The 230,686-nt window shown below is 43.9% G+C and carries 225 protein-coding genes, 1 tRNA gene, 39 pseudogenes, 4 riboswitches and 1 other annotated feature (1 of these 270 running past the window's edge); of the genes and pseudogenes, 178 read left to right on the top strand and 87 right to left on the bottom strand.

From position 1 onward, the window contains the following. Positions 1-653 carry the 5' portion of a peptidase T gene (gene pepT / locus QNH10_RS01610; protein ID WP_283733277.1) on the bottom strand. The gene continues 574 nt to the left of window position 1, outside the view, so the window shows 653 of its 1,227 coding nt (coding positions 1-653); it begins with the start codon at positions 651-653; its stop codon lies off the left edge, out of view. A 36-nt stretch (positions 654-689) separates the two neighbouring features. Then, positions 690-914 carry a LysR substrate-binding domain-containing protein gene (locus QNH10_RS01605; RefSeq protein WP_283733276.1) on the bottom strand — a complete coding sequence of 75 codons (225 nt, stop codon included), beginning with the start codon at positions 912-914 and terminating at the stop codon, positions 690-692. A gap of 62 nt (positions 915-976) precedes the next feature. Here QNH10_RS01605 and QNH10_RS01600 point away from each other — a divergent pair, with 62 nt between their 5' ends. Beyond that, positions 977-1,987: a YeiH family protein gene (locus QNH10_RS01600; RefSeq protein ID WP_283733275.1), complete on the top strand. Its 1,011-nt coding sequence runs from the start codon at positions 977-979 to the stop codon at positions 1,985-1,987. Between the two features lie 47 nt (positions 1,988-2,034). Here QNH10_RS01600 and QNH10_RS01595 read toward each other — a convergent pair whose 3' ends face one another. The 3 genes from QNH10_RS01595 to QNH10_RS01585 form a co-directional block, all read right to left on the bottom strand. Then, complete coding sequence (locus QNH10_RS01595) at positions 2,035-2,256, bottom strand: DUF2187 family protein (protein WP_283733274.1); 222 nt, start codon at positions 2,254-2,256, stop codon at positions 2,035-2,037. A gap of 238 nt (positions 2,257-2,494) precedes the next feature. Next, positions 2,495-2,659: a hypothetical protein gene (locus QNH10_RS01590; RefSeq protein WP_283733273.1), complete on the bottom strand. Its 165-nt coding sequence runs from the start codon at positions 2,657-2,659 to the stop codon at positions 2,495-2,497. A 118-nt stretch (positions 2,660-2,777) separates the two neighbouring features. Continuing rightward, complete coding sequence (locus QNH10_RS01585) at positions 2,778-3,347, bottom strand: glycerol-3-phosphate acyltransferase (RefSeq protein ID WP_283733272.1); 570 nt, start codon at positions 3,345-3,347, stop codon at positions 2,778-2,780. A gap of 420 nt (positions 3,348-3,767) precedes the next feature. After that, positions 3,768-3,883, top strand: a riboswitch (SAM riboswitch). 123 nt (positions 3,884-4,006) lie between these two features. Here QNH10_RS01585 and QNH10_RS01580 point away from each other — a divergent pair. The 3 genes from QNH10_RS01580 to QNH10_RS20965 are packed head-to-tail and all read left to right on the top strand — an operon-like array spanning position 4,007 to position 6,341. Continuing rightward, the gene (locus QNH10_RS01580; protein ID WP_283733271.1) at positions 4,007-5,305 is read left to right on the top strand and encodes an O-acetylhomoserine aminocarboxypropyltransferase/cysteine synthase family protein; all 1,299 of its coding nucleotides are present in this window, start codon (positions 4,007-4,009) and stop codon (positions 5,303-5,305) included. A 50-nt stretch (positions 5,306-5,355) separates the two neighbouring features. Next, complete coding sequence (locus tag QNH10_RS20970) at positions 5,356-5,805, top strand: hypothetical protein (protein WP_430541085.1); 450 nt, start codon at positions 5,356-5,358, stop codon at positions 5,803-5,805. Further along, complete coding sequence (locus tag QNH10_RS20965) at positions 5,802-6,341, top strand: homoserine dehydrogenase (RefSeq protein ID WP_430541084.1); 540 nt, start codon at positions 5,802-5,804, stop codon at positions 6,339-6,341. Before QNH10_RS20970 ends, QNH10_RS20965 begins: the two co-directional genes overlap by 4 nt. A gap of 57 nt (positions 6,342-6,398) precedes the next feature. Here QNH10_RS20965 and QNH10_RS01570 read toward each other — a convergent pair. The 3 genes and pseudogenes from QNH10_RS01570 to QNH10_RS01560 form a co-directional block, all read right to left on the bottom strand. Further along, positions 6,399-7,896: pseudogene (locus tag QNH10_RS01570) on the bottom strand (glycine betaine uptake BCCT transporter). A gap of 252 nt (positions 7,897-8,148) precedes the next feature. Then, on the bottom strand, positions 8,149-8,379 hold the full coding sequence (locus tag QNH10_RS01565) for a helix-turn-helix domain-containing protein (protein ID WP_283733270.1): 231 nt from the start codon (positions 8,377-8,379) through the stop codon (positions 8,149-8,151). A gap of 127 nt (positions 8,380-8,506) precedes the next feature. Then, positions 8,507-8,992, bottom strand: coding sequence for a QueT transporter family protein (locus QNH10_RS01560; protein WP_283733269.1), 486 nt, complete (start codon positions 8,990-8,992; stop codon positions 8,507-8,509). A 6-nt stretch (positions 8,993-8,998) separates the two neighbouring features. Beyond that, positions 8,999-9,043: riboswitch (PreQ1 riboswitch) on the bottom strand. Between the two features lie 635 nt (positions 9,044-9,678). Between QNH10_RS01560 and QNH10_RS01555 the strand changes: the two genes are divergently transcribed. Continuing rightward, entirely contained in the window at positions 9,679-10,695 is a 1,017-nt protein-coding gene (locus QNH10_RS01555) for a hypothetical protein (RefSeq protein WP_283733268.1), read from the top strand. Positions 10,696-10,744: 49 nt separating this feature from the next. On the opposite strand, the gene QNH10_RS01550 is transcribed toward QNH10_RS01555, so the two are convergent. From QNH10_RS01550 to QNH10_RS01535, 4 genes are read right to left on the bottom strand one after another with little or no spacing between them, the layout of a single operon-like run. Continuing rightward, complete coding sequence (locus QNH10_RS01550; protein ID WP_283733267.1) at positions 10,745-11,221, bottom strand: hypothetical protein; 477 nt, start codon at positions 11,219-11,221, stop codon at positions 10,745-10,747. A 44-nt stretch (positions 11,222-11,265) separates the two neighbouring features. Continuing rightward, complete coding sequence (locus QNH10_RS01545) at positions 11,266-11,616, bottom strand: anti sigma factor C-terminal domain-containing protein (RefSeq protein ID WP_283733266.1); 351 nt, start codon at positions 11,614-11,616, stop codon at positions 11,266-11,268. Further along, positions 11,616-12,269 (bottom strand): sigma factor regulator N-terminal domain-containing protein, encoded by a 654-nt coding sequence (locus tag QNH10_RS01540; RefSeq protein WP_283733265.1) that lies wholly within the window; start codon positions 12,267-12,269, stop codon positions 11,616-11,618. Before QNH10_RS01540 ends, QNH10_RS01545 begins: the two co-directional genes overlap by 1 nt. Continuing rightward, positions 12,253-12,789 carry a sigma-70 family RNA polymerase sigma factor gene (locus QNH10_RS01535; protein WP_283733264.1) on the bottom strand — a complete coding sequence of 179 codons (537 nt, stop codon included), beginning with the start codon at positions 12,787-12,789 and terminating at the stop codon, positions 12,253-12,255. Before QNH10_RS01535 ends, QNH10_RS01540 begins: the two co-directional genes overlap by 17 nt. A gap of 160 nt (positions 12,790-12,949) precedes the next feature. Here QNH10_RS01535 and QNH10_RS01530 point away from each other — a divergent pair, with 160 nt between their 5' ends. Further along, positions 12,950-13,366 (top strand): SRPBCC family protein, encoded by a 417-nt coding sequence (locus QNH10_RS01530; protein ID WP_283733263.1) that lies wholly within the window; start codon positions 12,950-12,952, stop codon positions 13,364-13,366. A gap of 66 nt (positions 13,367-13,432) precedes the next feature. Next, positions 13,433-14,311, top strand: coding sequence for a DMT family transporter (locus QNH10_RS01525; RefSeq protein ID WP_283733262.1), 879 nt, complete (start codon positions 13,433-13,435; stop codon positions 14,309-14,311). A gap of 145 nt (positions 14,312-14,456) precedes the next feature. Here the strand turns inward: QNH10_RS01525 and QNH10_RS01520 are convergent, their stop codons facing one another. Genes QNH10_RS01520 through QNH10_RS01505 form a run of 4 tightly spaced genes read right to left on the bottom strand, consistent with a single transcriptional unit; the run spans position 14,457 to position 16,792 of the window. Beyond that, a complete protein-coding gene (locus QNH10_RS01520; protein WP_283733261.1) occupies positions 14,457-15,347 on the bottom strand; it encodes a CPBP family intramembrane glutamic endopeptidase in 891 nt (296 codons plus the stop codon). 42 nt (positions 15,348-15,389) lie between these two features. Then, positions 15,390-15,950 carry a hypothetical protein gene (locus QNH10_RS01515; RefSeq protein WP_283733260.1) on the bottom strand — a complete coding sequence of 187 codons (561 nt, stop codon included), beginning with the start codon at positions 15,948-15,950 and terminating at the stop codon, positions 15,390-15,392. Further along, positions 15,943-16,398, bottom strand: a complete 456-nt coding sequence (locus QNH10_RS01510; RefSeq protein ID WP_283733259.1) for a hypothetical protein — start codon at positions 16,396-16,398, stop codon at positions 15,943-15,945. The genes QNH10_RS01515 and QNH10_RS01510 overlap by 8 nt, the downstream gene beginning before the upstream one ends. Further along, positions 16,343-16,792: a hypothetical protein gene (locus tag QNH10_RS01505; RefSeq protein WP_283733258.1), complete on the bottom strand. Its 450-nt coding sequence runs from the start codon at positions 16,790-16,792 to the stop codon at positions 16,343-16,345. The genes QNH10_RS01510 and QNH10_RS01505 overlap by 56 nt, the downstream gene beginning before the upstream one ends. A gap of 163 nt (positions 16,793-16,955) precedes the next feature. Here QNH10_RS01505 and QNH10_RS01500 point away from each other — a divergent pair. Then, positions 16,956-17,305, top strand: a pseudogene (locus QNH10_RS01500) (DUF2200 domain-containing protein). Between the two features lie 48 nt (positions 17,306-17,353). Here the strand turns inward: QNH10_RS01500 and metG are convergent. From metG to QNH10_RS01475, 5 genes are all read right to left on the bottom strand, one after another. After that, positions 17,354-18,991 carry a methionine--tRNA ligase gene (gene metG, locus QNH10_RS01495; protein ID WP_283733257.1) on the bottom strand — a complete coding sequence of 546 codons (1,638 nt, stop codon included), beginning with the start codon at positions 18,989-18,991 and terminating at the stop codon, positions 17,354-17,356. Positions 18,992-19,356: 365 nt separating this feature from the next. Continuing rightward, a complete protein-coding gene (locus QNH10_RS01490; protein ID WP_283733256.1) occupies positions 19,357-19,530 on the bottom strand; it encodes a hypothetical protein in 174 nt (57 codons plus the stop codon). Between the two features lie 59 nt (positions 19,531-19,589). Further along, complete coding sequence (locus QNH10_RS01485; protein WP_283733255.1) at positions 19,590-19,838, bottom strand: hypothetical protein; 249 nt, start codon at positions 19,836-19,838, stop codon at positions 19,590-19,592. Further along, complete coding sequence (locus tag QNH10_RS01480; protein WP_283733254.1) at positions 19,835-20,113, bottom strand: hypothetical protein; 279 nt, start codon at positions 20,111-20,113, stop codon at positions 19,835-19,837. The genes QNH10_RS01485 and QNH10_RS01480 overlap by 4 nt, the downstream gene beginning before the upstream one ends. Before the next feature lie 153 nt (positions 20,114-20,266). Continuing rightward, a complete protein-coding gene (locus tag QNH10_RS01475; protein WP_283733253.1) occupies positions 20,267-20,800 on the bottom strand; it encodes a hypothetical protein in 534 nt (177 codons plus the stop codon). Between the two features lie 207 nt (positions 20,801-21,007). On the opposite strand from QNH10_RS01475, the gene QNH10_RS01470 reads away from it, so the two are divergent. From QNH10_RS01470 to QNH10_RS01440, 7 genes are all read left to right on the top strand, one after another. Further along, entirely contained in the window at positions 21,008-21,892 is an 885-nt protein-coding gene (locus QNH10_RS01470; RefSeq protein WP_283733252.1) for an ABC transporter ATP-binding protein, read from the top strand. Beyond that, positions 21,889-22,998 (top strand): ABC transporter permease subunit, encoded by a 1,110-nt coding sequence (locus tag QNH10_RS01465; protein WP_283733251.1) that lies wholly within the window; start codon positions 21,889-21,891, stop codon positions 22,996-22,998. Before QNH10_RS01470 ends, QNH10_RS01465 begins: the two co-directional genes overlap by 4 nt. Before the next feature lie 62 nt (positions 22,999-23,060). Then, positions 23,061-24,323, top strand: a complete 1,263-nt coding sequence (locus QNH10_RS01460; RefSeq protein ID WP_283733250.1) for an ABC transporter permease — start codon at positions 23,061-23,063, stop codon at positions 24,321-24,323. Between the two features lie 34 nt (positions 24,324-24,357). Continuing rightward, a complete protein-coding gene (locus QNH10_RS01455) occupies positions 24,358-24,717 on the top strand; it encodes a hypothetical protein (RefSeq protein ID WP_283733249.1) in 360 nt (119 codons plus the stop codon). A gap of 48 nt (positions 24,718-24,765) precedes the next feature. Continuing rightward, positions 24,766-25,455 (top strand): response regulator transcription factor, encoded by a 690-nt coding sequence (locus QNH10_RS01450; RefSeq protein WP_283734539.1) that lies wholly within the window; start codon positions 24,766-24,768, stop codon positions 25,453-25,455. Beyond that, positions 25,433-25,612 carry a hypothetical protein gene (locus tag QNH10_RS01445; protein ID WP_283733248.1) on the top strand — a complete coding sequence of 60 codons (180 nt, stop codon included), beginning with the start codon at positions 25,433-25,435 and terminating at the stop codon, positions 25,610-25,612. Before QNH10_RS01450 ends, QNH10_RS01445 begins: the two co-directional genes overlap by 23 nt. Next, a complete protein-coding gene (locus QNH10_RS01440; RefSeq protein WP_283733247.1) occupies positions 25,612-27,813 on the top strand; it encodes a sensor histidine kinase in 2,202 nt (733 codons plus the stop codon). The genes QNH10_RS01445 and QNH10_RS01440 overlap by 1 nt, the downstream gene beginning before the upstream one ends. A 58-nt stretch (positions 27,814-27,871) precedes the next feature. Here the strand turns inward: QNH10_RS01440 and QNH10_RS01435 are convergent, their stop codons facing one another. Continuing rightward, entirely contained in the window at positions 27,872-28,522 is a 651-nt protein-coding gene (locus QNH10_RS01435; RefSeq protein WP_283733246.1) for a CPBP family intramembrane glutamic endopeptidase, read from the bottom strand. Positions 28,523-28,703: 181 nt separating this feature from the next. On the opposite strand from QNH10_RS01435, the gene QNH10_RS01430 reads away from it, so the two are divergent. Next, positions 28,704-29,036, top strand: a complete 333-nt coding sequence (locus tag QNH10_RS01430; protein ID WP_283733245.1) for a hypothetical protein — start codon at positions 28,704-28,706, stop codon at positions 29,034-29,036. Positions 29,037-29,113: 77 nt separating this feature from the next. Continuing rightward, the gene (locus tag QNH10_RS01425; protein ID WP_283733244.1) at positions 29,114-29,581 is read left to right on the top strand and encodes a DinB family protein; all 468 of its coding nucleotides are present in this window, start codon (positions 29,114-29,116) and stop codon (positions 29,579-29,581) included. A 40-nt stretch (positions 29,582-29,621) separates the two neighbouring features. On the opposite strand, the gene QNH10_RS01420 is transcribed toward QNH10_RS01425, so the two are convergent. Further along, positions 29,622-30,455: a TetR/AcrR family transcriptional regulator gene (locus tag QNH10_RS01420; RefSeq protein WP_283733243.1), complete on the bottom strand. Its 834-nt coding sequence runs from the start codon at positions 30,453-30,455 to the stop codon at positions 29,622-29,624. A gap of 99 nt (positions 30,456-30,554) precedes the next feature. Here QNH10_RS01420 and QNH10_RS01415 point away from each other — a divergent pair. From QNH10_RS01415 to QNH10_RS01405, 3 genes and pseudogenes are all read left to right on the top strand, one after another. Then, positions 30,555-33,639 (top strand): annotated as a pseudogene (locus QNH10_RS01415) (efflux RND transporter permease subunit). Positions 33,640-33,824: 185 nt separating this feature from the next. Next, a pseudogene (locus QNH10_RS01410) lies at positions 33,825-35,002 on the top strand (IS256 family transposase). A 488-nt stretch (positions 35,003-35,490) separates the two neighbouring features. After that, positions 35,491-37,308 carry a mechanosensitive ion channel gene (locus tag QNH10_RS01405; protein ID WP_283733242.1) on the top strand — a complete coding sequence of 606 codons (1,818 nt, stop codon included), beginning with the start codon at positions 35,491-35,493 and terminating at the stop codon, positions 37,306-37,308. A gap of 183 nt (positions 37,309-37,491) precedes the next feature. On the opposite strand, the gene QNH10_RS01400 is transcribed toward QNH10_RS01405, so the two are convergent. The 7 genes from QNH10_RS01400 to QNH10_RS01370 all read right to left on the bottom strand — a co-directional run bounded on the left by QNH10_RS01400 (position 37,492) and on the right by QNH10_RS01370 (position 42,457). Beyond that, a complete protein-coding gene (locus tag QNH10_RS01400) occupies positions 37,492-38,124 on the bottom strand; it encodes a response regulator transcription factor (protein WP_283733241.1) in 633 nt (210 codons plus the stop codon). Continuing rightward, the gene (locus tag QNH10_RS01395) at positions 38,099-39,145 is read right to left on the bottom strand and encodes a sensor histidine kinase (RefSeq protein ID WP_283733240.1); all 1,047 of its coding nucleotides are present in this window, start codon (positions 39,143-39,145) and stop codon (positions 38,099-38,101) included. The genes QNH10_RS01400 and QNH10_RS01395 overlap by 26 nt, the downstream gene beginning before the upstream one ends. After that, positions 39,142-39,843: a cell wall-active antibiotics response protein LiaF gene (gene liaF / locus QNH10_RS01390; RefSeq protein ID WP_283733239.1), complete on the bottom strand. Its 702-nt coding sequence runs from the start codon at positions 39,841-39,843 to the stop codon at positions 39,142-39,144. The genes QNH10_RS01395 and liaF overlap by 4 nt, the downstream gene beginning before the upstream one ends. 217 nt (positions 39,844-40,060) lie before the next feature. Further along, entirely contained in the window at positions 40,061-40,939 is an 879-nt protein-coding gene (locus QNH10_RS01385; protein WP_283734538.1) for an IS3 family transposase, read from the bottom strand. A gap of 11 nt (positions 40,940-40,950) precedes the next feature. After that, positions 40,951-41,124, bottom strand: coding sequence for a hypothetical protein (locus QNH10_RS01380; RefSeq protein ID WP_283733238.1), 174 nt, complete (start codon positions 41,122-41,124; stop codon positions 40,951-40,953). A 327-nt stretch (positions 41,125-41,451) separates the two neighbouring features. Next, positions 41,452-42,090, bottom strand: a complete 639-nt coding sequence (locus QNH10_RS01375; RefSeq protein ID WP_283733237.1) for a PspA/IM30 family protein — start codon at positions 42,088-42,090, stop codon at positions 41,452-41,454. Positions 42,091-42,103: 13 nt separating this feature from the next. Continuing rightward, a complete protein-coding gene (locus tag QNH10_RS01370) occupies positions 42,104-42,457 on the bottom strand; it encodes a lmo0954 family membrane protein (RefSeq protein ID WP_283733236.1) in 354 nt (117 codons plus the stop codon). 200 nt (positions 42,458-42,657) lie between these two features. Between QNH10_RS01370 and QNH10_RS01360 the strand changes: the two are divergent. From QNH10_RS01360 to QNH10_RS01330, 7 genes and pseudogenes are all read left to right on the top strand, one after another. Next, positions 42,658-43,804, top strand: a pseudogene (locus QNH10_RS01360) (thiolase family protein). 15 nt (positions 43,805-43,819) lie between these two features. Continuing rightward, entirely contained in the window at positions 43,820-44,674 is an 855-nt protein-coding gene (locus tag QNH10_RS01355) for a 3-hydroxyacyl-CoA dehydrogenase (RefSeq protein WP_430541083.1), read from the top strand. Continuing rightward, a complete protein-coding gene (locus QNH10_RS01350) occupies positions 44,605-45,753 on the top strand; it encodes an acyl-CoA dehydrogenase family protein (RefSeq protein WP_283733234.1) in 1,149 nt (382 codons plus the stop codon). The genes QNH10_RS01355 and QNH10_RS01350 overlap by 70 nt, the downstream gene beginning before the upstream one ends. 113 nt (positions 45,754-45,866) lie before the next feature. Beyond that, on the top strand, positions 45,867-47,489 hold the full coding sequence (locus tag QNH10_RS01345) for a long-chain fatty acid--CoA ligase (RefSeq protein ID WP_283733233.1): 1,623 nt from the start codon (positions 45,867-45,869) through the stop codon (positions 47,487-47,489). 442 nt (positions 47,490-47,931) lie between these two features. Continuing rightward, positions 47,932-49,215: a DUF4139 domain-containing protein gene (locus QNH10_RS01340; RefSeq protein ID WP_283733232.1), complete on the top strand. Its 1,284-nt coding sequence runs from the start codon at positions 47,932-47,934 to the stop codon at positions 49,213-49,215. Positions 49,216-49,629: 414 nt separating this feature from the next. After that, positions 49,630-50,241 (top strand): DedA family protein, encoded by a 612-nt coding sequence (locus QNH10_RS01335; protein ID WP_283733231.1) that lies wholly within the window; start codon positions 49,630-49,632, stop codon positions 50,239-50,241. 6 nt (positions 50,242-50,247) lie between these two features. Then, the gene (locus QNH10_RS01330; RefSeq protein ID WP_283733230.1) at positions 50,248-51,075 is read left to right on the top strand and encodes an undecaprenyl-diphosphate phosphatase; all 828 of its coding nucleotides are present in this window, start codon (positions 50,248-50,250) and stop codon (positions 51,073-51,075) included. Between the two features lie 43 nt (positions 51,076-51,118). Here QNH10_RS01330 and QNH10_RS01325 read toward each other — a convergent pair whose 3' ends face one another. Continuing rightward, entirely contained in the window at positions 51,119-51,853 is a 735-nt protein-coding gene (locus QNH10_RS01325; RefSeq protein WP_283733229.1) for an MBL fold metallo-hydrolase, read from the bottom strand. 121 nt (positions 51,854-51,974) lie between these two features. Here QNH10_RS01325 and QNH10_RS01320 point away from each other — a divergent pair, with 121 nt between their 5' ends. Further along, positions 51,975-52,208 (top strand): glutaredoxin family protein, encoded by a 234-nt coding sequence (locus QNH10_RS01320; protein ID WP_283733228.1) that lies wholly within the window; start codon positions 51,975-51,977, stop codon positions 52,206-52,208. A 146-nt stretch (positions 52,209-52,354) separates the two neighbouring features. Beyond that, on the top strand, positions 52,355-52,555 hold the full coding sequence (locus tag QNH10_RS01315; RefSeq protein WP_283733227.1) for a hypothetical protein: 201 nt from the start codon (positions 52,355-52,357) through the stop codon (positions 52,553-52,555). A gap of 254 nt (positions 52,556-52,809) precedes the next feature. Here QNH10_RS01315 and QNH10_RS01310 read toward each other — a convergent pair whose 3' ends face one another. The 5 genes from QNH10_RS01310 to QNH10_RS01290 all read right to left on the bottom strand — a co-directional run bounded on the left by QNH10_RS01310 (position 52,810) and on the right by QNH10_RS01290 (position 55,053). Then, entirely contained in the window at positions 52,810-53,436 is a 627-nt protein-coding gene (locus QNH10_RS01310; protein ID WP_283733226.1) for a hypothetical protein, read from the bottom strand. Between the two features lie 27 nt (positions 53,437-53,463). Beyond that, entirely contained in the window at positions 53,464-53,757 is a 294-nt protein-coding gene (locus tag QNH10_RS01305) for a hypothetical protein (protein WP_283733225.1), read from the bottom strand. A gap of 1 nt (position 53,758) precedes the next feature. Next, positions 53,759-54,040: a hypothetical protein gene (locus QNH10_RS01300; RefSeq protein WP_283733224.1), complete on the bottom strand. Its 282-nt coding sequence runs from the start codon at positions 54,038-54,040 to the stop codon at positions 53,759-53,761. Beyond that, positions 54,037-54,321 (bottom strand): hypothetical protein, encoded by a 285-nt coding sequence (locus QNH10_RS01295; RefSeq protein ID WP_283733223.1) that lies wholly within the window; start codon positions 54,319-54,321, stop codon positions 54,037-54,039. Before QNH10_RS01295 ends, QNH10_RS01300 begins: the two co-directional genes overlap by 4 nt. 96 nt (positions 54,322-54,417) lie before the next feature. Next, positions 54,418-55,053 carry a BMQ_0737 family morphogenetic spore coat protein gene (locus QNH10_RS01290; RefSeq protein WP_283733222.1) on the bottom strand — a complete coding sequence of 212 codons (636 nt, stop codon included), beginning with the start codon at positions 55,051-55,053 and terminating at the stop codon, positions 54,418-54,420. A gap of 324 nt (positions 55,054-55,377) precedes the next feature. On the opposite strand from QNH10_RS01290, the gene QNH10_RS01285 reads away from it, so the two are divergent. The 4 genes and pseudogenes from QNH10_RS01285 (at position 55,378) to QNH10_RS01270 (ending at position 59,425) form a co-directional block, all read left to right on the top strand. Then, the gene (locus QNH10_RS01285) at positions 55,378-55,956 is read left to right on the top strand and encodes a hypothetical protein (RefSeq protein WP_283733221.1); all 579 of its coding nucleotides are present in this window, start codon (positions 55,378-55,380) and stop codon (positions 55,954-55,956) included. An 87-nt stretch (positions 55,957-56,043) separates the two neighbouring features. Beyond that, positions 56,044-56,703 (top strand): exosporium glycoprotein BclB-related protein, encoded by a 660-nt coding sequence (locus tag QNH10_RS01280; protein ID WP_283733220.1) that lies wholly within the window; start codon positions 56,044-56,046, stop codon positions 56,701-56,703. Between the two features lie 300 nt (positions 56,704-57,003). Next, positions 57,004-58,072, top strand: a pseudogene (locus tag QNH10_RS01275) (glycerate kinase). A gap of 3 nt (positions 58,073-58,075) precedes the next feature. Then, on the top strand, positions 58,076-59,425 hold the full coding sequence (locus tag QNH10_RS01270; protein ID WP_283733219.1) for a GntP family permease: 1,350 nt from the start codon (positions 58,076-58,078) through the stop codon (positions 59,423-59,425). Between the two features lie 179 nt (positions 59,426-59,604). On the opposite strand, the gene QNH10_RS01265 is transcribed toward QNH10_RS01270, so the two are convergent. Next, complete coding sequence (locus QNH10_RS01265) at positions 59,605-60,867, bottom strand: MFS transporter (RefSeq protein WP_283733218.1); 1,263 nt, start codon at positions 60,865-60,867, stop codon at positions 59,605-59,607. A gap of 136 nt (positions 60,868-61,003) precedes the next feature. On the opposite strand from QNH10_RS01265, the gene QNH10_RS01260 reads away from it, so the two are divergent. The 7 genes from QNH10_RS01260 (at position 61,004) to QNH10_RS01230 (ending at position 64,251) form a co-directional block, all read left to right on the top strand. After that, entirely contained in the window at positions 61,004-62,287 is a 1,284-nt protein-coding gene (locus QNH10_RS01260) for a helix-turn-helix domain-containing protein (RefSeq protein ID WP_283733217.1), read from the top strand. A 31-nt stretch (positions 62,288-62,318) separates the two neighbouring features. Further along, on the top strand, positions 62,319-62,606 hold the full coding sequence (locus QNH10_RS01255; protein ID WP_283733216.1) for a YciI family protein: 288 nt from the start codon (positions 62,319-62,321) through the stop codon (positions 62,604-62,606). 85 nt (positions 62,607-62,691) lie between these two features. Next, on the top strand, positions 62,692-63,015 hold the full coding sequence (locus QNH10_RS01250; RefSeq protein WP_283733215.1) for an ArsR/SmtB family transcription factor: 324 nt from the start codon (positions 62,692-62,694) through the stop codon (positions 63,013-63,015). Next, positions 62,999-63,241: an SRPBCC family protein gene (locus tag QNH10_RS01245; protein WP_283733214.1), complete on the top strand. Its 243-nt coding sequence runs from the start codon at positions 62,999-63,001 to the stop codon at positions 63,239-63,241. The genes QNH10_RS01250 and QNH10_RS01245 overlap by 17 nt, the downstream gene beginning before the upstream one ends. A 38-nt stretch (positions 63,242-63,279) precedes the next feature. After that, a complete protein-coding gene (locus tag QNH10_RS01240) occupies positions 63,280-63,474 on the top strand; it encodes a hypothetical protein (RefSeq protein ID WP_283733213.1) in 195 nt (64 codons plus the stop codon). Positions 63,475-63,476: 2 nt separating this feature from the next. Beyond that, on the top strand, positions 63,477-63,695 hold the full coding sequence (locus QNH10_RS01235; RefSeq protein ID WP_283733212.1) for a PDZ domain-containing protein: 219 nt from the start codon (positions 63,477-63,479) through the stop codon (positions 63,693-63,695). Positions 63,696-63,723: 28 nt separating this feature from the next. After that, complete coding sequence (locus QNH10_RS01230; RefSeq protein ID WP_283733211.1) at positions 63,724-64,251, top strand: HAD-IIIA family hydrolase; 528 nt, start codon at positions 63,724-63,726, stop codon at positions 64,249-64,251. 101 nt (positions 64,252-64,352) lie between these two features. Here QNH10_RS01230 and QNH10_RS01225 read toward each other — a convergent pair whose 3' ends face one another. Beyond that, the gene (locus tag QNH10_RS01225) at positions 64,353-65,069 is read right to left on the bottom strand and encodes a dihydropteridine reductase (RefSeq protein WP_283733210.1); all 717 of its coding nucleotides are present in this window, start codon (positions 65,067-65,069) and stop codon (positions 64,353-64,355) included. Between the two features lie 139 nt (positions 65,070-65,208). Next, positions 65,209-65,964 (bottom strand): class I SAM-dependent methyltransferase, encoded by a 756-nt coding sequence (locus QNH10_RS01220; RefSeq protein WP_381426398.1) that lies wholly within the window; start codon positions 65,962-65,964, stop codon positions 65,209-65,211. 105 nt (positions 65,965-66,069) lie between these two features. Between QNH10_RS01220 and QNH10_RS01215 the strand changes: the two genes are divergently transcribed. From QNH10_RS01215 to QNH10_RS01160, 12 genes are all read left to right on the top strand, one after another. Beyond that, entirely contained in the window at positions 66,070-66,930 is an 861-nt protein-coding gene (locus tag QNH10_RS01215) for a phosphotransferase (protein WP_283733208.1), read from the top strand. 284 nt (positions 66,931-67,214) lie between these two features. Continuing rightward, entirely contained in the window at positions 67,215-67,388 is a 174-nt protein-coding gene (locus tag QNH10_RS01210; protein WP_283733207.1) for a hypothetical protein, read from the top strand. A 26-nt stretch (positions 67,389-67,414) separates the two neighbouring features. Further along, the gene (locus QNH10_RS01205; RefSeq protein WP_283733206.1) at positions 67,415-68,197 is read left to right on the top strand and encodes a phosphotransferase enzyme family protein; all 783 of its coding nucleotides are present in this window, start codon (positions 67,415-67,417) and stop codon (positions 68,195-68,197) included. 2 nt (positions 68,198-68,199) lie between these two features. After that, positions 68,200-68,733: a DinB family protein gene (locus tag QNH10_RS01200; RefSeq protein WP_283733205.1), complete on the top strand. Its 534-nt coding sequence runs from the start codon at positions 68,200-68,202 to the stop codon at positions 68,731-68,733. A gap of 67 nt (positions 68,734-68,800) precedes the next feature. Continuing rightward, entirely contained in the window at positions 68,801-69,328 is a 528-nt protein-coding gene (locus QNH10_RS01195) for a GrpB family protein (RefSeq protein ID WP_283733204.1), read from the top strand. 7 nt (positions 69,329-69,335) lie between these two features. Beyond that, a complete protein-coding gene (locus tag QNH10_RS01190) occupies positions 69,336-69,866 on the top strand; it encodes an acyl-CoA thioesterase/BAAT N-terminal domain-containing protein (RefSeq protein WP_283733203.1) in 531 nt (176 codons plus the stop codon). A 34-nt stretch (positions 69,867-69,900) separates the two neighbouring features. Then, positions 69,901-70,281, top strand: coding sequence for an acyl-CoA thioester hydrolase/BAAT C-terminal domain-containing protein (locus QNH10_RS01185; RefSeq protein ID WP_283733202.1), 381 nt, complete (start codon positions 69,901-69,903; stop codon positions 70,279-70,281). 62 nt (positions 70,282-70,343) lie between these two features. Beyond that, positions 70,344-70,610 carry an acyl-CoA thioester hydrolase/BAAT C-terminal domain-containing protein gene (locus QNH10_RS01180; RefSeq protein WP_283733201.1) on the top strand — a complete coding sequence of 89 codons (267 nt, stop codon included), beginning with the start codon at positions 70,344-70,346 and terminating at the stop codon, positions 70,608-70,610. Between the two features lie 30 nt (positions 70,611-70,640). Further along, positions 70,641-71,393, top strand: a complete 753-nt coding sequence (locus tag QNH10_RS01175) for a CPBP family intramembrane glutamic endopeptidase (RefSeq protein WP_283733200.1) — start codon at positions 70,641-70,643, stop codon at positions 71,391-71,393. Positions 71,394-71,515: 122 nt separating this feature from the next. Next, on the top strand, positions 71,516-72,076 hold the full coding sequence (locus QNH10_RS01170; protein ID WP_283733199.1) for a P-loop NTPase family protein: 561 nt from the start codon (positions 71,516-71,518) through the stop codon (positions 72,074-72,076). After that, entirely contained in the window at positions 72,030-72,377 is a 348-nt protein-coding gene (locus QNH10_RS01165) for a DUF6176 family protein (RefSeq protein WP_283733198.1), read from the top strand. Before QNH10_RS01170 ends, QNH10_RS01165 begins: the two co-directional genes overlap by 47 nt. After that, a complete protein-coding gene (locus QNH10_RS01160) occupies positions 72,374-73,144 on the top strand; it encodes a class I SAM-dependent methyltransferase (protein ID WP_283733197.1) in 771 nt (256 codons plus the stop codon). Before QNH10_RS01165 ends, QNH10_RS01160 begins: the two co-directional genes overlap by 4 nt. 51 nt (positions 73,145-73,195) lie before the next feature. On the opposite strand, the gene QNH10_RS01155 is transcribed toward QNH10_RS01160, so the two are convergent. Both QNH10_RS01155 and QNH10_RS01150 read right to left on the bottom strand, forming a co-directional pair. Next, positions 73,196-73,369 carry a hypothetical protein gene (locus tag QNH10_RS01155; protein ID WP_283733196.1) on the bottom strand — a complete coding sequence of 58 codons (174 nt, stop codon included), beginning with the start codon at positions 73,367-73,369 and terminating at the stop codon, positions 73,196-73,198. A 73-nt stretch (positions 73,370-73,442) separates the two neighbouring features. Further along, the gene (locus QNH10_RS01150) at positions 73,443-73,895 is read right to left on the bottom strand and encodes an SRPBCC family protein (protein ID WP_283733195.1); all 453 of its coding nucleotides are present in this window, start codon (positions 73,893-73,895) and stop codon (positions 73,443-73,445) included. Between the two features lie 115 nt (positions 73,896-74,010). Here QNH10_RS01150 and QNH10_RS20960 point away from each other — a divergent pair, with 115 nt between their 5' ends. After that, complete coding sequence (locus QNH10_RS20960) at positions 74,011-74,580, top strand: RpnC/YadD family protein (RefSeq protein ID WP_430541082.1); 570 nt, start codon at positions 74,011-74,013, stop codon at positions 74,578-74,580. Between the two features lie 14 nt (positions 74,581-74,594). After that, on the top strand, positions 74,595-74,888 hold the full coding sequence (locus QNH10_RS20955) for an Rpn/YhgA-type helix-turn-helix domain-containing protein (protein WP_430541081.1): 294 nt from the start codon (positions 74,595-74,597) through the stop codon (positions 74,886-74,888). 120 nt (positions 74,889-75,008) lie between these two features. On the opposite strand, the gene QNH10_RS01140 is transcribed toward QNH10_RS20955, so the two are convergent. Continuing rightward, positions 75,009-75,575, bottom strand: a complete 567-nt coding sequence (locus QNH10_RS01140) for a uracil-DNA glycosylase (protein ID WP_283733194.1) — start codon at positions 75,573-75,575, stop codon at positions 75,009-75,011. A gap of 154 nt (positions 75,576-75,729) precedes the next feature. Between QNH10_RS01140 and QNH10_RS01135 the strand changes: the two genes are divergently transcribed. From QNH10_RS01135 to QNH10_RS01100, 8 genes are all read left to right on the top strand, one after another. After that, positions 75,730-77,349, top strand: coding sequence for an S-layer homology domain-containing protein (locus tag QNH10_RS01135; RefSeq protein WP_283733193.1), 1,620 nt, complete (start codon positions 75,730-75,732; stop codon positions 77,347-77,349). A 124-nt stretch (positions 77,350-77,473) separates the two neighbouring features. Then, positions 77,474-77,686 carry a hypothetical protein gene (locus QNH10_RS01130; protein WP_283733192.1) on the top strand — a complete coding sequence of 71 codons (213 nt, stop codon included), beginning with the start codon at positions 77,474-77,476 and terminating at the stop codon, positions 77,684-77,686. Positions 77,687-77,866: 180 nt separating this feature from the next. Next, positions 77,867-78,394 carry an isochorismatase family protein gene (locus QNH10_RS01125; RefSeq protein WP_283733191.1) on the top strand — a complete coding sequence of 176 codons (528 nt, stop codon included), beginning with the start codon at positions 77,867-77,869 and terminating at the stop codon, positions 78,392-78,394. A gap of 12 nt (positions 78,395-78,406) precedes the next feature. Next, positions 78,407-78,664, top strand: coding sequence for a nucleotidyltransferase domain-containing protein (locus tag QNH10_RS01120; RefSeq protein ID WP_283733190.1), 258 nt, complete (start codon positions 78,407-78,409; stop codon positions 78,662-78,664). Next, positions 78,636-79,211: a hypothetical protein gene (locus tag QNH10_RS01115; RefSeq protein ID WP_283733189.1), complete on the top strand. Its 576-nt coding sequence runs from the start codon at positions 78,636-78,638 to the stop codon at positions 79,209-79,211. The genes QNH10_RS01120 and QNH10_RS01115 overlap by 29 nt, the downstream gene beginning before the upstream one ends. Beyond that, the gene (locus tag QNH10_RS01110) at positions 79,189-79,542 is read left to right on the top strand and encodes a VOC family protein (protein ID WP_283733188.1); all 354 of its coding nucleotides are present in this window, start codon (positions 79,189-79,191) and stop codon (positions 79,540-79,542) included. The genes QNH10_RS01115 and QNH10_RS01110 overlap by 23 nt, the downstream gene beginning before the upstream one ends. Before the next feature lie 15 nt (positions 79,543-79,557). Beyond that, entirely contained in the window at positions 79,558-80,073 is a 516-nt protein-coding gene (locus QNH10_RS01105; protein WP_283733187.1) for a nuclease-related domain-containing protein, read from the top strand. Further along, positions 80,073-80,300, top strand: coding sequence for a hypothetical protein (locus tag QNH10_RS01100; RefSeq protein ID WP_283733186.1), 228 nt, complete (start codon positions 80,073-80,075; stop codon positions 80,298-80,300). The genes QNH10_RS01105 and QNH10_RS01100 overlap by 1 nt, the downstream gene beginning before the upstream one ends. 603 nt (positions 80,301-80,903) lie before the next feature. On the opposite strand, the gene QNH10_RS01095 is transcribed toward QNH10_RS01100, so the two are convergent. The 4 genes from QNH10_RS01095 to QNH10_RS01080 are packed head-to-tail and all read right to left on the bottom strand — an operon-like array spanning position 80,904 to position 83,579. Beyond that, positions 80,904-81,524, bottom strand: coding sequence for a glycine betaine ABC transporter substrate-binding protein (locus QNH10_RS01095; protein WP_283733185.1), 621 nt, complete (start codon positions 81,522-81,524; stop codon positions 80,904-80,906). Beyond that, positions 81,521-81,793 carry a glycine betaine ABC transporter substrate-binding protein gene (locus QNH10_RS01090; protein ID WP_283733184.1) on the bottom strand — a complete coding sequence of 91 codons (273 nt, stop codon included), beginning with the start codon at positions 81,791-81,793 and terminating at the stop codon, positions 81,521-81,523. The genes QNH10_RS01095 and QNH10_RS01090 overlap by 4 nt, the downstream gene beginning before the upstream one ends. After that, positions 81,790-82,449: an ABC transporter permease gene (locus QNH10_RS01085; protein ID WP_283733183.1), complete on the bottom strand. Its 660-nt coding sequence runs from the start codon at positions 82,447-82,449 to the stop codon at positions 81,790-81,792. Before QNH10_RS01085 ends, QNH10_RS01090 begins: the two co-directional genes overlap by 4 nt. Continuing rightward, the gene (locus QNH10_RS01080) at positions 82,446-83,579 is read right to left on the bottom strand and encodes a betaine/proline/choline family ABC transporter ATP-binding protein (RefSeq protein ID WP_283733182.1); all 1,134 of its coding nucleotides are present in this window, start codon (positions 83,577-83,579) and stop codon (positions 82,446-82,448) included. Before QNH10_RS01080 ends, QNH10_RS01085 begins: the two co-directional genes overlap by 4 nt. 551 nt (positions 83,580-84,130) lie before the next feature. Here QNH10_RS01080 and QNH10_RS01075 point away from each other — a divergent pair. From QNH10_RS01075 to QNH10_RS01060, 4 genes are all read left to right on the top strand, one after another. After that, complete coding sequence (locus QNH10_RS01075; protein WP_283733181.1) at positions 84,131-84,814, top strand: response regulator transcription factor; 684 nt, start codon at positions 84,131-84,133, stop codon at positions 84,812-84,814. 10 nt (positions 84,815-84,824) lie between these two features. Then, on the top strand, positions 84,825-85,778 hold the full coding sequence (locus QNH10_RS01070) for a sensor histidine kinase (protein ID WP_283733180.1): 954 nt from the start codon (positions 84,825-84,827) through the stop codon (positions 85,776-85,778). Between the two features lie 168 nt (positions 85,779-85,946). Beyond that, the gene (locus QNH10_RS01065; RefSeq protein ID WP_430541080.1) at positions 85,947-86,726 is read left to right on the top strand and encodes an ABC transporter ATP-binding protein; all 780 of its coding nucleotides are present in this window, start codon (positions 85,947-85,949) and stop codon (positions 86,724-86,726) included. Then, positions 86,704-88,644, top strand: coding sequence for an FtsX-like permease family protein (locus QNH10_RS01060; RefSeq protein WP_283733179.1), 1,941 nt, complete (start codon positions 86,704-86,706; stop codon positions 88,642-88,644). The genes QNH10_RS01065 and QNH10_RS01060 overlap by 23 nt, the downstream gene beginning before the upstream one ends. Positions 88,645-88,768: 124 nt before the next feature. Here the strand turns inward: QNH10_RS01060 and argS (QNH10_RS01055) are convergent. Further along, positions 88,769-90,432 (bottom strand): annotated as a pseudogene (gene argS, locus QNH10_RS01055) (arginine--tRNA ligase). 47 nt (positions 90,433-90,479) lie between these two features. Next, positions 90,480-90,695: a binding site (T-box leader), on the bottom strand. Between the two features lie 94 nt (positions 90,696-90,789). Here argS (QNH10_RS01055) and QNH10_RS01050 point away from each other — a divergent pair. The 3 genes from QNH10_RS01050 to QNH10_RS01040 all read left to right on the top strand — a co-directional run bounded on the left by QNH10_RS01050 (position 90,790) and on the right by QNH10_RS01040 (position 93,632). Next, complete coding sequence (locus QNH10_RS01050) at positions 90,790-91,302, top strand: hypothetical protein (protein WP_283733177.1); 513 nt, start codon at positions 90,790-90,792, stop codon at positions 91,300-91,302. Positions 91,303-91,327: 25 nt separating this feature from the next. Then, complete coding sequence (locus QNH10_RS01045) at positions 91,328-91,939, top strand: DUF3221 domain-containing protein (protein WP_283733176.1); 612 nt, start codon at positions 91,328-91,330, stop codon at positions 91,937-91,939. Between the two features lie 430 nt (positions 91,940-92,369). Beyond that, positions 92,370-93,632: an erythromycin esterase family protein gene (locus tag QNH10_RS01040; protein ID WP_283733175.1), complete on the top strand. Its 1,263-nt coding sequence runs from the start codon at positions 92,370-92,372 to the stop codon at positions 93,630-93,632. Between the two features lie 28 nt (positions 93,633-93,660). Here the strand turns inward: QNH10_RS01040 and QNH10_RS01035 are convergent, their stop codons facing one another. Next, positions 93,661-94,026, bottom strand: a complete 366-nt coding sequence (locus tag QNH10_RS01035; RefSeq protein ID WP_283733174.1) for a PH domain-containing protein — start codon at positions 94,024-94,026, stop codon at positions 93,661-93,663. A 146-nt stretch (positions 94,027-94,172) separates the two neighbouring features. Further along, positions 94,173-94,352, top strand: a riboswitch (cobalamin riboswitch). A gap of 165 nt (positions 94,353-94,517) precedes the next feature. Here QNH10_RS01035 and QNH10_RS01030 point away from each other — a divergent pair. From QNH10_RS01030 to QNH10_RS01020, 3 genes and pseudogenes are all read left to right on the top strand, one after another. After that, a pseudogene (locus QNH10_RS01030) lies at positions 94,518-96,737 on the top strand (ribonucleoside-diphosphate reductase subunit alpha). Then, positions 96,722-97,171 carry a flavodoxin gene (locus tag QNH10_RS01025; RefSeq protein WP_283733173.1) on the top strand — a complete coding sequence of 150 codons (450 nt, stop codon included), beginning with the start codon at positions 96,722-96,724 and terminating at the stop codon, positions 97,169-97,171. Before QNH10_RS01030 ends, QNH10_RS01025 begins: the two are co-directional and overlap by 16 nt. After that, positions 97,117-98,178, top strand: coding sequence for a ribonucleotide-diphosphate reductase subunit beta (locus QNH10_RS01020; RefSeq protein WP_283733172.1), 1,062 nt, complete (start codon positions 97,117-97,119; stop codon positions 98,176-98,178). Before QNH10_RS01025 ends, QNH10_RS01020 begins: the two co-directional genes overlap by 55 nt. A gap of 265 nt (positions 98,179-98,443) precedes the next feature. Here the strand turns inward: QNH10_RS01020 and QNH10_RS01015 are convergent, their stop codons facing one another. The 4 genes from QNH10_RS01015 to QNH10_RS01000 all read right to left on the bottom strand — a co-directional run bounded on the left by QNH10_RS01015 (position 98,444) and on the right by QNH10_RS01000 (position 101,316). Next, the gene (locus QNH10_RS01015; RefSeq protein ID WP_283733171.1) at positions 98,444-98,839 is read right to left on the bottom strand and encodes a hypothetical protein; all 396 of its coding nucleotides are present in this window, start codon (positions 98,837-98,839) and stop codon (positions 98,444-98,446) included. A gap of 32 nt (positions 98,840-98,871) precedes the next feature. Further along, a complete protein-coding gene (locus QNH10_RS01010; protein WP_283733170.1) occupies positions 98,872-99,150 on the bottom strand; it encodes a hypothetical protein in 279 nt (92 codons plus the stop codon). Continuing rightward, positions 99,147-99,995 (bottom strand): ABC transporter ATP-binding protein, encoded by an 849-nt coding sequence (locus QNH10_RS01005; protein WP_283733169.1) that lies wholly within the window; start codon positions 99,993-99,995, stop codon positions 99,147-99,149. Before QNH10_RS01005 ends, QNH10_RS01010 begins: the two co-directional genes overlap by 4 nt. A 277-nt stretch (positions 99,996-100,272) precedes the next feature. Continuing rightward, positions 100,273-101,316, bottom strand: a complete 1,044-nt coding sequence (locus tag QNH10_RS01000) for a LytTR family transcriptional regulator DNA-binding domain-containing protein (protein ID WP_283733168.1) — start codon at positions 101,314-101,316, stop codon at positions 100,273-100,275. Positions 101,317-102,084: 768 nt separating this feature from the next. On the opposite strand from QNH10_RS01000, the gene QNH10_RS00995 reads away from it, so the two are divergent. The 10 genes and pseudogenes from QNH10_RS00995 (at position 102,085) to QNH10_RS00960 (ending at position 107,003) form a co-directional block, all read left to right on the top strand. Next, positions 102,085-102,267: a hypothetical protein gene (locus QNH10_RS00995; protein WP_283733167.1), complete on the top strand. Its 183-nt coding sequence runs from the start codon at positions 102,085-102,087 to the stop codon at positions 102,265-102,267. Between the two features lie 252 nt (positions 102,268-102,519). Next, positions 102,520-102,756 (top strand): annotated as a pseudogene (locus QNH10_RS00990) (respiratory nitrate reductase subunit gamma); the annotation flags it as partial. A gap of 25 nt (positions 102,757-102,781) precedes the next feature. Continuing rightward, the gene (locus tag QNH10_RS00985; RefSeq protein ID WP_283733166.1) at positions 102,782-103,258 is read left to right on the top strand and encodes a GAF domain-containing protein; all 477 of its coding nucleotides are present in this window, start codon (positions 102,782-102,784) and stop codon (positions 103,256-103,258) included. A 133-nt stretch (positions 103,259-103,391) separates the two neighbouring features. After that, positions 103,392-104,195, top strand: coding sequence for a sensor histidine kinase (locus QNH10_RS00980; protein WP_347177953.1), 804 nt, complete (start codon positions 103,392-103,394; stop codon positions 104,193-104,195). Further along, a complete protein-coding gene (locus QNH10_RS20345; RefSeq protein ID WP_347177952.1) occupies positions 104,192-104,305 on the top strand; it encodes a hypothetical protein in 114 nt (37 codons plus the stop codon). The genes QNH10_RS00980 and QNH10_RS20345 overlap by 4 nt, the downstream gene beginning before the upstream one ends. Continuing rightward, the gene (locus QNH10_RS00975) at positions 104,302-104,949 is read left to right on the top strand and encodes a response regulator (RefSeq protein ID WP_283733165.1); all 648 of its coding nucleotides are present in this window, start codon (positions 104,302-104,304) and stop codon (positions 104,947-104,949) included. Before QNH10_RS20345 ends, QNH10_RS00975 begins: the two co-directional genes overlap by 4 nt. Beyond that, positions 104,949-105,104 (top strand): PAS domain-containing protein, encoded by a 156-nt coding sequence (locus QNH10_RS20340; RefSeq protein ID WP_317941387.1) that lies wholly within the window; start codon positions 104,949-104,951, stop codon positions 105,102-105,104. Before QNH10_RS00975 ends, QNH10_RS20340 begins: the two co-directional genes overlap by 1 nt. 45 nt (positions 105,105-105,149) lie before the next feature. Beyond that, a complete protein-coding gene (locus tag QNH10_RS20335) occupies positions 105,150-105,377 on the top strand; it encodes a PAS domain-containing protein (protein WP_347178035.1) in 228 nt (75 codons plus the stop codon). 76 nt (positions 105,378-105,453) lie between these two features. Then, positions 105,454-106,473, top strand: coding sequence for a ThiF family adenylyltransferase (locus QNH10_RS00965; RefSeq protein ID WP_283733164.1), 1,020 nt, complete (start codon positions 105,454-105,456; stop codon positions 106,471-106,473). Positions 106,474-106,487: 14 nt separating this feature from the next. Continuing rightward, positions 106,488-107,003, top strand: coding sequence for a MogA/MoaB family molybdenum cofactor biosynthesis protein (locus QNH10_RS00960; RefSeq protein WP_283733163.1), 516 nt, complete (start codon positions 106,488-106,490; stop codon positions 107,001-107,003). 429 nt (positions 107,004-107,432) lie between these two features. Here the strand turns inward: QNH10_RS00960 and moaC are convergent, their stop codons facing one another. Continuing rightward, positions 107,433-107,930, bottom strand: coding sequence for a cyclic pyranopterin monophosphate synthase MoaC (moaC, locus tag QNH10_RS00955; protein ID WP_283733162.1), 498 nt, complete (start codon positions 107,928-107,930; stop codon positions 107,433-107,435). A 61-nt stretch (positions 107,931-107,991) separates the two neighbouring features. Between moaC and QNH10_RS00950 the strand changes: the two are divergent. The 6 genes and pseudogenes from QNH10_RS00950 (at position 107,992) to moaA (ending at position 112,007) form a co-directional block, all read left to right on the top strand. Beyond that, positions 107,992-109,247 (top strand): annotated as a pseudogene (locus tag QNH10_RS00950) (molybdopterin molybdotransferase MoeA). Then, positions 109,235-109,756: a molybdopterin-guanine dinucleotide biosynthesis protein B gene (gene mobB / locus QNH10_RS00945; RefSeq protein WP_283733161.1), complete on the top strand. Its 522-nt coding sequence runs from the start codon at positions 109,235-109,237 to the stop codon at positions 109,754-109,756. Before QNH10_RS00950 ends, mobB begins: the two are co-directional and overlap by 13 nt. Beyond that, a complete protein-coding gene (locus tag QNH10_RS00940) occupies positions 109,743-110,189 on the top strand; it encodes a molybdenum cofactor biosynthesis protein MoaE (RefSeq protein WP_283733160.1) in 447 nt (148 codons plus the stop codon). Before mobB ends, QNH10_RS00940 begins: the two co-directional genes overlap by 14 nt. After that, entirely contained in the window at positions 110,186-110,419 is a 234-nt protein-coding gene (gene moaD, locus QNH10_RS00935) for a molybdopterin converting factor subunit 1 (RefSeq protein WP_283733159.1), read from the top strand. The genes QNH10_RS00940 and moaD overlap by 4 nt, the downstream gene beginning before the upstream one ends. Next, complete coding sequence (mobA, locus tag QNH10_RS00930; protein WP_283733158.1) at positions 110,419-110,997, top strand: molybdenum cofactor guanylyltransferase; 579 nt, start codon at positions 110,419-110,421, stop codon at positions 110,995-110,997. Before moaD ends, mobA begins: the two co-directional genes overlap by 1 nt. Further along, positions 110,997-112,007 carry a GTP 3',8-cyclase MoaA gene (gene moaA, locus QNH10_RS00925; RefSeq protein WP_283733157.1) on the top strand — a complete coding sequence of 337 codons (1,011 nt, stop codon included), beginning with the start codon at positions 110,997-110,999 and terminating at the stop codon, positions 112,005-112,007. Before mobA ends, moaA begins: the two co-directional genes overlap by 1 nt. A 72-nt stretch (positions 112,008-112,079) precedes the next feature. Here the strand turns inward: moaA and QNH10_RS00920 are convergent, their stop codons facing one another. Beyond that, complete coding sequence (locus tag QNH10_RS00920) at positions 112,080-112,217, bottom strand: hypothetical protein (protein ID WP_283733156.1); 138 nt, start codon at positions 112,215-112,217, stop codon at positions 112,080-112,082. A 37-nt stretch (positions 112,218-112,254) separates the two neighbouring features. Next, positions 112,255-113,237 (bottom strand): annotated as a pseudogene (hutG, locus tag QNH10_RS00915) (formimidoylglutamase). A 48-nt stretch (positions 113,238-113,285) separates the two neighbouring features. Here hutG and QNH10_RS00910 point away from each other — a divergent pair. After that, entirely contained in the window at positions 113,286-113,993 is a 708-nt protein-coding gene (locus QNH10_RS00910) for a response regulator (RefSeq protein ID WP_283733155.1), read from the top strand. Then, entirely contained in the window at positions 113,977-114,717 is a 741-nt protein-coding gene (locus tag QNH10_RS00905; RefSeq protein WP_283733154.1) for a helix-turn-helix transcriptional regulator, read from the top strand. Before QNH10_RS00910 ends, QNH10_RS00905 begins: the two co-directional genes overlap by 17 nt. A 317-nt stretch (positions 114,718-115,034) precedes the next feature. Here the strand turns inward: QNH10_RS00905 and QNH10_RS00900 are convergent, their stop codons facing one another. Beyond that, the gene (locus tag QNH10_RS00900) at positions 115,035-115,487 is read right to left on the bottom strand and encodes a hypothetical protein (RefSeq protein ID WP_283733153.1); all 453 of its coding nucleotides are present in this window, start codon (positions 115,485-115,487) and stop codon (positions 115,035-115,037) included. A 489-nt stretch (positions 115,488-115,976) separates the two neighbouring features. After that, positions 115,977-116,528, bottom strand: coding sequence for an ECF transporter S component (locus QNH10_RS00895; RefSeq protein WP_283733152.1), 552 nt, complete (start codon positions 116,526-116,528; stop codon positions 115,977-115,979). A gap of 210 nt (positions 116,529-116,738) precedes the next feature. Here QNH10_RS00895 and QNH10_RS00890 point away from each other — a divergent pair, with 210 nt between their 5' ends. The 4 genes and pseudogenes from QNH10_RS00890 (at position 116,739) to QNH10_RS00875 (ending at position 122,095) form a co-directional block, all read left to right on the top strand. After that, complete coding sequence (locus QNH10_RS00890) at positions 116,739-117,584, top strand: pyridoxamine kinase (protein WP_283733151.1); 846 nt, start codon at positions 116,739-116,741, stop codon at positions 117,582-117,584. A gap of 192 nt (positions 117,585-117,776) precedes the next feature. Next, positions 117,777-119,446, top strand: a pseudogene (gene hutU, locus QNH10_RS00885) (urocanate hydratase). Continuing rightward, positions 119,447-120,693 (top strand): annotated as a pseudogene (gene hutI, locus QNH10_RS00880) (imidazolonepropionase). Between the two features lie 128 nt (positions 120,694-120,821). Further along, a pseudogene (locus tag QNH10_RS00875) lies at positions 120,822-122,095 on the top strand (YjiH family protein). Positions 122,096-122,364: 269 nt separating this feature from the next. Here QNH10_RS00875 and QNH10_RS00870 read toward each other — a convergent pair. Beyond that, positions 122,365-123,162, bottom strand: coding sequence for a TIGR00266 family protein (locus tag QNH10_RS00870; RefSeq protein ID WP_283733150.1), 798 nt, complete (start codon positions 123,160-123,162; stop codon positions 122,365-122,367). 60 nt (positions 123,163-123,222) lie between these two features. Continuing rightward, positions 123,223-124,116: a TetR/AcrR family transcriptional regulator gene (locus QNH10_RS00865; protein WP_283733149.1), complete on the bottom strand. Its 894-nt coding sequence runs from the start codon at positions 124,114-124,116 to the stop codon at positions 123,223-123,225. A gap of 211 nt (positions 124,117-124,327) precedes the next feature. On the opposite strand from QNH10_RS00865, the pseudogene QNH10_RS00860 reads away from it, so the two are divergent. The 4 genes and pseudogenes from QNH10_RS00860 to QNH10_RS00845 all read left to right on the top strand — a co-directional run bounded on the left by QNH10_RS00860 (position 124,328) and on the right by QNH10_RS00845 (position 130,117). Continuing rightward, a pseudogene (locus QNH10_RS00860) lies at positions 124,328-125,832 on the top strand (DHA2 family efflux MFS transporter permease subunit). Positions 125,833-125,946: 114 nt separating this feature from the next. Next, positions 125,947-127,425, top strand: a complete 1,479-nt coding sequence (locus QNH10_RS00855; protein WP_283733148.1) for an aldehyde dehydrogenase family protein — start codon at positions 125,947-125,949, stop codon at positions 127,423-127,425. 141 nt (positions 127,426-127,566) lie between these two features. Next, a pseudogene (locus QNH10_RS00850) lies at positions 127,567-128,723 on the top strand (saccharopine dehydrogenase family protein). 203 nt (positions 128,724-128,926) lie between these two features. Then, positions 128,927-130,117 carry an acyl-CoA dehydrogenase family protein gene (locus QNH10_RS00845; RefSeq protein WP_283733147.1) on the top strand — a complete coding sequence of 397 codons (1,191 nt, stop codon included), beginning with the start codon at positions 128,927-128,929 and terminating at the stop codon, positions 130,115-130,117. A gap of 232 nt (positions 130,118-130,349) precedes the next feature. Here QNH10_RS00845 and QNH10_RS00840 read toward each other — a convergent pair whose 3' ends face one another. Further along, the gene (locus tag QNH10_RS00840; RefSeq protein WP_283733146.1) at positions 130,350-130,925 is read right to left on the bottom strand and encodes a Uma2 family endonuclease; all 576 of its coding nucleotides are present in this window, start codon (positions 130,923-130,925) and stop codon (positions 130,350-130,352) included. Between the two features lie 132 nt (positions 130,926-131,057). Between QNH10_RS00840 and QNH10_RS00835 the strand changes: the two genes are divergently transcribed. From QNH10_RS00835 to QNH10_RS00815, 5 genes are all read left to right on the top strand, one after another. Beyond that, positions 131,058-131,999, top strand: coding sequence for a serpin family protein (locus tag QNH10_RS00835; RefSeq protein WP_283733145.1), 942 nt, complete (start codon positions 131,058-131,060; stop codon positions 131,997-131,999). Then, entirely contained in the window at positions 131,912-132,301 is a 390-nt protein-coding gene (locus tag QNH10_RS00830; protein WP_283733144.1) for a serpin family protein, read from the top strand. The genes QNH10_RS00835 and QNH10_RS00830 overlap by 88 nt, the downstream gene beginning before the upstream one ends. Positions 132,302-132,490: 189 nt before the next feature. Then, on the top strand, positions 132,491-132,856 hold the full coding sequence (locus tag QNH10_RS00825) for a DUF2089 domain-containing protein (protein ID WP_283733143.1): 366 nt from the start codon (positions 132,491-132,493) through the stop codon (positions 132,854-132,856). A gap of 12 nt (positions 132,857-132,868) precedes the next feature. Continuing rightward, on the top strand, positions 132,869-133,255 hold the full coding sequence (locus tag QNH10_RS00820) for an SHOCT-like domain-containing protein (protein WP_283734535.1): 387 nt from the start codon (positions 132,869-132,871) through the stop codon (positions 133,253-133,255). Continuing rightward, entirely contained in the window at positions 133,185-133,538 is a 354-nt protein-coding gene (locus tag QNH10_RS00815) for a hypothetical protein (protein ID WP_283734717.1), read from the top strand. Before QNH10_RS00820 ends, QNH10_RS00815 begins: the two co-directional genes overlap by 71 nt. A 288-nt stretch (positions 133,539-133,826) precedes the next feature. On the opposite strand, the gene QNH10_RS00810 is transcribed toward QNH10_RS00815, so the two are convergent. After that, entirely contained in the window at positions 133,827-134,708 is an 882-nt protein-coding gene (locus tag QNH10_RS00810; protein ID WP_283733142.1) for an SDR family oxidoreductase, read from the bottom strand. A 116-nt stretch (positions 134,709-134,824) separates the two neighbouring features. Here QNH10_RS00810 and QNH10_RS00805 point away from each other — a divergent pair. After that, positions 134,825-135,435: pseudogene (locus QNH10_RS00805) on the top strand (pyroglutamyl-peptidase I). 409 nt (positions 135,436-135,844) lie between these two features. On the opposite strand, the pseudogene QNH10_RS00800 reads toward QNH10_RS00805, so the two are convergent. Further along, a pseudogene (locus QNH10_RS00800) lies at positions 135,845-137,186 on the bottom strand (short-chain fatty acid transporter). A gap of 141 nt (positions 137,187-137,327) precedes the next feature. On the opposite strand from QNH10_RS00800, the gene QNH10_RS00795 reads away from it, so the two are divergent. From QNH10_RS00795 to QNH10_RS00785, 3 genes and pseudogenes are all read left to right on the top strand, one after another. Further along, a complete protein-coding gene (locus QNH10_RS00795; RefSeq protein WP_283733141.1) occupies positions 137,328-139,478 on the top strand; it encodes a beta-propeller domain-containing protein in 2,151 nt (716 codons plus the stop codon). A 317-nt stretch (positions 139,479-139,795) separates the two neighbouring features. Next, a pseudogene (locus tag QNH10_RS00790) lies at positions 139,796-140,484 on the top strand (threonine/serine exporter family protein). A 15-nt stretch (positions 140,485-140,499) separates the two neighbouring features. After that, positions 140,500-140,949, top strand: a complete 450-nt coding sequence (locus QNH10_RS00785; RefSeq protein ID WP_283733140.1) for a threonine/serine exporter family protein — start codon at positions 140,500-140,502, stop codon at positions 140,947-140,949. Between the two features lie 50 nt (positions 140,950-140,999). On the opposite strand, the gene QNH10_RS00780 is transcribed toward QNH10_RS00785, so the two are convergent. Next, positions 141,000-142,649 (bottom strand): sensor domain-containing protein, encoded by a 1,650-nt coding sequence (locus QNH10_RS00780; RefSeq protein WP_283733139.1) that lies wholly within the window; start codon positions 142,647-142,649, stop codon positions 141,000-141,002. Between the two features lie 270 nt (positions 142,650-142,919). Here QNH10_RS00780 and QNH10_RS00775 point away from each other — a divergent pair. After that, positions 142,920-144,660: pseudogene (locus tag QNH10_RS00775) on the top strand (ABC transporter ATP-binding protein). Then, a pseudogene (locus QNH10_RS00770) lies at positions 144,641-146,469 on the top strand (ABC transporter ATP-binding protein). Before QNH10_RS00775 ends, QNH10_RS00770 begins: the two co-directional pseudogenes overlap by 20 nt. 215 nt (positions 146,470-146,684) lie before the next feature. Here QNH10_RS00770 and QNH10_RS00765 read toward each other — a convergent pair. Together QNH10_RS00765 and QNH10_RS00760 are read right to left on the bottom strand one after the other, a co-directional pair. Then, positions 146,685-147,167, bottom strand: a complete 483-nt coding sequence (locus QNH10_RS00765) for a YusW family protein (protein WP_283733138.1) — start codon at positions 147,165-147,167, stop codon at positions 146,685-146,687. Positions 147,168-147,730: 563 nt separating this feature from the next. Continuing rightward, positions 147,731-148,693 (bottom strand): DUF2804 domain-containing protein, encoded by a 963-nt coding sequence (locus QNH10_RS00760; RefSeq protein WP_283734534.1) that lies wholly within the window; start codon positions 148,691-148,693, stop codon positions 147,731-147,733. A gap of 184 nt (positions 148,694-148,877) precedes the next feature. On the opposite strand from QNH10_RS00760, the gene QNH10_RS00755 reads away from it, so the two are divergent. Together QNH10_RS00755 and QNH10_RS00750 are read left to right on the top strand one after the other, a co-directional pair. Then, a tRNA-Ala gene (locus QNH10_RS00755) sits at positions 148,878-148,948 on the top strand. 194 nt (positions 148,949-149,142) lie between these two features. Beyond that, positions 149,143-149,991, top strand: coding sequence for a tyrosine-type recombinase/integrase (locus tag QNH10_RS00750; RefSeq protein WP_283734533.1), 849 nt, complete (start codon positions 149,143-149,145; stop codon positions 149,989-149,991). Between the two features lie 251 nt (positions 149,992-150,242). Here QNH10_RS00750 and QNH10_RS00745 read toward each other — a convergent pair whose 3' ends face one another. Together QNH10_RS00745 and QNH10_RS00740 are read right to left on the bottom strand one after the other, a co-directional pair. Further along, positions 150,243-150,542 (bottom strand): hypothetical protein, encoded by a 300-nt coding sequence (locus tag QNH10_RS00745; protein ID WP_283733137.1) that lies wholly within the window; start codon positions 150,540-150,542, stop codon positions 150,243-150,245. Between the two features lie 94 nt (positions 150,543-150,636). Further along, complete coding sequence (locus tag QNH10_RS00740) at positions 150,637-150,846, bottom strand: hypothetical protein (protein WP_283733136.1); 210 nt, start codon at positions 150,844-150,846, stop codon at positions 150,637-150,639. Between the two features lie 223 nt (positions 150,847-151,069). Here QNH10_RS00740 and QNH10_RS00735 point away from each other — a divergent pair, with 223 nt between their 5' ends. The 4 genes from QNH10_RS00735 (at position 151,070) to QNH10_RS00720 (ending at position 152,281) form a co-directional block, all read left to right on the top strand. Then, on the top strand, positions 151,070-151,279 hold the full coding sequence (locus QNH10_RS00735; protein ID WP_283733135.1) for a hypothetical protein: 210 nt from the start codon (positions 151,070-151,072) through the stop codon (positions 151,277-151,279). Next, on the top strand, positions 151,269-151,481 hold the full coding sequence (locus QNH10_RS00730) for a hypothetical protein (RefSeq protein WP_283733134.1): 213 nt from the start codon (positions 151,269-151,271) through the stop codon (positions 151,479-151,481). The genes QNH10_RS00735 and QNH10_RS00730 overlap by 11 nt, the downstream gene beginning before the upstream one ends. A 62-nt stretch (positions 151,482-151,543) precedes the next feature. Further along, positions 151,544-151,891 carry a DUF1878 domain-containing protein gene (locus QNH10_RS00725; RefSeq protein ID WP_283733133.1) on the top strand — a complete coding sequence of 116 codons (348 nt, stop codon included), beginning with the start codon at positions 151,544-151,546 and terminating at the stop codon, positions 151,889-151,891. A 66-nt stretch (positions 151,892-151,957) separates the two neighbouring features. After that, positions 151,958-152,281 (top strand): hypothetical protein, encoded by a 324-nt coding sequence (locus tag QNH10_RS00720; RefSeq protein WP_283733132.1) that lies wholly within the window; start codon positions 151,958-151,960, stop codon positions 152,279-152,281. 35 nt (positions 152,282-152,316) lie between these two features. On the opposite strand, the gene QNH10_RS00715 is transcribed toward QNH10_RS00720, so the two are convergent. After that, positions 152,317-152,868, bottom strand: a complete 552-nt coding sequence (locus QNH10_RS00715; protein WP_283733131.1) for a DUF6241 domain-containing protein — start codon at positions 152,866-152,868, stop codon at positions 152,317-152,319. A gap of 404 nt (positions 152,869-153,272) precedes the next feature. Between QNH10_RS00715 and QNH10_RS00710 the strand changes: the two are divergent. After that, positions 153,273-154,053, top strand: a pseudogene (locus QNH10_RS00710) (alpha/beta fold hydrolase). A gap of 177 nt (positions 154,054-154,230) precedes the next feature. Continuing rightward, a complete protein-coding gene (locus QNH10_RS00705; protein ID WP_283733130.1) occupies positions 154,231-154,719 on the top strand; it encodes an amidase domain-containing protein in 489 nt (162 codons plus the stop codon). Positions 154,720-154,818: 99 nt separating this feature from the next. On the opposite strand, the pseudogene QNH10_RS00700 reads toward QNH10_RS00705, so the two are convergent. Then, positions 154,819-155,672, bottom strand: a pseudogene (locus QNH10_RS00700) (DegV family protein). Between the two features lie 178 nt (positions 155,673-155,850). Here QNH10_RS00700 and QNH10_RS00695 point away from each other — a divergent pair. Then, on the top strand, positions 155,851-156,450 hold the full coding sequence (locus QNH10_RS00695) for a nitroreductase family protein (protein ID WP_283733129.1): 600 nt from the start codon (positions 155,851-155,853) through the stop codon (positions 156,448-156,450). A gap of 39 nt (positions 156,451-156,489) precedes the next feature. On the opposite strand, the pseudogene QNH10_RS00690 reads toward QNH10_RS00695, so the two are convergent. Further along, a pseudogene (locus QNH10_RS00690) lies at positions 156,490-157,886 on the bottom strand (dipeptidase). A 165-nt stretch (positions 157,887-158,051) separates the two neighbouring features. On the opposite strand from QNH10_RS00690, the gene QNH10_RS20330 reads away from it, so the two are divergent. The 8 genes from QNH10_RS20330 to QNH10_RS00655 all read left to right on the top strand — a co-directional run bounded on the left by QNH10_RS20330 (position 158,052) and on the right by QNH10_RS00655 (position 167,249). Continuing rightward, on the top strand, positions 158,052-158,771 hold the full coding sequence (locus QNH10_RS20330; RefSeq protein ID WP_347177951.1) for a CNNM domain-containing protein: 720 nt from the start codon (positions 158,052-158,054) through the stop codon (positions 158,769-158,771). Continuing rightward, positions 158,765-159,298, top strand: coding sequence for a transporter associated domain-containing protein (locus QNH10_RS20325; RefSeq protein ID WP_347177950.1), 534 nt, complete (start codon positions 158,765-158,767; stop codon positions 159,296-159,298). Before QNH10_RS20330 ends, QNH10_RS20325 begins: the two co-directional genes overlap by 7 nt. 225 nt (positions 159,299-159,523) lie before the next feature. Then, positions 159,524-159,922, top strand: a complete 399-nt coding sequence (tnpA, locus tag QNH10_RS00680) for an IS200/IS605 family transposase (protein ID WP_283733128.1) — start codon at positions 159,524-159,526, stop codon at positions 159,920-159,922. A gap of 10 nt (positions 159,923-159,932) precedes the next feature. After that, positions 159,933-161,084: an IS200/IS605 family element RNA-guided endonuclease TnpB gene (gene tnpB, locus QNH10_RS00675; RefSeq protein WP_283732479.1), complete on the top strand. Its 1,152-nt coding sequence runs from the start codon at positions 159,933-159,935 to the stop codon at positions 161,082-161,084. 127 nt (positions 161,085-161,211) lie between these two features. After that, positions 161,212-163,548, top strand: coding sequence for a helix-turn-helix domain-containing protein (locus QNH10_RS00670; protein WP_283733127.1), 2,337 nt, complete (start codon positions 161,212-161,214; stop codon positions 163,546-163,548). Between the two features lie 277 nt (positions 163,549-163,825). Further along, on the top strand, positions 163,826-165,262 hold the full coding sequence (locus QNH10_RS00665; protein ID WP_283733126.1) for an MFS transporter: 1,437 nt from the start codon (positions 163,826-163,828) through the stop codon (positions 165,260-165,262). Positions 165,263-165,347: 85 nt separating this feature from the next. Then, the gene (locus QNH10_RS00660) at positions 165,348-166,535 is read left to right on the top strand and encodes an amidohydrolase (RefSeq protein ID WP_283733125.1); all 1,188 of its coding nucleotides are present in this window, start codon (positions 165,348-165,350) and stop codon (positions 166,533-166,535) included. A 168-nt stretch (positions 166,536-166,703) separates the two neighbouring features. Further along, positions 166,704-167,249 (top strand): RNA polymerase sigma factor, encoded by a 546-nt coding sequence (locus tag QNH10_RS00655; RefSeq protein ID WP_283733124.1) that lies wholly within the window; start codon positions 166,704-166,706, stop codon positions 167,247-167,249. A 47-nt stretch (positions 167,250-167,296) separates the two neighbouring features. Here QNH10_RS00655 and QNH10_RS00650 read toward each other — a convergent pair whose 3' ends face one another. The 3 genes from QNH10_RS00650 to QNH10_RS00640 form a co-directional block, all read right to left on the bottom strand. Further along, positions 167,297-167,641 (bottom strand): hypothetical protein, encoded by a 345-nt coding sequence (locus QNH10_RS00650; RefSeq protein ID WP_283733123.1) that lies wholly within the window; start codon positions 167,639-167,641, stop codon positions 167,297-167,299. A gap of 81 nt (positions 167,642-167,722) precedes the next feature. Next, complete coding sequence (locus tag QNH10_RS00645) at positions 167,723-167,911, bottom strand: SE1832 family protein (RefSeq protein ID WP_283733122.1); 189 nt, start codon at positions 167,909-167,911, stop codon at positions 167,723-167,725. Positions 167,912-167,935: 24 nt separating this feature from the next. After that, on the bottom strand, positions 167,936-168,586 hold the full coding sequence (locus tag QNH10_RS00640) for a hypothetical protein (protein WP_283733121.1): 651 nt from the start codon (positions 168,584-168,586) through the stop codon (positions 167,936-167,938). Between the two features lie 538 nt (positions 168,587-169,124). Here QNH10_RS00640 and QNH10_RS00635 point away from each other — a divergent pair. The 8 genes and pseudogenes from QNH10_RS00635 (at position 169,125) to QNH10_RS00595 (ending at position 178,424) form a co-directional block, all read left to right on the top strand. After that, positions 169,125-171,056: pseudogene (locus QNH10_RS00635) on the top strand (cation:proton antiporter). A 73-nt stretch (positions 171,057-171,129) separates the two neighbouring features. Continuing rightward, complete coding sequence (locus tag QNH10_RS00625) at positions 171,130-171,693, top strand: NADPH-dependent FMN reductase (protein WP_283733119.1); 564 nt, start codon at positions 171,130-171,132, stop codon at positions 171,691-171,693. A gap of 240 nt (positions 171,694-171,933) precedes the next feature. Then, positions 171,934-174,100: pseudogene (locus QNH10_RS00620) on the top strand (DNA topoisomerase III). Positions 174,101-174,288: 188 nt separating this feature from the next. Beyond that, positions 174,289-174,771, top strand: coding sequence for a Cys-tRNA(Pro) deacylase (gene ybaK / locus QNH10_RS00615; protein WP_283733118.1), 483 nt, complete (start codon positions 174,289-174,291; stop codon positions 174,769-174,771). A gap of 52 nt (positions 174,772-174,823) precedes the next feature. Further along, positions 174,824-175,519: a YczE/YyaS/YitT family protein gene (locus QNH10_RS00610; protein WP_283733117.1), complete on the top strand. Its 696-nt coding sequence runs from the start codon at positions 174,824-174,826 to the stop codon at positions 175,517-175,519. A 142-nt stretch (positions 175,520-175,661) separates the two neighbouring features. Next, a complete protein-coding gene (locus QNH10_RS00605; RefSeq protein WP_283733116.1) occupies positions 175,662-176,744 on the top strand; it encodes a hypothetical protein in 1,083 nt (360 codons plus the stop codon). Positions 176,745-176,815: 71 nt separating this feature from the next. After that, positions 176,816-178,006: a glycine C-acetyltransferase gene (locus QNH10_RS00600; protein WP_283733115.1), complete on the top strand. Its 1,191-nt coding sequence runs from the start codon at positions 176,816-176,818 to the stop codon at positions 178,004-178,006. A 133-nt stretch (positions 178,007-178,139) separates the two neighbouring features. Next, the gene (locus tag QNH10_RS00595) at positions 178,140-178,424 is read left to right on the top strand and encodes a DUF6958 family protein (protein ID WP_283733114.1); all 285 of its coding nucleotides are present in this window, start codon (positions 178,140-178,142) and stop codon (positions 178,422-178,424) included. A gap of 62 nt (positions 178,425-178,486) precedes the next feature. On the opposite strand, the gene QNH10_RS00590 is transcribed toward QNH10_RS00595, so the two are convergent. Beyond that, complete coding sequence (locus QNH10_RS00590; protein WP_283733113.1) at positions 178,487-179,143, bottom strand: hypothetical protein; 657 nt, start codon at positions 179,141-179,143, stop codon at positions 178,487-178,489. Between the two features lie 192 nt (positions 179,144-179,335). On the opposite strand from QNH10_RS00590, the gene QNH10_RS00585 reads away from it, so the two are divergent. Then, positions 179,336-180,280: an L-threonine 3-dehydrogenase gene (locus QNH10_RS00585; RefSeq protein WP_283733112.1), complete on the top strand. Its 945-nt coding sequence runs from the start codon at positions 179,336-179,338 to the stop codon at positions 180,278-180,280. A gap of 267 nt (positions 180,281-180,547) precedes the next feature. Here the strand turns inward: QNH10_RS00585 and QNH10_RS00580 are convergent, their stop codons facing one another. From QNH10_RS00580 to thiD, 4 genes and pseudogenes are all read right to left on the bottom strand, one after another. Further along, a complete protein-coding gene (locus tag QNH10_RS00580) occupies positions 180,548-181,900 on the bottom strand; it encodes a YjiH family protein (RefSeq protein ID WP_283733111.1) in 1,353 nt (450 codons plus the stop codon). A 167-nt stretch (positions 181,901-182,067) separates the two neighbouring features. Continuing rightward, a pseudogene (gene bshB2, locus QNH10_RS00575) lies at positions 182,068-182,750 on the bottom strand (bacillithiol biosynthesis deacetylase BshB2). Between the two features lie 31 nt (positions 182,751-182,781). Next, a pseudogene (locus QNH10_RS00570) lies at positions 182,782-183,131 on the bottom strand (YojF family protein). A 306-nt stretch (positions 183,132-183,437) separates the two neighbouring features. Next, positions 183,438-184,270, bottom strand: a pseudogene (gene thiD / locus QNH10_RS00565) (bifunctional hydroxymethylpyrimidine kinase/phosphomethylpyrimidine kinase). Positions 184,271-184,478: 208 nt separating this feature from the next. Between thiD and QNH10_RS00560 the strand changes: the two are divergent. From QNH10_RS00560 to QNH10_RS00535, 6 genes and pseudogenes are all read left to right on the top strand, one after another. Beyond that, positions 184,479-185,255 (top strand): DUF4230 domain-containing protein, encoded by a 777-nt coding sequence (locus QNH10_RS00560; protein ID WP_283733110.1) that lies wholly within the window; start codon positions 184,479-184,481, stop codon positions 185,253-185,255. Positions 185,256-185,260: 5 nt separating this feature from the next. Then, entirely contained in the window at positions 185,261-185,947 is a 687-nt protein-coding gene (locus tag QNH10_RS00555) for a uracil-DNA glycosylase (protein ID WP_283733109.1), read from the top strand. A gap of 44 nt (positions 185,948-185,991) precedes the next feature. Beyond that, on the top strand, positions 185,992-186,168 hold the full coding sequence (locus QNH10_RS00550; protein ID WP_283733108.1) for a uracil-DNA glycosylase: 177 nt from the start codon (positions 185,992-185,994) through the stop codon (positions 186,166-186,168). Beyond that, positions 186,165-186,434 (top strand): YwdI family protein, encoded by a 270-nt coding sequence (locus tag QNH10_RS00545; RefSeq protein ID WP_283733107.1) that lies wholly within the window; start codon positions 186,165-186,167, stop codon positions 186,432-186,434. Before QNH10_RS00550 ends, QNH10_RS00545 begins: the two co-directional genes overlap by 4 nt. A gap of 68 nt (positions 186,435-186,502) precedes the next feature. Next, positions 186,503-186,884: pseudogene (locus QNH10_RS00540) on the top strand (DUF423 domain-containing protein). A gap of 203 nt (positions 186,885-187,087) precedes the next feature. After that, on the top strand, positions 187,088-188,149 hold the full coding sequence (locus QNH10_RS00535; protein WP_283733106.1) for a beta-carotene 15,15'-monooxygenase: 1,062 nt from the start codon (positions 187,088-187,090) through the stop codon (positions 188,147-188,149). A gap of 25 nt (positions 188,150-188,174) precedes the next feature. Here the strand turns inward: QNH10_RS00535 and QNH10_RS00530 are convergent, their stop codons facing one another. Both QNH10_RS00530 and QNH10_RS00525 read right to left on the bottom strand, forming a co-directional pair. Next, positions 188,175-188,558 carry a spore coat protein GerQ gene (locus QNH10_RS00530; protein WP_283733105.1) on the bottom strand — a complete coding sequence of 128 codons (384 nt, stop codon included), beginning with the start codon at positions 188,556-188,558 and terminating at the stop codon, positions 188,175-188,177. A 29-nt stretch (positions 188,559-188,587) separates the two neighbouring features. Further along, positions 188,588-188,896 (bottom strand): annotated as a pseudogene (locus QNH10_RS00525) (cell wall hydrolase). A 152-nt stretch (positions 188,897-189,048) separates the two neighbouring features. Here QNH10_RS00525 and QNH10_RS00520 point away from each other — a divergent pair. Next, positions 189,049-189,903, top strand: a complete 855-nt coding sequence (locus tag QNH10_RS00520; protein ID WP_283733104.1) for an aminopeptidase — start codon at positions 189,049-189,051, stop codon at positions 189,901-189,903. Between the two features lie 330 nt (positions 189,904-190,233). On the opposite strand, the gene hemQ is transcribed toward QNH10_RS00520, so the two are convergent. Next, positions 190,234-190,983: a hydrogen peroxide-dependent heme synthase gene (hemQ, locus tag QNH10_RS00515; protein WP_283733103.1), complete on the bottom strand. Its 750-nt coding sequence runs from the start codon at positions 190,981-190,983 to the stop codon at positions 190,234-190,236. 185 nt (positions 190,984-191,168) lie between these two features. Here hemQ and lipL point away from each other — a divergent pair, with 185 nt between their 5' ends. Beyond that, positions 191,169-192,002, top strand: coding sequence for an octanoyl-[GcvH]:protein N-octanoyltransferase (gene lipL, locus QNH10_RS00510; RefSeq protein WP_283733102.1), 834 nt, complete (start codon positions 191,169-191,171; stop codon positions 192,000-192,002). 143 nt (positions 192,003-192,145) lie between these two features. Here lipL and QNH10_RS00505 read toward each other — a convergent pair. Further along, a pseudogene (locus tag QNH10_RS00505) lies at positions 192,146-192,780 on the bottom strand (RsfA family transcriptional regulator). A 198-nt stretch (positions 192,781-192,978) separates the two neighbouring features. On the opposite strand from QNH10_RS00505, the pseudogene QNH10_RS00500 reads away from it, so the two are divergent. Next, positions 192,979-194,276, top strand: a pseudogene (locus QNH10_RS00500) (HD domain-containing protein). A gap of 16 nt (positions 194,277-194,292) precedes the next feature. Next, entirely contained in the window at positions 194,293-194,802 is a 510-nt protein-coding gene (locus QNH10_RS00495) for a YwgA family protein (protein ID WP_283733101.1), read from the top strand. A 125-nt stretch (positions 194,803-194,927) separates the two neighbouring features. On the opposite strand, the gene thmT is transcribed toward QNH10_RS00495, so the two are convergent. Then, positions 194,928-195,116 (bottom strand): 2-hydroxymuconate tautomerase, encoded by a 189-nt coding sequence (thmT, locus tag QNH10_RS00490; protein WP_283733100.1) that lies wholly within the window; start codon positions 195,114-195,116, stop codon positions 194,928-194,930. A gap of 68 nt (positions 195,117-195,184) precedes the next feature. Here thmT and QNH10_RS00485 point away from each other — a divergent pair, with 68 nt between their 5' ends. After that, on the top strand, positions 195,185-195,715 hold the full coding sequence (locus QNH10_RS00485; protein ID WP_283733099.1) for a YwhD family protein: 531 nt from the start codon (positions 195,185-195,187) through the stop codon (positions 195,713-195,715). 463 nt (positions 195,716-196,178) lie between these two features. Here QNH10_RS00485 and QNH10_RS20320 read toward each other — a convergent pair whose 3' ends face one another. From QNH10_RS20320 to QNH10_RS20310, 3 genes are read right to left on the bottom strand one after another with little or no spacing between them, the layout of a single operon-like run. Next, on the bottom strand, positions 196,179-196,853 hold the full coding sequence (locus QNH10_RS20320; protein WP_347177949.1) for a penicillin-binding transpeptidase domain-containing protein: 675 nt from the start codon (positions 196,851-196,853) through the stop codon (positions 196,179-196,181). Beyond that, on the bottom strand, positions 196,820-197,545 hold the full coding sequence (locus QNH10_RS20315; protein WP_347177948.1) for a penicillin-binding transpeptidase domain-containing protein: 726 nt from the start codon (positions 197,543-197,545) through the stop codon (positions 196,820-196,822). The genes QNH10_RS20320 and QNH10_RS20315 overlap by 34 nt, the downstream gene beginning before the upstream one ends. Next, the gene (locus tag QNH10_RS20310; RefSeq protein ID WP_347177947.1) at positions 197,539-198,234 is read right to left on the bottom strand and encodes a transglycosylase domain-containing protein; all 696 of its coding nucleotides are present in this window, start codon (positions 198,232-198,234) and stop codon (positions 197,539-197,541) included. The genes QNH10_RS20315 and QNH10_RS20310 overlap by 7 nt, the downstream gene beginning before the upstream one ends. Positions 198,235-198,395: 161 nt before the next feature. Between QNH10_RS20310 and QNH10_RS00475 the strand changes: the two genes are divergently transcribed. The 27 genes and pseudogenes from QNH10_RS00475 to pyrG all read left to right on the top strand — a co-directional run bounded on the left by QNH10_RS00475 (position 198,396) and on the right by pyrG (position 226,102). After that, entirely contained in the window at positions 198,396-198,830 is a 435-nt protein-coding gene (locus tag QNH10_RS00475; protein ID WP_283733098.1) for a YwiB family protein, read from the top strand. Beyond that, positions 198,817-200,482, top strand: a pseudogene (gene argS, locus QNH10_RS00470) (arginine--tRNA ligase). The gene QNH10_RS00475 and the pseudogene argS (QNH10_RS00470) overlap by 14 nt, the downstream one beginning before the upstream one ends. 254 nt (positions 200,483-200,736) lie before the next feature. Then, positions 200,737-200,928: riboswitch (cobalamin riboswitch) on the top strand. Between the two features lie 127 nt (positions 200,929-201,055). Then, positions 201,056-202,017 (top strand): annotated as a pseudogene (locus QNH10_RS00460) (ABC transporter substrate-binding protein). After that, positions 202,010-203,002 (top strand): FecCD family ABC transporter permease, encoded by a 993-nt coding sequence (locus tag QNH10_RS00455; RefSeq protein ID WP_283733095.1) that lies wholly within the window; start codon positions 202,010-202,012, stop codon positions 203,000-203,002. Before QNH10_RS00460 ends, QNH10_RS00455 begins: the two are co-directional and overlap by 8 nt. Before the next feature lies 1 nt (position 203,003). Further along, positions 203,004-204,476: an adenosylcobinamide amidohydrolase gene (locus QNH10_RS00450; RefSeq protein WP_283734714.1), complete on the top strand. Its 1,473-nt coding sequence runs from the start codon at positions 203,004-203,006 to the stop codon at positions 204,474-204,476. Then, on the top strand, positions 204,476-205,432 hold the full coding sequence (gene cbiB / locus QNH10_RS00445; protein WP_283733094.1) for an adenosylcobinamide-phosphate synthase CbiB: 957 nt from the start codon (positions 204,476-204,478) through the stop codon (positions 205,430-205,432). The genes QNH10_RS00450 and cbiB overlap by 1 nt, the downstream gene beginning before the upstream one ends. Beyond that, the gene (gene cobD / locus QNH10_RS00440) at positions 205,419-206,501 is read left to right on the top strand and encodes a threonine-phosphate decarboxylase CobD (protein ID WP_283733093.1); all 1,083 of its coding nucleotides are present in this window, start codon (positions 205,419-205,421) and stop codon (positions 206,499-206,501) included. Before cbiB ends, cobD begins: the two co-directional genes overlap by 14 nt. 415 nt (positions 206,502-206,916) lie before the next feature. Beyond that, the gene (locus QNH10_RS00435; protein WP_283733092.1) at positions 206,917-207,504 is read left to right on the top strand and encodes a bifunctional adenosylcobinamide kinase/adenosylcobinamide-phosphate guanylyltransferase; all 588 of its coding nucleotides are present in this window, start codon (positions 206,917-206,919) and stop codon (positions 207,502-207,504) included. Continuing rightward, positions 207,501-208,273 (top strand): annotated as a pseudogene (locus QNH10_RS00430) (cobyric acid synthase). Before QNH10_RS00435 ends, QNH10_RS00430 begins: the two are co-directional and overlap by 4 nt. Before the next feature lie 52 nt (positions 208,274-208,325). Beyond that, on the top strand, positions 208,326-209,090 hold the full coding sequence (gene cobS / locus QNH10_RS00425; protein ID WP_283733090.1) for an adenosylcobinamide-GDP ribazoletransferase: 765 nt from the start codon (positions 208,326-208,328) through the stop codon (positions 209,088-209,090). Next, positions 209,063-209,662, top strand: a complete 600-nt coding sequence (locus QNH10_RS00420) for a histidine phosphatase family protein (protein WP_283733089.1) — start codon at positions 209,063-209,065, stop codon at positions 209,660-209,662. The genes cobS and QNH10_RS00420 overlap by 28 nt, the downstream gene beginning before the upstream one ends. A gap of 127 nt (positions 209,663-209,789) precedes the next feature. Then, positions 209,790-210,020, top strand: coding sequence for a bifunctional adenosylcobinamide kinase/adenosylcobinamide-phosphate guanylyltransferase (locus tag QNH10_RS00415; RefSeq protein ID WP_283733088.1), 231 nt, complete (start codon positions 209,790-209,792; stop codon positions 210,018-210,020). Further along, entirely contained in the window at positions 210,017-210,598 is a 582-nt protein-coding gene (locus QNH10_RS00410) for a cob(I)yrinic acid a,c-diamide adenosyltransferase (RefSeq protein ID WP_283733087.1), read from the top strand. Before QNH10_RS00415 ends, QNH10_RS00410 begins: the two co-directional genes overlap by 4 nt. A gap of 2 nt (positions 210,599-210,600) precedes the next feature. Further along, positions 210,601-211,086: an ECF transporter S component gene (locus QNH10_RS00405; protein ID WP_283733086.1), complete on the top strand. Its 486-nt coding sequence runs from the start codon at positions 210,601-210,603 to the stop codon at positions 211,084-211,086. Then, entirely contained in the window at positions 211,083-211,784 is a 702-nt protein-coding gene (locus QNH10_RS00400; protein WP_283733085.1) for a hypothetical protein, read from the top strand. Before QNH10_RS00405 ends, QNH10_RS00400 begins: the two co-directional genes overlap by 4 nt. Before the next feature lie 169 nt (positions 211,785-211,953). Beyond that, positions 211,954-214,104 (top strand): annotated as a pseudogene (locus QNH10_RS00395) ((Fe-S)-binding protein). Between the two features lie 235 nt (positions 214,105-214,339). Further along, positions 214,340-215,533, top strand: coding sequence for an acetyl-CoA C-acetyltransferase (locus tag QNH10_RS00390; RefSeq protein ID WP_283733084.1), 1,194 nt, complete (start codon positions 214,340-214,342; stop codon positions 215,531-215,533). A gap of 228 nt (positions 215,534-215,761) precedes the next feature. Next, a complete protein-coding gene (locus QNH10_RS00385; RefSeq protein ID WP_283733083.1) occupies positions 215,762-216,613 on the top strand; it encodes a 3-hydroxybutyryl-CoA dehydrogenase in 852 nt (283 codons plus the stop codon). 201 nt (positions 216,614-216,814) lie between these two features. Next, positions 216,815-217,951: an acyl-CoA dehydrogenase gene (locus QNH10_RS00380; protein WP_283733082.1), complete on the top strand. Its 1,137-nt coding sequence runs from the start codon at positions 216,815-216,817 to the stop codon at positions 217,949-217,951. A 201-nt stretch (positions 217,952-218,152) separates the two neighbouring features. After that, positions 218,153-219,291 (top strand): annotated as a pseudogene (locus tag QNH10_RS00375) (acyl-CoA dehydrogenase). Between the two features lie 12 nt (positions 219,292-219,303). Continuing rightward, on the top strand, positions 219,304-219,927 hold the full coding sequence (locus tag QNH10_RS00370; RefSeq protein WP_283734713.1) for a TetR/AcrR family transcriptional regulator: 624 nt from the start codon (positions 219,304-219,306) through the stop codon (positions 219,925-219,927). A 26-nt stretch (positions 219,928-219,953) separates the two neighbouring features. Continuing rightward, positions 219,954-222,938 carry a fused isobutyryl-CoA mutase/GTPase IcmF gene (gene icmF, locus QNH10_RS00365; protein ID WP_430541079.1) on the top strand — a complete coding sequence of 995 codons (2,985 nt, stop codon included), beginning with the start codon at positions 219,954-219,956 and terminating at the stop codon, positions 222,936-222,938. Next, positions 222,935-223,207 (top strand): hypothetical protein, encoded by a 273-nt coding sequence (locus QNH10_RS20950; protein ID WP_430541078.1) that lies wholly within the window; start codon positions 222,935-222,937, stop codon positions 223,205-223,207. Before icmF ends, QNH10_RS20950 begins: the two co-directional genes overlap by 4 nt. Positions 223,208-223,523: 316 nt before the next feature. Next, the gene (locus tag QNH10_RS00360; protein ID WP_283733081.1) at positions 223,524-223,688 is read left to right on the top strand and encodes a hypothetical protein; all 165 of its coding nucleotides are present in this window, start codon (positions 223,524-223,526) and stop codon (positions 223,686-223,688) included. A 66-nt stretch (positions 223,689-223,754) separates the two neighbouring features. Next, positions 223,755-223,907, top strand: a complete 153-nt coding sequence (locus QNH10_RS20305) for a hypothetical protein (RefSeq protein WP_347177946.1) — start codon at positions 223,755-223,757, stop codon at positions 223,905-223,907. Next, positions 223,904-224,320 (top strand): DNA-directed RNA polymerase subunit delta, encoded by a 417-nt coding sequence (rpoE, locus tag QNH10_RS00355; RefSeq protein WP_347177945.1) that lies wholly within the window; start codon positions 223,904-223,906, stop codon positions 224,318-224,320. The genes QNH10_RS20305 and rpoE overlap by 4 nt, the downstream gene beginning before the upstream one ends. Positions 224,321-224,488: 168 nt before the next feature. After that, a complete protein-coding gene (gene pyrG / locus QNH10_RS00350) occupies positions 224,489-226,102 on the top strand; it encodes a CTP synthase (protein ID WP_283733080.1) in 1,614 nt (537 codons plus the stop codon). A 183-nt stretch (positions 226,103-226,285) separates the two neighbouring features. Here pyrG and QNH10_RS00345 read toward each other — a convergent pair whose 3' ends face one another. Next, positions 226,286-226,801, bottom strand: a complete 516-nt coding sequence (locus QNH10_RS00345) for a DUF2529 family protein (protein WP_283733079.1) — start codon at positions 226,799-226,801, stop codon at positions 226,286-226,288. 146 nt (positions 226,802-226,947) lie between these two features. Between QNH10_RS00345 and QNH10_RS20945 the strand changes: the two genes are divergently transcribed. The 5 genes and pseudogenes from QNH10_RS20945 to murA all read left to right on the top strand — a co-directional run bounded on the left by QNH10_RS20945 (position 226,948) and on the right by murA (position 230,627). Then, the gene (locus tag QNH10_RS20945) at positions 226,948-227,106 is read left to right on the top strand and encodes a hypothetical protein (RefSeq protein ID WP_430541077.1); all 159 of its coding nucleotides are present in this window, start codon (positions 226,948-226,950) and stop codon (positions 227,104-227,106) included. After that, positions 227,103-227,312 (top strand): response regulator, encoded by a 210-nt coding sequence (locus tag QNH10_RS20940; protein WP_430541134.1) that lies wholly within the window; start codon positions 227,103-227,105, stop codon positions 227,310-227,312. Before QNH10_RS20945 ends, QNH10_RS20940 begins: the two co-directional genes overlap by 4 nt. 220 nt (positions 227,313-227,532) lie before the next feature. Next, a pseudogene (fba, locus tag QNH10_RS00335) lies at positions 227,533-228,454 on the top strand (class II fructose-1,6-bisphosphate aldolase). A gap of 206 nt (positions 228,455-228,660) precedes the next feature. Further along, complete coding sequence (gene fsa, locus QNH10_RS00330) at positions 228,661-229,344, top strand: fructose-6-phosphate aldolase (protein ID WP_283733078.1); 684 nt, start codon at positions 228,661-228,663, stop codon at positions 229,342-229,344. Beyond that, positions 229,326-230,627: a UDP-N-acetylglucosamine 1-carboxyvinyltransferase gene (gene murA, locus QNH10_RS00325; protein WP_283733077.1), complete on the top strand. Its 1,302-nt coding sequence runs from the start codon at positions 229,326-229,328 to the stop codon at positions 230,625-230,627. The genes fsa and murA overlap by 19 nt, the downstream gene beginning before the upstream one ends. Positions 230,628-230,686 lie beyond the last annotated feature (59 nt).

Below are 230,686 nucleotides of genomic sequence, written 5' to 3'. Positions count from 1 at the left end.
AATGTCACTTTGGCGCCAGCTGCATTGAAGCTTTCATACTGAAGCTCGCCAAGCGGACCTCCGTCCATCGTGTACGCATATTTTGCACCAAATGCTTCCACATCGAATTTATGTGGTCCACGACCGATTTCTTCGTCAGGCGTGAATGCGACACGAAGCTTGCCGTGTTTAATTTCAGGATTCTGAATTAAATACTCCATTGCCGTCACAATCTCAGCAACTCCGGCTTTATTGTCAGCACCGAGTAGCGTCGTACCGTCCGTAGTAAGTAGTGTATGACCCACGTAGTTTTTCAGTTCAGGGAATGTTTTAACGGACATCACAGTCTTTTCGTTCAACTGGATGTCGTTGCCGTCATAATTATCGATCCGTTGTGGATTGACGTTTTTACCTGTATAATCAGTTGCCGTGTCGACATGCGCAAGGAACCCGATAGTAGGCATTTCTTTATCAGTATTAGCTGGTAATGAGGCGAATAAATAACCGTTTTCATCTAAAGTGATTTCTTCCATACCAATTTCAGCAAGTTCTTTTTCAAGTACATGCAATAGATCCCATTGGCCCGGTGTCGACGGGGTAGTTGTACTATTTGCATCCGATTGTGTATCGATTTTCGCATAACGGGTTAAACGTTCAATTAATTTCTCTTTCATTCAAAAAACCTCCTATAATAAAAAACATTGTTTCCTTCATCTTATCAGATTGTTTCGATTCACGGAATACTGAGCGACCAAATCCGAAATTGTTGTCTCATTACCAATGGTAACAGTCGGCTGGATATCGGGATAAGTATGCTTCGAATTGGCGATAATGCGTGGCAGTACGTATTCTCCGAATGTATAACTGGCGCCAATTGACAGCGAGCAGCTCGCCTTGTTTGTAAGATCATCGACAACTTTACTTATCATAGACATTATTATAATTTATTTTACTTATAAAGTACTTCGTATTACCCTTACTTAAGGAGGTGCTGAATATGAATGAAAAGAAGCTTACTAACGAGAAAAGTCTATGGATTGCCGGAATTGCTTTTACATTTTTTATTGCATTATTAGGTTTTTTATTAGCGAAAGTACCCGGTTTCAATCACATTGGACAGTTGGCAAGCGCAATTATTATTGCTGTCACATATAGACAATTATTCGGCTATCCCGAATTGCTTCGTGCAGGAATAACGTTTTCAACTAAAAAACTGCTTCGGTTGGCGATCATTCTATACGGATTGAAATTAAATATAGATGTCGTATTCCGTGATGGTTTGGGGCTGTTAGCGCGGGATGTTTTGGTCATCGCCTTTGCAATTGGAGTCACGCTTCTTCTTGCAAAATGGTTGAAAGCAGATATGAATATTTCTTTGCTTTTAGGCGTCGGGACTGGAGTTTGCGGGGCAGCAGCCATCGCAGCGGTGGCACCGATTGTTAAAGCCAAGGATGAAGATACCGCTATTGGTGTTGGCATTATCGCGATGTTGGGCACCGTTTTTGCAATCGGTTATACGCTATTGCGTCCGATTTTGCCCCTTCTTCCAACTGAATATGGCATTTGGTCAGGAATGAGTCTTCATGAATTGGCGCATGTAGCGATTGCGGCTGCACCAGCTGGTGAGGATGCACTTGCTATCGCATTACTCGCAAAATTAGGCAGGGTATTCCTATTGGTACCGCTATGCCTTATCTTCATCTATTTCATGAAGCGTAAAAGCAAAGGAGAGGATGGGGAGCAGAATAAAATCGAATTCCCATGGTTCCTTGTTGGATTCATCTTAATGAGCTTGTTTGGAAGTTATGTATTAGGTCATTCAATTCCGGTAACGGACGGGGTAATGTCAGGAATCAGTAGCGCAACAACGTGGTTATTGACAGCCGCCATGGTCGGGCTTGGGCTAAATGTGAGTCTGAAGGATCTGCTGGACCGGGCGATGAGACCATTGATAGCGGTCACAATTACATCCATTTGTTTGTCGGTCTTAGTGTATTTTATTATATAAAGAATAAAAAAAGGGCACTCCTCATGGAGATGCCCTTTTCGTATAAATTAACCTACTGAGTAGTTCTTGTGTGCAACGACAGTTAGATTGGATGCGACACCAATCCGTTCTGCATCATCCTCGGAAATCTTCACGATAACCGAATTCTCGAGTATCTTGTGGATTGTTCCATTCACCTCATGATCATTGCGGGTAAATGAAATCTCTTCGTCGATATGACGAGCCGAGACAAAATCTGAAACGGGTTTCTCCCTACGTGGAAAAGCCAATCGAATCCCTCCTACTGTGCATTCTCACCATAAACTAAAAAGAAAAAACGCCAAGGTCTGTCCTTAGCAAAAAAAGTCATGATGGAAAACAACTAGTCGAAAACGATCTTAATCAAGTTGTCTACTATTAGTATACCACAAATTGTCGAACTTTGCAGAATCAGAATCCAGGCCGCAGATGAAAAATTTGCATTCTTGCACTCATACGCAACTACTAAATGCAATCCATACTATTAGACTATTCTGTTTTTTCCTTATCATCATCTGTTTGTACTTGAAGCTGCACGACCTGTTTATCAGGTGGGGGAGTTGATGGATCAAAATCAGCAAAGGCTAATCCCAACGCAGCACCAACAGCTAATAAACGACTTTTTGTTTGTATCCATTTCGAAACTTTTTTCATTCTCCACCTACCTTTCACCTGACTGTTCGTGCAGTTGCTTGCAACGTAACTACAGTGTGAGAGCTATCATTTTTATGTTAGTGCAGTAGTAAAAGTATCACTTCATTTTTGTTTGCTTCTATTTCTTGAACGATGCACGAATCCTCGGCTCGGTTCTGTTACGAATCCGCCTGAAGTTTTCAAAATGCTTCCAAATTGCGATTAAGAAAAGTAATAGCGATATCAGTATCGGCCAGTAGCCATCCAGCCAAATGGCCATTGCCAAGAGCGTGATATAGAGCATGATGACGCCAAACACGAGAATATCCGTCGCGAGCGCAACAAGAATGAATAAGAGCAATCCAGCAAGCCCGAACCACCAATCGATTGCAAATAGCACTCCGATTACAGTTGCAGTTCCTTTTCCTCCGTTGAATTTCATATGGAAAGGAAAATTATGACCAAATATCACGGCTGCACCCGCAATGAATAATAGCAAAGTGATTTGGTCCGCGGGTAATCCAAAATGTTCGGCAAGCAACCTTACAATAATTACGGCCAAAACCCCTTTGCCAATATCAACCAAGGCAACGAGTGCGCCATATTTTTTCCCAAGTACAATCATCGCATTCGATGCGCCGGCATTCTTAACCCCTGTCTCTTTCAGATTAACCCCGGAAATCCATCGCGCGATTGTCGATCCATGCAAGCAACCTACATATATCCCAAAACTACAATACTAATGATCCATAAAGTCATATAAAATCCCCCGAGAAAGAATTTTTTAATAGTGTACTCAAGAACCCATGGCACGCGCTCAAGAATCGGTTTCCGTGCTCAAGAACCCATGGCCCGCGCTCAAGAATCGGTTTCCGTGCTCAAGAACCCATGGCCCGCGCTCAAGATTTCGTTTCCGCGCCCAACAACTCGAGTCACGCGCTCAAGATACCGTTCCAGCGCTCAAGAACCCACTCCACGCGCCCATGAATACGCCCCCATAACCCTACAATTAAAATTATCATAACATTAATGACAAAGCGCAAGTTTCAGAAAAAATAAATTTGCCCCCTTGACTTTTAAAAAAGAGTCTCCTATACTGAACAACAAGATGAAAAACTGAATACCCAAACTCTTATCAAGAGCGGCGGAGGGACTAGGCCCTGCGATGCCCGGCAACCGGCAAGTGATGAACTTGCAAAGGTGCTACTTCCTACAGATTCGTGCGAACGGTCTGAAAGATAAGAGGAGGAATAAGCGAAAGCGTAACCCTTCTCTTAGCGAAAGGGGTTATTTTTTTTATTCCAAAAACCCCCAACGCCTCCGCATTGAACTATTTTCATCTTAAAAAATCCACTGGAGGTAATTAAAATGACTAACAAACAACTTCAACCTGAAACTCTTCTTTTACACGGCGGGCAAAAGCCGGATCCTGTGACTGGTTCCCGTGCTGTGCCGATCCACCGTACAACCGCATTCGTCTTCCGTGACACTGAACATGCCCAAAACCTTTTCGGTCTGCAAGAAGCAGGCAATATTTACACGCGAATTACAAATCCAACTGTTGCTGTTTTTGAAGAAAGAGTCGCCCTACTTGAAGGTGGCACTGCTGCAGTAGCACTATCTTCCGGAATGGCAGCCATTGCGTTCTCAATTTTGAATATTGCTGGAGCAGGGGATGAAATCGTTGCCGCAAGCAACCTTTACGGTGGTACGTATAATCTATTCGCCGTGACACTTCCTCGATACGGAATCACTGTCAAATTCGTTGATGCAGAAGACCCTGAAAACTTCCGTGCCGCTATCACTGAAAAAACAAAAGCTATTTTCGCAGAAACAATTGGGAATCCAAGCCTTCAAGTGCTCGATATCGAAGCGGTCGCAAATATTGCGCATGAGAATGAAATCCCGTTCCTCATTGACAACACATTCGCGTCCCCATACGGATCGAACCCAATCGAATTTGGAGCAGACGTTGTCATCCATTCCGCAACTAAGTGGATTGGTGGTCATGGCACAACAATTGGTGGTGTGGTCGTCGATGCTGGGAAATTCGACTGGACGAAGGGCAAGTTCCCAGGATTCACAGAGCCGGATGAAACATATAATGGTCTGCGCTACGGAATCGATACAGCTGCAGCTGCATTCGCTACGAAGCTCCGCGTTCAATTATTACGCGATTTCGGACCTTGCTTAGATCCGGACAGTGCTTTCAACTTCCTTCAGGGGCTGGAGACACTTCATTTACGTGTTACACGCCATAATGAAAATGCCGTTAAAGTCGCTGGATTCCTACAGAACCATCCATCTGTGGAATGGGTAACATATACAGGTCTTGAAGATCATCCGACATATGAAAACGCGAAGAAATACTTGAAAAACGGCTTCGGTTCTATCATCGTATTCGGCATTAAAGGTGGCCGTGAAGCGGGTCGCAAAGTTATTGACAATATTACACTTTGGTCGCATGTGGCGAATGTCGGTGATGCCAAATCATTAATCATCCACCCGGCTTCCACAACGCATCAGCAATTGTCAGCGGAAGATTTAGTAAAATCCGGAGTGGCTGAAGAATTAATTCGCCTATCAGTCGGTTTGGAGTCAACCGAAGACATCATTGCGGACCTTGAGCAGGCAATTGAAAAGGCGGTACCGGTCACTGTTCAATAACAGGCGTCTTGCTCTTTAATAGCTGGCGCCCTGGGAAAGGGTGTTGAGGAATGCCGTCGATTAAAGTGGCGATACTTGGATTTGGTACGGTTGGTGAAGGTGTATATAGGATTCTCCAAGAAAAACGGGAAGAGCTTAAAAAAAGCACGGGATTCACCGTTGATGTCGTATCCATCCTTGTGAAAGATAAGATGAAAAAACGTACGTCGATAACAGACGTTCAAATTACGGATGATTTTCGAGATATACTGAACAACCCAACAATTGATATTGTTTTTGAAGCAATTGTCGGAGAAGAACCTGCCTATACATATTTATCCGATGCAATCGAGAAGGGTTGCCATATCATTACTGCGAATAAAAAGATGTTCGCAAAACATGGCCCTGCGTTGATGAAACATGCGGAGTTCCGTAATGTGCAGGTCGGTTTTGAAGCAACGACAGCAGGGGGAGTCCCAATTATTCGGACTGTGACCAATCTTCTTGCGGGTGATCGGTGAAACGGATACAAGGCATACTGAATGGCACTTCGAATTTCATTTTAACTAAAATGAGGAATGAAGGATCTTCATTCAAGGAAGCGCTGTTGGATGCACAGCAAAAGGGCTTCGCGGAGGCCGATCCGTCTGATGATGTGACGGGAATGGATGCATTCCGTAAATTGATGATCCTTAGTTCGCTTGCTTTCGGGCAACAGCCTGACTGGGATGAAGTTCCGGTTATTGGAATTGATCATCTTCAAGCGCCTGATCTGATTGACGCGTCAAAAGAAGATTATCGATATCGTCATGTTGCCGATATTCGGCTAAATGAGAATGGAAAAATGCAGGGCACTGTTGGCCCTGCATTAATAGGTGTGAATCATCCATTTTTCAATATCGACGGAGTCGATAATGCTGTCATTGTTGAGACCGAATATCTTGGTTCGCTGACACTAATAGGTCCGGGGGCTGGAATGTATCCTTCCGGCAGTGCGATGATTGCCGATCTGTTGCATATTATCCGTCAACATGAGGCTGTTTTGATACCAAATTAATTTAAAAGGACTGCACTGGAAAGTTGTATCGAGAAACTTCCAGTCAGTCCTTTTTGTTTATTCCCTAACCTTTACCTTTTTCTTCGGCCTTTCGCCTTGCAATGCTTTGATTAGAGAAATGACCATGAGCAACATGATGAACGAGAACGGCAAGGCAGCAATGATAATCGTATTTTGTAATGCTGTCAGTCCATTAACGGACAGCAAAATAATTGCGATGGCTGATTGGATGACTCCCCAAATTATTTTCACACTATTTGGCGGTGTCAATGAACCATACGTAGACTGCATGCCTAATACGAAGGTAGCTGAGTCAGCGGATGTTATGAAAAATGAAGCAATCAGTATAACCGCAAAAACCGAAGCGATGAACGACATTGGCATTGTATTGAACATCTCGAAAATCGTCAATTCAGTGGATGCTTTAGCTAAGTCTGCAACCCCTTCTCTTTGTATGTTAATGGCGGTTGTACCGAATGCAGAAAACCAGATTGCACTTAAGAGCGTTGGTGCCAACATGACGCCGATCATGAATTCCCGAATCGTTCTGCCTTTCGATACGCGGGCGATGAACATACTGACGAAAGGTGCCCAAGAAATCCACCAAGCCCAGTAGAAAATCGTCCAACTGTCGAGCCAGTCACGATAATCCGCATTTAACGGAGCCGTACGGAAACTCATCGATACAAGATTGGCAAGATAGCCGCCGAGAGAGTCGGTAAAGATATCGAAAATGAGCAAGGTCGGTCCTAAAATCAAAACAAATCCTAAAAGTGCTAGTGCGAGTATTAAATTTGTGTTCGATAAATACTTGATCCCTTTACTAAGTCCCGACCATGCAGACATGATAAATAGAACAGTTACTATAGCGATTATGATTAGTTGTGAAGTAAAACCGATTGTGAAACCGAATAGATAATTCAGCCCTGCGTTAATTTGAACAGCACCGAAGCCGAGAGAGGTTGCAACGCCAAAAGCTGTTGCAAAAATGGCAATCACGTCAATGAGGCCGCCCAAAGGTCCCTCCATTTTTTTACCGAAAATCGGCTTCAATGTTGCTGAAATTAACCCCGGTTCTCCCTTTCGGAATTGGAAATACGCAAGTGACAAAGCGACAATTCCGTACATCGCCCATACATGCAAACCCCAATGGAAGAATGTATAACGCATCGCTTCTTTGAAAGCGGCATCTGTATTAGGCTCTGCTGTGGCAGGATTGATGGCATAGTGGGATAACGGTTCTGCTGCTCCATAAAAGACTAAACCAATTCCCATCCCGGCAGAGAACAGCATTGCAATCCAAGTGGCTGTGGAAAATGACGGACGATCATCGTCTTTCCCTAACCGTATTTTACCAGCTGGACTAAAAATGACGAATACGCTAAGTACGAGAAGAAATGAAAGCAAAAGCATGTAATACCATCCGAATGAAGATGAAACGAACGATTTTATAGAAGTCGTAACAGCCTCGAAATTGTCTTTAGCAAGAACTCCGTACCCAACGGCCAATATGATGACCGATTGTAATATAAAACACATTTGATATTTTTCGCATGTTTCCCCTAAGAATAATTAATTTTGAAACGACTATACACTATACCAATCGTTCGGCGGGAACACAAAAGGAGTAATAGTTCGACAACTGTCCCAAATGGATTGTTTTATTTTTTCATAAAATCATCAAAACACCGTTATGATAGTCCTCAAAGCAAAAAATAATAGGGTATCCAAATTGGAAAGAACTGTCGAATTGAATAAAAAAATTGTGCCTTTAATACTATATTTAGTTTACCCCGTGTGACAATTTTTAATCTTCATCTTTAATATCGCGGTCGGGCGGAATGGGTTCATTTAAATAGTCTTCAATCTGTTTTTTTAGCGTTTCAAGTTCGTTGAAATAATTGTCGAACTGGCTTTGATTGATGAAAAATTGTTCGCCATCGTGTACGGCGCGAATGCGACCTTCCCAAACATACTTTTGTACTTGCTGAACAGGCATGCCTAAAAATTCGGCAGTCTCTTGAATGGTCATATACATTTTGAAAACCTCCAATGAATTGATTTAATTATAGATGGAATCAGTACGCTAATAAAACATTTTGGAACAGAAAAAAGGGACATACCAATATTGTCGATGATCGACTATTGGAATGCCCCTTTTACTTTTATATAAGCTTCTCGAAATTAAGCCTTTTATTCAATGCGACCATAACAGGAATGCCGACTGCCATGACAACGAATTCGCTAACAGCGATGAAGAACCATGTCAGTAAGAAAGGGAACTCAAGTGCAATGTTCAATTCCCATGCAATAATGAACATCGTAAACGTAAATACAAGTGTATTGAAAAACATCCGTTTGTACAGTCCTTTTATGAACTTTGCAGATAGAATAGTAATCGATAGGGCAAGAATGGAATGCCCGACTCCAAATACTAAATCAATCGGCCCGAGTTCCGAAAAGAACAGATTGGATATGAAAACACCTAATACGACACCGATTATATATTTCTTATTGAACACAACGAGATGATTGAACATCTCTGACAAGCGAAACTGGATGTTTGTGAACCCGAACGGGGCGATCAAAAACGTCACAGCAACATACAACGCAGCGATAATACCGCTCGTTGCCATTGTTTTTACATTCATATTCATTTCTCCTTAGTTTTTTATCGTGGGATGGTTACGAACCACGTGGCAGAAAGCCTGCCATCCAGTTTAACATAGAGCTTCTGGTTGTTCAATAGATTTTTAGTGAAAGCTGTCAGTAATTCAGCCATGGAAATTTTAGTTTTCCCGGAAGAGTTCTCGTTTACGCGGTTTGAGTTCTTATTTATGCCTTGCGAGTTCTCGTAATGTAGTAACGAGTTCTCATTCAAGCAGGAAAAGTTCTCCTTTTCGTGCCATGAGTTCTCGTTTAGGCAGGAAGAGTTCTCGTTGGGATTGGATAAGTAATCAGCAATCTCGTTCAAGGTCCATTCTTTTCATCCAAGGCTCATTCCTCCGCGTTCAAGGTCCATTCTTTTCATCCAAGGCCCATTCATCCGCGTTCAGGGTCCATTCTTTTCACCCAGGGCCCATTCTTCCGCGCTTAAGGTCCGTTCTTCATCTGGCAAGGACCTGCCCCTTCGCCGAAAGATATTCTCTAACTTTCAAGAACATTAATGGTCAAAGGCACTTGGCGCGAATTGATTTTAGCCAGGAACTACAAGGAATCGCGGAAATAGTATTGTCTTCCTCCAAACTATTTTTGACTATTGAAACAAATTCACCGTTAATGACGTACTAATAGTAGGGAAATACGAGCGGACTTTCAAACTTTAGGGGGATGGGAAATGAGGAAACTTCTACTGGGAACGATATGCCTAACGGGTATACTTGTCGGTTGTACAGATCAGGGAAAAGTAGATCAAGTAAACACAAATCAGGCAAACGAAATTAGTAAACTGAAAGAGCAAATTGAGCAAATTTCATTAGAAAAAGATGCTCTATTAAAAATAATAGAAGAGGAAAGAAAAGCTTTTGAGTTAGCTACGAATCAACAAGTGAGTAATGCCTATTCTATGATACATGCCAAGGCCATTGAAAAATATCCACAAACGCTTTATAAAAAAGTCGCCTTGGACTTGGATCGCGATGGTGAAGAGGAAGTAGTCGAATTGTATGTGAATGCTGGGAAAACCGAGAATGGTCTATTTGCTTGGGACGATGGACAGACCTGGATGTTGGTAGTGAAAGACGGTGAGGAAACGTATCCGCTCTTTGATGATTATGTTCAGTTGGGGTCAGTTGATTTCAGCACAACCATATTTGATGGAAAACCTGGAATTGTAATGGTTATGTCGCAGCATGCTAATAAAACGGTGCAGAAATTCACTTACGATAAAAATGAAAAAGGGTATCAGAAAGAAACATTTTATAAGAAAGAAAATACGCAGGATCAATATAACCAACCAGCATCATATGCCTTTTTTAAAGATGCATACGAATTAATGCACACTGCTTTCACAACTAAAACGTTGTCGGTTCTTGAAGCTGACGAGAAGACTCTTCAGGATACAGAAAAGAGAAGGGCTATCATTTATCCGATTATAGAAGATCTTTATGATGCCTGGGGATTGTTAGGGACGGTCGCGGATCTTAATCGAGACTTGACTATATCCTTAGAAGTCGCCATTGACTTGCTGAACCAAATGGATAGTAAGCCGCCGACAACAGAGCAAATGAACCAGTTAAAAATAATTCACGATGTGTTCAATGAAATTGAAGCAGACAATGTGATTGATGAAAAGGAGAATAAGATACATTCGGAGATTATGGAGAGGCTCAAAAAACTTAATTTTATTCCTTAATGAAAACCAGGCGCTTTTCACTAAAAGAAAAGCGCCTTTTTATATAAACCTACACAAACTGCAAACGAAGATATTCTTCACGTTTGAACAATTCAAGTTGAGTCGGCTCAATTTCATCAATCCTGACCGTTTGTTCTAAAAGTTTTTGCTCTCCGTCGCCGGCCCAGAAAATCAGTAACTGGACGTTTTCTTTTGCTTTTATATATTCCTTTATATAATCTACAAAATCAGTTAAAAATTTGTCATTCCAATTTCCCGAAACCCAATACATATATTCCTTATCGGAGTAAAAATCCAAATCATAAGGCGGATTTGTACAAACGGAAATAGTTAGATGACCAAATGCTGACTCATCCGGTGCATGCAAAACGCGGACATCATCATCCATCGTATGCCAAGGCTCCTCCGGTGTATTTTCATTAATAGGATATAACCTCCTCAATTCTTCTATTGTGATCTCAGCAATGCCACTATGATCTACCTCTTTTAACGGACTATCTGAAACTAATAATGTAAATGAACTCATAGTGAGAATACGCCCCTTTGTTTTTCGGCATTCAACTTCAGCCTTTATTTGTTATCCCGCTGCCAGTTCCACAATTCCACTTCACCAAGCTGCTCCCCTTGGATAAATGAAACATCCTGTAATTTTAACAACTCTTTAACTGGCCCAGTTACAACTGCCCCATATACAATAAATCCATTGTTTTTTAAGTACTCATATTTTTGCTCTAAATGGCCAAGCCCTAAAAATTGCTCATAATAGCCCTTAGACTTATTCGTTAAAAGGTACTCCATGTTTTTCAGCATCAATTCTTCACTTTCACTAAGACTTTCTTGATCTAACCAAAGAATTTGCAATGATTCATGAAAGTTTTCATTTCGATCATTTCCACCGGATAAGCCGAAGTGGGGGACCATTAGCAAATTATCTCCCTAGATGTTAGGTAAGGATCATAATCTACAAACTCGCCAGTATACAACGGCATCCATAAAGTATGGAGATCATACTTTCCAAGGAAATCAATCAGTTGTTTTGATTCCATGAAGCTTGTTGTTGAAAAAGCGAGCTCCCCAACAGTACCTTCCGGAAGCATTGACAGGGTTTCCCATACATTTGGCCACGCATTACCTCCCAATTTTCTTCCGGTATGTGGATCTATGGGCAATGAAAAAGAGAATTCATTCAGTTGCTTTTGCCCGGGATGGGACAACGAAAATGTCGATGGGCTGGCAAGGCGATTCACTACTGTTGCTTGGCCAATAACCTTTTCATCATTTCCAACCCTCTTAAGTACGTTGTATGATAATTTTTGTGTGCCGAAAAACGTCAATTCTTCTTTCTCAAATCGAGAGTCTCCACGTACATTGGGCACAGTCCACTCCGTTGCAAGCTTCGTATAATACGCATTTTCTCTCGTCATATTAAGCTTATCAGCAATGATATTGATCAAAAACATATATCCACAATAAATGAGAAACACCAATAGTAAAATACGGAGTATCCGGAAAGTTAATGTGAAACGGGATCTCATTAAAATTCGCTTTTCCAAGTCTTTATTCCATTCCGTCATACTGCCACCCTTTCTTTTCAGCGAGGTCCGCCAAACGCTTCCTTGCACGATAAAGTGTTATTTTTACTTGGTCCTGTGTCAGCTGCAAGGACTCCGATATTTCTTTATAGCTAAACTGTTCATATTCCCGCAAATAAATGATTGAGCGATATTGTTCTGGTAAGTAGTTCAATAGATCTTCAAGTTGTTCGTTCAATTCTTGTGCTAATAGGGATTCTTCTGGAACCCCGTATGGACTAATCATTTCTTTTTTCGTTGTTAAGGCCGATAAAATCGGGATTGTTCGCCATCGCTGTTGCTTCCGCCATTCATCTAAATACGCATTGCGAGCAACTTTAAAAAGCCAAGCACGAGCCTCTTCATTTTCATATGTGTGTAAAGAAATCGTGGCGCGAACGAATGTCTCTTGTGTTAAATCCTCGGCCAATTGCTTTGAACCACTTAATTTTAGAAGGTAAAAATAAAGGGGCCTTGCATATTGCCTATACAGATAATCTAATTGATATCGTTTGTTCTGCATTTGGCCCCCCTTTTAACTGATCTCTCTATTAACACGTTTAAGTGATTGAAATGTTACAGGTAGTTTATCCCTTTTGACAAGGAACCCCTCATAATCTACAGTATCAATACAGCTATAAATTTGGAAGATATTAACTGAATATGATTAAGGAGAGAAGCAAATGTCTGAAAATCAAATCAAAAAAAACATCATAATCAATGCATCTATCGAAAAGGTTTGGCCATATGTCTCTACAGCTGAAGGAATTGGCGCATGGTTCATGCCGAGTGATATGCAACCAATTGAAGGAAAAGAATTCACGTTGCAAGCGGGCCCTTGGGGAGAATCGCAGTGTAAAGTGACTGAAGTGCAAACACCGAACCGCCTTTCATTCGACTGGGGAAAGGATTGGCAAATTCATTTTGAATTAAAGGGAAATGACGGGAAAACGGAAATGACCTTCAGTCATGCTGGTTGGGAGGATGGAAAGCAGACGGAATTCGGTGAGAAACATGAAGTCGTCCGTCCCCGAATGTCAGGTGGTTGGGACGGCCTGTTGGCTAAGTTAAAGAAAATAATTGATGCCGAAACTGAATAATTTCGAGAATTCACACACCCCTCTCCGATATCATGATATATTCGATATATCGGGGGAGGGGATTTTTTGTCACAACGACTTGCGTTTGTTGCTGTATTATTGGGGGCGGTACTTTGGGGAACGACTGGCACCGCGCAAACTTTTATGCCGCAAACTGTACATCCATTGGCGGTTGGGGCTTCGCGGCTTGCGGTCGGCGGTTTCGCTTTGCTTATTATCATGCTCATACTTCGGAAAATCAATTTCCGCAACTGGCCATGGAAAGCGACGCTTTTGGCTGCATTGGCAATGGCGATCTTCCAATATTGCTTTTTCACATCAATCCGTTTGACGGGAATCGCAATTGGAACGGTAGTCGCAATCGGAAGCGCGCCGATGTTTTCAGGGGTGATTGAATGGCTTATCCTAAAACGCCGTCCAACAAAAGTCTGGCTAACGGCCACATCACTTGCCGTTGTCGGATGTGTTTTATTATTTTCAAATAAAGAAGGGTTGGTCGTCAATCCAGTGGGTGTCACTTTATCCCTTTGCGCAGGCCTTCTATTCGCCTTCTACACTTTATTTAATAAAGAGGTATTGGAAAAAGCGGATGCGATTCCTTCGGTGGCAGTCATTTTCTCATTGAGCGCAATCATGCTTATGCCGTTTTTATTCATTTTCGAAACAGAAGGATTACTCACATTTCCCGGCATATCCACGACAATTTATCTTGGAATTGCAGCGACAAGTGTGGCGTACATTCTATTTTCAACGGGCTTACGGCTGATCCCTTCTTCTTCAGCTGTCACGCTATCATTAGCCGAACCGCTCACTGCAGCAATTTTAAGCGTGCTTGTTGTCGGAGAAAGATTGGACCTGATTTCTTGGTCAGGAATCGCACTTTTATTGGGAGGAATCCTCGTTTTAACATTAAGTGGAAGAAAAGAAAAGGCTGCCCTCAGTTAGGCAGCCTTAATCACGCATAATTTCCTCCAAAGACGCAGAAATCCATCCAAAAACTCATAAAATCCATCAAGTATGCATAAACTCCGAATTTCACGCATAAATCAACCTAAACACTCATAAATGCCAAATTCTACGCATAAACGACCTACTCGGCCTTCATCTTCACATACAACCTCGTTGCAAAGAACCCTAAAACTATAAGCAATGTCGCCAAAAGGCCACCTTCAAGCCCAAACGCTCCGCCTGTCATTAAGGAATTTCCATTTTCCACCGACACATTATAAATCCCGTACGGCGTAGTTCCACTCACCGCAAATCCAAAAACATTCCCTTGGAAGTAGTTCCAAGTAATATGATAGCCGATCGGCAGCCACAAACTATTTGTTGCATCAAACATATAAGCGAATAGAATCCCGACCAACGCAATATTGACCAATCCAAGCACACTTACATTTGGATTCGTGCCATGGACAAGACTGAAAATCACAGCCGATATAACGTAAATAAGCCATTTCGGATTTCCTCGTCGTTGCATTGTAGACATGACATATCCCCGGAAAAACATCTCTTCAAAGAAGCCGACTAAGATGAATAAAAGGAGATACGATAGGGTGTATACGGTAAACTCTGGGCTTCCGAACGTATTCAGCATTTTAACATTCCCTGTTGCCAATAAAATAAAGAAAATGACAACTATCGAAGCCGCACCAAGGAAAAGGCCGAACCATAAATCTTTCAGCGATCCCCTAAATCCAAGCTCCGGTAATGTCCCTTTATTGACGAATTTCCATACCAGCACCGTAGCAAGCATTCCGCCTACTGTCCCGCCGCCTTGCGTCAATAAGAAAATCCATGGGTGCCTGGCAAATGCCGCATTAATATCCATATCGAATGATCCGTCCTGAAATGGAAAATCCACTAATGCCAGCAAGACTCCGCCAGGGAGCGCGAAAATTTGCTGTGTAATGAACATCGCGACGAATGCCAAAAATATTAGCCATCCCGCGCGAACTTGGTTTGCTTCGTTTTTAAACAATTAACTAACCTCCATTCTTTTTACTCTATGCCGGTTACCATGTTAAACAGAATAACTTATCCGATGATTATCGGGGCTAACCCGACGAAAAGCACGGATTAATAATAAAAACAGAATATCCATCAAAACTCCGGCAATTATAAGGATTACTGTAAGAGCAACCCAGCCGTCTCCAGAAACATTCATGGAAAAGGACATAACTGTCAAAATTGCAAAGTGAATAGTGACAAAGTATTTAAAAGTAGTCTGCGCCCGATTGTGCAGCGCCACATTGCCAAAGATTTTGGCTACTTCCATTAACACGAGGAATAAATAAAATGCAATAACCAATTTAAGGATCGATAGCATACTCTCATAAATTGACCATCCAAAAGGCAATGCCGAATCCGATAGGTTTATAAACACTGTAGGCAGTGACACGAAAACGCCAATCATAGCGACTGTCATTGCTTTTTTCGCATTCGGATAAGCACCAACAATCCGTGCACATCCGGTGTAAATCAAGAAATAACCGATAGGATCCATTAATAGGTCAATCATGATATAGAAATCGAAAAATATGAAGAGGTAGCCCCAAAATATATTACCTAAAGCTTTATTCAACCGAATCCCTCCTCGCCTTTTTGTCGATAACCCTATTGACATCTTCCTGCGTCAAATACGGAAACATATGATAATGGGCGTAACTCGTAAATGGTTTTCCCTGCTCCGTTGTTCCATCTATACGAATGGAGAAGGCATATGGATTCACAAAACTATTGGTTTTCAGGTTGGTTCGTAGCGTCAAATATTTATCTTTATCTATATGGATCGGAAGCTTAAGTGACTCCAATGATTTGTCTTTTTGACTATCGTTGATTGTAAAGTTGAATCGTTCTTCGATGGGTTCATTGAAAGGGAATAAGATCTTTTCAATAGACAATGGTTCAATTGCCTGGAACGAATACCAACTTGAACTGTCGTTACTACTTCCACTTGAACGTGAATGCAATACATTATTGCCTTGAGTGATATCCCTCTGGATGAATAATAACTTCCCCGATGGACGCATTAGTTTGCCTGCCATCCGAAAAATACACCACCATGTCGTTGAGGATAAGATCCGTCATAATGTCTGTTTCATAATTTTGCAGACGGACCGAAACACTTCTTAACACATGATGCCTGTACGTATCCATGTTGTATATAGAATTATCATTATAAATGAAGCCATTTTCCGGATAGCCGTCCAAACCTCCAAGGCGTACATGACTGATACGAGAACGGTCGTTTTTATTCGTTAAATAGTAGAGAGTGAGATGATAATTATGGTCACCCATCGTCATTTCAATATAATGGTCAAGAAAAATAGGCTCCGTTAATTGTTTCGACTGGGAGTACAGCGAGTTTAACGTCCAGCTCACAGCAATAAGGCCTAACGCAATCCAAAAGAAACGTTCTTTCACGAAGTCACTCCTTCCATTTTTTTCTGCATACCACCATTGTCTCAAATCAGATGAGGGATTGCATCATGAATTTTAGACATGGTTGTAAAACACAAGGTTATAAATCATTCAATGGTATAATGGTGTAACAAAAATCGGAGATCTTTTAAAGGGAGGAAATATGATGACCAAGCATAGAATCTATACAATGACATTCGCGAGCGTCTATCCCCATTACATTACGAAAGCAGAGAAAAAAGGTAGGACGAAATCGGAAGTGAATGAAATTATCCGTTGGTTGACTGGTTACAGCCAAGAAGAATTAGAAGCACAAATTGAAGAAAAGACGAATTTCGAGATGTTCTTTGCAGAAGCTCCCCAATTGAATTCTTCACGTGATTTGATCAAAGGAGTAGTTTGCGGTGTCCGAGTGGAGGATATAGAGGATCCATTAATGAAGGAAATTCGCTATATGGATAAGTTAATTGATGAGTTGGCAAAAGGAAAGCGATGGAGAAGATTTTACGGAAATAATAATATGCAGGGCCACAATCCAAGGTGTGAAGATTGTGGCTCTGCATTTTAGGAAGATTGGCTTATCAGCCTCTCCACCTCAGCATCAATTTGCCCTGCATCTATCCTTTCAAACAACGGCTCCACACGCTTCAGAGTCAAACTCCCAATCTCGATTTCTTTCCATTCCGGCTTCCTCAATTTCAACATGCTCTGTACATCCTCACTCGAAAACGGTAGGAAAGGGGAGAGTAGCTGCGAAAGGTTAGCAATGATATACGTGCATGTTGCCATTGTCCGCTCACATGCTACTACATCCTCTTTTACTTGAATCCATGGCTTTTCCTCATCAAAGTATTTATTCGCTTGGCGGATGAAATCGAATAGCGTTTCAATTGTTTCTTTGAAATGACCGTCCTCGATTTTTTTGCCGACAATATGGTAAAGACCCGCAACTGTATTTTTTATTCCTTTATTAATTTCCGTTTGAGGAACAACCCCACCATACGACTTTTCGATAAACTTCAACGTCCGATTCACAAAGTTCCCGTATGCACCTAACAACTCAGAGTTATGACTATAAATAAACTCACGCCAAGAAAAATCCGCATCTCTGTTTTCAGGAGCATTCGCAGTCAAAAAGTACCTCACCGAATCGGGATGATATCGTTCCAAAATATCCGGCACCCACACCGCCCAGTTTTGGCTTGTCGATAACTTCCGTTTTTCCAACGTCAAGTACTCATTTGAGATAACGTGAGTTGGCACTGCCTTTTCCTTGCCAATTCCCATCAAAATGGCGGGCCAAATGATCGTGTGAAACGGGATATTATCTTTGCCATGGACATAGTAGGCAACCGTTTCTTCATCCCAAAACGTAGCGATATCGGTCCGGTTCAACATTGCCCATTCCCGGCTCGCGGAATAATAGCCTGTCACCGCCTCAATCCACACGTAAATCTTCTTATCCTCGTAACCTGCAACCGGTACATTGACGCCGTTTTCCAAATCCCTTGAAACAGCTCGGTCATGTAGACCTTCTTGTAAATACCGCTCAGACTGGCGAATGGCATTTTCACGCCATCTTCCATCTTCATCAGCACTTGCTACAAACGATTCAAGTTGCTTTTGGAATTCACTTAATTTGAAATAAAAATGCTCGGTCTTGCGCACAGTCGGCTCCTTGCCGCATAGTTTACAAGTTCGATTTATCAAATCAAGCGGATCTAAAATGGAACCGCAGCTGTCACATTGATCGCCCCGCGCTTGGCTTCCGCAATTCGGACAAGTTCCTTCGACAAAACGGTCCGGAAGAAATCGTTCATCAAACTCGCAGTACGTCTGCTCCATTTCCTTTTTGTATATAAACCCGCGCTCCAACAGCTTCAGAAAAACTTCACGGACTACTTCATGATGGAACGACCCATCCGTTCGCGTATAAAGATCATACGAGAATCCTAATCTCAAAAAACTGACAACAAACTCAGTGTGATAACGATCGGCAATCTTCTTCACGGACACTCCTTCCGCAGCCGCCCGTATCGAAATTGGTGTTCCATTACAGTCACTCCCCGAAACATAAAGCACCTTTTCGCCCTTCAAACGAAAATACCTTGCCAAGATATCACCCGGCAACAACGCCGCGATATGCCCAAGATGCAGCGAACCATTCGCATACGGCCAAGCCCCACCAATAAAAACAGTCATTTCCATTCCTCCTTAAAAATAAAAAACCCCCGCCCTCATCGATAAAAATCGATAAGGACGGGGTTCATATACCCGTGGTACACCTTACTGCACAATTAGTTCACACTAATTATCTCCAAAAGTACGCGCCAAAAAAGCGTTATACTTTGGCGAGGATAACAAGCGCCAACTCTCGGCGCATCCTTACCTAGTCCGAAGACGTTCAGTGCGCGGCTCAAGGATCATGTTCAAAAGATTTGTCCGCTTCATTTCCACCGTCAGAAGCTCTCTATGCGACATCCTCTTTTTACTTTTCCCTCTCATTGCCTTTAGTAAGATGTAGTTGAAATGATTATAGTCGTTTGATTCAGAGAAATCAATAGTGTTTACCCATTTGTAGGCGGGCGTTGTTGGTCATTTGCCTTTTTCTTGTTGTTTTTATTTTTCACGTTGTCGTTCTTTCCAATCACACCTAAATCATCAGGGCTGATGTCAAAGCCATACCCGAATTCCTCGCGATCCAATGTATTGCCTTTTTTGAATTTCTTTTCTTTTGCCATGTCAGTTCACCTCCCGTATATGCAAAGCTTGTTCAACTGGGAGATGATTATTCATTCACTTACTTCTCTTTCACCGACAATAAAAATGCATAAATCGCTTCGCCTTTCACGTCGCCGCTCCAGATCGCTTTGACGGTCATGAAATACCTTCCTTCAGCCGTGGGCACTTTTGCTTTGTCGCCGTTCACTTCCACAGCTGTTGTTTCGCCGTTTTTATGGATGAGCACTTCATATGCGTCCGGTTGCGGAAAGTCTTTTAATTCGGGAGAAACAAGGAGATAGAAGTTGATTTCACCCCCAGGCTTCACTTGATTGGCACGTGCATGTTCAACATTTCCTGTGCAGGCGTTAGCTCCAAAGAGCACTTTTTATCTGCTGTTTCCCAGCAATGATTGTCATAATACATCCAAAAACCCACTTTGTTTTGGCTTACTAGAAGATCAGGTTTCAACGTGATTGCAGTTTCCTCCTCATTCACCACCTCGGTCGTTTGAGGTAAAGGAGCCGCTACTTCTTCCTCGTCCTTTTCATCATCCACACAACCGGACAAAAATAATGCGACTAACAGGACGTAAAACAGCAACCCTTTTCTAATTGGAAATCCCCTCCTTTATAGGTAGTGCCCTTTAATTCTTTGACAACACTTTTCGTGATACTCAATCCGAAAGGACCGACGGAAATTCCCTCTTGTATGATCAAAACCTCCATTCATACCACACCCCGGTCATCAAAATATCTACTCTTTCACCGACAATAAAAACGCATAAATCGCTTCGCCTTTCACGTCGCCGCTCCATATCGCTTTGACAGACATGTAATACCTTCCCTCGTTTAACGGAGCTTTAATTTGATTGCCTACTACTTCCGCTTCCTTCATTTCCCCGTCTTCATCTACATAGACTTTGAAAGAATCGGGCTTAGGAAAATCAAAGTCCTCCATTGGTCTACTGAATCTGAATGTAAGGTCTTCCTCGGGTCTTACTCGAGTGGACTGCTCATGCTCCAAAAGTGCCTTGGATGGGGTTGGTTCAAGTGAGCATTGTTTCTCCTCACTTTCCCAACAAAACTTGTCACGGATTGACCGAACGGTAGCCGGTAGATTTGTTTCATTTTCATTTATTACAATGGATATTTCAGGTCTTATAGTAATGCCTTTGCTTGCCTCTATCGGCTCTGTCGGCTCTCTTGGCAACTGGACTACTTCATCCTTCTCTTTTTGGTCATCCACACATGCGCCTAACAATAGCGCGCCGAACAGGACAAACGGCAACAACCATTTTCTTATTGCAATCCTCCCCTTTATAAGTAATACCGTTGAACTTATCCATTTCTATCCACAGTCTATCATTCATACAATTTATAAACAATAAGAATTATCATATTAATTAAAGGATTTCCACGGTTTGTGTGGTAGTAAGAAAGAAGGGGAAATTTGTAAAACGATGTGAGTGTGACGAAAAAGAAAGGGTGTGGGGGAATGATTGTACAAGTTAAGAGTTTGAAAAAACGGTATAAGAAGGATTGGGTCTTAAAGGGGATTGATATTACGATTGAGGAACCCCAAATCATTGCGCTTGTTGGTCCGAATGGTTCGGGGAAGACGACGCTGTTGAACTGCATGACGAATCTATTGTCGTTCAATGAGGGGAGTGTCGAAATTTTAGGGAAGGCGAATACCGCCCCGTCGCTTTTCTATGAAATCTCCTATTTGCAGGATAACCGGATCCTTTACGGGAATTTGACGGCTTATGATCATTTGAAGTTCATTTGCCGTGTGCAAAAGCTGCCTTTTTCACGTATCCAGGAAGTTGCAGAGAGGGTTGGGATGACGAGTTATTTAAAGAGGCGTGTCCGTAATTTTTCGCTCGGAATGAAACAGCATTTATTGCTCGCGATGGTCATTCTAAACAAACCGAAGCTGTTGCTCATGGACGAGCCTTTGAATGGACTTGATCCGACGAGCGCTATCAATATGCGGAATATTTTATTGGAATTGTACAAGGAAGGGACGACAATCATCATTTCATCTCATAATCTCGATGAAATTGATCGATTGACGAATACGATTTACTTCATGAAGGATGGGGCTTTGCTGAAGGAGTCATTGAAGGAACTGACAGTGATCCATTACGAGTTGACTGTCAGCGATACGGAAAAGGCGAAAGGGATTTTAGAGGAAGAAGGTCTGCCATTCACGAGTAACGACCAAGGTCAATTAGGTTTCAAAGAGACGGATGTTCCATTGCAGACAATCATCGGTTTATTGTACGGGAATGGAATTGAGATCAACCATATCGACAATCAGAAAGCCGGGGCGGAAAAGCGGTATCGTGAACTGTTTGAAGAGAGGGCGACGGTATGATGCAGTTTGCTTTTGAATTGAAGAAAATTCTCTTCAGTAAGAAACTGCTGTATGTGTACCTGTTCATCATATTGGGTGTCGTGCTTCTTTTCGTCCGGAACGTGACTTTCCAGCCGTATATTGAAAAAGAGGAAAATGAACGGATCGGCGGACTTATTGAAAAATCTCAGAGTCTGAATCGAATGTATACGGCTGCATTGGAAAATAATCCGGAAGACGAAGAGATGGACAAGTTGAGGCTGATCAACTCTTCCATGCTGGCGAAGTTGTACGAAGTCCGGGAGATAAAATCGGATAAGTGGAAAAACAGATTGCCGATAGAAAATGCATTCTTGAAAGAGGCACTTCATTTCAAGGAGGAGGGGGGAGACTACGACCTCCCAGTCGGAGAAATCAACAAAATGCTTGCGATGAATCATAAGCATTTGTCGGAAAATATTAAGCCCCGGCATGCGACGTATAGCATCCTTACCGAATTTCTTGAAGCTCGTAGTGGATCTGTTTATGAACTTTGGGGCAATCATCATTCTGGTCATTTTGGTGGGAGAAATCATGACAAGCGAGTTGAAACCCATTCCATCAATTTTTTATACACGCAGCCAGTGAACAAAGGAAATATCATTACTGGGAAGTTTTTCAGTTCAATCCTCGTCTATTTCCTGACAGCTATCGTTTTGATAGTTGCTACGGCACTCGTTGGGTTGTTTGGATTTAAAGGGAAGTATAAGTATCCAATCATGATTGAAAAGAATGGGGAAATTGATTTTATTACAATTGTGGATTATATGGGCCAAGGACTGACAGTTATCAGTATAACGTCAATCATGGTGATTGCGCTCCTTTTGGTGTATAGCTTGCTGTTCAAACATACGTTAGCCACAATTTTTGCCTTGCTTGCAACATTGGTGGCGGGATATGGATTGTCCGCTTTCATTAAAACACCATTCTTATTCTGGTTTAATCCATTTCAATATTTGCTGCCGGAAGAACGCCTACTTGTCAGGAATGGAGCAGATTGGTACCAGGGAATTCCGGTTATCTTGCTGGTAACCATTGTGTTGTTTTTGATTGCCAGGAAAAAGATTGAAACGAGCCGGATCAATTGAGGGGAATTCAATTTAGGCGCAGTTGGGAAGGGCAGAGATAGAAATGGTTGGGAGGGGAAGGCATGTTGCGGCTTATTCAATTTGAGGCGATAAAGGCGTTTAAATCCACGTTTTTTAAGGTTGTGCTCTTGGCTTTTACCGTTTTTATTATCGCGTATTATGCTTATGTTTATATGAATACAACTCGCATTGAGGAGTTGCAGACGGAAGCGGAAGATGGGCTTTTCAGAGTCCAAAGCGAGTTAGTGGAATTGGAGGCATCGGTTGATGCGGGAAAACTGGACAAGGACAGCAGGGAATATAAAGATCGGAAAAGTGATTTAGAGGAGTTCTGGATACCTCGGTACGGAAAAGAAGTTGAAGTATATCAATCGAGAGATTATAACCGGTTGCTAGATATGGAGATTGAGCATCGGACGCAATTCATAATACCAAGGCTTGGTTATGGAGACTTTTGGTCAAGAGAGTGGCGAACGTTATTCACGGAACAAACGAGTTATGAACAGATGAAATGGATGCGTGAAAGGGAAATACGTCCCCTTTTGCCGCTGACCAGTTTTGCAGATTTGACAGTGTATGACCAGTATTTTGACGATGATGGTTGGGGAGAGTTCATAAAAAAACTGAGCACGAAATATTCGTCTGATGGGGTTCATTATGCGAATCATCTGTTGACCCTTCTATTTGGTGTGTTCGGTGCAGGAATATTCATCTTCCTGTTTGGGGATGTCGTGACGAGGGAAGGACTCGGGGCAAACGGTCCGATTCATCTGCTTCGGACACAGCCGATCCGTTGGTATCAAGTCCTAATCAGTAAGTTCATCATGGTCTTGGTTGGCACAATTCTGTTGCTCGCTTCATTCAGCGGGTTTGCCTTGCTGCTCGGCACCGTGTTTGATAGGTTCGGGAACACCGACTATCCTGTACTCATTTACGGGGAGAATTACGGTTTTACATTCATGAAGATAAGCACATTCCTTCTGAAATCGGCAACCCTCTTTTTCATGGTGCTTGTATTCTGCTATTCCTTGCTCTTTTTATTCTCCATTGTTGTAAGAAAAACTGCCATTGCCATCGGATTGATGCTCATCGCTTTATTCGCCGGCGTGAAATGGTCGGAGCAATCGGTCGCATCCACCTGGGCCCATTACCAGCCATTCCAATATTTCTCCGTTCCGAAAGTGGTGACAAATGAACTCGCTGTCACGGCGAAAAACTTTGCATTCTCCTTCTCGAATGGCTTGATTGCGTTGGGAGTGGCAAGTTTAGTCGTTTGGGCGGCGATTGCCGTTGTGTCGATGGTGCAATATAGATTTGTTCGATAGGAATTAATAGTAGCTGCTCGTCGGGGGGATGCCGATGGGTGGCTTTTTGCGTGGAGAGGAGTTTACCACCGACTTTCAAGCGGTTATCACCGACTCTCGGCCAATTACCACCGACTTGGCCGACTTTACCACCGCTCCGCACCAATTGGGTCGTTTTTCATGGCGGATTCTATGCAAATCCACCAATTTTCCAAGCTGGCTAAAGTTTATCACCGTTCGGAAGTGGTTTATCACCGCTCGCCGTCCAGTTATCACCGTTCAGAGGCAGTTTATCGCCGTCCACCCCAACTTTTTCACCGTTCAACCATTTATTAGGCGCTCCTCAAGGGGTTTCTTAAGCCCACCAACCATCCATCTTAAGAATTTCTTCATAATTCCCCTTACTGAATGTTAAGATTTAATCACTACAATTGGTATCATAGAGGAAAGCGAGGTGCGGATGATGGCGAAGTTCACAGTTCTCGTGGCGGATGATGATAAAGAGATCCGCGATGGGATCGAAATTTATTTGAAAAATGAAGGGTACGACGTTTTGAAGGCAGCGGATGGGAAAGAAGCGCTTGATTTACTTCAATTGAATGAAGTCCATCTGCTCATCCTTGATATTATGATGCCGAATATGGATGGGATTACGGCGACGTTCAAAATTAGAGAGCAACAAAATATTCCGATCATCATGCTGAGCGCAAAGGTGGAGGATTCGGATAAAATCCACGGTTTGTCGGTTGGTGCGGATGATTATGTGACGAAGCCATTCCACCCGTTGGAGTTGATGGCGCGCGTTAAGTCGCAGCTAAGAAGATATGTCCAATTGGGCACATATGATGGTCAGAAAAAGGTCCAAATTGATGGGCTTGCTCTTGATGAAGATGCGAGGGAATTATCGGTCGATGGGAAACCGGTGAAACTGACGCCGATTGAATATAAGATTACGGAATTACTCATGAAGAACGCTGGGCGTGTGTTTTCCATAAATGAAATTTATGAACGTGTGTGGAATGAAGAGGCGTATAATGCGGAAAATATCGTCGCTGTCCATATCCGCAAAATCCGGGAAAAAATTGAAGCGGATCCGAAAAATCCAAGATATGTGAAGGTGGTGTGGGGAATTGGCTACAAAATCGAGAAGTGATTGGAGCATTGTACTGTCGATTGTCTCCATCTGCATCGCCGCAATTAGCATCGGGTATTGTTTCCCGCATGTCATTGAACTCGCCCTAAATGGTTGGGAACGCTCGACACGGGCAATCGCCTATTTTTCACGCATCATTAAAGGGGGAGCGTCCTGATGAAAAATAAAGTTCTTCTATTAACATGGTCCGCGCTTATTACGGTTGTGCTGCTCGCCAGTCTTTCATTTGCAAGGCAGGGAACGGGACTGATTGGAAATGTTTTTTCTGATTTCAATGATTTCTCTTGGCAGCTTGACGAGTTTTACGACATTGTTGGACCTACTAAACTCAACTCGATTGATGTGGAAGAGGCCAAGAAAAACATTACCGTATCTGACGATGAAATCGAGAGACATCGGTACCGATATGGGACACTGGCAGACCAGCTTTCCAATATCCACGACCAATATGCACAGAGAATAGCGGATGCGAAAGATGCCGGAAATGAATTATTGATGAATACGTTGATCGAAGAACGGGACATGAAACTTGCGGACATCCGGAAAAACTTCGAAAGCGATGCCCACGTGGAGGCGAAAATACGCAAAGAAAAAGAGAAGGCGTTAGTTCAATATTTAAATGATGTCAAAGCAAACTCGTTTTCATTGCCAGTAGCCTATGAATTCACCGATGTTGAAACAGGGGAGACGTATTCTTCCGGAGATGTTTCAGTTCCTGCGGTTTATAAAAAACAATTCAATGCCGCAAAAGGATATTTTAAAGCGAATTCATTACCTGGACATAATGGTACCAATGGCTGGATTAGGACCTCCGACTATGGGAATCAAGCAGCGAGTGAAGACATACAAATTACCACTTCTGTAAAAACCTTTGAAGGTACTGTCATCGTTCCAAAGTCAGCCGTTGCAAAGGGTGGTGTCTTATATTCACAATATAAGGATTTCAATAAAGGGAGATTAGCCACTTACGTCTTTTGGCTGCTCGGTATCATAGCACTTATCACATTATTGACCGTTATGAAGTTTCAGAAGGAATGGGTAACGGGGACGGCGATTGCGGATTGGTATGCAGATTTGAAGATTGATTTGAAAGCTGCTGCATTTTTCATGACAGCATTGATATTAGTTGGATACATTGACAGTAAGTCCTCAAATCTGTCGAACTTCTTTACGTATCAAAGTCTGGGACGTTGGGGTGAGTGGCTGACTTCCTTCTTGATAGGTGGAGTCGTCATGACTACATTGTTTGCATTCCAACTTGTAAATGGTGTGGAACGATGGAAGCGGGAAGGGGTATTGGCAAAGGACATAAAAAACAGTTTCACGCTCCAATTCTTTAAGGCGTTGCGTGAGATGTTCCTGAAAAGGTCGATCGGCGTTCAGTCATTCATCCTGCTTATCGGATTTTTCCTTGCAGGAATCGGATTCATAGGCGGTTTCATAGATGGAATCTTCCTTATGATCTACGCTTTTTGCGTTCTGTTCCTTGGCCTTCCTGCCCTCTATATTTTCGTCCGTCGTTCCGCGTACTTGAACCGGATCATCGTCGCGACGGAGCAGATGGCTTCGGGACGTTTGAATGAAGATATCAAAATCGAAGGTCGTTCACCACTCGCTGACCACGCGAAGAATTTGAATAATCTCCGTGAAGGTGTCAGGATTTCCATGACGGAACAGGCGAAAAGCGAACGGTTGAAAACGGAACTGATCACGAATGTGAGCCATGATTTGAGAACGCCGCTTACATCAATTATCACGTATACCGATCTACTGAAAGATGAAAACATCACTTCGGAGGAACGTGCAAAATATGTCGATATTCTTGATAAAAAATCACAGCGCCTAAAAACGCTCATTGAAGATTTATTCGAAGTGTCGAAAATGGCGAGCGGCAATCTTGAACTTAATAAACAACGTGTCGATTTAACGCAATTGCTTCAACAGGCACTTGCCGAACATGCAAATCAGATTTCGGAATCCGGCCTCGATTTCCGGACGACAATCCCTGAAGAAATGCTAATTGCCCATGTCGACGGTCAAAGATGGTGGCGCGTCCTCGATAACTTGATTGTCAATGCCGTCAAATACTCGCTTCCGGGCACTCGAGTTTACGTAACACTTCGAAAAGTGGGCGATTCTGCTGAATTTGTCGTGAAAAACATTACAAAATTCGAACTTAGCGAAAATGTCGATGAACTGTTCGAGCGTTTCAAACGTGCAGATACATCGCGTCATACTGACGGTTCAGGTCTTGGTTTAGCAATTGCACAATCGATTGTCGATATGCATCAAGGCAATATGAAAATCGAACTTGACGGTGATTTGTTCAAAGTGACCGTGACAGTGCCAACAAAATAATCAATCCGCATGCGTTGCCAAAAAACTTGGCAGGCACGCGGATTTTTTTGGTTTTTGATTAATAAAAATAAAGTATATATACCCCAATAAGTAATATGCCAAGGTCCGCAAACATATGTATGATCCAAGACGGCAGAATGGTATGGGGTTTTTCATTCGCAAGCTGAAAGATCAATCCGCCTGTCCAAAGTCCGCCGACGGCCAAAAGTAAAATCGGCAGCGTAAACCATGGCAGGAAGATGGCGATATGATAAATGGCGAAAAAGAATGGTGGTAGGATGAAACGCATTGCGCCACGGCCGAATAAGTCTGGTAATAGTCCCCGAAAAAAGAATTCCTCAATAATTGAGTTTCCGATCAGAATATATAGTGCGATGATCGGGAACGAAGAGGGTGTGATGCCGGATAGCAGCAAATCGTCCCGCAACGAAGCGATGTCGATAAGACTTTGTAATAATAGGAAGGCACCAATAATGAGTGACATTATTGAAACCCCTAAAATAAAGGCAAATCGGATACTTTTTCGATCAGTTTTCCTGAATCGAAGGAAAAGAAATTTCGTTGATCGGAACAGTATGAAAGGGATTCCTAAGAATAGTATGACCTTTGCTGCCGTTTTGACACCGTATGAAACGTCAACACTTTGCTCAATCCATAACAAAAGCAAAATGCTTAATATGGGAAAAGTAGCTCCAAACCATTTTTGCATATAATTACCTCGCGATATTGTGGCATTTTCCATGTAGTGTTGACGTGAAATAATAAATGATGTTCCCATTAAAATTAATTTATATGAGGTTTAGGTTTTATTGAGATAGGGAATAGATAAAAACCACCTCTCCCCATGCGCGGGATTTCCGTGTTTGAAGGGAGAAAAAGGAGGAATCCATATGACGATCGTTGATGGTAAATATCCGAATAAGAAAGATTTGGAACCAAAGATTCTACATCCCGGAAAAGGGGTAGGACCGGCGTATGAATTACCTTTAGCAGATCCTGCTGACTCCAACTTTACGAACGAATTCCGTAAAAACGCACAAGACAAAATCGGCATGGATGTTCCTTCCGCTTTTAGTCAAAATAAGCCTTTATTCAATGAATTCCAAGTAACGGACAATGACGTGTCTGAGAGGATGCCGATTGAAAATCGGGAATTCGACAGCGCGACCCGTGAAAAATGGAATAGCCAAAAGAGAAATGATAAACCGATAGATCTTACGTAAAAGCGGATTCCTTTAAGGAATATCCGCTTTTTCTTTTCATACCCTTTTAGTATGATAAGGAAAAGGGGGAATGAGAAATGGAAACAATTGCACAGTTAAAATTTGCAAGGATATATACAATGGGGCGCTTATCGATGACGAAGGAAGATGCGTGGGACGTCCAGCCGAAAGGATTCAATAATACGGTCCGGTGGAATGTCGGGCACATTTATTGTACATTGGAAAATTTCACTTCAATGGTCTTGCCGTCCTACGAACCGCATCACCAGGAATGGCAAAAGCTCTTTGTTAGGGGGACAAGCCCAGCAGGATGGGAAGGTCAAGCTCCTTCAAAAGAGGAATTGCAAGCTGCTTTACAGGAACAAGTGCCTCGTGTAGTTGAGGCATTGGAAGGAAAGCTTGATGAAGTCCTGCCTGAACCTCTCAAAATTGGGGATATGTTAACGATGGATACAGTCGACGCGGTCATTCAGTTCGCCCTTTGGCATGAGGGAGTTCATGCTGGCGTCATCCACGGACTAAACCGAGGATTGGAGAATAAATAAAGGAAAAAACGCTTTGGAAGTTGAATCCAAAGCGTTTTTCTTACTTTATTCCAAAATGTTTTCGAAGTAAATAAGCCGTCCATTTGCAATGCGGATGGTGCTGAATGTTTGTCAATAAACCCTTAACAACCGCGGGGTGCAGCGTAGGCTCCAACAGCTCTTGCTTCAATAGGATCAACGACTCTTTTTCAATTGAGTCCTCCAAATCATCAATGTTCTTTTCAATGACTTCTATTACTTTTTCGGATGATGGGTCTTCATTCGTCGGCTGATCGATTAACTGGATTAGTTCATCGGGAATAAATGAAATTGTCGTTTTTTTTGCAAGTAGATTCGTTTTTTCGACAAGTGATTGAACAAGCAAATCCAAGTCGATTGGCAATTTATATACTAAAAATAACTCTGAGTAGGTGCTCATAAAGCCTTTGATACAGAACAATAAATCATATTTCATATCTATAGCCTGTTCGCCATATAATCGTTCAATCATTGATAAAATAACTTTTTCAAGAGACTTGTTATAATTATGAAGCTTGGAAAAAAGATCTTCATTAAAAGATTGCGCTGGTTCCTTCATAAGGAGCTTGGCGAAATCGGAGTGTTTATTGAAAGAATGGAATGTCGTGTAATAGAAATTATATAATAAAACTTCCTCATCTTCCTCACTGACCACAAAGTCAATGTCTGATGTAAACTGTCTCATAAAATGATCGATTAGCGCAACAATCAGTTCGTCCTTCGACTTGAATGATAAATAAAAGGCCCCTTTGGAAATGCCGCAAAGGTCTGTTATTTGCTGGACGGATGTTGCTTCGAATCCTTGCTTTGCAAAAAGCTCTAAAGCTTTCTCCATAATTAGTTGTTTTTTCGTCATATATCCGAATCGCTCCTATGTATTTCAATTGACAATTGACCGGTTAGTCACTACTATAAAAAACAGAGTCCAATTTGTCAAATAGAGGAAGGTGTAAGGGTGAAAGGTTTAGTCAATTTTGTTCTGAAGAATAAACTCGCAGTTTGGTTGCTTACCATTATTATTACCGTGTCGGGGTCTATTCCGCAACACAGATGAAAACAGAGACGTTGCCAGATATTTCGATACCGTACTTAATGGTCATGGGTGTTTATCCTGGCGCAACTCCTGAGCAAGTTATGGAGGAAGTCTCGATACCTATCGAAAGGGCAGTTGAAAACTTAGACCATGTAAAATCGGTTTACTCCAATTCAAATTCCAATATGGCCAGCATTCAGGTGGAATACGAATATGGAATTGATATGGATGAAGCGAAGAGGGCATTGGCATCCGCTATGGATTCATTAACTTTGCCTGAAGGTGCTCAGGAACCAATCATCACTGCGATTAGCATGAATATGATGCCTGTCGTAGCGTTAAGTGTAAGTAGTACAACAGAAGATATCGTAGAATTAACTTCCACAGTTGAAGATATCTTGCTGCCGAAAATCGAGAAAATCAATGGAGTTGCATCAGCAACAATTTCAGGACAGCATATCGAAGAAGTTGAATTGACGTATGATGAAGAAAAAATGGCTCAGCTTGGTTTAACGAAAGACAGTGTTAAGCAAATGATTCAAGCGGGCAATTTGGCAGTTTCCCTCGGTTTGTATGAGTTCGAGGAAGGCGAGCAGGCTGTTGCTGTGGACGGAAAGTTCATGACAATCGAAGAATTGAAAGGCATGCTTATTCCTGTCACGCCTTCAGAAGCGAATCCATCGCCGTTCGTGAAACTTGGCGATATCGCTACAGTAGAGAAAGCTGGTAGGTGAAGTCGATTTCACGTACAAATGGTGAAAATGCGATTGCCATTCAAATTGTCAAAGGCCAACGCGCTAACACTGTTGATGTCGTTAATGATGTGAAGAAGTTGATGAAGGACGAGGAAAAAGCGCTTGATGGTCTTGTAGTCGATATATCGCTTGACCAAGGTGAACCTATCGAAGCCTCTGTTTCTACGATGGTAGAAAAAGCACTATTCGGTGGTTTGATTGCGGTTTTGATCATTCTACTATTCTTGCGTGATTTCAAATCAACAATCATCTCAATTATTTCAATTCCAGTTTCAGTATTCATGGCACTTTTACTGCTAAATTGGATGGATATCACACTTAATATTATGACGCTTGGTGCGATTACAGTTGCGATTGGGCGGGTTATAGATGACTCAATTGTTGTAGTGGAAAATATATATCGACGGCTGCATTTGAAAACTGAAAAGCTTTCTGGTCGTGCATTGATTCGCGAAGCGACAATCGAAATGTTCAAACCGATCATGTCTTCAACACTTGTTACAGTGGCGGTATTTGCACCGTTAATCTTTGTCGGTGGTATGGTCGGCGAGTTATTCTTGCCGTTTGCGCTGACGATGACATTTGCTCTTGGTGCTTCATTGCTTGTTGCGATTACAATCGTGCCTGCATTATCCCATTTCCTATTCAGGAAAAAACTATATGGTGAAAAGACGGAAAGCCGACATAAAGAGGCTGGAAAAATGGCGAATGGATATAAGCGTGTCCTATCTTGGACGCTGAACCATAAAGTCATTACGTCAATAATCTCTATTGTTCTATTGGTGGGAAGCTTGGGATTGATGCCACTAATCGGTTTCAGTTTCTTAGGTAGCGATGAAGAGAAAGTGATGTATATTACGTATACACCGGCAACGGGTGAACTTCAGGATGAAACGCTCGCAAACGTCGAAGTTGTGGAAAAGGAAATGCTTAAACGCGACGATATTGACATCGTTCAATTATCCATCATGGACAGCGCTGATCCGATGACGGCGATGATGGGTGGAGGATCGAGCGGTGCGTTGATGTATCTCATCTTTGATCCTGACATGGAGAATTTCCAGGAAGTCCGTAAAGAAATTGAAGACTATGTATTTACTATTGGTCAATCCGGAGAATGGAAGAGCCAAGATTTCGGCTCCATGGGAATGTCTACAAATGAAATTAGCTACACATTCTATAGTGAAGATTTAAGCAGCCTGAAGGAAGCCGTTCAACAGGTTGAAAAAGTCATGGGTGAAACAAAAGGTATTGAGGACGTTTCTTCAAGTGCTGAAGAAGCTTACGTTCAATATACTTTGAAAACGACGCAGGATGAGTTGCTGCAATACGGATTGACGACGGGGCAAATCATAATGATGCTAAGTCCATCAAGGACGCAAGAAGTCGTAACGACAATCGGTAAAGATCGTAATGAGTTGGAAGTTGTCGTGAAGCAAAAAGCTGCTGAACAGCCGAAATCCATCGATGAATTGATGGCGACTGAGATCCCTACAGCATTAGGCACAACGATGAAGCTTTCAGACTTAGTCGAAGTTGAAGAAGGGTCCACATTCAACACGCTTTCCCGAAGCAAAGGAGAGTACTATGCTTCTGTAACAGGTAAGTTAGTTGACGCCGACGTTTCTAAAGCAACTTCCGAGGTTGATAAAGCAATCGATAAATTAGACTTGCCGAAAGGCGTTTCCGTCGATACAGCGGGAGTTGCGGCTGACATGCAAGAAGCATTCACGCAACTTGGTATTGCAATGTTAGCGGCAATCGCGATTGTCTACTTCATACTTGTTGTTACATTCCGTGAAGGTGTCGCACCGTTTGCGATTCTATTCTCGCTTCCGTTCGCAGTCATAGGATCGTTTGTTGGTCTGTTAATTGCAGGTGAAACGATTTCCGTTCCAGTCATGATGGGTCTCTTGATGTTGATTGGTATCGTTGTTACGAACGCAATCGTACTCGTGGACCGAATCATCCGGATGGAACGTACCGGGTTGAAGATGCGCGATGCAGTACTTGAAGCGGGTGCAACACGTTTACGTCCAATCCTTATGACAGCGATCGCTACAATCGGTGCCCTTATTCCATTGGCAATTGGAAGTGGAGCAGGCGGCGGTTTGATATCGAAAGGTCTCGGTATCACGGTAATCGGCGGTTTGATCAGTTCCACATTGCTGACGCTGATTGTCGTACCGATCGTTTATGAAATTTTGTCGAAGATGTTTAAGAAGAATCGTTTGGATTTGGAAGAGGATTGAAAATGAATAGGTCAGGCGGGGAAAACATATTGTTTTCCTTCGCCTGTTTTTTGTTTGAATAGAACACTGGTTCACTGTGCCTAAGAATAGATTAAGTCCATATAATTGTGTAAATAGGAAAAGGCCTTTTCCATCCCTTGTGATAAAATGTTTTCAACCACGATAAACATTTGGAGGAATGGAAAATGGCCCAACTTAATTTTAACCTAGATATGGATATTTTAAAGACTCTGTAATGAATTCAAACATTGATGCTGTGGTCAAATCCACAATCGTTTTAGTGCTAAACGAATACATGGAAATGGAGCGGGATGAGTACTTAAAGGCCGCTTCCTATGAGCGTTCTGTCGATCGGATTGATTATCGCAACGGTTACTACGAGCGCGATTTAACCATGAGTATCGGAAAGATTACATTGAAGGTTCCTCGAACACGCCAAGGTGATTTCGCGCCCTCGGTCTTTGAAAGATACGCACGGTGTGATCAGGCTCTTGTCCTTTCAATGCTTGAAATGGTTGTGAATGGCGTATCGACACGAAAGGTCACAAAGATAGTGGAACAGCTGTGTGGTAAGAGCGTTTCAAAATCCTTCGTCTCTTCCTTAACGGCGAAATTAGATCCTGTCGTCAACGAATGGGCAAACCGACCTTTAAATACAACCTACTTTCCTTATTTGTTTGTGGATGCCATGTACATCAAAGTCAGGGAGCACAACCGTGTAGTTTCCAAAGCTGTCTACCTCGCCCTTGGAGTTGACAAAGAGGGTCGCCGAGAAATTCTTGGTTTGAAAGTGGATCATAATGAAAGTTTCAAGAGTTGGTCTGCTTTTTTCCAACACCTTATTTCAAGAGGTCTTCAATCACCTAAACTGGTCGTCTCCGATGCCCACGAAGGTCTTAAAAAGGCGATTCAACAAGATTTCGTCGGTACTTCTTGGCAGCGATGCAATGTTCATTTCAAACGCAATATTGTCGACGCCTTTCCAAAGAAGGACAACCAGGAGGCGATTAGCCTTCTAAAAAGCATATTTGCCGCAGAAGATATGGATACTTTAAGGAATCTGAAAGAGCTTTTCTTTGAAAAGTACGAAGGCAATTCAAAGTACCAAAAGGCATTGGGAATACTCGATGAGGGCTTTGAGGATTCTATTCAATATATGAATTTTCCGATCGCCCATCGAAAGTCTATAAGAAGTACAAATGGTGTGGAAAGGCTAAATGGGGAGATTCGTAGGAGAGAACGTGTAATTCGTATCTTTCCGAACACCCAGTCCGCCTTCAGATTGATCGGCGCCGTACTCATCAGTTATGTAGATGGAAACAAATACTGGAATAAAAGATTGTTTGCAGATAAAAAGTCGTAAGACTTAATTGATCATCAAGCAACTTGACTTGGAGCCTCTGCGGGCATGAGTCCCAAGCCAGGAAACCCGGCCGATGGGGCTGGCTTTTCCCGCCAAGGCTATCATGCCCGCCTCTCCAAGTAAAGTTGCGAGCAGTTAACTCGTAGGCGTATCCAGTATTGCCAAATATATTTATGTCTTAAAAAGAGATGAACGAAAACATTGAAAAGGGAATTTACACAAGAATAAGGACTTGACTTAAGAATACGCCTCCCGCGCTCAAGAAAGCCGTGCCGCGCTCAAGAATATGCCTTCTGCGCCCAAGAAAGCCGTGCCGCGCTCAAGAATACGCCTCCCGCGCTCAAGAAAGCCGTGCCGCGCTCAAGAATACGCCTTCCGCGCTCAAGAAAGCTGCCTCGCGCTCAAGCCTTCTATAGATTGATAGGTTTAGTCCTCTACGTTAATAGGAATAGAGATTAATAAATTACCTATTGAATGGAGGACGCGGAATGTACAGAGATATGTATTTTACGAATATGCTAAGCTATCTGCCTGAGTTGATTCTTGGACTCATCGTATTGCTCATCGGCTTCTTCATTGCAAAAGCGGTCGAGAACGCAGTTAGCAAACGTTTGAAGAAATCGAGAGTCAATGAAAGATTGAACGTTAAAGAAGGAAAATGGAATGTCGAGAAGATCATCAGTAAAGTAGTCTTCTTCGGTATTCTTTTACTGGCATTCCTTCTCTTCTTTAACATCATGAATGCATCCATGATCGCTTCTCCGTTCATGACGATGTATTCGGGAATTGGTGGGGCGGTTCTTAGCATCTTGAAAGCCGGACTGATTTTGCTCTTAGCGTGGGTCTTTGCATTGATTGGCAAAAAGGTGGTTTTGGCAATCGGTGGGAAGATGAAGTTGAATAAGTATGTAGTGAAAGTTGGGGCATCGCCGGATGAGATTGACAAGTCGAAATGGGTCGAAACTGCAGCGAATATTGCGTTTTACGTAGTATTGTTGCTGTTTGTACCAGCTGTACTGCACGCCCTCGGACTAAGCGGTATTAGTGGCCCATTTGAGGGAATGCTTTCAAGCTTCATGAGTTTCTTTCCGAAACTTGTTGGCGCAGCGTTGATATTCGCAGTTGGCTGGGTTGTTGCGAAAATCATTAGGACGATTGTTACGAAGCTGCTTGAGTCGGTTGGAGTCGATCGATTCTCTCATAAGTTGAAGCTTTCTTCTGGACAAGGGAAAGTAACAAGCATTTCGGACATTGTCGGCACAATCGTTTTTGTCCTAATCATGCTGCCAGTAACGATTTCTGCTCTGGAAGTATTGGATTTGGAAGGTATTTCACAACCGGCAATCGCCATGTTGAACGATATTATGACAATGCTGCCAAAAATTGCTGTCGCCATTGTACTCGTGCTTGTTGGAATTTATTTGGCGAAATGGGTAAAGGGCATCGTCGTTTCGCTACTCAATAATTTAGGGATTAACTCGATTTTCGGGAAGATGGGTGTACGCTCGGGAGCATCCACACCTTCATTCTCTCAAATCATCGGAACGATTGTCCAAGTGATTGTCATCCTACTATTTGTTGTTGAAGCACTACAGCTACTGAACTTGACGTTCATGGTGACATTAGCAACAGGCATTTTCGCATACTTGCCGATGGTTGTGGCGGCAGTCGTCATCTTGGCGATCGGATTTTGGCTTGCACACCTTGCTGAGAAATTTGTCGGAAGCATCCTTACGACGAAATCAGGATCCCCACATGTTTTGCGATATGTAGCGAAATATGCGATTTTGGCTTTCGCGTTCTTCATGGCACTCAGCCAGCTTGGCATCGCACCAGCGATCATCAATGCGGCATTCATCCTCATCCTTGGTGGTGTGGCACTCGCATTTGGACTTGCATTCGGTTTGGGCGGTCGTGAACACGCTTCCCGTTATTTGACGAAAATGGAAGGCAGCCTGCAAGAGGCGGATGTGTCGAAAGAGAAGTGGGAGCAGGAGAAGAGTGAGATGAAGCGGGAGGTAAAGCGATCGACGGATAAAGCTCAGCGTGCCGTGGATCGAACGGCGAAAGAGGACCATGTTCCATCAGTCGGGGACAAAGGATATCCGACTGAACAAGACTATGAACCGCGTACTGGTCAAACATTCTCAGATGAACTACCACTGTCCGATCCGGCCGATTCAAACACATCCGACGCATTTGAAGAAAATGATCCAACTCGATTCAATCAAACGAACAAAGACGGATACAATACGACGGATCCTGGTGAAGAATATCCGTATGATCCGAACCGTGGAAATAAATAAACTTGAAACTGCCCATCCATCGGAAAAACCGGTGAATGGGCAGTTTTTTTATTTACAAGAATGAAGTTATGCTCGAGTTCAGCCCCATTTTGCTCGTCTTGTTACTTTATACCTGCCCCCTGACGCCCCCTTAATTCACACAAAAAAAGCCGCATGCCCATTTCCAGGCAAGCGGCCATCTTTTCATTCCACTAAATCATTCTTAAACGCATAAATGACCGCCTGTGTCCGATCCTGCACTTCAAGTTTCGACAATAAATTACTCACATGCGTCTTCACTGTCTTAAGCGCAATGAACAGCTCATCAGCAATCTCCTGATTCGTTTTGCCTTTTGAGAGTAAGAGAAGGATCTCCAGCTCTCGCTCTGTCAAATCATCATGGAGTCGATGCGAATTGCCGGTCCTCATTTTCTGCATCATTTTCGATGTCACTTCGGGCTCCAAAACGGTCTGCCCCTTCAATGTGTCGCGAATGGCTTCGGCAATCCTCTTCGCATTCGATGTCTTCAATATGTAGCTGATTGCCCCGGCTTCAAGTGCGGGGTATACTTTATCGTCATCTAAAAAACTGGTGACAATGACAATTTTTGCTTCCGGCCATTGCTTAATAATCGCCGCAGTCGCCTCCGCGCCGTTCATTTCCGGCATCACCATATCCATTAAAATGATATCTGGCCGTAAAGCAAGCGCTTTTTCCACGGCTTCTTTTCCGTTGACCGCCTCGTCGACGACTTCCATATCTGGTTGTGTCTGCAAATAAGCGGAAACACCGATTCGCACCATCTCATGATCATCCACTAATAGAATCCGAATCACCCAACTCATCCCCCTTTTTCGTAGGCAATTTCACTTCGACTATTGTACCTTGCGAAGGAACTGAAACAATTTTACACGAACCGCCGATTTCAATCGCACGTTCCTTCACGTTTTGCAATCCGTAAGAACCGCCTTTGCTATCGGTTTCTTGGAATCCGACGCCATTATCCTGAACTCGGAAAATAGCTAACCCATCCCGTTCAACGAAAAGGACGTCGACTTCTGTCGCCTGTGCGTGACGCAATGTATTCGACAAAGTCTCCTGTGCAATGCGGAATAAATGATCCTCCGCTCCTTTAGACAACGACACCTCTTCCAACCTGAACCGGATATCAAACGAAACCTTCTCTTTTAATTCGACTAATAATTCCTCAAGTCCTTCAGCGAGCGATTTATCATTCAAGGCGGCTGGACGCAAATGAAGCAATAAAGCACGCATCTCAAGTTGTGCCTGTTGCACCATGCGTTCCACTTGTAAAAGCGGTTTTTCTACCGACTTTTCATGCTCCCGCTCATTAATCGCAGACATAAGCATCGACGCCGCGAAAAGCTGCTGCGAAACGGAATCATGCAGTTCCCGGGCAAGACGTTGACGTTCCTGAACAATACGTTCTTGTATCAACTTATCCTGTGCTTCAGCTCGTTCATCGGTTATGCGCTGCAAGCTTTTACGCTGGGTCGTCAAAATATTGGAGACGTCCTCAAGCGTTCTATCAATCTTCGGCGAAAACTTTTTATTGATCTTTACCGGTTCTTCATTCTGAATCAATCCCGTCAGTTGCTGCTCAAACGCTTTTTCCTTCGAACGACCGATGCTGCCCATCCAAATGGCAATCCAATTAGCTAACGCGATGCATGTGAAAATAATCCAGGCACCTAAAGGGACATTCGCATATTGGATTTCAAAAAAGAGAAATCCTACCTCACTTAACGGAAGGTCGATGATTAAATAGAAATAAAGTGCTGTAATAGTGATGAAAATTAAGGTTAGTGAGAGGCTGCGCCCGAATAAATTTTTCATTTCCGCACCACCTCGATATCACCAATCCACGTCGCAAGAGAAATGATCAGCTCCGAGCGGTAACCAATTTCTCCTTCATAGCCATCCTTGAAATGAAGTGTTTCATTTAGCATGCGTTTCGGACTGAGATCAAGGATACGGGCCTCTCCAAACAATGTGTTGTAATGGATGCGCACTGGAATTTCATAAGGCAAGTCTATCTTAATCCTCCCGAAACCTTGTCGGATAGAAATAAAAGATGTCCCTTTTGGCAGAACGGTGTCCGTTACGTCTACATGAATATCCCCGAAAAAACCTTGAATCTGGATATCCTCCCATTCATAAGATGAGAAAGGAGAAGTCTGTGTTGAAAACCATTTGTTCTTCCATATGCCATTGGGCGTCGGCTTTTGGAATTCTTTCAACGGGCGCATCATTTGCTCCGCCGGAACGCCTTTCCATAGGTGGAATAAAACATAGACGAATGCCGTGAACAACAGCATACGTAAACTCCATAACGTCATCAAAGCCATTATTATGAAAAAGATGCCTAAAAAAGTCATCCATTTCGAACGCTTTTTAAAGCCGTAATAAATAAATCCGGCACCAAGAAGGAGGAAGATGAAATTACCGTTTGAAAGAAATGTAGTCTCTACAAAAATAAGAAATAGAAATGCGGCAATCCAAAATATCACCTTGTTCGTTTCAAGTTTCTTCACATTTATTCCCCCTTCTTGATGTCAGATGAAAGAGGGAAGGTGGTACCTTCCCTTTGATAATTGAATGTTTCGTTTAAGGTCAAAGAGTGGACTTCTGTCAAGAAACGTACACTATAAAATGAGAGAATTTGCTTCAAAAACACTACCGCGCTTCGCTTGCTCGGACTTTGAAGGAAAAAGATTCCTTCGGAATAATTTTCCTCCAAAGTCTAAATGGTCAAGAAACGAGCGCTTGCTTTTGCTTTGCTCCTTGTTCCTCAAACTGAATCGGTGATAAATAGTCTAATCTTGAATGTCGCCTGGTTGGATTGTAAAAGCCGTCAATATATTTCCTGATTTCCTTTATTGCTTGTTTTCGCGTAATCTGGCCCCAACGATAAATCAACTCTTTCTTAATGGTGGCATGGAAAGATTCGATACAAGCGTTGTCATAAGGATCTCCCTTGCGACTCATGCTAATTTGGACATTTCGCTCTTCTAAGAGTTGTATGTATTCGTTTGAACAATACTGGCTTCCTCTATCGGAATGATGAAGGAAACCATCTGGTGGCTGACGAAGTATCAACGCTTTCTTTAAGGCGGTCAGAACCAATTCCACCTCCATTGACACTCCAATCGTATAGCCGACAATCCGGCGGGAATATAAATCCATAACACTGGCCAAATAGAGCCACCCATCACTTGTTCTTATATAGGTGATATCCGTTACCCATACCTTATTTATCTCTTTTACATCAAATTGTCGGTTTAACAAGTTTGGATAAATAAATTTGTCATGATCGGAATCCGTGGTCGTGACAAACATTTTGTGGAATTCTGCGGAAAGCCCCATTTCTCGCATGAGTGCAGCGACGTGGCTTTCACTCACTTGATGGCCGATCTCCAAAAGATCTTTGTGAATTCTGGGGCTACCATAGACACCGTAATTTTGGTGGTAGAGTACAGAAATATCCTGCTTTAATGCATCTCTTGCCTCTTGCCGCTTCTGCCATTCGTCAGTTAACGGACGTTGTTTCCAATCGTAAAAGCCACTTCGTGATACTTCCAGCACCTTGCACATCTTCGCCACGCTGTACTCATCCATGTGTTCATCTATGAATTGGTACCTTACGGCCGGTTTTTCGCGAAGACATGCATAGCCTTTTTTAAGATTTCATTCTCCTCACGCAAATCTTCTAACTCTTTTTCGACTGTGCGCAACTTCTTTTCCAAGTCAGACGGAGTCGCGATTCCTTCTTCAACTTTCCCCGCTGCTAACTTATTACGGTAATCCCCACCCAACGCCTAATGGTGCCAATAGGCACATTTGTTTCGTAGGAAAGCTGAGTAACCTTTCTTCCTTCCTCAACAACTAACCTGCAGATATACTCCTTAAATTCCTGTGTTTGATGTTTACCCAATATATACACGTCCTTTTCATTGATATTTAGAATATAACAACAATGAGTAGTGTTGTGTACGTTTTTTATGATAGATCAAAGAGTTCTCGTTCTCACGTGAAGAGTTCTCATTCAAGGGCGAAGAGTTCTCGTTCTCGCATGAAGAGTTCTCATTTAAGGCCAAAGAGTTCTCGTTTCACCCTAAAGAGTTCTCATTCTCTACTATAGTTTACACAATCTCGGCATTCTTTGTAGCTTTTTTCTCAAGTAATTCCAATCTCCGCTCCATTGAGGAGGATTCGTACTCGCGGTTGATCTCTCCGCCAAGGTTTTCGATATAAGAATTCATTTCCTCCACGCTGGAAACTTGTTTATCGCCATTTTCCGGTGAGATGAATTTATCCATGCGGCGATGGGCGCGTGTGACGTTTTCTTTCCCCATCAATTGGAGCTGGCGTACTTTCATGTCCTTCACTTTATGTTTCATTTCCTCGAATTTCCGCTCTAATGCAACCAATTCCTTCGCGGATTCCGTTATGCTATTCGCCAGTTCAACTGCGCGTGTTTCGTAGGCTTGAACTTCATCTTGTGCAAACGCAACAAGATCCTCCTCGCCAGTTGACTCAGCCAGCGCCAATTGTTTGCTGCGCTTATCCAACATCGCTTTCGCTTCTGCATATTCCTTTTCAAGCGCAACCTTCAATTTCCCTTGACGTTCCAAAAGTTTTCCAACCGCATCCGTTTGTTTCTCTGCTTCTTTTACGTATTGATTCAACATTGCGATTGGGTTTTTCGATTCCTTCTTGTCGAGCACTGTATGCAAATCAGCTTGCACCGTGTATTTAATTCTGTTCCATAATGTGTTCATAATAGCTTCCTCCTTATTTTGTAATTTCATCCCATTGGCGTTCGAAATTAACGAATGGATCATCGGAATACTTAGCTTCGATTACATTGTCGTTTTTATTTTCATTCCACTTGCGCCACACATAATAGACACCAAGCAAAGCGATGATGCCGATGAAGGCAGGTACGTTTGTAACAGCTGTCACCAAGCCGATAACAAGCACCGTTCCCCAAAATAATTTAAGAAACGTGGAATCGCTCTTCTTGTAATAATGAATCCCTGCAAAAGCGATCAATGCGGAAATTGCCAACCCTAAAATCGACCCTAAGTTTGCAAGAACAACGATAGCTGCCACAATGCCAATTATCGTTAGACCAAATTTTTTCATATTGTTGTTCCTCCTTTCGTTGTATCTACATCATACAATCGATTCCGCCTCGTCCAAACGGGCGTAATGCGGATATTCGTCTACGACCTGAGACTGATTCTCTATACAGACCAACAAATTACGCGGTGGAAATTGATAATGCTTTCCTGTAAGCTATAACTATACGAACTATCAATCAATTCAGAGAATGGGGTGTAGATTTGAGAGAAGTTGTCATTGTTGAGGGTGTTAGAACTGCAGTCGCCAGAAGGAAAGGTGGTTTTTCGGAGTATCGACCAGACGAACTTGCTGCAGTCGTCCTTGAAGAATTAATTAATAGAGCTAAAATCGATAAAAACGAAGTGGAAGACGTCATTTTAGGGTGCGTTACTCAATTGGGCGAACAGGGAGGAAATATTGCGAGAACTGCAGTTGATCGCAGGATTCCCGGTCCATGTCCCGGGCATAACTATCGACCGTCAATGCGGTTCAAGCCAACAAGCGGTACATTTCGCTTCACAGGCAATTGCTGCAGGGGATATGGATATCGTAATTGCTGGCGGGGTTGAAAGCATGACAAGGGTGCCGATGTTTTCAAATATCGGTGAAGTAAAGCCAAGCCCGAAGCTTACCGAAAAACATGAAATCATCAACCAAGGACTATCCGCCGAACGCATCGCGGAAAAATGGGGACTATCCCGTGAGGAACTTGATCGTTTTGCATACGAAAGCCATCAAAAAGCAATAAAGGCTATAGAAGAAGGCAAATTCAAAACCGAAATCGTGCCGGTTGTTGTGAGGCGCGCCGATGGTGTTGTTGAAACCGTAGTAAAAGATGAAGGCCCGCGTCCAGATTCCTCGCCCGAAGTGCTTGCTGGACTTAAGACAGTATTCGACGAAAATGGAGTCATTACTGCAGGAAACGCCAGTCAAATGAGTGACGGTGCTTCCGCTGTCTTGCTCATGTCGAAGGAGAAGGCGGAAGAACTCGGATTGAAGCCACTTGCACGGATCGTCGCTCGTACGGTTGTCGGATCTGACCCGACGTTGATGCTGACGGGACCAATAGAAGCAACGAAAAGAGTCTTAGAGAAAGCAGATCTTTCTATAGAAGACATCGACGTCTACGAAGTGAATGAAGCATTTGCACCTGTGCCACTTGCATGGTTAAAGGAAACGGGTGCTGATCCGGAAAAACTTAATCCGAACGGCGGCGCGATTGCACTTGGCCATCCGTTAGGCGCAACCGGTACAAAACTGTTTGTATCGATGGTGAATGAACTTCATCGGACGGGCGGGAAATATGGGCTACTTGCGATTTGTGAAGGAATGGGTATGGCGAACGCGACGATTATTGAACGTTTGTAAAAGGGGGAAAAGCCAATGGAAATGAAAGATACCGTAGCAATTGTCACTGGGGGAGCTTCCGGATTAGGAGAGGCGACGACAAGAAGAATCGTATCTAAGGGCGGAAAGGTTGCTATTTTTGATTTGAATGAAGAACGGGGTCACGCTTTGGTCGAGGAGTTGGGGAGTGACCATGTTTTATTCCTCAGAACGAATGTTGCGAGTTCGGAAGAGGTTGAACGGAATGTCACAGAAGTTGTTTCCACGTTCGAAAAAGTGAACGCAGTCGTGAACTGCGCAGGGATTGCGACGCCTGGGAAAGTGGTGTCGAAAGGTGGACCAATGCTGCTCGAACGCTTTGAACAGGTCATTCAAGTGAATTTGGTTGGAACATTCAACGTGATCCGGCTAACGGCGGCAGCCATGATGAAAAACGAACCGAATGAGGATGGAGAGCGCGGAGTCATCGTCAATACGGCTTCCGTTGCGGCGTTCGAAGGACAAATTGGGCAAGCGGCATATAGTGCATCAAAAGGTGGAGTAGTTGGAATGACATTGCCGATAGCACGGGAATTTGCGTCATCCGGGATTCGTGTAATGACAATTGCACCGGGTCTTGTCGAGACGCCTTTATTCGCGGGCCTCCCAGAACCGGCCCAACATGCACTTGTGGATATGACATTATTCCCGAAACGACTCGGACGGCCAGATGAGTATGCAAAATTAGTCGAAAGCATTTTCACGAACCCGCTATTGAACGGTGAAGTGATCAGGCTGGACGAGCCATTCGGATGCAGGCGAAATAATAGGAGGGGTGTTCAATGGCACGCTATCGATTTGAAACAGATGAACATGTCTTGTTCAGGGAGACGCTTCGAAAATTCCTATTGAAAGAGGCAGCTCCGCATTACGATGAATGGGAAAAGAACCGGCTCATTCCTGTCAGTTTTTGGCGTAAGCTTGGTGAAATGGGCTTCCTTTGTCCGCAAGTGGAGGAGCAATACGGGGGCCTCGGACTCGACTTTAGCTACGGCGTCATCATTGGCGAAGAGATGGAACGTATCGGGGCGGGGTTGACAGGTGTCGGTCTACATAATGATATCGTCGTTCCCTATATTGAATCCTTCGGATCAGAGGAGCAGAAGAAGCGATGGTTACCGGGCTGCATATCTGCAGATTGGATAACCGGTGTAGCCATGACGGAACCGGGGACGGGCTCGGATCTTGCTAATATCCAGACGACCGCCATCAAGGAAGGCGATCATTATATTGTAAATGGTCAAAAGACATTCATTACAAATGGAGTGAATGGGAATCTATTCCTCGTCGTTGTTAAAACGAATCCGCAAGCGGAGCCGAAACACCGGGGCATCAGTCTACTAATGATTGAAGAAGGGACGCCCGGCTTCACAAAGGATAGAAAGTTAGACAAAGTCGGTATGCATTCTCAAGATACAGCCGAATTGTATTTTGAAGATTGCCGGGTGCCTGTTGCCAACTTGATTGGTGATGAGGGGAAGGGTTTTAGATATTTGATGGAGAAGCTTCAGCAAGAAAGATTGGTTGTCGCACTGGCGGCACAGACGGCTTCAGAAGATATGCTTCAAATGACGCTCGATTATGTGAAATCACGTGAGGCATTTGGGAAACCAATTGGTTCATTCCAAAATACACAATTTAAGTTGGCTGAAATTGCTACGAAAGTTGAACTTGGAAAGACATTTCTTGAATCTCTCATTGAGGACCATATAGCCGGTAAGGACGTTGTGACAAAAGTATCCATGGCAAAATACTGGATCACCGAGACGGCACGCGAAATTTCCGCGGAATGTATGCAACTTCATGGGGGTTATGGGTATATGGAAGAATACAAGATTGCAAGAAGGTATCGCGATATTCCAGTCGCATCGATTTACGCTGGGACGAATGAAATCATGAAAATGATCATTGCTAAGAATATGGGATTGTAAAAGGCATAGCCGGACGTTTGGGCACATATGATTATGGGGGACAAAGTGCCTGTCCGGCTGAAAATGGTTGTACAGGCTTCATACAATAAAAGCGCAAAAGGGGAGCGATTTAAATGATGCAAACACCATTATTACTGTCGTCGTTCATCAAAAGAGCGGAGCAATTCTTTCCGAACAAACTCATTATTTCACGCACTTCAGCAGACACAATCCACCGCATACCGTACCGGGAATGGGCGAAGCGGACGAGGAAATTGTCGAATGCATTGACGAAGCTTGGGATGAAGCATGGAACGAAGGTGGGGACTTTCGGTTGGAACCATCACAGGCATCTTGAAGCATATTTTGGTGTGCCGAGTACAGGGGCGATCCTTCATATGGTCAACATCCGCTTGTCACCCGAGCACCTCGTATATGTCATCAACCATGCGGAAGATGAAATCATGCTTGTGGATGATAATCTGTTCCCGCATTTTGAAAAGCTTGCACCCATGCTGAAGACGATAAAGCATATTGTCATCATGGGTGATAGCAAAGATGTTCCGGAAACATCTTTGGAAAATGTTTATTCCTATGAGGCGTTGTTGGCTGAGGCATCAGATGAATACGAATACCCCGAGGATTTGGATGAAAACACGTCGGCTGGGATGTGCTATACATCAGCTACAACGGGGAATCCGAAAGGGGTCGTCTATTCACACCGCGGAATTGTTCTTCATAGTTATGCACTTGGATTAGCGGATGCGATGGGAATGCGAGAAGGCGATGTCATTCTTCCTGTCGTCCCGATGTTCCACGTTAACGCATGGGGCATGCCGTTCGCAGCGGTTTTCTTCGGAACGACACAAGTGTTGCCGGGGCCAGGATTCACTCCGCAGCTCTTATTGGACTTGATTGAACAGGAAAAAGTAACGCTTACGGCGGGAGTACCAACGATTTGGTTGGCGATGTTGAAAGAGCAGGAGCGAAATCCGCGCGATCTCTCTACGCTTCGCGGAATCGTAAGTGGCGGTTCAGCATCTCCGAAAGGGTTGATCCGCGCATTCGAGGAGAAACTTGGAGTTCCGTTTTATGTTGGATACGGGATGACAGAAACTTCACCGCTCGTCAGCTTGTCGGTCTATACATCGGGAATGGAAGACTTGTCGATGGACGAACGGATCGATATTCGCGCGCTGCAAGGGCTGATCATGCCAGGGCTTGAAGTGAAAATTGTCAATGAAGATGGGGAAGTACCTTGGGATGGCAAGACAATGGGTGAGCTTGCGGTTCGCGGGCCTTGGATTGCGAGTGAATATTACAAGGATGACCGGACGGAAGAAGCATTCCGCGACGGCTGGCTCTACACGGGAGACATCGCGGTCATGACGGATATCGGTTATTTGAAGCTGATGGACCGGACAAAAGATTTGATCAAGAGTGGCGGCGAATGGATTTCTTCCGTCGATTTGGAGAACGCCTTGATGACACATCCGGATGTATTCGAAGCTGCGGTCATCGCCGTTCCGCATGAGAAGTGGCAAGAACGACCGCTTGCTTGCGTAGTTTTGAAAGACGGAAAAGTGGCGGATGACTCGAAGAAGGCAGAATTACTTGCTTACCTCGAAAGTCAATTTGCCAAGTGGTGGGTTCCAGACGATGTTGTTTTCTTGAATGAAATTCCTAAGACCTCCGTCGGCAAGTTCTTGAAAACCGCATTGCGCGAACAATTGAAAGGGCATGAGATGGAAGTTTGACGAATGAAGCCACCCGCTGCTGCGGGTGGCTTTTTAAAATGGAATAAAATCGTCTAATTATTGGCTGAGTGGTGATAAACCGGTCGTAAGCGGTGATAAAGTCATCCTAAGCGGTGATAACCAGTTGTTAAGTGGTGATAAAGCCATTATAAGTGGTGATAACACGACTCAAGTCGGGAGAAATTTAGCGAGTCGGTGATAAAGTCGCCCAAGTCGGTGATAAAGTCATCAAAGTCGGTGATAAACCCCCGAGAGTCGGTGATAACATGCAAAGAGTCGGTGATAAGGCCATCTGAGCGGTTGAACATTAGCGAGTCGGTGGTAAACCTCCACACTTTTTTGCTTCGTCAGCTTTAATTCCTTCAGAACAGGGAATAGCGTATATTGAGCGTGCTTATTGGAGAGTTTACTGAAATGAGCATTCAACATAGGAGGTTCAAATATGCCGATTCGAATTCCGAAATCTACTATTACATCCTGTTCCCTGACCGTTTATAGTGATGGCTTTGCGCTTGTGAAAGACACGCGTTCAATTCCCCAGATTCAAACAAATGATTGGGTTCATTTTATTGGTGTGTCGAAAAGGCTCGACAAGGATTCTATCATCGTTGAAGGGGCCGACGTATCGGAGCTTGTCTATGAATATGATTTGATGGATGAATTGCGGATATATGAAAGGTATCTTGGTCGTCAATTAATTATGAAAGATCCTTATTCAAAAGGGGATCGCAAGTACACTCTATTACGTGCAAATGGGCCAGTTGTCATGCAAGATGTTGAAACGAATGAACTCATCATCAATCCGAGAGGGGAAATTCGATTTCCGGAAATCGAGGGTGGGAATCACATAGAGCCGACGCTTGTATGGCAAGTTGAAGAGCAAAGAAGTGAGGAAGTGTGCGTATCCTATTTGACGGGCGGTGTCTCGTGGAAGGCTGATTACGTCATCTCCTTGCATGGCGACCAATTTGACCTATCGGGATGGCTAATGATGAAAAATTATTCCGGTGTCTCATTCAACGATGCAAAACTTCGACTCATTTCAGGAAAGCTTAGCAAGGCTGGCAATGAAACCGAAGAGAAAAGTAAAGAGTTGTCAAAGAATGAAAAAACGTCTGCGGATGCTTTTTCAGACTTTCATACGTATACTTTTCCTAAGCAGATCAACTTGGAGGATCGTCAACAGAAACAGCTGCGCCTACTCTCATCGACAAAATCACAAGCGCGAATGGTATATGAAATAAATCAACAGACTTCGAATCCGGATATTTTCATTGAATTTGATAATACGGTGGAAAATGGTCTTGGATTTCCATTGCCTGCAGGAGTTTTTAAAATGTACCGAACGAGTTCGCAGGATGGGAGCGCGGAATTTATCGGAGAATATAGGATCCAGCATACCGAAGCGGGCGAAAAGGTCCGTCTAAAATCCGGTGAGGCATGTGACATAAAAGTGAATAGTAAAAAGTCCGGTAAGTATAAAGAAGGCGGCTATGAGTACACGGAATATGAATATACAATTTGCAATACAAAAGACTCTCCAGTCGAAGCGATAATTCGTCAACAAGTTCCCGGACACTTGTGGACAGTGGATGAATCAACACATGAGTGGAATAAAAAACGTGACAAAATCTTACTCCCTGTACATGTACCTGTGAATAAAGAGGAAACAGTGAAATTCACCATCCGTCACGATCGATCTGCAAGAAGAACAATTGGTTTCTAATATAATAATTTAACCACATAAGTAGGCTTTTCTTCTATTGTAATAGTACATTACAAAATATTGGTGAACTGCGATAAAACAAGGTATATACAAATATGATCAATGCGCCCGCCATTAAAGTTACTCAAAATGGTAGGGTTTTTTTATTCGAAATTATTAACATGTGGATAGTTTTTGGCTCAAAGTACCAATTTTTCAGAAATTATCAACATATTAACCTTTCTATCCACAAGAAACGGTGAATAACTTGCTGTTTCCCGGGATATCCACAATTACTCATAATCAGTTGTCCAAGGACGTACAATTTATGAAGCGTTTTGAAACTTCGGGAGGCAAGTCGCCGTCCTGATTTTAGGCGTTGCACAATAGACAAAGTTTAATTGAAATAAATTAGCCTGAACAAGGAAGTGTCGTATGGAAAATTGGATAACGGAGTTTATTGGGGAGCATGGTTATTTCGGCGTCTGTTTTTTATTGCTGCTGGAAAATATATTCCCTCCGATTCCATCAGAAATTATATTGACATTCAGTGGTTTTGTCACTGGTTTTACTACAATGACGAAAACGGGCGTCATCATTGCCGCTACTATTGGTTCGGTTGTTGGTGCGATGGTTCTTTATAGTATTGGGATGCTTGTTGATACAAAAAGATTGGAAAGAATAGTGGAACGACGGGGGCGCTGGCTTCGCTTGACGAAAAAAGACTTGCGTCGGGCAGAGGGCTGGTTTGAAAAGCACGGCCCGTGGACAGTTTTTTTCTGTCGTCTCGTTCCTCTTGTGCGCAGTCTTATCTCCATTCCAGCAGGGATGTCGCATATGAACTTTCCCCTTTTTATTTTATTAACAACCATCGGGAGCTTCATTTGGAATGCAATTCTTGTTACAATAGGATTTAAAGTCGGTGAAAATTGGGAATCGATCATCCACTATATGGATGTCTACTCAATGATCGTTTATGTGCTATTAGCAACAAGCGGTTTTGCGGGTATCATCGGATACACTCGCTTCCGCAGAAAGAGGGCTTAGGAACTTATGGAATTATTTGATCTTATTAAAGCGTTAATACTTGGTTTTGTGGAGGGGATGACGGAGTTTGCACCGGTATCCTCGACGGGCCACCTCATCATCGTGGATGATATGTGGCTAAAAACGGAAGAGTTCCTTGGCAAATACCCCGCCAACACATTTAAAATCGTTATTCAACTTGGATCGATTTTAGCCGTTGTCGTCGTGTTTTGGAAGAGATTGCTTAGCCTGGTTGGGCTTTATAAAGTCGATGGGAAGAAGATGATCAAACGGTTTAATCTACTGCATGTCATCGTCGGCATGCTGCCAGCTGTTATTTTAGGTTTTGCGTTCAAAGACTTTATTGACGATCATTTATTTGGCGTCAAAACAGTAATTTTTGCGCTTGTTGCAGGGGCGATCCTCATGATTGTTGCGGACAAATTCGGTCCGAAACGGCCAAAAGTCCAATCATTGGACCAGATTACATATCGTCAGGCATTCACCGTCGGCCTTGTCCAATGCTTGTCGTTATGGCCAGGTTTTTCACGTTCCGGTGCAACGATTTCGGGTGGTGTTCTATTTGGGATGAGCCATAGGACAGCGGCTGACTTCACGTTCATCATGGCAGTTCCAATCATGGCGGGTGCAAGTCTTGTGTCTGTATTGAAAAACTGGGAATACATGTCGATGGACTATATTTCTTTTTACGTCGTCGGCTTTATAAGCGCATTCGTGTTCTCGCTCATTTCAATCCGCTTCTTCTTGAAATTAATTTCGAAAGTGAAGCTCGTTCCATTCGCGTTATACCGAATTGTCTTGGCAATTGTACTTGCAGCAATCGTGTTCCTATAATCATAAAAACAACTCCCATTATGGAGTCGTTTTTATGTGTAAATCAAACCTCATATACCTTACCGACAACCGCCAACTCCGCCGGACCATCATACACTTTAGACGCTGCATATAAAATTTCCGTTGGCTCACCATGCAAAGGCAAATGCGTTAGCAACAAATTTTTCGCGCCAGCCATCTTAGCTAATTTGCCCGCCTCGCTCCCCGCCATATGTCCCGGAGATTTGCCTAAATGCTCTTCGTATAAATTCGCTTCGCTAATCAACAGATCCGTCTCTTTCGCAAATTCAACGAGTTCATCTCGCCACTCAGTATCAGCGGTCAACGTTACGGAACGCTCGTTAACAGTGAATTTCATTGCCAAGCAATAAACCGGATGTGTCGTTTCACAGAAAGAAACTTCGAAAGGCCCAATTTTAACAACATCGTTTTCATGAATAGGAACGCCGATTGTCTGCTCTTTATAAGTCAGCTTGCTGAAATTCTCTTCATCTTGGTCATGACCGTAAATCGGCAGCGGGGGAGAAGGTTTCCCAAGATAGTAGTTGATGATCCGGCTAAACTGCAAGCTACCGATATCCGCAATATGATCCGCATGATAATGGCTGATGACGACCGCATCCAACATCTCAAGTGGGATAGTATTTTGCAATGATGAAAGGACACCGCTTCCACAATCCACAAGGCAATGAAACCCGTCATGCTCGATTAAAAAAGAGGACGTAGCGCTATTCGCCTTCGGATACCCGCCCCAAATACCAATTGGGATTACTTTCACAATAAGCACCTCCAGTAATAATTATTATTTGAGATACCATATCCTTACAAACTTCGGACTATTTTGTTCATTTAGAATGAGGTATACTACATGTTATACATGTAAAAAGGAGGAGATTCAAATGACAAATGTTGCAACGGTATATTCAACAACTACATGCCCTTACTGCACGATGATGAAAAACTATTTGACTGAGCAAAACATCGAATTTGAAGAAGTACTTTTGACTACAGATGAAGAGAAGCAAAAGCTTGTTGAAGAAACAGGCCAGAGGGGCGTTCCTCAAACAAAACTGAACGGCAAATGGATTTTGGGCTTCAACCCTGAAGCGGTTCAAGAGGTATTGAAAGGATAATTTGGTTTGAAAATCTTCTGCAAATCATGCGCTTCCCAAGACCCGTTGGAAGAGTCGAATAAAAATCTATTCCCGAAAATTTGTATCGGACATGTTCTGCTTTTTCTTACGGGTGTGTTTTTAGTTGTTATGGAACAGATCGTTAAATGAAATCCTCGTCGATTGAAGAGATCGACGAGGATTTTTCACTGGAAAAGCGGAAAAAAATTAGTCAAAGCATTGAGTCGGTGATAACATCCCGAGAGTCGATGAAAACATTGCAAACTCCATTATTTACTGAAGTCCACGCAATTATGGATGAAGACTTGTCCATAGAAGAAGCAATCCGAAACGCTATCGATCATTAGCGCGTGAAAACAAAAAAGGTGATGGAATTGTTTATAGAAAAAGAGTTGTAGGATACATTGGTTGCAATGATTTTGTTGAGTGTTGTTTTCATCGTCGTGCTAACGGCGGTAATCAAGGTTCATCCGTTTTTATCTTTGCTAGCGGGTGCGTTTTTCGTTTCGGACTCGCTGGCGGGCGAATGTACATGGCCAAGGCTGTTTGCATTGTTTCATTACGATGTGGTTGAGGTGAATAACATGTTTTCCTGTTTATCCTACTCTGGGGAAAGGTCATTGCTTTCCTGGATTAGATATGCCGTAAGTTCATTGTACGCGTGCACTTCTTCTGTTAATTTTTGGACGTATTCTTCAAGGATGCCGATAAGTTCCTGTTGTTTTGCATTCATGTTTTTAGACGTCTCCAATTCAAGCTGCACTTTGGTAAGTTTGCCTTCAGCGTATGAATGCTCGTTTTTGGGAGGAGTATTTTGAGGGAGAAGTGAATTTATTTTCATTTCAAGTCTCTCAATACTCTTCGGCGTTTCCAATTGCCGGTCACTGCCAATTGAGGCTAATACATCGCATAGTTGTTTATTCGCTGTACGTAAATCCTGTTCCGTACATTGCAAAAGTTCCATGGCAGAAAGCGATTCTTTCCTCTGAAATTCCAAGGAACGTATTCGTTGTTCGTATAGTTGGATCCGCTTTTCGTATTTTTTGTTTTGATGAAGAAGATCCCTATATTTATTTGTCAGTCTTTCATTTTCCATAATAAGTTCATCGAGTAGCGAAGAGGAGGTACGATTGTATTTGGTCTTATATTTATTCAGCTCGGAACGCAAATAAATGATTGTCTGTTGTAATAGTATAGGATCGTTGCTTTTTATCTCCCCTTGACTCAATTGTTCATCTCCTCTTCATTCGGATTTTCAATTATTTCGGGCTTCACTTAAAATCGATTCAAATGATTGCTTATTCTCTTTCATCATCCGTTCAATTTCTTCCACAATTGTCTTTTGAATACTCGAAGGGAGATTCCTATGTGTAAGCCTTGCCAGTTGTAAATCTTTATTCATAAGGATGTATAAAAGCAGAAGATTGATCGTCTTGGCATCCAAGAAGACGAAGCTTTTGGATGGCAGCTCCCTATCCTTTTCGTTCAGGGATTCTGTCAGTTCAGAGATGATTTGATGAAATACGTCATGAATTGAATTTTTTTCCATGTCAAATATCCCCCCCTATTGTCGATGTTCCGTTTACGTTAATTGAATTAAGTGCGGCTACACCATCCGGATGCTGATCGCAAAACAGGGTCCCTATCATGCTGCCGAAGTAGGAACTAGACGGCTTCCAGTTTAGTTGAAAATTGGAAAATGAAAGTGTTTCTCCTGGTAGGATACTTGTTTTACCAATCGGTCGTAAATGGAATTCGAAGCGATTGGCACGGTCATTGATACGTTCCCATCCACCTGTCAAATTTTTTGATAGAGTCAATTTATTGTTCACGAGTTTTCCTTGGAGGGAAAAGGGGCATCTTGCGATAACGTAATGTGAATGAAAGGGTTTGTGAGTGGTTGATTGCCGATGTTTTGAATATGGAAGGAACCCAGACAGAAGCTTTCCTCTGCCGGATCGTGTGCGAGATGTAAGGAGTATGTAAAATAAGCGATGCAATCAAGGCGATTCCCCCGCGGTAAAAGCGCATCTTTCAACTCGTTCAAATAGAACTGATTCGACTGGTGGTACTCCATTAACTTACTCAATATGTCTGTGGAATCTGAATTCACTTATCCAACCTCCTAACAAGTAAATAAAGAGAGGGAAGGTCCCCCTCTTTATCGTATGTGTCCACTAGGACAGTTAGTACGGATTTTTGATAAGCATTAATCCGGATATACTGCTGGACACTGACGCGGCCTTGCTGGATGAGGGCAGGACCCAATTGCCAAGTCAGCACGCGGTTCGCAGAAATCTGCCAGGAATTCAACTGTAACCGGGAATGTGGATTGAATGCTTTGACATGTCATCACGGATACTACAAGACCTGTAAATGTCACTACCCCATCTCCCGGTACGGGTGTACCTGGTGCGCTGATGAAACAATCCAACTCCGTGAATGTCACAGTGACGTCTGTTCCTTCAGGTGCACAAAGAATGACTTGTTCGGACCGTGAGACAGGAATCGGGCTGCTTCGAAAAATAACACCAGTTGGCAAGGTAAGAACAAGCACAACAGAGAATGTCTTCTGGATAGTCAATTGCTGTAAGCAGACACTGTGGCCGTCAACAGTGAATTGCCGATTTTCACGTCTCAAAATGACGACGGGATTAGTTGTAGCAGGCGTCACCTCACATGTTACGGTAGCACCAGTCATGGGAGTTGTCGGAGTCATTCCTGGAAATGCCATTGGAGCTGTCGGGAAGAAATCAAACGAGTTTTCTTTCATCACCCAGTCGTATACTTTGTCGACATTAATACAGATCAATTCTTGATCTGGACATGGTAATCTCTCTTGCATAGTAGCTGTCACCTCCATATTTTAATTGTTCGTGCATTCGTATAATATGTACTTGCGACTGTTTTGCATAGGCAAAGAAAAGGCTTAGAAGCAAAAACTCTTTCATGATTCTAGTGGGTAGGCAAGCTATCCATATGTCACAGACAGATTGTTTATAAAATAGAATAGAAAAGAACGATTGTAAGTTGAAAGAGGTGAAAAAATGGAAAAATCTAACGAGGCTATGGAAATAGAGCAGCTTAAAAATAAAATTGAAAATTACCAGAGAGCTTTGGCTTCATTAAAGACGGAAAATTCCTCGGAGACATCCATCTGAGAAGAAGGGTGGCGAGCATTGAGAAAAACGTTGAAAAAGTGAACGGGCAGGTACAAGAATTGGCAAAGCTTATTAATGAAGCGATTGTTGCCCTTTCAAATGAGATCAATGAACTAACAGAGAAGTGGAGCGAACAGCAGATTGAGAAAGAGGAAACAAATAATCAACAAATAGAACCAGCCCGAACTGAAAAGACCGAACATACGAACAGCAAATCAAAACAACCGGATACCTACACAACTGGTCAGCAGAACACCTTACCATCCTTTAGACAACTAAAACAGCTCGCGCAGCAGCCAACATTTCAAACAACTGATTCAACAAATTTTAACACCCCTCGGTTTTACACCCCTGCTATACCAATCGAAGCTACAGGATTACGTGAATTAGAACCGATCATATATGAAGAAAAAAAATCTCCAAGCAAAGGGGAAACGGTCGATACATCTGTCAGGCCTTTAAGTGGTCAAACAAGTGGAGCCCAGCAGGAAAGAAACGAGCCTCAATCTATTCAGCCAGTAAACCAATTGCATGGCAGTGATGAAAATCAAACTTCACCTTTTTGGAAAATGTTCAAAAAGAAATGAATAGCCTTATAGACAGAAAACCGATAGTTGCAAGCCCGTCCTTCTCCTTTCTCCGTGAATAGTATAACGGAGAAAGGAGGTGTTACTATGGCTTGTTTTCAAGGAGGCGGATGTGGAGGAGGGGTTGCAGGTTGTTGTGGAAACAACAATGGAATCTTCCAAAACAGATGCCATACATTAGGACCAATTCTTGCGGTTGATCAAAACTGTCTGCCGCCAGCAACTGCGCCAACTGCGCCAGCTGCGCAGGGCTCTATCATTCCGTTTGCATCTGGAGCAGTTCCCGTCGCATTGACAACGGTAGCCGGTGGCGTAGTCGGTGTACCATTCTTTTTAGGTTTCGGTACCGCCGTGCCAGGTACTATCACTGGTGGTGTTATTGTACTGCCGACTGTTGGGGGACTATTGAACGAAGCTTTTACAGTGCCTCGACCTGGTACGATAACATCGATTTCCGCTACATTTACAATAACGGTCGCATTGACTCTTGCCCCAACGGCAACGGTCAGAGCACAGATTTATCAAGCTCCTGCAGGAAGCGATACATTCAGCCCAACAGCTGCATTTGTCGATTTGACCCCTCAGCTCACAACTGGGCTGGCAGTGGGATCAATATTAACCGGATCGGCTGCCGCAGCTGTACCGGTAGCTACAGGTGATCGTCTATTAATGGTCTTCACATTATTAGGAGTAACAGTGATTGCGGCCGTTACGGGTACTGCAAGCGCTGGAATAGCGATAGCGTAAGCATAATAATAATAGGAATGCCCACTTTGACTAGTGGGCATTTTTTATAAGGTGCTAAAGGAGTCAGAGTGAGTGGATGATATTTTGCAAGTCAGTGGTAAAGTATCGAAAGTCGGTCCCGTAAAAAAAATCCTTAATATAACTCGAAACTTCAACATAAAGTAGAATGTATTTTGATTTTCGAAACATAAAATTAAACACAAGTCTTATATATATTAAATTGGAGGTGCTTCCCATGAAAGTGATTTTGGCACCCATTCATTCAAAGGAAGTTTGGCAGCGAGTGAAGCTGCCGAAGCAATGGCTAAAGGTGTATGTGACGTGAACTCAGATATAAGGACGGTTCTGCTGCCGGTAGCTGACGGCGGGGAAGGCACGATGAGGAGCTTGGTCGATGCGACAAAGGGGAAATATGTATCCATCAATGTAGAGGATCCGCTCGGCAGGCCCATTCGAGTGTCATATGGCATTCTTGGGGACGGCGAGACGTGCTCATTGAAATTGCAGAGGCCTCAGGAATTATGAGACTGAAGGAAAACGAAAGAAATCCGCGTTTCGCGTCCTCTTATGGCACCGGTCAATTGATCGTACATGCATTGGACAGCGGCTATCGAAAATTCATTATCGGCCTTGGGGGAAGCGCAACGAATGATGGAGGGGCAGGAATCCTTCAGGCACTTGGTATGCGTTTGTTGGATAAAGAAGGGATCGAATTAGCGAAAGGGGGAGGGGGACTCCAGTATATTTACTCAATTAATAGAGAGAAATGGGATGAACGCATTGCAGATTGTGAGTTTTTAATAGCGAGTGATGTGAAAAACCCATTCATCGGTCATGAAGGTGCGTCGGTTGTTTTCGGTCCGCAGAAAGGGGCAAGCCCGACTGACGTGGACGAACTTGACCGGAATTTACGCAAATTCGCGGACGTAGTTGAAAAAGAAACAGGAATTTCCCTTCATTCGAAGGAAGGAGCAGGGGCTGCTGGGGATTGGGAGGTGCGTTCCAAGCATTCTTCAATTGTGAAATGCAGCAAGGAATCGATGTTGTGCTCGAAGCAATCGATTTCGAAGAACATGTGAAAGATGCAGATTTAATCATCACTGGGGAAGGGAAAACCGATTTGCAGACACTTTCCGGGAAAGCGCCATTCGGCATTGCGAAAGTGGCGCATCGGTTAGCGTTGCCAATCATTCTTATTTCGGGGGCTGTGGATGAAGAAATCCGTGGTACATTAACGCCGTTGTTTACGGAAGTCCACGCCATCATGGATGAGAATATACCTGCGGAAGATGCAATTACAAACGCTTATGACCATTTGCGTAGGAAAACAAAAAAGGTATTGGAGCTCATTAGAGAAAAAGGGGTGTAGGGAATGTTAGTTGCAATGATTATCTTAAGTGTTGTCTTGATCGTAGTACTAACAGCGGTATTCAAGGTTCATCCGTTTTTATCATTATTGGCTGGAGCATTTTTCGTCGGTATCACGTCCGGCATGCCGCTGTTGACTGTTGTTGAGAATGTGAACGAAGGCTTCGGGGGATTAATGAAGGGGATTGGGCTCGTCATCGTTGCGGGTACGATTATCGGTGTCATTTTAGAAAAATCAGGTGCCGCGTACAGGATGGCGGAAGTTGTGTTGCGCGTGATTGGGGAGAAACGCCCTCAATTGGCGATGTCCATTATCGGATACATCGTATCGATTCCGGTTTTCTGTGATTCGGGCTTCATTATTTTATCCAGTTTAAAGAAAGCATTGGCGAAACGGGCAAAAGTTGCAATTGCATCGATGTCGGTTGCGCTCGCGACGGGACTATATGCAACCCATACATTAGTGCCACCGACACCGGGGCCGATTGCTGCTGCTGGAAATATCGGTGCGGAAAACTTCTTGGGCACTATTATTTTAATTGGTCTTATCGTTGCCATCCCGGCAGTCGTTGTTGGGTATTTATGGGCAGTGAGAGTCGGATCGAAAATTTCCGTGCCGGAAGATGTAGAGGATAATAACGGACTTGATTATGATGAAATCGTTAAGTCATTTGGCCATATGCCTTCGACTTTCAAAGCATTCCTGCCAATCGTTTTGCCAATCGTTCTGATCGGTGTCGGATCAATCGCGAAGTTGACAATGGCAGAAGGCAGCTTTAAAAACTTCCTTCAATTCTTAGGGGCTCCTACAGTTGCCTTGTTATTCGGTGTCTCTGCGGCATTCCTGCTCCTACCAAAATGGAATGAAGAGACATTAACGAAATGGATTGGAGAAGGATTGAAGGAAGCGGCACCAATTTTGCTAATCACAGGTGCGGGTGGCGCATTCGGGAAAGTGATTTCAAATTCTGGTGTAGCTGATTTGATCAGCGGCATGAACTTTGATGCAATAGCGGGCGGCGCCCTCTTCCTTCTTGTTCCGTTCTTCATCGCAGCTGCTTTGAAAACGGCGCAAGGTTCGACTACCGCTGCATTGGTCATCACATCGACATTGATTGCCCCGCTTCTTCCAGCAATGGGAATTGAAGGCGCAATTCCGCTCGCTCTTGTCGTCATGGCAGTTGGTGCCGGCGGAATGATGGTAAGCCACGTGAACGACAGCTTTTTCTGGGTCGTCACTCAGTTCAGTGGAATGACAGTGACAGACGCCTACAAAGCGCAAACAATGGCGACATTGCTACAAGGGGTTACGACAATTGTAGTAACGATGATTCTTTGGATGATATTGGTTTAAGAAAGGCGCTGATTCCTTTTGGGAATCAGCGTTTTTGCTTGCAAAATGGCCGAACGGTGATAAAAGCTGTCTGAGCGGTGATAAAGTGTCGCTGAGCGGTGATAAAGTGCCGCTGAGCGGTGATAAACCCACCTTAAGCGGTGATAACCGATTTCCACACACGCTTAGGTTTCCATTTTTCATTCCACTGCAACTGCCGCATCCCCCGCGTTAGCCTTTTTACCCGAAACCTTCTCAATTCTACGCAGATCTGGGTCAATCAGGAAGAAAAGTGATAGAAGCAGCACCCATATGCCAGCTCCGATGAATAACTGGTTGACGGGGATGCCCCACTCTGCGATAACCCCACCCGCGATGGCGAATCCCGGCATGAGAAAAGTGGCGATTGCGCCATTCAACGTATAGACCCGACCCCTGAATTTATCCTCTACTAATACGATTAGTAAAGAGTTATATAAAACACCATATACAGTCATCAGTGTATTCATCACCACGTATAGCGCAATGCCAACATAAAGGGCCGATGTAACACCCATATACATGAACGCAACCGCTGCAACCGACATGGAAGTGAACATGACAATGGAAGGTTTAGCAAAGGAAGTAACTTTATCCGCAACGAGCCCAATTAATATTCCACCAACAGCGGCGAAAGCACCGAACAAGCCAAATTGAAATGCGTTTCCTTCATAATGATCTGTAATCAATACGACCACCAAAGCCCCTGCTATCGTTGTCGCATTCATTAAAGAGGCTAAGATTGACAACTTTAAGATAGGGCGATTATTCCGCAAAACGGCCCAGCCATCTTTGAATTCGGAGAGCATGGATGGCTTTTTCGTAGGAGCAGCTTCAGATTCTTCTTCATCCCGGGCCAACGAAATATTAATTACGAAGATCAATAAGATGCTCGCGATAATGTACACCCCCGAATGCAACAGCATTACGCCAACAAACCCCATGATGGTAATCAATACACCGCTAATCCCCTGCCCAATTAAGTATGACGTCTCACTTGTGGAAGATATATAACCGTTCACTTTAACAATCCTGTCGACGCCAACAATCCGCGGCAACAGTTTATTTTTTGCCGGGCCAATGAATGTCATGCAAATATTGTGAACGATGAGCGCCACGTAGATTGCAAAAGCAACACCATCCAGCCAAAACAGGTAGGCGAGTGTCAATAGAACCCCGACTGACACCATGATGATATACCCGATTTGCATGGAAGACTTCGGTTCTTTTCGGTCGACAAGAACACCGATGAATGGTGCGATGAAAACGGCCGTCAATGCACTGACAGCGGTCACTAACGCTGAAGAGAGCGGCGACTGCGTAATATCGTACATATACCACATAATAGAAATGGTGAAAATACTGTCTGCAAGCACCGTCAAAAATTGGTTAGTCACAATCAATGACATATTTCTCTTAATCAATTCTCCCAACTCCCTGTGTTTAATATATTGAACATACCATGTTATGGAACCAAATTCAATATATTAAACAAAATTGTTTTAGTTATTGAACAATGCTATGATTAAGGTAATAAAACATGGTAAAGGGTGAAGTCAATTGACCCATGTAGGAGAAAATATTAGACGCATACGGACTGCTAAAAATATGACAATCTCTGACGTTGCAAACGAGCACGTCTCCAGAGGGATGATCAGTTTAATAGAAAATGGGAAAACGCAGCCTTCGATTGAGCGATTGCAGCATATTGCCAGGCAATTAGATGTAGATATTTCCGAACTGGTAGAGGAAGTGCCACGTGAAAAGATGAAGAGTACATTGAAACAGGCGATTGAGCTATGGCAACAACCGGGAATCCAGCCGAAAGTAGATGCAGCCACTTTACTCAGCCCAATCTTAGAGAAGGAACCTTCTGGCTACGAGGCTGCGAGGATGTATGAGATCTACGCAAGAATCCTTTACCACTTGTATGTTTTGGCGATTGACCAATACAACGAAATAGAAGAGAACGATTGGGAGGTTTTCATAGGAGAAGCGATCAATTTATACCGCGATTTGCAGATGGATTGGCGTGTAATCGAATGTCAGGGGTTTTTGGCGGATATCCAGTTTGACAAGGCAAATTACTTTGGAACCGTAGAGATTATTGACCAAGCGCTGGAAGAATTGTCAGTGATGGATAGTCTGGAGACGAAATCAATGTATATCAAGTTGCTGGGGACAAAAGCAATTGCATTGGTATCATTGGGTCAGTACGGAGAAGCGCATAAGCAGTTGGATGACGCAATCCATTTTGCGCGTGAGCAGTTGGTAATGGATCAGTATTACAATTTGCTGAATTTAAGAAGCTTTTTTTATTACGATAGCCAACAGCCAGAGAAAGCGCGAGAGTATGTTGAAGGGTGCTCGTTATTTGTCCAGTTGATCAAACATGAAAGCCTTTCGTTTGATTTTGAATTGAATCAGGTGTTCAGGGAGGAGTTCTATGAAAAGGATTATTTGAAAGCCCTTGCGATTGCTGAACAGCTGATTGGCAAAATTGAAGCCTCAGTCAAGTTCCCGAAAGAAGTCAAGGGTGAATTTATTACAATGCCTAAAAGTTTGCTGGCAAGAGTGCTGACAAGATTGGAACGATATGAGGAGGCACTATCTTTATTTGAAGAAAATCCGATTATCCTTCCTGAACGCATCCAACTAAATCCGATTGATGCTGCGCTGAGGGTTTTATCGAACAGCTATGAAGCACTTTGCCACTATCACTTAGGCAACCCGAAAAAGGCTGAGGAACTTGCAAGATCCACTGTAGAACAGTTACACAATATGCCTCATTCTTCCCTTTATCATTTCGGACGCGAGGTATTATCCAAGGTGATGTCGAAGTAGAATGGTAACGAATGAAGAGGGGGGTACTTGTATGAAAGTTGTCATCCATTTCACGACAGGGAAAGCATGGAAAGAGGGCAAGCCGCATTGGGAACAAGGGCTTGTCCCGCATCGAGAGTATGTGAAGGAAGAAGCATTGGCGAAAGGGATTTTGATTGCGGGCGGGCCGTTCATGGATCACACAGGGGGATTGATCATTCTGGAAGTTGATAGTCCGGAAGAGGCTAAGCACTTTGCTGACAATGATCCCGCGGTGATTGAGGAGAAATTTGAAGCAACAATCTATCCGTGGGAGCCGTTGGAAGGAATTTTTAATTAATAGTCTGATTTTTGTTGACATTCAGATGTGCGATTTGTTATGTTCTATTTATAACCAAATGGTTATATGACATGGAGGCTTTGACATGACGGATATTTATCGGGCAATTGCAGACCCCACACGAAGAAAAATACTAACTTTATTGTCGTTACATGAATATACGCAGTCCCAATTGGTTGATCGATTTACCATTTCGCAGCCCGCCTTGAAGAAGCATCTTGCGATTTTAGTGGAAGAGGATTTGGTAGCGGAGAGGAAAGAGGGGAGGTATCGTGTTTATAGTTTAAAAAGGGACAATTTCAAGGATCAGTACGAAAAGCTTCAACAGGAAATCGGAAGCGTATTGGACGGCAAGTTGATGAAATTGAAAGCATATTTGGAGGGAGAAAGCGATGGAGAAAGTCATTGATTCGGTAAAACGGGAGATTTTTGTGAAAGCATCGCCAGAAAAGGTGTGGAATGCGCTCACTGTACCTGAAGAACGAAATCGGTGGGAAACGCGGAACTGCGAACTTGATATCCGTGTTGGGGGGACAGTTAGCCTCGATTATGGCTGGGGTGTCAGCTATGTCTGCGCAGTTGTTGAGATTGAGGAAAATCGGAAGCTTGTTCTTAAGGAGAAGATGAGGGGCTGACCACTTGGACAATTACACCGCAAGATGGGGGATCTGTTGTGGCGATTGAATATACAGGTATCTGGTCAGGCGATTTCGAAATGATGCAAGCGGATAATATGGCGTTTGGCACGTATCAATTCATGAGAAACTTGAAAAGTGTATATGAAGGGAAAGATGATTTGCGCTCCGTTTTTGGAGAAGTTGGATTGGCGTTTTGCATCGGACGAATCCAAGCGGCATTCCTGGGGTGAAAGTGGTCAAAGTTCAACCGAATACGCCAGCAGACGGGCTAATTAATGATGGTGACATTATAACGAATGTCAATGGTATCCAAACTGACTCATATGATGAATTGGAAATCATCGTTTCGGAAACGGAGCCTGATAAACCAATTACGCTTACTGTAATGAGGGATGGCCAACAACTTGAGGTGGAGCTGATGACCGTTCCTTATGGGCAGACGGTACAGTGAGTAATGGAAATCACAGGGAGTAGATAAAATGGATAATTTACAAGCAGTCTTTATCGACCGTGATGGAACAATCGGGGGTACCGGACATTTCATTCATCCAAGAGATTTCACTCCCTATCCCTTCACCGAAGAAGCCCTAAAGCTCTTGAAGGCATATGGCATCAGGACATTCGCCTGTACAAACCAGCATAGGATCAGCAAAGGGGAGGCGGGTCTTGAAGATTTCGTTAATGAATTCAAGATATTTGGTTTTGAAGATGCATTCATATGCCCCCACGGCTCCTCGGAAGGATGCGAGTGCCGTAAACCAAGTCCAGGATTGCTTCGTGAGGCTGCCGAAAAGCATAGGTTAGATTTAACAAAAACAGCTTTCATCGGCGATGTCGGGTCAACTGATATGTTAGCTGCTGACGCAGTCGGCGCGAAGAAAATCCTCGTTCTGACTGGGTGGGGTGAGGGGTCATTAACCCAATATCGGCATAAATGGGCTGACATAGAGCCGGATTATATCGCTGAAAATCTGTTGGATGCTGTGAAATGGCTGCTTCATAAATGAAGAAAGTTAATGGATCCGAATAAGCAAAAACAGGTGCAAATCCATGTCATGGAAATGCACCTGTTATTTTATTTACCAATTATCAACTTCATTCTTCCAGCTTAATTCGTCAATTCAAAGGACAAGAAATCAGGAAGTTGTCGTTCACGCTTATCGAGCATAATCTGTTCCGGCTTAATGCCCTGCTCGCGCAGTACTGCAATGTTCTGTACGAGGAATTCATCGCTGCCGACAATATAGAAGAGTCCATCTTTATCTGCAGTAAGATTTTTAACTTCATCATAATAGTCTTTACGGTTATCGACGAACTGGGATGTGAACTTCTTGTCAGGTGCAGACTCAAAAATATCAGGGAATAGGAAATCCTTCGATGAATCGATGTTCAATGAATGGATTTGATTGACGTTGTCTGCACGTTCGAAATAGTCAAGTACAAGCGGTCTGAATGTAGCCAGGCCGACACCTGACGACAATAGGTAAACATTATTATCTTCTCTTTTAAGCGGTACATTCGAATGAGTTTTAAATAATGCAACCTCATCACCGACTTTATGATTTCTTAAAGTCATTTTAAACTCAGAACCTATCTTTCTGATTCGTGTTGTGATCCCAATCGAATTTTCATTCGGTAAAGTAGAAATTGACATATGGCGAATCAGGCCACGATTTGGCTTCTCTCCTGCATTAAAACCTTTCAGCGCGAAGTGAGTGTGAGAACCTTCTTCCCAGGTAAAGCCTTCCGGACAGTCAAGCAGGTACGTTTTCACCTCAGACGTTTCATCAATGATCTTATTTATTTTAGTCCAATATATTTGCACTATAATCCCCCTCACATCATTAAATGCATCAATACTATACAATATACCACGAATGATTATCATTCTCAATTAAGGGAGTTTTTACTTTCGGATAATTTATGTGAATTGAATTTTGGACAAATAAAAAAAGGGTATTCGATTACCCTTTCTTTACACATTTTATAATTAAAGTAGTCGGTATCATCTTCGCCTTCTCAAACGAGTACCACCGGTTTACATGCCTTTCCCGATCCTCCTCCGTCAATGATACGTCCTCGATGATCTTCTCGATTTCAAATCCACACTCAATCAATGTATTTATATATGTACTCACCCTGTACTGCTGCATGATCGCAGGCGCATGCCAAGCTTCATGATCATATGCCCCTTCTTCGTGATAGGATTTATTGAAATGAAGTTCTTCACCCTCCCAGCTTGCTCGGCTGTGCAATGGATGCTCCCAGCTGAAAACGAAAATGCCACCCGGTTTCAAATAGTCATGGACATTAGTGAGTGTTTGACGCAAATCGCTCGTCCAACCTAACGCATAAATGGAATAGACGATATCAAAATACGTAAAAGGAATTCCGGGGTTTTCCTCCATTGGCGATTCAAATAAATGGACAGGCGCCTTGCTGTCCTTAAGCAATTCCTTCGCCGTTTCAATTTGTGTCTTTGAAAGATCGACTCCCCATAACTCCGCGGTACTTCGTCGATCCATATATTGCAAAGAATGCCCGCTACCGCATCCGATATCCAATACCTTCATGCCAGACACATCACCAAGTAAATTCAATTCATCTTCCCGCGGCGCAAGCGGCCCATATTCAGGCAAAGGATTTCGCCCGAAAAACCGCGGTGCCACCTCATCCCAACTTTTTTTATTCAATACTAGTGATTCATTTCTCAAAATCATCCCTCCATGGGAATGTATATTCGACATTGAAATCTTATTCTCCTTTATTTGAAATAAAGGACATTGCTTCGTGCAAGGAGAATTCATATTAAGAATGGGGGAGATATGGTGAATACGATTGCTGAATTACGAATCAAAGGATTTATTGGAAGCGAAGCAGAAATCAAACAATTGACGAGCGGAACAACTGATGGACAGGTTTATGCAGTTTTAGAAAACGGCAGTCCTTCTTGCATTATAAAATACGATCACCCGACTAATATCGGGATTGTCGCACGATTTCTTGAATCGTATAAGGGTATTGGGATGTTACCTAATCTTTATGATGTCGATTCGGATAAGAAATATTTTCTCTATGAATATATTGAAGGGACAACGCATTTCAATCGTGGAAAGAAAGCGGATTGGATGAAGCTTCTCGTTGAAGGGATGTTCAACCATTATGAAAAATGCAATCCACAAGCACCGTGGGGCAGGGTAGGTGGGACGCCTCGGCAATCCTGGTTCGAGTTCAACAGAATAAGCTTGGAATATGCGTATGAAAATGTCGGGAATCTGCTGCCCGGTGATGATTATTTGCGAATGAAAGAATTAGCAGAGCGACTTGCAACGAATGAAATTAAGGAAGAAAAATATTACCTACATGGGGACACGGGTGTCCATAACTTTGTGTTTCATCAAAATCAACTGGTCGGCGTGATTGATCCTGACCCATTGATTGGTCCCTTAATTTATGATTTTACATACGCATTTTGTTCTTCTCCGGATGATTTAGATATGGAGACGTTGCTTGCTTCATTTGCTTTATTGAAAAACGTGCGGATGGATACGCAACGATTAATCGAAGAAGTTGTTTTTCAGCTTTATACGCGGATCGGAATTTGTAAAAAAGCGCATCCTCATGATTTAGAGGAGTATTTGCAGGCGTGGGAGTATTGGAAACGGAAATTGAAAGAGAATAATTAAATTTTGAAAAATCCATTTACTATTATCTGAATGTAGAGTAGAATGCAAGTAGTTGGGAAATTCTTGTAAAAGGAAGGTGATATCATGAGTCGGTTTTTAAATTCATACGAGAACAATAAGATTCACGATGTCCAATTATGTAACTTCCTTTGGCGATGAGATATGACTTTCATTCATCCAAGACTATCGTAGATCGATAGTCTTTTTTTCATCCGTAAAAGACTGGATAATTGGCTCGTTATCCTGACATCTTTGTTCTCACAATCATAGGAGGAAGAGAATAGATGATGAAATTGTCCATTATGAGAGACTTTCTTGAGTCTGGTGCAAGTGAGGAACTCGTTCATAGTTTGTTGGAAAACTGGGGATTTGAACAGGACTCGGTCCAGTTTTTGAGGGCGAGCAGTAATTTCGTTTTTGTATTTGAAAGAAACGGTGAGAAATACATTTACGGGTAACTCCAAACGGTAATCGAAATAAGCTGATGGAGGAAGTTTCCCTTTTATCTTTCTTGTCGATGAACGAGGTTAGAGTAAACATGCCTGTCCAATCGAAGCATGGCAATATGGTTGAAGAAGCGAAGAGTGACTTCGGAATTTTCCAGGCTGTGGTATTCCGCTTTCTGTCCGGAACCCAATATGAAATTGAAGAACTATCGGAAAGGCAATTGTACTTATGGGGAGAAGCTTTAGGAAATCTCCACAGTTGCTCAAAGCAATTTTTAAATACGAATACGCACAGTGTGAGAAATGATACAGTTCAACAACTTGCCGAATTAAATAGCTCTTTGCCTCAAAGTGAAAGCTTGGCGCGAAGGGAACTTGAAGCGATAAAAACACGGTTAATGACTCTTGAAATTAATCAAGACAATTATGGAATCATTCACTTTGACTTTGAACTCGATAATCTAATTTGGGATGGCGACAATGTTCAAATTATTGACTTTGAGAGCAGTGTCGGACATTGGTACACAGCGGATATAGCATTTGCCTTACGTGATTTATTTGAAGGGAATGTTGATTTTTCAAATAAATCTTTTCAACTTTATCTTGAAGGTTATAGAAGTAAAATGCATGTAACAGATGGAGAAATCAATGTGATTCCTATGTTTTTAAGGTTGCATGAATTAATTACTTTTGCTAGTTTGCTTCGAATAGTTGATGTTGAAAACGATTTGAATAATCCTCAATGGGTTACTGCGTTACGTAAAAAGTTACAATCTAAAATAGATGATTATAGAGATGGGTTAAAGCGGAGGGGGAAATGATAATGGGTAATCAAGAATTATACGTAATTGATCAAAAAGATGGCTTAAGCTTGGAGTTTAGCAAATTGGCAACCATGATGGAATATACGAGGATGACAACATTGGCCGAAGTGAAAGATCTAACAGTGAACCAATTGGATTTCCTCATTAACGACGAGGCCAACTCCATCGGCATGCTTTTAGCCCATCTGGTGTCAGTTGAAAAAGCATATCAAATCGATACATTTGAAAACCGAGATTTCACGGATGAGGATATCCAACTACTGAATCCTGCACTGGATCTTGGAGATGCTGCAAGGGAACAAATTAAAGGGAATCCAATTGAGTACTACCTTGAAGAGCTTGAACAAACGAGAAAAAAGACAATCGACACTTTTGGGACATTGCCGGATTCGTGGCTATTCGAACAATCCCCATTTTGGTATGGGAAGCCTACAAATAATTACTTCAAATGGTTCCATGTGTTTGAGGACGAATTGAATCACCGCGGGCAAATTCGCGTGATTAAGAAGTTGATGAGTACTTCAGAAAAATAAGTGCGAAACAATTTTTGGACCAACAATTATGCCAATCTGTTGGTCCTTTTTTTGGGGGGGGTGCGAATTGCGAAAAGTTGAAGTTGTACCATTTTCGGAAGGCTGGGTGCTTGATTTCGAAAAGGAAGCGGCTAAATTGCATGAGATATTTGGTGCGGAAATAATCGAAATTCACCATATCGGCAGCACATCGGTACCCGGATTGTCAGCAAAGCCGATCATCGACATTATGCCTGTTGTGAAGGATATTTTGAAAGTGGATTGGTATAACGACAGTATGGCAACGATTGGCTATGAAGCGAAAGGTGAGAATGGCATTCCGGGGCGCCGCTATTTCCAAAAAGGAGGGGATGAGCGAACGCATCATGTCCATATTTACGGTGAAGGTTCATTGGAAATCGATCGTCATCTTGCATTTCGTGACTTTCTTCGCGTGCATCCAGAGAGGGCAAGGGTCTATGGGAACCTGAAAGAAAAGCTATCAATGCGATTTCCGTATGATATTGAATCGTACATAAAAGGAAAAGAGCAGCTTGCATCAGAGATTGAACGGGAAGCAATCGTTTGGTATAGGAAAACGATGGGGAAGGGATGAAACGTTGATGGAAAAGCCTCAATTACAGATCCACATGGAATCACCGTTGCTTGATAGGCCAGTTAGTATACGAGTGACAGGACTAAGTGGTGGACAGAATGTGACCTTGAGATTTCAACGGAAGTCATATTGGGGAAGTACGATTTATTCTATGGAATCCCATGGGACATATATGGCGGATGAAGAAGGCGTCGTTGATTTACAGCAAATTTCCCCAATAGAGGGTACATATAAAGGCATCGATGGAATGGGACTGTTTTGGTCTTTGCGGATAAAACATACAGAAGAAAACTCCAAGGAAGTCTTTACTAAACTACAACCTCAATCCCTAACAATCTTGCTCGAGAATGATGGAAAGGTGATCGACACGAAAATCATTACTCGCAAGTGGATCGATGATGACGTGATAAGAACCCCGGTAAATGAAAAAGGGGTGGTAGGAACATTTTTCATGTTGACAATACCTCGCCAAGACCTACGATTATCGTCGTCGGAGGATCGGAAGGTGGGATTTATGAGTTTCCTGCTGCTTTATTAGCCTCCCGCGGATTCAACGTACTTGCTTTAGGATATTGGGGACAAGACCCCTTCCTAAACAACTTGTCGAAATACCACTTGAGTATGTAGAAGGGGCAATTCTTTGGCTGAAGAATAGACCGGAAGTTGCCGAGGGGTGGTTAGGGATGCATGGAACGTCTAAGGGAGGAGAACTTGCTTTACTAGCAGCAACCTACTTTGAAGACATCAAAGCTGTCGTTTCATTAAGCGGTTCGCCTGTAGTTTGCTGCGGAATCGTTCCATGGACGAATCAAAAAGAATTGCCTCCTTCATGGACCTATGAAGGTAAAGCAATCCCTTATGCCCGCCCAGACAATTCAGTTGAAATTTCGAATACATGTAGAACTATGCGGCAAGCAGGGAGAATCCGCTTCGCATCTGGTACGACTATCTAACTTCCGACCCTCAAATAACAGAACAGGCAACCATTCCCGTTGAAAAGATAAAAGGCTCAATTTTGTTGATTTCCGGAACGGATGATGCTTGTTTCGATTCTGTCAGGTTGAATGAGAAGGCGATGGAAAGGCTTCGGAAGTACAATTTTAAGAATGAATACAATCATCTTGTATACGAAGGCGCGGGGCATGAGATTGGTATTCCTTTCATTCCTGTATCCGCCAGTCCCTTCACCGGCGGGAATAAATATGATATCGCCCGGGCAAGCAGGGATTCATGGAAAAGACGTTGGATTTCTTTTGGATGGGTATCCCTGAGCATAAAATAAAATATGATCAGGTAAGCGGGGGCTGGGGTAATGAATAATAATCGTGCTGTATTCTTCTTTATCATTTTAACTATTTTACTAACTTTTAGTTCAGCTACATTGTTTTATTATTTTGAGTTGGATATGTTATCACCATTCCTTATGTTGATTCCGTTAATAACAGGATTATTTATTCAAAAAGCAGTGTTGAAACGACCTATATTTGGTCATTCGGGCTTGGGTTTTCGATTAGGTAAAAAAAGGTTTTTGATTTGGGCTCCTTTGTTTAGCTTCTTGTTTATGGTCATTGTGTATGGCATTTCATTTGTACTTAATCCCAGTCTGTTTTCGATTGATCAAGCAAATACAGTAATTCAAGATTTGGTTACATATAAAGTGGGCTCTTCGCTATTGATGAATATTCTTATAGCTGCGCTTTTACAATTATTATTAGCACCGATATTAAATATTCTAATTTTCATAGGTGAAGAAGTAGGCTGGCGGGGATTCTTGTATCCGAACTTAGTGTCCATGTACGGAAAAAAAGGTCTTATCTATGGCGGCATCATTTGGGGAGTTTGGCATGCTCCGATGATATACTTTTACGATTTGAATTTCGGGAAGAATCATCATTTAGGCTTGGTTTTCATGACAATCTTTTGCATTTTAGCTGGTATTATTCTTCAATACGTTTTCGAAAAAAGTAAATCCATATACTCGGTTGCTTTAATGCACGGTATGTTAAATATTTCTGGAACGTTTATTTTTTACTTTTCAGTAACGGAGGAACAGATATTTCATTGACGGTGGAACGGGAATTGTCGGTCTGCTAATTTTATTGCCCATCGCTATTATGTGTTATCGCCGATTTCCGGTGAATCAAAAGATTTGATTAGTAAAGCCTTTTTAGAAACGGAATGTGGAAAATGAAAATCTTCATCATGGGTATCGTTGCGAGCGGGAAAACAACATACGCGAAGGAGTTGTCAAAGCAAATGGGTTTGCCCTTTGTTGAATTGGATACGGTCGTATACCATAACGTGGATGGCATTCGGGTGAAGCGAACGCCTCAAGAGCAAGTGCAAGTTATTCACCAAATGAATGCAAAAGGATGCTGGATTGCGGAAGGTGTATACCGTCCGTCCTATCATCTTCTTTTGGATTTGGCTGACATTATCATTTGGCTTGACCCGCCATTATGGAAACGGAAATACCGGATTTTGAGCAGGCATATGAAGCAAGTGATTGGTGTGGAAGAATGTGCGTATGAACCGGATTTTCAAATGCTACGGAATATGTATAAATGGACGAAGCAGTTTGAAGGAAAACGTGGAGAGCTTGACGGGCTCCTTCAACCTTATTTGGATAAGTTGATAGTTGTAAGGGATGACCCTGCAAAAAATCAATTGATTGCAAGCAGTATATTAGGGGGAATGCATCATGAATATAGAGCTGACAAGATTTCGGGTAAAGAGCGGGAAATCTGAGCGGGTTGACGAGTGGCTAACGTTTTTAAGAGAAAATATGAAGGCTGTTCTTGTAACGTTAGAGGGTGAAAGAATGTATGTAGAGACTATTTTTCGTGAAAACTTAAACGGTGAGGAATTTTTGTATTGGTATTCTGTCCAAGGTGAGGGTGGACAAGAGGTAGAGCAATCGGACCATTGGTTAGACAAGAAGCATATGGAGTTCTGGAATGAATGTATCGATGAAACATTTCCCCCAGTTGACTTGAAGACAGAGGTTGTTATGATACCTGAAAAAGTAAGAAATGTGATGAAAGAATGAGTCATAACATATTTGAAAAAAACCTCGAAAAGTACGCAGACCCTGAAATGTATGATCATTTGTATGACAGATATCAAAAGGACTTGAACATCATTTTGAAATGGGCAGAAAAAGATCAAACAATAATTGAATTGGCATGTGGTACGGGCAGATTGACGATTCCGATGGCTCAGCGCGGATTCCAAATGATTGGAGTTGACTTGCACGAAGGCATGTTGGCACGAGCGAGACAAAAAGCTGAAGAGCAAGGGATAGCAATCGATTTTGTACAGCAAGATTGCACGGAATTGAACTTGCCTGTGAAAAGTTCGCTTGCTTTTATGACAGGAAATTCCTTTCAACATTTTCTAACGAATGAAGCGCAGGATGCTTTATTCCAATATCTGTCCAAGCACCTAAAGGATGGAGGCATCTTCATTTTCGATACGCGAAATCCAGTATTAAAGGAACTCTCTGTAGTTGATGAGTACGAGGATAAGTACGTTGATAAAAACGGCAAACAAGTAATTGAAAGCCATCGTGATGGGTATGACCATTTGACACAAATCTTGGATTGCCGGACGCATCGTCGGTTTTATAGAGACAGTACATTAATAGCAGAGGAGCAAGATGGCATTTCTCTCCGTTATTCATTTCCAAAAGAAATGGAACGACTCATAGCTGCGAATGGATTTGATATTGTACATATATTTGGAGATTGGGATGGGGATGAATTGCATGCGAATAGTGTTTCGATGGTATATGTATGCAGAATAAAAACGGTATAAATCTAATAAATCCTGCGGGAGATGACGTCCCGCAGGATTGTTAATCATAGTTCAATAATATTTATCTTTCTCCGACTTCTGGCGATCATTCTGCGTCATCGGCTCATGCTTCGGTTTCAAGTTGCCAAGCTCGGCCAATTCCATTGAAATCTCTTCTTTTACTTCTTGTCGATTCCCCGGTGTTTTTGGGTTTGTGTATAAATTGCTGTGTGCACCTTGTTTCATTATGAAAACCTCCCATATCAAATTTACATTCTTAATATGGTCAAGTTTATTCGTTTTGATGTACTTATCGTTTTTACTTGCTTTCAGCTATCCTCTTCAATTCATTCGCACGATTGGCAATAAACCTCGTCATGTAATTCTCCAAAAATAGCCTGTCTGCCATTATTCCTAAAAAGCCAAGAGGGGATTTGTATGAAAACGTATCTTTCATAATTGTTCCCTCACCACTTTCTACAAATTCATGTATGTGTATAAATGAATGGAAAGCGCCTTTCACCATAACATCAGTGAAACTATGAGGATCATTCATCTCGATAATCTTTGCTGTTAACTTTTGTTTTATTCCAAAATGAACGGCTTCCCAAGTAACCGTATCGCCCTTTTCCATTAATCCAGTCGTAACACCGCCAATTGCTCTTTCCTTCGTATCTGCTGTTGTTTCTGTGTGGACATCCACATTTCTGGCAAGATCAAAACAGGTTTGGATCGGCGCGTTAATATGAATTTCGTGTTTGATGGTTGGCATGGTTCACATTCCTTACCTTAGGAGCTTAGTTGTACTGATCCTAGGGAGATATTTTCTAATAAGTGTGATAACATGGATGCGAAAGAGTTGTCAGAAAATTAATGGGGGTGTATTTGTGATTGTTCATTCAGTAGTGTTGGAGGAACAAGCATCTTATATAAAACACGACAAATTGTTCAAGGAGCTAATCCATACATTCTTTGAAGAGTTTCTTGAAGTATTTTTCCCAGATGCTCATAAAGAGATAGATTTCAGTTCAATTCAACCCATTTCTGAAGAGGTACATTCTGATTTGATCAAGGGGAATACTCGGAGGCTTGATATTGTCATAGAGACGAAGTTGAAAAAGGAAGATGCTGTCGTCATTGTGCACGTGGAACCGCAGAATAGCAAGCAAGAAGATTTCAATAGTCGCATGTTCCAGTACTACAGTTTGCTATACAATACTTATCGCAAACCTATTTTGCCAATTGCGGTTTTTAGTTATCCTCAAGATTGGGAAAAACGAGAGTTCATGATATCATTTTCTTCATTTGAAGTTTTACGTTTCCAGTATAAAACATTGCACTTAAAAAGAAAAACTGGCGTGAATTTGTTCATTCCAACAACCCGGCCGCCGCAGCACTTCTTAGTAAAATGGGATATGATGAAAAAGAGAAAGTATCTGTCAAATTGGAATTTTTGAGGATGATGGCAAACATGGAACTCGATGAAGCGAGACAACGGCTTCTTTACGGCTTTTTTGAAACATATTTGAAATTAACTGAAGAAGAGGAGGAACAGCTAATGGGTGAAATTAAGCAATCCCCGGAAGCAGAAAAGCTTTTGGAGTTACCAGTATCCTATGAGGAACGTGGGATTCGGAAAGGGATCGAGCAAGGGGTTGTAAAAGTCGCGAAGGAAATGTTGCGCAAAGGTATGGAGATAGAACTGATTGTCGAATTGACCGGTCTCTCGTCAGAAGCCATCAAAGAATTAAGCAAAAAAATATAAAAATGAGTACCGGAAACTACATAGTTTCCAGGCACTCTTTTTTTTTCGCTTCATTCAATAGCACTAATGTTGCTTCTTATTGTGTGTCCTTTCCACATAATCGAAGATGCTTATGTGCATCTACAACCGTGTCGCTACAAGTGATAGATCCTCCACCAACAACTTATATAAATTTGGCCGACGTCTGACAGCGAGCGGGTGATAAGCGACGGTTGTTTGATAGCCTTTCACCTCATGCCAGCTACCCCGCAAGCCTTTTACATCGACCTCGTTGTTTTCAAAGAATGATTGCACTGCGACATTGCCTAAACAAATGATGAGTTTTGGTTTTTGGAGGTTAAGCTGTTCATCCAAATGACGATGCATGCAAATCTCACGGGTAACCTCTTTATCGTATTTTTTAATGGGCCTTCTTTTTATAATATATGTAACGTAAATCTGTTCTTTATCCAAACCGACTTCATGAACGGCTTGTTGCAATGCATGCCTCGTGCCGCACACATATGCATTTCCTTCGCGGTCTTCCCTCGCTCCGGGATTGTCTAAAATCACCATAATTGGTGCCTTTGGATTCCCTTCTCCCCAAACCATACGTGTCCCTTGCTTATAAAGTCCGCAATCCTCGCAATTCTTTTGGCTCTCAGGCGTAGGATCCTCCGGCCAAATTTCCGGGCAAAATGATGTCATTTTAATCATCCTCCTGATAGCTTAAAGTACCCTTTGTTGGAAAAACCATTCATGGAAGCAGATTGGCTGAAACTAACATTGCTAATTAGTTTGAAAGCTATATAATAGGATAGAAAATCTATGTAAAATACATCGGTAGAAAGAGGAAAACATCTTGAAGAAAATCAGCATCTTAGCCGTCTCTCTTTTACTGTTTTTGTCAGGATTCACATCAACAAACGTAGTACATGCAGACACAGTGCTGCCTTTTAATACAACTGTCTCAGGGAGTATTTCGGAACAAGCTCCAATGGACGCGTATACAGTAATTGTCCCGAAAGCAGGGACGTTGACGATTACTGTGAAGGCGTATTTTTCTGCTGCATTAATGGAGCTTCGTGATTCCAATAATGAGCTCGTTGGCCATTATGAAGGAGTGTATAATGGTCGTCCGGAAAACCCGACTACTCTTAATAAAGAAATTAACGTCGAACCGGGTGTTTATACTTTATTTATCAAAGATGCTAATAAAACAAGTTTCGGGAACTATGATGTGAGTGTTTCATTTGAACCGGCAAATAATATTGAAATCGAGCCAAATCAGACATTTACTGAGGCCATGCCGATTAATGTGAATGGGGAACGGATTAGAGGGTTTATCAGCTGGAATGATACTGCAGACTTTTACAAAGTTGAATTGGATGAACCGGGTCGTTTGGAAATTGATATTGACTCAAAAATGATGAATGGAATCGTCTATCTATATGACTCCAAAGGCGAAATGATTTCTTGGGATAGTTTGGGATTCTATCAAGAATTACCATTACTTTGGAACTCGCATACAGATCTCGAAACGGACACTTACTATATTAGTATAAAAGGAAATGACTATTATCAAGGTATTTATGAAATGGACGTCTCTTTCATTCCAGCGAACAATGATGAGATCGAGCCGAATAATAGTAGGGAATCAGCAACCCCAATCGAAGTAAACGACAACAAGATCCATACCGGATTTTTAAGTTATACGGATAAAGAGGATTATTATCGGATTGAAATGAAGTACGATGGCTACATGACGATTGGCTTTTCATCCGAATTTAGTGGGTATAGTTTGATGAAAGAAAGAAGTATTTCGTATGATTCACATTTAAGCAGTGGAGCCATTGGGAAACCTGAAAAGTCATCTAAAAGAGTTGAACTTAAGAAAGGTACGTATTATTTCATTCCTTATGCGCAAGTGATTTGGCAAGGTGGAGTTTATACAATGTCCTTCAAGGCTGAACCTGCGTTCAAAGATATGGCGGGAAGGTACACTCCAGCAGTAACGTACTTAGCAGACAAGGAAGTTGCAAAGGGGATTTCGGGAAGCGAATTTGGAGTCCAGGATAATATTAAACGGGTAGACGCGGCAATTTGGCTTGCTAACATAATGAAACTGAATCAGTCAGATTCCCGTCCAACGCCATATGTCGACGTTCCGGAAAGAGCTTGGGGCGCAGTGAATGCGTTGAAACGAAAAAACATCGTAAACGGAAAATCGTCGACCCACTTCGGTGCAAATGACACGATGACTCGCGGTGAAATGGCTTTGTTGATCCAACGGGCATATGAATTATCAGGCAATGGTGTGAAGCTTCCTTTCACCGATGTTTCATCACGCTATGCAGAAGCGGTTAAGGCTTTGATGAAACATAATATTACGCAAGGGAAATCGGCGGATAAGTTTGGAACCGATGCGGCCATCACACGTGGCGAAATGGCATTGTTTTTATATCGTGCGGATTCGAAGTGATAATGGAAAGAGTGGTCCTCGGACTGCTCTTTTGTGTGTGAAGAAGGAGAACCAGCATAGAATGGAGAAGGATAAGGGAACAGCCTATGCAGCCTATGAGCCAAAGTAGTTTAGGAGTGTTAAAATGAAAAAAAGGTACTGGTTTGGCGGTCTATTAGTGTTAATCGTCTTCATTGCTATCCTAACGAATCCGTCGGAAGAAAAATACTTGCAGTTTAGCAAAGAACGTTATGGGGATATAGAGGCACCTGTCGAGATGAAAATTGAGAGAATCAATTTCGTGTTGTTTACTGCTTATACCCAACCTATCACTGGGATCATGGGATCACACATATAGGAGCATTCGGCACATTCTTTCAAGTGTCAGATGGTCAATATGATTATCCGTTTTGGTTGGAATTTTTTAATTAAAGGAAAGGTCTTCATATGCAAAGAGGCACCCTTCTATTTTTATTATATTAAATAAGTGTGAATTATTATGGGTATAGAAGCTAAATTTGATAAAGGAGAGGATTGTATGGAAGCTTTATTAGTAATTGATGTGCAAAATGGCATTATCGAATTCGGTGATTTTAATAATGAATTGAACTTAATTACAAATATCATTGAAGACTTTAAAGCGAAAGGGAAGCCTATAATTTTCATCCGACATTTTGATGATATGGAGGAGAGTCCGCTTTACAAAGGCTCCGTAGGTTCTGAATTGCACTCTTCCATTAAAGAATTTGCAGAAGTTGTGGTAGAAAAGCAGACACCAAGTTCATTTTTCAAAACCGAATTGGCAGATGTGTTAGGGGAGTTGGAAGTGGATCATGTATTCATTACCGGCTTCAATACTGAATTTTGCTGTATGTTCACAGCAATTTCCGCATTTGACCGTGGTTACAAGGTGACATTCATTGAGGACGCAACAGGGACTGTAAATACAGATGAAACGTATGAGATGCCTAACCTGGATATTAGGGATTTTGTCGGGACAGTGCTGTATTGGTCGGATGTAATTGAAGTACTGGATTATGAGGAGTATGTAGAAGAGTACAAGTAAGGGGGGAGGAACATGTTACCGCAGGAGTTGGCTGTCGAAAAGATTAGTGAAAGCTTGAAGAATGATCCTCTTGTCCAGGCGATTTTCTTGAAAGGGTCGATGGGACGAGGGGAGCATGATGAGCACTCAGACATCGATCTGTATTGCTTGGTGAACGAAGAGGATGAAAAGGAATTCCTTGCCAATCAGGTGAAGCATTTACGGGCGTATCGCGACATCATTTTAATGGATGATATTTTCATTGTTGCACCAAATTATCGCTGTGTTTGATGATTTATTACATATTGATTTATTCACAGTGACTAAAGAAACGTTTGTGGGTGGCGACCATTTCAAGGTGCTATATGATCCGCATCATCTGATGGCTGGGTTTATTGAAACACAGGGTCTGACTCTGACGGAGCAGGAGTATCGGGATGATGTCCTCGATGTCGGGTGGTTTTTGTATCAATATAGACAATCTGCCGCGCGAGGAAACGATATCTGGTCGGTAAAGATGCTGACAAATGTTGTGCATCATTTGGGGAGGGTGTTGCTTTATCGTTATGCCCCGGAGCGTGCGAAATTGGGATTGAAGACGATTGAACGGTCATTGCCGGATGAAGTTGTTTCGGATTTGAAGGGGATTTTAGAGTTCATTACTCCCGGTGGACATTCACAGGCGGCATTGCGGATTGGGCAATTGGTGGAACGGGAGTATGAGTGGATTCGGTTGCAATGGGATGAAGATAGCGAGGGGATGAGGTTTATGAAGAGAATGGTGGAGATGTATACAAAAAGTCAGGGGCAGAGGTATGACACAGGTTTGTGTAATTAGCATTTATGTTCCGGATATGCAGAAGGCGCTTGGATTTTACACGGGGGTATTGGGGTTTGAGGTGAATAAAGAGTATGGCTCGAAAATTGTAACGCTTGTCCACGGAGAGTTGCCGATCGTTTTGGAGGAGATGGAGAATGCAGTGTTTAACCGGGTTTCTTCAGGTGTGGTGTTGACACTAAAAACGGACGACATCCATCAATCCCTTGAAGTGCTCAAAGAACATGATGTTGAATTAATTATCGGAGAGCCGGCCGATTGCCCTCCAGGCAAATATATAAGCTTCCGCGACCCGTTTGGGAACGTGTGGGAGTACTTACAGTTTGGTTGAATAGTTAGATTTCTATTGGATGAATATGCTAAACTTGTAGATAGCGGAATAATAGAAAAGGAGTGGACCATATTCATCCATAAACGAAGAAAAGCGCCCTTACTGTTAGAGGGTCTTGAAGCGGCGATTAGGCGATTGCAGATCTACCATGAAATGGTTCCTGTTTTGCGTTCAAAGCATGCGGCAGTAAAAGCGGGATTTGGCGGCGAGCAGGAGTTGGACAAGGTGTTTGAAAGCTATTCATTTTCAATGAAGCATGGAATTTTCAACGATTTATCATTGTCGTCGAGTGCCTTCTTTCAAGTGGACACGCTATTCATTACGCCGTGGTATGCGGTTTTATTCGAAGTGAAGAACATTTCGGGAGAGCTGACGGTGACAGAGAATCCCCCTCAATTGATACGTACATTGGACTCTGGGCAAGTGAGCGGCTTCAAAAGCCCCATCGCCCAATTGCAAAGTAACTGTGAATTATTTCAAGACTGGCTGTACAGCCAGATCTATCATTGCCGGTATACGGTGCTGTCGTGATGGCCTACGCCAGCCAACGCATCGAAGTATTCGACACAAAAACCCCTGTACTATTTCCAAGTTCTGTTCCTTCGTATATACGAAAACTTCCAGCAATCTCCCCATTGTTGGATGATGCAGCATTCAACCATCTTCTTTCACTTTTAGCTAACGGTCATCGCCAATTCATTCCTTCCCCATTTGTGATACGTATTCTATTCGATATAGCGACATTGGGACGGGTGTGATCTGTCCAGATTGCAAAGTCTTAGGCATGAGTTGGCATAGAAGGCGCTGGGAATGCATAAATTGTGGTTTTCGATGCAGCGAAGCGCACAAACAAGCAATCCAAGATTGGTTTTTACTGTTTGGTGGAAAAATGACTAATAAAGATTGCAGGGAATTTCTCCATCTTGAAAGACAGCAAAATGCGAACCGGATGCTTCGGGATATGGATTTACAAACTGAGGGGGCTAATCGCAATCGAACATATTCGATGTTGTTATCAGAAAGCCAAAAAAAGCGCACATAATCGTGCGCTTTTTTGTGTGAAAATATGCTAAGTGGTGATAAAAGCTGACTAAGCGGTGATAAAGACAATGCAAGTGGTGATAAACCTGTTCTAAGTGGTGATAAACCATTTCTGAGTGGTGATAAATTGGTAATACCCTTGAAACTGCCTTGTCGTCACGCTGAAAATGGGCTTTTACCCGAAATATGCTAAGTGGTGATAAAAGCTGACTAAGCGGTGATAAAGACAATGCAAGTGGTGATAAACCTGTTCTAAGTGGTGATAAACCCACTTTAAGTGGTGATAACCTATCGATCAACCTCAACTCACTTCACTTCACTCACTCCACCTCAATCAATCCACTCTCCACCAAAAACTCCTCCGCAACTCTTTCAACCATCATGCCGTCATTGTCGACTTTGGCGTTCATTTTTTGCATGGCTTCCTCGTCGATCATTCCTTCGAGTTGCTTCAAAATCTCTTCGATTTCAGGATATTCCTTCAGCGTTTCTTCCCGTACGAGCGGAAGTGCGTGGTACGGAGGGAAGTAGGATTTGTCGTCTTCCAATACACGCAGGTCGAATTCCTGCAATTGGCCGTCTGTCGTGTAGGAGTTGATGACGTCGACTTCACCTGCATTGATTGAACGGTACATGATGCCGTGATCCATACCCTTTACATCCTTGAATTCGAGTCCATATTCCTTCTTGAAACCGGGCAGGCCGTCCGGGCGGTCGATGAATTCGAAGACCGCACCTAATGTGAAGTCTTCCGAATAGGCTGCGAAGTCACTGAATGTGACGATGCCAAGTTCTTCGGCTTTTGATTCATCCAATGCGAGAGTATACGTATTGTTGAAGCCGAATGTGTTAAAAGCGATGATGCCGTCTTCAGCAACGAGACGCCTTGTCGCTTCCAACGTCTCATCGGCTGTACCCGGCTCTTCGTGATAATAAGTCACGACAATCGTCCCGTGTAATCGGGAATGACGTCGAGATTGCCGTTCAGCATCGCATTCCACACGACGTTAGATCCGCCGAGATTCTCTTTATAGATTACTTTTATGTCTGTTTTATGCTCAATCAACTGCCCCATGACGTGCGACAGGATGATGCTTTCTGTGTTGTTCCGTGAACCGAGCGTCAATGATTCTTTTTCGATTAAAATGCAGCCACTTAGCATACTTGTGACAATCGCAATGAGTAGCAATGAAGTTAATTTTTTCCTCATTCTGCTTTCAATCCTTTCGGTGTTGTCCAGCGCTCAACCGAGCCGAAGAACACTTCCAAAACGATTGCAAGTAGTGCTGCAGGGATTGCACCAAGTAGTATCAAACCGTCGATGCCTCGCGTAATTCCTAGGAAAATGAAGTCCCCAAGACCGCCTGCACCAATGAAAGCTGCAAGGGTAGCGTTACCAACGTTAATGACAGCGGCTGTTCGAATTCCAGCCATTATAATGGGGATCGCGAGTGGCAACTCCACTTTGAAAAGAATTTGCATGCTCGTCATTCCCATTCCCTTTGCGGCTTCCCGCGTAGCCGGGTCGACGTCGTTTATACCGGTATAAGTGTTTCGGATGATTGGCAACAACGAGTACAAGAAGAGTGCAGCAATCGCTGTTTTAACGCCGATACCGAAGATAGGAATCATGAAACCGAGCAAGGCGAGACTTGGAATCGTCTGCATGACGCCGCTACCGCCAAGAATGAGTGTCGACAGTTTCGGAACTCGAGTGACGAGGATTCCGAGTGAAACGCCGAGAACGATGGCGATTAACATGGAAAAGAATACGAGTTGAATATGGATGGATGTCGCTTCGAGAACTTCTCCCCAGCGCATCTGTGTTTGTTCAATTAATTGTTGCCAAATTGATAAATTATTCATTGTGCAGCCTCCTCCGTTTCAGTCCACTGAGTGGATAATGCGGATAGTAACGAGCCGCGTGTTACGAGTCCGACGACCTTGTTCGCTTCATCTACGATAGGAATCATGCCGAATGGTGTTTCATCCATCATGATAATTGCGTCTTTTGCGGATGCAGAGTCGAGTAGGAAATGGTCTACCGGCTGCATGATTTCTCCGATCGTACGGATGGCGTTCATACTCTTAATGACGTCATAGGCAGACACGATGCCTTGCAGAGCTTTTGATTCATCCACAATGATGAGATCTGTAATTTTCCTCTGGCGGATTAGTGTAATTGCCTTTTCAGGAGAGCTTTGAGGAAGAGATGTGACGACCGATTCTGACATAATGTCAATGACTGGCATCAGTTCAGGGTTTTGAATGATTCGATGCTTGCCAATGAATTCTTCGACAAAACCGTGGGCGGGTTCATGAAGTAACTTCTCGGGAGTGTCCAGCTGAAGTAGTTTGCCATCTTTCATAATTGCGATACGGTCACCCATTTTGAGTGCTTCGTCCATGTCATGAGTAACGAAAATGATTGTCTTATTCAGTTTTTTATGCAATGAAATGAGTTCGCCTTGCAATTGCTCCCTTGTAATCGGGTCCAATGCGCTGAACGGTTCATCCATTAAGATGACTTCGGGATCGGATGCAAGTGCGCGAGCGATTCCAACACGTTGCTGTTGTCCCCCGGAAAGTTCTTTCGGATAGCGGTTTGCATGGATATTGGGATCGAGTCCTACCAATTCCATCAGTTCATGGACTCTTGGTTTAATTTTATCTGGACTCCAACCGTTTAACTGGGGAACGATGGAGATGTTTTTTTCAATCGTATAATGGGGGAATAAACCAATCTGTTGGATCACATAGCCGATACCCCTCCGCAAATCGGAAGCGACATACGAGTTGGTATCCTTTCCGTTAATCAAAATCTTCCCACTTGTATGTGGTTCCATCCTATTAATCATTTTCATCGTCGTAGATTTGCCTGAACCACTCGGACCGATAAGAACGAGCAGCTCGCCTTTCGGAATCTCAAAGCTGATAGAATCAACGGCTTTGAACCCGTCTTCATACACTTTACTAACGTTTTCAAATTTAAGCATAAAATCCTCCTATGTGTTTTTTTACAAAACTGTATTCCGTTGAATCTGGGGGTGAAAAAATAAAACAACGGGAAAAAAAAGAAGACATTTATATCACCTGGAAGGCCAGGAGCGATGTCTCAGTAATTAGTATAACATACTTCGGGGGTAGAAGTATTGGAAATCCGACTTTTCAGTAGGTTATTAGTATACATATTAGGTGGTATATAAGTCTCATTGGCGGGAGAGGGACGAGGATTGGCAAATCGGTGATAAACCCTTCGGAGTCGGTGATAACACGTGAAGAGTCGGTGATAAAGTGGAGGAACTCGGTGATAAACTCACTCAAGTCGGTGATAAAGTAAATCATCTATTAAGATGATTCTTTTGGACTATATGTTATATTGAAATTAAGTTGTAGGACGAGGAGTTTTGGCGGGCCGGTGGTAAAGTCCCCCGAGTCGGTAGTAAACCATGCTAAGTCGGTGATAACCTCACATCCCCGATGATAATCTTTTCCAACTCGGCCCTACACCCTTATAATGAGGGGAAAGAAAGGACGTGGGGCGGGAATGGATATGAATATTTTCATCGTAGAGGACGATTTGGCAATTTACAATTCACTCAAAGAGAGGCTGGGGCAATGGTCGTTTCAGGTGTCGGGACCAACAGATTTTCATGATGTAATGAAGTCGTTTATTCAAATAAAACCGCATCTTGTCATACTCGATATCCAGCTCCCGGCTTATGACGGGTTCCATTGGTGTCGGGAGATCCGGGCGGTTTCGAAGGTACCAATCATCTTCTTGTCATCACGCGATCATCCGATGGATATGGTGATGGCGATGAATATGGGGGCGGATGATTATATTCAAAAACCTTTTCATACGGATGTGTTACTGGCGAAAATCCAGGCGACACTTCGTCGAACGTATGCGTATACGGATGAAACTTCGGACGTGCTGGAATGGAATGGGGCAATGATCGATATGAAGCGCGGCGTCATTCGGCTTGATGGCAATGAAGTAGAGCTAACGAAAAATGAGTTTTTCATCTTGGCGGTGCTTGTCCAATCGAAAGACGAAATTGTGTCGCGTGATGAGTTGATTCGTAAACTTTGGGATGATGAGCGGTTCGTAAACGACAATACACTGACCGTCAATGTGACGCGGTTGCGCCAAAAGCTTGCGGAAATCGGACTTGGTGATGCAATTCTCACAAAAAAAGGGATGGGTTATATGGCGGTTAGCCTGTAGGGGGGATTCGATGTTCATTGCATATGTAAAGGATATGAAAAGCTGGATACTCCTGTTTGCCGCGTCGCTCGCAGTGACCGATGGTTTAATTTGGATTGATAAAGGTTTGACATTGAGGCTGAGCTCTTTAATTTATCTCAATATACTGCTGATTGCTATTTTCATATCATTTCTCATCTGGCGTATTAAAAAAGAAATGCATTTCACGAAAGAACTTCTCCGTATTTCGGAGGATCCTTCAAGGGATTGGCAGGAGGGGCTGCCGGAGCCGCTCTTCTTACGGGATCAAACGATCAATGACCTATTGAAGCAAGTAGCGGCTGATTATATGGGCAAATTATCGGAAATGAAAAGCGCAAACCTTATGGAAAGCGATTATACCGCGGCGTGGGTGCATGAAGTGAAGGCGCCGCTCACCTCGATGAAAATGATGATTGATGCGAATCGGCAAGACCTAACAATTCGGAAAATCGAGTCTGATTGGCTGCGAGTCCATTTGCTGATCGATCGGCAGCTTTATATTTCACGTATGCCGTCGCTCGGGACGGATTATGTATTGGAGAAAATTGAAATGCATCAGCTGATTACACCTGAAATCAGCGAACTTCGGTCATGGTGTATCGAAAAAAACATCGCTGTGGAAATAGAAGACAAAGAGTTGGAACTAATCACGGACAGCAAATGGTGTCGCTTCATCATCCGGCAATTGCTGACGAATGCGGTGAAATACAGCCCGGATGGAGGAGTCGTCTATATTAAGTTCGACCGTTCAGAAAGCGGGAATCCGGTTTTATTGATAAAAGATGAAGGTTCCGGAATCCCTACGCATGATCTCCCTCGGATATTCGATAAAGGGTTCACAGGAGGGACGGGACGGCTACATAATGCGGCGACTGGAATCGGTCTTTATCTCAGCTCACCAAGTTGCATCGAAAATCGGAATTTCCTTGTCGACACACTCTAAATTAAACGAAGGAACGACGATGAAAATGACGTTTTCCACCGAAAATGAATTTGATGCGACCCGAACGTGACAACAATGTCACATTGACCGACCTGTTTGTCATCTAAATCGCACGACCATACCAAATTTCCCCGATAAGATAAGGGTATAGCAAACAGGGAGGGTACAATGATGGATCAATATAAGACAGTCTTACACGCACAAAACATCCGTAAATCGTACGGGACTCGTGGAAATGTGCAAGAAGTATTGAAAGGGATCGATTTGCGAGTGCTAGAAGGGGAATTTGTCGGCATTATGGGGGCGTCAGGTGCCGGGAAGACGACACTATTAAATGTCCTTGCGACAATCGATCGTACGACGGAAGGTTCGATTTTGATTGGGGAATCGGATATTTCGAAAATGAAGGACCGTGAACTGTCCGCATTCAGGCGCGATAAATTAGGGTTCATCTTTCAAGATTACAATCTGCTCGATACATTGACAGTAAAAGAAAATATTCTCTTGCCAGTCTCGCTAGGCAAGATGAAAAAACGGGTGGCGGAGGACCAATTCAAGTCGATTGCCGACATTTTAGGTATCAAGGAATTGGCGGATAAATACCCACATGAAATATCAGGCGGTCAAAAGCAACGGACTTCCGCAGCCCGCGCACTCATTAACAAGCCATCCATGGTGTTTGCGGATGAACCTACAGGCGCGCTTGATTCGAAATCGGCTTCGTCTCTGCTCGGGACGTTGGAAGATGTCAATAAAGAACGCGGTGTCACGATCATGATGGTAACGCATGACCCCGTCGCGTCAAGTTATTGCAGCCGAGTTGTCTTCCTGAAAGACGGCAATATCTACTCGGAGCTGTACCGCGGCGAAAAAACGAGACAAGCCTTCTTCCAGGAAATCCTGAAAGTCCAAGGTGTCCTCGGGGGTGACAGCGTTGACGCTCTTTGATCTCGTCATCCGCAGCATGCGGAAAAACATCAAGCATTATTATTTATACTTTTTCGCCCTCATTTTCAGTGTCGTCCTCTACTTTGTATTTGCAACATTACAGCATGATCCGTCGGTAGTTTCTCGGTCTGGAGGCAGCATGGGTGCGGCTTTCAAAGTGGCAGGAATTCTATTATTATTCATCGCAGGAATTTTCGTCGTCTATGCAAATGCGATTTTCTTGAAAAGAAGAAGCCGTGAAATCGGGCTGTATCAATTGATTGGCCTGACGAAAGGTTCTGTCTCGCGTCTGTTGATTATCGAAAACTCCTTGCTTAGCGCCGGGGCATTAGCTATTGGGATTGGCATAGGAATTCTCGTGTCACGTGTATTTTTATTGTTGTTAATGAAGCTTATCGGATTTGACGGTTTTATCGAAGTAGCATTTTCGACGGCCGCAGTCATCCAGACGGTTGTTGTATTCCTTGGAATCATCATTCTCACATCGATTCAAATGATTGTCGCAGTTTACCGCAATACATTGCTCGGGTTATTCAATGCCGAAAAGAAGGGCGACCATCCGAAGAAACCGAAAGCGTTTAGATCAGCACTACTTGCGATTTTAGGAATGGCACTCATCGCGTTCGGATATTGGCTATCCGGCCGGATGTTGAATGCATTGCTACTCATCAATATGGTCGTCGTTTTGGCTGCGACAATTCTCGGTACCTATCTATTGTTCCGGGTGACGATCAGCTGGCTGCTTTATCAGATCCGGAAACGGAAGCAAGGCCATCTGGGGCTGTATAACAGTTTATCTCTTGCGCCGCTTATGCACCGGATGAAAGCCAATGCGAATTCATTGACGATCATTACGGTATTGTCCGCGATGACGCTGACGATGCTGGCAGGTTCGTATTCCCTTTATTATTCAACGGAAAAGGAACTTCGCCTTGTATATCCTTTTGATTTTTCTTTTGATAATTTTTGGTATGAGGACGGTCAAGAAGCCTCCGCAAAATTTGTCAGCGAACTGGATAAGCAAAATATAGCGTATACGGTTTCAACGGTTGAAACTCTAAAAGTGGAGGGCGAATTCGAAAAGGGTAGTGCACCGGAAATGATATCCACATCGTTTGGAGCGATTATTATTAGCGACAAAAATTTGCAGCAAGCAGGTGCAGATATTGAAATTTCCGATCCTGATGCCGCGTACCTTTATGATGCAAGCATATACTGGTTATTGAAAACGATTGAAGTCCCGTTTAATGTCGAGTTATCGAATTCTGAAATAGAATCTGATATGAAAGTTGTGAAAGTGAACGAAGGAAATGCATTAAATACTTCAGGGTCAACACAACTTGTTGTGAAAGATGCGTTTTATCAAGAATTAAAAGGTCAATTTTTGAATGATGAAAACGGTTGGCGCATTTCAAACACTTATGCCATCGATGTGCCGGATCACGATCAGCTTGTTGAGGCATCTGCCATCTTTAAGCGCATCAATGAGGAAAATGATCAACACGGATTTGATTATTATTCTCAATATGTCTCGTCCATGGAATTTAATGGACTGCTCATCTTCATTTCAGGTTTCCTTGGACTCGTGTTCCTCATTTCAACTGGCAGTATTCTATACTTCAAGCAAATGACGGAGGCGGAACAGGAGAAAAGCAGCTATACAACCTTGCGTCAATTAGGCTTCACTGTGCAAGACATCATGCGCGGCATCGTCCGAAAGCAAGTGTTCGTCTTCGGCGTTCCGTTGATAATTGGCTTACTACATTCCATCTTTGCAATCAAGGCAGCATCCTTTATGTTCATGTCGGATATTACCTTACCCGCATCCATCGCAATGGGCATCTACGCGCTCATTTATCTTATCTTCGCATTCTTGACGGTTGGGTATTATCGGAAAACGGTGAAGGCGGCGCTTTGAGAATTGGGTAAATAAGCCGAGTCGGTGATAAAGTGCTGAGAGTCGGTGATAACGCTCTGAGAGCCGGAGGTAAACACGAATACAATACACAAAAAAGCAATCGCCAGCGAGCGATTGCTTTTTCTTACATTTCTTCAGGCGCTTTCATTCCTAACAAGCGCAGTGATTCAGATAAGACGATTGTGACGCTTTCGATGAGTGCCGAGCGATAGGCAGATTTGCCTGATCGGTTAACACTTGAACATTCCCGTAAAATGAATTGAATGCTTGCGCGAGATCGATCGCGTATTTGGCGATGATGGACGGATCCAATTCATCAGCTGCACGTTTTACAGCGTGCGGAAATTGTTCAAGCAGCTTGATTGTTTCCCATTCATAATCATTCACTTCATTTACATTGAATGAATCGACGTCGCTAACTTTACGCAAAATCGAGTGGGCACGCGCATTGGCGTATTGGACGTAAGGACCCGTTTCGCCTTCGACCTGCAACATCGATTCCAAGTTAAATTCGATATCATGCTTCCGATGCTGTTTCAAGTCGCTGAATAAAATCGCACCAACGCCAACCGCATCAGCCACTTCGGATTGATTGGCAAGGGTAGGGTTTTTCTCTTTGATATTTTTCTGTGCAAGTTCGATTGCTTCCTTCAAAACATTCTCAAGCAAGACGATCTTTCCTTTACGCGTCGACATCTTTTTCCCGCCTTGCAAAATGAGCCCGAACGGTACGTGTTGAATGTCATTCGACCAGTTGTGCCCCATTTTTCCCAACACTTGCTTCACTTGCGTAAAGTGGAGGCTTTGTTCATTCCCAACGACGTAAATGGATTTGACGAAGTCGTAATTATTTTTTCGATCGATGGCAGCTGCCAAATCACGTGTTGCGTACAATGTCGCCCCATCTGATTTCTTAATCAAACAAGGAGGCATGCCTTCCTGAAGTTCGACGACCATGGCGCCATCGGATTCAACCAATAAGCCTTTGCTTAGAAGCTCTTCCACGACAGGCTCCATTTTGTCATTATAATATGCTTCGCCATTATACGAATCGAATGTGACTCCTAACAGATCATAAATCCGTTGGAACTCCTTCAATGACTCGGTTTTGAACCAATTCCATAAGGCAAGTGCATCCGAATCACCGTCCTCCAACGCTTTGAAGGCTGCGCGCCCCTCATCGTTTAATGAAGGATCAGTCTCTGCTTCCTTATGAAAACGGATGTACAGCTTCAGCAATGTTTCAATTGGAGCTTGACGAACGTCCGCCTCATTACCCCATATCCGATACGCTGTAAGTAGCTTCCCGAATTGTGTACCCCAATCACCGATGTAATTGATTTTCACCGGCTTGTAGCCGATCTTTTCAAGCAATAAAGCAATGGAATTCCCAATGACCGTTGAGCGCAGATGGCCCATGGAAAATGGCTTAGCAATATTTGGTGAGGACAAATCAATCGTCACGACACCATCATTGCCTTCATTGGAAGTGCCATATGTGGTCGATTGTTGCAAGATTGTTTGAAGAAGCGTATCGGCAATGACTTCCCGGTTCATGAATAGATTTACATAGCCATTTACCGCTTCGGCTTTCTGGATTAACGGATGATTGATGGAAGCAGCAATCTCCTCCGCAATGGCAACAGGCGATTTTCGTAAGACTTTTGCAAAAGGAAAACATGGCAATGCAAAATCGCCTAATTTTGCATGTGCCGGGCGTTCTAACATATGTTCCTCCAATGGAATCGGGCTGACTGTCTGTAAAGCTTGTAGAATATCCTTTTTCATATACACAAACCCCTTTTTAGATAAAATAAAAAGCCCTCGATCTCAATAAATGAGACGAAAGCTTGTTCCGCGGTACCACTCAAATTGCCCCTGATAGTATGGATAGGGGCCCCTTTCTCCTAACGGCGAGACACCGGCTTCTCCTACTTCATTCAGAAAAGCATCTACGAAGTGCGTTTCATAATTCATCTTCGCCAGGCTTCCACCAACCCCGGCTCGCTATGGAAGGAAAGAATTATTACTCTCTTCGTCTTCGATATTGTAGTTGAATGTATCAAATCGGTGGCTGGGTGTCAATGGGCGTCACGTAACTTTTGTACGAATCGTCCGTCTAATCCGTTGATGGGAGGTTTTGACATGAACTATAGGTTAACAATCTTATTAAGTGCTGCTTTATTGTTGGGAGGATGTGGAACGGATGATTCCCCGAAAAATGTCGCGGTTGAAGATAGTGTTGAATGGAAGATGTTAAAAATGGTGAGTGGGCGTGAAATCATTGCGGAATTGAAGCAAACCGCTCAAGAAACGCCTAAGCGAGACGAGGCGGCCACCATTGAAACACCACCTGAATATGAAAAGCCTACAAAAGAATTGGCGGAGGATTTGGCGGTCAAAGCAATTGAGGGACCCGCTGCAATCCAGGCGGTGGAAGAAGTTTACGGTGAAGGCGGCATTCGTGATGAAGGAGTCCTCTTTATCGAAATTCAGACAAGAGGCGCAAAGCAATCTGGCGTCTGGATCGGGTTAAAGGAGCCTGACGAACGCGTTCAACAATTGCTTGATCTATTGCAGCCAAAAGTGGATGCGGCGAAATCCTTGCGAACCAATCTATATTTTCCGCAGCCCCCACACGGAAAAAGAGCTCAATGATTTACAGGATGAAGTCGCGGAAGCATTGAAAGGAATCGAATCGGAACAGGGATCCTATGCGCTGTACGTCGATGTCATCAACGGCGAGATTGAAGTTTCCCATGATTTTCTCATGCCGGAGCAGCAAGAGGAGCTGCGCCAACAATTCGCAGACCACACAATCAATTTCACGCAAAATGGAAGAATGGTAGCTGCTCCCGGGGAATCAAGGATTATTGCTCCTGAACAAACTTACACAAGCACTCCACTCACGGATGGTGGATTTGTACTGTCTGTTAGTGAAGGGCAGTTCTTGGTAGCTGGTCCGAATGAAACTGCTGCGTTTTACAAATTCCCTGAAGCTGACAAGTTGAAAGTAGGCCAGCGTGTGAAAGTGGAAGCATCAGGCCGCATGATGGAATCCTATCCTTCGCAAGGGACTGCAAAATTTGTAGAAATCTTGCCGGATTATAAGCCTGTAAATGCGAAGCTTTCCGAGTCACAGGCCGTAGCAAAAGCGTTGGAGATTTCGGGTGAGAGGCTATCAAATGGCTATATCGTTATTAACGAGATTATTTTTGATGAGAATGAAAAGAAATGGATTTTCGAGCTTTTGCCGGACGACGGGGAAGGAATACTGGAAGTTGTAGATGAATAGAGGTTATTTGGCAACCGTCCTTTATTGGGCGGTTTTTTTGTGGTGAAAAATTGTTGAGTGGTGATAAATGTCGTTTAAGTGGTGATAACGGCCACCTAAGCGGTGATAAACCCTGCACAAGCGGTGATAAAGTCCGACAGAGCGGTGATAAACTTTTTTGCCATGGAAAATTGCATTGCGGAGCGGGCAATTGTTTGCAGATACTCTAAAATTGTAGCCAAACGGTGATAAATTCACCTAAGTCGGTGATAAACTCACCTAAGTCGGTGATAAACTCTCCCGAGTCGGTGATAAAGCTCCGAGAGTCGGTGATAACCTCGTCCAAGTCGGTGATAACCATGTCTCTTTCGTAAAAATCAACCCCTTATCACCCCTCTCCCGGTTTCCGCCCCCTTCCCATGGGTATGCTATCTGCAGAGGAGGGATTGATTTGTCGAAAAAATTGATCGCCGCGATACAGGAACACGCTTTTACGTTAGATGAGAAGGCATTTGACACTATTATGAACGCAATTGGGGATGCCCGAATTGTTATGTTAGGTGAAGCGTCGCATGGAACTTCAGAGTTTTACAAAGTTCGCGCGGCATTATCTAAACGACTTATTCAGGAGAAAGGATTCAAAATCATTGCGGTAGAAGGAGATTGGCCGTCTGCTCAAGCGGTTAACCGCTATGTGAAAGGCTTTGATGAAGAGGGTAAAACCGCTCGGCAAGTATTATCGCAATCGTTCAATCGTTGGCCGACGTGGATGTGGGCGAATGAAGAGGTCGCGGAGCTTATTGAATGGTTGAAGCGTGAAAATGAAGGAAAGGATGCAGCTGATAAAACAGGGTTTTACGGGATTGATATGTACAGTCTTTATGAGTCGATTGATGAAGTGTTGCAATTTCTTCAGGAAAATCCCACTTATAATGCGGACTTGGAGATGGCAAGAAGAGCATTTTCCTGTTTTGAGCCGTACAACCGAATGCCTGAGCATTACGCATTGTCGACTCTTCATTTTTCGGATGAGTGCATTCGCGAAGTGACGAACTTGCTGACGACCATCCGTAGCCACGAAGATCTTTATTCAAACGATCAGGAAAAGGATCTAAACATAACGATGAATGCATTGGTCGCGAAAAATGCCGAATCATATTATCGTGCGATGATGCAGGACGACGCCATCTCTTGGAATATACGCGATATGCATATGGTGGAGGCGGTCGGCGAACTATTGAACTACCATGGCGATGACGCCAAAATCATCATCTGGGAGCATAACACGCATGTTGGCGATGCATCGGAAACATCAATGGCCGACCATGATATGATCAATGTCGGTCAGCTCATCCGGGAGAAGTATGGAAGGGATGACACATTTGCCATCGGCTTCGGTACGTATGAAGGAACCGTCATTGCAGGCGAAGGTTGGGGCGAACCGTTACAAAAGATGAAAGTCCCACCCGCCAAGTTCAATTCATGGGAAGGTCAGATGCATGCAGCCGCTGAAGTAGATCAGGTTATTCTTTTCACGGAGGAAAACCGTCATTTATTCAATGAATGGATCGGCCATCGCGCTATCGGGGTCGTCTATAATCCGGAGTTTGAAGCGTATGGAAACTATGTATCATCAAGAGTTGGCAGCCGGTATGATGGGTTTATTTTTGTTGATCAAACGACTGCGCTGACACCAATCAATTCCAATGATTAAGAGCCACGCAATTGCATGGCTCTATCTTTTAAAGAATGGCATTCGCAATGATTTTATCGAGTTTACGTACATCCACTTTTTTATTCAGATTAAATTTAAGTTTTCCTGCCTTCGTCCACAATTCAATTTCAGCGTTGAAATCAATCCGTCCTGCGTTTTCTGTGGAGTACATATTGATTGACTTAAAAGGAATCGTATAGATTTCAACCTTTTTACCTGTCAGTCCTTGCTTGTCTGCGATAATAAATCGTTTGTTTGTTACAACCGCCACATCACGAATTGTTTTATAGGCAACCTCTGCTACTTCGCCATCAATGAGCAAATCCTTTATTTCGTCTGGAACAGCAACTTCCTCCGTAAACGTCCAAGCCATAATTGCGTTTAAATCAGCCATTGGAACCCCTCCTCCTTTTTATATTTATCATCACATATATGAGTAATGAAGTATAGGGAGAAGTCCGTAAATTAAAATATCTTTCTACCTATTTACGATTAAACCACAACATGTTAGGGTAGTAGTTATACATAAGACACAATATATAGTATCGAACGATGGAATGGTACCGTTATCGGTTTAAAAGGGAATCCGTAATTGGAGCTGTCCCCGCAACTGTAAACGCAGACGACCGTCTCAAAAACCACTGCAGCATGAAGCCGCGGGAAGGGGAGATGGAAGGAAGAAGCGTTAGCCAGTAGACCTGCCGTCCATCGTCAAGCGACACTTTCTTCGGGGGTTGAGAGGTGGAAGCGAGCGGGTATTTTTTGCTTTCACTATTTAGGCGAGGTCCCGATCTGTTTCCTAATCAAATTCCATGAGCGATGACTCTACCGAAGAGGTGGAATCATCGCTTTTTTGTATTGTGTCACAAAGGAGGAATCATTTTGATGACATTGATTCGTGAAAAGATGGATGTAGCGGGCATATTTGGAAGCCTAAAGGCGGAGTTCGGGGAAACACGGTTGGCGGTGTTAGAAGATGCGAGTCTAAAATGGTTGGAACGCCATTCCGATGGAGAAAAATCTGAGTGGACGAAAGCGATGATTTTGGAGGCGCTTAGCTATATCGATGAAGCATCCGGTTATTGGACATTCGTTGCTGCGAGGATTTATTTACAAGATGTTTATTCACGCCAGGAAAGCGTTAGGGGCGCAAAAGCATATACGGATTTTGCCGATAACGTGGAGCGGCTTGTTGAGAAGGGCTTGTATACATCTGTTTTGATTGAAAAATATTCGCGCGAGGAATTGGATGAAGTAGGAACATTCTTGAAGCCGGAAAGGGACAAGCTGTTCACGTATATTGGATTGAAAACACTTATGGACAGGTATGTTGCAGTTGATTTCAATAAACAGCCTGTCGAATTGCCGCAAGAACGTTGGCTCATCATTGCGATGACGCTCATGCAAAATGAAACTGAAAATCGCCTTGAAAAAATTGCGGAAGCATATTGGGCGATGAGCAATCTGTATATGACAGTCGCGACGCCGACGCTTGCGAATGCGGGCAAGCCGCATGGTCAGCTGTCGAGCTGCTTCATTGACACGGTCGCTGATTCGCTGCAAGGCATTTATGACAGCAATACCGATATTGCGAATCTATCGAAATACGGCGGTGGAATTGGAGTTTACATGGGCAAAGTCCGTTCACGCGGGTCTTCCATCCGTGGTTTTAAAGGTGCCTCAAGCGGCGTTCTTCCGTGGATCAAGCAGCTGAACAATACGGCGGTAAGCGTCGATCAGCTTGGTCAGCGCCAGGGGGCAATTGCAGTTTACCTCGATGTTTGGCATAAAGATATTTTCACTTTCCTTGACCTCAAGCTGAACAACGGGGACGATCGCTTGCGTGCGCATGATATTTTCACAGGAGTCTGCCTTCCGGATCTATTCCTGGACCAAGTCGAAGCGCGTGGCGATTGGTATTTATTCGACCGCATGAAGTCCTGACTGTTATGGGATATTCGCTTGAGGATCATTATGATGAAACGAAAGGTGCCGGTTGATTCCGCGATAAATACGAGGAATGCGTGAACCATCCGGAATTGTCAAAGGAGACCGTCCGGCGATTGAAATCATGAAACGGATCATGCGCAGCCAGCTTGAGACGGGGACGCCATTCATGTTTTACCGTGATGAAGTAAACCGGACAAACCCAAATAAGCATAAGGGTATGGTGTATTCCAGTAATTTGTGTACAGAAATCATGCAAAACATGAGTCCAACCGAATTCGAATCGGTCACTTTTGAAGACGATATCGTCGTGACCCGTTCGAAGCCTGGAGATTTTGTTGTATGCAACTTGTCGTCCGTGAACCTTGGCCGAGCAGTACCCGCAGACGTATTGGAACGACTTATTACGATCCAAGTCCGCATGTTAGACAACGTCATTGATTTGAATAAAATCCCGGTCATCCAGGCGCAACGGACGAACGCCCGCTACCGTGGCATCGGCCTTGGAACATTCGGCTGGCACCATCTGCTTGCATTGAAAAACATCCAATGGGAATCGGATGAAGCGGTTGACTATGCGGACGAACTGTATGAAAGAATTGCTTATTTGACAATCAAAGCATCGATGGAATTGGCGGGGGAGAGGGGGCTTATCCTTTATTCGAAGGGTCAGATTGGCAGACTGGGACTTATTTCGAACAACGTGGCTACGACTCGAAACAATGGCGTGAGCTACGCATTGATGTTGCGACAAACGGCATGCGAAACGGCTATTTAATGGCTGTCGCGCCGAACAGCTCAACATCGGTCATCGCAGGGTCTACGGCTTCCATCGATCCGATTTTCAAGCCGTTCTACCACGAGGAAAAGAAAGATTACAAGCTACCTGTTATCGCACCGGATTTGGACCATAACACATACGATGTCTACCGTCGCTCTGCGTATATTGTCGATCAGCGCTGGTCCATCAAGCAAAATGCAGCAAGACAGCGCCATATCGATCAGGCAATTTCGTTCAATATTTACGTGCCGAATAACATACGCGCATCCGTCCTCCTTGAGTTGCATATTCAAGCATGGAAATCGGGCATGAAATCGACGTATTACATGAGATCTACAGCTTCGGATATCGAGGAGTGCGAATGGTGTCATTCCTGATTGCGTATGCATCCTGGAGCGGAAATACGGAGGAAGTGGCTGAAATCGTGGAGGAGACGCTGCTGTCGGAAGGATTGGACGTGACTGTGCATCGGATCGGAAACGGTCCGATACCGAATCCGCGGCAGTTTGATGCGATGATAATCGGTTCATTCACATGGGATAAGGGTGCAACGCCTGACAAGGTGAAGGATTTCGTCGCGGACATCAGCTATAAGCCCGAAAACGTCTATGTCTTCGGTACTGGAGACACCCAGTTTGGCGGGGACGAGCTATTTTGCCACGCCGCCGATAAACTAAAACGATTTTATGAATCAAAATACGAACCTCTAAAAATCGAACAAAGCCCACGTGGCATCCAAGAAAAGAAAGTAATCGAATGGGCGAAAGGAGTTCATCAACATTGGCAACACTTACACGCGTTAAAGTGCTAAATCCAGCAAATCCAAATAAATCAACGGCAATATTCGGCGGAAAAGCGAGCGGTATCCTGAACTGGAACGACCTATCGCATCCGCATTTCTATACAATACGTCAGCGCATCCGCTCTCTTTTTTGGACAGCGAATGAAGTCGATATGACGCAGGATGTAAAGCAATTCCCGAACTTATCGAAAGCGGAACAAGAGGCGTTTCTAAAAATTATCGGGCTGCTTGCAACACTGGATGGCCCGCAAACCGTCATCGCCATGAAAATTGTGGACTTCACAACTGATCCTTCGGTGAAGTCAATCATGGCTACAATCGCCGACCAGGAAAGCGAGCATAATCACAGCTATGCGTACGTCCTTTCCTCCGTAACGACGCTCGACAAACAGATGGATTCATTCGAAATGGGCCGCAGCGATGAAGTACTAATGAAACGGAACGAGCGGATTGTCGATATTTATAATGAATTCGCGGAAAATCCTACGGTTGAAACTGTGTTGAAAGCAATGGTGTACACGACATTATTAGAAGGACTATTCTTCTATAGTGGTTTTGCATTCTTCTACAATCTCGCGCGCCATCAGAAAATGGTCGGAACATCGACGATGATTTCATATATAAACCGCGATGAACTGCAGCACGGTAAAGCAATCAGCGATATTTTCCGCGCGGCACTTGCAGAAAATCCGAAGTATAATACCGAAGAATTCACCGATTGGATTTACGATCAATTCCGCCATTCCGTCGAACAGGAAATCATTTGGAGCCGCTATGTGTTAGGGGAAATCGTTGGAATCGACCTCGAAGAAATGGCGGGCTACGTGAAATATCGCGCAAATAAAATGTTACGCATGCTTGGATTGAGCGAAATCTATCCGGAATTCACCGATAACCCGATGAAATGGATCCGCGCCTATGTCGATAACTTTGACGACACAAAAACCGATTTCTTCGAACAAACATCAAGACAATACGTAAAAACAAGCAACTTGAACGGGTTTGATGACTTATAAATGAAAATGAAGAACGGAGAGCTAAATACGATCAATGGCTCTCCGTTAAATACGTATAAATCGGTACAATCACGCATAATCTGTCCGAAAAGTGCATAAAGGGCGAGAATCACGCATAAACACGTCCAGCCGCACATAAAACTCAGAATTCCAGCATAAGCACGTCCAGACACGCATAAAGCTTCAACCGAAAAAAGTTCTGTAAATGATAACAACAATAATTCCTAACGCAAATCCTATCAATGGTTTCAATGCTTTCTTCATATTAGTCCACCATCCTTTTCCGATAAACAACAACAGTCAAGCCAAACATCGCAATCGCCCAGGCTAGGATGATACCTAAAGGCAAGAATGTATCCCCAAATCCTCCACCGGCTTCGACTTTTGCTGCGATCTCAATCAATTGGACATTTGGAAAATATTCCAGAACCTTCAAGACCGGGTACTTTTCTGCAAACGGAAGAGCAAAAGTTCCCATCGAGAAAAATAGGAGCACTGGTAAAACAATAACATTAGCTTCCATAACGGATTTCGCAAACAAACCTAACAATGTCCCCATACCGATATAAAAGAATGCCGAAAAAGCAAATGCCACGCCGATGATAAGCACATTCTGTGGTCGGTAATCTCCGAAAAAGACAGAAAGTATAAGTACTAACATCGTCAGAAGGAAAGTTAGCAGGCTTTTACCTCCTAAAATCTCAATGTGCTGGCGGGGGAGATCATCAATCCACGCAATGTATTCTTATCTTTCTCTTCTGCAATCAAGCTGCACTGCACATACGTCGCAACAAGAGCAAATGCCATATTGAAAACCATATAATGTGCTTCTATCGAAACAGTTCCAATACGACTGAACAAGGCTGCCATAACAGGTGGCATGAAGATGATAATAGAAACTGCTAGATTTCTAGAAAAGTCCTTATAATCTTTCACTAAAATAGCATTCACACGTCTCCAAGAAAAAGTCATACTAATTCCCTCCCAGTAACTTGTACGAAAATATCACCTAGTGTCGGCTCATTCGAATGTATCGTCGCCACTTGATTTGCCGTCATGTAATTAAATAATTGCTGGGCCCCTTCCTCTCCTGCTGGAATGACCACTTTTTCTTCATTTAACAATTCGACTGTAATGGTTGCATCCGAAAACTGCTTTTTAAGCCGATCAGGTGTATCTAATAATTGGATTTTTCCTTTATTAAGGAAAGCAATCCGATCACAAAGCTTCTCTGCCTCAAGCATGTCATGCGTGGTAAGGAATATCGTCGTTCCTTTCGCGTTGAGAGCTCGTAATCCCTCATAAATATGAAGGGTATTTGTAGGGTCGAGAGCCGAGGTCGGTTCATCCAAGAAAAGTAATTCCGGCTCATGAATCAAAGCACGAGCTAATGTAACCCGCTGAGTCATTCCTTTAGACAGCGTGGAAACCCGCTTTTGTTGATCCGCCTTTAAATTGACGATTTCAAGCACTTCGTCAATTTTGGAAGGGGGCATTCCGTACAAATCGCAATAGAGCTTTAAGTTGTCGTATATGGACAATCTTCCATATAATCCGCTATTATCCGTCAACACTCCGAAGCGTTTCCGATTAGTGGGTTTCCGAAGTGCTTCAACAGATTCTCCAAATACCGTCGCAACTCCGCTTGTTGGATTCAATTGTCCAGTCAATATTTTAATGGTTGTTGTTTTACCTGATCCACTCGGTCCAAGGAAACCGAATACCTCGCCCCTTTTAACTTGAAAATTAACACTTTCAAGTGCTACTTGGTTAGCAAAGACCTTTGCCAAGGCCTTCACTTCAATAATGTTTTCCATCCGTATCCTCCTCAAACTGTTATTCGTTCATTTCGTATCTGCAATCTCAGATTACAAGGAAATGAATAGGGAGGCATTATATCTTGGATGAAAGGAGTTTATTTCAAGGTGAATGGAGCAGTTTAAAGGGTGAATGAACAGATGAAAACCGGTCACTGGAGCTGAATTTCTGTTAAATAAGAAAAAGTGAAGCGTGAAGAACGCAGGAAAATCACTGTTTTTTAAGTGTCTTCTATTGTCGAATATTTCCGGGGAAATTAGACAAGCTTCTACATGATTAGAGTCCTAACATCTCTTTAAGTTCAGCCATTTTCGTTTTCGATAATGGGATTGAAGACTTCTTCGCATCCTCCAACACCAAACTATAACTATTCCTTGTCCAAGTAATCACTTCTCTTACCCTTTGAAGATTAACGATATATGAACGATGGCAACGAAAGAAACCGAAGGGAAGTAGTCGTTGTTCCAAATCATTCAGGGTGAACACGCTTGGAAATGACTCTCCTTTAATATGCAAGAATGATTGGCCTTCATTACTTTCAATATAGTCAATTTCAATAGGGTCAAATAATACGATTTTATCGTTCACTTTTGTTGGGATTTTTTCGAATTTTACCGGTTGAACGACCGGTACGGTTTGTTCATTCGAAACATTAATTTCTTCTTCAGAGGGCATTTCGTTATCCGCCTCAATCTGCTCTTCGATCTGGACGCCATGGAGTCCGTTTTCGTCCAACCTCCAAACTTCATCGGAGGAATTGACTGCACTTTCGAGATTTCCCGTTAATATGAAAACTACCTTTTTCTGTAACCGAATCTCATCTAAAACAGTGAGCAAGATTCTTTTTGTTTCCAGATCAAGGTTTTGATCGGGCTCCTCCAAAATGTAAATAAAAGGATTTTGAATAAGTAAACAAGCAAGTTGAACTCGTTTTTTCTCGGAATAGGACAACTGTTTTATTTTTACATTACGTTTTGAACCTAATTGAACTGAGTTAATGACTTCAGCAACTGATATAGCGGATGAGTAAATACTTTTTGTGAACTGAATCATTTCTACAATAGATAAACGTTCATATAATCCACTGTTTAAGAAGAAAAAACCAATTTGATGTTTGTTCCCGGGAATGTCATCCTCACCGATGCGAATTTCTCCATTAGATAATTTGTTTTTTCCAACTAAGAGCCCAATCAGTTGTTCCCGGATATTAACGCTGGAATAGACTGCAACAACTTTACCTCGTTCAGCTGATAAATCGAAAGAAGGGAAGATGACTGAGTCATTGATTCTTTTTTCTGCATTTATAAATTGAAGTGACAAGTAACAAACCCCATTTCCGGAATTATATCTAATATTCGTATTATACCAGTAGATTAATATCTATGAAGTTGGAATACTGGACATTTTTCACAGTTTTTGTAGCGAGTCGGTGATAAAGTGCGGAGAGTCGGTGATAAAGCGTCAAGAGTCGGTGATAAAGTCGTCCAAGTCGGTGATAACCCCCTAAGAGTCGGTTATTCATCGTTTTTATAGGCATATACGCGTCCCAAATTACGAATAATGTGACTCGGGGATTTGACTAAGCCGTTCAGTTGAGAGGTACAAAAACTAAATTAAACACACAAAAAGAGTCCAAATTCGCATATGAATTGGACTCTTTCCTTTTTACCTATATATCAACGTTTGCAAATGAATCACACCTACTTTAGATAGCCTATCGACAAGCCTATTAGCAGGATTACAATTTCTATTGTAGTTCTGCTAACGTATGTGTTAATACCGCTGTTGATTTGTATGTCAAAACATATTTTTATAAGTTGGAGTGATCAGAAGTTAATTAAATTGCGGCATAAATTAAGTAATTTGAAGGTTTCGTTCGTTATCTCTGATATAATAAAGAGTAAGGAATAAAATTTGATACTTCAACAAACGGAGCCAGATTGTTGTATACGGAAATATCTATATTAAAGGTATTGTAAATAAAGTTTGTGAAGGATTGTTCAAGAGAAGAAACATTAGGTTTCTGTGATGTAATTCTTATGTTAATTTTTCTCTTAGTCATTATTTATTATGAGGGAGCTGAGTAATTTGGAATTATTTATTTTGTTGATAGTAATTGTGGTATTAGTTATTGTGCTAATAGTTAGCATAATTATGGGTATTTACTCTACCAATAAACATTTTAAAATTAAGGAAAGAGAAATAAAATTAGAGCAGGAAAAATTAGATCTGGAACGAAGAAGGTTAGAATTAGAAGAAAATAAAGGATAGAGAAATAGTAATTTTGTTCAATTAACGGGTGCGATTGTTGAATAATTAATATCTTAAAAGGGCCTTGATCGGGTCCTTTTTTATAGCGTCAGAAGTTATATTATTAGACGAAATTGAATTTAAGTCACCAATTATAAATTAGAAAAAACACCGCCAATGGCAGTGCTAATTGATGTATTAATTCGAAGCTATTTGTGATGCTAATTGGCGTGTTAATTCTCGTTTTGTACCAGTGAACTGAACGGGTTATGATTTGACTACCGTGATTCCATTTCCGTTTGGTTCTGTTCCTTACTAATTATTAGACCTGAAGCAGGCTATATGGCCTCAGTTCCATTGACGTTCAAATTGCATATTCTGAGTGGTTTCCTCATTTTTGCGATGTGGCCGTTCACAAGACTTGTCCATGTATGGAGTGTCCCGTTGAATTATGCGGGCAGGAGCTATATCCTGTATAGAAGGTCACCAGCAAAAGCGGATAAAAGATAATAATTTTCTATAGGGAGTAATGAATATGAAAGAATGGGTGGGATTTAACTTCCAGCAAGAGATTGAGCGTATCCGCGATGTATTCGGATTCGATTATGTCGGGATAGCACTCGTTCAATCGCCAGAACGTGGATTTGAATTGAAGTGGGCACACGTGACAGGAAATAAAAGCGAGAGGCACCGCCGTATTATTCTCCAATCAGGAAAAGGTGTGGCGGGACTTGTTTTCAAGACAGGCAAATCGATGTTTGTGGGTGATGCATTACATGAGTTGGGCACAGATAATCTTTTCAACTACCCGATTCTCGTTGCGGAAGGACTAAAAAGTTTCGGGGCAATCCCGCTGTATAAGTATAGTCGTGTGTACGGTGTCATGCTTGTCGGCTATCGGAAAAACCAAGCATTGACACCGGAACAGTTTGAGGAATTCAAGCAAGAAATCGGTACGAAATTCGGCCCGTTCTATGATAAGGAGATGGTGAAAGATGACTCAGTTCAGTAAAGAGAATTTGCCGAGCCTTTTAATGAATCTATATGGCAATTCTAATGAAGCCATCTTCTTTTTGATCGGGACGGCAAAGTCCTCACGATGAATACAGCTGCCGAAGAAATTATAGATAAATGTCTATGAGCAAATGATGGCAGGAAGCGCGGGGGCAATTTGTAAAATATGCAGAGGGTATACAAGCTCCGATGAATTGCTGACTTGTGAAGCATGCTATATGTCGAAGCCAGACATAGATATCAGTTCCTTCCAAGTGTATTTTGATACGAAAGGTAGAGGTGTCATACCTTACACAGGAAGCATTCAAACAATCGACCAAGAATCCGGAATTCGAGTTTTCATGCTTCGGGATTTGACACAGCAATTCAAGACACAAGAAGAATTGAATCAAAAACTGATGATGAAAAGAGTTATTAAAGCACAAGAAGACGAACGGAAACGTATATCCCGTGAATTGCATGACAGTGTCGCGCAGGAGATGCTCAGTTCATTAGTTGATTTACGTGTATTGAAATATATGAATATTGATGAAGAAGTGCTGAAAAAAGTGCAACAGACGGAAGGCTCGCTCATGCGGCTTTTAGATGATATCCGCCATCTTTCCGTTGAATTGCGTCCAGCTACACTTGACGATCTCGGATTGGAAGCAGCATTCCGTACTCACTTCAAATGGATTGAAAAAAATTATGGCCTCATCATTCATTTTCATCCCGAGTTAGAGTCGAAGCGTTATGGCGGCGAAATTGAAACGGTCGTCTATCGGATTTGTCAGGAGTCAGTGTTCAACGCGTTGAAATATGCAGAGGTCGATGAACTCGTTGTCCGTCTGTATGAAGCGGATGGATCACTTCATTTGCTTGTGGCGGATGAAGGAAAAGGGTTCGAAGTGAAAAATACGGATCCAAAGGAACGGGTCTTGGCCTTTATAGTATGAAAGAGAGAGCAGAGCTCGTTGATGGCAACCTTCATATCCGTTCCGAACTTGGAAAAGGAACTGTAATCCAATTGGAAGTTCCAGTTGTTGAAGGAGGGGAAAGCGAGTGAAAATCATAATTGCAGATGATCATGCAGTCGTTCGCAGCGGTTTTATGCACATATTGAACTATCAAAATGATATGGAAGTAGTAGCAACTGCCGCAGATGGACTAGAAGCGTATGACAAGGTAGCAAAACATCGTCCCGATATTTTGCTTATGGATTTAAGCATGCCACCTGGTGAGAGTGGTTTAATCGCAACTGGGAAGATAAAAGAAGATTTTCCGGAAACGAAAGTTGTTATTCTTACGATGTACGACGATGAAGAATACTTATTTCATGTATTAAAAAATGGTGCTTCCGGGTATGTATTGAAAAACTCTCCCGACGAAGAATTAGTTACTGCGATTCGGACGGTCTACGACGGAGGCACCTATATCCATCCTTCCATGGCGACTTCCCTTGTCCGCCAATTCGTCAAAAAGGACTTCGATGAAGTAGAGACAGATCCCTATAAAATTTTATCGAAAAGGGAGATTGAAATCTTGCCCCTCGTTGCAAAAGGCTATGGGAATAAAGAAATCGCGGAAATGCTTTATATTTCCGTCAAGACGGTCGAAGCGCATAAGTCCAAAATCATGGGGAAGTTAAACCTGAAAAGCAGACCGGAACTTGTTGAATACGCGTTAAGAAAGAAGTTTCTTAACTTTTAGTGAGGAGGTGCATTGTTGAACTTGTACTTGTAGTTTGGCTGTATTATATGGATCGTCTGACACTTTCAAAAGAAGTATTCGATTCAACAGGGCAAGGGATTCTCGTCACAAATCCCGATGGCAAAATCATGTCGGTAAACCCTGCATTTACATAGCTCACAGGGTATACTGAAGAGGAAGTAGTTGGGAAAAATCCAAACATTCTCAGTTCAGGAAGACAACCAAAAGATTTTTATGCTGCTATGTGGAAGGCAATAAGCGAAGTGGGCCATTGGCAAGGTGAAGTATGGAATAAGCGGAAAGATGGAAACGAATATCTCGAATTACTAACCATCAATACCGTAGTCAATAATTCCGGCGATATCGAACGTTACGTAGGAACATTTAGCGATATTACACCTTTACCAAAAGAGGGCGACCGGTTATAAAGACCGGAAGCCCTTGCTTCATTCAGAAGCGAAGGCGGCCTGCCTATATGTTAGATTGCAAGGGAGTGTGGGGGAAGTGGAAAACAGATATTCACGTCAGACGCTGTTCAAGCCGATTGGCAAAGAAGGGCAAGAGCGTTTGCAGGGTGCACATGTCGTCATAATCGGCTGCGGCGCGTTAGGTTCGCCTATTTCTGAGATGCTTGTCCGAGCTGGTGTTGGCAAACTAACAATTGCAGACCGAGATTATGTGGAGATGTCCAATCTGCAAAGACAGCAATTGTTCACAGAACAAGATGCGCTTCAAGGCACTCCGAAAGTGGTTGCTGCAAAACGTAGATTAAAAGAAATCCGTCAAGATTGCGATATCAAGACAGTTTTAGATCATGTAGACGGACTAATGCTTGAGGAAATGGTTGCGGACGCCGACTTAATCATGGATGCAACAGATAATTTCGAAACAAGACTTCTCATGAATGACGTTGCATGGAAAAAAGGAATTCCATGGATCCACGGTGCTTGCGTCGGAAGTTCCGGCACAGTGTTTCCATTCATTCCAGGAAAAACAGCTTGCTTCAGATGTCTATTGCCAGTCCTCCCTTCTGTCAATGAAACATGCGATACTGCAGGTGTCATCGCCCCCGCCGTCCAAGTCGTTGCAGCAAGGCAAACAGCGGAAGGACTAAAATGGCTCACGGGTAATCAAGACGCAATGATGACGAAGCTTTTACATTTCGACTTGTGGAATAACACTCAAGTCGAAGCAGGAATTTCACGTATTCGAAAAGAACACTGTGAAACATGCGGAGCGGAGCCTACATATCCTTCTCTTAATAAACCTGAAGGGACGAATTACGCGGTTCTTTGTGGAAGAGAAACGGTCCAAGTCATACCGGCTAACAATCGAACGCTGACATTGCAGGACGGCGAGCAAGTCGCCAAGCGATTGGGGACAACGTATAAAGTGACACCGTTTTTCGTCGAATTCCATGCGGAAGGCTATCGTTGTGTTTTATTCCAAAATGGAAGGTTACTCATTCATGGGTTAAGAGATATGAAGGAAGGCAGGAAGTTGTATCATCAATTTTTTGGATAGGGGGAGAGAATGGATTGTCTCAACCATCGGAATTGGAAAAGAAAAATGAAATATCCATCTGCGTCTTAACGGTGAGCGATACTCGGAATAAAGAAACGGATAAAAGCGGTGGAACAATTATTCAGACGGCAGAAGGAGCAGGCCATCATATCGCTGATTACCGAATCTGTACAGACGAGCCAACGGAGATTTCTCGCAATGTCGAAGAATGGCTTCGTAATGAAGCTGTTGAAGCAATCATCATAACCGGTGGCTCCGGAATCGGATTTCGCGATGTGACCATTGAAACAGTGACTCCCTATTTCACGAAGACAATTGATGGTTTTGGTGAATTGTTTAGGTTTTTAAGTTATACAGAAGACGTCGGATCAAAAGCGCTATTAAGCCGCGCAACTGCGGGGACGATTGATGAAAAGGCGTTATTTGCATTGCCGGGTTCATCGAAAGCGGTGAAGTTGGCGATGGAAAAACTGATCCTTCCGGAGCTTCATCATATCGTGCACGAATTGACGAAGCATCGGAAGGGGTAGTCGGTGATTCTAATAGTGAGTTTGGCGAAAGGCGCACTTTGAGAATGTTATCGGTCACTTGCGGAGAGTTATCGGTCATTGTCACAAATATATCGGTCACTTCCGGGAAGTTATCGGTCACTTTCGCAATTATATCGGTCACTTTCCGAAAGTTATCGTCGTTTCGTGACTTTTCACCCATGAAAAATCGCCGCGCCGACGGAAGAATTTATGATTCTCCTTTCAGTGCAGCGAGAGTTCTCCTTTATCGCTATAAAGTTCTCATTTACGGTGTAAGAGTTCTCGTTCTTCGTTGAAGAGTTCTCGTTAACGGTGCAAGAGTTCTCGTTTATCGCCGTAGAGTTCTCATTAATGGTTAAAGAGTTCTCGTTTATCGCCGCAGAGTTCTCATTAACGGCTAAAGAGTTCTCATTCACCATCAAAAACTTCTCATTCCAACGTAGCTCGCTCGAAATCGCCATTTTTCCCGCCAGTTTTTCGCAGCAGCATCGTTGGTCCAATAACCATCTCTTTTCCGGCAGCCTTACACATATCGTAAATCGTAAGCGCAGCAGCAGACGCGGCGGTGAGGGCTTCCATTTCGACTCCGGTTAAGCCTTTTGTCTTCACTTCGGCTTGGATGAGCACCTCATAATGGCTGGTTGATTCATCGATCTTCCATTCGAAGCGGACATCAACACCGGTAAGAGCGAGCGGATGGCACATCGGAATGATAGACGATGTGTTTTTCGCTGCCATGACTGCAGCAACTTGGGCGACAGCAAAAACATCACCTTTTTTATTCGTCCCCTCTGTAATTTGAGAGTGGATTAGTTCATTTACAATAATAGATGAAGCGGCAATGGCTGTTCGTGTTGTAACAGCTTTGTCGGAGACGTCGACCATTTTGGCTCGTCCTTGTTCGTTAAAATGTGTCAGTTCAGACATTGGATTCATTCCCCTCAAAAATAGTACCCTTAGTATAGCAGAAGATAGGAGAGGATTCAGAATGGTGGAAATAAGAAAACCGATCCCGGTCGCTGAAGCTGTCGGGCTTGTAATGGAGCATGTAAAACCGATAGGTACAGAGATTATCGACCTTGAGCAATCGTACGGAAGAGTGTTAGCTGAACCAATCATCGCTAGACACGATGTACCTCCTTTGACCGATCACCTTATGACGGATTCGCAATCCGGTCGCTTGATTCGAAAGGAGCATCTGGCAATAACCGGATCCCTTTTTCAGTCATTGGTGAAATCGGCGCCGGTTATCTCGGAGACAAGCCGATCGGTGAAAAGGAAGCATATCGAATCATGACGGGTGCGCAAATTCCGGGAAATGCGGATGCAGTCGTCATGTTGGAGCAGTCGAGCGAAACAGAAGGCGGATTTACATTAAGAAAGCCGTTTGAAGATGGCGAGAATATATCCTATAAAGGCGAGGATGCCAAAGAGGGCGAGCTCCTGATTGAAGCGGGTTCACTTATCCATCCGGGAACAATTGCCTTGTTGGCCACATTCGGCTACGCGCAAGTGAAAGTGGCAAAACGTCCGGTCGCTGGAATTCTATCAACTGGTACAGAGTTACTTGAAGTGGGTGACGAGCTTGTGCCGGGTAAGATCCGGAATTCCAACGGTCCGATGATCAAAGGTCAGCTCAATCGGATGGGGATTTCCTATCGTTCATACGGAATGGCAGTGGATGATCTTGACGCTTGCACATCGATTGTCAAGCAGGCAATTGCTGAGACTGATTTCCTCATAACGACGGGCGGTGTATCTGTCGGGGATTATGATTATTTGCCGGCGATTTACGAGCGGCTTGGTGCCAAAGTTTTATTCAATAAAGTCGCAATGCGCCCAGGCAGTGTAACGACAGTCGCGGTACTTGGGAATAAATTTCTGTTCGGATTATCCGGCAATCCATCCGCTTGCTTCACTGGGTTTGAATTGTTAGTAAGGCCCGCTATCCTTGCGATAATGGGTGGAACTGCCCCGTATATGCCAAGGATGAGAGCGAAATTGGGAGAGGACTTCACGAAGCCGAATCCGTTTACGCGGTTCATACGGGCAACTTGGACATTTACCGAATCAGGCATTCAAGCAGTGCCTGCAGGTTTTAATAAATCAAATGCTGTCTCTTCGATTGCAAGAGGGAATTGCCTAATCGTCCTACCGAGCGGAACGCGGGGATATGCAACAGGTGATGCTGTGGATATTTTGCTCTTGGGCAGCGAGCAAGGTGTCAGTGAGTGGACAGTGTGAAAACGCTGCATGTTGTCGGCTATAAAAATAGCGGCAAAACGACTCTTGTTGCGAGATGGGTTCGTTTATTGAAGGAAAAAGGTTTGTCGGTTGCTGTGCTGAAGCATCATGGGCACGGCGGAAAGCCGGAAATGCCTGACGCCGGAACGGACACGATGACGTTTTTAGCTGACGGGGCGGATGCTACACTTGTGGCGGGTGGCGGCGCAGTGCAGCTCATTTGGAATGAAGAACCAGATTTTGAAACGTTGAAACGGATGGTTTCGTTCAGAAAACCGGATGTTTTATTAATAGAAGGATATAAGAGTGAGTTTGGAGATAAAGTGGTGCTGCTTCGCGCTGAAGAGGATTGGGTTTCACTTCGGAAGTTGCAAGGCAAACAGCTTGTTATCGGGTGTCCAGAAATTGAGACGGATACCGCCCATATTCATTCGCGTGAGCAAACGGAGCTTATCGATAAATGGTTTTTGGAATGGATTGGAGAGGGAGATGGAAATGAAGCCTTTTGAAATTGTGGAAACACCGATAGACGTTCAGAAATACATGGACTATGTGCTGCATCCATCGGCAGGCGCTGTTACGGTATTTACGGGCAATGTGAGGGAATTTACTCATGGCGTGAAGACGCTTTACTTGTCGTATGAAGCCTATATCCCGATGGCGGAAAAGAAAATGGCGGAAATCGGAGCGGAAATGGAAGAACGCTGGCCTGGTGTTCGCGTTGCGATTGCGCATCGAATCGGTGAACTGCAAATTTCGGATATCGCTGTCGTCATCGCCGTCTCTTCTCCACATCGGAAAGCGGCTTACGAAGCGAATGAATATGCGATTGATCGGATAAAAGAAGTGGTGCCCATCTGGAAAAAGGAAATTTGGGAAGATGGGGAAGAGTGGATTGGTGCACAGAAGAAATATCCAGAAAAGGGGGTTGAGCGAAAATGATTAAAGTGAATTATTTTGCAAGATTGCGTGAGTTGACTGGAAAAGGGGAAGAGACGCTTGAACGCGATTCGATGACGGTTGCTGAATTGCTGAACTGGGCAGAGGAAACATACCCGGGCTTCGGGGCGGATACTATACAGGTTGCGGTGAATGAAGAGTATGCGCTGAAAGATGACGTCATCCAATCGGGTGATGTTTGTGCGTTCATTCCTCCGGTGAGCGGCGGCTGATGAAAACGGCGGGGATTGTGTTAGCCGGTGGATTGTCGAGTCGGTTCGGTTCCCCGAAGGCATTTGCCGAATGGGGGGCCCGGTATTTTTATGAACTGTCAGTAGACGCTTTATCGCCTTCATGCGAGGAAATCGTCATTGTGACGCGGCCGGAGTTGGTAGAACTTTTTCCTAAAGAATTACATGTTACAACAGACATTGAAGAGTTTGCTGGGCAAGGTCCGATTGCAGGGATTTTATCGGGAATGAAAAAAGTGAAAGCCGATCGATATATCGTTTTGCCATGTGACATGCCGTTCATGACGGCGGATGTAATTGAGCGCTTGTTAGAGTGCCATAGTTCTGGTGTGACGGCAGTTGTTTTAGATGGGAAATATCATCCGCTTGTGTCGGTTTGGGATAAAATAGTCCTTCCTGATTTGCAGGAAGCACTTGAAAACGGAAGGCGTCGGGTCATGGACGTACAGGAAAAACATGGAGTCCGGTGGATTGAGGGTGTATTGCTGACCGAAGGGGATGCAGAGCGGATTTTCATGAATGCGAACACGCCAGACGTCTTGGAAAGGAGTTGTCGATAATGGAACCAATTGTAGATAAATTAGGCCGTCCGATCCGCGATTTGCGGATATCGGTAACTGACCGTTGTAATTTCCGTTGCACGTACTGCATGCCGAAGGAGATTTTCGGTGATGATTATGTGTTCTTGCCGAAAAACGAGCTATTGTCATTTGAAGAATTAGAACGGTTCGCACGTCTATTTGCATCCATTGGTGTAAAAAAACTTCGTCTGACAGGGGGCGAGCCGTTAATGCGGCGCGGTCTTCCTGATTTGATTGAAAAACTGATGAAAATCGAGGGCATCGAGGACATCGGTTTGACAACAAATGGTGTACTCCTTGGCCAATATGCGCAACCTTTGTATGACGCCGGACTTCGCCGATTGAACATGAGTCTTGATGCGATGGATCCGGAACTTTTCGGGAAAATGAACGGCCGGGGAATTAAACCGGAGTTGATTCTCAAAAATATCGATCGTGCAAAGGAAATAGGGTTTACGATTAAAATGAATATGGTCGTTCAAAAAGGGGTAAATGAAAGCGAGATCCTTCCGATGGCGGCGTACTTCAAGGAACGCGGTATCACGTTGCGCTTCATCGAGTTCATGGACGTCGGAAATGACAATGGCTGGAGCTTCGAAAAAGTCGTGACGAAGAAGGAAATTTACCAAATGCTTCGTGCGGAATACGAAATGGAGCCTGCTGAAGAGGAGTATTACGGCGAAGTTGCGAAGCGTTACCGTTATTTGGACAACGGAGCAGAGGTCGGTTTCATCACATCAGTTTCGGAATCATTCTGTTCGACATGCACAAGGGCAAGGCTTTCTTCAGATGGGAAATTGTACACTTGCTTGTTCGCTTCAAACGGATTTGATTTACGTGAATTAATCCGAAGCAGCTTGTCCGATGAAGAACTGCTTGAGGCCATAACGGGTGTCTGGAAAGGACGCGCTGACCGCTATTCCGATGAGCGTACGGAACAGACCGTGAAAAATCGCAAGAAGATTAATATGAGTTATATTGGTGGATGATTTTTCGGATTGCCCCACGGTCATTTGTTGGCTGGTGGGGCGTTTTTTTGTGTGTTGTGTGTGGGTCGAAGGTCATGAAATGACAATAAACTTTGGGAAATGATCGATATAAGTCGGGAAATAAACGATAAGTACGCTCAAATGATCGATAAATGTCGGGAAATGATCGATAACGTCCGGGAAATAACCGATAACTTTTCCGCGAGCCAAATAATGCCCGCCTGTATAGTAGGCGGGCCTCATCGCTTTATCCTAATTTCGACATAAAACTCGCAATTGCTTCATTCACAAAGTATGCACCCAACTTCACAGTCCGTCCGTTTTCATCCAAAGCCGGATTCACTTCACAAATGTCGAAAGAACGCGTTTTTTCATGCTCCACTACTTTTCGAATAATGGAGCGCACCGTAGACGGGTCAAGTCCAAATGGTGAAGTGGCACTTACTCCAGATGCAAATGCGGCGTTGACGACATCCGTGCATAAAGTGAGCATCACCGCATCATGTTCATTCATGAAATCTTCCAGTGAAGCCATTAAACCCTCGAGTTGGCCGGGAATCATTTCATCTTCCATTACATAAGTTACGCCTAACAAATCCGCTCGATTAAACAGCTCCTGCGTATTGCCGTAGCGCTGGATGCCAGCGACGAAATAGTGTGCATTCGGGTCTTGTTCTAAAATCTGCCTGAACATCGTACCGGAAGAAGGCTGTTCATCATAAGGTCGCAAGTCAAAATGCGCATCGATATTGACGATGCCGAGAGTCGCTTCGTTACCAAGCGATTCGCGGACACCTAAATAATGCCCGTATAACGTCTCATGCCCACCGCCTAAAATGATGGGTTTTGACCCTTTCAATAAAATCGCAGACACCGCTTCACCTAATTGCTGTTGTGCGGACTCTAAATCTTCACCGTCACAGACGATATTGCTGACATCGAATAGGCGGGCAATCTCCGGGAATCGCCAAGGCAAAGGCGCAAGTCCACTTCGTAATGCGTTCGGGGCAACGGCTGCGCCTAAACGACCTTTATTCCGCCGGACGCCTTCTTCACATTCGAATCCAATAATCGTACATCCGCCGAAACTTTCTCAATATCCGCAATTTCAACGACTTGATGATAGCGGAAGCTTGAACGGTCCTCCGTATGGTCAACCCGACCAGACCAGATAGATTCATTGACTTTATTCACAAAATCCACCCTTTCTGAATGAATACTTCTTGCCATCAGTATATAGTTAGATAGAGATAAATCCAATTCGAAAAAGGTGATCGCATGAAAATTCGACTCCTCGTAAAAGACGCACTCGAAGCACAAGGACTGAAATGGCTACTGACATCCCAATGGAGCGATATCCAGGTGGAAATTGCAGAAACCGCAGATAATTCCATAGATGCTGACCTCTATATTATCGATATGACTTACATCATGACGGAGGAATTCGAACTACCGCCTCAAGCAGTATGGCTTGGAATCTCTTCCGAACGAACATTTCAAACGGTTTATAAGGCACTCTCTTTGAAGGCGGAGGATATTTTATTCCGACCATTCCAGCCTGATCGGCTCATCAAACAAGTCCAGCAAATCCGCTTCAGATGGCGGAATGAAAGGGAGCAGTTCAAAAGCTCCGGCCGACAGAAGGAAGGCATTCTCACGTACGAGAATCTGCTGATCGGTGAAACCATTCCAGAAAACCAAGTGCTTTTGAGTTTAATCGCACCATCGCGTGTAGGGGAACTTGAACATCTCGTCCGCGATTTAAAAAAACATGATTTTCCGCTCACTTGTGACATCTTTCCGTTTTCAGATTACGTCCTCGTCATCCATCGACAAGGGGAAGTACATGTTTTACAGGAAGCGTATTCAATGTTTTTTGCCCAATGGAAACGCCAGTCGGAAACCCTTTTAACAATCTATTTATACGCTAATGAAAATGGAGCAAGTTACCCAGAATTGTATAAAAAAGATGCTCCGCTTTCATGAACGGATTTTTTACGACGGTTATGATATTTTGACGATTGAGAATGAAGACCTTCATTGGCGGGATATGGATCCGTTTCTTTCACCGTTAGAGCAACGGCAGTGGGTGGAAATGCTTGAAAAGCGTCAAGTTAGGGAGATCAGAAGTTGGATGGAAAATGATTTCCTGACCTTGGAGCCACCTTTCCCAGATCCTGAAATGGTTCGTGTCCGTTTGTCGAGTATCCTTGCTCAGATTCGCCGCTACATGACCGCGAAATCATTGAAGTCGCAGAAAGTGGAGATAGATTACAATTCGCTATTTGAAACGGTCATCCGTGAACCGGTCATGTATCATATCGTTCAATCGTTCATCGGTTTCATTTCGGAACTGCTCCATACTTCTGCTGATGAGTCGCATCGGGAAGGTAACCTCGTGGACAAGGTACAGGAACGGATTGCCGCAAATTATTGGGATGCGACATGGAATTTGGCGGCATGCGCGGATGAGTTGAAGATACACAAAAGTACGTTGAGCCGAAAGTATGCAATGGAGGTGGGGGAGACGTTCAGCGATGCATTGTTAAAAATGCGGATAGAGGAAGCGAAGCGTTTATTGACAGAGACTGACTTATCGATTGCTGAAGTGTCAAGTTCAGCGGGCTTCACCCATTCCACTTATTTTAGTCGGCGGTTCAAAGAAGAGACAGGGATGACCCCTTATCAGTTTAGAATGAAATGGGTATAGGTTAAACAAAAAAAGCAGCGAAGATAGGATAACGGGTTCGGTTGATGGGGAGAAAAGTGCAATTAACAACGTAAATAACAGCTTAATCAGCATATATTTCAACAGTGAAATAGCTATATAAAAAACAAGTAAAAACGCTCAAATCTAAGCGTTTTTTTGCGAAATATTTTACTATCCTTATTGAACTAAAGCGCCCTTTTATGGAATAACAGAGAAGGAATCTATTAGCTAATTGTAATAACGGGTAGTATCTCATTTAAAATTATCTACTATTCCTTCTATTTTCCTAGCCGTTACGAGCTTTTCGTCATATGATACTATGATAAAATTTGGAAAACCATATAAAGAAGCATAAAACCATATGCATTTATTAAGAGTGTTCTAATCCAATGTGTTTTCAGAATTTTATCAAGATAAGGGCTTGCACTTCCCAGTGTATCTTTTGATAGCTTTGCTTGCCACTGTCCCCATAGAATTGCAGTAAGGAAATGTGAGATAAATTGAAAAACAAAAGCAACCCAAACTTGCCCTACCTGAATACTCTCAGGACGATACCAAAATAAAACTATTGAACCAACAAACCCAAGTCCAACTGGAATGAAAACCCAGTATGCGAGTTTTTTCCAATGGACACCCTGCACAATGTGAAATGTTTTGGGATCAACAAGCTGCTTCCAAGTCCTGAAAATGTCTACTTCGTGGGCCCAAATAGTCCCAACATTATAAAATGCAAGAACCAAATTCAGAACAAGAAAAATTTCTTCTGTCATATTGCACCTCCTTTGCCTAGATTCAGTATGGCTGTCATTTCTTAAACTACATTTGCATAGTTCTTAACCAAATATAACTTATAGTAATTCCATTTTGATTTTAACATACCCAATATATTTTTAAAAATTGTTCAACAATCTGCTCCGTTAGTTGAAGAACATTATTTCACAATCTTTAGTATATTTCAGCATAGATTTCTCATCTTCCTTCTATATTTTTCTTTCCAATATCCAATTAGCAAGTGTTTTAACAACGGAATTAACAAAGGCACATAAATTTATGCGCTGTTGCTAATTCCTGTGCCAATTGTGGTACCAATTCATCAATATAAAGCATCTAAATGTTGAAGCAACAAGAAAAACAGGGACACCAATTCATATGCGAATTGTCCCCGAACGCTGTGTTTTTTATTGTTTTCTCCCCATCAACCGAACCCGTTAAAGATAGGACAGAACCTTTCTTCACTGCTTTTTAGTTGAATGTATCTATTAAAAATTCTTTCGGAAGAATGGTGTTTTTTTCAAAGCGAGGCAAAGTGGAATGGCAATTAGCAAACCAACAACGCTTTGAATAAGGTCGCCCGGGATGGATGCGAGTGGCGCCACCCAGTTGTTATACATAATTCCTTGCCCGATATAGTAAACCGCCAGCATGACAGGTGTCGAGGCAACTGCTGCCAAAATGTTAAGTTTGACGCTATCTCCCCGGTGACCGTTCGACCAAGCGATCTTCCCGACGATATAGCCTTGCAGGGCACGGGCGACGATGGTCGTCGGTGCCCAAATGATCCAGCCGCCAAAGATATCGAATAAGCCCATCCCGATAGCTCCTGCTAACGCTCCCTTTTTCGGACCGAATAGAATGGCAACGATAAAAAGCGCACCTGTCCCTAAATGGATCAAGCCACCTTGGCCGATTGGAAGTTTGATGTTGATGAACATCGTTGAAATAAGGACGAGTGTAGATAGTATGGCGGTAAGCACCAAGTCAAATGTTCTTGCGCGTGTTGCAGATTGTGCGCTTGGTTGTATATTTTGCATGCTTTGAATAAAGCCTCCTCTTTCTTACTTTGTAAGATTTTTATTAATTTCATTTTACAGAACAACTGACCATCATAAAAGTGCCAGTTCAGATAAACTAATAGTGGTCAGATGAATGGAGAAGAAATTGTAAATCCTTCTATTCTTGCTTTCCTATTCTTGTGATACGATGGAGTAAATACAAGACGGATGAATTAGGTGGGAAATGTAATGAAAAAAGTTGCGATTATCCAAGATATGTCTTCTTTCGGGAAGTGCTCGCTCACTGCGGCGATTCCGGTCCTTTCTGTCATGGGTGTGCAGGCAGTGCCGCTGCCCACAGCAGTTTTGACATCACAAACAGAGTATCCAAGCTATTATTGTGAGGATCTGACGGCTAAGATGAGACATTTTACAGATGAGTGGAGCAAGTTAGGTGTTACATTTGACGGCATTCACACAGGATTCGTGACAGGAAAAGAGCAGATTGAAAACATCTTTTCATTCTTAGATACATTTTATAAGAAGGGGACAAAGCTGCTTGTCGATCCGGTGATGGGTGACCGGGGAGAGATGTATGATGTCTTTACGGATGAGTTGATCGGCTATATGAAGGAGCTTGCGAAGCGTGCGGACATCATTACGCCAAACGTGACGGAGTGCTGTTTGCTGACGCGCCTGCCATATGATAAGCTGCATAGCTACCAATCCAACGAGGATTACCTAACTGCAATTAGGGAGGCAGGGCATCAGCTTCAGTCAATGACTGGTGCAAGTGTCATCATTACAGGTTTGAATCCGCCGGCTATTTCGGGAACGGAGTACGTTGGCAATATGTATATCGACGGGAAGGGTTCGTTCCACAGCCTATTTGAGTCAAACGGCAAAAGCTATTCCGGAACGGGTGATTTATTTGCATCCGTCATTATGGGAGGCATGATGCGCGGTCAGGACGTGGAGGAAACGATGAAGTTAGCGGAGAAGTTCTTATCGGCTGCGATCGAAGCGACAGTAATGGAACGGATTCCAACAGTTGACGGTGTGAATTTCGAAACGTTTTTAGGGATGTTAATTTGAAATTAAACTTAATAAAGCAAGCCGCTCCTTGAATTATTCAAGAAGCGGCTTGCTTTATTTGAAGGATGATCAAAATAGTGCAGTGTAATTCACGTATCTTGTCAATAAAGTGAAGAAATGTAATTGATTCATAAACAATTATCTGAAACTTTCATATAGAATGATAGTAACGAAGAAGGGGGTCATTCAATTATGAAAACTGATACAGTGGAAAAGGTTATTCAATACAGAGGGACTAAACTAAATACGAAGGGGTGGCAACAAGAAGCGGCGCTCCGGATGCTTATGAACAATTTGCATCCTGACGTAGCGGAGCATCCTGAAAAGTTGGTCGTTTACGGAGGAATCGGGAAGGCGGCACGTAACTGGGAGAGCTTTGACGCGATTGTTTGTTCATTGAAAGAGCTTGAAAATGATGAAACGTTATTGATCCAATCTGGTAAACCAGTTGCAATTTTCAAGTCGCATACGGATGCACCAAGGGTTTTGATTGCAAACTCGAATATCGTTCCTGCTTATGCGAATTGGGATACATTCCATGAGCTTGATAAAAAGGGCCTCATGATGTACGGACAAATGACGGCGGGAAGCTGGATTTATATTGGTTCGCAAGGAATTGTGCAAGGGACATATGAAACGTTTGCTGAGCTTGCAAAACAGCATTTCGGTGGTTCATTGAAAGGAACGATCACGCTGACGGCGGGCCTTGGCGGCATGGGTGGAGCGCAGCCATTGGCGGTGACGATGGCGGGTGGCGTCTGCATCGGTATTGAAGTCGATGAAACGCGTATCGATCGCAGGATTGAAACTCGTTATACAGATGTGAAAACGGATTCGCTCGATGAAGCGATTCGACTTGCGGAAGAGGCGAAGGCGGAAGGTAAGGCGTTATCGATTGGGCTCCTTGGGAATGCATCGGATTTATTGCCAGAAATGATTGCCCGCGGATTCAATCCGGACGTCCTAACTGACCAAACATCAGCGCATGACCCGTTGAACGGCTATATTCCATCCGGTATGTCGCTTGAGGAAGCAGCAGCGCTTCGCGACTCCAATCCGGATGAGTATGTGAAACGCTCTAAAGCATCGATGGCTAAGCATGTTATTGCGATGGTTGAGATGATGGATAAGGGTGCCATCACATTCGATTACGGCAATAACATACGTCAAGTGGCGAAAGACGAGGGGGTTGAGCGTGCATTCGATTTCCCTGGATTCGTTCCAGCATACATCCGTCCGCAATTCTGTGAAGGGAAGGGGCCTTTCCGCTGGGTGGCGCTTTCGGGAGATCCTGAGGATATTCGTAAAACGGACGAAGTCATCCTTCGCGAGTTTAGCTATAATACGCATCTTTGCAATTGGATTAAAATGGCGCAGGAGAAGATTCAGTTCCAAGGTTTGCCTTCACGTATTTGCTGGTTAGGATACGGCGAGCGCGCACGCTTCGGTAAGATCATCAATGATATGGTCGCAAGCGGTGAATTAAGCGCGCCAATCGTCATCGGTCGTGACCATCTTGACTCGGGATCTGTTGCGTCCCGAACCGTGAAACAGAAGCGATGAAAGATGGCTCTGATGTCGTTTCCGACTGGCCGATTCTGAATGCGATGATCAATGCGGTTGGCGGAGCAACTTGGGTTTCCGTCCATCATGGCGGCGGTGTTGGAATGGGGTATTCACAGCATGCAGGAATGGTCATTGTTGCGGACGGAACGAAGGAAGCGGAAGTTCGACTTGAGCGTGTGTTGACGACTGACCCTGGAATGGGAATTGCCCGTCATGTTGACGCAGGTTATGACTTGGCCATTCAAACGGCGAAGGATAAAGGGGTTAATATCCCGATGATGGAAGGTGACAAGTAATTGAAGCCACTTTGGATTAAACATGCAGCGCAGCTTGCGACCATCGCGGGAAAAACGCACCGCGAAAACGCAAAGAAATGTCGGAATTAGGCATTATCGAAGACGGAAGCATTTGGATTGAAGATGGTGTGATTAAGAAAATCGGAACGACGGAAGAATTGGAGCAGCGGTATGGTGATCGTGCAGCTGAAGCTGAAATCATAGACGCAACCGGCCGTCTGGTGACACCGGGGCTTGTCGACCCGCATACACATGTCGCCTATGGTGGCAGCCGCGAGCGTGAGTTTGAAATGCGGCTCGAAGGTGCGACCTATATGGAAATCATGAATGCTGGCGGGGGGATTCATGCTACGACAAGGATGACGCGTGAATCGACGGAAGATGTGCTTGTGGAGCAAACGACACGCAGGCTTGATTCATTCCTAAAGCATGGAGTGACGACGGTCGAAGGGAAGAGCGGTTATGGCCTGGACCTTGAAACGGAACTTAAGCAACTTCGAGTTATGAAGCGTTTGAATGAAAGCCATCCAATCGATCTTGTGCCGACTTTTATGGCGGCACATGCCGTTCCGCAAGAATATAAAGGTAACGAAGATGAATATATTGATAGTATCATCAATGACATGCTTCCTGTAGTAGCGAAAGAGGGGCTGGCCGTTTTCAATGATGTGTTCTGTGAAGTCGGGGTGTTCACGCCGGAACAATCGGAGCGTATTTTGGAAGCAGGGAAAAAGCACGGGTTGATTCCGAAAATCCATGCAGACGAAATTGAGTCGTATGGCGGAGCGGAACTTGCCGCTAAAGTCGGTGCTATTTCGGCGGAGCATCTGTTGAAGGCATCTGACGTAGGCATCAAACAGATGGCGGAGGCGGGAGTGATCGCCTGTTTACTGCCGGCGACGGCGTTGTTTCTACGCGAGGAAGCGGCGAAGGGGCGACAAATGGTAGATGAAGGGGTTGCTGTTGCGATTTCAACGGATTGTAATCCGGGTTCATCACCGACAACTTCGATGCCACTCGTCATGAACTTGGCGTGTATTTCGATGCGATTGACACCTGCTGAAGCACTTGTCGCTGCGACAATGAATGCCGCTTGCGCGATCAAGATGGAAGAGAAAGTCGGATCGCTCGAAGTCGGCAAACAAGGCGATGTCGTCATGTGGAATATCGGAAATTATCAAGAGCTGCAGTATTTATTCGGCGTGAATCATGTCGATAAGGTTTGGAAAAGGGACAACAGGTTGTAGGGTAATGAATTGCCGCGTTTGGATAAATCGTTCAATCGCGGCCGTTTTTTAACAAATTTTTAGATCGAAAGGGGAAATTAGTGGAGCAAGTCGGGAAAAAGGGGAATTTGCAGCGGTCCAATCCGGGGATGTGGAAGTTTTTCGTTTTTAGCGCAATAGGGGCATTTATGTTTTTCGTTCCAGTGACGGTCGGTGGGAAAAGTTCAATTATGCTTGACCATATTGTGACGTGGATTCAAACGAATTTAGGGCCGGTTGTGCCTTATTATGCATTGCTTGTCATCATTGCCGGTGCGGCTTACCCGTTCATTTCAGGCAGTTGGAAGAAGTCGAAAGTCGATATCGTATTTTCTGTTTTTAAGTTGATGGGACTTATTGTTGGAATCATGTTAGTATTCGACTTTGGTCCAGCTTGGTTGTTCGAACCTGATATGGGCCCGTTTTTGTTGAATAAATTAGTCATTCCGGTCGGGTTATTAGTGCCGGTTGGTGCTATTTTCTTGGCGATGCTCGTTGGATACGGCTTGTTAGAGTTTGTCGGAGTGCTATTGCAGCCCGTTATGCGTCCTGTTTGGAAGACGCCTGGGAGGTCTGCAATTGATGCGGTTGCGTCTTTGTCGGTTCGTATTCTTTAGGTTTATTAATTACGAACCGGGTGTATAAAGAAGGGAAGTATACAGCAAAAGAAGCCGCCATCATCGCGACCGGTTTCTCGACGGTATCTGCAACTTTCATGGTCGTCGTGGCAAAAACTCTCGATTTGATGAGCATATGGAATTTGTTTTTTTGGGTCACGTTGGTTGTCACATTTGCCGTTACAGCCGTTACGGTGCATTTATGGCCATTGCGCTCCATGAAAAACGATTATTATGAAGGGGCTACACCGCAACCGGAAGTGAAACCTGAAGGCAAGCGGATGGCTGTCGCTTGGAAGGAAGCGAAGGAAACCGTCTCGAAGGCTCCTTCATTTGAGCGGAATATCGCAGTTAACCTGAAAGATGGGCTCGTAATGGCGATGGCAATTTTGCCATCAATTTTATCCATCGGTCTATTAGGGCTAGTGTTAGCTGAGTTTACACCTGTGTTTGATTGGCTTGGCTACATTTTCTATCCATTCACATGGGCGTTGCAGTTACCGGAGCCGATGTTAGTCGCAAAGGCGAGCGCACTCGGCATCGCTGAAATGTTCTTACCCGCGTTGCTTGTTGTGGAATCTGCGTTGGTTGTTAAGTTTGTTATCGCGGTTGTATCGGTTTCATCGATCATTTTCTTCTCTGCGGTCGTGCCGTGTATTGTATCGACGGAGATTCCGATTTCTATACCGAAGTTGGTCGTAATTTGGCTACAACGCGTTATTTTAACGATTATTATCGTCACGCCGATTGCGTATTTATTGCTATAGATGACTTTTCCGGAAGGCATTTCTGTCTTCCGGTTTTTTGTGTTTATGCGTATTTGGGGTCGTTTTTGCGTTTTAATGGATGTTTATGGACTTTTGCTGCAATTTATGAGTAATTTCGGGGATTTATGCGTTTTTGTGACGATTTATGAGCTTTTCAGTTTTTTCTCCCCTCATGTAATTTATCTGGCTATTGTTGAATGGACCGAATTGAATAAGTAGAAAAAAACCGGAACGCCACATTTCGAGGGAGTTCCGGTTTCCTGACAAATTTATTTTCCACCTAACATATTAAACAATCCACCTGCGATGCTGCCTTCATCTCGGGATCCGCCGCCTGGAGTTTGTGGAGCGGCTGCGAATACCCGGCTTGCGAGTCTGGAGAATGGCAATGACTGAATCCAAACTTTCCCTGGCCCTCTTAACGTTGCGAAAAACAGTCCTTCGCCGCCGAACAATGCAGTTTTGACGCCTTTCACCATTTCGATATTATAGTTAACGTCCTGCGTCATAGCAACGAGGCATCCTGTGTCGACGCGCAAAGTTTCGCCAGGCGTCAACGTCTTCTCGATAATCGTTCCTCCCGCGTGAACGAAAGCCATGCCGTCTCCCTCAAGTTTTTGCATGATGAACCCTTCACCGCCGAAAAAGCCTACGCCAAGCTTTCTTTGGAACTCCACCCCGACGGAGACGCCTTTTGCTGCAGCCAAGAACGCGTCCTTTTGACAAACGATTTTTCCATTATATTGACTCAAGTCCATCGGAATGATTTTGCCTGGATATGGGGCTGCGAATGATGCGTGCTTTTTGCCAGATCCTGTATTCGTGAACGTCGTCATGAATAAACTTTCACCAGTGATCAGACGTTTTCCTGCGCCCACCAATTTACCCATGATGCCGCTGCCGGAATTTCCGGAACCGTCTCCAAAGATCGTCTCCATATCAATTCCGTCCTCCATCATCATAAGGGAGCCGGCTTCTGCCACGACCGTTTCACCCGGATCAAGCTCGACTTCAACGAATTGCATATCATCCCCGTACAGTTTGTAATCAATTTCATGATTGTTCATAAAAAAGCCTCCCATTTCGTAGTTACTGATTAATACTACGAAGGGAGGCGAATGAAAGTTTCAGCGATTCTTTTTGATTTTATCAATATACTTCCATAGTAATAATACAACTTCATCTATATTGATTGCATGTTCATTATCCGCACCTAACTCTCTCAATGAACGCGAAACAACTTCCAAAATCGAAAGTCGCGGAGTTTGAGATTCTAGTTCATTCAAAAGGAAGTCCGTATATTGTTGGCCGGTTTCATCCCCGCATTTCACAAACTTTTCCTCAGTGGCATGCAATTTTTGTACAATTATGTTTCTCATCTCATCAATCGAAGGCTGGTTCATAGACATTGCTTTAAGCATAGACGGCCCAAGTAAAGTATCCCCGCTTTTGATTAAATCCTGCATAATGCCGTCCACACGTCGCATTGCGAAATGTACCAGTTTTTCAATATCGGGTTTCTCGGACGAGGCGGCTTTTCGGAAATGGGTGAGCTGTTGAATCATGCCTAAAATCATGATGGAACAATCGGTTATATGAGGTTCCGCTTCAATACCGTATATATCAACAAGCCGTCCAGATAACCAAGTTAATTCCTTGATGTGATGGGATCTGACATAATTACGAAGCTCTTCATCTCCGGAATAAAAAATCGCCTCATATACAGGCAGCAGATTCAATTCTCGATTTACATGCATTCTAACTAGGATTTGATGCACCAAAATCGTTTTATCGCTTTTATCCCGCCCGACAAGCAGTTCCCTTCTTCGGGTAATCGATTCTTCAGCCGCATGTTCGAGGATTGCAATGAGACATTCATTTTTGGAAGTGAAGTAATTATAAAACGTTCCTTTGGAAATTTTGGCCTCATCCAATATATCCTGAACGGATGTTGATGCGAAGCCTTTCTCGATAATCACTTTTTGAGCGGTTTGCATAACCCGCCGTTTACGCTCGTTCATCTATATCACCTATCTAATTTCGACTTTGGACTAATGGTACAAAATGATTTTATCAAAGAAAACGCCGTAATAACAGTGAAAGCAAATTTATTTTATATGAAAACGGTTTCTCGTATTGATTATTTTAGACTCCGGGTATAAACTAAAGAACGTGTCGAAAAAAATGTAAGATTGAATGGGGGAAAATTAATTGGATATTGATATAAAAAAGATGCACGAAAAGCCTCCATATGGAATGATTGCAATTCTGTTCTTCGGGGCGTTCGTAGCTTTTTTGAATAATACATTGTTGAATATTGCATTGCCGGTCATTATGAATGAATTTGAAGTTAAACCGTCTGACGTTCAATGGTTAACGACAGGCTTTATGTTAGTCAATGGTATTATGATTCCGGCAAGTGCCTTCTTTGTCCAGAAGTTTACAAACCGTAGATTATTCCTAACTGCGATGACGTTGTTTTCAATCGGTACTGCGCTTGCAATTTTTGCACCGACATTCGGCCTGCTTGTCACGGCAAGAATGATTCAGGCTTCCGGTTCTGCATTGATGATGCCGTTATTGATGAACGTCATGCTTGTCGCTTTCCCGATTGAAAGAAGGGGGTCGGCGATGGGGATGTTCGGTCTCGTCATGTTCACGGCTCCTGCAATCGGACCGACTTTATCGGGGTATATTGTCGAACATTACTCATGGCGTACACTTTTCGAAATCGTTTTGCCGTTTGCGATTCTAACGCTCATCTTTGCGTTTATCAAATTGAAAAACATTACCCCGAATACAGACGTGAAACTGGATGTCTTCTCGTTAATCCTCTCCAGTATCGGATTTGGAGGATTACTATACGGTTTCAGTTCAGCGGGGGATAAAGGCTGGGATGCTCCAATCGTTTATGGAACAATCGCAATTGGAGCGATTTCTTTGCTTACGTTTATCATTCGTCAATTACGAATGGAAGTCCCGATGTTAGACTTCCGGATTTATAAATATCCGATGTTCGCACTTGCATCCGTCATTTCCATTGTCCTATCGGTAGCGATGTTTTCAGGGATGATCCTGACTCCGCTCTACGTTCAGGAAGTTCGCGGCATTTCGCCGTTTGAAGCGGGTATCCTTATGTTGCCTGGGGCGATCATTATGGGATTAATGTCGCCGATCACAGGACGGCTTTTCGATAAATACGGAGCAAAAGTGCTTGCAATCACTGGGTTAGTGATCACAGTTATAACGACATTCTATTTAGTAGACTTGAATTGCATTCAGGGTATTATTACTTGATGGCACTTTACACAGTCCGGATGTTCGGGATGTCGATGGTAATGATGCCAATCATGACAAACGGCCTTAACCAATTGCCGATGAAATCGAACCCGCATGGTACTGCGATGAATAACACATTGCAACAAGTTTCCGGTGCAATCGGTTCTGCGATACTTCTAACGATAATGACGAAGAGGATGGAAAAGTCCGGCATGTCGCTTGCGGAAGAAGCGGCAACATCCGGTACTATACCATCAGATCAAAATGCATTGGCAACATTCCAGCAACAAATTGAAATGAAAGCAATGCTTGATGGCATCAATTTCTCATTCCTTATTGCAACGATCATTGCCACTGCAGCATTGTTCCTCACATTATTCATCAAAAGGGTTCGCCCACCGAAATTTGAACAAGTGGCGACAGACGATAAAATTGATACAGAAACGGTACAGGATTAATCTCCTGCACCGTTTTTTTGTATTTCATTAAAAGAAGGATTTAAGCCTAATAATGTCGAAGTGGATAAAGTGAAAGGGTTTTCAAAAGTCCGGTAGGAAAGGGGAAATGAAGACATGCAATTGAACAACTTTATCGGGGGATCTTGGCAAGGAAGCGGTGGAGCGGAGTATACTGCCGTCACGAATCCAGCAACCGGGGAAGAGCTGGCGCAAGTACGATTATCGACAAGTATTGATGTTGATCTGGCCGTTAAGGCAGCTAAAGAGGCCCAGAAAAAATGGGCGCTCGTGCCTGCACCAAAACGAGCGGATTACTTATATGCAATCGGCAATCTCATGAAGGAAAGAAAAGAGCATTTGGCGCAAGTGTTGACGAGTGAAATGGGGAAAGTCATCGAGGAAGGACGCGGTGAAGTCCAGGAAGGTATTGATATGGCGTTTTATATGGCTGGAGAAGGACGCAGACTGATTGGGGAAACAGTACCTTCCGAGCTGCAAGATAAATTCGCGATGAGCGTACGTGCACCGATTGGGGTCGTCGGTTTGATTACGCCATGGAACTTCCCTGTCGCAATCGCAACGTGGAAGTCGTTCCCTGCAATCGTCGCGGGGAACACATTCGTTTGGAAGCCTGCGACGGAAACACCGATGATGGCTTATGAAATGGCTCGTATTTTCGAAGAAGTCGGATTGCCGGCAGGTGTTGCGAACATCGTTTTCGGTTCAGGGTCCGAGGTAGGATCGGCAATGATCGAACATCCGGATGTCCGTGTCATTTCATTCACAGGTTCAACGGAAACAGGGCGCCATGTTGCGGAAACGGGCGGACGCCATTTGAAGAAAGTGTCTCTTGAAATGGGAGGTAAAAATGCGGTCATCGTCATGGATGATGCAGATATCGATCTTGCTGTTGAAGGGATTCTTTGGAGCGCATTCGGAACTGCGGGCCAGCGTTGCACGGCATGCAGCCGGGTCATTGTGCATAAAGATGTAAAGGAAGAACTTGAACAAAAACTATTAACTTCCATGAAGAGTTTGACAATCGGAAACGGTTTGGACGAGTCCGTTAAAATCGGGCCCGTTATCAACGGGAAGGCGTTGGAGAAAATTCAAAGCTATGTTGAAATCGGCAAAGGTGAAGGCGCGAAACTGTTGGCGGGTGGAAATGTGCTGACAGAAGGGGAATTCGCGAATGGTCACTACTTCGAACCGACTTTATTCACTGATGTGAAGTGGGATAGCCGATTAGCGCAAGAGGAAATCTTCGGACCAGTTGTTTCGCTGATTGAGGTTAGCAGCTTGGATGAAGCAATCGAAGTGAACAACAGTGTCATCTATGGTTTATCCAGCTCCATTTTCTCGAGGGATGTCAATAAAGTATTCCGCGCGCAAAGGGATTTGGACACAGGAATTGTCTATGTGAACGCAGGGACAACAGGAGCGGAAATACATCTTCCGTTCGGAGGAACGAAAGGAACTGGCAATGGGCATCGCGATTCGGGAGTGGCGGCGCTTGATGTATTCACGGAGTGGAAGAGCATTTACGTAGATTTCAGCGGGAAATTACAACGGGCGCAAATCGACACGGAATAAAGTGAAACTTCAATCAGTGGACGCTTTTCCCCACTGATTGTTAGTTGAACCAATCGGGCATTTACTGGCTGTTTCCCCAAAAGGGGGCATTACAGCCAGTTAATGCGGGATAATATAATTTCGGGATAAGGAGATGTTCATATGAAAGTGGTCGTATTGGGAGCGGGGTTGATGGGGAAAGAGGCAGTACGCGACCTTGTGAAAAGTGACGATGTGACGAAAGTATATTTGGCTGACTTGAACTTAAGACCGGCGGAAGATTTTGCGGAACAGCTCATGTCCGATAAATTGGATCTTTTGCAACTTGATGCGACGAATGATCTCCAATTGCAGGAAGTGATGGCTCTTGGGGACGTCGTCATCAATGCACTTTTCTATACATTCAATGAAAAAGTTGCGCGGATTGCCGTTGACATCGGCGTCCATTCCATCGATCTCGGCGGACATATTGGTGGTGCGACGGATGCCGTATTGGAACTTGCAGATAAAGCCGCGTCAAAAGGAGTCACAATCATTCCAGACCTCGGGGTAGCCCCCGGTATGATTAACATTCTTGCGGATACGGTGCCGAAAAATTAGAAAAAGTCGATACCATCAAGCTTTATGTCGGTGGAATCCCCGTGAAGCCGGAGCCTCCGTTGAATTATAATGTTGTATTTTCACTCGAAGGCGTTTTCGATCACTACACAGATCCATCCCATGTCATCCGCAACGGAAAATTAGTTGAGGTTCCATCATTATCCGAAGTGGAACCAATCTATTTCGATGGATTTGGTGAATTGGAGGCATTCCATACTTCCGGTGGAACATCGACATTAACGAAGACATTCCCTAATGTGCAAACGTTAGAATATAAGACAATCCGTTACAAAGGCCATGCCGAAAAGTTCAAATTGCTTGTCGACCTTGGACTGTTGTCGCGCGACACCGAAGTGACGATTGGCGATAGAAAAGTGAAAGTCCGTGATGTAATGCGTGAACAGCTTTCCCCGCAATTACGGTTGGGCGACAAATCAGATGCAGTCCTCCTTCGAGTAATTGTCAGCGGCGAAGCGCGTGGCATTCCAGCGACATATGAATATAATTTGGTGACGGAAAAGGATTTGTCTGTTAATGAAACCGCAATGGCCCGCGCAACAGCAAATACAATCTCAATCGTCGCACAAATGATAGGCAATGGAACAATCACAAAACGCGGCGTTCATCCACCGGAGAATATTGTACCGGGCGAGCAATACATCGAGGAAATGAAAAACCGCGGAGTCGTTATCGAAGAGACTGTCAAAACGCATGTTTAATCATATATAAAAAAACTTAGTAGTCCTGCAATGCTTTAGGATTGTAGCATAAGGCGGCGACTCCTGCGGGAATAGCATGAGCTGAAGACCCCGCAGGAGCGTAGCGACGAGGAGGCTGAAGCCATGCCCGCGGAAAGCGTCCGCCTGAAGCGGAAATCCGGGTAATCATGGAAATTATAATACAGGGTAAGGGGTGGGAGAGGATGGATTTTAGTTTTACTGAAGAGCAAAAGATGTTACGAAAGACAGCCCGTCAATTTGTAGACGATGAAATCATGCCACATATTCAAAGATGGGACGCGGAAGGTGGATTCGACCAAGCCATTTGGAAAAAGTTAGCCGGCCTGGGATTCATGGGTGTTTGCATCCCTGAAAAATACAGCGGCAGTGGAATGGATTATAACTCACTCGCCATCCTTTGCGAAGAACTCGAACGCGGGGATACGGCATTCCGGACAGCTGTTTCCGTCCATATCGGTCTAAACTCAATGACGCTCATGCAATGGGGAACAGAAGAACAGAAGCAAAAATATTTAGTTCCACAAGCAAAGGGTGAAAAAATCGGTGCATTCGGACTGACAGAACCAGGAGCTGGCTCAGACGTTGCAGCTATGGCGACGACAGCCGTGCGCGATGGGGACGAATACGTCATCAATGGGCAGAAAACATGGATCTCGCTTTGCGATGTGGCGGATCATTTCCTTGTTTTCGCCTATACCGATAAATCGAAGAAACACCACGGCATCAGTGCCTTCATCGTCGAGCGCACGACACCGGGTTTTTCATCGAAAGCGATTAAAGGAAAGTACGGCATCAGGGCGGGCAATACGGGAGAATTATTCTTCGAAGACATGCGCATTCCTGCCTCGAACCTATTAGGTCAAGAGGGTGAAGGATTCAAGATTGCGATGTCCGCGCTTGATAATGGGCGTTTCACAGTCGCAGCAGGAGCGGTCGGCTTAATCATGGGTTGCCTTGAGGAAAGCGTGAAGTATTGCCATGAGCGCGAAACATTCGGGAAACCGATCGGTAAGCATCAGCTTGTCCAACAAATGATTGCCAATATGGAAGCGGGCTATCAAATGAGCCGCCTCCTCGTTTACCGTGCAGGTGAATTGAAGAATAAAGGACTGCGCAACACACGCGAAACATCCCTTGCCAAATGGCAGGCATGCGATTTTGCGAATAAAGCTGCAGACGATGCATTCCAAATTCACGGAGCTTACGGCTATTCGGACGAATATCCAGTCGCCCGATTCCTCCGAAACTCGAAAGCGCCGGTCATTTATGAAGGAACCCGCGAAATCCATACGATCATGCAGGCGGAGTACGTATTGGGCTACCGGGAAGATAAAAAGTTAAGTCATATGCTGCCGGAATGGCCGTTTGAATGAATGACATGTCGGTTAATGCCAAGAGTCTGCGAGCTCTTGGCGTTTTTCTTATGGTCGGAGGGTAGGGCGAAGGTGACAAGATAAGCATAAGTAGGGGAAACTCGAGCAAAAGATGCACAAACTTGAGCAAAAACAATCCGAACTCGAGCAAAACGCACGCTAACTCGAGCAAAACTTTTACACAATTTCTCCCCGATGGAAAAAAGCGCCAAAGGGTTAATCCTTCGGCACTTTACTCCTTAAATATGTTTTTTAAGTCAATTTCTAATTCGGGGAAAATCCCAGCGGTCAGCAAATCATCTTTCGCAAGGATTCCCGCCTGCACAAATGAAGCTCCCTGAAGTGAATAAATCTCGACTGTCATATTATACGGGTCGACAATCCAATACTCTTTAACCCCGGCTTTTTCGTAACTATTATATTTGATTAAGCGATCGTTTCTTGCGGTTGATGGTGATAACACTTCTACAATTAGGTCGGGTGCGCCGTAGATGTTTTTATCGCCGATTTTATGGGGATCGCAAACTATGAGTAAATCAGGTTGGACCCAATCCAAAATAGCATCTGCTTTTGTATTCTTATCGGCAAACAAGCAAACATCCATCGGTGCCAAAAAAGCCATGCACTTCTTGCCCCGTAAAAACATCTTGAACTCTGCAGTCAATTCGCCGACGATATCTTGATGTTTTGGGGTGGGAGAAGGTGACATACTAATTATTTCACCATTTAGTGCTTCTGAATTGAAATCATTGTCCCACTCCAAATAATCTGCATAGGAATATGTTTTTTTTCCTTTTGGCAATACCATATAATCACCTCGGCTTACAATTCTTATTATTATGATTATAGCACGGGAACATCATGTTTGCGTCATTCTGAGATGGGAAATGTAACTTTACCCAATCAAATTCGGTCTAATGAACAAAGGATGGTGGTTGAAGTGAAAAAGAAAATCGCTACATCGTTAGTCGGCATGAGCCTATTAATACCTTTATCGGGTTGCGGTACTGATTCAAACCATAACAGTCTGCAAATTTCCAAAGACGTGGAATTCGGTGAACAGGACTATGAAAAGATTATCACCCCGAATAATGAGCTTGGATTTAACTTATTGGATGAAGTTGAAAAGGATGATGACGGAAATCTATTCATCTCACCAACGAGTCTGTTAATGGCACTGGCGCTTGTTTATAACGGAGCGGACGGTGTAACAAAGGAAGAAATCGCGATAGCCTTGCAAATACCAGAGATGGATGCGACAGAATTAAATAAAGCAAATGCATCCCTAATGACTATGTTGAATAAAGCTACCGATGGCATTCAGCTACAAGTCGCTAATTCCATTTGGCTCAATGAAGACTACCGTTTCCAAGATGACTTTGCCAAACGAGCGAAGGATTACTTCAATGCTGAAATCCAGGAAATCGATATCGCGAGCGATGACTCACCAAAACGCATTAATAACTGGGTGAAGGAAGCAACGAATGGCAAAATCGACAAAATGGTTGAAGGCAATTTGGATGAAAACTTAGTCGCCATGCTACTGAATGCAATTTATTTCAAAGGGGACTGGCAATACCCATTCGATAAAAGATTAACCGAAAATCGGACGTTCCATCTTGCGGATGGGAATAAAATTAACGCACCGTTCATGTCGCTTCAAGAAAAACTATCCTACATGGCGAATAGTGATTACCAGGCGATTAAACTTCCTTACGCAGACGGTGGAATGAGCATGACGATTGTTCTTCCAAATGACTTGAAAAAATTTGAAAGCGATCTATCTGCCGAGAGTTGGGAGAAAATCCAATCAGGAATGAAAAAAACACGCGTGGAACAATCCTTCTCCCGAAATTCAAACTTGCCTATGAAACGGAGCTGAATGAAGCTTTGAAAGCCCTTGGCATGAAGAGCGCTTTTAAGGAAGGTGCTAATTTCAGCAAGATGATCGAAGGGGACGAATCTCTTCTCATTAACAGAGTCAAACAAAAAACATATATTGATGTGAATGAAGAAGGAACAGAAGCGGCAGCTGTAACTGGTGTCGAAGTAGGAGTCACATCTGCTCCTCCTGACGATCCTTTCATCATGGAAGTGAACCGCCCGTTTTTCATTGCGATTACCGATGATGAAACAGGGGCCATACTGTTCATGGGTTCAATTTCCAATCCGACAGTAAAATAAGTAGTTAAAAGTGGCAAAGTCTACGGTAGGCTTTGCCACTTTTTATTTTGAAATTAAAATCTATAGCTATTAACAAACATGAAATTAATTATTTTAATGCGGAAGTTAATATATTTAAGTTTTTGGTTGATTTTAATTGAGAACTAACATATGATGGTATTAATTGAAAGGGGAGAGGTGATACCGGTTATGTCATACCCCATAATTAGCCATTGCCCTGTGTGCGACGAAACATTGAAAGTCACCAGGCTGCATTGTTCAAAATGCCATACAACCATTGAAAATGAGTTCGAATTAACAAAACTAGCTGCCTTATCGGGCAAACAACTCCATTTCGTTGAAGTGTTTTTGGCATGTAGGGGAAATATCAAAGAGGTTGAAAAGGAATTGGGAATTTCCTATCCAACCGTACGGGGTAAACTGAATGACGTCGTCAGCTCACTTGGATACGAAGTGAAAAAGAAATCCAATGTCGATGAGAAAAGTGTTGTTGCTATGTTGGAAAGCGGAGAAATCTCCGCAGAAGAAGCATTACGGCTTTTAAAAGATGAATAGGGGGAATTCATGATGAAAACTGAAATTGAAAAAGTGTTAACGATGGTGCAAGAGGGGAAAGTCGATGCTACGAAGGCATCCGAGCTAATCGAAGTATTGAACAATAGGGAATCCGGGAGCAGTCTATCATCGAAGAAGACTGCATATGCAGATAAAACACTTAAAATTAGGGTAGTATCTTCGGATAATGATAATGTGTCCGTCAACTTGCCAATCAAGCTCATCAAAGTCATGCTTAAAGCGGGGTACAATATCGCGGGGAATATCCCTCAATCCGAGAAGTACGTGAAAGACCTTGATATCGATATACTCATCGAAGCAATCGAAAATGAATTGGACGGACCAATCGTCGACGTCAAATCAGCCGATGGCGATACAGTTTCCGTGTTCATCGAATAATATGCTGAAAGTCAAAGTTAAAACCGAAAAGTTCAAACTTTCCATTCCGCTACCGTACATTTTCCTATCATTAGGAATATCAATTATTAGCTCTAATAGGCTACGGAAACTGATAAACGAGCAAATCGCTAAAAATGCGGATGATAAGTCGAAAGCATATACAATTCCAGAATTGGATAAACATGAACTCAAAAGCATCGTTTCCGAGATGAGAAATCATAAGGGAACTGGATTAGTAAACGTTAAAGCAAAAGACGGAACAGAAGTTATTGTGAGATTATGAGTTACGATAAAATAATATGAATCAAAAGCCTTCCACCTGGTCGTGGAAGGCATTTTTTGGATGTTTTATTTGTACGTGGGTTGCCATTTGAAATTGTACGCTCAAGAAGTGTGTTCCCGCGCTCATAGAAGGCAGCATCACGCTCAAGAAAAGCGATTAGTGCTCATAGAAGGCAGTTCCACGCTCAAGAAAAGCGATTCGTGCTCATGGAAGGCAGCATCGCGTTCAAGAAATGCATCCTCGTGCTCAAGAAATACAACTCGCGCCCAAACACCGGACCCCTACAAATTAAGACCCCACATAATCTCCACCGTCAACATGAATCGTCTGCCCGGTCATGTAACTTGAATCGTTCGAAGCCAAAAATACATAAGCAGGCGCATTTTCCGCGGGTTGGCCACGGCGTTTTACCGGTGTATCCGCCCCGTGCTGCTCCACCTTTTTCGCGTCAAATGTCGCGGGAATAAGTGGTGTCCAAATTGGGCCAGGCGCGACCGCATTTACACGAATGCCTTTATCGGCCAAATTCAAGGCGAGTGACCTGGTGAATGTAGTAATAGCGCCTTTCGTTGCTGAATAATCGATTAATCCTGGGGAACCGTTATAGGCCGTAACGGAAGAAGTATTGATAATGCAATCGCCTTCCTTCATATTCGCCAACGCAGCCTTTGACAAAAAGAACAAACCGAAGAAGTTCGTTTCAAATGTCTCACGAAGCTGATCGCCCAAAATTTGGGAGATGTCATCCTGAGGAAACTGCTTTCCTGCATTGTTCACAAGGATGTTCAAACTGCCGAACTCCCGCACTACTTCGTCGATCAGCTGCTCGCAATTCTCCTCTTCACTTATATCTATACGGATTTTCTTCGCTTTCCCACCATATTTCTCGATAAGTTCAACAGTTTTATTCGCATCAACATCTTCAGCCTCATCTAAATAGGCAATCGCCACATTCGCGCCTTCTTTTGCGAAGGCGACTGCAACGGCGCGTCCAATTCCGCTATCGCCACCTGTAATCAAGGCGTTTTTCCCGTTTAATTTTCCAGACCCCTTATAATTTTCATCATCATATAATGGTGGTGGATCCATTTCTGCTTCAATCCCCGGCTGATGGTCTTGGGTTTGAGGCGTCACTTGCTCATCTTTTTTCTCGTATTTATCTTTCGTCATTTCATACTCCTCCTTGGAAAAGTCAATGTATTGGAGTATTCCCTGACAGGTGCAATATAAACTTTCAGACAACTACCTAAAATAGTTCGGATTCCGTTATAATGTTGTAAAGGGGGATGTTGAAAATGAAGAAATTATTGCTAACTGGTTTTGAACCATTCTTGAACTTTCCGATTAACCCAACCCAAAAGATTGCTGATGAATTGCATGGCATGGAAATTGGGGATACAAAATTCATAGCGAAATCCTGCCGGTCGATTTCAGTGTTTCCGGCGACCTCGTTATTTCGCATATTGAAAAACTACAACCGGATGCGGTTTTATCGCTTGGCCTATCGGGAGGTAGATTTAAAGTAACACCTGAGCGGATCGCCATCAATGTCAATGACGGTGCGAAGGATAATAGTGGACATGCACCCGTTGATGAACCGATTGTTGAAGGAGGGGCAGATGGGTATTTCACGAATCTACCTATCCGAAAAATGGTCGAGGCTATGAAAGGGAAAGGGTTGCCTGCGGAAATCTCGAATACAGCAGGGGCTTATTTATGCAACCATGTCATGTATCGGGAATTGCATTATGTGAATGAACAGCGTCCGGATATGCTTGCGGGTTTCATTCATATCCCTGCTTCCCATGAACTCGCGGTTGAACATGGCAGAGTGCCAAGCTGGTCACATGAAAATTTAAAAAAAGCAATTGTAACTTGTATCGAAGTGATAGGTTGAAAATGCCGGGAGAAGCGAATCTCCCGGCATAAATAATTTTCGTGGAGTAAAGGAGAACTCTTGTCCCGTTAACGGGAACTCCCGTAGAATAAAGGAGAACTCTTGCTGCATAAACGAGAACTTCCGTGGAGTAAAGGAGAACTCTTGTCCCGTTAACGGGAACTCCCATGGAGTAAAGGAGAACTTAATGTTACGTTGACCTGACAAAGGTTCAATCTTCCGCATCCAAGGTCCATTCTTCCTCGTCCAAGGTCCGTTCTTTCTCTCAAAGGTCCATTCTTCCGCGTCCAAGGTCCGCTCTTTCTCTCAAAGGTCCATTCTTCCGCGTCCAAGGTCCATTCTTTCTCCCAAAGGTCCATTCTTCGCGGCACACTGCATTCACCATAAAACAAAAAAACATCCGAAGCCGTCAAAGACACTTCGGATGTTTTCCTATTCCATTAAAAGAGAATAGACCGATACTGATCACAATACCGCTCAATAGTAATACGAACACACAGTAACCCATGATATCCTTCGCGCGCAATCCCGCAATCGCGAGTGCAGGCAATGCCCAGAATGGTTGGATCATATTCGTCCAAGCGTCACCCCATGCAATCGCCATCGCGGTTTTCGAGTAGCTGACGCCAAGAGTTTGGGCTGCCTCAAGCATGATTGGTGCTTGAACTGCCCACTGGCCGCCGCCTGACGGTACGAAGAAGTTAACAAGACCAGCGGCATAGAATGTGAAGAGCGGGAATGTCGCCGCTGTTGAAACACTTACGAACCATTGGGACATTACACTCGCCAGTCCTGAATCTACCATCATGCCCATGATACCAGCATAAAACGGAAACTGGATGATAATTCCGCCAGCCGTCTTCACTGCATTCGCAACTGCAGCAAGAAAACGTTTCGGTGTCCCGTGGAAAATGATGCCAAGAATAAAGAAAATCAAGTTGACGATATCAAATTCAAGTCGAATCCTTTGGTGACAAAGTGGTTTACGAGATAGACGACACCTAAGGCACCAACAAGCATCGAAAGGGTTACACTGTTTTCGAGGCGTGCAGCAGGCGTTTTATCCTGAACCTCTTCCACTTCGATTTCATCATCCAATAGTTTTGGATCGACGGTAACCGTATCCTCCGGCTTTGGCATCATGAAACGGTTTAACAACGGTAAAGTAAGAAAAATGACTGCAATAATAAATAAATTATACGTTGAAAAAATCGTTTCCGTAGTAGGGACGACACCCATCATGTTAGCGAAAGGATGATTCTCTGTTGCAATAGACAATGGGATCGATCCACCGAGTCCGCCATGCCAAATGATGAAACCAGAGTAAGCGCTTGCGATTAACAGCCTGTAATCGACAGTTTTCACTTTCTTTGCGATTTCCTTAGCGAATAACGCTCCGATGACGAGACCGAACCCCCAGTTGATCCAACAAGCGATGAGTGAAATGACAGTTACAAGCAGAATCGCTTGTCCTGGCGATTTCGCCAATCCTGCCATTGAACTTAATATTTTCTTGAAAAACGGACTGCTTGCCAATACATGCCCCGCAACTAATACGATCACCATCTGCATCGTAAATGCAAGAAGCCCCAGAATCCATTACCCCAGTGGACGGTCATATCGAGCGGACTTGAATCAGTCAGGCCCATGCCAAGTAAAAAGACGACGAGCGTTAGAATGGCCACGAATATGTAAGGATCCGGTAAATACCTTTCCATGATCGTGTTCGACCATCTTGTTAGCGTTTTCATTTCTCTAAATCCCCCTTTGTTTTTAATACACACCAATACTATCATATTCAAGTTGATTAATAGAAATGTTATTTCTAAAGTGAAACTAAATTACGATTAAACAGTCTACTTTGTAAAGAGGTATTTAGGAGGGCGTAGAACGTGAGAAAACCGCTTGTTTGGATTAGCACAGCTTCGATTATCATCGTGTTAGTTATATGTTTCGCTTTTATGATTAAGAAGGTAACTGTTTCCGCTGCAGGTACGGCACTATCCGATAATGGGTGGAATGCCTATTTCTCAGAACCACTTGTTAAGGATTCTATAACGGCGGGATATATTTATGTGACCGATCAGCATGGCAAGAAAGTACAGGCTGAGATGGAGCTTTCGAAAGACGGGCAAATTGTTCGAGTTAGTGGGTTAAAACCAGGGCAGTACACATTGCATTTAGATGACAAGGCGGTAAACGGTAAGTTTTTCAAATCACTTAAGTTAGATAAACTTGAATTCACTGTTTACGATTCCATCGATTCGATCAGCTCTGCGAAAGATTTGAAAGCGTATTTCGAGACAATCAGGGATATGCAAATGCAAACTCGGGAAGGTTCCTTAAGGGAAAGGTTTGCGTTGAGTGATTCCCCTGCGGATTCCACGAAAGCAGAAAGTGGAAGCGCTGACTATTCATCAACCAACATTCAAGTGGAGGGTGTCGATGAATCGGATTTTGTCAAAACAAACGGAGACTATTTATATACCATCTTAGGTGGGACGTCTGTGCAAATCGTTGATATCAGGGATTCAAGCAAAATGAAAGTCGCTTCCGTTCTTAAAATAGAGGAAAATCACTATGACTCACAGTTATTCCTGCATGGGGACTTGTTAATTGTTCTTGGGGATAAATTCGAGCCCTATTCGGAGAAAAGAGTGGCAGCCGATATGATCATGCCTGCAAACAGTATGAGCACAGTGAAAATATATTCGATAAAGGATCCGGAAAACCCGGAGTTCATTCGTGAAGTCGGAATTGAAGGATATTTGAACAGCGCACGGAAAACCGGAGATATGCTCTACTTAGTGACCAATATGCATCCGTATTTCTGGGCAATGGATACAATTGAGGGAGAGACATTACGACCGGTCATTCTTGACTCAAATGAGGAAAAAGAAAAGAGTTATTTGGACTTCAAAGACATCTCAATTTTACCCGGTGCAATGGAGGCTTCGTACACGGTCATAACGGCAATTGATCTGTCCACACCGGAGACAGGGAAGCTCGAAACGAAGGGGTTTCTTGGTAGCAGCAACCAATTGTATATGACGAAGGATCATTTGTATTTGACTGCGATGAAATATGAGATGGAGAAGAGTCCCCGCGGTATTGAAATGATGATCTGGAATCCAGGTAAAGCAAGTACAGAGTTCTTTAAGTTTAAATTAGATGGAACAAAAATCGATTTCTATAGCTCCGCGGAATTGAAAGGAACCATTCTGAACCAATTCTCGATGGATGAATACAATGGCAATTTCCGGGTCGTCATGACGGAAGGGAATATGTGGGATGAAAAGAATCCATCGAAAAATCACTTGTTCATTCTGAATGACGGCATGCAACAGGTCGGCTCAGTGGAAGGCCTTGCAGAAGGCGAACGGATTTACTCGGCTCGATTCATGGGGGATAAAGCCTATATGGTCACTTTCAGAGAGACAGATCCGTTGTTTGTCCTTGATGTAGCGGATCCGGCAAAGCCGAAAGTGTTAGGAGAACTGAAAATTCCGGGCTTCTCAAACTATTTACACCCGTTAGATGAAAATCATTTAATTGGATTTGGATATGAAACGGTTTCGAAGAAAAATCCCGGCGGAGGCGAGCCGTTAATCATCACAAAAGGTATGAAAATATCGGTTTTCGATGTCACTGATTTCCATAATCCAAAAGAAAAATACACAGAAATTATCGGAGGACAGGGAACCTATTCTCCGATCCAATACGATCACAAAGCGCTGTTCCAGCATAGGAATCGTAATCTGTTCGGCTTTCCTGCAAGTATTTACGAAGAAACGGATAAGGAATTCGAATTGGACTATAAAGGATCCGGCGCATTGGTATATGAAATCACTTCAGATAAGGGAATTGTGTTGAAAGGTGATTTGGTAAAAGAGAAAGCCGCTGGGCAGCAGTATGAAGAGTGGGAAAACCAAGTTCAACGGTTAATTTACAGTGGAGAAAAGCTGTATACAATAGCTTCACGTGAAATCAACAGCTATGATTTGAATAGCTTTATGGAAATTGATTCATTGAAGTTGAAATGAAGTGAAACGGGGCAGCGGGATGCCCCGTTTTTTGATGTTCACTGTTAGGGGAGGTTTATACGTGAGTTTCGGGATTTATGCTTGAATTGCCGGGTTTATACGTGAGTTCTGGGATTTATGTATGAATTGCCAAGTTTATGCGTAAGTTCTGGGATTTATGCGTGATTCAACGGATATGCATCGGAAAGTACGATTGTCGGAGAATCGCGTTGTCTTTTATTGATGTATCCACTAAAATTGATAAAAAGGGTATCGGGGGTGGGGACTTGTCGAATAAAGAGGTCGCAATTGATTGTTGTCTGCTTGCAGGACGTCTGATGATGGAGGCCGGGGCGGAGACATACCGTGTTGAAGATACAATGGAGCGCATGGCTCGGACGCAAGGTCTTGATGAAGTTGAAAGTTTTGTGACGCCTACCGGCATTATTTTGTCACCTGGAAGTCCCATCATACAAGGCTCATCAGCATTAAAAACCGCTCCACTGACCTCGAAAAGGTGGCACTTGTCAATGATGTTTCAAGAAAATTATCCGCTAAGCAGTACACAGTAGATGAAGCATATAAACGTTTGCGTGAAATCGAACGGACGAACGTAATGTTTCCATTATGGCTTCAAATTCTTGCAGCAGGTATTGCGAGTGCAAGTTTCCTCATTCTTTATGAAGGAATATGGATGGATGTACCTGCCGCTTTCCTTGCCGGGGGAGCCGGGTATGTATCCGTGACAATCATCCAGGAACTTACAAAAGTAAAGTTCTTCGCCGAGTTCATTGCCGCCTTAAGTGTGGCGCTTGTCGCATTCATAGCTATACAGGCGAATATGGGAGAGCAGATTGATAAGATAATCATCGGCGGGGTTATGCCGCTTGTTCCAGGACTGTTGATCACAAATGCGGTTCGCGATTTGATGGCGGGACACTTTATGTCAGGCGTGGCGAAAGGGGCGGAGGCATTTCTAACCGCCTTTGCAATCGGGGCAGGTGTCGCACTTGTATTGTCTTTTTAGGAAGGGTGGATGTAAATGGGTTGGTTAGTACAGGCCATCCTCAGTTTCCTTGCGGCTGCAGGATTTGGCATCATTTTTAACGCCCCGCGAAAAATGCTCGCATACTGTGGATTTGTAGGTATGGCAGGATGGATGGTCTATAGCGTATTCAATGTATTGTGGGGCGACCTTATTAAAGCTTCATTTTTAGGGGCATTCGTTGTTGCGCTCGTTGCTCATATATTTGCAAAACGATTCCGGACTCCGATGATCATCTTCAGCGTAGCTGGTATCATCCCGCTTGTTCCAGGAGGCACGGCATACAATGCGATGCGCCACTTCGTCGAAAACGACCACCTGACAGCAATCTCCTTCGCAACACGCGCCCTAATGGTATCAGGCGCAATCGCAATGGGACTCGTTTTTGCAGAAGTAATCATTCAACTATTTTTTAGATCCCGAATGAAGAAAAAGGGAGTTCAGTAATTAATAAATATAAAAAAGACGGAGCACTCGTCCTAGGAGTACTCCGTCTTTTAAAATACTTCGTCTCTCTTCATCGGTGCCCCGATATAATATCCTTGAACAGCATCCACACCCATTTCCTTCAATAGATCGAACTGTTCCTTCGTTTCGACCCCTTCTGCGATGACATAGAAGCCCATCGATTTACCGAAAAGGATCATCCCTTCGACAAGTTGCTTTGTCTTCGACATGGTCAACAACGAATTCACAAAAACCTTATCGATCTTCACTTTTGAAATCGGCAAATGCTGCATATACCTAAATGATGCATATCCAGTCCCAAAGTCATCCAAGATGAATTGAATGCCCGTATCCTTTAAAACTTTCATCTGGTGGATAATGGATTGTTCCTGCTCAGCTTGGAATGCAAACTTTTCCGTTATCTCCAACTGGATCTTTTCAGGCGGGCATTTTGTTTCTTTCAGAATGCCCATCAATTTCTCTTTCATTTGGGATGAACCGCCGAACTCCCTGACAGAAGTGTTTACTGAGATACTGATATCTTGATCATTCTTCATTAACTCCATCGCGAGATTTGCGGCTTCCTCAATAACAAAAGCCCCGATTGCATGTATCAATCCATTTTCCTCTGCAATCGGAATAAGCTCATCTGGATTTATAGACCCTAATTCCTCATCTTCCCATCTTACAAGAGCTTCATAGACCTGCACTTTATCCGTCGCAATGTCCAATTGTGGCTGGTAGAAAACCTGTAAATTATTATGATCCAAAGCTGTTAGCATTTTTTTATCAATGATGAAACGACGATTTAAACCTTTATGGGAATCGGCAGATAAAGAAGAAATTTTGCTACTCCCTTGGTCAGCGTGATTACTTATAGCGGCCAAAGATGCTTTAATCAGCTGCGTATAGGACTGCTGGTCTTCAGGATAGCGAACAATGCTACCGCTTACTGAAAGAGGTAAGGAATGATTGTCTAGATAAATCGGCTGCTCCTTTAAAAACTCGAGGAATCCTTGGACAAACCAATCTCCGAAGCCTGTCAACACGACAAATTGACTGACTCCCATTCGTGCAATCGGATCCCCTTGGAAATACCTTTTTAGCCGGTTAGTGAATTCCCGTATCAAAACGGACTCTGATTCATTCGATTGTAAATCTTTCAATGTGTAGTAATGATCTATTGTTATATAGACGAATGAAAAATGTCTGTTTTCATTGATATACTCATTTGCCACGGCCTCTAATTTATGTCGGCTCATCAATCCTGTTTCAAAATCAATAAAAGCAATTTGCTGCAATTTTTCTTGCAGCTCCACATCCTCAGTAATATCAAGCTCAAGAAACGTTGCGGATTCAAGTATCCCAGCGTCATTCATCATTGGGATAGCAACCATTTTTACATAGTAGGGCTCTCCATTTCTTGAAAGCTTTTCAACTTTTCCAAACCATGATTTTCCACATGAGATCTTGTCCCAAATCACGTCAGCCCGTGCCTGGCCTTCTTTGTCCTCGGAAAACATTTGCCAGAAGGACTTACCTAAAATACGTTTTGGCGTCCAGTCGCTTGCTACTAGGAAGTTGTTATTTGTATATGTAATCAAGCCTTCACTGTCAGTACGGGTCACCATTAGGAATTGTATCAGACTGTCCATGATTTGCGGCAATTCATTAAGAGTAGTAGTGTTTGCCGAACTCATCTTTTTGTCCCCTTTCTAAGTGCATATATCATCCATTATATAGGATGAGAGATTAATATGTATTGTAATTTGATTCAAATGCAAATAAAGTATTTTATTGCCAAAAAAGACATTGTGAGGGTGGTGGAATTTCACTGTTTTCGTTCGATAATGTCCACTTTGGTTTTCTGAATTACACAATATGCACTCTATACAGAAATCTCAGTCTGTGGCATAATGGTGACAAGAGAAAATAATTCGTATTACGAAGTAGTTTTTGGGGGTTAGGAAATGAAGACAGTTTTTTCATACGCAAAGCCGTATAAGTGGCCTATGCTCATCGCCTTGCTCCTCATGTTTTTGGAGCTTACGGTGGAGCTAATCCAGCCGTTATTGATCGCCAAGATCATTGACGATGGAATTTTGGCGGAAGACGTTAGCGTCGTTTGGACGTGGGGAAGTGCCATGATGGGATTGGCTTTTGTCGCATTCTTTTCAGGTGTGATCAATTCCTATTTTGCGGCACATGCAGCACAAAGTTTCGCTTTTGACCTGCGCCAGGCATTATTCCGCCAAGTGCAGTCATTTTCCATGGCAACGTTTTTAAGATTCCCAACATCGGGATTGATAATGATTAACGAGCGACGTATCGATGGCGCAAAACGTCCTATTCATGGGCTTGCGTGTCATGTTGCGAGCGCCATTATTAGTTATTGGTAGTTTGGTGATGGCGTTTGTTGTCAATGTGAAATTGGCAATGTATCTTGTCATTGGTGCGCCATTTCTTTTCATTTTCCTATTCATCATGGCGCGAAAAGGGGTCGGCTATTTTTCTGGCGTTCAACGTAGGCTTGACCGAGTCAACCGCGTTATCCAGGAGAATTTACAGGCAGTCCGTTTGATAAAAGCTTATTTACGCGGAATGTATGAAGCAAGTCGATTCATGAAAGTCGCAAATGCATTAAAGATGGATACTGTTAAAGCGATGCGAATGATGGAGCTCATTTTACCGGTTCTCTTGTTTGTAATGAACGTCAGTTTGATGGCCGTCCTATGGTTCGGTTCCACTGAAATCCGTACTGGGGAAGCACAAGTCGGTGAACTTGTTGCCGTCGTCAACTACGCAATGCGGATGACAGGGGCATTCTCAATGTTCGCATGGATCCTTGTTGCGTTCTCACGGGCTAAAGCATCATCCGAACGGTTGGAGGAAGTACTGCTTGCGAACGATGATTTGGAACAGCATGATACGGAAAGCTCCAGTTTCACTCAATATAAAGGGGAGTTGCGTTTCGAAAACGTTTCGTTTAATTATCAAGGAAAGTCTGAACCGATATTGGATAATGTCTCCTTCCATGTCGAGGCTGGTGAGAAACTTGCCATTATGGGGGCGACCGGATCAGGTAAATCCACCCTTCTAAATCTGATCCCGCGAATTTTCGAAGCGACCGATGGGAAGATTTTTGTCGGAGGAGTTGAAGTGAATGATTGGCCGTTGAAGGACCTGCGCGATACGATCGGGCTTGTTCCGCAGCAATCAATTCTGTTCACAGGTTCAATCCTTGAGAACCTTTCATGGGGAGATTCTGATGCTGCGCCGGATGAGCTTGAGGAAGCTGCGAAAAAGGCACAAATTCACGAATCAATTGATTTATTCCCTCAAAAGTACAGAACGCGTGTTGGACAAAAAGGGGTCAATCTATCAGGTGGACAAAAGCAACGACTTTCCATTGCACGTGCACTTGTTCGGAAGCCTTCAATCCTGATTCTTGACGACAGCACGAGTGCGCTCGATGTTAAAACGGAAAATGCTTTATGGGAGGCATTGGAAGAAGAAGCCGCAACAATGCTTGTTGTTACTCAAAAAGTTCAGACAGCAAGAGGTGCGGATCGGATTCTCCTACTCGATGAGGGGAAAGTTGTTGGATACGGCACCCATAAAGAATTGATGGGGCAATCCGAATTGTATCGGAAAATTGCTGAATCCCAGTCGGAAGAGGAGGTGATCATCAATGGTGCGGATAATTCGTAAACCTTTCGGCTATGAACCGATTATAAAGAAGGAAGATATAAAAGGTCCTAACAGGAAAAAGGTAGAACGGGCGGGTGATTGGAAGTCAGTTTTACTAAGAATTTGGAAGCTTGTTGATGAACAACGGGGTCTGCTCATTACGGTGCTTACTCTAGTTCTATTTAGCTCAGGTCTTGCACTAATGGGGCCATTCCTGATTGGTACAATTATAGATAAATACATCATCCCCATGGAGTTTGACGGTCTGGCAGGCGTCATCGGGCTGTTGATTGCAATTTATGCAGGACTATCATTGACACTTTATTTTCAAAGTTTTTGGATGGTTGGTATTGCGCAGCAAACGGTACTTAGATTGCGCACGAATTTATTCTCCCATCTTCAAAAGCTGCCGGTAACGTTTTTCGATAGACGGCAGCATGGAGAATTGATGAGTCGTCTGACGAATGATATTGAAAACGTCAGCCAGACGTTGAACTCTTCATTCATCCAAGTGTTCTCGAGTATTTTGACATTGACGGGAACATTGGCTGTAATGCTTTACTTAAGCCCGTTTTTAACGCTGTTGACGATGGTAATTGTTCCGATCATGTTCATCGCCATTCGGTGGATCACTCGCCGAACAGGCTTGCTCTTTAAGAACAGCAGCAAGCGGTTGGTGAGTTGAACGGAATGATTGAAGAGACGATTTCCGGACAGCGGATTGTCAAAGCATTTTCCCAAGAAGAACGGGTAATGGAAGAATTCGCTCAAAAAAGCGACCGCCTTCGTCGGACAGGATTTTGGGCAATGACATATTCAGGGTTCATCCCTAAAGTGATGAACTTTCTGAATAACGCCGCCTTCGCAATTGTTGCAGGTGTCGGCGGTCTATTGGCGCTTAATAGTGATGGTCTCGTCACAATTGGTACAATTGTTATCTTTTCTGAGTATGCGCGTCAATTTACAAGACCACTTAATGATCTATCCAACCAGTTCAACACGGTGCTTTCGGCAATCGCCGGGGCAGAGCGGGTATTCGGGATAATGGATGAGCCAATTGAGAAAGATGACGCAAAGGAACATGCAGATAAAGTATTGAAAGGGGACGTCGAGTTCCGGAACGTATCCTTCGGTTATGCTGTCGAAACGGACGGCTATACGATCGACGATGTTTCCTTCCAAGTAAAGCCAGGTGAAACTGCAGCATTCGTAGGCGCAACCGGGGCAGGGAAGACAACGATTATGCAACTGCTTGCCCGATTCTACGAAACGAATAAAGGGGATATCTTAATCGACGGTATTCCAATCAAAGACTTGCCACGTCAAACACTGCGCAGTCAAATGGCATTTGTCTTACAAGATCCATTCTTATTTGAAGCAACCGTCATGGAAAACATCCGCTACGGAAGGCTCGATGCCACGGATGAGGAAGTAATAGAAGCTGCGAAACAGGCTAATGCACATAGTTTCATTTCCAGACTTGAAGATGGTTATAATACAGTTTTGACTGCCGACGGGGGAGAAATTTCACAAGGTCAAAAACAATTGCTCTCCATCGCAAGAGCACTTGTCGCAGACCCGGTATTGCTGCTTTTAGATGAAGCAACAAGCAGCATCGACACCGTCACGGAACTGCAAATCCAGGAGGCGCTCGAGCGATTGATGGAAGGACGAACAAGCTTCGTCATCGCCCACAGACTGAACACAGTCCGAAAAGCTGACACCGTCTACGTCATGGGCCAAGGAAAACTTATCGAATCCGGAAACCAAGACGAATTGATCGAAAAACAAGGCGTTTACTATACGATGTTGATGGACTCGAAGATATAAGAAAAAGGCTGCGTCTCTACGCAGCCTTTTTTTCGTCTGGCTTCGGGCGCTAACTGCTCGGGTCATAAGATAAAGCTGATTCGTGGCAAAAGGCGCCACTACGCATCTTTGTCTTATGCCTGGGGCCGGCTGGATGCCGGTCATGCAGTCGTTGCCGCACGACGCGGCGTTCTTAGACTGCGAACCTCTGTTGGGCGAGCGCCCTCCGCTTTTGGTTATTTCCTATCGTCAATATCCAACTTCGTTCCATCACTGAAATCGACTTCCAAATCGAACTTCGTATACGTATCCAACCCAAACCACTTCATAATCTTATCAATCGCATCCTTCTTCGAAGTATCTTTCGTCAGCATAATATTCATGAAAAGACCATCAAGCGTATTGAATGCTTCTGTGCCTTCCAATTTCAAGTCGGCCAACTTATTCTCGTATGAGGCACTATGTGATTTGGCAACTGCATACTGCGCATCTACAACGTCCTGCCCATCAACCTCTATCTCCAAATCGAACTTATTAAACCCATATCCTGAACCAGAGTTCAACGTTCCGCCTTCAACGTCTTCTTTGACGACAAGTGTATTATTCTTTTGTAGAGGCTCGTCCGGCCCCTTGCCCACATCCTTATTCGAATTTCCGCAAGCTCCCAAAATAAGCACAGCGAATAAAAAGAACATCGCAGCCCTCAAAGTGTTCCTCATGATAGCAAACCTCCAGTTATAGTATCTCTTCATTAATTTCCTTCCAAACGTGAAATTAAACACTGGGGTAGGGGAGTGCGTCGAAAGATGGTGGTTCTTCGTCCAAAGAAGGCTTTGCCGTGTTCAAAGACGGCGATGCTGCGACCGAAGTGCAGGGCAGGGGGTGCATATCCAAAGTAAGTCGGAGTTGCTGTCAAAAGGTAATGTGTTAAATCATCAGAGTCGGTGATAAACCTCCCAGAGTCGGTGATAACAGGCTGAGAGTCGGTGATAAAGTCGCCGAGTCGGTGATAAACCCCGCCGAGTCGGTGATAACCAATAGTGGGGATTTTTCATGCATCGTTTGCAAGAGAAATTGTACTCTGAATGTGATAAATCATGCGAGTCGGTGATAAACTCCGCCTGAGCGGTGATAAAGGTGCTCTAACCGGTGATAAACACCATCTAAGCGGTGATAAACCACAATCGAACGGTGATAACTCCGGTCTAAGCGGTGATAACCACATTTCCTCTACAAAAAAACAACCAGCGCCCGGCCGGTTGTTGTATCCCCCATATTAAAATCACCATTTAGCGCGATGCTCCTCCGCGCAGCCGAGCATTTGTCGGATGCGGAGAAATGTACCGTCGTGCAGCTTGACTCGGCCGTTGAAATAGCCGACGAGCTGATGGACATTTCTTTGTATTAGCTGAGCATTCGTCTTGGCTGTTCGTTCGAAGAAAGGAGAAAAAGTCATATCGACTTGATCGGAAAACTTAGTGCGAATATGCCAAGGATGCATATAATTTTCCGGACTATACGTGAAAATGACATCCTCATGAACCTTAGTCATAACGCCATCCACAAATATTGCATTCTCCGTCATACCTGTTCCGTCTGTCCATTTGCCTCCAAAGTTCAGTCCGATCCGACGACCGCCTGAGCGTTGGGACGCCATTGCCCAATTCCACTCCGCATCACGCGGCCAAACCCCGCGTCCGTAATCAAGGACGGCAAAACTATAATCCGGATTGAAATTGTAGCGTTTATCACCAATCTTTACAAAACCGGTTGTAGGTAATGAATAATGCTTCGCCGTAAAATGAAACAAATCCCTTTTCCATGGGATGACAACGTTGAGGGAGTCGTCATGCTCCGGGTGTAAGATATGCAAGTCGGCATGGAGCACTTCATTATCAAAATCTGGGATTGTAACGGAAAGATGGGTCTCTCCTTGCATATGCACAAGCTGAACAGAAATTCGGTCATTCACGAATTTTACACTTTCAAGCACTTCCTCCGGCATCTTCACTTTTCGGCCAACCGGAAGCACAATCTGTTTCTCATAGAAGCGCTGCGTTTCGTAGTCAAGAATATAAACAAAGCAAACTGCCGCGTAATCAAGATGGCTGATTGCTGCAGAAAATAGAAGGTCCTCGCCGAACACACACCAATAATTCCATTTCTTTTTCCGCATGAAATGACCCTTTAAATTGCTTATAATGAGCGGATGGCGGGCAAAGCCGATCGCCTCGGGATTCAGCATCCCCTTGCGATCGCAAAGATTCACCTGGTCCGTTATCTCCCGTTCGGCATGCTGCAAGAAGATCCCCCCAAACTATTGTCTTTTTTGCTTACCATGTTATAATTTATATTGTATCAGATTTACGGGGCATTAGCTCAGCTGGGAGAGTGTCACGCTGGCAGTTATTGACTCGTAAAAATAATACGGGTCGTAGCTCAATGGGAGAGCGTCGCGCTGGCAGTGCGAAGGCTGTGGGTTCAATCCCCATCGACTCCATACCTTGGTTAATCAAATATCGAAAGTGTTCAACTCAATTTTTGAGTGGAACGCAACGAAACTTCCACATCTGTTAAATTACAGAACGATGGGAGTTTTTTATTTTGAAGTATTTCGATGAAAGACCAACAACTGCAAAACGACAACCACACAGGAGGACAGCAGAAAAAGCAGTAAAAAAGGAATCAGTCTAAATTGTATTTGAAAAGTTCCTTGAAGCTAAACAGAAACAGAATTTAAGAGCATCTACTTTAAACGAGCATGTGGGATTGTTCAAAAGCATTACCAAATTCCATGAAAGCAGAAGTGACAGGACATTATATCTTTCAGACATTACAACTCAATTTATTGCTGATTATGTATATTGGATGAAAAATGAAGCTGTTCGATATGAAGGACATAAATATTTTCCAGAACATGCTCAAACGGTTGGATTATCAGATGCTACAATTGAGGGTCGCTTGAAATACCTCAAAACATTTGTGAATTGGTGCTTGAAGGAAGAAATGTTGAAAGACAATCCATTTAACAAATTTGAAGGGTTCAGAAAAGATGAAGTTGAAATTGAGATTTTAACTCGTGAAGAATTGAATAATCTGCTGAAAGTGGTTAAAGGACATTCCAATAAATCATTCAAGAATTTTCGTGATTATGTTCTTTTACATCTGTTAGTGGATTCCATGTTGCGTATAACCGAATGCTTGTTGATTAGCCCGCATGATATTGACCATACGAACCGAACTATTATAATTCGCTCCACCAATGCTAAGAGTCGTAAAGCTCGCATTGTACCGTTGTCTAACAAAACGTATCGTCTGTTGTTGCAACTTCAAGAAGAAAATGCGCTGTTTGAAGGGGAAGTGGACGATTTGCTCTTTCTTTCTCTGTCAGGTCGAATGTTAAATAACAACAATGTTTTGAGAGACTTTAAGAAATACGCTCTTGAAGCAGGAATCACGAAACGCTTTTACATTCATTTACTGAGACACTCGGCAGCTACGCATTATCTTCATCATCTGGAGATGTTGAATCGTTGCGCTTGATATTGGGACACTCCGACTTGAGGATTGTATTAAATTATGTCCATATGGCAGACAATACCGTAATTGAAAAACATGCTAATGCAGGTTTCTTTGGAAGTGACAACTTAATAAGTCGGAAGCGAGATAACAAAAGGAATTAACATTGCAATAGACGACCACTACCATTCGGTGGTGGTTTCTTTGTTTATATTCATGAAAACAAAAAAACGCCCAGCGATAGCGCCAGACGGTTTTAATGATGAGTATAATAATTATTTACCACCAAAGAATTTTGAAAATAAAGATTGCTTCTTTGGTGATAATTCAATATTTTTTAAAATTTCGGAAGGTCTAAGCCATGTGGTTCTTGCTAAATCACCATCTCGTGTAATGTATGGTTGCATTGTGGCAGTTTTTAACATGAGTACTTTGGGTTGCAGTTCGCCTTCGTATGTTTGAAACCCTGTTACTCGGTAGCATACGGAATAATCAACTTCTTGTGTATAGTATTCAATCCGATTTACAATATCTCCGATTTTAATGATTCCATTATCTAATTGTATTTGTGCCATTATAATCACCCCCCAATTTATATATTCGCTATGTGAGACTTATTTCCTTGTTTATCAAAATAAAACACACCAGGACATGCCCAGTGCGTTTTTGTTAATGTTTGAACCCAATACCAATTTCTTCAGCAGTTTCAAGAATCTCTGTTATAAACCTCGTTTCAATAGCAGTTTCTATCTCTTCATAAGTGATAATTTCTTTAGCAATCAATAAATCGACCAAAACCTCAAGAGTGGTTCGTACTGAATCTTCACTTAAGCTTTGTTGTTTGTTCTTAAGAATTGCGATTTTTTCTTCTGTTGTCATAATTAATTCCCCATTTCATTTTTGTTTTTGTTATCTGGAGCTATTGTAGTGAGGATTTTTAAATTGGAAAGGTGAATTCTAAAGTAATACTATTCCCGTTATTCAATTAATATTTAACGAGGTTCCCAGCAACTATTTGGCCGGATATGATTAGAATTATCAGACAAGTACAGGAGATGATTGAGCTATGCGGTGCGTATGGGATATGAAAGGAAGTAGACCGTTGTTGGTAACCACTCAAGCTGTTATTGATGAAATTTCTCGAGAGACGTTTGCTGTAGGTGAATACATATTTGATGAAAACTATGTTGAGATTACACTCAGTAGTTATGAAATTCTATTAAATGCCCTGAGAATTTATTATGGGTCTAACATGATGGATGAAAAAAGTTTGAATGAAATTAATAAGGAGTTACGGAAGTATGAATTGTGAATCAAAAGTAAAAGTCATCTATAAAAAGTCGCTTTTTGTTGAGCTCGTGAAGCTCGGTCACAACTTCCTGTATTCCACTAAAAACAAAAATAACCCGAATTACCAATGTTTTATGTTTGAAGCGACAAAAGAGCTTGATAGAGATTTAGCAACAATTACTGGTCATGAATATGACGGGACTCAAAGAACTGAGTCAAAATAATTGTAGCTATTTGAAGGAAAATATAGGAAGATGTCGAATTGAATATATGGGAGGTGAGAAGAATGACCATTGATGAGAGATTGGATTTTATCGAATACAGACAACAATTGCTATTTGAAAATACTCCATATTCCAGATTGCTTTTTGAATACAGAATCACTGAAGAACAACATGAAGCAATCATGGATATTTTTGATGAATACCGCACCAAAATAGGTGCAGGAGAAAATGTTCATCATGGCTCTTTTGAACAAAGAATTTATGATGCAGTTCCGCAACACGATGGAAATTATCATTTTGTAGAAGCACTGGCACAAGAAAACCACAGACGTGAGAGTTGGGAAGAAGTCTTTGCCACCCTTTATGGTAATATGCAAAAATATCAAAACTACATGAGCCAACAAGACTGATTTGCTTTAAGAAAACATCTTTTTTTGCTATATTACAGTCGAATTAATAGTAAAGGGGGAAATTTCATGGCATTGAATTGTGAAGTATGCGAGCGTGATTTGCCGAACTACTCGGCAAACATTATGGTTGGGGAGTGGGAATATCCCAATCCAGTTACAAACGTCTTTATAATTTGTAAAACATGCACGAGAAACTTGGACAGGCTTGCAGGAGTCGGAAAACTATTTCATAACATGTGGGAATTGTATTGGTTAAGAGACAATTTTTCCGAGTTTCATCAGCAAGTTTTAAGAGAAGAAGCAGAAGGCTCCCGAGTGTGGGGAAGAGCTGCCAAAGATAAACTGAATGAAATCGGCAAGACTTTGGGTAGCACGTTACCACCTCTGTAAAAACAAATGACACAAAATAAAAAGTAGCGCCAATTTCACTCTGGCTCTACTTTTTTTATTTCAACATTAAAATGTTTTTGGATAAACTCCAGTTCCTCCTCATAACTTAAAACTCCGTAAGCTCGTCCAATTGTGCCGGACTGCATTTCCCATATAATATTGTGTTCCTTATCAGCATTCGAGAAATCATTTTCAGCCCAACGATTGAGAATGTCTAAATAAATTGAAGCGTTATCGTATTTGCTTTCGTTTGTTTCAACAACTTCAATTAGACGTTGAACACGTTCCTGAGTTAAAGGGAGGAAGCCCCACTTTCCGTCGGCTTTCACTTTTTGATGGCTCATGGCGTGAATGATTTCTTGTACAGCAAGCTCGTGCATTGAAAGTGGCAACTCCACTTCAACAGGTATTTTTCTCTCTTCAGAAACTTCAATTACTGGCTTTACAATCCCATCGTCCTCAAGATTAGGAACTCCAGGTTTTTCCTCAATTATTAAGATTTCTTTATTCCATTGAATGAACATGAAATAGGCAACGACAGCCAGTAGAACAATAACTAACGGAATAAATATTTTCTTATTTTTCACTCAATTCACCCCTTTAATTAAATATACAGCACCAAATATTGGTTCTCATAAAGAAAAACCGCTCCGCAGGGAACAGTTAATTAAATACACATAGAATTTTCCCATTCTGTCATTCTGAACTCATCTAATGTTCGTGGCAAATCAAACTGGCAGTGTGAAGGTCACCGGTTTGAACCCGTAATGCTCCATAACCAAGGAACCTTGTCAAACTAACGTTTGGCAAGGTTCTTTTTTTGTTTTGATTCGCCTTTTTGTTAATTTCCAGCGACGAATATGGCGGTGGTGTAGAAGAATCTGCTGTTTTTAGCAGTAGGGTTCTTTTTCATGGAACAGAAGACTATCACGTTTGTCTTCAAAGCTGAATATCTTATAGGCGAAGCCATTATAACAACGGAGGAATCGTTATCGGATATTTGGTTACTGTAGAGTCGGGTGTGAATTTGTATGTTGAAGATCTTAATCCGAAGGGCAACAAAACCATTGTATTTATACATGGATGGCCGTTGAGCCATAACAGTTCGAATATCAGTTTAATGTTCTTCCGTCTTTGGGGTATCGTTGTATCGGCATAGACTGGAGAGGGTTTGGCAATTCGGATAAGCCATTCGACGGTTATACATTAGACAGATTGGCCGATGATATCTGTGCGGTTATCGGTATACTTCAATTGGAAAACTTTGCGCTTGTAGGTCACTCGACGGGTGGAGCTATTGCGATTCGATATATGACAAGGTATAACGGTTACGGAGTCACCCATCTTGTACTTGTTGATGCTGCTGCACCTTTAGGTTTTTCGGAGGAAACTGCGAATCGATATCTTATGCAAACGTTAAATGATCGCCCGAAGTTGATGCAGGAAGTAATCGATGGCTTTTTCTTTCAGTATATAACCAAAGAATTCTCTGATTGGTTCTTTCAAATGGGGATGCAAGCCGCGGGATGGTCGACGGCTGCAATCATTGTTTTATTGAGAGACGAGAATTTGTACGAGGACCTACAAAAAATAGTTGCCCCACGTTAATTATTCACGGCATCCACGATAAAGTTATTCCATTTTCACAAGCTAAGGAGCAAAATGAATTAATCCCAAATTCGCAGTTAGTACCGTTTAACTACAGTGGTCATGGTGCTTTTTGGGAAGAGCGTGATAAGTTTAATCGGATATTGACACAAATCATTAATTAATACCGGTCACCAGTTCAAACTCGGTATACTCCATATTTAGAGCCTTGCCAAATAATTTATGGCAAGGCTTCTTTTTATTTTCAGTGAAAAAGGACTTCAGAATAAAACATTAGATGCCACAACTATTGTGCATTCCTCTTACACCTTCTTCATACCATGGCAGGGGGAGGTTATTGTATGTACAATCGTGAAGCAGCGGTCCGGTATGCGGATCAATGGTGGAATGGCAGGAATCCGGCATATCCTTCATTCGATGTTGATTGCACGAATTATATTTCGCAATGCCTACGGGCAGGCGGTGCACCGATGCATGGGTATCCAAGCCGTGAGCGGGGCTGGTGGCTGCAAGGTGGGACTTGGAGTTTCAGCTGGTCGGTTTCGCATTCATTACATTGGTATGTGGCAACGTCGAAGAAAGGGTTAACCGCGAAGAAGGTCAGTTCACCTTATGAGTTGGATTTGGGGGATCTCATTTTCTATGATTTCCAGGGGGACGGGAGATACGATCACTCAACTATTGTCACCGCGAAGGACATCAACGGTGCGCCACTTGTCAATGCTCACACGTATGACGCCTATCATCGGACGTGGGACTACAAGGATTCTTACGCCTGGCGGGAAAATGCGAAGTATGCATTCTTTAAAGTTAACGATAATTTTTCCTGAACAGATAAAAGATTGTGAATTTAATGACTGGAAGCAAGAAAATAAAAAAGCTTGAGGTGAAAAATTTTATCTCAAGCTTTTTTCTGTGCTACTGTATTGTTACTTGAGTTCAGTCATACCACAACACAGCAAGCGTTCCTTCGCCCGCATGGACCGCCAGTGTTGAGCTAATATCCCGATCTCGACTTCAATACCGGGAGCTTCATCCCTAATCATTTTCTTCAGCTGCTCGGCTTGCCCTAACACATTGCCTTGCATCAAGTAAATTTTGCCCTTTTTAGTTGGGTGCCTCTCAAGCACTTTGTCGACCAAATACTGAAGCGCTTTCTTTTCAGAACGTACTTTTTCAATCGCTTCTAATTTGCCATCAGTTGTAATTTGAATAACTGGTTTCACTTTTAATAGGCTGCCAAGGAAAAATTGGACTCCATTCATACGCCCGCCTTTGTATAGTTGCTCCAATTGACCGATGAGAATGAAATTATTTAATGATCCTGCAATCTTATCAAGACTTTCCTTGATTTCATTAACAGAAGCACCGGAATCCTGCAACTTCATTCCTTTTTGGATTAACCCCGTAATGCCGTAAGAAACAGATAGGGAATCAATGAACGTTATTGGAAAATCAGCAATTTCTGCGCCTGCCATCGAAGAGGCAAGTGTTCCGCTTAATTCGGACGAAACGTGCACGGCTATTGCTTGTTCATAGTTTTCGGCAATCTGTTTAAACTTCTCAGCAAATTCCCCTGCTGAAGGTTGCGATGTTTTTGGAAACTCAGTCGCGTTCTTAATGTTTTCATATAATTGGCTGGGTGTAAGGTCAATCCCATCCACAAATTGCTTTTCCCGAAATGTATATTTAAGGGTATCGAATAAAAATCGGGGTGTTGCTTCAATTCTTCTGTGATGTATGCCGTGCTGTCAGTAATCCATGCAATCGGTTTTTTTGTCATAGTCCGCCATCCTTTTTCAAAACTTTCATTCCTTTTATTATTATACTACGGAAAGTAATCTTGCGGAATACCTAATGAAGAAATGTCGGAATATCTCCAGTGAAGAGGGCCATCCTTCCTGTTGCAAGGAATTTGTGTATAATAGTTGGAAGTATGATCAAAAGGAGAATTTAAAATTATGAATGAACAAGCATTATCGGTTAGGGATGCAATCGTCAACCGTCGCTCGATCAAGAACTTCAACGGGCAGCCGGTCGATCTTGAAAATATAAATGAGATTTTAGATGATGCAAGATGGGCGCCGAACCATGGGTTGCGCAATCCGTGGCGTTTCATCGTAGCTGCCAATAAAGAGTATGTGAAATTCCAAGATGTTTTAAAGGAATACGGAGTTCCAAAATGGAAAGAGCTTTCCGAGGAGGACTTGGAAAAGCAAATGAAGAATTTCCGTGCCCCTGGAGCAGTCGTCTTCGTTGTTGTGAAGGAAGACGTACGTCAAAAGGAAAGGCTCGAGGACTATGCAGCAGCAAGTATGCTCATTCAAAATGCGATGCTCTTAGCGTGGGATAAAGGTATCGGATCTTGCTGGAAGACACCTCCATTCCTCGATAATCCGAAATTCCGTGAAGAACTTGGCGTCAAACAAGGCGAACGGATCATTAGCATGCTCCAATTCGGCTACTATGACGACTACCCAAAAAACCGCACCCGCACACCACTCGAGGACATCGTGACATACTACGGCAGAGAAGAAGCAAAAGAGGCTGGGGAAGAATAAAAAAAAGGGCAATCCCGGTATATCGGGATTACCCTTTTTTTACTTCCTCAATTCATCCTTCGTAAACTCAGCAAGCTCGTAATAATAATCACCAATTACACGTAATCCCTTATCAAAGTTCTCCAAATGGAAATGCTCATTAGGGGCATGGAAATTTTCGCTTGATAAGCCGAAGCCCATAAGAACGACTGGTAAATTCAAGATTTCATCGAATGCCGCCACGATTGGAATCGAACCACCCATACGTGTGAAAGCAGTCGGTACTTCATATACCTTTTCGTATGACTTGCCCGCAGCTTGGATAGCCGGGTGATCGAAAGGCGTGATGAACGGTTTTCCTTTATCGAACTCGGTAACAGTCACTGTTACTCCGCCGGTTTATGCTTTTCGATATGCGCTCTCAATTTTTTCACGATATCTTCAGGATCTTGGTCAGGGACAAGTCGGCATGTAATCTTCGAGCCAGCTTCAGATGGCAATACAGTTTTAATGCCTTCGCCTGAGAACCCGCCAAATACACCATTTACTTCAAGAGTAGGGCGTGTCCAAGTCTGTTCCAAATAGGAGAAGCCTTTTTCACCGAAAAGCTCATTCACTCCGATTTCATCTTTCAAAGCTTCTTCATTGAAGTCAAGCGCACGGTAAGCTTCACGCTCTTCATCTGCTAAAGGACGTACATCATTGTAAAAACCTTCAACAGAAATAGTACCTTCCTGATCATGGAATGATGCAAGAATTTCCGAAATGGCATGGATCGGGTTTTGTACACCGCCACCGTAAATACCTGAATGCAAATCGCCTTTTGCACCTTTAACGTCAATCTGAACGCCAGCTAAACCACGTAATCCATAGCAAATTGCTGGTTTTCCGGGTCCGTACATTCCTGTATCAGAAATAACAATGATGTCTGCTGCAAGCTTCTCTTTCTTCTCCTCGATATATTTCTCAAGGTTCGGACTACCGATTTCTTCTTCGCCTTCAATAATGAATTTAACATTCACTGGCAAGCTTCCATTTTCATTCATAAGCGCTTCAACCGCTTTGATATGCATGAAAACTTGTCCTTTGTCGTCACTTGCCCCACGTGCATATAATTTATTATCACGAACTTCGGGGTCGAATGGACCGGTTTCCCATAAGTTCAACGGATCGACAGGCTGAACGTCATAATGGCCGTAGAAAAGAATAGTAGGTTTCCCTTCCGCATGAAGCCAATCTCCGTAAACGACTGGATGTCCTTCGGTTTCATCGATTGAAAGGTTTTCCAACCCCGCTTTTTGGAATGAATCCTTCAGCCACTCGGCCGCTTTTTGCATATCTCCCTTATGCTCAGACAATGCGCTAATGCTCGGGATACGGAGAAAATCCTTCAATTCATTCAAATGTTCGTCTCTTTTTGCCGTGAAATAGGCGTCCAATGATTTTAGATGGTTCAAGTGAATCCCTCTTTTCAAATTAATTCGTGAATAAAAATAGTATATCATGTCGGCGGGAATCAAGTTATTTAAAAGGACGGATATATTATGAGTATGGTATGATATTGAAAAGTTACTAAATTGAACGAATTGTAGAAGTACAGATAACACCGGGAGGAATCACTTTTGTTTATCGCACTTGGCTTCTTTTTATTCGTGTCGTTCTTCCTATCGGGGAGTGAGACGGCATTAACCGCGGTCAGTCGGATGAAGGTCCAACTTCGCGCTGAACAAGGCGACCGTAAGTCAATCAAATTAAGGGATCTTATTTCGAAGCCAGACCGCATGATTACGGCAATTCTTATCGGAAACAATGTGGCGAATATTATGATGCCGACGCTTGTGACGATGATCGCAATCGATAAAGGTTGGAAGGTTGGACTTTCGACGGGGATTTTAACGGTCGTCATCATTATTTTCGGTGAAGTACTGCCGAAAACGATTTCGGCGACATTTGCCGATCGAATTGCATACGTAGTAGCACCAACTATCTCTTTTATTGTCAAACTACTTACCCCATTAACAGCATTTCTTGCTTTATTCACAAACTTCTTTATCCGCATCATTTCAAAAGGCGCGGTGACCGAAGCGACGTTGACGAAGGAAGAGCTGCGTTCAATGGTGGACATCGCATCGACAGAAGGAACATTTTTGCAAGAGGAGTCACTTCGGTTGAAGGGTGTACTTGACTTCCCTGAAAAGGACGTTTCCGACGTTATGGTGTCACACAGGACAGATGTCATTGGACTTCCGATCGAATCGACTTATGAAGAAGTACGGATACAATTCTCGAATACTTTTACACGCGTTATCCAGTGTACGAGGAAAGCATTGACCGGGTGGTAGGCATTTTTTATTCGAAAATGCTGATTGAATGGTCGATGCAGCCTGAAAAGAAACTATCCGAACTCATGGATGATCAACCTCTTTTCGTCGTGACAACATCAAGTGTCGAAAAAGTGTTTAAGCTTATGCTTGCAAAGAAGAAACATATGGCCGTCATTTTGGATGAATATGGCGGGACTCTTGGAATTGTCACGCATGAAGATATTATTGAAGAGATGATAGGTCAAGACATCGAGGATGAAACGGACTTCGATGAGGAAGTACTTGTCTATGAAAAAGATGATCATTTGTTAATCTGCCATGGACGGCTTGAAATTGTCGACGCTATCGAACTCTTGGATGTAGACTTGCCGAGCGACCTCGAAACAATTGGCGGGTTTGTCATGCAGGAGTTAGGCCATGTACCTGAACCGGGAGAGCGGTTTACATATGAAAATCTCTTTTTCGAAATCGAAGAAATGGATCGAAGCCGCATTGTGAAGATGAAGATAACGAAACGATTTGATAAGGAAGCTGAAGAAGAATAACTACACCGCTCCGCACTTTCACCCTTTTAGCTTGTTATAGCTTAGGGTGTTTTTTTTATCAATTTCCGACAGAAGACTCCCACTTCAAGGAATGTGAAGGGCAAAGCCCAATGAGTAAGTGGGAGATGAATGTCGGTTAGGCATAAGCCTGAAGATTAATTTGTTTGAATACTTAGTATTTTAATAGTGTAATTAGTGTTAAGCAATAGAAAGGCTGACACTACAATGAAATTAGATAGCAACAGCCATTCAGTGTTCTTACTGTATTATCATCTTGTTTTGGTCGTTAAATACAGAAAAAAAGTTTTCAATGATGAAATGTCTGACTACGCAAAGGACATGTTTGTAAAATTTGGTGAGAAATATAATATATCATTAGTTGAATGGAATCACGATTCCGACCATATTCATATTCTATTCAAGGCCCATCCAAACACAGAAATGTCCAAGTTCATCAATGCTTATAAGAGTGCAAGTTCTCGAATGATCAAAAAGGAATTTCCACACGTTAGAGAAAAACTGTGGAAGGAAATGTTTTGGACAAGAAGTTTTTGCTTGCTAACCGCTGGTGGTTCTCCTATCGAAGTAGTAAAACGGTATATTGAAAATCAAGGTTTGAAGTGAGGTGAGGTCAATGCTGGTCAATAAAGCGTATAAATTCCGTATCTATCCAAACAAAGAACAGGAAATACTGATTGCTAAAACCATCGGTTGCTCACGCTTTGTATTCAATCATTTCTTGGCGCGTTGGAATGACACCTACAAAGAAACAGGCAAAGGATTGACATACAATTCCTGTTCTGCCGCATTAACACGGCTGAAAAAGGAACTGACGTGGTTAAAGGAAGTTGACAGCATTGCCCTCCAATCTTCACTTAGGAATCTCGCAGATTCATATGGACGCTTTTTTAAACGGCAAAATAAAGCACCCCGATTCAAATCGAAAAAGAATAAAGTACAATCCTATACAACAAAACATACGAATGGAAATATTGCGGTTGAAGGAAATAAAATCAAACTTCCTAAACTTGGGTTTGTCCGTTTTGCCAAAAGTCGCGAAGTTGAAGGCCGCATTCTTAATGCAACGGTCAGACGAAATCCATCTGGGAAATATTTTGTATCCATTCTGGCTGAAGTGGAAATACAGCAGTTAGCAAAGACCGGCTCTTCCATCGGCATCGATGTCGGTCTGAAGGAATTTGCAATCCTGTCAGATGGGACGCTATACAAAAACCCCAAGTTTTTTCGAACGATGGAGAAAAGGCTCGCTGATGCACAGCGCATCCTCTCCAGAAGGCAACGATTAGCTTTAAAGAGAAACTGTAAACTTGATGAAGCAAAAAACTATCAAAAGCAAAAACGGAAAGTCGCCCTCCTGCATGAAAAAATCACAAACACACGAGTGGACTACTTGCATAAAATTTCTACCGAGATTGTCAAAAACCACGATGTCATCGGTGTTGAGGATCTGCAAGTATCAAACATGTTAAAGAACCGTAAATTGGCAAAAGCGATTAGTGAAGCATCCTGGTCCCAATTTAGAACAATGCTTGAATACAAAGCGAAATGGTATGGCAAGCAAGTTGTTGCTGTTTCTAAGACATTCGCAAGTTCCCAACTTTGTTCATCTTGTGGATACCAAAATAAAGACGTTAAGCATCTCGCACTGCGCGAATGGTGCTGCCCCTCTTGTGGTGCGCATCACGATAGGGATATTAACGCGAGTAAAAATATTAAAAACGAAGCCGGAAGGCTTCTAACCGTAGGTACTGCGGGGATAGCCTAATCAATAACTGATGGTTACGTCAGTGTTCTTAGGAATCTCCACTTCAAACAAACTGCAAGTTTGTTAAGTGGCGAGAGGTTCAACTATATAATAGGTTTGTATTTACTTTGAATTAGGGGTGATTCGTTTGAACAATCCATTGTCAGATTTTCAAATATCATTTCAACATATTGATGCTACGGTGCCGCGGATCAATAAAGGGATTCAAATTATCTTTGTCCTTAGCGGCAAGATAAAAATAGAGACATCCGATCGTTTTTATCATATGGAAGAAAACGATTTACTTGTCATTAATCGCAATCAGCTTTACCAAGTTCAAGGTGATGAAGAGAATAGAATAATGGTATTGTCCATATCTGACGGTTTCATGGAGCACCATTATGAAAACTATCGCAATCATCGCTTTGAATGTTATTCAAGAGAAGTTGATCTTGGAAGAGAAGAAAAGATTCTTGCCATACGAAAGCTGTTGGCAAATGTGATGATTAGTTACTATAGACAAGATGAAAGCTATCAAATTGAGCTTACAAGCTATATCTGTCAATTGCTCCTTATATTAATCCGAAGTTTTAAAGCGGAAGGTAGTATCATTCAGAAAATAGATACGGGTGATCGGCGCCTATTGCAAATCATTGACTATATGGAAAGAAATTATGATCAGATGATTACATTGGAGGAAATTGCGTCGAAATACTTTCTGTCTACAAGTTATCTATCCCGCTATTTTAAACAGAATATGGGGATTGGGTTTAGTCGTTATTTAATGAATATCAGGCTTAAGCATGGCATGAAGGAACTGCTTTACACGGATGACTCCATCTCGCAAATTGCCATGAACAATGGTTTTCCAAACACAAAAGCATTTTCAACCCTTTTTAAAGAAGTACATGGAGTGACTCCGCATGTCTATCGAGACACCCATAATGTTCAAAAGGAGGATTCAGTTCAAACCTATAGCAAGGAAGACGTTTCACATCTGATTCAGTCATCAGAGATTATAGAGAGGTTGAGTAACATGAATGTAGATGATCAGAAATCTTACAACCTGACTGAACTTCGGTATGAAAAGTTGCCAATTGCCTTATCCGATCTTGCGAAGGTGAACTTACATTATCCTGATCATATTCTGATCGTTGGAGAAATATCTGAGCTGTTAAAAGAAGATGTTCGCTCGCAAATCATAGAAGTAAAAAAGGATTTGCAGTTACGGTTTATAGGAGTCCGTCACCCCTCTAGTAGCACGGGGATCCCGCCGGAAGTAGAGACGGACGAAGAGATTCCAACAACCTCCCCATATTTTAATATTGATAATGCTTTAGAATTTATGAGGAATCATGATTTATCTTTGTTTATTCGGATTGATTATATAGATATATCAAGAGATGGAGAACAATATTTTACCAAACTTGTTCAATTCATAAGACATTGCTTACAACGATATGGGGAGTCGTTTGTAAAACAATGGCATGTACTGTTTTATGAGCCTTATCCTACAGTAGTGGATGCAATTGAATTAAAGAGAACATATATAAAATTACATGAAATATTAAAAACGATGATTCCTTCCATTCAAGTAGGCGTGTATATGCCTTTTTCTTTCATTAAAGAAAAAACGAGCACCCATCATGAATGGCAGTTGGAACATGGCGAGTTAATCGACTTCATCGGTTATAACGCCAATCAGAATGAAGTAATTGATTTTGAAGAGACGGCAGAAAAGGAATTTGAGTTGGCAAAGGATTACATCAAGGAAAAAACCAATAAACTGAAGCTCTATTTAAAAAGGAATCATCTTGAAAAACCGCTTCATCTCGTTGCGTGGAACACATTATCAGGTAATACGCGGTATACGAATGGGACATTCTTTAGAGGAGCATTGGTTTTACAAAATATATTGGACATATCCAGAGACGTGACTACAATTGCTCTTTGGATTAATACGATAACACATGAGCAAAGTGGAAGGGATCTACGATATCGGATGGATGGCGTTGAATTATTCCACTATCTTAAGGGGAAACGTCCTGCTTATTTTGCTCTGATGTTTTTAAAACGTCTACAAGGCGAGATTGTTGCACAGGATCAGAACTACGTAATGACAAAAAATGACCGGGGATATCAATTAATCATCATGAATACAACCATTATCAATCCTTATTTATCCACGGAAGAGGCATTCCTTCAAAGGCTGCATAAGGAAGTACACGTAACAGTCTCTGGAATCCCCAAAGGAGATTATCAGATCCGTAAGCAAGTGTTTGATAAAAATAATGGTGCGCTCTATACGAAGTGGCGTAATCTGAACAGTAAGTATGGCATGGATGCGGAAATCATTGATTATATTATCCATTCCAGTCGTCCTTCTTTGGAGATTTTCGATGAATCAATTGAAGATGAATGGTCGTTTTATTCTAACTTGACAAGCAATGCGATTCACTTTTTTGATATTCGAAAAGCCTATTGATTCATCGAAATGAAGCCTTCCATCAGTGGAGGGCTTTTTTCAATTGTATATATCGGACCTGACAATGACAAAAATCTACCCCATATTTTTTCCGCTGTAAATGATAGGTTAATACTTTTGCTCTTTCACCTCGTGATCTGAACAATTATTGACTCTCTTCTTACAGCCTAACTTCTTATAATCGAAGTATAGAAACGAAACAATAACCTAAGGCCTTATTTAATCCAATATATCGTTTCTTTACAAAACGAATTAAAAAAATTTAGGAGGGGTAACAATGGAGACAAGTTACAAAGGTACAGATAAGTTAATCACTGGGATTGTATTCGGGGTTATCACATTTTGGCTTTTTGCACAGGCGATGGTCAACGTGGTACCGGCGATTCAATCTGATTTAGGAGTTTCGCATGGAACGTTAAATATTGCAATCAGTTTAACAGCATTATTCTCTGGGATGTTTATCGTAGCAGCTGGTGGACTCGCAGATAAAATTGGACGCAAAAAGATTACGTATATCGGGTTAGTGTTAAGTATTATTGGTTCTTTATGTCTTGTATTTGTACAAGGAGCTGTCCTACTCATTATCGGACGGATCATCCAAGGTATTTCTGCAGCATGTATTATGCCAGCAACGATCGCGTTAATGAAAGCATACTTTGATGGAAAAGATAGACAACGTGCACTTAGTTACTGGTCAATCGGATCATGGGGCGGTTCAGGTGTCTGTTCGTTTGCGGGCGGTGCCATTGCAACATATATGGGATGGAAATGGATTTTTATCTTCTCAATTATTTTTGCTCTTCTTGCTATGTGGCTTATTAAAGATACACCTGAAAGCAAGGCAGCAGGCAGCGGTAAATTTACATTCGATTACAGTGGTTTGGCTATCTTTATCGTAACGATGATAGCATTGAACGTTTTTATTACATTCGGTGCAGACTTAGGCTGGACAAGCGCAATTACTATCCTTCTTGCAGTCGTTACCATTGTCGGAGCAATTATCTTCTATAAAGTAGAGAAAAGAAAAGCGGTTGCGCTTATCGATTTCTCGTTGTTTAAAAATAAACCATATGCAGGCGCAACGTATTCAAACTTCTTATTAAATGCGATTGCCGGAACACTCGTTGTTGCTAATACGTATGTCCAAGTAGGTCGAGGATTCACGGCATTTCAAGCAGGAATGCTTTCGATCGGATATTTAATCGTTGTTCTCGCGATGATTCGTGTTGGTGAAAAAATCCTTCAAAAAGTTGGAGCGAAGTTACCAATGGTAGCAGGGGCAATAATCAGTACTATCGGTGTAGCGGTCATGGGTCTAACTTTCTTGCCTGATTTTGCGTATACAGTCGTCGTATTTATTGGGTTTGTCTTATTCGGTCTTGGACTTGGTATCTATGCAACGCCATCTACAGATACATCTGTTTCAAATGCCCCATCTGAGAAAGTAGGGGAAGCAGCAGGCGTTTACAAAATGGCAAGCTCCCTTGGTAGTGCAATCGGTGTTGCGATTTCGGCAACTGTTTATAGCTCAGTTGCAGCTGCTGGAAGTATTGAGACAGCAGCATCGGCAGGGATTATCGTAAATGTCATCTTCGGTGTACTCGCCATTCTTTCAATTGTGATTATGGTACCTAAAAATGCAGGTAAAACAACAGAAGTTACAGATGTTCCATTGCAACAACCAGTCCCAACACTAAATAAAGCTACAAATTAATAGAAATAGATCTGAAGCTTAGTAATAATTTGGTGCGGGATGGAGGACATTTTCATTCTGCACCATCAAAAAAGGAGACGGCATTATGAAAAGTGAATTAATGAGCATGCTTGAATCACGCAAAGAAGAAATCATAAACATACGCCGGTATTTACATGAACATCCTGAAATCTCATTTCAAGAGAAGAAAACAGCTCAGTTTATTGCGGACTTTTATAAGGGAAAAGATGTCGAGATTCATACGAATGTTGGAAATGGACATGGCATAATCGTAACAATTAAAGGTGGAAAGCCTGGAAAAACAATTGGTTTGCGCGCAGATTTCGATGCGCTTCCAATTGTTGAAGAGACAGATGTACGGTTCAAATCGAAGAATGAAGGCGTCATGCATGCATGTGGACATGATGGACATACAGCTTATTTATTAGTTTTAGCTGATTGCCTAATCCAATTAAAAGACTCTATTCCAGGTACTATTAAAATCATTCATCAACATGCTGAAGAAGTGCCGCCGGGCGGAGCAAAAAGCATCGTGGAATCTGGTTTGCTTGATGATTTAGATGCTGTATATGGTATACATTTGTTGCCTATGGGACCTGCGGGTACAGTAGGTTATCATGCAGGATATTCCTTCAATGGACGAGCATATATGAAATTAAAAGTTCAAGGAAGAGGTGGACATGGTTCCTCCCCACATCTTGCAAATGACGCCATTGTTGCTGCTGCCCATTTTGTGACAGCTGCTCAAACCATTATTAGCCGCAGATTAAGCCCATTCGATATTGGCGTAATTACAATCGGATCTTTTGATGGAAAAGGTACATTCAACGTGATCAAGGACAGTGTAGAACTGGAAGGCGATATTCGCTATATGACAGTAGAAACAAAAGAAACAATTGAGAGAGAAGTTAGACGGATTGTTAGAGGGATTGAAGAAGAATTTGACGTAAAATGTGAGCTTACGTATACGCCGGATTATCCGCCGTTATACAACGATCCTGAGCTTACAGCGAAGGTAGCGGAAAGTTTACGGAGCATGGATGATGAAGACATTAAAGAAGTAAAGGAATTCCCTGCGATGTCACCATCTGAGGACTTTGCTTATTATGCAGAAAAATTCCCGGCATGCTTTTTCTACATTGCATGTACACCAAAAGGGGTAGAGAATCCCTACTTTAACCATCATCCGAAATTTGATATTGATGAGGATGCGCTCCTCGTAGCCGCGAAAGCTGTTGGACAAGTTGTTTGCAGTTACTATGAAGTAGATTAAAGGTAACGTTATAATCCATGCCACATATTTTCAGTGTGGTATGGATTTTTATTTTACTACCCTATAGAACATTACAACTTTGTAAGTTGAGTGAAAGACAAACCGATAGTTTGTAATGGGAGATTCATTGATAATGAAGTCAACAGTTACAAAACGGAGGAATTATCTATGAAAATCGACTTGACTGAGCTATACGAGGAATATGGCCGTTATATATATCATTTATGTTTGAAATTAACACGTAATAAAGAGGAAGCAGAAGACCTTATGCAAGACGTGTGGGTCAAAGTTGTCCGCTATAGCGGGAAAATGGACAGTGTCGACCGTATGAAAGCGTGGTTGACTACAATCTGTATGAACACTTTCCGCGATCGTTACAGAAAAGACGTTAGAAGAAGTAAACATGTGATGAATCAACCTGAAACATTGGACGTTCCAATCTTGGATTTGGTTCCCAGTGATAACCCGACACCGGTTGAAATGATCGAACAAAATGATATCCAACTGATGGTCCAACAAAAAATTGGTCAATTGGATGGCATTTACCGAACAACGATTGAATACTTCTATGTATACCAATATTCATTAATTGAAATCGCGGATTTGATGAAAGTATCAATTGGCACAGTGAAATCCCGTTTATTCCGTGCTAAGAAATACTTGAAGGAATTAATGATAAACGATACAGCGGTGAGGGAATATGTCATCGCGTGATGAACTGAATACTGAATGAATCGCCTCTTTCATAAGAGGCGGTTTTTTTATTGGGTGAGGAGTTCCCATAGAACATCGTCGACTTCCCATAGAATCGCGATGAGTTCCCATAGAACCGCATCGACTTCCCATAAAATCACGAAGAGTTCCCATAGAACGTCGTCGACTTCCCATAGAATCGCGATGAGTTCCCATAGAACGTCGTCGACTTCCCGTAGAATCGCGATGAGTTCCCATAGAACGTCGTCGACTTCCCGTAGAATCGCGATGAGTTCCCATAGAACGTCGTCGACTTCCCGTAGAATCGCGATGAGTTCCCATAGAACGTCGTCGACTTCCCGTAGAATCGCGATGAGTTCCCATAGAACGTTATCGACTTCCTGTAAAATCACGAAGAGTTCCCATACGCTGGCTTCGGATCACGAAAATGGCTGTCCACGAATAGAATCATCTATCCGTGGACAGCCATTTTGTCATTCAGAGAGCTCTACAAGTTGTTTATTCAACAAAGCCAATTTTTCTTCCATCACGGCTAACCGTTGCTCCGCTTTATGGACGGAGTCTGCATGTCCTGTCGATTCCAATTTCTCCACATCGCCTTGAAGGCTAATATAGTCCATTTTCAATTCGGCAATTGCCGATTCGATCTGACGTTTATTCATAAATATTACTCCAATCGTTTTCCTTTAGTTTAGCATATCGGACATTGTTTTTCCGCCTACTCCGCGTTTTGGATGTTCTACTAGATAGAAGATTGTCTCTAAAATCGTGTCCAATCCTCCTCCAAGATTGAGGGAGAGTTGGCGTTCGATGGCCCGTTTCCTTAAAGGCTCATGTAGCAGGGGTTCCATGATTGCATTGAGTAGATTCGATTGTTTCACTTTCCGTCCAAGGCCAAGATGGACGAAGCCGTGCTGTTCTTTTGGAAATGTCAGTCCCACCTCAAAATCACTCTGCGAAAGTATGATACATGGAATGCCGATCACCGCTATTTCATACGGCATATAGCCCGACGCGCATAAAACGACGTCTGCATTCGCATAAATTTCCGGTAGGTCATAAGGAGGTTGCTGGACAATTGTGTTTCGCCTGCCGAGCGCCATCATACGAAGAGTGCTTACATCATGCGGATACCTTTCCCCAACAAGGACGGTCACTTTCAATGGAATCTGTAGCTGAGAAACGTGGCGCAATGCCCTGAATGTCAGGTTTCCTTCATCCTCCTCTCCGAACGAGATGACAAGATGAGGGAGGGGTCCCGGAGGCTCTTTTTTAAGTCCATGTTTCTCGAATTTATGCATGGACGGGTCTGCGATGAAAAGCTGGCGATCTCTCACATAATGTTCCGGCACTTCTTCAATAGAATCGTCCAAAAGGGTTTGGATTACAAAATCCGCCTGTTTTCCACCATCCCCAAATCATCAAAATGCAGGATGGATGGAACAACTTCCTGTATTTTCTCCACTTCTTCTGAAATCGTCGAACCGGAATCTCGGATAAGCAGATCAGGTTGGATGAATGTTAAAACTTGTAACAGGTTGGACTTTTTACCGACAATAATCGATTTGAATTCATCAGACGGTAGGGAGAATTTTCACCTACTATGAATAGGACGTTCACTTCTTTTGCGATAGCTTGGGCAAGTATAGTAGCCCGTCTTGTGGGATAAGAGCCTTTCCCGTCGGCCCTTGCAATGTAGAATGCAACGGTTTTCTTCTTTGAATTTTCTATCGGAATCACCCTTTCTTACCTATCAATCAACTACTCTTCTTTTAACCCTATGATTCTAAAAAAGGAGTTATGTACAAATGTGTGGATTGGAAGTGGAATTGTGATAAACTAACACATATTCTTAAAAGGACAGGGGGAATTTCCGTGTTCGAATCATTATTATTTGACTTGATGCTTGTCATTTTGTTGGGAATCCTTTCGCAATGGGTTGCGTGGAAATATAGAATGCCTGCAATTGTAGTCATGTCTCTCGCGGGCCTGCTTGTTGGACCGATTTTCGGGTTAATTAATCCACAGGAAACGATGGGGGATCTGTTTGGCCCGATTATTACATTTGCTGTTGCGATTATCTTATTTGAAGGTAGCTTGAACTTGGATGTTCGGGAAATTAGGGGGTTCAGCAAACCGGTCGGTAGGATTGTGACCATTGGCGCTTTCATTGCATGGATAGCCGGATCACTTGCAGCACATTTTTTGGCCGGACTATCTTGGGAAGTCGCCTTTATCATAGGTGGTTTATTCATCGTCACGGGACCGACGGTTATCCTTCCGTTGCTTAGACAGGCGAAGTTGAAGCCGCGTCCCGCCGCGATATTGAAATGGGAAGGGATTGTCGTCGATCCTTTCGGCGCATTGCTTGCGGTCTTTGCGTTTGAATTTATTAAATTCATCAATAGCGAAGTTACACTAAAATCATTATTATTATTCTTTGCTGCATCCGCATTTGCAGTGTTCATCGGGTGGCTTGCCGCCCTAATCATTGGAAATTCGTTCGAGCGGGGAAGTATACCGGAGTATTTGAAGGCGCCGATTCTGTTTGTCGTTGTCCTGTTCACTTTCGTCTTCTCGGATGAAATCATGCATGAACAGGATTGCTTGCTGTTACAGCAATGGGAATGAAGATGGCGAATATGCGCCTGACGACGTTGAATGATGTTCGCCATTTCAAGGAGAATATATCGGTGCTTCTCATTTCAGGAATTTTCGTCATGCTTACTGCTTCACTTGATCCGAAAATCCTGATTGAAATCTTCAATCCGGCAATTATTACGTATGTCGCTGCAATGCTTTTCGTAGTTCGTCCTTTATCGATTTGGATTTCTACAATAGGTACGGATCTCAATTTCCGTGAGAAATTGCTGATAGGGTGGATTGCACCAAGAGGGATTGTCGCCTTGACTGTGTCCAGTTACTTTGCAACAATTCTTCTCAACAATGGTTACAAAGACGCCGAGTTATTAACTGCATTGACGTTCGCGCTCGTCTTTTTCACGGTTGTTCTTCATGGTTTTTCGATTGGCTTCATTGCGAAAAAGTTGAATTTGACGACTACCGAAGAGTCGGGTGTTGCAATAATAGGAGGTTCACGTTTTTCTGCTGCACTTGCTGAATCAATTAGGGACACTAACAATGAAGTCCTTCTTGTCGATCAGGGCTGGGCGGCACTCGCGGAGGCAAGAAAGCGTGGACTGAATAGTTATGTTGGCGATATCCTTTCTGAACAGATTGAATACCATCTAGATTTGACGCCTTATCGATATATGCTTGCTATGACAAAGAGGGATACGTATAACGCACATATTTGCGCGGATTTTGCACCGGACTTAGGGCGCCAGCATTTATTCCAAACGGCCTTCCATGTAGAAAAAGACTTGGAGGCATTCAAAATAACTGGCGGACAAAAACTCTTTTCGCCTTCCATATCGATCTATGCCCTCGAGGAGAGGATGCATGCGGGGCACGTAATCCGAAAGACGATGATCACGAAGCAATACAGTTATACACAATATTTACGGGAACGCGATGATAAGTCGATTCTTCTATATATCTTGCGTGCGGATGGTTCAATTGAATTCTACACGCCGAAAGTTGAGTTGCAAGCGACAGCAGGGGATGCAATCATTGCGCACATCTCCTGCAAAGACAATTGAGCGAGTCAAGGAACGGCTGGGTATGGAATCTCTGGACAGATCAATCCCGTATGAACAATTGGAAGAAAAATTCATTGAAGAACCTTCCGTAGGGAAACGAAATATTCCAGGTGCAGCACCGGCTTCGACGAAAATAGTCAAGTAAGCTTGTTTCAAGTAAATGTCTCCATGTCTATGGTACGATGAACGATGGAGAACAGCTATAAGGAGGATGCCCTGTGAAAGTTTTGTTTGTGGACGGGACCATTATAGGTAGCAAAACCGGCGCGGTACTCGACGCGGTCGAAAAGTATATGAAAGAAACGGGTAATGAATACGAAATTGAACGGATGGACTTTGCAGATTATGAACATCAATTCGTGGACGGTCGTCCATTGGAACAATATAACGAAGATATGCAAAAGTTGGTTCAGAAATTCGAAAAAGCGGATGCTTACATCATTTCAACACCTATCTTTCAAGGATCCATTCCAGGCGTTTTGAAAAATGCCTTTGATATGCTTCATCCACATGCCATGCGGTACAAACCGGTTTCCATTGTTGCGAATGGCGGCACTCACCAACATCATCTTGTTGTTGAAAATCAATTGAAACCAATCTTAGATTACTTCCGTTCCCTTGTGACACCGAATTATGTGTACACACAATACGACCATTTCGATGAAGACAATCGTATTATCGATGAAGATGTGAATAATCGATTACGTGAAATGGTAAGGGTTTTCGGGAAGTACGGGGAAATGAGTAAGGATTTGTGCAAAGATACATTGGATAACGATTGAAATATATAAAACCTGTCGCCCTTTCGAGGTGTGCGACAGGTTTTTTGTTCAGACTCCGGGCGCCAGGCGCTTGGGTCATAAGTCAAAGCCGCTCTGTGGCAAAAAGCGGCCACGCCGCATCTTCGCCTTATGCCCGTCGCCCCTAAGCCGGGCGCCCTGCGCTTTTGTTTTTAGGGCGCCTACAATGACGTATAGGGGCTTCTCACGTATAATCGTGTTAAGTAGAAAGGGGATTTATCAATGTCCAAATCAGTTGTATTAGCCGAAAAACCATCCGTGGCGCGGGATATTGCGCGGGTATTAGGCTGTAATAAAAAAGGAAATGGCTTCTTGGAAGGTCAAAAATATATCGTCACATGGGCGCTTGGTCATCTTGTGACACATGCAGATCCTGAAGGATACGGCAATGAATACAAGGAATGGAAGATGGAGTATTTGCCGATTATTCCTGAACCGTTTAAACTAACGCCAATCAAACAAACATCGAAGCAATTCAACGCGGTCAAAGCACAGTTGCGACGGAATGATGTTACGGAAGTTATCATCGCGACGGATGCTGGACGTGAAGGGGAGCTTGTTGCGCGCTGGATACTCGAAATGACGAAGAATCGCAAGCCAGTGAAGCGCCTTTGGATTTCATCCGTGACGGATAAGGCGATTAAAGACGGATTCAATAATTTGAAGGACGGTCGCCAATACGAAAATTTATATGAAGCAGCGGTTGCCCGTGCAGAAGCGGACTGGGTTGTAGGTATTAACGCGACGCGTGCACTTACAGTGAAATACAATGCACAATTATCGACGGGTCGTGTACAGACACCGACACTTGCGATGATTGCAGAACGGGAAAGGCATATCCGTGAATTCAAGCCGAGATTCTTTTATGGATTGCAGGCATTGACGGAAACTGCAAGATTCACATGGTCCGATAAAGCAGGTCAAACACAGTCGTTCAATAAAGAATTGATTGAGAAATTACTAACTCGTCTTGATGGAGTTCATTCCGGAAAGGTGAAAGATGTGAAAACGACGCCGAAGCAGCAACCGGCCCCTCCTTTATTCGATTTGACGGAATTGCAGAAAGAAGCACATAGACGCTGGAGCTGGTCCGCGAAAGAAACCTTGTCGACGTTGCAAAATCTATACGAAAGACATAAAGCGGTGACGTATCCACGAACCGATTCCAAGCATTTGACATCAGATATGGCAGATACGTTGAAGGAACGCATAAAAGCGGTCGACATCGGGCCGTACAGGAAATCTGTAAATGTACTGTTGCGCTCAGGAGCTGTGAAGCCGCAGAAGGGCGTCATAGACGATAAGCGGGTTTTCGGATCACCATGCGATTATCCCGACAGAGGAAACTCCGATTTATCAAAACTTATCTGATAAGGAACAGCGTTTATATGACTTGATTGTAAAACGCTTCCTTGCAGTCTTTTTCGGTCCATTCCGCTATGAGCAAGTGACTGCTGAGCTTGAAGTAGGCGGGGAACTGTTCAAGGCAAAAGGGCGGACAGTTACGGATGAAGGGTGGAAGGCAGTTTATTCCACGGATGAAGAAGAGGAAGACACCGACCGTTTGCCTGCATTTACGAAAGGCGACGAAGTGAAAATCCGGGCAATCGTCATGACGGATGGGCAGACAAAACCGCCGGCCCGTTTCAATGAAGGAACATTATTAGCTGCGATGGAAAATCCTTCTCAATTCATGGCGGGGGAATCAAAAGATCTGATCAAAACACTTGGCGATACAGGTGGATTAGGTACTGTCGCGACACGTGCAGACATCATCGAAAAGCTGTTCAGCTCATTTGTCATCGAGAAGAAAGGGAATGACATCTACACGACTTCGAAGGGCAGACAGCTTTTAGAGCTTGTGCCGGATGATTTGAAATCACCTGCTTTGACAGCAGAATGGGAGCAGAGCCTGACGAAAATCGCCAATGGGAAAATGAAAAAGTCAGCTTTCATGAAAGATATGGTGGCATTCTCAAGGAAGACAGTTAGTGAAATCAAAACGGATGACAAGAAGTTCAAACATGATAATGTCACTGGGAAAATGTGTCCGGATTGCGGAAAGCCATTGCTTGAAGTGAATGGCAAACGTGGAAAAATGCTTGTCTGCCAAGATCGTGAGTGCGGCCACCGTCGTAATGTCTCTCAATTGACGAATGCACGCTGCCCAAATTGTAAGAAGAAGCTTGAGTTGCGCGGGGAAGGGGACGGCCGCATCTTCGTATGTAAGTGCGGACATCGAGAAAAGCTCTCTGCCTTCGAAAAGCGTCGTTCAAATTCTGGTGGTAAGAAAGCTGATAAGCGTGATGTGCAAAAGTATTTGAAGAAGCAGGATGAGCCGGTGAATACGGCGATGGCGGATGCTTTGAAGAAGATGTTTGAGAAGTGATTTTGTGATTTATGCGTGTTTGTGGGGGATTATGCGTGAATTCGCGGATTTATGAGTGATTGTGGCGAGTTATGCGTGAATGAGGGGATTTATGCGTGTTCGTGCTGGTTTATGCGTGATTCGAGGAATTTATGCGTATTTGGGATGAGGTATGGGATTCATGATTTATTTCCGAAGGATGTGGGGCAATGGCGAAGCAGAAGAAGACGAATGCGGTTCGGATTTTGGAGAGTGAGCGGGTCGCCCACGATTTGATGGAATATGATATTCATGATGGCCAGTTGGATGGCGTGTCGGTGGCGGAGAAGACGGGGCAATCGGTGGATTTAGTATTCAAGACGCTTGTCGCGATAGCTAACCCGCGGGAATTATTCGTTTTCATCATTCCGGTGGCGGATGAACTTGATTTGAAGAAGGCGGCGAAATCTGTCGGTGTGAAAAAGTTAGATATGTTGCCGTTGAAGGATTTGACGAAGGAGACGGGATACGTCCGTGGTGGTTGTTCGGCAGTTGGTATGAAGAAAAAATATCCGACTGTGATCGACGCATCGGCTGAAGGACTTGATGTTATGATTGTGAGTGCCGGCAGGCCTGGCTTGCAGATGAAGTTGGCACCGACGGACCTTGCGAGGGTAGTTGACGCATCGTTTGGGGATATCGTTAAAGAATAGATTTTTTGAAAATACCATTCGAAATTTGAATGGCTGGGAAAGAAGAATGTAGATGAGAAAAATAATTGTTTGGAGATGGGCTTCCTTCGTAGTCGGAATGATGATTTTATCGTTAGGCATTACGATGACTATTAAAGGGCAACGTCTTGGCGTTGGCCCTTGGGATGTCCTGCATATTGGATTATACCGGAATTTCGAATTGTCGATCGGTACATGGGGAATCATTTTGAGTATTATCATCGTCGTAGCGACGGCGGCTGTCCTAAGACAGTGGCCGAAATTTGGCACATGGCTGAATTTGCTGCTCATTGGTCTATTTATCGATTTATTCAATTGGTTAATTCCAGACATTAGCTCGATGACGGGCCAAGTGATCATTTTCACACTTGGAATTGTAGTTATGGCTTACGGGGTCGGTATTTATGTTGCGCCTAATTTAGGGGCTGGACCTCGTGATAGCCTGATGCTCATTTTTTCCGAAAAGCTTGGATTCAGCATCAAAAAAGTGCGGACATCAATTGAAGTGATTGTTGCAATTGCAGGCTGGTTATTAGGTGGTCCTGTAGGAATTGGAACGGTGATCATCGCGCTTTTGATTGGCCAAATCGTTCATTATTCGCTGCCTCAATGCCGAAAGCTATTAGCGAAGTTGGCGGAGCGGATGAAGCTCAAATTATGGGATTGGTCCAATCAACCGTCCATCCAACTAAAGAAATCGGTGAAAATGTGCCAAAGCATGTCGATATGAATGAAACCGTCGAACACACAGCCGTTGGAAGCAAGAATTAATTGTAAAAAAAATGTTTTGAAAGCACGCGCAGACAAGCCGTGCTTTTTTTTATTCTTTGGGCATATGGTAGACGTATGTAACAAGTAACCGAAAAGAAAGGATGGTTATCATATACGGTACAATCACGGAATACATGGGGACAGCCTATACGGGGCGCGGAATTGCACATAAATATGAGACATTGATCGCAACTTCGGAAAAGACGGTGTTTTTAAAGGCGCCTCCGACAAATGCCATTTCGAATTTATTGAAACAAGCTGCGGGACATTTTCTTAAACGGGGATATGATGTAGATCGTTTCAATAATCCGGTGGAGCCGGACAATACGGAAGCCATTTTTGTCAGGGATCTCAGTTTATTCATCATACAGGCATCCCATCCGGTTTCATTGGAACCGACCGAGTTAGGTGGCCGACATCATGTCATCAGCTTCTATGATGCATTCGATACAAAGAAACTTGAGGCGCAAAAGGCTGAAATGACTGCCATCGCCCAAGAATCGGATGAAGTGCTTTCGAAAATGCTTCAATCTATGAAAAATGCATTGCTGATCCACGATGATTGGGAGAAAGTGAACATCAACAGAATGATGTGGAAAGAACATGAGAACTTGATAGAGTCGTTGAAAAAGGAGCTTTTCGGTACGATGAAACTTCATAAGAAATCGACCGTTTCCCACCGGATAGCAGGCTCGCTATCTATTGGGGGATCTCGCGATTATCTGCCATCCATCACTAATAAGATGAAGCGCCGGATTCTCATGAAGGGATTGTCGGGAACAGGGAAATCGACGATGCTCAAGGCGCTTGGCAAAGAGGCGGAACGAAGAGGGATTGACGTTCTCTATGGATGGTGTGGATTGGATCCAAGAAGTGTGGACCTCGTGTTATTGCCGGAATTGTCGGTTTGCCTATTCGATGCAACCCAGCCCCATGACTACGATCCTGAAGGGCCGACGGACGAAATTTTGGATCTTGTGTCCTTGTGCGTTGAAGATGAGGCGGCTGAAGAAAAAATCCGTGAGATCAGCGGAAGATATAAAGAGAAAATAATGGATGGAACGGGTTATATGCATGCCTTCGCACAATCTGAGGGAAGGCTACGGCAAGTGATGGATAAAGCGATTTTGAGGAATAAATTCGATGAAAAGGCCCAACTATTATCTGAGTGGATTGACGAGTAAATAGTTCGTTCTGCGAGTTGCGCCCCTATATGCTAAAATGGGGGCATAACCCGTTTGAAAGGAAGATCAATTTGTCAAAAGTCCTCGATTCATTTTTAAAAGAAAATTTACAGGAATTACGCGACCAAGGTCTCTACAATGAAATCGACCCAGTAGAAGGTCCAAATGGCCCGATTATCAAGATCAAAGGGAAAGAATTGATCAATCTATCCTCGAATAACTATTTAGGTTTGGCGACTGACGAAGATTTGAAAAAGCTCGCAATTGCAGCTACTGAAAAATACGGCGTAGGTGCAGGTGCAGTACGTACCATCAACGGAACGCTTGATATCCACGTTGAGCTTGAGAAAAAGCTTGCAGAATTTAAAGGGACAGAAGCAGCAATCTCTTATCAATCAGGATTCAACTGTAATATGGCTGCGATTTCAGCTGTTATGAATAAACAAGACGCCATTCTTTCAGATGAATTAAACCACGCTTCAATCATCGACGGCTGCCGTCTATCCGGCGCGAAAATCATTCGCGTTAACCACCAAGATATGGACGACCTTCGCGCTAAGGCGAAAGAAGCGACAGAATCCGGCCAGTATGGCAAGGTCATGTACATTACTGATGGTGTCTTCTCAATGGACGGCGATATTGCGAAGCTTCCGGAAATCGTGGAAATCGCTAAGGAATTCGACTTGATAACGTATGTTGACGATGCGCATGGATCAGGTGTCCTTGGTAAAGGAAAAGGAACAGTGAAACATTTCGGACTTGAAAAGGAGATCGATTTCCAAATCGGCACATTGTCGAAGGCGATAGGTGTTGTCGGCGGTTATGTCGCTGGAACGCAGGAATTGATCGACTGGCTGAAAGTGCGCTCCCGTCCATTCCTGTTCTCAACTGCAATGCCGGCAGGCGATGTTGCAGCAATCATGGGTGCGTTGGATAAAATTATGGAGTCGACTGAGCTGTGTGATAAGTTATGGGAGAACGGCAATTACTTGAAGGACGGCTTGAAGAAGCTTGGATTCAACATTGGCGTGTCCGAAACGCCGATTACGCCATGCATTATCGGTGATGAGAAGCTAACACAGCAATTCTCTATGCGATTGATTGAGGAAGGCGTTTACGCGAAATCGATTGTATTCCCGACTGTTGCAAAGGGCGCCGGCCGCGTCCGCAATATGCCGACTGCTGCACACACGAAGGAAATGCTCGATGAAGCACTTGTAATTTATGAAAAGGTAGGCAAGGAATTGGGCGTAATTTCATAATAGACTAGGATGACTGTCGTATCGGCGAAAGATTGCCGATGCGGCAGTTTTTTTGTTTTCGTCAATAAAGTGATTAAAATCGGTTGAAAAGGGTAATAGATGAGTAGAAATATAGTCCGGAAAGGTGAAGCATATGCGATATAACGAGAGCGTCCAGCTATTGCAATTGAACGGTAAAGAGGGCGTGACGATTGTGAAGTTCCGATATGACAGAGTGAAAAAGGTGATACTTACCATCATTCGTGAAGCGGGGATTCTTTCGTATGAGGAGCTTGCAAGAAGGTCAGCGGGAAGATTATCGCTACTTGATGGCAATAACCACTGGTATATGGAAGAAATTGTGAAGGATCTTGAGGCAAGGGGACAGCTTGAATGTTCTTTGGATGAAGGTAAACTATTTGTAAAATCAGTTAGTTAATTGATAAAAAGAAATCCCATCTCGTAAAAGATGGGATTTTTTTTGCGTGAGGGGAAATATCCTCACCCTTCCTTCGTAGAAAAGACACCTTCAGCCATTCGATTCAGCAAATGATGAATGACATATCGCTGCATACCAAGCGCACTCTTAGTTGCAAGCCGTGTCTCAGTCAAAAATTGATCCTGCTTTTTTTGCTTCATGGCAATAACTGCCTTCATGGAATGTACCAACCAAGGAGTTCGGAGTTTCTGGGAATACTCGGTGGCTTTCCCCATATTATTACTCATCGTATATCCGATTCCAGCATAATAATCACGGTATGCAACATTCTCCATCGTTTTCGAGAAGTCAATCAAACCTCTCCAATTCTTTTGAAAGACTAACAAATTGGCTTTATATATTTCTTGTACTTCCGCATTCGCATATGATTTTAGTATTTTATTCAGCTGAGTAATTATTTCCTCGTCTGTCCCATGTGCAAGTGCATGGGCATATCCGAAAATCGGTTTATTCCTATGATTGGTGAGATACTGGTCAATCAGTTTCAAACTTTTCGATTTGTAAATGATATAGAAAGGATAACCCATCGTTAAAACGAAAGTAAAAATCATGACCAACGTGAATACAAGCCACATCTGCAAGCCTGAAGCAAACAAAGCCACAGTCAAAAGGGCGCCTGCAACTATGACAAGAATAAAATTCATATATTTACTGAACATTGCACACCTCAACATTTTTTACTTAAGTATAACAGAAAAGTCAGAGGAAAAGATTAAGATAAGAGAACCATTATTGTGTTTTCGAGATGAACATAATATAATCTTTTTATATTGATAGTAAAGTGTTTCGAAGTTACATCGAAAAAGAGTGTCCTTCCCAAAAGTACAAATGATCGCAAGGAGGAGTATGGGTTGAAAAAAATTATGGTGACTGGAGCGCTTGGACAAATCGGTTCGGAATTGATTGCCAAGTTACAGAAAGAATACGGTGAAGAAAACGTTTTATCCACGGATATCCGCCAGCCGGAACAATCGGTTACGGGACCGTTTGAAATTTTGGACGTAACGGATGGAAAGAAAATGCATGAAATCGCAAAGGATTTTGGTGCAGACACAATCATGCATATGGCTGCGCTTTTATCTGCAACAGCAGAAAAACAACCTTTGTTTGCTTGGAATCTCAATATGGGCGGACTCGTGAATGCACTTGAAGTGGCACGTGAACTAAATATGCAGTTTTTCACGCCAAGCTCAATCGGCGCATTCGGTCCTTCCACCCCCAAAGCAAACACACCTCAGGACACATTGCAGCGCCCGACAACAATGTACGGTGTCAATAAAGTCTCAGGCGAATTGCTTTGCGATTATTACTACACGCGATTCGGAGTTGACACACGCGGTGTCCGCTTCCCAGGATTAATCTCCTACGTTGCGCAGCCAGGCGGAGGAACGACCGATTACGCAGTGGACATTTATTACAAGGCGATTGAAGTAGGGAAGTACACATCCTTCATCGCGGAAGGCACTTATATGGATATGATGTATATGCCAGATGCCTTGCAGGCCATCGTCGACTTGATGGAAGCAGATCCAGCGAAATTGGTGCACCGCAATGCGTTCAACGTAACCGCGATGAGCTTCGAACCAAGTGAAATCGCTGCATCTATCCAAAAACATATTCCAGACTTCAAAATTTCCTATGAAGTCGACCCGGTCCGCCAAGCAATCGCCGACAGCTGGCCCGATAGCATCGACCCATCAGCAGCCACGGCAGAATGGGGCTTTAAAGCGAAATATGATTTAGACGCAATGACCGAAGACATGCTTAAACAATTGAAAATAAAATTGAATAAGTAATAGTAAAAGACCGCTAATCCAGATAAAGGATCAGCGGTCTTATTAGATAGTATGTTTTAGTATTATGGAATCTCTGTTGATTGAAGTGTAGGGCGGCGACTCCAGCGAAAGCGTAGCGTTACGAGCAGGGATTAGTTAACGGCTGCCTTAATTTCTGCAAAAGCCGCAGAAATACGGCAAATCGAACTCTTCGTGGTTCGATTGGCTGAAGCCGTGCCCGCGGAAAGCGTCCGCCGAAACGGAAATCAACATTTAATATTTTATTTATTAAAACAACAAATGTGCAACGCCTGCAACGATTGGCAGGGCGATGAGTGTACGTAGTAGGAAAATGATAATTAAATCCAAGAAGTTGATCGGAATCTTCGTGCCTAAAATCAAACCACCAACCTCAGACATGTAAATCAACTGGACAACAGAAACCGTCGCAATTGTGAACAATGTAATCTGGGACGTGATGACGCCTTCTGCTAAAATGACAGGCAAGAACATATCCGCGAATCCAACAACCATCATTTGTGCAGCCTCAGCCGCTTCAGGAATTCCAAGAATGGATAAAATCGGTTCAAACGGCTTTCCTAAAAAGGTGAATACACCTGTATATTCAGCAAGCACAAGAGCAACCGTACCGAACGCCATTACAACTGGCGCGACACCGATCCACATGTCCAAAACATTGCGCATTCCATCTGTGAAAATCCTTCCGATGGAACGGTTTTTCGAAGCCGTGTCCAATGCATTTTCAAGGCCGTGATTGAAAACATTATACCCTTCAGGAAGTTTTTCTTCGTCCCCGGTATACTTCCGACCATCAATATACTCTGATTTCTTTCCTCTTAACGGATAAATACGCGGCATGATCAATGCCAAAATTACACCCGTCAAAAGAACTGTACCGTAAAACGGAAGGAAATAATTCGACATACCGACTGTATCGATGATTACAAGTGAAAACGTAATGGAAACGACAGAGAAAGTTGTCGCGATAATCGACGCTTCCCTTTGCGTATAATGGCCATCTTCATACTGTTTGCTCGTCAGTAAAACACCAATTGTTCCATCTCCGATCCATGATGCAAGCGCGTCAATCGAAGAACGACCAGGCAATTTGAATAATGGGCGCATGATCTTTACCATCATCGTGCCGAAAAACTCCAAAAGACCGAAGTTCAATAGTAGTGGCAATAAAAGACCAGCGAATAAGAAAATCGTGAATAAGAATGAAACAAGGCCATCCGGCGCAAGAAGCAAGCCCCCTGTATTTTCATTCCAAATGATTTCTGGACCGATTTTGAATGTGACCATAATAGCGAAAATGGCACCAATGATACGTGTAATCGTCCAAAATGGCGTTACTTTAAACAAGCTTTCCATTAACGTTGGTTTAGAGCTGTTACGCGGGATGAATGAATAAATCAATGACCCGACTGCTGCGATTATAATAATAATCATTGCTGTCATCGGCATCGCTGGTTCCAACCAACCCGATAAAGTAGCAGCAAATTTTGCGATTGGCACTTTCCATTCTTCACCGAACTTCAATGGGATCATGAATAGGACAATTCCAAGAATGGAAGGGATTAAAAAGTAGAGAAAGGTGGATATACTATGCTTTTTCAAATCTGCGTCTCTCCTTATGAATAAATTCTCGTAGTTAATGTATATTTATACATAGTAAAGGGTTAAGCCTCATTTGTAAATATAGTATAGTAAAGTTTCACTTTTCAGTTTTCCGAGATGGCTAAAAAAAAGCCCCGATGAACTCGGAGCTTGGGGAAATTCTATTTTTATTCAAAATCCTTATCCCACTTATAAGTGAAAAATCGTTCGGTATGCAGCCATTTTAATGCATCGGGATCTTTTTCAGCCAAACGCTTTTCCATATCACGCATCATCCAAACGGTTTGTGACGCATGTGAATTAAGCGTGTTGAGTTTCTTCTGAGCCGCCGCCTCGACATTATGGATAATGTCCGGTTCTCCTAAAACTTCGGCTGTATTTTTCGAAAATGCAATCGTATACAGTTTTGGACGCTCGGATTCCGACATCCTTCTGACAGCGCGGACGACTGCACGTCCTGTTGCGTCATGGTCCGGATGGACGGATAGTCCAGGGTAGAATGAAATGATAACGGATGGATTAGTATCCTCGATCAAATCGGTTACAAGCTGGATCATTTTTTCATCATCCTCAAATTCAATCGTCTTATCACGTAATCCCATCATTCGGAGATCAGTTAACCCCATCGAAGCCGCAGCATTTTGCAATTCTTTTTACGGATTTGCGGCAATGTCTCGCGGTTCGCAATTGGTGGGTTGCCAAGATTTCGTCCCATTTCACCAAGGGTAAGACAAGCATAGGTGACGGGAACTCCCATTTCAATATAGGTAGAAATCGTGCCCGACACGCCGAAAGCTTCGTCATCCGGGTGTGGGAAAATGACAAGTACATGGCGTTCTTCTTTAATCATCGAAAAGCCTCCTGTTCGTTACGGCAATAGCTTAATATGTAAAAGGTGTTTCGCTTATTTCGAGCGCAACCGCAAGCTTTCCATCGGGATCGAGTCCGCACATGAGAAGCCGATCATGCTCATCGACTGTATAGGTGTAATGCCTTGCGCATAAATCCATCCCGAAGGAAGCTTCAACCCAACGCGATGCGGCGATTCGCCCGCCACTTTGCCAAGCTCGTATTTGACAACAACATTTCGAATAAAAGCCCCTGCGTTGAAGAATCCTTCTTTTAAATGGGCAGCATATGCGCCATTCGTCGTCTCCAAATGGATATAGACGTCTTTATTCGCAAATGTATCAAGTAGTTCCTGTAAATGATCCGGTTTCACGATTTCCATTAATTCATCCTCCTTCATACAAAAAATACGGATAGTTTCAGTATATAGAAAAGCTTTAGTGAATGCATTTTAGGTGCTTGTTACAAAAGCGGAAGGCGGCGTTTAGCCTCGACAGGCACTGAAGGGCTTGAAAAAAAGGCGTTCTTTGCCTTTTCTTTCAAGACCGAAGTGACCCGAGAGGTTGCCGCCTGTAGCTGGATGTAACAAAAGCGGAAGGCGGCGTTTAGCCTCGACAGGCACTGAAGGGCTTGTAGCTAAATGAATCAAAAAGGTTAGAAGAGTACTACCGCTTCTAACCTTTACACATTATATCTCCGTAGCCGTAATCTCCTGTGTACCTACTCGTTTAGCAGCGCCGTGCATAACCGGACCGACGTATTCGTTCAACTTCCAACCGTTTGCAATCGCAGCGGTAACGAATTTCTTCGCTTCGATGACGGCTTCTCGCACATTTAGACCGTTCGCAAGATTCGCTGTGATCGCAGCTGCGAAAGTGCAGCCAGCGCCGTGGTTATAGTGAGTTTCTGTCTTTTCGGCTTCAAGCAATGTAAACGTCTTGCCGTCATAGAAAAGGTCCGCAGCTTTATCATGCTGAAGCTGCTTTCCGCCTTTGATCACGACATTGCGTGCGCCTAATGAATGAATCTTTTCAGCGACGGACTTCATTTGCTCAATTGTAGACGGTGTTTTCATGCCCGCAAGTTGGCCTGCTTCGAACAAGTTTGGTGTAACGATTTCCGCTTTCGGTAGCAAAAACTCTACCATCGCGTCAACTGTTCCTGGATTCAGAACTTCATCCTCACCTTTACATACCATTACCGGGTCGATCACGACATGGTCAAGACCGGATTCAGCAATAGCTTCCCCAGCAGTTTCGATGACTTCCTCCGTACTAAGCATTCCAGTTTTTATCGCGTCAATTCCTGTCGAAAGTGCTGTTTTGAGTTGCGCCTTCAAAACGTCGATCGGAAGTGAGTAAACTCCATGGCTCCAATTATTATCGGGGTCCATCGTCACGACGACTGTCAAGGCCGTCATGCCATATGTGCCATGCTCTTGGAATGTTTTAAGGTCGGCTTGGATTCCGCGCCGCCTGATGTATCGGTACCTGCAATTGTAAGTGTCTTCTTCATAGTCATGGTTTAAATCTCCTCCTGTTCACTAACTCCATCCTTAATAGTAATCAAAATAAAGAATAAATACAATTGTCGGAGATTGAAGATTAAAGTCGTATTAAGAATTTATTCAAGTCTATCTATTGTTTGCTTGGGAACTTTTCGATAGGCTATACGTACAACTTAATAGCGAATCTCATAGATAAAATGTCGAAAGAAGGGGAGTGAGGGTATGGAAGATAAGAAGAAACTGCAAGAGATTGAAAGGTTATTAAAGGAACTCAAAGCATCCGAAGCCGAAAGTGCGGTGACAGTGGAAGAGGCGCTCGGCAGGAAAACCAAACCGAGACCCAAATCCACCGTCAGTTTGTGGCGAGTAACCAAAATGCTTTTGTTTGGCTGGAAACGGTCAATAATCTTAATCGCGGTCATTCTGCTCCTTGCCTTCATCTCTGTACCTTTTATCGCTTTCCAATTCTTGAAGCAAGGTAGCACCTTCACGGAACAGAAAGGCGTTTTCCTTGAACAGATAATGGATCTGAATGAAATGGCGACTGCGGAAGCCTTTACGAAAGTCATCGTCGAGCGTCAAGACAACCAGTTGTTTGGACAAAGCATCGGGATGAATTTGCCAGGAACAAAACGACAGCTGCTTGTTGTCATTCCGGGGTCCGTTAAAGCTGGCGTCGACATGTCCAAATTAGCCGAAAAAGATGTAATTATAGATGAAAAGAATAAGACTGCGAAACTATTTTTGCCTCCAGCGATCTTTTTAGGCGGCGCTGAAATCTACTTTGATGAAGTTGAAGTTTATTCGTACGAAGGGGTTTTTCGCACGAAGGCGAATATCGATGAAGCTTATGAACTTGCTGCTGAGGCGAAGACGCTCATCCTCGAGGAAGCAACCGGCCAAGGAGTTTTGAAAACTGCGGAATTTAATGCTGAAAAGACGTTGAAGGAAATGTTTTCATTCGCAGGATACGACGTAACAATCGAATTCAAGGAGTGAACAACATGACAGAGGAAAGATTCGGCAACGATTGGGATGAAGTCCTCACGGAGGAATTTCAGAAACCGTATTACTTGCAGCTTCGCGATTTCCTAAGAGAAGAATACACCAACCACGCCGTGTATCCTCCGATAAAAGATATGTGGACGGCATTCAAGTTGACGCCGTTCGAAGACGTGAAAGTCGTGATTTTAGGGCAGGATCCATACCACGGTCCTGGACAAGCTCACGGACTCAGCTTCTCGGTCAAGCCAACTGTCAAAATTCCGCCAAGCCTTCGGAATATGTTCAAAGAATTGCAGAGTGATATTGGTTGTGCCATTCCGGAAACGGGAACCCTTACCGGCTGGGCGGAACAGGGCTTGCTCATGCTCAACACCATTCTGACAGTGAGGGAAGGGGAGGCGCATTCCCATCGGAAAAGTGGCTGGCATCTTTTTACGGACGAAGTGATTCGGAAACTTTCCAATCGTGAAGAGCCAGTCGTTTTCATCCTATGGGGGCGACCCGCGCAAGAGAAAAAGAAGCTGATCGACGAAACACGAAATGCAATTATCGAATCCGTCCACCCAAGTCCGCTTAGTGCAAACCGTGGATTTTTTGGCAGCAGGCCATACTCCAAGGCGAATCAGTTCTTGAAACAGTGGAATGAAAAGCCGATGGACTGGTGCAATACGATTAGGAAGTTTTAACTCGTCGATCCAAGTGGTAAAGTAAAGTGAAAGAGGTTGGTCGAATGGCGGGGAACTGTTTTCAATGCCAATATTTCTTTGTCACATGGGACCCGCAAAACCCGCGTGGCTGCAAAGCGTACGGATTCAAAACGCGGGAAATCCCATCCATCGTCGTCAAGCGATCATCCGGAATGGAATGCTTGAAATATGAACCGAAGAAAGGGGTTGCAAAACAATGATTACAAACGAACGAATCATTGAGGAAATGGAACGCCAGCTCAGCTTTGCAAAGTCGGCAAAGGACGACCAAACTGTCCGTGAAGCATTAACGGCGGTAAGGGCTCTATGTCAAGTCGTGCTTGGCGAGACTAATACTGAGCGTCAAGAAGAACCAATCATCACACCAAGAACAATGGCCATCTCCCATAAGCCGTTACTTTCTTCATTGGAAGGCAAGCCGTTAGATGAGGAAGACGCAAACGGCGGCTCAATCTTTGATTTTTAATTAAAAGCCAAAACAGCTATGATAAGAGATGGAGCAATTATCTTTACGATAGAAAGTAGGAAAACAATATGCCGTTCTTCATTATCGCAGGAGCTGTTAACGCAGCACTTGCCGTTGCATTCGGTGCATTCGGCGCGCATGCCTTAAAAGAAAAGCTATCCGAACATTATCTCAGCCGTCTGGGAAACAGCCGTCCAATACCAAATGTTTCACGCAATCGGCCTCCTTGTAGTTGGCATCCTCATGAGCCCGTCACTCATGGGCTCATCCACCCAACTGACATGGGCAGGCTACTTGCTATTAGCCGGCATCATCATCTTTTCCGGCAGCCTATACGTCCTCAGCCTATCTGGCATCGGCATTTTAGGCGCCATCACTCCAATCGGCGGCGTCGCATTCATTGTTGGATGGATCATGTTAATCATCGCAGCTATCAAATTTGGAAAATGATATAGGAAATGAAGCGGTTTGAAGAACTAAAATTCTTCAGACCGTTTTTTTAATCGCGTCGGGGAATGGGGTGGGAATGGGGTGGGGCGCGTTCAAAGAAGCGCAGTCCGCGTCCAATCCCCCCTCAATCTTCAATGAATTGTCAAAACCTTCACACATACACTCGCTCATTTTTGATATCCTATAAAAAAGGGGGAATTTCCATGGTGTTGAACCGTTTTCGTTCAAAACAAGTCCTATTTGCTGGACTATTGCTATTTGTTCTTGTCAGCAATTATTTTGTCTATCGGCTACCTGCAATCCCTATGCCAGAAAACGCCCGTGCAGTCGTCATCGGCTCGTTAGTGGACCTCGCCATCGTTGCGCCGCTACTGATGCTATCGCTCACAAGGAAGAAAGGTTTCAGCTTGAAGCGATTTATCACATTCATGGTGATGGGGCTTATAGCTGCGAGATTCATCATTCCGATCAACTATTTTGAGCCATTCAAATTCGTCCCATACGCAGCAATCGGTGTCGAAGGACTAATCGTACTTGCTGAACTCGGGCTGATTTTCCTGTTAATTAAACATCTACCAAGAATTATCAAGGAAATAAAGGAGCATCAAGTTAGTAGCCTATTCGCGTTCCCCGCACTTGTAAAAGAGAAAGTTTCATCCCACCCGCTCATTTCCATAGTGGCGGCAGAATCACTTATGTTCTATTACGCATTTGCCTCTTGGAAACGGAAACCGCCCGTCGGGGAAATTATGTTTTCATTGCACCAGAAGACAAGTCTGTTAGCGTTTTACATTATGCTTATTCACGCAATTGTTATCGAGACGATTGGTATCCATTGGTGGTTACATGGGAAATCCGCGATACTCTCCATCGTATTGCTTATCTTGAATATTTACACAGTCATTTACTTCATTGCAGATATTCAAGCCGTACGCTTGAACCCATTGAAGATGAATGAAAATCATATGCAAGTATCCCTCGGACTCGGGAAACGCATGGAAATTCCTTATGATGCGATTGGAAAAATCGATTGGGGTCTCGATGCGGAACACTATAATTTGAAATCAAAGGGATTGATCGAATTCATGGCCCGTGATTTTGAAGAAGTGAAGCCGCATTGCATCATCCATTTCAGCCGGCCTTTGAAGGCGACATTATTCCTTGGAATGGAAAAGGAATTTACTGCGACTACGTTACGGGTGGATGAACCGGAAAGATTCCGGCATATACTTGAAAATAAAAGAAGTCTTCCATTGCCGAAATAGGCAACGGAAGACCTTTTTTCATTGGTCAAGGCTGTTGATTAAAGTAGTTCAGTTCTTCATTAAACTCCGCATAGTCAAAATAAATCATTGGCATCAAGTAGCGTTTGCCACTAGCTGTGCTTAAAATGACGTGATCACGACCGGCTGCTTCAACTACTCCGGGAATTGCTAAAGTGTTTTTTCCCGCTTCGATTGCATGCTCGAACGAGAAGTGGAAAACGCCGGGCTTGCCTCTATTCAGTCGAAGAATGTTCTCTATATACGATTGCTCGACAAAAGGCGGCCTACCACCAGTACTTGGGACTGTTGTAGGCGGTACCATACCAGGCATTTGATTCTGAAACTGAAACTGTGGTTGAAACTGTGGAGATTGCTGCTGAAAACCGGGATTCCAATAGTATTGGACCATTTTTTCATCCTTTCAATTTTGAAATTGGATTAAACTTGTGGACAATCCTGTGCACTAGGGAAAAGAAGCAATGCGCTTTGTACCTTCCGGTGTTCCATTGATTGTACCATTGGACAGGGCAATCGCCAGATGGTTCGAAAAACCAGAGTGAACGGGTTGCTGAAACACCATTTGTTAGAGGTTCCGGACATCTTTAAAATCCAAACAGTCAGCACGCACTCGGTTGACTCCGACATTTCCAACCATCAGCATACCAAGCTGCCTTTCACCTTTGCATCTGCGCGCATCAACCTTGCAAGCAAGTCAACTTCCTTATCTGTGTACTTTATAACTGCCACAGCATAACCCCCTCGGTAAACCATATGCTTTACTACTTTCATTCATGACCAAAAAACTTCCCAACCCTTTCTGAAACGAGGGTTCTGAATCCAGTGAATTGTGTAGTCATCTATCTTGGGATACATGTATACTAAGGGGAAGGGGGGATTGCATGCGAATTGAAAATAATATACCAAGTTTCATTGATTTTTGGGGAGCGGGCGAAGATAAAACATTTGCTGAGTTGGAAGCGTATTTAAATGAACATGAAAGGGTCTATGCAAACTATTTTCCGATTCATTGCCCAAGAACAGAGGAACGCCTGCAAGCGGCACTCAAGAAATATAATGAAAAATTTTACGATATCCGTTCCATTTCAGAAAGTCTGCCGGCAATTCTTCAAGAGATGACTGCGGTTTATCAAAAGAAATATAATCTTGATGTTGAGATGAGTTATAAAATGCTTGTCGGCACATTCGGCTCAAACGCATTCGTGACAAGGGACAACAGAAGGGAAATCTATTTTGCCGTCGAAAAATTATCACCAGAACATGACCACCTAAAAGTGATTGCCGCGCACGAAATTGGACATGTCACTCATTTTTCAATGGCAACCCGTCAAGGTATGGATTGGTCCACAGTCGATTGGATGCACGGCTTGACGACGCTTTTCACAGAAGGCGCTGCAACGTATTTATCCAAGCAGACAGTCCCGGGTCTATCGGAACCAATTTATTTTACATATGATGACGACGGGGAACCATGGGTGAAATGCTACGAGGAAAATAAAGCCGAAGTGAAGCGACGATTTTTAGACGATGCCTTAATAGGAGAATGGGATATGGCGAAGGAAAAAGAATGGTTCCGACTTTCCGGAGGCTCCTATTTCGGCCATAACCGTATTGGCTATTTGTTAGGCACGGACTACGTTGAACATCTCGTAAATCGTCTCGGTGAAGACTCAGCTTTGACGTTTTGGAATGGAAATGACTTGAAAGAGGATATTATAAGCTATTTAAGGGGATGAAAATTCATTCACTATCGTGGTTTATGCGTGTTTACGAGCGTTTATGGACATTTCTGTGGAATTATGCGTTTTTGTAAACATTTATGGACTTTTAGGTGAATTTATGCGTGATTGAGACGATTTATGGACTTTTCGTATCCTATATTAGTGATCTCCGTTGATTGAAGCGAAAGGCGGCGACTCCTGCCGGAAAAGCATGAGCTGAAGACCCCGCAACGAAGCGAAGCGTAGTGAGGAGGCTGAAGCCATGCCGGCGGAAAGCGTCCGCCTGTAGCGGAAATCAACATTATAAAAAGGAGCCCCAGTATTGGCGGCTCCTTGCACGTTTAATCAAACAGTAAAAAATGAAGCTTTTTTATCTCCATCCAACATCGTCCCGATAAAGAACGATCCGAATACGCCATAACGCGCACTCACTTCATCAAAACGCATCTCATAAACCAATTTCTTGAACTGAAGCACATCATCTGAAAACAGCGTAACGCCCCATTCGAAATCATCGAAACCGACAGAACCGGAAATGATCTGCTTCACTTTGCCCGCATAGCCGCGTCCAATCATCCCGTGACTACGCATCATAGCCTTACGCTCATCCATGCTGAGCATATACCAGTTATCCTCGCCATCACGCTTCTTGTCCATCGGGTAGAAGCAAATGTACTGGCTACGTGGCAATTCCGGATACAAACGTCCGCGTACATACGGATTTTGGTATGGATCCTCATTGGATTCACCCGCAAGATAATTTGACAATTCCACAACGGAAACATACGAATACGCAGGAATCGTATAGTCTGCAATCGTCAATTTATTGAATTCCGCTTCAAGCTCTTGCAATTCGTCAATCGTTGGGCGCAACGTCATCAACATGAAGTCCGCTTTTTGCCCCACAACCGTGTAAAATGCATGGCTACCGGTTTTATTATCATCGGCTTGCTGTAATTTATCCAAATAAGCGATGAATTCATCAACCGCTTGCTGACGCTCCTCTTTTGAAATCAACTTCCAAGACGCCCAATCCATCGTGCGGAAATCATGTAATACATACCAGCCATCGAGTGTAATCGCTGCTTCGTTCATATGAATTCAAACTCCTTTATACGTTGATTTACTTCTCCCCATAGTCTAACACAACGAAGTCAAAAACATGATTCTGAGTCGCCAACTTCACATAATCGACAAGAAGTGTATAACTGTTCCTCAGGCATGATCTGGTGTATGCTTATAGCGGAAAAAAACTGATCTAACAACCGGGAGATAATGAAATGTCTAATTTGCAATTACCAAAATGGCGCTTCATCGACGAATCGATGATTGCAATAAATCGCTCCGCCCTTGAGTCCTTCGCAATGGATGATACACTTTGCCATCTCGTCGGCCAGAAAATGACCGTGCCGACCGTCCGCACATGGGTGCATGATCACACAATCGTCTTAGGCATCCAGGATCACCGTTTGCCGCATATCGATGACGCGTTGCCGCCGCTTCACGAAGCGGGCTATAAAACAATTGTCCGGAATTCAGGTGGACTTGCTGTTGTGCTCGATGAAGGCGTGCTCAATATTTCAATTATTCTATCCGAACAGGACGGATCCATCGATATTCCGGAAGGTTATGAATCAATGTTAGCCTTTGTCCGCATGCTGTTTCCGGAAGCAGCGGATCAAATAGAAGCCTATGAAATTGTCGGCTCCTATTGTCCGGGCACTTATGACTTAAGCATCGGCGGCCGCAAGTTCGCAGGGATTTCCCAAAGAAGACTACGGCAAGGCGTCGCAGTCCAAGTATATTTATGCGTGGAAGGCAGCGGCGCTGAACGTGCAGAACTCATTCGCGATTTATACGAAAACGGTTTGCAAGGCGAGCAGACAAAATTCACCTACCCAACGATACAGCCGGAAGTAATGGCATCCCTGTCGGAACTTTTAGGTGAACCACTAACTGTCAGCGACATCAACATTCGTGTCCAGCTACTGCTCCGAGCGCTTTCAACAGAAGAATTCCAAATGGCAGGCCTAACGCCGGAAGAAATGGAACTCTATCTGTTCTACTTAAATCGCGTCGTCGAACGAAATCAAAAAATGCTTGCAAGAGGTTAAAAACGCATAAATCATGTTAGACACGCATAAACGCGCGCAATCACTCATAAACGCGTAGAATCACTCATAAATCGCACAAGACACGCATAAACTCACGCAATTACGCATAAACGCCCCCTCCCCAAAAATAAAAAACCGCCGGATCAATGATTGATCGGCGGTTCTTTTGATACGAGGTTGCCGTTACGCTCCATCGTGAAGACCGGGGCGGTACGCTCAGTGTCATCATCCAATGTAACTAATCTACGGGCGCGGTTCATGATCTGCACGAACTGTTCGTAGTCGCTTCTCAAGGTTTTATTCTCCAATTGAAGCTTTTCAATCTCTTTTTGAAGAGTCTCGACTTTCTCATTTGCGATTTTTGCAGTCTGTTTCCATCTGAGTGATTCAGAGTCGCCTCCGCCGCTATGATGTAAACGAATTAAATAAGCAATAACGGTGTCAAGGGATAATGCGGATAGTGGACAGGCGTCCGCTCTTCCTGATCTTCCCCTTGCAAAGGGCTATATAGCTGTTGGCTGCGTCGCTTGAAATCAGCACCTAACACACGCATTGCCTGTTTCCGTTCCTTTTTCGCCTCAGATAGTTCTTTCTCGTAATCGCGGCGAACGACTGCATTCCATCTGAATCCGCAAGCGGCAGCTGTCCTATTAAGGGCATCGCCCACTTCTTCGAATGCGCCTAACTGTGTACTGCCTTCCCTGACATGCCGCAACACCGTCTCGGCTAATAAAATATCATTTTCCTCGAGCCAAGCATCCTGTCTAACTTTCACCATCTCCTTGCCTCCTGCCATGTTAATAGTCTCTTTCTTACGGTCAGTGTGGACAGTGTTGAATCCTTTTATTCATTCAAACTAAAACACTTTCCAAAAAATATAAAGTTCTTTTCAAAGAAAACCGTCCTTTTCTCATCTTCCACCTTCTCGACTTTTTGATATACTTAAGAAAAGGCATCGACGGAGGTGGATGAATAAGTGGACTATAAAAATGAAAAGCTTTTCGAAGAGAAAGTATTCAAGGATCCGGTCCACCGGTATATCCATGTGCGCGACAAAGTGATTTGGGACGTCATCGGCACGCGCGAATTTCAGCGGCTTCGCAGGATTCGGCAGTTAGGGACGACCTACATTGTCTTCCACGGAGCGGAGCACAGCCGTTTTCAACACTCATTAGGCGTCTATGAAATTGTTAGGCGGATCATTGATGACGGTTTTAGCGGGCAAAAGGAATGGAATGCTGAAGAACGATTACTGACACTTTGCGCAGCCTTGTTGCATGACCTCGGACATGGCCCGTTTTCCATGCGTTTGAAAAGGTATTCGCGCTTGACCATGAAAAGTTCACGCAAGACATCCTGACAGGGGACACGGAAGTGAATAAAGTGCTTCGCCGCGTTTCGCCGGACTTTCCTCAACAAATTGCAGATGTCATCGGCAAGACTTATCCGGACAAGCTTGTCGTCAGCCTCATTTCAAGCCAAATCGACGCAGACAGAATGGATTACTTGCAACGGGACGCCTATTACACTGGCGTATCCTACGGTCATTTCGACATGGAGCGAATTCTTCGCGTCATGCGTCCAGACGAGGAACAGGTAGTTATCAAGTTTAGTGGAATGCACGCGGTGGAAGACTATATAATGAGCCGCTACCAAATGTATTGGCAAGTCTACTTCCACCCGGTTTCGCGAAGCGCAGAGGTCATTTTGATGAAAATCCTGCATCGTGCAAGATATCTACATAAAAGCGGCTACAAGTTCACTTACGAGCCTGTCCAATTCAAATCATTTTTCGACCGGACATTCGGGCTCGAGGAGTACATATCGTTGGATGAAGGCGTACTGATGACCTATTTCCAATGGTGGCGCAATGAAAAAGATGAAATCTTGGCGGACCTATGCGATCGCTTCCTGAATCGCCGACTATTTCAATACGCTGAATTCGATCCTGCGACGGAATACCGGAAAATTGGCGAACTTGAAAAGCTATTCAAAGAAGCTGACATAAATCCAGAATATTATCTTGTCACAGATTCATCTTCGGACCTGCCATACGATTTTTATCGTCCAGGTGAAGAAAATGAACGCGTGCCAATTTACTTACAGATGCCAAGCGGGGAGCTGCGTGAGCTATCCCGTTCATCGGAGATTGTTGATGCGATATCAGGTAAACGAAGGACTGACCATAAAATTTATTTTCCAGAGGATCTGTTGGCTGCGAAAAGGGATGAAAACCCTTTGTACGATAAAATTTTACGGATGTTAAGAGGGTAGGAAGGAGTGGAGTGGCTTGTTGCAAGAACATGCCAAGATTGTGCAATTTATTGCCATGGCAAATGAAGTGAACGGACGGAAAAAGCTGCAAAAGATGATCTATATCGCTAAAAAGATGGATTTCCCTTTTGCTGAAAAATATGAGTTGCATATGTACGGACCTTATTCGGAGGAATTAACGCTCCGAGTCGAGGAGCTATGCGAAATGGGCTTCCTCGCGGAAAGCTGTGAAGATAAAGGTTCCTACGTCCAATATAGCTATAATGTAACGGAGGAAGGGGAACGATTCGTCGAAATGGCGGAATCTCCTCACGCCAGTTTAGACGATCTCCTCAGCAGACTGAACGGAAAAAGTTCAAGATTCCTTGAACTGGTTTCCACTTTGCTTTATTTCGATTACCTACCAAAGGACGAGCAAATCGCTAAAGTGCATATCGTGAAAAATAAACTAAATTTCAGCGAAGACGAAATGAACGACGCCTTCGCATTCATCGCAGAACTCCCAACGTGTTCGACAGTCGCATAATAGTACCGAATCCCCTTATGAAAGGGGATTTTTTTATTGGAATAAAGTGATGGAGACCCCGCGCTCAAGAACCCTAAAACCCAATAAAAAACGATGTGAGGATTTATATTCTCACATCGCTTCGATCAGTTGGCGTCGCTCGCGCGTTTGCCTCCAGTTGCAAAATGGTTTTTGGACATTTCTTCGATAATGACAGAAACGTTTTGAATCGGAGCACCCGTCGTTTCAGCGACGACCGCAGACACTTTTTCACAGAGATTGCGTTTCTGCTCATCCGTGCGGCCTTCAAGCATTTTTACAGTTACGATTGGCATACTATTTCCCCCTTTCGACTATCTTTAGGTATAGTGTATATAATAGCAGAATGGGAGGGGTAATAGAAATGACGAATGAGCAGAAACCAAAACAGAAATTAGGATTTACCATCATAAAAGATGATCCAACCGATGGGCATAAAGGGTTCGGAATCGGATCATTGTCACTCGAAAACGTCTCGCCGGTAATCGTCGACATCAATGAAGAGGAGGCGCGCATCGAATTCGGTGCGATGCATGCCCGCAGCGACACGGAACGCGGTGTAAAATTCACGACGAACCGAGAAGATTCCGAAGGCGGGAAACCATACTGGCTCGTCTGGGTCACTATCGACTTCAAGGAAGAAGGCCCCTACTATGCCGGCGTTACTGCATGCGAAATGGTTGTAAACAAAGAGAAGCGCAGAGGATATAAAATTCTTGCCGATCATGTCAATAGAATGGATAAGTCAATGAAGCGGCATATAATGGTCGATTTTATGGATGATAAATCGAAAAAGATTCTCTCCAATTTCCTTTCGACGCATAATAAAGAGATGTGGGACCGAAGCGAACCGAAATTACACATCGATTTAGCCGTAGATTCACCCGAATTATGAACAAACTGTGAAACTTGCCATATACAGCAACTTCTGAGGTTGAATGTCAGTTCAAAAGGAAGTACACTGAAACTACAGCTTGCACTTGTAAGCTAGGACAACCGGAACATGTATATTCTGTCAAATGCTGGTTCATTACCAACCCAAGCAATGCTCCATCACAAGACAGACTGCATGCGACGGTAAAAAAGCTTTGCCTCTCCGATGAATTTCGGAAGGCAAAGCTTTTTTGATTTTTGAATGAATTGCCGGTTCTCGTTAATACATCAAGAGTTCTCGTTCATGGCCCAGGAGTTCTCGTTAATAGTCAAGGAGTTCTCGTTAACGTATCGTGAGTTCTCGTTCTCGGTCTTGGAGTTCTCATTAACGCCGAGTAACTTCTCTTTCTCGACCGAAGACTTCTCATTTATCCACAAAAAGTTCTCATTCCCTGCCCGAAACTTCTCAATCACTAAAAAAATGTCTATTCAAAAAACGAAAATGGAAACAGTTCAAAAGTTCCTGACTCACTGTCCTGGCCGTTATTCTGTTCGCGCAAGTTCTTGTCGGTGCAAAGTTTTTGTGGCATGTCTTTTTCCTTCAAGTACATAAGTCGCTGTTTCGGACATTCGTTGACCGCGATTCCACCGGTTTCGATATCGACCTTTATACTGCTGATGCCTTTCGGTGGGATGAAAGGCTCGGGTGCTTTGCCAGCATGCACCGTTTCCATGAAGTCGATCCAAATTTTCTTTGATGCGGCTTTATCCTGAAGGTCCGTCAGTTGTTGCCCGACGTCATATCCTGTCCAAATTCCGGCAGTGAGTGACGGCGTGTATCCGATAAGGTATTGGTCAGAAATGGTAGTTCCTGATTTAGCGGCATATGGCCTGCTTTGCTTGGAACGCATTGAAAGACCGGTAGCAACGGAATAATCATTGAAAACGGGGTCGAACATTCCTGTCAGTAAATGGGTGAGCACAAATGCATCCTGTTCGGTAATGGCCCGCTTCGTATTTTTCTTCGGCTGCTCGTATACCGTCTTTCCTGTCGAGTCCGTAATGGACAATATGGTTGTAGGTTCGACTTGCAATCCGCCTGAAGCAATCCTGTTATAGGCGTTTGTCATTTCCAACAATGAAACCTCGGATGTCCCCAACGCAACTGCCGGTGACTCCTGGAATTAACGTTAATCCCTAAGCGCTCCGCCATTTTATTGAATTTCTTATATCCGATATCCTCAAGCGTTTTTACAGCATAAATATTATCTGAAATGGCAACTGCCTGGGCCAGGGAAATTGGATGGCCAGCGAATTTCCCATTAACGTTTTTCGGTTCATAGGTGGAGCGTCCTTCATCATAGGTGAAAACTGTCCGTTCCGTAGACTTGAACGTCAATGGGTTGTAACCTTCCTCAAGCGCCGCCGCATATAATATCGGCTTCATTGCAGAACCAGGCTGCCGTTTCGCTTGTGTCACCCTATTGAAAGGACTTTCCGAATAATTCACGCCTCCGACGAGCGATGTGATGGCCCCGGTTTCAGTCTCAATTGACATAAACCCGACTTGTAGCTCACTATCAGGCATATATTTCGCGATGTACTCCTCGGCCGTCTTCTGATGATGTTGGTCAAGGGTTGTCCGGATTGTCCAACCACCCTCAGCGGGGTAGCGTCCTTTTTTGCTCAAAATCTCCTCCGCTTCCTTCCAAACTTCAGCAAGGAAATAAGGGGCGATCTGCTTCATGTCGGCCCAGTCATCCGTTCTTAACGTGATTGCAATATCCGCCGCACGGTCCCTTTGCTGTTCAGTGATAAATCCCTGATTCTTCATAAGCGAAAGGATCAGCAATTGCCTCTCCGGGATTGCTCCGGATAATCACGTGGTGAGTAAACCGATGGACCTTTCGCAATCGCCGTAATGACCGCCGATTCCTCAAGTGTCAAATCCTTCGCAGACTTCGCGAAATAATACCGACTTGCAGCCTCAACACCATACATTCCGTGACCGAAATAGACCGTATTCAAATAGCCTTCCAAAATGACATCTTTCTCATAGAAAGTTTCAAGCCGGTACGCATACAATGCCTCTTTAATCTTCCGGGTCCATGATTTTTCATGTGTTAAAAATAAATTACGGGCATACTGCTGGGTAATGGAGCTCGCGCCTTCCGCTTTACGCATCGATTTAATATCTTTCAAAACAGCTCCGGCAATTCGTTTATAATCAAATCCGTTATGATTGAAGAAATTCCTATCTTCTGTCGCAATTACGGCGTCGATCAAAAACGGGGAAATCTCATCAAGATCAACCCAATATCGACGTTCTGCGGAAAATTTATCACCAATTTGCCGCCCGTTCTTATCAAGAAACACACTCGCTTTTGGGACGCTTAAAGAAGGAGCGCCTGTAATTTGAGCGTATAGACGAAGGCATAAAAACATAGTGAAAAACGCAGTTACCGCTGTAATCGCCAGCATGGAAAAACGTCGTAAAAATACTCGTCTCTTTTTCTTCTTTATATACTCTACTCTTTTCATGCAATCCCTTCTCCCACCGTTCTTTGCAGTCAGTATGCAACAGGAAGAAGAAGATTAAACTGAAAAAACGGGAGAAAATGATATTATCATCATCTATTGGAATACTAGGGTGGAAAACGATATAATGAATAGATATTTTGAACCTTAAGGGCGGTGCACGTGTGAAATCAAACATAGAAGGACGTAATGTGAATGTTCATCTTCAGTCCACAATCCGGCACGATGGCCAAACTGCGGATAAACATGAACTGATAGCTTCAGGGATTTTGATTGAAAAAGCAGGTAAAACGTATTTGCAATTTGAAGAGAATACGAACGGTCAACAGGTGAGGACGACTGTCAAATTGGATGAACCGGATGCATTGATCATGAGAACAGGTGCAGTTCAAATGCGTCTGCCTTTCACTGTCGGAGAAATTCGACCAGGTACATATGGCGCAGGTCCAGCGACGTTTGACTTATTAGTAAATACGACGAAACTCGAAGTAATGGAAAACAGGTTTACGGCACATTACGAATTACATGTGGAAGACGCACTTCTTGGCATACATGAAATGACGATTCACTACACGGAGGAAAATAATGAACGCAGTTGAAAAGATTCAACATGAAATCAAAGAAGCATTTCGCGAGGCGGTAGTCGCTTCTGGACTTACAGAAAGCACTGAAATTCCCGATATCCTCCTCGAAACACCGAAAAACAAGGAGAACGGCGATTATGCAACAAACATCGCGATGCAATTGACGAAAATCGCGAAAAGCCACCACGCGCGATAGCTGAAGCAATACTTGAGAAAATAGATACATCCAAAACAGCTATTCAATCTGTCGAGATCGCAGGTCCAGGTTTCATCAACATTAAGCTGAAAAGCGATACGTTAGGCGAGGTCATTACCGCGGTTCTTTCCCAAGGGGAAAACTACGGTCGTTCCACTTACGGCAAAAACGAAAAAGTACAAATCGAATTTGTTTCAGCGAATCCAACAGGTGACTTACATCTTGGACATGCTCGCGGAGCGTCGATCGGCGATTCATTAAGCAACATCCTCGATTTTGCAGGCTTCGATGTAGCAAGAGAATACTACATCAATGACGCGGGCAATCAAGTGAATAATTTGGCCCTTTCAGTCGAGGCCCGATACTTCCAAGCATTGGGTCTTGAAAAAGAAATGCCAGAAGACGGCTACCATGGACAAGACATCATAGGGATCGGCAAGCAATTAGCTGAGGAATTCGGAGATAAATACGTAAATACGTCAGAAAAGGAACGTCAGGAGTTTTTCAGAGAGTACGGACTTAATTTCGAATTGGCGAAATTGAAGCAGGATCTTGAGAATTTCCGTGTACGATTCGATAACTGGTTCTCTGAAACATCCCTCTACACGGATGGGAAAATCGGCATCGCGCTTGATAAATTACGCGCGAACGGGCATGTTTACGAAGAAGACGGTGCGACATGGTTCCGCTCAACAACATTCGGGGACGATAAAGACCGTGTACTTATCAAAAATGACGGCACATATACGTACTTGACGCCGGATATCGCGTATCACGAAGACAAGCTTCGCCGCGGTTTCGATAAGCTCATCAACATCTGGGGTGCTGACCACCACGGTTATATCCCGCGTATGAAGGCAGCGATTGAAGCGTTGGGCTACAACCGCGACACACTTGAAGTGGAAGTTGCACAAATGGTGCAGCTTTACAAAGACGGCGAAAAGTTCAAAATGAGCAAGCGGACGGGAAAGCTGTCACGTTGCGCGAACTTGTTGAAGACGTAGGTCTTGACGCAGTCCGTTATTTCTTCGCAATGCGTTCGGGCGATTCACAGATGGACTTCGACCTCGACCTTGCCATTTCGCAGTCGAATGAAAACCCTGTATACTACGCGCAATACGCGCACGCTCGGATTTCATCAATTTTGCGACAAGCGGATGAATCAGATCTTTCCGCTTCAACGGATTATTTGAATTTATTGCAATCCGAAAAAGAATCGTCGCTATTAAAGAAAATCGGCGACTTCCCGCGGGTAGTAAGCGATGCAGCAAGAATGCGCGCTCCGCACCGGATCACAATCTATATCCAAGAGCTTGCCGCGGAATTCCACAGCTTCTACAACGCGGAAAAAGTGCTTGACCCTGAAAACCGCGACTTGTCCAAAGCACGCCTATCTCTAATAACTGCAACACGCACAACAATCGCAAACGCATTGAAACTAATCGGCGTATCCGCTCCGGAAAGAATGTAATCGAATCGATTTGCCCCTCCAAACAGTGGAGGGGCTTTTTAGTGTCTGCATAAAAGTAATTATCCTGCCCAAAAACGCATAAAATTCCGCAATCCCGCATAAATCCTCCCAAAAACTTATAAATGCCTAAAATCACGCATAAATCCTCACAATCACGCATAAATCACAATACTCACGCATAAATCCCCGCAATCCCTCATAACGCCCCTCGACAACAAAAAAATCTATAGTATAATTAATCTCGTACCAAAAATTACATAACCAAACATGAAGGTGCCCCGCCGTCAACGCCGGGGTTAAAAGGGAAGTCGGTTCAATGCCGGCGCGGTCCCGCCACTGTATGTGCTAGTCTTGCCGCAAGAACGCCACTGGAAAAACTTCCGGGAAGGCGCAGGCAATGCGTTTGATGCACGAGCCAGGAGACCTGCCTTCATGAGTCACCCGTACCCTACGAGGATAGGTTTGGTGGAAATCGGCACAGTTATTCTTTTCGCACGCCGTATTTTTACTAAGCACATTCCTCCGTTCACAAAACGGGGGATTTTTATTTGGAACAAACAGGAGGAAAAGAGAATGAAAAAGTTTTGGCAACTATGGCTGACAGCAATCCTTGCGACGTTCCTGCTCGCGGCATGCGGCACGGATAATGCGAAGAAAGACGACGCATCAAAAACAACACAAAGTGATGTTGCAAAAGAAGCATTCCGCTTACGTTAACTGACGCAATCGGCAATGAAATCACGCTTGATAAAGCACCTGAAACTATCGTTTCCATGGTGCCAAGCAATACGGAAATTCTATTTGCGCTCGGCCTCAACGAAGAAATCGTTGGCGTCAGTGATTTTGATGATTACCCAGCAGAAGCTCTTGAAAAAGAAAAAATTGGAGGACAGGAGTTCAATGTCGAGAAAATCGTGGCAATGAACCCTGACGTTGTTTTTGCACATGAATCCGGCCTTGGCATGGGCGCTGACGGGCTACAACAAATCCGCGATGCAGGCATTACAGTGTTTGTAGTTAAGAACGCAACGAATTTCGATGAAACATATACGACAATCGAGACAATCGGACAAGCAACAGGTAAGAATAAAGAAGCTGAAACAATCGTATCTGACATGAAAGCGAAAGTGGCTGAGACAATCGCGAAAACTGACAAAGTCAAAGCGAAGTACATGAAGCGTGTCTTCATCGAAACATCCGATGCGCCTATCTACGCACCAGGCAAAAACACATTCATGCAAGAAATCCTTGAGATGATTAGTGCTGAAAACGTAATTACTGAAGAAGGCTGGGTCATGATCAGCCCTGAAGAAATCGTCAGTCAAAACCCTGACGTCATCCTTGTTATGTACAGCTACGTTCCGGATATCGTTGAAAGCGTGAAAAACCGCGCAGGCTTCGCGGATATCACTGCCGTCAAGGAAGACGCTGTCATTCAAGTCGATGAAAACTTGACAAGCCGTACGGGTCCACGCCTTGCTGAAGGACTGGAAGAAGTAGCGAAGGCGGTTTACCCAGAGGTTTTCGGTGAATAAAGCAATAATTGCCTACATCGTGTCCGCCGCCACACTTATCGTGGCGGTATGGCTCGGTGTATCAATTGGAACCGTTAAAATTCCGGTTCAAACATTTTGGGACTCATCGGATACAACAGCTTCAAATATACTATGGAAAATCCGCATGCCCCGCGTCATCCTCGCTGGGTTAGTCGGTGCATCGCTCGCAATTTCAGGAGCCGCCTTCCAAGGATTGCTGAAAAATCCGCTCGCAGATCCATACACCCTCGGAGTGTCGTCCGGCGCCTCTGTTGGTGCTGTTGTGACACTCTTTTTTGGTTTATCGATTCCAATTTTGGGCACATATACACTTCCAGTATTCAGTATGGCAGGCGCAGCCGTGACAATGTTCCTCGTCATTAGCTTTGCAAAACTCGTAGACCGCTCGATGAAAATGGAAACAATCATTCTAACCGGAATCATCTTCGGTTCATTTTTAGGCTCGGTCCTGTCGCTCATGATCGCTCTCACAGGCGAAGAACTACGGCAAATTATCAGTTGGCTCCTTGGAAGCGTTTCGATGCGAGGGTGGAATTACATTTTAATGGTGCTGCCGTTCGTCGTCATCGGCTCCTTCATCCTTTGGCTCAACCGCAGGGAATTGAATGCAATGCTATTCGGGGAAGAACGCGCCCATCATTTAGGTGTCAACGTCAAACGCCGTAAAATCATGATCCTTTTAGGAGGCTCCATATTAACAGGCTCAGCAGTCGCCGTTTCAGGGACTATCGGCTTCGTCGGATTAGTCGTGCCACATATGACACGTCTCATGTGGGGGTCGGATCACCGACATTTGCTCACTTTATCATTCATGAACGGCGCATCCTTGCTCATCATCTGCGACCTGATCGCGAGAACAATCATCTCGCCAACAGAATTGCCGGTTGGCGTCATTACAGCATTCATCGGTGCACCGGTGTTCGCGTACATCTTTTACAGACAGAGAAGGAAAGGGGCCATGTAATATGCTGAAGGTAGACAACCTATCAGGAGGCTACGGCAAAGAACCGATCGTCAAAAACATCTCATTCTCTGTGAAGAAAGGGGAAGTATTAGGCATCCTTGGTCCGAATGGCAGCGGGAAATCGACGCTCCTGAAAATCATTTCAGGCATCTTGCCGAAACTTGAAGGAACTGTCCAGATTGACAGGCAGGATGCCGCAGTTTATTCCCAAAAACAATTTGCAAGAAAGGTCGCGGTCCTTCCGCAACTTCATGCACATGCCTTTTCACATACAGTAAAAGACACCGTCGCACTTGGAAGATACCCGCACCAATCCGGGCTTTTCTCGTCCTGGTCCAGTGAAGATGAAAGCGCAGTGACCAAGGCAATGGATTATACAGGCGTTACCCGCTACAAAGACACACCGATTGAGCTTCTTTCAGGGGGCGAACAACAGCGCGTTTTCGTCGCACAAGCACTCGCGCAAGAAGCACCGATCCTCCTGTTGGACGAACCGACGAACCATCTCGATATTGCCCATCAGCAGCAACTATTGGATACAATCCGGAAACAAGCAATCGAAAAAGGCGTCACAGTCATTTCCGTCTTCCACGACATCAACCTTGCTTCACTTTATTGCGACCGGTTGCTCCTTATGGATAAAGGACGGATTGCGACCATCGGTGAACCGAAGGATGTCATCATGGAGTCGACAATCGGTACTGTATATAACGCTCGCGTAAAAACACAGGCGCACCCTGAACTACCGAAGCCGCAGATGACACTCCTTCCTGAGCAAAAAGGGGAAGTAAAACCGTTTACTGTCAATAAACAGCATTTCACCGTCACGGCCGATCATGTTTCATTAAAAGTGGAACAACCATTGAAAACGATCTCATCTGCAGTCACGAACCCAGGGCTCGGCTGGTACCGTGCATTCGTCAACCGCCACGTCGATGCCAACTACAACTGTGAAGACGTCAAAGCGGAAATGGCGGATTATCTCGAAAAACGTGGCTACCATCTCACTGACACCGTCGGCATGATGACCGCCGTCACTACCGAACACGCAGAAATCGGCGAATATAAGGGCGAATTCGGCACCGTCCTCATCATGGTGACAGCGGGGGTAGGAAACGCCGTCGATGTTTCGCAAGCCCTCAGTCGCGACCGAGAACCGCACATCGGCACCATCAACACATGGGTCATCGTCAACGGCCATCTGCCCGAAGAAGCGTTCATCCAAGCGATGATCACAGCAACCGAGGCAAAAGCGAAGGCACTTCAAACCGAAGATGTCAAAGACCCGCTCACCGGTTCAATTGCAACGGGAACGTCAACCGACAGCCTGCTCATCGCAGCAACGCAAGAAGGACAACATCTGCCCTACGCAGGACCGATCACCCCCCTTGGCAAACTGATCGGCCATGGCGTCTACGACTGTACCATTCGCGCTATTAAAGCCTATAAAAAAGCGAAAGGATGGACCTCTTAATGCAAGCCCATTTTATTGCAATCGCGTTAGGGTTCGTCCTCGACCGCTTAATCGGGGATCCCTCGAACTGGCCGCATCCTGTGCGATGGATCGGCACATTCATCTCGAAACTCACCGCGGTCCTGAACAAAGGACGCGCCCGCGTACTTAAAGGCGCCGGTATGTTGTTCATAACTCTTTTCCTCGTAACAGCAATCGCGATTGCCATAACCGGTATCGCCTACCAATTACATATCGTATTCGGGATCATCACCGAAGCGATTCTTATCGTCATCGGACTTGCCCAAAAAAGTCTACGGGATGCCGCACTCGAAGTGTACGAACCACTAAAGGCAGGAGACATGGATGCAGCAAGGACAAAACTGAGCTATATTGTCGGCCGTGACACAGAAAGATTAAAAGAACCCGGCATTGCACGGGGCGCAATCGAAACCGTATCTGAAAATACTTCCGACGGCGTGACAGCACCATTATTTTGGGCTTTCCTTTTCGGCGCTCCAGGATTATGGATGTATAAAGCCGTCAACACACTCGATTCAATGATTGGCTATAAAGACGAGCGCTACCGTGATTTCGGCAAATTTTCTGCCCTCGCAGATGACGTCTTGAATTTCATCCCCGCAAGGATCACAGGATTGCTCATCTTGCTGACGTCGCGTAATGAAAGTGGCCTCCCACTTAGGAAACGACTAAGCGGCTGGAGCAAAGACGCCAGGCGACATCCAAGCCCGAACAGCGGGTTTTTGGAAGCCGCAACCGCATGGCAGCTTGGCATTAAATTAGGCGGGAAAAGTACATATCGAGGGACTGTATCCGAACGACCGGAAATCGGGCCGGGACAAAAGCCGTTGAATGGAGAGCATATAAAATCTGCAATCGAGCAAATGCACGCAGCCTCATTTGCATTTTGGATAATCTTTACCATCATTGGAGTGATCTTCTATGCAATTGCCTGAACACGGGGCGAACCCCCGCCATGTCTATGAAAAGTTTGGAATGGAAGCCCCTGCCGAAATAAACGATTTCAGCGAAAACTGCAATCCCGCAGGGCCTCCTCGCGCAGTTTTTGAACTCTGGCCAAAACTCATTTCTCGATTAAACGCATATCCCGACCCATCAGGCGAACCGTTTCTGTCTGGTGCAGCGAATTATCATGGCATTCCCGTTTCATCTGTTATCGCAGGAAACGGTGCAGCCGAGCTATTTTCGCTCATCGCGGAACGCTATCGAGGGAAGCAAGCAATTGTCGTCCATCCGACATTTTCGGAATATGAAGCGACGTTGCAAGCAAAAGGAGTAGAAATCACCCGGATTGTTGCTTCGGAAGAGGACGGCTTCAAGTTACCAGTCGAAACGATTTTGAATTCACTCTCATCCGCATCTGTCGTTTATTTGTGCACACCAAATAATCCGACAGGCATCCTACCGGAGCGAGCTGACTTACTATCAATCATACATAAAGCAGGCGAGATCGGCTGTGAAGTCGTACTTGACGAGGCATTCATTGACTTCATCGACGAAAGCAAATCATTCATCGCCCAGGTGAAGGATTTTCCACACGTCATCATCGTCCGCTCAATGACGAAAATGTACGCGATACCAGGTATCCGACTCGGTTACGCCGTCGCGCATCCAGACGTGATTGCCAAATTGAAATCACAACTGCCACATTGGAATGTCAACGGGATGGCGGCCGCAATCGGCGCGGTTTGCCTCGACCAGGAAGCCTATCGCATCGCTGCAATCGGTCACGCGAATGAAGAACGCAAGAAAATGACAGAATTCCTAAAACATCATGGATGCACCGTCACCGATTCAGAAACCAATTTCCTCTCATTTAAGCCGCCGAACGCAAGAAAGCTATACACAGACATGCTCAAGCAAGGCATCGTCCTCCGCCACTCAGAAAACTTCCGCGGCATGGACGGCCACTATCTACGCATCGGCATGAAAAGCAGTGAGGAAATGGAAAAGTTGCGAGGCAAGCTCACAGAGTGGTTTGAAAACGAGCGTTTCTTGGAATAAACGAGCGGTTTTGCAAAAGAATGAGCGGTTCCAGGAATAAACGAGCGGTTTTGCAAAAGAATGAGCGCTTCCTGGAATAAACGAGCGGTTTTTCGAAAGAACGAGCGCTTCCTGAAATAAACGAGCGTCTGCGCAAATCCGCCTGCGTGAAAGTGTCCCTCCATCGTAGAAATGAGAACTTTCAGTAGAAGAATGAGAACTCTATGTAAGTTAATGAGAACTCTTCAGTAATAAACGAGAACTCTCGCGCTGAGAACGAGAACTTCCTGGTCAAGAACGAGAACTCATGCACAGAGAACGAGAACTCGCCTCTCCATTTCCACGGGGGCTTGCAAACTAACAAGCAAACACACCTCGTGCCAAGTGTACTTAACAATCAAAAGAACTGATTTCTAACAGAATGGTGGTCCAAATTATGAGCGGAAAACTGACATTCATCAGCGGAGGCGTGCGAAGCGGGAAGAGCGCTTATGCGGAAAAACTGCTCATCAAAGGCGCAATCACCGCGGAAAGCAGGCTTGTCTATATCGCATCAGGTCGCGCGGTTGATGAGGAAATGAAAAAACGAATTGAAAAACATCAATTGGACCGTGCAGAACAAGCGTGGACGACAATCGAGCAGCCCGCTAACCTGTACGAGGCATTGCCTTTCATTCAACAAAACGATTTCGTCCTTTGGGATTGCCTCACGACTTGGCTCGCGAATGAATTGTACACGAAACAAGACGGTCAGTTTTGTATCCAACTCGATGGATGCATGGAAAATAAGGCAAAACAAATGCTCGAAACAGTGGATGAAATCCGTAAAAAATCAGCACATCTCGTCATCGTTTCAAACGAGGTCCTCGACGAATTTCCATCCCCTTACAAAGAAACGAAGAAATACAGCGAATGGATCGGCAGACTGCACCAAAAACTCGTCGCCTTAAGTGACGACGCCATCGAAATGGATTACGGTCTACCGCAATACTGGAAACGCGAAGGGCAGGTGGCAGTACGATGAAAGGAATCATGGTGATGGGAACGGCTTCGGACGTCGGAAAAACGATGATCTGCACCGCTTTATGCAGGTTGCTTTCAGACGAAGGGATGCGGGTCGCCCATTCAAATCACAGAACATGTCGCGATTTTCCACAAAAGCAATAAACGGCGAAGAAATGAGCCGGGCGCAATACTTGCAGGCTGAAGCGGCGCGCACAACGCCAATCATCGAGATGAACCCGATCCTGATAAAGCCGGTTGGAGGGATGAAATCTGACGTCCGATTCTTCGGCGAAGCATTCAACGCAATCGATGGATTCGCCTATCGGGAACAATTTTTCACTAAAGCAATCGACGCAATTCGCACATCACTCGACAGGCTTAACGAAAAATTCGACGTTCTCGTCATCGAGGGAGCGGGAAGTCCTGCAGAAGTGAATTTGAACGACCGTGAAATCGTCAATATGAGAGTCGCAGATATGGCGGATGTACCGGTTTTACTCGTTGCAGATATCGACCGTGGCGGCGCAATCGCTTCAATTGTCGGCACGCTTCAGTTGATGGAACCGGAGCATCGGGCACGGGTCAAAGGGATCGTTATTAATAAATTCCATGGTGACGTCGCGCTGTTCGAGGAGGGTATCGATTTTATTGAAACATACACGGGCATTCGCGTCGTCGGGGTCATTCCACATATGATGAATCACGGGATTGAAGAGGAAGACACCGATCGACCCAACAGAAGGCGCCTGCTGGAGTCGACATTTACGACGAGTGGGCGAAGCATGTGAAGGCGCATATCGATTGGCCGTATCTTCTTTCGGTCATCAAGGTGTCAGGCCAATGAACGGGCTTTTACTATCACTTCAGTTTTTCACATCAATTCCGGTGCGCAAAGAGCTGCCGATGGAGAGAAAAGACGTGACCCGAATGTACATCGCGTTGCCAATCATCGGTGGACTAATCGGAATCTCGATGTACTTAATTGCCTATCTCTTTACCAATGTAATCGGCACTGGACCCTTGCTTGCAGCGGTATTTGTCGTTCTGACTGGCGTCGCACTGACGGGTGGCCTGCACTTGGATGGATTCGCGGATACGGGAGATGCTTTTTTTTCGTATCGCGATCCTATTAAGCGGCTTGAAATACTGGTCGACCCACGTATCGGCGCGTTCGGGACAATGTCACTCGTATTGCTGATACTCGTGAAAATCGCATTGTTCCATGAGTTTTTGTTAGGTCATACGGAATGGCTGCCATTATTCCTTGCTGTTCCAATCCTATCGCGGGTAGGGATGAATATTTACTTTACAACGACACGCCCCGCAAAGGAGAAGGGAATTGCGCATTTTTTCATGGGGAAACTTTCAAAAGGGAAGTTGATTGGCTGGTCAATCTTAATTGGAGCAACAGCTTTAACTGGGCTTGGTTTGGCGCTTCACTCTGTCATTGCTCCGGTCGCACTAGTTCTCGTTCTTGGAGCTGGCCTGTTTTTATTCAGAAGATGGTCTTTAAAGAATTTCGGTGGCGTTTCGGGTGACCTTTGCGGGGCATTCATCGAAGGGATGGAGGCGTTGTTATGGCTAACAATCATCATTTGTATCTGATTCGCCATTTACAGACCGCTGGGAATCGGGAACGCAAATATATCGGTTGGACGGATGAGCCTATTGAAAAGGTTTCAGATGTGTTTTGGAATTTAGCAATCCCCGAAATCGTGCATGGAAGTGATCTGCTACGAGCTCAGGAGACTGCGGCATTGTTGTTTCCAAATGCGGTCTACCATTCGGATGCGAGATTTCGTGAATGCAATTTTGGCAATTTTGAAGGGAAAACATACGCCGACCTTGAAATGGATAAGGACTACCGCAATTGGTTGGATGATATGGAGAGGCGTGCACCGCGTGGCGGAGAAAGTATGTCGGACGTAGAGCGGCGCGTACTTGAAGCGCTTACGGAAATGCCAAACGGTGCCGTCATTGTCACACATGGTGGTCCAATCCGCATCGCGATGACCAGGTTTTCGAAAGAAGTATCCGATTTCTGGTCATGGGAAGTCCCTCACGGATCGGCATGGAAATTCGAGTGGGAAACATACGATAAGTTGAAGGAGAGCGGACGATGCATGTCATTATCGGAGGTGCCCATAACGGGAAAAGGGACTATGTCAAAAAGTTAATGGTCGGCAAGGAATATTACTGGCTGGACTTTTCCGTTGAAGATTCCCATTTGACGCAATCCCGAATGAACCGACACGGCATACTGTCGTTATAGAACATATCGAAAGTTGGTTAACGACTACCAACTTGTCGGAAGAGACTTCAATTCAGAAAATAGTAGAGGCAGTAGAAGGAAGAGACGTCATTTTCATTTTAACGGATATCGGACGAGGAATCGTGCCGATGGACGCTCTACAGCGGGCGCTTCGGGATGCATGCGGGCGGCTTTATCAGCAGTTAATTGCGCAAGCGGATGAAGTGACAAGGATCTGGTACGGCTTACCACAAACATTGAAGAAAAGGGGAGAAATCGGATGAAAATTTACACGAAAACTGGAGATAAAGGGAAGACAAGTCTGATCGGGGGGCGCGTCGATAAGGATAGCCTTCGCGTTGAGGCATATGGAACGATCGACGAATTAAATTCAATCATCGGCAAGGCGATGACGGAGCTTGAGGGCGATAAATTCGCGGATTTACTTGAGGACTTGGAAGCAATTCAGAATGAATTATTCGATGGTGGCGGGGATTTGGCAAACGTCATGAAAGAGCGTCACTATAAGTTATCCGATGAGCCGATTGAAGTATTGGAAAAGCGAATTGATGTGTTAATGGAAGAAGCGCCGCCGCTTGAGAAATTCATCCTTCCGGGCGGATCACCTGCAGCTGCGACACTACATATCGCAAGAACAGTGACACGTAGGGCAGAGCGGGTAACGGTGACATTGATGAAGGCGGAGGAAGATGTACCAGGCACAGTACAACGGTATTTGAACCGCTTGTCCGATTATTTATTCGTAGCGGCCAGAATCGTCAATGCGCGCCTTGGCGTTCCTGACAATGAATATGTACGCAGTGCGAAAGTGTTCCGCACAGGTAAAAAGAAAGAGGACTGAAAATGAATGTAAGAACGCTTGTCTTAACAGCTTTATTCGCAGCACTCTGCGCAGTCGGCGGGTTCATAAAAATCCCGTCCGGCGTAGGATCCTTGGCGTTAGACACGGTGCCAGCGCTTCTCTCAGCATCCTTTTTGCCACCGGTTTTCGTCGGATTTGCATCAATGACAGGTCACATCGCATCGGCAATGTACGCGGGGTTCCCGCTTGGCCCATTCCACATTCTGATAGCGATCGAAATGTTAGTCATCCTTTATGTTTTTGCACGTCTTCATAAAGCGGGAAGACATTCGTGGAAGTGGATTTTCTTCATCATCGCAAACGGACTGCTTGCGCCGTTGCCGTTTTACTTCCTTGTATCGCCAGCATTCTTTATCCGTGCAGTTCCTGCAATTTTACTCGCTACAGTCCTGAACGCAATCGTGGCAGCAGTTGTTATGCCTGCACTATCGAAAACCGTGAGCGGCAGATTCGGTCTAATTCGATGAGGAATGCAATCGAACTTGGCGATGGACTTATCATAACGACCGACAATTCAGGTGGCATCGGGGAGAAACCGAATGATCTTGTCGCGGTTCCTGATAAAGTAACCGCCCATTTCGCCGCGCGGGTCGCATTGCTTGAGCAGTGGGCCGCACACGCCGACCCGATTGCCGTTCTCATTCATAATTTCAGCGGTGACGAAAGTTGGGAGGCGTATGTAGCGGGCGTAGAGGAAGTCTTCCGGGAATCAAATTTGGATACTCCAAAAATTTCAGGCAGCACTGAAACGAATATGCAGCTCATGCAATCGGCCGTTGCTGTTACGATGATTGGAAGGAAGCGGGAAGCTGCTTGCGAAACCGATTGCGCTTGGTATGTGTACGGCACACCGCTTGTCGGTGGGGCAGTTATGGATAGATCGGGCGAAATCGCCTCCCTCCGATTAATCAAGGAAGCGATGGACCAAGGAATTATCCATCGAATTTGGCCAGTAGGATCCCGCGGGATTTTGGAGGAGTTTCAGAAGTTGACAGGCAACCTTAAAATTGAAATTCAAGTGAATGTTGATGTAAATAAATCAGCGGGTCCCGCCACAAGTGTGTTGGTCAGCGTACCGGCGGCTAAAATTGAAAAAGCAAAACAGCATTTTCAGGAGAAACTATATGAAATCGTCCCGCAAAGTGGCGGCTCCAATGTCAGGTAAATGACGTGGAGTCGCTTTTTCAAACTCAACTAAAGTATCGGAAAATAAAAAATATCCATTGACTGAATGCTCATTCATATCTTAGACTATTAAATATAACGTCGACAATGTATCCGTTTTCTACTACACTATTCATAAAGTTTATAGTTATCGGAAGGGGAGGAAATGAATGAATGCATTATTAGTCGCTAACTGGATCTTATTCCTTGCAGTTGTTGCCTATGCGCTTGCATTATTCACACATTTAATAACGTCACGTACGCAATTCATTAAACTCGGACGAAAAGAAGAGTTTGATAATAATGTGTCTCGTAGACTTCAAGCAATCTGGGTGAACGTGTTTGGTCAGAAAAGATTATTGAAGGATAAGAAAAGCGGGATCATCCACGTCATGTTCTTCTATGGCTTCTTATTAGTCCAGTTTGGTGCAATCGACCTTATTTGGAAGGGCTTGAAACCGGGCTCGCATTTACCGTTCGGACCGATTTATGGCGGATTTACATTCTTCCAGGAAATCGTTGTTGCCGTCATTTTGGTGGCCGTCGTTTGGGCATTCCACCGTCGTTACGTTGAGAAACTCGTCCGCTTGAAGCGCGGCTGGAAATCTGGACTTGTCCTGATTTTCATTGGAACACTTATGGTTTCGACGCTCGTTTCAAACGGCATGAACATGATATGGCAAGGCCATGAAACGACTTGGACAGAGCCAATGGCATCTGCAATTGCAACCGCTTTCAGCTTCATGAGCCCGACTGCAGCAGCAGTTGTGTTCTTTATCGCATGGTGGATTCACTTGCTCACATTGCTTACTTTCCTCGTCTACGTGCCGCAATCGAAGCATGCGCACTTGATCGCAGGACCAATCAATACGTATATGATGCGTTTTGACCGCAGAGGGAAGCTTTCGCCGATCGACTTCGAAGCACTTGAAGAAGCAGAAGACGAAGACGATATGCCGGCACTTGGGGTTGGCAAAATCACCGATTTCACACAAAAACAGATGATCGACTTTTACGCTTGCGTAGAATGTGGCCGCTGTACGAATATGTGTCCAGCTACAGGGACGGGCAAAATGCTGTCCCCGATGGATTTGATCACAAAACTTCGCGATAACTTGACGAACACTGGGGCGCTCGTCACGAAGAAACAACCTTGGGTGCCGGCTCCAATGTTCAAGCATACGAAGGGCAACCAAATCGCACTTGCAGCAGGTCTCGAAGGTGCGACGCTTGATGATATTTACAACCCATCCCTCATCGGCGACGTCATCACGGAAGAGGAAATCTGGGCTTGCACGACTTGCCGTAACTGTGAGGACCAATGTCCGGTTATGAACGAGCACGTCGACAAAATTATCGACCTTCGCCGTTATCTTGTTATGACGGAAGGGAAGATGGACGCAGATGCTCAACGTGCGATGACGAACATCGAACGTCAAGGAAATCCATGGGGTCTTAACCGTAAAGAGAAAGAGAACTGGCGCGACATGCGTCCGGAGCTTCACATTCCGACAGTGAAAGAAATGAAGAAAGCGGACGAAGAGTTCGAATACCTCTTCTGGGTCGGATCGATGGGGGCATTCGACAACCGTTCACAAAAAATCGCACTCGCTTTTGCGCATTTGATGAACGAAGCGGGCGTCAAATTCGCAATCCTCGGGAATAAAGAAAAAACTCCGGTGACACGCCACGTCGTCTCGGGAATGAATTCCTATTCCAAGAACTTGCGACAGGTAACATCGATGAATTTGAAAAAGCAGGCGTCAAGAAAATTGTCACTATCGACCCGCATGCATACAATATTTTTTAAGAATGAATATCCGGATTTCGGCTTCAAAGCGGAAGTCCTTCATCACACTGAAATGCTATATGACCTCGTCATGGCAGGGAAGTTGAAGCCAGTGCATCCGATCAATGAAACAATCACGTTCCATGATTCCTGCTACCTCGGCCGATACAACGACGTTTACGATGCACCGCGGGAAATCCTTAAAGCGATTCCAGGCGTCAACCTTGTCGAGATGAAACGTAATCGCCAAGACGGCATGTGCTGTGGAGCGGGCGGCGGACTCATGTGGATGGAAGAAGATACAGGCCACCGCATCAACGTTGCACGTACAGAACAAGCGATGGAAGTCAGCCCAGGAATCATTTCATCAGGCTGTCCATACTGCTTGACGATGCTGTCCGACGGTACGAAAGCGATCGAAGTGGAAGACAAAGTCGGAACGTATGACATTGCCGAGCTTCTTGAAAAGTCTATTTTCGGAGAAAATCTTCAAGCAGCTGGTGAAGAGGCGGAAGAACAGATTTTGCAATAAACTCAACATTGATTAAACCTATTAAACTATGTCCGATAAATGCAGGATATTGCAACAATTAAAAATGAACGGTATAATTAAGAAAATTGTAAGCTTAGTGAATATCAAGTTAGCGGAAAATGATAGGGAGTCTTTGCACTCCCTATTTTTTTCGAATTAATAACCGAGCGAGCGTTCAGTCATCACTGCTTGCAAAGAAATGAAAACGTTATCATTTGAAATGGAGGAGAAGGAAATGAATCGAACAGTCATTATTGATGGGGCACGTACTCCATTTGGAAAATTTGGTGGTGCATTATCCGGCCAAACAGCAAGCGATCTTGGCGCAATTGCCATCAAGGAAGCATTGAAACGGGCAGATGTGAAGGCGGAAGACATTGACGAAGTGATTATTGGTACCGTGCTGCAAGCAGGTCAAGGGCAAATCCCTTCCAGACAAGCAGCGACGAAAGCGGGAATTCCATGGTCGGTAAAAACAGAGACCATCAATAAAGTCTGTGCATCCGGAATGCGGAGCGTCACGCTTGGCGACCAGCTTATCCGTCTCGGTGACGAAGAAGTAATTGTAGCAGGCGGCATGGAATCAATGTCCAATGCGCCTTACTACTTACCGAAAGGCCGCTTCGGATTGAAGATGGGCGACACACAATTGGTGGACGGCATGATCTACGACGGCCTTTCCTGCTCATTCACACCGGACCGCGTTCACATGGGGACGTACGGAAATAAGACAGCCGATTCATTTTCACTAACACGTGAAATGCAAGACGAATGGTCGTTACGAAGCCATGAGCGAGCACTTGCCGCAATTGACGAAGGGAAATTTGCTGAGGAGATTGTTGCCGTAGAAATCCCGCAACGCAAAGGTGATCCGGTAAAAGTTGAAGCAGACGAAGCACCTCGCCGAGATACTTCACTTGAAACACTCGCAAAATTGCGCCCAGCTTTCGGAAAAGATGGCACCATCACAGCCGGAAACGCGCCAGGCGTCAATGACGGTGCATGCGCACTTGTCTTAATGAATGAAGAGCGTGCGGCGAAGGAAGGCAAAAAGCCTTTAGCAACAATCATCGGCCACGCCGAAGTTGCAATTGAGCCCGAAAACTTCCCACAAACACCAGGACTCGTCATCAACGCATTATTGAAGAAAACAGGAAAAGACCTATCAGACATCGATATCTTTGAAATAAACGAAGCATTCGCAGCAGTTGCTCTCGCAAGCTCGCAAATCGCAGGCCTTGACCCTGAAAAAGTAAACGTCAACGGCGGAGCAGTCGCCCTCGGTCATCCAATCGGCGCAAGCGGAGCACGTATTATCCTAACACTTGCGTATGAACTTAAACGCCGCGGCGGCGGAATCGGCATAGCCGCAATCTGCTCAGGCGGCGGGCAAGGCGACGCGATAATGATTGAGGTAGAGAAAGAGTAATTCAGGAAATAGCATCGACTTCTCATTACGGGGTCTGGAGTTCTCATTTATTCACAAAGAGTTCTCCATACAACGTAGCGAGTTCTCGTTTTATCCAAAAGAGTTCTCATTACAGCGACCGGAGTTCTCGTTTAATCCTAAAGAGTTCTCATTACAACGTTTAGAGTTCTCGTTTAAACGAACTTTTCAACAGTAAATATTTTCAATCGTAGACGGGGGTACTTGATTATGGAAATCAAAAAAGTAATGGTTATCGGAGCTGGACAAATGGGTGGAGGAATCGCCCAAGTATGCGCACAAGCCGGCTTTGACGTCAAATTGAACGATATCAAAGAAGAATCCTTTGAGAAGGGGCTTGCCGTTATTACGAAAAACCTTTCCCGCAACGTCGAAAAAGGTCGAATGACGGAAGACGAAAAGAATGCAGTCCTTGGCCGCATTACGAAATCGCTCGACCTTCAAGATGCATCCGACGTCGACATCGTCATCGAGGCAGCAGTCGAAAATATGGACATTAAGAAATCAATTTTCAAACAGCTCGACGGGATTGCGCCAGCGCATGCAATTCTCGCAACAAACACTTCATCCTTACCAATCACTGAAATCGCAGCAGTGACGAAACGTCCGGAAAACGTTATCGGCATGCATTACATGAACCCTGTTCCTGTCATGAAGCTCGTCGAAATTATCCGCGGCCTCGCGACTTCCAACGAAGTGTACCAAGCTGTCGAAGATATGACTCGTAAACTATCAAAAACGCCTGTCGAAGTAAATGACTTCCCAGGATTCGTCGCAAACCGTGTCCTCATGCCGATGATCAACGAAGCAATCTACACATTGTACGAAGGCGTTGCTTCAAAAGAAGCGATAGACGAAGTGATGAAACTTGGCATGAACCATCCAATGGGACCTTTGCAACTCGCGGATTTCATCGGCCTCGACACTTGCCTTTACATCATGGAAACGCTTCACGAAGGCTTTGGCGACTCGAAATACCGCCCTTGTCCGTTGCTCAGAAAGTACGTCAACGCAGGCTGGTTAGGTAAAAAATCCGGCCGCGGATTCTATGAATATTCTTGATTTGATAAAGGCGACGGCTATGTAATCTGGTAGGTCAAAGGTCATGAAACGACGATAAAATTGTGAACATGACCGATAACTTGGCGGAACTGACCGAAAAACTAACCGCTCGTGACCGATAACCCGCCGAATTTGACCGATAAATTTGTGAACATGACCGTTAACGGGTGACTATCACGTTAAGTAAAGGAGCTAATTCCAATGGATTTTCAATTCACCGAAGAACAGCAGATGATGCGTACGATGGTCAGGGATTTTGCGAAGGCAGAAATTGAACCGTTCATTCCACGCATGGAAGCAGGCGAGTTTCCACGCGAAATCCTGACGAAAATGGGCGAGTTAGGTCTAATGGGCATTACCGTGCCAGAAAAATACGGCGGCTCTGATATGGACTTCGTTTCCTACATCATTGCCATTCATGAACTGTCGAAAGTGAGCGCGGTTATCGGCGTCATCCTTTCCGTTCATTCTTCAGTCGGCACGAACCCGATCATGTATTTCGGAAATGAAGAACAAAAAGACCGATACTTGCCGAAAATGGCGACCGGTGAATACCTTGGCGCTTTCTGCCTAACTGAGCCAGGCGCAGGTTCAGACGCCGGATCACTCAAAACAAGAGCCGTGAAAAAAGACGATCACTACGTACTGAACGGCTCTAAAGTGTTCATTACAAATGGCGGGGAAGCGGATGTCTATATCGTGTTTGCATCGACCGATTCTTCAAAAGGGACTTACGGCATCACGACATTTATTGTCGATAAAAATACTCCAGGACTCATCATCGGAAAAGACGAGGAAAAGATGGGGCTTCACGGTTCGCGAACTGTGCAACTCACATTCGAAGACATGAAAGTGCCTGCGAAAAACGTACTTGGCGAAGTTGGCGAAGGCTTTAAAATCGCAATGGCAAACCTCGATGTCGGGAGAATTGGCATCGCAGCACAAGCCCTTGGTATAGGAGAAGCTGCCCTTGAAGCAGCTACCGCCTATTCAATGGAACGTAAGCAATTCGGCAAACCAATCGCAGCAAATCAAGGAGTCGGCTTCAAATTAGCTGACATGGCAACCGCTTCCGAAGCGGCAAGACTCCTCGTCTACCGCGCAGCACAACTTCGTTCGGAAGATAAACCATGCGGAAAAGAAGCCTCCATGGCAAAACTTTTCGCATCCCAAACCGCTGTCGACAACGCCATCGAAGCCGTTCAAGTATTCGGCGGCTACGGATACACAGAAGACTACCCAGTAGAACGCTACTTCCGCGACGCTAAAGTAACCCAAATCTACGAAGGCACAAGCGAAATCCAGCGCATCGTCATCAGCAAGCATTTAACGAAATAACGAAAAGCGGAAGGCGCTTGCTCAGACGCGACAGGCATAAGACAAAGATTCGGTGTGGCGTTTTTTGCCACAAAGAATCTTTGACTTATGACCCGAGCGTTTAGCGCCTGGAGCTGGACAATAACGAAAAGCGGAAGGCGCTTGCTCAGACGAGATAGGCATATACAGTAAATACACCCATACCCTAAGGAGGAAACAAACATGGATTTTAAACTATCGGAAGAACATGAAATGATTCGTAAAATGGTACGCGATTTCGCAATGAATGACGTCGCTCCGACAGCAGCCGAACGTGATGAAGAAGAGCGCTTTGACATGGACATCTGGAACAAAATGGCCGAACTTGGTCTGACAGGTATCCCTTGGCCAGAAGAATATGGCGGAATCGGCAGCGACTATCTTGCATATTGTATCGCAGTTGAAGAACTATCACGCGTCTGCGCGTCAACTGGTGTAACGCTTTCTGCACATACATCACTCGCTGGATGGCCGGTATTCAAATTCGGTACGGAAGAACAAAAGCAGAAATACCTTCGTCCGATGGCGGAAGGAACAAAAATCGGTGCATACGGTCTAACAGAACCAGGCTCAGGTTCAGACGCTGGTGGCATGCGCACAACTGCGAAGCTTGACGGGGATCATTACGTATTGAACGGCTCAAAGATCTTTATTACAAACGGCGGAATTGCTGACATCTACATCGTATTTGCGGTAACAGATCCGGATTCGAAACATAAAGGCACGAGCGCATTCATCGTCGAGAAAGACTTTGCGGGCTTCTCCGTAGGGAAGAAAGAAAAAAGATGGGGATTCGTTCATCACCGACAACTGAAATCATGTTCGACAACTGCCGTGTACCGAAAGAAAACCTACTTGGTGAAGAAGGCGAAGGGTTCATCGTAGCAATGAAAACATTGGACGGCGGCCGTAACGGAATTGCCGCGCAAGCAGTTGGAATTGCGCAAGGTGCACTTGACGTCGCTGTTGACTATGCGAAAGAGCGTGTCCAATTCGGCAAACCAATCGCTGCGAATCAAGGAATCGGCTTCAAACTTGCTGATATGGCAACTGCGACGGAAGCATCCCGTCTACTCACATACCAAGCTGCATGGCTTGAGTCAAATAACCTGCCATACGGAAAAGCATCTGCAATGGCGAAACTGATGGCCGGGGATACGGCGATGAAAGTAACTACGGAAGCTGTTCAAGTGTACGGCGGTTATGGCTACACGAAAGACTATCCGGTTGAGCGCTACATGAGAGACGCGAAAATTACGCAAATCTATGAAGGAACGCAGGAAATCCAGCGCCTTGTCATCTCCCGCATGCTGACAAAATAATCGGGGAGGATGATGCAAGTGAAGCGCGAAGTGAAATCGTCGGTCAAAGATGAAAGTTTGATTGAAAAAAGACGTGATCAGATCATCCAAGGGGCCGTCCGACTTTTCAAGGAAAAAGGATTCCACCGAGCAACGACAAGAGAAATCGCGAAAGCAGCCGGTTTCAGCATCGGCACTCTTTACGAATACATCCGGACGAAAGAGGACGTCCTCTACCTTGTCTGCGACAGTATTTACAATGAAGTGCAAAGCCGCCTGTCCGCCTCGATGGATCAGGAAGGAACTGTGGAAGGGCTCCAATCGGCAATCGACACATATTACCATCTAATCGACGACATGTCTGACGAATTCGTCGTCATGTACCAAGAATCAAAGTCATTGCCTAAGGACGCCCTCCAGTACGTCCTGAAAAAAGAGATGGAAATGGTCGCCTTATTCAAAAACCTACTGCAAGCATGCACCCGTTCAGGTGAATTGCGGATTAACGAGGAAGCCGTCAACTTGGCGGCACACCATCTCGTCGTTCAAGGACAAATGTGGGCATTCCGCAGATGGGCACTGCGCGCCGACTACACCATCCAAGACTTCATCAGCTTTCAAACCGACCAACTATTTAATGGAATCTTGAAAGGTTGAACCTTAAAAGAAAGGGTGTGCGAGAAATGCAAACAACTGAAATATACAAATCGAAGCACCACGTCCGGTTCGTTACGGCATCCAGCCTATTCGACGGCCATGATGCGTCCATCAATATTATGCGCCGCATCCTGCAATCGACCGGCGCCGAAGTAATTCACCTCGGACATAACCGTTCCGTCGAAGAAGTCGTCAATGCGGCTATCCAGGAAGATGTACAAGGAATCGCCATCTCCTCCTACCAAGGCGGACATGTCGAATACTTCAAATACATGTACGACCTTCTCCAGGAAAAAGGCGCGCCGCATATTCGTATTTACGGCGGCGGTGGCGGCGTAATCCTTCCGAAAGAGATCAAGGAACTGCATGACTACGGCATTGCTTGGATCTTCTCACCCGAAGATGGCCGCAAAATGGGCCTTCAAGGGATGATCAACCGCATGGTAGAGGAATGTGATTTCCTCACAGAAGTTGATGATGAATTAGAACGTCTTGAAAACGTTAGCACCGATCGTCCAGAAGTGCTTGCCAATTTGATCACATATGCGGAAGAAATGTATGACAAAGAAAACCCTGACGCGATTCAATTAATCAAAAAAGCAAGGGAACTTTCTAAACATACGCCGGTTCTTGGAATCACAGGAACGGGTGGGGCAGGGAAGAGCTCACTTACTGATGAATTGATCCGCCGTTTCTTGCGCGAATTGCCGGAGAAGAAAGTTGCAATCCTATCCATCGACCCGACGAAGCAAAAGACGGGCGGAGCATTGCTTGGGGACCGCATCCGCATGAACGCAATCTTCAACAAGCGCGTCTTCATGCGCAGTTTGGCGACACGCGGTTCAAGATCTGAGTTATCTGGCGCCATCAAAGACGTGCTTGACGTTGTAAAAACAGCCGGTTTTGACCTGATCATCGTTGAAACGAGCGGAATCGGGCAAGGGGACGCTGAAATCACGGAAGTATCCGATGTATCGATGTATGTCATGACAAGTGAATTCGGTGCGCCGACGCAGCTTGAGAAAATCGACATGATCGACTTCGCAGACCTAATTGTTATCAATAAATTCGAGCGAAAAGGTTCCGAGGACGCGCTTAGCCAAGTGCAGAAGCAATACCAACGTAGCCATCTTCTATTTGATAAAAAGCTCGATACGATGCCTGTTTACGGGACAATCGCGAGCCAATTCAACGACAAAGGGACGAACTCGCTATTCGCGGCGCTTGTGTCGAAGTTGAATGAAAAATGCGGACTCGACTGGGAAACGTCCTTTACGGAGTTTGTCAAAACTCAGAAACAGAACGTCATCATTCCGAACGACCGCACACATTATTTACGTGAAATCGCCGGTACGATCCGCGACTACCATAAAAAATCCGAACAGCAAGTTGACCTAGCACGCCGTTTATTCCAACTCGAAGGTGCAATTGAAGCTGTAAATGAAAAAGCGCCGGACAATGCACTTGTCGCTTCACTCGAGGCACTATCGGAAGGCGTGCGTGAAGAACTTTCTGCGGAATCAAAACGCATTTTATCAAACTGGAAAACATTAAAAGAATCCTATGCGGGTGATGAATTTATTACGAAAATTCGTGATAAAGAAATCCGCACGCTACTCACGACAACAAGCTTGTCAGGGTTGAAGATTCCGAAAGTGTCCTTGCCGAAATTCAAGGATTACGGCGAAATCCTCCGCTGGGTTTACAGAGAAAATGTCCCGGGTTCATTCCCATATACGGCTGGTGTTTTCCCGTTCAAACGCGAAGGGGAAGATCCGAAACGCCAATTTGCAGGAGAAGGGACGCCGGAAAGAACGAATCGCCGCTTCCATTACTTGTCGAAAGATGACGACGCGAAACGTTTGTCGACAGCATTCGACTCGGTGACACTGTACGGTGAAGATCCAGATGAGCGCCCGGATATTTACGGAAAAGTCGGGGAGTCGGGCGTCAGCATCTGTACACTCGAAGACATGAAAAAGCTGTATGCAGGCTTCGATTTATGCGCACCTTCAACTTCAGTTTCTATGACAATCAATGGACCTGCTCCAATCATCCTTGCGATGTTCATGAATACGGCAGTTGACCAGCAAGTGAAGCTGAAAGAGGAAAAGTTAGGCCGCGTATTGACTGTTGAGGAATTTACGGAAGTGCGCAATGCGACGCTTCAAGTCGTCCGTGGAACCGTGCAAGCGGATATTCTGAAGGAAGACCAAGGACAGAATACTTGCATCTTCTCGACAGAATTCGCGCTTCGTATGATGGGTGATATCCAGCAGTATTTCATCGATAAGAAAGTGCGCAATTACTATTCCGTCTCGATTTCCGGCTACCATATCGCGGAGGCGGGGGCGAATCCGATTTCGCAGCTTGCATTCACGCTCGCGAACGGCTTCACATACGTTGAATATTATTTGAGCCGTGGGATGAACATCGATGATTTCGCACCGAACTTATCCTTCTTCTTCTCGAACGGACTTGACCCGGAATATACCGTGATCGGCCGCGTGGCTCGACGTATCTGGGCAGTCGCAATGCGGGAGAAATATGGCGCGAACGAACGCAGCCAAAAGCTGAAATACCATGTCCAAACTTCCGGTCGTAGCTTGCATGCGCAGGAAATCGACTTCAATGACATTCGTACAACATTGCAGGCGTTAATGGCATTGCAGGACAACTGCAACTCGCTCCATACGAACGCTTACGACGAAGCGATCACGACACCGACCGAAGAATCGGTACGTCGCGCGATGGCAATCCAGATGATCATTACGAAAGAGCATGGTTTATCAAAAAACGAAAATCCTGTTCAAGGCTCTTTCGTTGTCGAAGAACTGACGGATCTTGTCGAAGAATCTGTCCTTCAGGAATTCGAGCGTCTAAACGACCGTGGCGGCGTGTTAGGCTCCATGGAAACACAATACCAGCGCGGCAAAATCCAAGAGGAATCGATGCTTTACGAAATGAAGCACTCGGGTGAACTGCCAATCATCGGCGTCAACACATATTGAACCCGAATCCGCCTTCCGAAGAAGACATCGACAATATGGAAATCGCACGTGCAACGAAGGAAGAAAAAGAGACGCAAATCACAAACTTGCGCAGCTTCCAATCACAACATAGCGACAAATCGGCTGAACACTTGCGAAAACTGCAGGAAGTCGCAGTCTCCGGCGGCAACATCTTCGCGGAACTGATGGAAACTGTCAAAGTCGCGAGCCTCGGCCAGATTACAAACACATTATATGAAGTCGGCGGACAATATCGCCGCAATATGTAAGAAAGGAAGGACGCTCTGTACGTAAGGGCGTTCTTTTTAGATGGATTCATTCATGGTGACCAGGTTTTGCTCGGGTTTCATGTGGTTATGCTCAAGTTTGAAGGTGTTTTGCTTGAGTTCGGATGACTTTTGCTCGAGTTCAGCATACTTTTGCTCGTGTTGGGACTTTTGACTCACCTGAAACACACCGCAAAACTTCCGCCGCATCATGAAAACCAAACCACGAAAAGTTTCCGAATTTTAATTGTTTAGAAAGTGGATTTTGGCTGTTCCTTCCACGTATAATAAAAGCAATAATGAAAAGAGGTGGGAAAAGATGAAACTGTATCATCATATTATGATTATAATAGTCATCATTACCCTCATCTTCTTTTTATATGGCGTGGGTTACGGGGCGATTCCGTTTTTACTTGCCTCGCTTTACCTTGGCTTCCTTAGCATTAAAGAATTCCAACGTTTGAAGAACAGTAAAAGATGGTAGCATAATAGGAGCTTCATTGTATATAATGATGAGTATGCTTTTGTTCAGAGAAAGGACGTGCGTTTGATGAATCTAACAGAAAAGACAAAGGAAGAACTCCTTGAAGAATCAATGATCGATATTGCGTTTGCCATTTTGACTGACAGACACGAAGCATTGACACTTGAACAATTAATGAATCAAATCCGTGAATTAACAGGTATATCGGAAAAGAGATGAAGGCGCGACTCCTTCAATTCTACACAGATATGAATATCGATGGAAGATTCCTTGCCATCAACAACGGCTGGGGATTGCGCGAGTGGTATCCGGTTGATCAAATTGAAGTAGAAACAGCTCCTGTCGTTAAAGTACGCAAAAAGAAGAAGAAAAAAGCGTATGACGATGATGAGGAAGAAGACGAAGAAGAAGAGGAAGTCGATGAGGACGAGCTATTCGACGAAGAGTTCGACGAGCTTGATGACGAAGAGGACATCGACGAAGACGAAGAGGAAGAGGAAGAAGATATCATCGAAATCGAAGAGGATCTCATCGAAGATGATGAAGAGCTTGAACTCGTTCCAGACGACGAATTGGATATTGATGATGAAGACGAAGACGAAGAGTTAGACGAAGACGAGGACGTTCTCTGACACTTTCCACTTGACTTCGAGCGTCAAAGGATTTAATCTTCTATTTGGGCTCCTTGAAAAAGGACACATGAATCCGTGTATAAGCGCTCCTGTTGTAGATAGACTACAGAGGAGCGCTTTTTTGATTTTTTTACTAAAAAACCCCTTAACTAAAAGGAGGAGCTATATATGACTAAATATATCTTTGTAACTGGCGGAGTTGTTTCATCATTAGGCAAAGGAATTAATGCCGCATCTCTTGGCAGATTATTAAAAAGCAGAGGACTACAGGTGACGAACCAAAAGTTCGACCCGTACATCAACCTCGACCCGCGGATGATGAGCCCGTACCAACATGGTGAAGTTTTCGTGACAGAAGACGGTGCCGAAACCGATCTCGACATCGGTCACTACGAACGGTTCATCGACATCAAATGTAATAAATACTCCAATGTAACGATGGGGAAAGTATACTCCTCCGTCCTACGAAAAGAGCGTCGTGGAGATTACAAAGGGGCGACAGTCCAAGTCATCCCGCATATTACAAATGAAATCAAAAGCCTAATCAAACGTGCGGGCCAAGAAACGAATGCAGACGTTGTAATTACGGAAATCGGGGGAAGTGTCGGCGATATCGAATCACTTCCATACCTCGAAGCAATCCGCCAAATGAAGACAGACCTTGGCAAAGACGACGTCATGTACATCCATAACACGCTAATTCCTTACTTGCACGCTGCCAGAGAAATGAAAACAAAACCGACTCAGCATAGCGTTAAAGAATTGCGCGGCCTTGGTATTCAACCGAATATGATCGTGGTCCGAAGCGAGTATCCCGTACCACAGGAAATGAAAGATAAAATCGCTTTATTCTGCAACATCAAACCTGAAGAAGTCATCGAAGCACTCGATGCTGAAACATTGTACGAAGTGCCGATCCGTTTACATGCACAAAACATGGACAAGATCGTTGTCGACTTCCTTGGCCTTGAAACGAAGGAACCTGATTTGACAGAAATCGAAGCGCTTGTGAACCGCGTAAGAAATCTATCACGTAAAGTGAAAATCGCCCTCGTCGGTAAATACGTCGAGCTGCAAGATGCCTACATTTCCGCAGTAGAAGCATTCCGCCATGCGGGCTATGAATTCGATACAGACATCGAATTTGATTGGATCAACTCTGAAGAAGTGACAACTGAAAATGTTGCTGAAACATTGAAAGAAGCAGACGGCATCTTCGTACCTGGCGGCTTCGGCGACCGAGGAATCGACGGCAAAATCGAAGCTGTCCGCTATGCGCGTGAAAACGGCGTCCCATTCTTCGGAGTAGGACTTGGCATGCAGCTTGCTGCAGTCGAATTCGCACGCGACGTTCTTGAAATAAAAGACGCGCATTCAGCAGAATTTGACAGCGAAACAGAAAACGCAATTATCGAAAACAACCGTGACTTCGAAGATCGTACAGATATCGATCAACCAAGCGGCGACATGCGTCTTGGCGCACATCCATGCAAATTGAAGGAAGGAACGAAAGCACAAGAGGCCTACAACGACGAATTAGTCTACGAACGCCATCGCCATCGTTACGAATTCAACAACATCTATCGCGACCAATTCGAAAGAGCCGGTATGATCGTGGCAGGCGAAAGCCCAGATGGACATCTCGTGGAAATCATCGAGTTGAAGGATCACCCATTCTTCATCGGAACTCAATTCCACCCAGAATTCGCATCACGTCCACAACGCCCACAACCGCTAATCCGCGAATTCATTCGCGCAGCACTCAAACACCAAGAAGCATAATACAAAAAAAGGTGAAGGGATCAAATCCCTCCACCTTTTTTCATTCATAATCAAACACGCATAACACCGCCGATACACGCATAAACCTCCGCAGCCACGCAAAAACCCACGGACTCACGCATAAACCTCCGCATCCACTCATAAACCCACGGACCCACGCATAAATTCGCCAGCCCTCACTAATCAATCCTCAAAAATCATCTCATCATACGCCATCTTCACGGCCTCATACAAAAATAACGCCACCATCAAATGAGGTTGGACGATTCTCCCGCCATCATTGCCCGGCAAAATCCCTTTAACCACGCCGGTCGACATATACGTATACGCAAGATCCGCCAATTCATTCTCATCGTTCGCTTTTTCCCCTGCAACAACAGCAAAAGGAATGAATTTATCGGCAAGCATCCGCGCCATACCGAGTGCTCGCTCGTCATTTGCAGTACGAGTAAAAAGCCAAACTCGGTCAGTAGACTGGATTTCCATTCCTTCCACATATTGAGTGGACCCTTTGAAAGGTTCAGCGCCAAATTCCGCATTTATTCCCATCGCGACCATTTCATCAAAGCCCATAAAGATGACTTGTCCTTCACCGATTGTAGCCTGAGCGAGCAATCGGGCCGTCTCCTCAACGGCTTCTTCATTATTCGAACCAGCCCGCTGCAAAAGCCCGCTGATCTGTGTTGTTACTATTTTCATGTTTTCCACCTCGTTTCCATTATATTTTTTTCGCCGGATAAAACCAAGTTATCAATATAGAATAAATATATTTTAAAGATAAGAAGGAGTTTATCCTTATTTGTTGAATTGTAAGTATAGTCAATCATTTAAAGGGGTGAGTGTTATTGAAGAACTTACTGATTGTGGACGACCAGCCGGGAATACGTTTACTATTAAGCGAGGTTTTTAGAAAAGAGGGATTGGAAACGAGGATAGCCTCTAATGGGGCAGAAGCACTCCGTTCCGTAAAAGAGAAAAACCTGATTGCATCTTATTGGATATGAAAATGCCGGGAATTGACGGGGTAGAAGTGCTAAAAAGAATAAAAAAAGAAAGCCCTTACATACCGGTGTTCATGATGACAGCTTATGGCGAAAATGAATTGACAGAACAGGCACTAAATAATGGGGCTGATAAATATTTCACAAAACCTTTTAATATATACGAAGTGCGCGACGCGGTCATGGATGTTATCGCAAGTCGGAAATAATCATCCTGAATAAAGTGATCACATTCTGGCTAAAATTTATTTGGAATTAAAAACGTGAATTCCTAAAATAAATTCACGTAACTACGAATGAAAAAACACATCCTTGAAAAAGAGGCTCTTCAATTAAAAACACTTCTCACATAAAACAACCCACATACAACCGCAACTTACATCGAGTCCAACAGCGACCCAGACAGTAGTAAATACTGTCTGTTTTGTTATGATAAAAGAGGTAAATAACGTATCATTCAATAAATTCATCCCACAACTCGGAGGAGGATACCACATGGCACTTGTTTCAATGAAAGAAATGATGATAAAAGGTAAAAAAGAAGGTTATGCAATCGGTCAGTTCAACTTGAACAACCTTGAATATACGCAAGCAATCTTGCAAGCAGCAGAGGAAGAAAAATCACCTGTAATCCTTGGTGTATCAGAAGGTGCAGCACGCTATATGGGCGGTTTCACGACAGTAGTCCACATGGTAAAAGGCTTAATGCATGATTTTAACATCACTGTACCAGTCGCAATCCATCTTGATCACGGTTCCAGCTTCGAAAAGTGTAAAGAGGCGATTGACGCAGGCTTCACATCCGTCATGATCGATGCTTCTTCAAAGCCACTTGCAGAAAACATTGAAATCACAAAACAAGTAGTAGAATACGCACACGCAAGAAACGTATCCGTTGAAGCCGAACTTGGAGTCGTCGGCGGACAAGAAGACGATACGATCGCAGACGGAGTCATCTACGCAGACCCTGCAGAATGTAAAGAACTTGTCGACGCAACAGGCATCGACTGCTGGCGCCAGCACTTGGGTCGTCCACGGACCATACAAAGGCGAACCGAACCTTGGATTCGAAGAAATGGAAATCATCTCAAGCCAATCCGACCTTCCACTCGTCCTTCACGGCGGAACAGGCATTCCATTAAAAGACATCCAACGTTCCGTCTCCCTCGGTACAGCTAAGATCAACGTCAACACCGAGAACCAAATCGAAGGAACAAAAGCAGTCCGCGAAGTATTAAACAACGACGCCAACGTCTACGATCCACGCAAATACTTGGCACCAATGCGCGAAGCCATCAAAAAAACCGTAATCGGCAAAATGCGCGAATTCGGGAGCACTGGAAAAGCGTAAGGCGCTTGCTCAGATGCGACAGGCAAAGCCGTAGCGAAGAACGGCTTTTGCGAGTAAAAGCGTAGCGTTACGAGCACATATTTGCCTTGCTTTGCGACCAAAAGCGTCCGCCGTAGCGGAAATCAACAGTATTAATTTTAAATAAAAGGAGAAGCATCACAGATGCATTCTCCTTTTTTCCATTCATAAAGAGGAGGAACACACCAATGAAATTTTTCATCGACACAGCAAACTTCGAAGAAATCAAAGAAGCACATAGCTGGGGAATCCTATCTGGCGTAACAACAAACCCATCACTGGTCGCAAAAGAAAACATCTCATTCCACGATCGCCTTCGCGAAATTACTGCCCTCGTACCAGGCTCAGTAAGCGCAGAAGTCATCGCCCTTGACGCAGAAGGAATGATCGAAGAAGGCCGCGAACTTGCTAAAATCGCACCAAATATCACTGTCAAACTTCCAATGACACCGGAAGGCTTAAAGGCGTGCTCCGTCTTCGCCCAAGAAGGCATAAAAACAAACGTGACCCTCATTTTCAGTGCCAACCAAGCTTTGCTTGCCGCACGCGCTGGAGCCACTTACGTATCCCCATTCCTCGGCAGACTTGACGATATCGGTCAAGAAGGAATTCAGTTAATCAGCACAATTGCGGACATCTTCACAATTCATGACTTGGACACGCAAATCATTGCAGCTTCCATCCGCGGGCCGCAGCATATTACAGATGCAGCACTTGCGGGAGCGCATATTGCAACAACTCCTTTCAAAGTACTCAAACAACTATTCAACCACCCGTTGACAGACCAAGGTATTCAACAATTCTTAAACGACTGGGAAGCAAGAAGAACAAGTGAAACGCCAAGGAGACTGAAATGGACGTTTATAAAATAAGAGGCGGCAAACCTTTACAAGGAACGATAAAAGTGAGCGGAGCGAAGAACAGTGCCGTTGCATTGATTCCGGCATCCATTTTGGCGGATTCACCTGTCACGATTGAAGGTCTTCCGGAAATTTCGGACGTCTTAACACTGCAGGCGCTTCTTGAAGATATTGGTGGAAAAGTGAATTTCGGAGCAGGGAAGATGACGATCGACCCATCCGAAATGGTTGCCATGCCACTTCCGAACGGCAATGTGAAAAAGCTAAGAGCATCCTATTATCTGATGGGCGCAATGTTAGGCCGATTCAAAAAGGCGGCAATCGGACTTCCTGGAGGCTGCCATTTGGGACCTCGTCCTATCGACCAGCATATTAAAGGCTTCGAGGCTTTAGGTGCAAAAGTGACAAATGAACACGGAGCCATCTATCTGCGTGCCGATGAACTGCGCGGCGCTAAAATCTATTTGGACGTTGTCAGCGTTGGCGCGACAATCAATATCATGCTTGCTGCGGTCCGTGCAAAAGGCCGGACAATTATCGAGAATGCTGCCAAAGAACCTGAAATCATAGATGTCGCAACATTGCTTTCAAACATGGGTGCCAACATTAAAGGCGCCGGTACAAATGTCATCCGAATCGAGGGAGTCGAAAGGCTTCACGGAACGAAACATACAATTATTCCCGATCGTATCGAGGCGGGGACATTCATGATCATGGCAGCGGCTGCAGGAGACGGTGTCTTAATTGATAACGTAATCCCTTTCCACGTTGAAGCACTGACAGCGAAACTCCGTGAGATGGGTGTTGAAGTCGAGGAAAGGGAAGAGCATATTTTCATTCCGAAAACGAGGAATTTGAATGCAGTCGATGTAAAAACACTCGTATATCCAGGTTTCCCGACGGATCTTCAACAGCCATTCTCAGTGCTATTGACACAGGCGAACGGCACTTCTGTCATAACGGATACAATATATTCCGCGAGATTCAAACAGATTGATGAACTTCGAACGATGAATGCAGAAGGAAAAGTAGAGGGCCAATCTGTCATTTTATCTGGACCAACGCCACTACAAGCCGCTACTGTCCGCGCTTCGGATTTAAGGGCGGGTGCAGCTCTTGTCATCGCAGGATTATTGGCGGAAGGCGAAACTGAAATCCAGGAAATTCAACATATCGAACGCGGATACGGCTCGTTGATCGAAAAACTTCGTGGAATCGGCGCCGATATCCGGAAGGAAAATGTGCCGAAAAAGCGAAAGTACGGGAATAAAGTTCATAAAGTTAATACGGAATAATTGGAAATGTAATTTCCAAGGTATGCTATAATGACAGTAAGAAATCTTACAGCTTTACA

Source organism: Sporosarcina thermotolerans, assembly GCF_030067815.1.
Taxonomy (GTDB): Bacteria; Bacillota; Bacilli; order Bacillales_A; family Planococcaceae; genus Sporosarcina; species Sporosarcina thermotolerans.
This window is presented reverse-complemented; position numbering and strand designations above follow the sequence as displayed.

Coding starts and splice junctions, on each gene's coding strand:
- QNH10_RS01605 (WP_283733276.1), bottom strand. CDS start 914: ATGTCTATGATAAGTAAAGTTGTCGATGATCTTACAAACAAGGCGAGC.
- QNH10_RS01600 (WP_283733275.1), top strand. CDS start 977: ATGAATGAAAAGAAGCTTACTAACGAGAAAAGTCTATGGATTGCCGGA.
- QNH10_RS01590 (WP_283733273.1), bottom strand. CDS start 2,659: ATGAAAAAAGTTTCGAAATGGATACAAACAAAAAGTCGTTTATTAGCT.
- QNH10_RS01580 (WP_283733271.1), top strand. CDS start 4,007: ATGACTAACAAACAACTTCAACCTGAAACTCTTCTTTTACACGGCGGG.
- QNH10_RS20970 (WP_430541085.1), top strand. CDS start 5,356: ATGCCGTCGATTAAAGTGGCGATACTTGGATTTGGTACGGTTGGTGAA.
- QNH10_RS01565 (WP_283733270.1), bottom strand. CDS start 8,379: ATGTATATGACCATTCAAGAGACTGCCGAATTTTTAGGCATGCCTGTT.
- QNH10_RS01560 (WP_283733269.1), bottom strand. CDS start 8,992: ATGAATGTAAAAACAATGGCAACGAGCGGTATTATCGCTGCGTTGTAT.
- QNH10_RS01555 (WP_283733268.1), top strand. CDS start 9,679: ATGAGGAAACTTCTACTGGGAACGATATGCCTAACGGGTATACTTGTC.
- QNH10_RS01550 (WP_283733267.1), bottom strand. CDS start 11,221: ATGAGTTCATTTACATTATTAGTTTCAGATAGTCCGTTAAAAGAGGTA.
- QNH10_RS01545 (WP_283733266.1), bottom strand. CDS start 11,616: ATGGTCCCCCACTTCGGCTTATCCGGTGGAAATGATCGAAATGAAAAC.
- QNH10_RS01540 (WP_283733265.1), bottom strand. CDS start 12,269: ATGACGGAATGGAATAAAGACTTGGAAAAGCGAATTTTAATGAGATCC.
- QNH10_RS01535 (WP_283733264.1), bottom strand. CDS start 12,789: ATGCAGAACAAACGATATCAATTAGATTATCTGTATAGGCAATATGCA.
- QNH10_RS01530 (WP_283733263.1), top strand. CDS start 12,950: ATGTCTGAAAATCAAATCAAAAAAAACATCATAATCAATGCATCTATC.
- QNH10_RS01510 (WP_283733259.1), bottom strand. CDS start 16,398: ATGCGTCCATCGGGGAAGTTATTATTCATCCAGAGGGATATCACTCAA.
- metG (WP_283733257.1), bottom strand. CDS start 18,991: ATGACTGTTTTTATTGGTGGGGCTTGGCCGTATGCGAATGGTTCGCTG.
- QNH10_RS01490 (WP_283733256.1), bottom strand. CDS start 19,530: ATGGCAAAAGAAAAGAAATTCAAAAAAGGCAATACATTGGATCGCGAG.
- QNH10_RS01470 (WP_283733252.1), top strand. CDS start 21,008: ATGATTGTACAAGTTAAGAGTTTGAAAAAACGGTATAAGAAGGATTGG.
- QNH10_RS01465 (WP_283733251.1), top strand. CDS start 21,889: ATGATGCAGTTTGCTTTTGAATTGAAGAAAATTCTCTTCAGTAAGAAA.
- QNH10_RS01460 (WP_283733250.1), top strand. CDS start 23,061: ATGTTGCGGCTTATTCAATTTGAGGCGATAAAGGCGTTTAAATCCACG.
- QNH10_RS01455 (WP_283733249.1), top strand. CDS start 24,358: ATGGGTGGCTTTTTGCGTGGAGAGGAGTTTACCACCGACTTTCAAGCG.
- QNH10_RS01450 (WP_283734539.1), top strand. CDS start 24,766: ATGGCGAAGTTCACAGTTCTCGTGGCGGATGATGATAAAGAGATCCGC.
- QNH10_RS01440 (WP_283733247.1), top strand. CDS start 25,612: ATGAAAAATAAAGTTCTTCTATTAACATGGTCCGCGCTTATTACGGTT.
- QNH10_RS01435 (WP_283733246.1), bottom strand. CDS start 28,522: ATGCAAAAATGGTTTGGAGCTACTTTTCCCATATTAAGCATTTTGCTT.
- QNH10_RS01430 (WP_283733245.1), top strand. CDS start 28,704: ATGACGATCGTTGATGGTAAATATCCGAATAAGAAAGATTTGGAACCA.
- QNH10_RS01425 (WP_283733244.1), top strand. CDS start 29,114: ATGGAAACAATTGCACAGTTAAAATTTGCAAGGATATATACAATGGGG.
- QNH10_RS01420 (WP_283733243.1), bottom strand. CDS start 30,455: ATGACGAAAAAACAACTAATTATGGAGAAAGCTTTAGAGCTTTTTGCA.
- QNH10_RS01405 (WP_283733242.1), top strand. CDS start 35,491: ATGTACAGAGATATGTATTTTACGAATATGCTAAGCTATCTGCCTGAG.
- QNH10_RS01395 (WP_283733240.1), bottom strand. CDS start 39,145: ATGAAAAATTTATTCGGGCGCAGCCTCTCACTAACCTTAATTTTCATC.
- QNH10_RS01375 (WP_283733237.1), bottom strand. CDS start 42,090: ATGAACACATTATGGAACAGAATTAAATACACGGTGCAAGCTGATTTG.
- QNH10_RS01370 (WP_283733236.1), bottom strand. CDS start 42,457: ATGAAAAAATTTGGTCTAACGATAATTGGCATTGTGGCAGCTATCGTT.
- QNH10_RS01355 (WP_430541083.1), top strand. CDS start 43,820: ATGGAAATGAAAGATACCGTAGCAATTGTCACTGGGGGAGCTTCCGGA.
- QNH10_RS01350 (WP_283733234.1), top strand. CDS start 44,605: ATGGCACGCTATCGATTTGAAACAGATGAACATGTCTTGTTCAGGGAG.
- QNH10_RS01345 (WP_283733233.1), top strand. CDS start 45,867: ATGATGCAAACACCATTATTACTGTCGTCGTTCATCAAAAGAGCGGAG.
- QNH10_RS01340 (WP_283733232.1), top strand. CDS start 47,932: ATGCCGATTCGAATTCCGAAATCTACTATTACATCCTGTTCCCTGACC.
- QNH10_RS01335 (WP_283733231.1), top strand. CDS start 49,630: ATGGAAAATTGGATAACGGAGTTTATTGGGGAGCATGGTTATTTCGGC.
- QNH10_RS01330 (WP_283733230.1), top strand. CDS start 50,248: ATGGAATTATTTGATCTTATTAAAGCGTTAATACTTGGTTTTGTGGAG.
- QNH10_RS01320 (WP_283733228.1), top strand. CDS start 51,975: ATGACAAATGTTGCAACGGTATATTCAACAACTACATGCCCTTACTGC.
- QNH10_RS01315 (WP_283733227.1), top strand. CDS start 52,355: ATGAAATCCTCGTCGATTGAAGAGATCGACGAGGATTTTTCACTGGAA.
- QNH10_RS01305 (WP_283733225.1), bottom strand. CDS start 53,757: ATGGAAAAAAATTCAATTCATGACGTATTTCATCAAATCATCTCTGAA.
- QNH10_RS01290 (WP_283733222.1), bottom strand. CDS start 55,053: ATGCAAGAGAGATTACCATGTCCAGATCAAGAATTGATCTGTATTAAT.
- QNH10_RS01280 (WP_283733220.1), top strand. CDS start 56,044: ATGGCTTGTTTTCAAGGAGGCGGATGTGGAGGAGGGGTTGCAGGTTGT.
- QNH10_RS01270 (WP_283733219.1), top strand. CDS start 58,076: ATGTTAGTTGCAATGATTATCTTAAGTGTTGTCTTGATCGTAGTACTA.
- QNH10_RS01255 (WP_283733216.1), top strand. CDS start 62,319: ATGAAAGTTGTCATCCATTTCACGACAGGGAAAGCATGGAAAGAGGGC.
- QNH10_RS01250 (WP_283733215.1), top strand. CDS start 62,692: ATGACGGATATTTATCGGGCAATTGCAGACCCCACACGAAGAAAAATA.
- QNH10_RS01245 (WP_283733214.1), top strand. CDS start 62,999: ATGGAGAAAGTCATTGATTCGGTAAAACGGGAGATTTTTGTGAAAGCA.
- QNH10_RS01230 (WP_283733211.1), top strand. CDS start 63,724: ATGGATAATTTACAAGCAGTCTTTATCGACCGTGATGGAACAATCGGG.
- QNH10_RS01220 (WP_381426398.1), bottom strand. CDS start 65,964: ATGATTTTGAGAAATGAATCACTAGTATTGAATAAAAAAAGTTGGGAT.
- QNH10_RS01215 (WP_283733208.1), top strand. CDS start 66,070: ATGGTGAATACGATTGCTGAATTACGAATCAAAGGATTTATTGGAAGC.
- QNH10_RS01210 (WP_283733207.1), top strand. CDS start 67,215: ATGATGAAATTGTCCATTATGAGAGACTTTCTTGAGTCTGGTGCAAGT.
- QNH10_RS01205 (WP_283733206.1), top strand. CDS start 67,415: ATGGAGGAAGTTTCCCTTTTATCTTTCTTGTCGATGAACGAGGTTAGA.
- QNH10_RS01200 (WP_283733205.1), top strand. CDS start 68,200: ATGGGTAATCAAGAATTATACGTAATTGATCAAAAAGATGGCTTAAGC.
- QNH10_RS01190 (WP_283733203.1), top strand. CDS start 69,336: ATGGAAAAGCCTCAATTACAGATCCACATGGAATCACCGTTGCTTGAT.
- QNH10_RS01175 (WP_283733200.1), top strand. CDS start 70,641: ATGAATAATAATCGTGCTGTATTCTTCTTTATCATTTTAACTATTTTA.
- QNH10_RS01170 (WP_283733199.1), top strand. CDS start 71,516: ATGAAAATCTTCATCATGGGTATCGTTGCGAGCGGGAAAACAACATAC.
- QNH10_RS01165 (WP_283733198.1), top strand. CDS start 72,030: ATGAATATAGAGCTGACAAGATTTCGGGTAAAGAGCGGGAAATCTGAG.
- QNH10_RS01160 (WP_283733197.1), top strand. CDS start 72,374: ATGAGTCATAACATATTTGAAAAAAACCTCGAAAAGTACGCAGACCCT.
- QNH10_RS01155 (WP_283733196.1), bottom strand. CDS start 73,369: ATGAAACAAGGTGCACACAGCAATTTATACACAAACCCAAAAACACCG.
- QNH10_RS01150 (WP_283733195.1), bottom strand. CDS start 73,895: ATGCCAACCATCAAACACGAAATTCATATTAACGCGCCGATCCAAACC.
- QNH10_RS20955 (WP_430541081.1), top strand. CDS start 74,595: ATGGAACTCGATGAAGCGAGACAACGGCTTCTTTACGGCTTTTTTGAA.
- QNH10_RS01140 (WP_283733194.1), bottom strand. CDS start 75,575: ATGACATCATTTTGCCCGGAAATTTGGCCGGAGGATCCTACGCCTGAG.
- QNH10_RS01130 (WP_283733192.1), top strand. CDS start 77,474: ATGAAAAAAAGGTACTGGTTTGGCGGTCTATTAGTGTTAATCGTCTTC.
- QNH10_RS01125 (WP_283733191.1), top strand. CDS start 77,867: ATGGAAGCTTTATTAGTAATTGATGTGCAAAATGGCATTATCGAATTC.
- QNH10_RS01120 (WP_283733190.1), top strand. CDS start 78,407: ATGTTACCGCAGGAGTTGGCTGTCGAAAAGATTAGTGAAAGCTTGAAG.
- QNH10_RS01110 (WP_283733188.1), top strand. CDS start 79,189: ATGACACAGGTTTGTGTAATTAGCATTTATGTTCCGGATATGCAGAAG.
- QNH10_RS01100 (WP_283733186.1), top strand. CDS start 80,073: ATGGCCTACGCCAGCCAACGCATCGAAGTATTCGACACAAAAACCCCT.
- QNH10_RS01090 (WP_283733184.1), bottom strand. CDS start 81,793: ATGAGGAAAAAATTAACTTCATTGCTACTCATTGCGATTGTCACAAGT.
- QNH10_RS01085 (WP_283733183.1), bottom strand. CDS start 82,449: ATGAATAATTTATCAATTTGGCAACAATTAATTGAACAAACACAGATG.
- QNH10_RS01080 (WP_283733182.1), bottom strand. CDS start 83,579: ATGCTTAAATTTGAAAACGTTAGTAAAGTGTATGAAGACGGGTTCAAA.
- QNH10_RS01075 (WP_283733181.1), top strand. CDS start 84,131: ATGGATATGAATATTTTCATCGTAGAGGACGATTTGGCAATTTACAAT.
- QNH10_RS01070 (WP_283733180.1), top strand. CDS start 84,825: ATGTTCATTGCATATGTAAAGGATATGAAAAGCTGGATACTCCTGTTT.
- QNH10_RS01065 (WP_430541080.1), top strand. CDS start 85,947: ATGATGGATCAATATAAGACAGTCTTACACGCACAAAACATCCGTAAA.
- QNH10_RS01050 (WP_283733177.1), top strand. CDS start 90,790: ATGAACTATAGGTTAACAATCTTATTAAGTGCTGCTTTATTGTTGGGA.
- QNH10_RS01035 (WP_283733174.1), bottom strand. CDS start 94,026: ATGGCTGATTTAAACGCAATTATGGCTTGGACGTTTACGGAGGAAGTT.
- QNH10_RS01025 (WP_283733173.1), top strand. CDS start 96,722: ATGGTGTCATTCCTGATTGCGTATGCATCCTGGAGCGGAAATACGGAG.
- QNH10_RS01020 (WP_283733172.1), top strand. CDS start 97,117: ATGGGCGAAAGGAGTTCATCAACATTGGCAACACTTACACGCGTTAAA.
- QNH10_RS01015 (WP_283733171.1), bottom strand. CDS start 98,839: ATGTTAGTACTTATACTTTCTGTCTTTTTCGGAGATTACCGACCACAG.
- QNH10_RS01010 (WP_283733170.1), bottom strand. CDS start 99,150: ATGACTTTTTCTTGGAGACGTGTGAATGCTATTTTAGTGAAAGATTAT.
- QNH10_RS01005 (WP_283733169.1), bottom strand. CDS start 99,995: ATGGAAAACATTATTGAAGTGAAGGCCTTGGCAAAGGTCTTTGCTAAC.
- QNH10_RS00985 (WP_283733166.1), top strand. CDS start 102,782: ATGAAAGAATGGGTGGGATTTAACTTCCAGCAAGAGATTGAGCGTATC.
- QNH10_RS00980 (WP_347177953.1), top strand. CDS start 103,392: ATGATGGCAGGAAGCGCGGGGGCAATTTGTAAAATATGCAGAGGGTAT.
- QNH10_RS20345 (WP_347177952.1), top strand. CDS start 104,192: ATGAAAGAGAGAGCAGAGCTCGTTGATGGCAACCTTCATATCCGTTCC.
- moaC (WP_283733162.1), bottom strand. CDS start 107,930: ATGTCTGAACTGACACATTTTAACGAACAAGGACGAGCCAAAATGGTC.
- QNH10_RS00940 (WP_283733160.1), top strand. CDS start 109,743: ATGAAGCCTTTTGAAATTGTGGAAACACCGATAGACGTTCAGAAATAC.
- moaD (WP_283733159.1), top strand. CDS start 110,186: ATGATTAAAGTGAATTATTTTGCAAGATTGCGTGAGTTGACTGGAAAA.
- mobA (WP_283733158.1), top strand. CDS start 110,419: ATGAAAACGGCGGGGATTGTGTTAGCCGGTGGATTGTCGAGTCGGTTC.
- moaA (WP_283733157.1), top strand. CDS start 110,997: ATGGAACCAATTGTAGATAAATTAGGCCGTCCGATCCGCGATTTGCGG.
- QNH10_RS00910 (WP_283733155.1), top strand. CDS start 113,286: ATGAAAATTCGACTCCTCGTAAAAGACGCACTCGAAGCACAAGGACTG.
- QNH10_RS00905 (WP_283733154.1), top strand. CDS start 113,977: ATGCTCCGCTTTCATGAACGGATTTTTTACGACGGTTATGATATTTTG.
- QNH10_RS00900 (WP_283733153.1), bottom strand. CDS start 115,487: ATGACAGAAGAAATTTTTCTTGTTCTGAATTTGGTTCTTGCATTTTAT.
- QNH10_RS00895 (WP_283733152.1), bottom strand. CDS start 116,528: ATGCAAAATATACAACCAAGCGCACAATCTGCAACACGCGCAAGAACA.
- QNH10_RS00890 (WP_283733151.1), top strand. CDS start 116,739: ATGAAAAAAGTTGCGATTATCCAAGATATGTCTTCTTTCGGGAAGTGC.
- QNH10_RS00870 (WP_283733150.1), bottom strand. CDS start 123,162: ATGAACAATCATGAAATTGATTACAAACTGTACGGGGATGATATGCAA.
- QNH10_RS00865 (WP_283733149.1), bottom strand. CDS start 124,116: ATGAACGAGCGTAAACGGCGGGTTATGCAAACCGCTCAAAAAGTGATT.
- QNH10_RS00855 (WP_283733148.1), top strand. CDS start 125,947: ATGCAATTGAACAACTTTATCGGGGGATCTTGGCAAGGAAGCGGTGGA.
- QNH10_RS00845 (WP_283733147.1), top strand. CDS start 128,927: ATGGATTTTAGTTTTACTGAAGAGCAAAAGATGTTACGAAAGACAGCC.
- QNH10_RS00840 (WP_283733146.1), bottom strand. CDS start 130,925: ATGGTATTGCCAAAAGGAAAAAAAACATATTCCTATGCAGATTATTTG.
- QNH10_RS00825 (WP_283733143.1), top strand. CDS start 132,491: ATGTCATACCCCATAATTAGCCATTGCCCTGTGTGCGACGAAACATTG.
- QNH10_RS00820 (WP_283734535.1), top strand. CDS start 132,869: ATGAAAACTGAAATTGAAAAAGTGTTAACGATGGTGCAAGAGGGGAAA.
- QNH10_RS00815 (WP_283734717.1), top strand. CDS start 133,185: ATGAATTGGACGGACCAATCGTCGACGTCAAATCAGCCGATGGCGATA.
- QNH10_RS00810 (WP_283733142.1), bottom strand. CDS start 134,708: ATGACGAAAGATAAATACGAGAAAAAAGATGAGCAAGTGACGCCTCAA.
- QNH10_RS00785 (WP_283733140.1), top strand. CDS start 140,500: ATGGGTTGGTTAGTACAGGCCATCCTCAGTTTCCTTGCGGCTGCAGGA.
- QNH10_RS00780 (WP_283733139.1), bottom strand. CDS start 142,649: ATGAGTTCGGCAAACACTACTACTCTTAATGAATTGCCGCAAATCATG.
- QNH10_RS00765 (WP_283733138.1), bottom strand. CDS start 147,167: ATGAGGAACACTTTGAGGGCTGCGATGTTCTTTTTATTCGCTGTGCTT.
- QNH10_RS00760 (WP_283734534.1), bottom strand. CDS start 148,693: ATGCTGAATCCCGAGGCGATCGGCTTTGCCCGCCATCCGCTCATTATA.
- QNH10_RS00745 (WP_283733137.1), bottom strand. CDS start 150,542: ATGGCACAAATACAATTAGATAATGGAATCATTAAAATCGGAGATATT.
- QNH10_RS00740 (WP_283733136.1), bottom strand. CDS start 150,846: ATGACAACAGAAGAAAAAATCGCAATTCTTAAGAACAAACAACAAAGC.
- QNH10_RS00730 (WP_283733134.1), top strand. CDS start 151,269: ATGAATTGTGAATCAAAAGTAAAAGTCATCTATAAAAAGTCGCTTTTT.
- QNH10_RS00725 (WP_283733133.1), top strand. CDS start 151,544: ATGACCATTGATGAGAGATTGGATTTTATCGAATACAGACAACAATTG.
- QNH10_RS00720 (WP_283733132.1), top strand. CDS start 151,958: ATGGCATTGAATTGTGAAGTATGCGAGCGTGATTTGCCGAACTACTCG.
- QNH10_RS00705 (WP_283733130.1), top strand. CDS start 154,231: ATGTACAATCGTGAAGCAGCGGTCCGGTATGCGGATCAATGGTGGAAT.
- QNH10_RS00695 (WP_283733129.1), top strand. CDS start 155,851: ATGAATGAACAAGCATTATCGGTTAGGGATGCAATCGTCAACCGTCGC.
- tnpA (WP_283733128.1), top strand. CDS start 159,524: ATGAAATTAGATAGCAACAGCCATTCAGTGTTCTTACTGTATTATCAT.
- tnpB (WP_283732479.1), top strand. CDS start 159,933: ATGCTGGTCAATAAAGCGTATAAATTCCGTATCTATCCAAACAAAGAA.
- QNH10_RS00665 (WP_283733126.1), top strand. CDS start 163,826: ATGGAGACAAGTTACAAAGGTACAGATAAGTTAATCACTGGGATTGTA.
- QNH10_RS00660 (WP_283733125.1), top strand. CDS start 165,348: ATGAAAAGTGAATTAATGAGCATGCTTGAATCACGCAAAGAAGAAATC.
- QNH10_RS00655 (WP_283733124.1), top strand. CDS start 166,704: ATGAAAATCGACTTGACTGAGCTATACGAGGAATATGGCCGTTATATA.
- QNH10_RS00645 (WP_283733122.1), bottom strand. CDS start 167,911: ATGAATAAACGTCAGATCGAATCGGCAATTGCCGAATTGAAAATGGAC.
- ybaK (WP_283733118.1), top strand. CDS start 174,289: ATGGCGAAGCAGAAGAAGACGAATGCGGTTCGGATTTTGGAGAGTGAG.
- QNH10_RS00610 (WP_283733117.1), top strand. CDS start 174,824: ATGAGAAAAATAATTGTTTGGAGATGGGCTTCCTTCGTAGTCGGAATG.
- QNH10_RS00605 (WP_283733116.1), top strand. CDS start 175,662: ATGGTTATCATATACGGTACAATCACGGAATACATGGGGACAGCCTAT.
- QNH10_RS00595 (WP_283733114.1), top strand. CDS start 178,140: ATGCGATATAACGAGAGCGTCCAGCTATTGCAATTGAACGGTAAAGAG.
- QNH10_RS00590 (WP_283733113.1), bottom strand. CDS start 179,143: ATGTTCAGTAAATATATGAATTTTATTCTTGTCATAGTTGCAGGCGCC.
- QNH10_RS00560 (WP_283733110.1), top strand. CDS start 184,479: ATGGAAGATAAGAAGAAACTGCAAGAGATTGAAAGGTTATTAAAGGAA.
- QNH10_RS00555 (WP_283733109.1), top strand. CDS start 185,261: ATGACAGAGGAAAGATTCGGCAACGATTGGGATGAAGTCCTCACGGAG.
- QNH10_RS00550 (WP_283733108.1), top strand. CDS start 185,992: ATGGCGGGGAACTGTTTTCAATGCCAATATTTCTTTGTCACATGGGAC.
- QNH10_RS00545 (WP_283733107.1), top strand. CDS start 186,165: ATGATTACAAACGAACGAATCATTGAGGAAATGGAACGCCAGCTCAGC.
- QNH10_RS00535 (WP_283733106.1), top strand. CDS start 187,088: ATGGTGTTGAACCGTTTTCGTTCAAAACAAGTCCTATTTGCTGGACTA.
- QNH10_RS00530 (WP_283733105.1), bottom strand. CDS start 188,558: ATGGTCCAATACTATTGGAATCCCGGTTTTCAGCAGCAATCTCCACAG.
- QNH10_RS00520 (WP_283733104.1), top strand. CDS start 189,049: ATGCGAATTGAAAATAATATACCAAGTTTCATTGATTTTTGGGGAGCG.
- hemQ (WP_283733103.1), bottom strand. CDS start 190,983: ATGAACGAAGCAGCGATTACACTCGATGGCTGGTATGTATTACATGAT.
- lipL (WP_283733102.1), top strand. CDS start 191,169: ATGTCTAATTTGCAATTACCAAAATGGCGCTTCATCGACGAATCGATG.
- thmT (WP_283733100.1), bottom strand. CDS start 195,116: ATGCCAATCGTAACTGTAAAAATGCTTGAAGGCCGCACGGATGAGCAG.
- QNH10_RS00485 (WP_283733099.1), top strand. CDS start 195,185: ATGACGAATGAGCAGAAACCAAAACAGAAATTAGGATTTACCATCATA.
- QNH10_RS20310 (WP_347177947.1), bottom strand. CDS start 198,234: ATGAAAAGAGTAGAGTATATAAAGAAGAAAAAGAGACGAGTATTTTTA.
- QNH10_RS00450 (WP_283734714.1), top strand. CDS start 203,004: ATGCTGAAGGTAGACAACCTATCAGGAGGCTACGGCAAAGAACCGATC.
- cbiB (WP_283733094.1), top strand. CDS start 204,476: ATGCAAGCCCATTTTATTGCAATCGCGTTAGGGTTCGTCCTCGACCGC.
- cobD (WP_283733093.1), top strand. CDS start 205,419: ATGCAATTGCCTGAACACGGGGCGAACCCCCGCCATGTCTATGAAAAG.
- QNH10_RS00435 (WP_283733092.1), top strand. CDS start 206,917: ATGAGCGGAAAACTGACATTCATCAGCGGAGGCGTGCGAAGCGGGAAG.
- cobS (WP_283733090.1), top strand. CDS start 208,326: ATGAACGGGCTTTTACTATCACTTCAGTTTTTCACATCAATTCCGGTG.
- QNH10_RS00420 (WP_283733089.1), top strand. CDS start 209,063: ATGGCTAACAATCATCATTTGTATCTGATTCGCCATTTACAGACCGCT.
- QNH10_RS00410 (WP_283733087.1), top strand. CDS start 210,017: ATGAAAATTTACACGAAAACTGGAGATAAAGGGAAGACAAGTCTGATC.
- QNH10_RS00405 (WP_283733086.1), top strand. CDS start 210,601: ATGAATGTAAGAACGCTTGTCTTAACAGCTTTATTCGCAGCACTCTGC.
- QNH10_RS00400 (WP_283733085.1), top strand. CDS start 211,083: ATGAGGAATGCAATCGAACTTGGCGATGGACTTATCATAACGACCGAC.
- QNH10_RS00390 (WP_283733084.1), top strand. CDS start 214,340: ATGAATCGAACAGTCATTATTGATGGGGCACGTACTCCATTTGGAAAA.
- QNH10_RS00385 (WP_283733083.1), top strand. CDS start 215,762: ATGGAAATCAAAAAAGTAATGGTTATCGGAGCTGGACAAATGGGTGGA.
- QNH10_RS00380 (WP_283733082.1), top strand. CDS start 216,815: ATGGATTTTCAATTCACCGAAGAACAGCAGATGATGCGTACGATGGTC.
- QNH10_RS00370 (WP_283734713.1), top strand. CDS start 219,304: ATGCAAGTGAAGCGCGAAGTGAAATCGTCGGTCAAAGATGAAAGTTTG.
- icmF (WP_430541079.1), top strand. CDS start 219,954: ATGCAAACAACTGAAATATACAAATCGAAGCACCACGTCCGGTTCGTT.
- QNH10_RS00360 (WP_283733081.1), top strand. CDS start 223,524: ATGAAACTGTATCATCATATTATGATTATAATAGTCATCATTACCCTC.
- QNH10_RS20305 (WP_347177946.1), top strand. CDS start 223,755: ATGAATCTAACAGAAAAGACAAAGGAAGAACTCCTTGAAGAATCAATG.
- rpoE (WP_347177945.1), top strand. CDS start 223,904: ATGAAGGCGCGACTCCTTCAATTCTACACAGATATGAATATCGATGGA.
- pyrG (WP_283733080.1), top strand. CDS start 224,489: ATGACTAAATATATCTTTGTAACTGGCGGAGTTGTTTCATCATTAGGC.
- QNH10_RS00345 (WP_283733079.1), bottom strand. CDS start 226,801: ATGAAAATAGTAACAACACAGATCAGCGGGCTTTTGCAGCGGGCTGGT.
- QNH10_RS20940 (WP_430541134.1), top strand. CDS start 227,103: ATGAAAATGCCGGGAATTGACGGGGTAGAAGTGCTAAAAAGAATAAAA.
- fsa (WP_283733078.1), top strand. CDS start 228,661: ATGAAATTTTTCATCGACACAGCAAACTTCGAAGAAATCAAAGAAGCA.
- murA (WP_283733077.1), top strand. CDS start 229,326: ATGGACGTTTATAAAATAAGAGGCGGCAAACCTTTACAAGGAACGATA.